The 173,340-nt window shown below is 40.2% G+C and carries 147 protein-coding genes, 3 tRNA genes, 3 pseudogenes and 1 riboswitch; of the genes and pseudogenes, 59 read left to right on the plus strand and 94 right to left on the minus strand.

Annotation, left to right across the window (positions count from 1 at the left end; genetic code table 11):
- Positions 1 to 306: amino acid--tRNA ligase-related protein (locus tag ACRCA4_RS08705; protein ID WP_433187036.1), on the plus strand; the 306-nt coding region annotated here is incomplete at its 5' end.
- 92 nt (positions 307 to 398) lie between these two features.
- Here the strand turns inward: ACRCA4_RS08705 and ACRCA4_RS08710 are convergent.
- Positions 399 to 956, minus strand: coding sequence for an NAD(P)H nitroreductase (locus tag ACRCA4_RS08710; RefSeq protein WP_433187039.1), 558 nt, complete (start codon positions 954 to 956; stop codon positions 399 to 401).
- Between the two features lie 145 nt (positions 957 to 1,101).
- Positions 1,102 to 3,120, minus strand: a complete 2,019-nt coding sequence (locus ACRCA4_RS08715) for an FAD-dependent oxidoreductase (RefSeq protein ID WP_433187042.1) — start codon at positions 3,118 to 3,120, stop codon at positions 1,102 to 1,104.
- A 178-nt stretch (positions 3,121 to 3,298) separates the two neighbouring features.
- Here ACRCA4_RS08715 and sppA point away from each other — a divergent pair, with 178 nt between their 5' ends.
- Both sppA and ansA read left to right on the plus strand, forming a co-directional pair.
- Positions 3,299 to 5,179, plus strand: coding sequence for a signal peptide peptidase SppA (gene sppA / locus ACRCA4_RS08720; RefSeq protein WP_433187045.1), 1,881 nt, complete (start codon positions 3,299 to 3,301; stop codon positions 5,177 to 5,179).
- 69 nt (positions 5,180 to 5,248) lie between these two features.
- Positions 5,249 to 6,268 carry an asparaginase gene (ansA, locus tag ACRCA4_RS08725; protein WP_433187048.1) on the plus strand — a complete coding sequence of 340 codons (1,020 nt, stop codon included), beginning with the start codon at positions 5,249 to 5,251 and terminating at the stop codon, positions 6,266 to 6,268.
- Positions 6,269 to 6,318: 50 nt separating this feature from the next.
- Here the strand turns inward: ansA and ACRCA4_RS08730 are convergent, their stop codons facing one another.
- Positions 6,319 to 7,365 carry a cysteine synthase A gene (locus tag ACRCA4_RS08730; RefSeq protein WP_433187051.1) on the minus strand — a complete coding sequence of 349 codons (1,047 nt, stop codon included), beginning with the start codon at positions 7,363 to 7,365 and terminating at the stop codon, positions 6,319 to 6,321.
- A 489-nt stretch (positions 7,366 to 7,854) separates the two neighbouring features.
- Between ACRCA4_RS08730 and ACRCA4_RS08735 the strand changes: the two genes are divergently transcribed.
- Positions 7,855 to 8,367, plus strand: coding sequence for a hypothetical protein (locus ACRCA4_RS08735; RefSeq protein ID WP_433187054.1), 513 nt, complete (start codon positions 7,855 to 7,857; stop codon positions 8,365 to 8,367).
- Between the two features lie 256 nt (positions 8,368 to 8,623).
- On the opposite strand, the pseudogene ACRCA4_RS08740 reads toward ACRCA4_RS08735, so the two are convergent.
- Together ACRCA4_RS08740 and ACRCA4_RS08745 are read right to left on the minus strand one after the other, a co-directional pair.
- Positions 8,624 to 8,779: pseudogene (locus tag ACRCA4_RS08740) on the minus strand (hypothetical protein); the annotation flags it as partial.
- 84 nt (positions 8,780 to 8,863) lie between these two features.
- A complete protein-coding gene (locus ACRCA4_RS08745) occupies positions 8,864 to 9,211 on the minus strand; it encodes a hypothetical protein (RefSeq protein WP_433187057.1) in 348 nt (115 codons plus the stop codon).
- 570 nt (positions 9,212 to 9,781) lie between these two features.
- Between ACRCA4_RS08745 and ACRCA4_RS08750 the strand changes: the two genes are divergently transcribed.
- The 9 genes and pseudogenes from ACRCA4_RS08750 to ACRCA4_RS08790 all read left to right on the plus strand — a co-directional run bounded on the left by ACRCA4_RS08750 (position 9,782) and on the right by ACRCA4_RS08790 (position 16,440).
- Entirely contained in the window at positions 9,782 to 10,426 is a 645-nt protein-coding gene (locus tag ACRCA4_RS08750; protein WP_433187060.1) for a hypothetical protein, read from the plus strand.
- Between the two features lie 52 nt (positions 10,427 to 10,478).
- Complete coding sequence (locus tag ACRCA4_RS08755; RefSeq protein ID WP_433187063.1) at positions 10,479 to 10,889, plus strand: hypothetical protein; 411 nt, start codon at positions 10,479 to 10,481, stop codon at positions 10,887 to 10,889.
- A 69-nt stretch (positions 10,890 to 10,958) separates the two neighbouring features.
- Positions 10,959 to 11,732 carry a hypothetical protein gene (locus ACRCA4_RS08760; RefSeq protein WP_433187066.1) on the plus strand — a complete coding sequence of 258 codons (774 nt, stop codon included), beginning with the start codon at positions 10,959 to 10,961 and terminating at the stop codon, positions 11,730 to 11,732.
- 25 nt (positions 11,733 to 11,757) lie between these two features.
- The gene (locus ACRCA4_RS08765; protein WP_433187068.1) at positions 11,758 to 12,246 is read left to right on the plus strand and encodes a hypothetical protein; all 489 of its coding nucleotides are present in this window, start codon (positions 11,758 to 11,760) and stop codon (positions 12,244 to 12,246) included.
- Between the two features lie 394 nt (positions 12,247 to 12,640).
- Positions 12,641 to 12,880 (plus strand): annotated as a pseudogene (locus ACRCA4_RS08770) (transposase); the annotation flags it as partial.
- A pseudogene (locus ACRCA4_RS08775) lies at positions 12,861 to 13,071 on the plus strand (DDE-type integrase/transposase/recombinase); the annotation flags it as partial. The pseudogenes ACRCA4_RS08770 and ACRCA4_RS08775, both read left to right, overlap by 20 nt.
- Before the next feature lie 223 nt (positions 13,072 to 13,294).
- Positions 13,295 to 15,892 carry a YdbH domain-containing protein gene (locus tag ACRCA4_RS08780; protein WP_433187070.1) on the plus strand — a complete coding sequence of 866 codons (2,598 nt, stop codon included), beginning with the start codon at positions 13,295 to 13,297 and terminating at the stop codon, positions 15,890 to 15,892.
- Entirely contained in the window at positions 15,889 to 16,077 is a 189-nt protein-coding gene (locus tag ACRCA4_RS08785) for a YnbE family lipoprotein (RefSeq protein ID WP_433187073.1), read from the plus strand. Before ACRCA4_RS08780 ends, ACRCA4_RS08785 begins: the two co-directional genes overlap by 4 nt.
- Before the next feature lie 9 nt (positions 16,078 to 16,086).
- Positions 16,087 to 16,440 (plus strand): YdbL family protein, encoded by a 354-nt coding sequence (locus ACRCA4_RS08790; protein WP_433187076.1) that lies wholly within the window; start codon positions 16,087 to 16,089, stop codon positions 16,438 to 16,440.
- A gap of 65 nt (positions 16,441 to 16,505) precedes the next feature.
- Here ACRCA4_RS08790 and ACRCA4_RS08795 read toward each other — a convergent pair whose 3' ends face one another.
- Positions 16,506 to 16,829, minus strand: coding sequence for a DUF1840 domain-containing protein (locus ACRCA4_RS08795; protein ID WP_433187079.1), 324 nt, complete (start codon positions 16,827 to 16,829; stop codon positions 16,506 to 16,508).
- Positions 16,830 to 16,908: 79 nt separating this feature from the next.
- On the opposite strand from ACRCA4_RS08795, the gene glpK reads away from it, so the two are divergent.
- A complete protein-coding gene (glpK, locus tag ACRCA4_RS08800; protein WP_433187082.1) occupies positions 16,909 to 18,390 on the plus strand; it encodes a glycerol kinase GlpK in 1,482 nt (493 codons plus the stop codon).
- A 44-nt stretch (positions 18,391 to 18,434) separates the two neighbouring features.
- A riboswitch (cyclic di-GMP riboswitch) is annotated at positions 18,435 to 18,524 on the plus strand.
- Between the two features lie 96 nt (positions 18,525 to 18,620).
- The gene (locus ACRCA4_RS08805) at positions 18,621 to 18,992 is read left to right on the plus strand and encodes a DUF3718 domain-containing protein (protein WP_433187085.1); all 372 of its coding nucleotides are present in this window, start codon (positions 18,621 to 18,623) and stop codon (positions 18,990 to 18,992) included.
- A 58-nt stretch (positions 18,993 to 19,050) separates the two neighbouring features.
- Here the strand turns inward: ACRCA4_RS08805 and ACRCA4_RS08810 are convergent, their stop codons facing one another.
- Positions 19,051 to 20,610: a cation:proton antiporter domain-containing protein gene (locus ACRCA4_RS08810; protein ID WP_433187087.1), complete on the minus strand. Its 1,560-nt coding sequence runs from the start codon at positions 20,608 to 20,610 to the stop codon at positions 19,051 to 19,053.
- A gap of 45 nt (positions 20,611 to 20,655) precedes the next feature.
- Positions 20,656 to 21,186 carry an MgtC/SapB family protein gene (locus tag ACRCA4_RS08815; RefSeq protein ID WP_433187090.1) on the minus strand — a complete coding sequence of 177 codons (531 nt, stop codon included), beginning with the start codon at positions 21,184 to 21,186 and terminating at the stop codon, positions 20,656 to 20,658.
- 233 nt (positions 21,187 to 21,419) lie between these two features.
- Between ACRCA4_RS08815 and ACRCA4_RS08820 the strand changes: the two genes are divergently transcribed.
- Positions 21,420 to 24,596, plus strand: a complete 3,177-nt coding sequence (locus ACRCA4_RS08820) for an amidohydrolase family protein (protein ID WP_433187092.1) — start codon at positions 21,420 to 21,422, stop codon at positions 24,594 to 24,596.
- A gap of 42 nt (positions 24,597 to 24,638) precedes the next feature.
- Here ACRCA4_RS08820 and ACRCA4_RS08825 read toward each other — a convergent pair whose 3' ends face one another.
- The 4 genes from ACRCA4_RS08825 to ACRCA4_RS08840 form a co-directional block, all read right to left on the minus strand.
- On the minus strand, positions 24,639 to 26,120 hold the full coding sequence (locus ACRCA4_RS08825) for an FG-GAP repeat domain-containing protein (protein WP_433187095.1): 1,482 nt from the start codon (positions 26,118 to 26,120) through the stop codon (positions 24,639 to 24,641).
- A gap of 126 nt (positions 26,121 to 26,246) precedes the next feature.
- The gene (locus ACRCA4_RS08830) at positions 26,247 to 27,050 is read right to left on the minus strand and encodes a DUF1338 domain-containing protein (RefSeq protein WP_433187098.1); all 804 of its coding nucleotides are present in this window, start codon (positions 27,048 to 27,050) and stop codon (positions 26,247 to 26,249) included.
- Between the two features lie 53 nt (positions 27,051 to 27,103).
- Positions 27,104 to 28,132, minus strand: coding sequence for an arginine N-succinyltransferase (astA, locus tag ACRCA4_RS08835; RefSeq protein WP_433187101.1), 1,029 nt, complete (start codon positions 28,130 to 28,132; stop codon positions 27,104 to 27,106).
- Positions 28,133 to 28,136: 4 nt separating this feature from the next.
- Positions 28,137 to 29,342 carry an aspartate aminotransferase family protein gene (locus ACRCA4_RS08840; protein ID WP_433187104.1) on the minus strand — a complete coding sequence of 402 codons (1,206 nt, stop codon included), beginning with the start codon at positions 29,340 to 29,342 and terminating at the stop codon, positions 28,137 to 28,139.
- A gap of 169 nt (positions 29,343 to 29,511) precedes the next feature.
- Between ACRCA4_RS08840 and ACRCA4_RS08845 the strand changes: the two genes are divergently transcribed.
- Positions 29,512 to 29,940, plus strand: coding sequence for an Lrp/AsnC family transcriptional regulator (locus ACRCA4_RS08845; RefSeq protein WP_433187107.1), 429 nt, complete (start codon positions 29,512 to 29,514; stop codon positions 29,938 to 29,940).
- A 91-nt stretch (positions 29,941 to 30,031) separates the two neighbouring features.
- On the opposite strand, the gene ACRCA4_RS08850 is transcribed toward ACRCA4_RS08845, so the two are convergent.
- From ACRCA4_RS08850 to ACRCA4_RS08860, 3 genes are all read right to left on the minus strand, one after another.
- Positions 30,032 to 30,457 (minus strand): HIT family protein, encoded by a 426-nt coding sequence (locus ACRCA4_RS08850; protein WP_433187110.1) that lies wholly within the window; start codon positions 30,455 to 30,457, stop codon positions 30,032 to 30,034.
- 133 nt (positions 30,458 to 30,590) lie between these two features.
- The gene (fghA, locus tag ACRCA4_RS08855; RefSeq protein ID WP_433187112.1) at positions 30,591 to 31,445 is read right to left on the minus strand and encodes an S-formylglutathione hydrolase; all 855 of its coding nucleotides are present in this window, start codon (positions 31,443 to 31,445) and stop codon (positions 30,591 to 30,593) included.
- Between the two features lie 204 nt (positions 31,446 to 31,649).
- Complete coding sequence (locus ACRCA4_RS08860) at positions 31,650 to 32,759, minus strand: S-(hydroxymethyl)glutathione dehydrogenase/class III alcohol dehydrogenase (RefSeq protein ID WP_433187434.1); 1,110 nt, start codon at positions 32,757 to 32,759, stop codon at positions 31,650 to 31,652.
- Positions 32,760 to 32,990: 231 nt separating this feature from the next.
- Between ACRCA4_RS08860 and ACRCA4_RS08865 the strand changes: the two genes are divergently transcribed.
- Entirely contained in the window at positions 32,991 to 33,635 is a 645-nt protein-coding gene (locus tag ACRCA4_RS08865) for a DsbA family oxidoreductase (RefSeq protein ID WP_433187115.1), read from the plus strand.
- Positions 33,636 to 33,637: 2 nt separating this feature from the next.
- Here the strand turns inward: ACRCA4_RS08865 and ACRCA4_RS08870 are convergent, their stop codons facing one another.
- The 3 genes from ACRCA4_RS08870 to ACRCA4_RS08880 form a co-directional block, all read right to left on the minus strand.
- Positions 33,638 to 34,267, minus strand: a complete 630-nt coding sequence (locus ACRCA4_RS08870) for a DUF1287 domain-containing protein (protein ID WP_433187118.1) — start codon at positions 34,265 to 34,267, stop codon at positions 33,638 to 33,640.
- A gap of 185 nt (positions 34,268 to 34,452) precedes the next feature.
- Entirely contained in the window at positions 34,453 to 36,477 is a 2,025-nt protein-coding gene (locus ACRCA4_RS08875; RefSeq protein ID WP_433187120.1) for a prolyl oligopeptidase family serine peptidase, read from the minus strand.
- 144 nt (positions 36,478 to 36,621) lie between these two features.
- Positions 36,622 to 38,142 carry a fumarate hydratase gene (locus ACRCA4_RS08880; RefSeq protein WP_433187123.1) on the minus strand — a complete coding sequence of 507 codons (1,521 nt, stop codon included), beginning with the start codon at positions 38,140 to 38,142 and terminating at the stop codon, positions 36,622 to 36,624.
- A gap of 129 nt (positions 38,143 to 38,271) precedes the next feature.
- On the opposite strand from ACRCA4_RS08880, the gene pabB reads away from it, so the two are divergent.
- A complete protein-coding gene (pabB, locus tag ACRCA4_RS08885) occupies positions 38,272 to 39,660 on the plus strand; it encodes an aminodeoxychorismate synthase component I (RefSeq protein ID WP_433187126.1) in 1,389 nt (462 codons plus the stop codon).
- 6 nt (positions 39,661 to 39,666) lie between these two features.
- On the plus strand, positions 39,667 to 40,227 hold the full coding sequence (locus ACRCA4_RS08890; protein WP_433187129.1) for a CoA pyrophosphatase: 561 nt from the start codon (positions 39,667 to 39,669) through the stop codon (positions 40,225 to 40,227).
- A gap of 90 nt (positions 40,228 to 40,317) precedes the next feature.
- Here the strand turns inward: ACRCA4_RS08890 and ACRCA4_RS08895 are convergent, their stop codons facing one another.
- Positions 40,318 to 40,608, minus strand: a complete 291-nt coding sequence (locus ACRCA4_RS08895) for a high-potential iron-sulfur protein (protein WP_433187132.1) — start codon at positions 40,606 to 40,608, stop codon at positions 40,318 to 40,320.
- A gap of 336 nt (positions 40,609 to 40,944) precedes the next feature.
- Between ACRCA4_RS08895 and atcJ the strand changes: the two genes are divergently transcribed.
- From atcJ to atcC, 4 genes are read left to right on the plus strand one after another with little or no spacing between them, the layout of a single operon-like run.
- Positions 40,945 to 41,229: a cold adaptation protein ActJcold adaptation protein ActJ gene (gene atcJ / locus ACRCA4_RS08900; RefSeq protein WP_433187135.1), complete on the plus strand. Its 285-nt coding sequence runs from the start codon at positions 40,945 to 40,947 to the stop codon at positions 41,227 to 41,229.
- Between the two features lie 7 nt (positions 41,230 to 41,236).
- Entirely contained in the window at positions 41,237 to 41,782 is a 546-nt protein-coding gene (atcA, locus tag ACRCA4_RS08905; protein ID WP_433187138.1) for a cold adaptation protein AtcA, read from the plus strand.
- Positions 41,782 to 42,543 (plus strand): cold adaptation protein AtcB, encoded by a 762-nt coding sequence (atcB, locus tag ACRCA4_RS08910; protein WP_433187141.1) that lies wholly within the window; start codon positions 41,782 to 41,784, stop codon positions 42,541 to 42,543. Before atcA ends, atcB begins: the two co-directional genes overlap by 1 nt.
- Positions 42,544 to 42,553: 10 nt before the next feature.
- A complete protein-coding gene (atcC, locus tag ACRCA4_RS08915; protein WP_433187144.1) occupies positions 42,554 to 43,447 on the plus strand; it encodes a cold adaptation protein AtcC in 894 nt (297 codons plus the stop codon).
- A 72-nt stretch (positions 43,448 to 43,519) separates the two neighbouring features.
- Here atcC and ACRCA4_RS08920 read toward each other — a convergent pair whose 3' ends face one another.
- From ACRCA4_RS08920 to ACRCA4_RS08935, 4 genes are all read right to left on the minus strand, one after another.
- A complete protein-coding gene (locus ACRCA4_RS08920; RefSeq protein WP_433187147.1) occupies positions 43,520 to 44,110 on the minus strand; it encodes a uracil-DNA glycosylase family protein in 591 nt (196 codons plus the stop codon).
- 20 nt (positions 44,111 to 44,130) lie between these two features.
- Positions 44,131 to 47,748 carry an EAL domain-containing protein gene (locus tag ACRCA4_RS08925; protein WP_433187149.1) on the minus strand — a complete coding sequence of 1,206 codons (3,618 nt, stop codon included), beginning with the start codon at positions 47,746 to 47,748 and terminating at the stop codon, positions 44,131 to 44,133.
- 61 nt (positions 47,749 to 47,809) lie between these two features.
- Entirely contained in the window at positions 47,810 to 49,369 is a 1,560-nt protein-coding gene (locus ACRCA4_RS08930) for a methyl-accepting chemotaxis protein (RefSeq protein WP_433187152.1), read from the minus strand.
- A 185-nt stretch (positions 49,370 to 49,554) separates the two neighbouring features.
- The gene (locus tag ACRCA4_RS08935) at positions 49,555 to 50,781 is read right to left on the minus strand and encodes a DUF2254 domain-containing protein (protein ID WP_433187155.1); all 1,227 of its coding nucleotides are present in this window, start codon (positions 50,779 to 50,781) and stop codon (positions 49,555 to 49,557) included.
- A 241-nt stretch (positions 50,782 to 51,022) separates the two neighbouring features.
- Between ACRCA4_RS08935 and ACRCA4_RS08940 the strand changes: the two genes are divergently transcribed.
- Both ACRCA4_RS08940 and ACRCA4_RS08945 read left to right on the plus strand, forming a co-directional pair.
- Positions 51,023 to 52,867 carry a M1 family metallopeptidase gene (locus ACRCA4_RS08940; protein ID WP_433187157.1) on the plus strand — a complete coding sequence of 615 codons (1,845 nt, stop codon included), beginning with the start codon at positions 51,023 to 51,025 and terminating at the stop codon, positions 52,865 to 52,867.
- Between the two features lie 326 nt (positions 52,868 to 53,193).
- Entirely contained in the window at positions 53,194 to 53,640 is a 447-nt protein-coding gene (locus ACRCA4_RS08945; RefSeq protein WP_433187159.1) for a ferritin-like domain-containing protein, read from the plus strand.
- 77 nt (positions 53,641 to 53,717) lie between these two features.
- Here the strand turns inward: ACRCA4_RS08945 and ACRCA4_RS08950 are convergent, their stop codons facing one another.
- Positions 53,718 to 54,770 carry an aldo/keto reductase gene (locus ACRCA4_RS08950; protein ID WP_433187162.1) on the minus strand — a complete coding sequence of 351 codons (1,053 nt, stop codon included), beginning with the start codon at positions 54,768 to 54,770 and terminating at the stop codon, positions 53,718 to 53,720.
- 166 nt (positions 54,771 to 54,936) lie between these two features.
- On the opposite strand from ACRCA4_RS08950, the gene ACRCA4_RS08955 reads away from it, so the two are divergent.
- From ACRCA4_RS08955 to ACRCA4_RS08965, 3 genes are all read left to right on the plus strand, one after another.
- On the plus strand, positions 54,937 to 55,347 hold the full coding sequence (locus tag ACRCA4_RS08955; protein ID WP_433187165.1) for a hypothetical protein: 411 nt from the start codon (positions 54,937 to 54,939) through the stop codon (positions 55,345 to 55,347).
- Between the two features lie 362 nt (positions 55,348 to 55,709).
- Entirely contained in the window at positions 55,710 to 56,114 is a 405-nt protein-coding gene (gene rnk, locus ACRCA4_RS08960) for a nucleoside diphosphate kinase regulator (protein WP_433187168.1), read from the plus strand.
- Between the two features lie 96 nt (positions 56,115 to 56,210).
- Positions 56,211 to 56,828: a YigZ family protein gene (locus ACRCA4_RS08965; protein ID WP_433187171.1), complete on the plus strand. Its 618-nt coding sequence runs from the start codon at positions 56,211 to 56,213 to the stop codon at positions 56,826 to 56,828.
- Between the two features lie 7 nt (positions 56,829 to 56,835).
- Here ACRCA4_RS08965 and ACRCA4_RS08970 read toward each other — a convergent pair whose 3' ends face one another.
- Complete coding sequence (locus tag ACRCA4_RS08970; protein WP_433187174.1) at positions 56,836 to 57,729, minus strand: LysR substrate-binding domain-containing protein; 894 nt, start codon at positions 57,727 to 57,729, stop codon at positions 56,836 to 56,838.
- 170 nt (positions 57,730 to 57,899) lie between these two features.
- On the opposite strand from ACRCA4_RS08970, the gene ACRCA4_RS08975 reads away from it, so the two are divergent.
- Both ACRCA4_RS08975 and ACRCA4_RS08980 read left to right on the plus strand, forming a co-directional pair.
- A complete protein-coding gene (locus tag ACRCA4_RS08975; protein ID WP_433187177.1) occupies positions 57,900 to 58,787 on the plus strand; it encodes a DMT family transporter in 888 nt (295 codons plus the stop codon).
- A gap of 178 nt (positions 58,788 to 58,965) precedes the next feature.
- Positions 58,966 to 59,694: a glutathione peroxidase gene (locus tag ACRCA4_RS08980; RefSeq protein WP_433187180.1), complete on the plus strand. Its 729-nt coding sequence runs from the start codon at positions 58,966 to 58,968 to the stop codon at positions 59,692 to 59,694.
- Positions 59,695 to 59,834: 140 nt separating this feature from the next.
- On the opposite strand, the gene ACRCA4_RS08985 is transcribed toward ACRCA4_RS08980, so the two are convergent.
- The 27 genes from ACRCA4_RS08985 to yceD form a co-directional block, all read right to left on the minus strand.
- Entirely contained in the window at positions 59,835 to 60,134 is a 300-nt protein-coding gene (locus tag ACRCA4_RS08985; protein WP_433187183.1) for a hypothetical protein, read from the minus strand.
- A gap of 40 nt (positions 60,135 to 60,174) precedes the next feature.
- Entirely contained in the window at positions 60,175 to 60,555 is a 381-nt protein-coding gene (locus ACRCA4_RS08990; RefSeq protein WP_433187186.1) for a VOC family protein, read from the minus strand.
- A gap of 274 nt (positions 60,556 to 60,829) precedes the next feature.
- Positions 60,830 to 63,520: a DUF349 domain-containing protein gene (locus tag ACRCA4_RS08995; RefSeq protein WP_433187189.1), complete on the minus strand. Its 2,691-nt coding sequence runs from the start codon at positions 63,518 to 63,520 to the stop codon at positions 60,830 to 60,832.
- Positions 63,510 to 63,791 carry a YeaC family protein gene (locus tag ACRCA4_RS09000; protein ID WP_433187192.1) on the minus strand — a complete coding sequence of 94 codons (282 nt, stop codon included), beginning with the start codon at positions 63,789 to 63,791 and terminating at the stop codon, positions 63,510 to 63,512. Before ACRCA4_RS09000 ends, ACRCA4_RS08995 begins: the two co-directional genes overlap by 11 nt.
- A 3-nt stretch (positions 63,792 to 63,794) precedes the next feature.
- A complete protein-coding gene (locus tag ACRCA4_RS09005; protein ID WP_433187194.1) occupies positions 63,795 to 64,121 on the minus strand; it encodes a zinc ribbon domain-containing protein in 327 nt (108 codons plus the stop codon).
- Positions 64,122 to 64,689: 568 nt separating this feature from the next.
- Positions 64,690 to 65,817, minus strand: a complete 1,128-nt coding sequence (locus ACRCA4_RS09010; protein WP_433187197.1) for a M14 family metallopeptidase — start codon at positions 65,815 to 65,817, stop codon at positions 64,690 to 64,692.
- 165 nt (positions 65,818 to 65,982) lie between these two features.
- Positions 65,983 to 67,434, minus strand: coding sequence for a glyceraldehyde-3-phosphate dehydrogenase (locus ACRCA4_RS09015; RefSeq protein WP_433187200.1), 1,452 nt, complete (start codon positions 67,432 to 67,434; stop codon positions 65,983 to 65,985).
- A 137-nt stretch (positions 67,435 to 67,571) separates the two neighbouring features.
- Positions 67,572 to 67,955, minus strand: coding sequence for a peptide-methionine (R)-S-oxide reductase MsrB (gene msrB, locus ACRCA4_RS09020; RefSeq protein ID WP_433187203.1), 384 nt, complete (start codon positions 67,953 to 67,955; stop codon positions 67,572 to 67,574).
- Between the two features lie 28 nt (positions 67,956 to 67,983).
- Positions 67,984 to 69,174 carry a 2-methylaconitate cis-trans isomerase PrpF gene (gene prpF / locus ACRCA4_RS09025; RefSeq protein WP_433187438.1) on the minus strand — a complete coding sequence of 397 codons (1,191 nt, stop codon included), beginning with the start codon at positions 69,172 to 69,174 and terminating at the stop codon, positions 67,984 to 67,986.
- A gap of 621 nt (positions 69,175 to 69,795) precedes the next feature.
- Positions 69,796 to 72,384 carry a Fe/S-dependent 2-methylisocitrate dehydratase AcnD gene (acnD, locus tag ACRCA4_RS09030; protein WP_433187206.1) on the minus strand — a complete coding sequence of 863 codons (2,589 nt, stop codon included), beginning with the start codon at positions 72,382 to 72,384 and terminating at the stop codon, positions 69,796 to 69,798.
- Between the two features lie 57 nt (positions 72,385 to 72,441).
- Complete coding sequence (gene prpC / locus ACRCA4_RS09035) at positions 72,442 to 73,569, minus strand: bifunctional 2-methylcitrate synthase/citrate synthase (protein WP_313909238.1); 1,128 nt, start codon at positions 73,567 to 73,569, stop codon at positions 72,442 to 72,444.
- A 34-nt stretch (positions 73,570 to 73,603) separates the two neighbouring features.
- Complete coding sequence (prpB, locus tag ACRCA4_RS09040) at positions 73,604 to 74,488, minus strand: methylisocitrate lyase (RefSeq protein ID WP_433187210.1); 885 nt, start codon at positions 74,486 to 74,488, stop codon at positions 73,604 to 73,606.
- Entirely contained in the window at positions 74,485 to 75,165 is a 681-nt protein-coding gene (locus ACRCA4_RS09045; protein WP_433187213.1) for a GntR family transcriptional regulator, read from the minus strand. Before ACRCA4_RS09045 ends, prpB begins: the two co-directional genes overlap by 4 nt.
- Positions 75,166 to 75,698: 533 nt before the next feature.
- On the minus strand, positions 75,699 to 76,481 hold the full coding sequence (locus ACRCA4_RS09050) for a TatD family hydrolase (protein ID WP_433187216.1): 783 nt from the start codon (positions 76,479 to 76,481) through the stop codon (positions 75,699 to 75,701).
- A 47-nt stretch (positions 76,482 to 76,528) separates the two neighbouring features.
- Positions 76,529 to 76,855, minus strand: coding sequence for a PilZ domain-containing protein (locus tag ACRCA4_RS09055; RefSeq protein WP_433187218.1), 327 nt, complete (start codon positions 76,853 to 76,855; stop codon positions 76,529 to 76,531).
- 11 nt (positions 76,856 to 76,866) lie between these two features.
- Positions 76,867 to 77,769 (minus strand): DNA polymerase III subunit delta', encoded by a 903-nt coding sequence (gene holB, locus ACRCA4_RS09060; RefSeq protein ID WP_433187220.1) that lies wholly within the window; start codon positions 77,767 to 77,769, stop codon positions 76,867 to 76,869.
- 3 nt (positions 77,770 to 77,772) lie between these two features.
- Positions 77,773 to 78,396, minus strand: a complete 624-nt coding sequence (gene tmk / locus ACRCA4_RS09065; protein ID WP_433187223.1) for a dTMP kinase — start codon at positions 78,394 to 78,396, stop codon at positions 77,773 to 77,775.
- A gap of 1 nt (position 78,397) precedes the next feature.
- Positions 78,398 to 79,402 carry an endolytic transglycosylase MltG gene (mltG, locus tag ACRCA4_RS09070; protein WP_433187226.1) on the minus strand — a complete coding sequence of 335 codons (1,005 nt, stop codon included), beginning with the start codon at positions 79,400 to 79,402 and terminating at the stop codon, positions 78,398 to 78,400.
- The gene (gene pabC, locus ACRCA4_RS09075; protein ID WP_433187229.1) at positions 79,396 to 80,154 is read right to left on the minus strand and encodes an aminodeoxychorismate lyase; all 759 of its coding nucleotides are present in this window, start codon (positions 80,152 to 80,154) and stop codon (positions 79,396 to 79,398) included. The genes mltG and pabC overlap by 7 nt, the downstream gene beginning before the upstream one ends.
- A gap of 108 nt (positions 80,155 to 80,262) precedes the next feature.
- Positions 80,263 to 81,501, minus strand: coding sequence for a beta-ketoacyl-ACP synthase II (fabF, locus tag ACRCA4_RS09080; RefSeq protein ID WP_433187232.1), 1,239 nt, complete (start codon positions 81,499 to 81,501; stop codon positions 80,263 to 80,265).
- A gap of 79 nt (positions 81,502 to 81,580) precedes the next feature.
- Positions 81,581 to 81,817: an acyl carrier protein gene (gene acpP / locus ACRCA4_RS09085; RefSeq protein WP_070049135.1), complete on the minus strand. Its 237-nt coding sequence runs from the start codon at positions 81,815 to 81,817 to the stop codon at positions 81,581 to 81,583.
- A 136-nt stretch (positions 81,818 to 81,953) separates the two neighbouring features.
- Positions 81,954 to 82,700 (minus strand): 3-oxoacyl-ACP reductase FabG, encoded by a 747-nt coding sequence (gene fabG / locus ACRCA4_RS09090; protein WP_433187236.1) that lies wholly within the window; start codon positions 82,698 to 82,700, stop codon positions 81,954 to 81,956.
- Positions 82,701 to 82,730: 30 nt separating this feature from the next.
- Positions 82,731 to 83,666, minus strand: coding sequence for an ACP S-malonyltransferase (gene fabD / locus ACRCA4_RS09095; protein WP_433187239.1), 936 nt, complete (start codon positions 83,664 to 83,666; stop codon positions 82,731 to 82,733).
- Positions 83,667 to 83,684: 18 nt separating this feature from the next.
- Positions 83,685 to 84,644 carry a beta-ketoacyl-ACP synthase III gene (locus ACRCA4_RS09100; RefSeq protein WP_433187242.1) on the minus strand — a complete coding sequence of 320 codons (960 nt, stop codon included), beginning with the start codon at positions 84,642 to 84,644 and terminating at the stop codon, positions 83,685 to 83,687.
- Between the two features lie 6 nt (positions 84,645 to 84,650).
- Positions 84,651 to 85,691 carry a phosphate acyltransferase PlsX gene (gene plsX, locus ACRCA4_RS09105; RefSeq protein WP_433187245.1) on the minus strand — a complete coding sequence of 347 codons (1,041 nt, stop codon included), beginning with the start codon at positions 85,689 to 85,691 and terminating at the stop codon, positions 84,651 to 84,653.
- 6 nt (positions 85,692 to 85,697) lie between these two features.
- Complete coding sequence (rpmF, locus tag ACRCA4_RS09110) at positions 85,698 to 85,862, minus strand: 50S ribosomal protein L32 (protein WP_008223049.1); 165 nt, start codon at positions 85,860 to 85,862, stop codon at positions 85,698 to 85,700.
- A 16-nt stretch (positions 85,863 to 85,878) separates the two neighbouring features.
- On the minus strand, positions 85,879 to 86,406 hold the full coding sequence (gene yceD, locus ACRCA4_RS09115; RefSeq protein ID WP_433187249.1) for a 23S rRNA accumulation protein YceD: 528 nt from the start codon (positions 86,404 to 86,406) through the stop codon (positions 85,879 to 85,881).
- 127 nt (positions 86,407 to 86,533) lie between these two features.
- Here yceD and ACRCA4_RS09120 point away from each other — a divergent pair, with 127 nt between their 5' ends.
- On the plus strand, positions 86,534 to 87,145 hold the full coding sequence (locus tag ACRCA4_RS09120) for a Maf family protein (RefSeq protein WP_433187252.1): 612 nt from the start codon (positions 86,534 to 86,536) through the stop codon (positions 87,143 to 87,145).
- A 71-nt stretch (positions 87,146 to 87,216) separates the two neighbouring features.
- Here ACRCA4_RS09120 and ACRCA4_RS09125 read toward each other — a convergent pair whose 3' ends face one another.
- A complete protein-coding gene (locus ACRCA4_RS09125) occupies positions 87,217 to 87,867 on the minus strand; it encodes an HAD family hydrolase (RefSeq protein WP_433187255.1) in 651 nt (216 codons plus the stop codon).
- 1 nt (position 87,868) lies between these two features.
- Entirely contained in the window at positions 87,869 to 88,822 is a 954-nt protein-coding gene (rluC, locus tag ACRCA4_RS09130) for a 23S rRNA pseudouridine(955/2504/2580) synthase RluC (RefSeq protein ID WP_433187258.1), read from the minus strand.
- Positions 88,823 to 89,311: 489 nt separating this feature from the next.
- Here rluC and rne point away from each other — a divergent pair, with 489 nt between their 5' ends.
- The 3 genes from rne to ACRCA4_RS09145 all read left to right on the plus strand — a co-directional run bounded on the left by rne (position 89,312) and on the right by ACRCA4_RS09145 (position 95,483).
- Positions 89,312 to 92,467: a ribonuclease E gene (rne, locus tag ACRCA4_RS09135; RefSeq protein WP_433187261.1), complete on the plus strand. Its 3,156-nt coding sequence runs from the start codon at positions 89,312 to 89,314 to the stop codon at positions 92,465 to 92,467.
- Between the two features lie 246 nt (positions 92,468 to 92,713).
- Positions 92,714 to 94,669, plus strand: coding sequence for an acetate--CoA ligase (gene acs, locus ACRCA4_RS09140; protein ID WP_433187264.1), 1,956 nt, complete (start codon positions 92,714 to 92,716; stop codon positions 94,667 to 94,669).
- A 121-nt stretch (positions 94,670 to 94,790) separates the two neighbouring features.
- A complete protein-coding gene (locus ACRCA4_RS09145) occupies positions 94,791 to 95,483 on the plus strand; it encodes a LuxR C-terminal-related transcriptional regulator (protein WP_433187267.1) in 693 nt (230 codons plus the stop codon).
- Here the strand turns inward: ACRCA4_RS09145 and ACRCA4_RS09150 are convergent, their stop codons facing one another.
- The 8 genes from ACRCA4_RS09150 to ACRCA4_RS09185 all read right to left on the minus strand — a co-directional run bounded on the left by ACRCA4_RS09150 (position 95,484) and on the right by ACRCA4_RS09185 (position 104,783).
- Positions 95,484 to 99,011 carry a PAS-domain containing protein gene (locus ACRCA4_RS09150; RefSeq protein ID WP_433187270.1) on the minus strand — a complete coding sequence of 1,176 codons (3,528 nt, stop codon included), beginning with the start codon at positions 99,009 to 99,011 and terminating at the stop codon, positions 95,484 to 95,486.
- 149 nt (positions 99,012 to 99,160) lie between these two features.
- Positions 99,161 to 99,667 carry a GNAT family N-acetyltransferase gene (locus ACRCA4_RS09155; protein WP_433187273.1) on the minus strand — a complete coding sequence of 169 codons (507 nt, stop codon included), beginning with the start codon at positions 99,665 to 99,667 and terminating at the stop codon, positions 99,161 to 99,163.
- A 21-nt stretch (positions 99,668 to 99,688) separates the two neighbouring features.
- Positions 99,689 to 100,504 carry a hypothetical protein gene (locus ACRCA4_RS09160; RefSeq protein WP_433187276.1) on the minus strand — a complete coding sequence of 272 codons (816 nt, stop codon included), beginning with the start codon at positions 100,502 to 100,504 and terminating at the stop codon, positions 99,689 to 99,691.
- A 604-nt stretch (positions 100,505 to 101,108) separates the two neighbouring features.
- Complete coding sequence (gene efp / locus ACRCA4_RS09165) at positions 101,109 to 101,669, minus strand: elongation factor P (protein ID WP_433187279.1); 561 nt, start codon at positions 101,667 to 101,669, stop codon at positions 101,109 to 101,111.
- 18 nt (positions 101,670 to 101,687) lie between these two features.
- On the minus strand, positions 101,688 to 102,869 hold the full coding sequence (gene earP / locus ACRCA4_RS09170) for an elongation factor P maturation arginine rhamnosyltransferase EarP (RefSeq protein ID WP_433187282.1): 1,182 nt from the start codon (positions 102,867 to 102,869) through the stop codon (positions 101,688 to 101,690).
- A gap of 384 nt (positions 102,870 to 103,253) precedes the next feature.
- A complete protein-coding gene (locus tag ACRCA4_RS09175) occupies positions 103,254 to 103,781 on the minus strand; it encodes a hypothetical protein (protein ID WP_433187285.1) in 528 nt (175 codons plus the stop codon).
- A gap of 1 nt (position 103,782) precedes the next feature.
- Positions 103,783 to 104,100 (minus strand): rhodanese-like domain-containing protein, encoded by a 318-nt coding sequence (locus ACRCA4_RS09180; RefSeq protein WP_433187287.1) that lies wholly within the window; start codon positions 104,098 to 104,100, stop codon positions 103,783 to 103,785.
- Positions 104,101 to 104,168: 68 nt separating this feature from the next.
- A complete protein-coding gene (locus ACRCA4_RS09185) occupies positions 104,169 to 104,783 on the minus strand; it encodes a LysE family translocator (protein WP_433187289.1) in 615 nt (204 codons plus the stop codon).
- A gap of 132 nt (positions 104,784 to 104,915) precedes the next feature.
- Here ACRCA4_RS09185 and ACRCA4_RS09190 point away from each other — a divergent pair, with 132 nt between their 5' ends.
- Positions 104,916 to 105,110 carry a DUF3185 family protein gene (locus ACRCA4_RS09190; protein ID WP_433187291.1) on the plus strand — a complete coding sequence of 65 codons (195 nt, stop codon included), beginning with the start codon at positions 104,916 to 104,918 and terminating at the stop codon, positions 105,108 to 105,110.
- An 87-nt stretch (positions 105,111 to 105,197) separates the two neighbouring features.
- Here ACRCA4_RS09190 and glnS read toward each other — a convergent pair whose 3' ends face one another.
- The 10 genes from glnS to sdhC all read right to left on the minus strand — a co-directional run bounded on the left by glnS (position 105,198) and on the right by sdhC (position 117,145).
- Positions 105,198 to 106,865, minus strand: coding sequence for a glutamine--tRNA ligase (gene glnS / locus ACRCA4_RS09195; protein WP_433187293.1), 1,668 nt, complete (start codon positions 106,863 to 106,865; stop codon positions 105,198 to 105,200).
- Between the two features lie 105 nt (positions 106,866 to 106,970).
- Positions 106,971 to 107,441, minus strand: a complete 471-nt coding sequence (locus ACRCA4_RS09200) for a thiol-disulfide oxidoreductase DCC family protein (protein ID WP_433187295.1) — start codon at positions 107,439 to 107,441, stop codon at positions 106,971 to 106,973.
- A 122-nt stretch (positions 107,442 to 107,563) separates the two neighbouring features.
- A complete protein-coding gene (gene sucD, locus ACRCA4_RS09205; RefSeq protein WP_433187297.1) occupies positions 107,564 to 108,436 on the minus strand; it encodes a succinate--CoA ligase subunit alpha in 873 nt (290 codons plus the stop codon).
- Complete coding sequence (sucC, locus tag ACRCA4_RS09210) at positions 108,436 to 109,602, minus strand: ADP-forming succinate--CoA ligase subunit beta (protein WP_433187299.1); 1,167 nt, start codon at positions 109,600 to 109,602, stop codon at positions 108,436 to 108,438. Before sucC ends, sucD begins: the two co-directional genes overlap by 1 nt.
- A gap of 143 nt (positions 109,603 to 109,745) precedes the next feature.
- Positions 109,746 to 110,948: a 2-oxoglutarate dehydrogenase complex dihydrolipoyllysine-residue succinyltransferase gene (odhB, locus tag ACRCA4_RS09215; RefSeq protein WP_433187301.1), complete on the minus strand. Its 1,203-nt coding sequence runs from the start codon at positions 110,946 to 110,948 to the stop codon at positions 109,746 to 109,748.
- Between the two features lie 64 nt (positions 110,949 to 111,012).
- Entirely contained in the window at positions 111,013 to 113,823 is a 2,811-nt protein-coding gene (locus ACRCA4_RS09220) for a 2-oxoglutarate dehydrogenase E1 component (protein ID WP_433187303.1), read from the minus strand.
- A 101-nt stretch (positions 113,824 to 113,924) separates the two neighbouring features.
- Positions 113,925 to 114,644, minus strand: a complete 720-nt coding sequence (locus ACRCA4_RS09225) for a succinate dehydrogenase iron-sulfur subunit (protein ID WP_433187305.1) — start codon at positions 114,642 to 114,644, stop codon at positions 113,925 to 113,927.
- 12 nt (positions 114,645 to 114,656) lie between these two features.
- On the minus strand, positions 114,657 to 116,429 hold the full coding sequence (gene sdhA, locus ACRCA4_RS09230; protein ID WP_433187307.1) for a succinate dehydrogenase flavoprotein subunit: 1,773 nt from the start codon (positions 116,427 to 116,429) through the stop codon (positions 114,657 to 114,659).
- Positions 116,430 to 116,777 (minus strand): succinate dehydrogenase, hydrophobic membrane anchor protein, encoded by a 348-nt coding sequence (gene sdhD / locus ACRCA4_RS09235; protein WP_433187309.1) that lies wholly within the window; start codon positions 116,775 to 116,777, stop codon positions 116,430 to 116,432.
- Positions 116,768 to 117,145 carry a succinate dehydrogenase, cytochrome b556 subunit gene (sdhC, locus tag ACRCA4_RS09240; RefSeq protein WP_433187312.1) on the minus strand — a complete coding sequence of 126 codons (378 nt, stop codon included), beginning with the start codon at positions 117,143 to 117,145 and terminating at the stop codon, positions 116,768 to 116,770. Before sdhC ends, sdhD begins: the two co-directional genes overlap by 10 nt.
- Before the next feature lie 393 nt (positions 117,146 to 117,538).
- Here sdhC and gltA point away from each other — a divergent pair, with 393 nt between their 5' ends.
- The 3 genes from gltA (at position 117,539) to ACRCA4_RS09255 (ending at position 120,601) form a co-directional block, all read left to right on the plus strand.
- Entirely contained in the window at positions 117,539 to 118,822 is a 1,284-nt protein-coding gene (gltA, locus tag ACRCA4_RS09245; protein ID WP_433187315.1) for a citrate synthase, read from the plus strand.
- A gap of 121 nt (positions 118,823 to 118,943) precedes the next feature.
- Entirely contained in the window at positions 118,944 to 120,161 is a 1,218-nt protein-coding gene (locus tag ACRCA4_RS09250) for an aminotransferase class V-fold PLP-dependent enzyme (protein WP_433187318.1), read from the plus strand.
- Positions 120,158 to 120,601 (plus strand): SufE family protein, encoded by a 444-nt coding sequence (locus ACRCA4_RS09255; protein ID WP_433187321.1) that lies wholly within the window; start codon positions 120,158 to 120,160, stop codon positions 120,599 to 120,601. Before ACRCA4_RS09250 ends, ACRCA4_RS09255 begins: the two co-directional genes overlap by 4 nt.
- Before the next feature lie 14 nt (positions 120,602 to 120,615).
- Here the strand turns inward: ACRCA4_RS09255 and tcdA are convergent, their stop codons facing one another.
- From tcdA to ACRCA4_RS09290, 7 genes are all read right to left on the minus strand, one after another.
- The gene (gene tcdA / locus ACRCA4_RS09260) at positions 120,616 to 121,401 is read right to left on the minus strand and encodes a tRNA cyclic N6-threonylcarbamoyladenosine(37) synthase TcdA (protein WP_433187323.1); all 786 of its coding nucleotides are present in this window, start codon (positions 121,399 to 121,401) and stop codon (positions 120,616 to 120,618) included.
- A gap of 49 nt (positions 121,402 to 121,450) precedes the next feature.
- Positions 121,451 to 122,173: a pseudouridine synthase gene (locus ACRCA4_RS09265; RefSeq protein WP_433187326.1), complete on the minus strand. Its 723-nt coding sequence runs from the start codon at positions 122,171 to 122,173 to the stop codon at positions 121,451 to 121,453.
- 1 nt (position 122,174) lies between these two features.
- Complete coding sequence (gene kdsB, locus ACRCA4_RS09270) at positions 122,175 to 122,927, minus strand: 3-deoxy-manno-octulosonate cytidylyltransferase (RefSeq protein ID WP_433187329.1); 753 nt, start codon at positions 122,925 to 122,927, stop codon at positions 122,175 to 122,177.
- Positions 122,915 to 123,112 carry a Trm112 family protein gene (locus ACRCA4_RS09275; RefSeq protein ID WP_433187332.1) on the minus strand — a complete coding sequence of 66 codons (198 nt, stop codon included), beginning with the start codon at positions 123,110 to 123,112 and terminating at the stop codon, positions 122,915 to 122,917. Before ACRCA4_RS09275 ends, kdsB begins: the two co-directional genes overlap by 13 nt.
- A complete protein-coding gene (lpxK, locus tag ACRCA4_RS09280) occupies positions 123,102 to 124,076 on the minus strand; it encodes a tetraacyldisaccharide 4'-kinase (protein WP_433187335.1) in 975 nt (324 codons plus the stop codon). The genes ACRCA4_RS09275 and lpxK overlap by 11 nt, the downstream gene beginning before the upstream one ends.
- A gap of 40 nt (positions 124,077 to 124,116) precedes the next feature.
- Complete coding sequence (gene msbA / locus ACRCA4_RS09285; protein WP_433187337.1) at positions 124,117 to 125,868, minus strand: lipid A export permease/ATP-binding protein MsbA; 1,752 nt, start codon at positions 125,866 to 125,868, stop codon at positions 124,117 to 124,119.
- Positions 125,869 to 125,941: 73 nt separating this feature from the next.
- Complete coding sequence (locus tag ACRCA4_RS09290) at positions 125,942 to 128,173, minus strand: DNA internalization-related competence protein ComEC/Rec2 (RefSeq protein WP_433187340.1); 2,232 nt, start codon at positions 128,171 to 128,173, stop codon at positions 125,942 to 125,944.
- Positions 128,174 to 128,198: 25 nt separating this feature from the next.
- Between ACRCA4_RS09290 and ACRCA4_RS09295 the strand changes: the two genes are divergently transcribed.
- Entirely contained in the window at positions 128,199 to 128,723 is a 525-nt protein-coding gene (locus ACRCA4_RS09295) for a DUF2062 domain-containing protein (RefSeq protein ID WP_433187343.1), read from the plus strand.
- Positions 128,724 to 128,853: 130 nt separating this feature from the next.
- Here the strand turns inward: ACRCA4_RS09295 and ACRCA4_RS09300 are convergent, their stop codons facing one another.
- The 3 genes from ACRCA4_RS09300 to ACRCA4_RS09310 are packed head-to-tail and all read right to left on the minus strand — an operon-like array spanning position 128,854 to position 132,005.
- Positions 128,854 to 130,092 carry a lipoprotein-releasing ABC transporter permease subunit gene (locus ACRCA4_RS09300; protein ID WP_433187346.1) on the minus strand — a complete coding sequence of 413 codons (1,239 nt, stop codon included), beginning with the start codon at positions 130,090 to 130,092 and terminating at the stop codon, positions 128,854 to 128,856.
- Positions 130,085 to 130,768, minus strand: coding sequence for a lipoprotein-releasing ABC transporter ATP-binding protein LolD (gene lolD, locus ACRCA4_RS09305; protein ID WP_433187349.1), 684 nt, complete (start codon positions 130,766 to 130,768; stop codon positions 130,085 to 130,087). Before lolD ends, ACRCA4_RS09300 begins: the two co-directional genes overlap by 8 nt.
- Entirely contained in the window at positions 130,761 to 132,005 is a 1,245-nt protein-coding gene (locus tag ACRCA4_RS09310; RefSeq protein WP_433187352.1) for a lipoprotein-releasing ABC transporter permease subunit, read from the minus strand. The genes lolD and ACRCA4_RS09310 overlap by 8 nt, the downstream gene beginning before the upstream one ends.
- A 45-nt stretch (positions 132,006 to 132,050) precedes the next feature.
- Between ACRCA4_RS09310 and ACRCA4_RS09315 the strand changes: the two genes are divergently transcribed.
- From ACRCA4_RS09315 to rimO, 5 genes are all read left to right on the plus strand, one after another.
- A complete protein-coding gene (locus ACRCA4_RS09315) occupies positions 132,051 to 132,647 on the plus strand; it encodes a PilZ domain-containing protein (protein WP_433187355.1) in 597 nt (198 codons plus the stop codon).
- 32 nt (positions 132,648 to 132,679) lie between these two features.
- Entirely contained in the window at positions 132,680 to 136,153 is a 3,474-nt protein-coding gene (gene mfd, locus ACRCA4_RS09320; protein WP_433187358.1) for a transcription-repair coupling factor, read from the plus strand.
- On the plus strand, positions 136,153 to 137,313 hold the full coding sequence (locus ACRCA4_RS09325; RefSeq protein ID WP_433187361.1) for a CsiV family protein: 1,161 nt from the start codon (positions 136,153 to 136,155) through the stop codon (positions 137,311 to 137,313). The genes mfd and ACRCA4_RS09325 overlap by 1 nt, the downstream gene beginning before the upstream one ends.
- Positions 137,314 to 137,430: 117 nt before the next feature.
- Entirely contained in the window at positions 137,431 to 138,372 is a 942-nt protein-coding gene (gene ylqF / locus ACRCA4_RS09330) for a ribosome biogenesis GTPase YlqF (RefSeq protein WP_433187364.1), read from the plus strand.
- Positions 138,373 to 138,497: 125 nt separating this feature from the next.
- Positions 138,498 to 139,901 (plus strand): 30S ribosomal protein S12 methylthiotransferase RimO, encoded by a 1,404-nt coding sequence (rimO, locus tag ACRCA4_RS09335; RefSeq protein ID WP_433187367.1) that lies wholly within the window; start codon positions 138,498 to 138,500, stop codon positions 139,899 to 139,901.
- 72 nt (positions 139,902 to 139,973) lie between these two features.
- On the opposite strand, the gene murI is transcribed toward rimO, so the two are convergent.
- Positions 139,974 to 140,795, minus strand: a complete 822-nt coding sequence (murI, locus tag ACRCA4_RS09340) for a glutamate racemase (RefSeq protein ID WP_433187370.1) — start codon at positions 140,793 to 140,795, stop codon at positions 139,974 to 139,976.
- A 261-nt stretch (positions 140,796 to 141,056) separates the two neighbouring features.
- Between murI and fusA the strand changes: the two genes are divergently transcribed.
- A complete protein-coding gene (gene fusA / locus ACRCA4_RS09345; protein ID WP_433187373.1) occupies positions 141,057 to 143,153 on the plus strand; it encodes an elongation factor G in 2,097 nt (698 codons plus the stop codon).
- Between the two features lie 133 nt (positions 143,154 to 143,286).
- Here the strand turns inward: fusA and ACRCA4_RS09350 are convergent, their stop codons facing one another.
- From ACRCA4_RS09350 to ACRCA4_RS09370, 5 genes are all read right to left on the minus strand, one after another.
- Positions 143,287 to 145,071: a M14 family metallopeptidase gene (locus ACRCA4_RS09350; RefSeq protein ID WP_433187375.1), complete on the minus strand. Its 1,785-nt coding sequence runs from the start codon at positions 145,069 to 145,071 to the stop codon at positions 143,287 to 143,289.
- A gap of 18 nt (positions 145,072 to 145,089) precedes the next feature.
- Positions 145,090 to 148,170 carry an efflux RND transporter permease subunit gene (locus ACRCA4_RS09355; RefSeq protein WP_433187378.1) on the minus strand — a complete coding sequence of 1,027 codons (3,081 nt, stop codon included), beginning with the start codon at positions 148,168 to 148,170 and terminating at the stop codon, positions 145,090 to 145,092.
- Between the two features lies 1 nt (position 148,171).
- Positions 148,172 to 149,299 carry an efflux RND transporter periplasmic adaptor subunit gene (locus ACRCA4_RS09360; RefSeq protein WP_433187381.1) on the minus strand — a complete coding sequence of 376 codons (1,128 nt, stop codon included), beginning with the start codon at positions 149,297 to 149,299 and terminating at the stop codon, positions 148,172 to 148,174.
- Positions 149,300 to 149,441: 142 nt separating this feature from the next.
- Positions 149,442 to 151,439: an excinuclease ABC subunit UvrB gene (uvrB, locus tag ACRCA4_RS09365; RefSeq protein ID WP_433187384.1), complete on the minus strand. Its 1,998-nt coding sequence runs from the start codon at positions 151,437 to 151,439 to the stop codon at positions 149,442 to 149,444.
- The gene (locus ACRCA4_RS09370) at positions 151,432 to 152,796 is read right to left on the minus strand and encodes an MATE family efflux transporter (RefSeq protein WP_433187387.1); all 1,365 of its coding nucleotides are present in this window, start codon (positions 152,794 to 152,796) and stop codon (positions 151,432 to 151,434) included. The genes uvrB and ACRCA4_RS09370 overlap by 8 nt, the downstream gene beginning before the upstream one ends.
- 541 nt (positions 152,797 to 153,337) lie before the next feature.
- Between ACRCA4_RS09370 and ACRCA4_RS09375 the strand changes: the two genes are divergently transcribed.
- From ACRCA4_RS09375 to gloA, 12 genes are all read left to right on the plus strand, one after another.
- A tRNA-Asn gene (locus ACRCA4_RS09375) sits at positions 153,338 to 153,414 on the plus strand.
- 51 nt (positions 153,415 to 153,465) lie between these two features.
- A tRNA-Asn gene (locus tag ACRCA4_RS09380) sits at positions 153,466 to 153,542 on the plus strand.
- Between the two features lie 31 nt (positions 153,543 to 153,573).
- Positions 153,574 to 153,650, plus strand: a tRNA-Asn gene (locus ACRCA4_RS09385).
- 181 nt (positions 153,651 to 153,831) lie between these two features.
- On the plus strand, positions 153,832 to 155,760 hold the full coding sequence (locus ACRCA4_RS09390) for an EAL domain-containing protein (protein WP_433187390.1): 1,929 nt from the start codon (positions 153,832 to 153,834) through the stop codon (positions 155,758 to 155,760).
- Between the two features lie 110 nt (positions 155,761 to 155,870).
- On the plus strand, positions 155,871 to 156,455 hold the full coding sequence (gene rsxA / locus ACRCA4_RS09395) for an electron transport complex subunit RsxA (RefSeq protein ID WP_433187393.1): 585 nt from the start codon (positions 155,871 to 155,873) through the stop codon (positions 156,453 to 156,455).
- Entirely contained in the window at positions 156,452 to 157,006 is a 555-nt protein-coding gene (gene rsxB, locus ACRCA4_RS09400) for an electron transport complex subunit RsxB (RefSeq protein ID WP_433187396.1), read from the plus strand. Before rsxA ends, rsxB begins: the two co-directional genes overlap by 4 nt.
- A gap of 5 nt (positions 157,007 to 157,011) precedes the next feature.
- Positions 157,012 to 159,261, plus strand: a complete 2,250-nt coding sequence (rsxC, locus tag ACRCA4_RS09405; protein ID WP_433187399.1) for an electron transport complex subunit RsxC — start codon at positions 157,012 to 157,014, stop codon at positions 159,259 to 159,261.
- Positions 159,258 to 160,328, plus strand: a complete 1,071-nt coding sequence (gene rsxD / locus ACRCA4_RS09410; protein WP_433187402.1) for an electron transport complex subunit RsxD — start codon at positions 159,258 to 159,260, stop codon at positions 160,326 to 160,328. Before rsxC ends, rsxD begins: the two co-directional genes overlap by 4 nt.
- The gene (gene rsxG, locus ACRCA4_RS09415; RefSeq protein ID WP_433187405.1) at positions 160,321 to 160,953 is read left to right on the plus strand and encodes an electron transport complex subunit RsxG; all 633 of its coding nucleotides are present in this window, start codon (positions 160,321 to 160,323) and stop codon (positions 160,951 to 160,953) included. The genes rsxD and rsxG overlap by 8 nt, the downstream gene beginning before the upstream one ends.
- A complete protein-coding gene (locus tag ACRCA4_RS09420; RefSeq protein WP_433187408.1) occupies positions 160,950 to 161,642 on the plus strand; it encodes an electron transport complex subunit E in 693 nt (230 codons plus the stop codon). The genes rsxG and ACRCA4_RS09420 overlap by 4 nt, the downstream gene beginning before the upstream one ends.
- 14 nt (positions 161,643 to 161,656) lie before the next feature.
- The gene (gene nth / locus ACRCA4_RS09425) at positions 161,657 to 162,292 is read left to right on the plus strand and encodes an endonuclease III (protein ID WP_433187411.1); all 636 of its coding nucleotides are present in this window, start codon (positions 161,657 to 161,659) and stop codon (positions 162,290 to 162,292) included.
- A gap of 13 nt (positions 162,293 to 162,305) precedes the next feature.
- Positions 162,306 to 162,707, plus strand: coding sequence for a lactoylglutathione lyase (gene gloA / locus ACRCA4_RS09430; RefSeq protein ID WP_433187414.1), 402 nt, complete (start codon positions 162,306 to 162,308; stop codon positions 162,705 to 162,707).
- A gap of 81 nt (positions 162,708 to 162,788) precedes the next feature.
- Here the strand turns inward: gloA and ACRCA4_RS09435 are convergent, their stop codons facing one another.
- From ACRCA4_RS09435 to ACRCA4_RS09450, 4 genes are all read right to left on the minus strand, one after another.
- Positions 162,789 to 163,700, minus strand: a complete 912-nt coding sequence (locus tag ACRCA4_RS09435; RefSeq protein ID WP_433187416.1) for an aspartoacylase — start codon at positions 163,698 to 163,700, stop codon at positions 162,789 to 162,791.
- Between the two features lie 179 nt (positions 163,701 to 163,879).
- Positions 163,880 to 164,092: a bacterioferritin-associated ferredoxin gene (locus tag ACRCA4_RS09440; protein ID WP_433187419.1), complete on the minus strand. Its 213-nt coding sequence runs from the start codon at positions 164,090 to 164,092 to the stop codon at positions 163,880 to 163,882.
- Between the two features lie 180 nt (positions 164,093 to 164,272).
- Positions 164,273 to 165,475, minus strand: coding sequence for an ABC transporter permease (locus ACRCA4_RS09445; protein WP_433187421.1), 1,203 nt, complete (start codon positions 165,473 to 165,475; stop codon positions 164,273 to 164,275).
- Between the two features lies 1 nt (position 165,476).
- A complete protein-coding gene (locus ACRCA4_RS09450) occupies positions 165,477 to 166,343 on the minus strand; it encodes an ATP-binding cassette domain-containing protein (RefSeq protein WP_433187424.1) in 867 nt (288 codons plus the stop codon).
- Between the two features lie 355 nt (positions 166,344 to 166,698).
- Here ACRCA4_RS09450 and ACRCA4_RS09455 point away from each other — a divergent pair, with 355 nt between their 5' ends.
- Positions 166,699 to 172,164, plus strand: coding sequence for a hypothetical protein (locus ACRCA4_RS09455; protein ID WP_433187427.1), 5,466 nt, complete (start codon positions 166,699 to 166,701; stop codon positions 172,162 to 172,164).
- Here the strand turns inward: ACRCA4_RS09455 and ACRCA4_RS09460 are convergent.
- Complete coding sequence (locus ACRCA4_RS09460) at positions 172,161 to 172,562, minus strand: hypothetical protein (RefSeq protein ID WP_433187430.1); 402 nt, start codon at positions 172,560 to 172,562, stop codon at positions 172,161 to 172,163. The genes ACRCA4_RS09455 and ACRCA4_RS09460 overlap by 4 nt on opposite strands.
- A gap of 32 nt (positions 172,563 to 172,594) precedes the next feature.
- Positions 172,595 to 173,284 carry a hypothetical protein gene (locus tag ACRCA4_RS09465; RefSeq protein WP_433187432.1) on the minus strand — a complete coding sequence of 230 codons (690 nt, stop codon included), beginning with the start codon at positions 173,282 to 173,284 and terminating at the stop codon, positions 172,595 to 172,597.
- Between the last annotated feature and the right edge of the window lie 56 nt (positions 173,285 to 173,340).

A 173,340-nucleotide genomic window follows, 5' to 3' on the forward strand; every position in this document is an offset into this window, starting at 1 on the left:
TTCTATATGCGCTTAAATGATGATGGTAAGACCGTTGCTGCAATGGACGTTTTAGCACCGGGGATCGGCGAAATTATCGGTGGTAGTCAGCGCGAAGAGCGTTTAGAAGAGTTTGACAAACGTTTAGCTGAAATGGGCTTAGATAAAGAAGATTACGGCTGGTATCGTGACCTACGCCGTTATGGCACTGTACCTCATGCTGGCTTTGGGCTAGGTTTTGAGCGTTTAGTTTCTTATGTAACAGGTGTTAGTAATATTCGCGATGTTATCGCCTTCCCTCGCTCACCAGGCCATGCTGATTTTTAAGTGTAGAGTTTTATGAGTGTTAAGGTTTAAAAAAGCGCTGTTAGTTAAAACTAACAGCGCTTTTTTTTATCGCTAATTAAAATAACAATTTATTATAATTCGCTAAAGTAATCGTCTATTGCCACAGGATGACGTTTAGCTGGCTCGGCAGCTGGGGTGCCTAAATATAAAAAGCCAACAATCTCATCATCATCGGCTAAGCCTAAGCTTTGTTTTACAAAGTCATATTGAGCATAACCCCCTGTACGCCAAATGCCAGCAAAACCTTGAGCAAATGCCGCTTGTTGCATTGCCATAACAGCACAAGCAGCAGAGTAATGCTGCTCTAGTACTGGTATTTTGGGGTGCTCTGTAACTTTGGCAATACAAACAATCACCATTGGCGCTCTAAGCGGTAGCTCTCGTGCCCGCTCAACTAGCTCGGTTGCCATAGTAGGGTTATCTTCAATCGCAGCCTCAGCAAAAATATCGCCTAATTTTAATAAGGCCTCTCTGTTCTTAGCGACTATAAAACGCCAAGGCCGTAAATGACCGTGATCAGGCACTTGCAAAGCCGCACGCTGGATATTCTCTAGCGCTTCACCTGACGGCGCGGGTGCGGTTAAACGAGATAAGGAATAACGAGTTGTAAGTAACGTTAAAGCATCCATAAAAAACCTCAAACAATTAAGCTAGTTAAAGCCTAGCAAATTTATCTGAGGCTGACACCTGATTCTAACGACTTTAGATCTAGTTGCTCTGGAAACAGACAGTTTGTTGATTATTGCATCAGCACACTGCCTACAAACAAATAACTTAGATTATTGCAGCTAATTCTGCCCCTTGGCGTATTGCCCGTTTAGCATCTAATTCTGCTGCAACATCAGCGCCACCAATTAAATGATATTTTACGCCTTTCGCCTCTAACTCAGACACTAACTGGCGTTGTGGCTCTTGGCCGGCACAAATAATAACATTGTCCACATTTAAGCAACGCTCTTTACCTTCAATTTCAACCCAAAGGCCATGATCATCTACTTTTATGTAATTAACACCAGCAATCATCTCTACGCCTTTTTTCTTCAAAGTAGTGCGATGGATCCAGCCGGTTGTTTTGCCTAAGCCACCTCCTACTTTACTGGTTTTTCGTTGCAATAAATAAATTTTTCGCTCGGCTAGTGTTGCTGGCGCATCAGGCAATAATGCCCCTCTAGAATGGAAGTCTTTATCAATACCCCACTCTTTTAACCAAGCTTCAGGTTGTAATGTTAACGATTCAGGTTCACTTAAAAACTCTGCAACATCAAAACCAATACCGCCAGCGCCAATAATAGCAACATGTTGGCCAACAGTTTTGTGATCACGCAACACATCTAAGTAACTAAGTACTTTTTCATGATCGCCCCCCACTAAACCAATATCACGCGGTACTATACCCGTCGCCAGAACCACTTCATCAAAACCGGCATCAATTAGACTTTGAGCGCTTTGTTCCGAGTTTAAATGCACCTTAATAGCATGTAGGCTTAGCATACGATCAAAATAACGTAGCGTTTCGTGAAACTCTTCTTTACCCGGAATTTGCTTAGCATAGTTAAATTGGCCACCAATTTGGCTGGCTTTATCAAAAAGATGTACCTCATGGCCACGTTCAGCAGCATAAACACTAAACGCAAGTCCTGCAGGACCTGAGCCAACAACCGCTAATTTTTTTCGCAAGCTTGCAGCTGTAAAATTAAGTTCTGTTTCATAGCAAGCTCGAGGGTTAACCAAACAGCTTGCCCGTTTATTTTTAAATACATGATCTAAACAAGCTTGATTACAAGCAATGCAAGTATTAATACTATCAGCTTGATCTGCTGCGGCTTTATTTACAAAATCTGCATCGGCTAAAAAAGGTCTCGCCATACAAATCATATCAGCTTGACCACTGGTTAAAATGTCTTCAGCTACTTGTGGGTCATTAATTCGGTTGGTTGCGATAACAGGCAGGCAAACTTCTTTACGTAAGCGCTCTGTGATCCAAGTAAAAGCCGCTCTTGGTACACTCGTATTAATAGTAGGCACTCGGGCCTCATGCCATCCGATACCGGTATTAATTAAAGTAGCACCGGCTTCTTCTATGGCTTTGGCTAAAGTAACGACCTCTTCATAACTACTGCCATTTTCAACTAAATCTAGCATTGATAGGCGGTAGATAATAATAAAGTTTTGGCCGCATTGTTCACGCACAGCCTTAACCGTTTCTATAGCAAAGCGACTACGGTTAGCAAAACTGCCGCCCCATTCATCATGACGTTGATTAGTTCGAGAGCAAATAAACTGGTTGATTAAATACCCCTCAGAGCCCATTATTTCTACACCATCGTAGCCAGCTTTCTTAGCTAGTTTAGCCGCATGAGCAAAATCGGTTATCGTAGAGCGTACTTGTCGGCCAGACATAGCAGAGGGAGTAAAAGGCGTGATAGGCGACTTCACTTTACTTGGTGCAACACTAAAAGGATGATAACCATAACGGCCAGCATGTAATAATTGTAAGCAAATCTTAGCACCGTGCTCATGCACGGCTGCAGTAACTTGTTTATGCTTATTAACTTGCCACCAAAAACTTAACTGGCTGCCAAAAGGGACTAAGTTGCCACGAAAATTAGGACTTATCCCTCCGGTTATAATTAAGCCAACCCCACCTTTAGCTCGTTCTGCATAAAATGCGGCAAGTTTGCTAAAACCCTGTTTTTCTTCTTCTAAGCCAGTGTGCATTGATCCCATAATGACTCGGTTGCGCAAGGTCGTGAAGCCTAATTCTAATGGTTGTAATAATTTTTCGTATGCCACGCCTACCTCTCTGGTCGTACCTGTATAGTCTGACTAAAACTTTATCTGCTTTAAACGGCTTTAGCAAGCAACAGCAATATGTTATTAAGCATAATACATTTACTTACAAATTCAGCTTAGCCTTTATTAATAAATTGGTTAGCATATAACAACTATATTTGTATCTATGGAAGTAACTATGACAGAAAAAAAACCAGGTCTAATTCGACGTATACTGCGTCCATTTGTTAATATTTATCGCGGCTTTAAGCGGGTAGTGTTAAATTTATTATTTATTTTTATTGTTATCATTATCGGCATAGCCTTATTTAGCGATAATAATAAAGTTGAAGTTCCGGCCACTTCAGCTTTAGTATTAAATTTAACCGGTAGCTTAGTAGAAGAGAAACGCTGGGTTGATCCTATTGCGGCAGCCGTTAATGAAAGTTTAAGCGGCCAAGAAGAAGCACCTGAGCTTTTAGTTCGTAATGTTGTTGATGTTATAAAACATGCGACAACAGATAACCGGATCCAAACTATGGTGTTAGATTTATCGTCGTTTAACGGTGGCTCTATAGATAAATTACAAACTGTAGGCGCTGCAATCGAAGCATTTAAAGCCTCAGGTAAAAAAGTGTTTGCTTATGGCGCTTTTTTTGGCCAAACCCAATACTTCTTAGCTAGCTATGCTGATGAAATTAGCTTAAGCCCTATGGGAGCTGTGATGTTTGAAGGCTTTGGCAGCTATCCTATGTATTATAAAAATGCATTAGAAAAGCTAAAAATTAACAGCCATATTTTCCGTGTTGGTACTTATAAGTCGGCAGTAGAGCCCTTTATGCGTAACGATATGTCTGAAGCAGCTAAAGAAGCAAATGCTGAGTGGTTGAATTCATTATGGTCTGACTACAAACAGCAAGTTGCCGCTCGTCGTGATTTTTCAATCGATAATTTTGATGAAACTTACGATGCCCTTTTAACCAAGTTACAAGCTGCTGATGGCGACACGAGTCTTTATTCATTAAACAGTGGTTATGTTGATAATATTGCCACTCGTGAACAATTTAGAACTAAAGTTATCGATATCGTCGGTGAAAACGACAAACATACCTACAACCAAGTATCTTATGCTGATTACGCCAAGCTAGTTATCCCTAAGCACACTATAGATAACCCAATTACCGATAAGGTTGCAGTGGTAGTGGCTCGCGGCATGATTGTTGACGGCCACGCTAAAGCCGGTACTGTCGGTGGTGATTCTACCGCAGCATTGCTAAGACGTGCTCGCCATGATGATAAAGTTAAAGCCGTTGTATTACGTATCGACAGCCCTGGTGGTAGTGCCTTTGCCTCAGAAGTTATTGGCCAAGAAATTACCCTATTAAGAGAAGCTGGCAAGCCTGTAATCGCCTCTATGGGTGCTGTAGCCGCCTCAGGTGGTTATTGGATTGCAGCACCAAGTAATGAAATTTGGGCAGCGCCTACTACTATTACCGGTTCAATTGGTATTTTTGGTTTATTACACACCGCTGAAGATGCCATGCAAACCTTAGGTTTAAATGTAGATGGTGTAGGTACAACTGAACTGGCTGGCTTATCAGCAGGTTTACCTTTATTTAAAGGATTAGAGCCTAAGGCTAAAGATGTTTTCCAATTATTAATTGAACGCGGCTATACCGAGTTTTTAAGTTTAGTTGGCGAGCACCGTAATATGACTAACGAGCAAGTTGATGCTGTAGCGCAAGGCCGTGTTTGGACTGGCAGCAAGGCATTGGAGTTAGGCTTAGTCGATAAACTAGGCGATTATAACGATGCTATTGCTGCTGCCGCTGAAAAAGCCGGTTTAAGCCATTATGATGTAAAAGTATTGCAACAAGAGCTAACACCAGCAGAGCAAATGATCAATGACATTTTAGGCTCTGCCAAAGCTGCTGGTTGGTTACCGCAAAGCGCAATTAGTAACGAGCGCGCTATGTTAAATAAATTAACTAAGCAACTAAAACAAGATTTTGTATTGTTAAACCAGTTTAATGATCCAAACGGTGTTTATTCTTACTGTGTAAGTTGTACTGTTAACTGACACTTAGGCTAAACTGTTTTACAATGCCCAGCATGTCTGGGCATTTTTTTGGTTAAAATAAATTACAAAATGAATAATAAAAAACGAATTTACGTTGCTTATACTGGCGGTACTATAGGCATGCAGCATTCTGAGCATGGCTATATCCCTGTTCCTGGATTTCTAACCAATACAGTAAAAAACATGCCAGAGTTTTATCGTGATGAAATGCCTCTATTTCATATCCATGAATATGATCCCGTCATTGACTCATCCGATATGACCCCATTACATTGGCAAACTATTGCTGATGATATTTATGCTAATTATGATGACTACGATGGTTTTGTTGTCTTACATGGCACTGATACCATGGCTTATACGGCATCGGCTTTATCATTTATGTTAGAAAACCTCGCTAAGCCTGTTATCGTAACCGGATCGCAAATACCCTTAGCGCAAATGCGCTCAGACGGCCAAGTAAACTTATTAAATGCTCTGTATTTAGCCGCTTATTATCCGATTACTGAAGTGAGTTTATTTTTTAATAATCAGTTATTTCGTGGTAACAGAGCCACTAAAGCCGATGCTAATGGCTTTAACGCTTTTGCTTCGCCTAACTTCCCTGCCCTTATTGAAGCCGGTATTAAAATCAATTTAATCGCAGGCAAATTGCAACAAGAGCCTGTAGCAACACCATTACAAATAGCTAAAATTGTGCCGCAACCTATTAGCGTTGTTACCCTATACCCTGGGATAAGTAATGATGTGATCGAGAATATGACCAGCAGCCCAATTAAAGCATTAATAATAAAATCTTTTGGCGTAGGTAATGCGCCACAACGACCAGAGCTATTAAAAATACTGACTCAAGCCAGTGAACGCGGTTTAATTATCGTAAACTGCACTCAATGCTTTAAAGGTATGGTGAATATGCAGGGTTACGCAACCGGTAGCGCGCTTGAACAATGCGGTGTTATAAGTGGCTTTGATATGACACTAGAAGCGGCATTAACTAAGCTGCACTATTTACTTAGTCAGTCTTTAACGCCTGCACAAATTCGTCAACAAATGCAGCAAAACTTACGCGGTGAGCTCACCTCAGCATAACTTTAATCTGACTAAGTTACTGTTATCTAAGCTTAGTCAGAATTAAATAATTAAGAACGAACTGAAACAACCTTAGCTGCCATCTTGCTATATCGAGTAAGCAAATCAGGTATTGTTTCAACATTTTCGACTATGCCTTTTTCTGACAAAAATTCAGGATTATATAACTTAGAATAAGAGCGCTCGCCTAAATCACAAGCAAATGTCACTATATTACGGCCTTTTTTACCCTGCATAGCAGCCATAACAGCGCCTGCCACATTTAAAGCTGAACTACTGCCTAACACTAAACCATCATAATCACGAACAAAACGAGATATCGTCACTAAATCTTGATCGGGTAAGGTAACAGCGTGGTCAATTTTGGCTTTTTTAAAATTTTCAACTAGGCGCATAATACCAATGCCTTCAGTAAAAGAGCCCCCCGCTGCTTTATACTCACCATATTGCAAATAATGTGCTATCCCCGAACCTTCAGGATCTACTAACCAGACATCAATATCTTTGTTTTGTTGTTTTAAATAGTCCGAAGTGCCAGCAATAGTGCCACCTGTGCCACAGACTGATACCAACACATCAACCTCGCCCGATGTTTGTTGCCAAATCTCGGGGCCTGTATGCGAAAAATGCGCCTTATAGTTGCTTAAGTTTTCAAACTGATTCGCCCACCAATAATCACCGTTCTGTTCAGCGATACGCCTCGCTGTATGATAAAAATGGTTCTCGTTGGCAAAGCCACAAGCATCAACTAATTTAAGCTCTGCACCATGTAAGGTTATCATCCGTTCTTTTTCAGGCGTTTGCCCCTTTGGCATGACCGTTAGCATATTAAACCCTAGCGCTTTTGCCACTAAGGCTAACCCTATCCCAGTATTACCAGCAGTGCCTTCAACTATGGTCATACCCGGCTTTAAATCGCCACGCTGCACAGCATCGCTCACTATTTGTAAAGCAGCTCTGTCTTTAACCGAGCCACCAGGGTTCTGAAATTCACATTTAATATAGATATTACAACCGGTTAAAGTAGATAACGACTCTAGTTTTAGTAAATCTGTATTACCAATAAGATCAGTAACATTGTTTTTAATTTTTGACATAAATAAACACCCAAAAAAACCTTAAGACTATTTTAACACATTACTAATCATTCACTGTTTATAGCGATGGCTTGAACTAGAATATCAGGGAAATTTACAAGCAAAGTTAAAGTTATAGCATGAGCGCTAATCACTCTAGCCATGCCATAGTAGCAACTAGAATATAACCGATGGCGCCAAATAAATAAGCACTATATATGATTGGATTCTTAACTCGTTGATAAACGGCATTTTTGCCCAGTGCGTACCCTGTTTTATGGATGCTATATGCATAATAACTTGCTAAAGGTATCGAAACAGGGAATACCCCTCAGGCAGGATAGTTGTCACTATTTAAAACTTAAACAACTGGGCGTCAAGAGCAAATTATGACAAGTTACAGTGAATAATGGAAAAAAATGATTATGAGGTTATTGTTGCTAAATAGTAGTACCTAGAGCATAAAGAGACAAAGATATCGAAAACTCTTGTTAATGAGGTATTGAGGCCGTGGTAAAGTTGCTAAAACAGCGATTAGTTAAGTTAGATGCAACATATTTAGTCGCATTAGGTTTGGCCACATTAATAACGTTGGCTATGAGTTGGTTTATGCTATCTTCTGGATTTTATATGATTGTTCAGGAGGCGTTATATCCATATAGCAATTATCCTGTAGTGTTTTTTTCTGCTGGCAATATTTCTATGATCCCTATTTGGTTTGCAATGTGCTTAGCAACATTTATGGGTATTAACGAGGTTGCTCTAACATTACTTGAAAAACCTTTGCTGGCAAAAATAAAAATGAAGTTAGTCACTGGCATTGCCATTATGATTGTCGTTTCAGGTGTCACTGTTGTAGTAGATTATATAGTTTGGCAAGTCGCCGCGCGCAGTAATGGCTATACTCAATGCCCATCGGGTACGCTTTTGCTTGGCCATAAAACATCATCGGCTTGGGCTAAAGATGAAGCGTTATGCTATAGCAAAGAAGTTAAGTATTTTCTGCCTACAGGCACCCATTAGCAGATAGTTGAAGTTGCAGAGTATTTAAATAAAAAGCACTGATATTATTGGCTATTTTAGGTATTTAACCTAGTAGCTGAGCTTTTTAGCAAACTTTGATTTTGCCTAACAAGCACGTTAATTTCGCTAGCCTAGCGCTAACAGGTTAGTTTAATCGTAAGCGTAACGTCAATCATGCTGCTAGGTGTGGTTATCGTTACGCTTACATTTATACCGCCTATTAACCCTATTGGGTCTTGGCTGATAAAGCGGCCTGTTATAAGCTCGTAGTGGCTAAATCGAAGTATCTAAAGTGCTTGTAGTATAACCCGCTTTCGTTATGAAAATAGCGGATTGGGTTGTCAATTTCATTTATGGTTACTGTGGCTTTGCCAAATACGCTATACTGGGCTTGCCATACAATATTGTTTTCGCTGTCGGTTAGGCTTAGTGGCGTGCCTAGTTGGTCTAGCTGATAACTTGCGGATTAACTGCCCCCCTTTCATACACTCATTTATTAATGCATCATAAGTAAAAACATCTTTAGACGCTTAATCCCGTAGTCTAAATCTAGGCATTGCCTAGGAGTTAGCCCACCTAACTTTGAAATCCCTTTTTTATCAAGCCAATTAAAAGCCCTCTGCCCAAAAAAATGGTAAATAACAATTGCTAATTCAGCATTATCATTCAACTCACTCAACAGCTGCTTTTTAATTTTACTATTTAAGAACTCTTCTTCTCCAAGCTTCACGAAGCTGCGCCACCACTCATCTACATTTGAATAATAATCTGTTGGGCGACTACCATAATTGTCATAGTCCACTTCAAATCCTTTACCTTCTGGGATAATTTCTACTTTACTCATTAATCCTTCCAAAAATAACAAAATTCGTTCCAGATTTATTCCTTGCAGATGGAGCTAGTATAGTTTTGAGCCAATAACTAATTGACACTGGCATCTCCCAAATCAACAAGGCACCATCTCCCCTGCGATCATATCCGGATTATGAACTTAAAGACGTCTAATTAGTTTGTAAAATTCAATTTTTGGCAAGCTAAAAAGGCATATTTGAAGCAACTATAGAGTTTAGATAAGATAATTTACCTTATCTAAACTCGTATCCTGAAAAATTCAAAGCCTTTAGTCGATATATGGACAGTAATCCTGAAACCCAAGTGAATTATGCCATTTAAAACAAGTACCCATTAAGTTTTAACTGATTTTTAACTGAAAATCACCAAGCTACACTGCCTTTAATCATAAGGCAAAAAAAATAAAAACAACAAACATAATTCATAATGAATTTCAAATACTTAACCTACCAACTGTTAATGTAACACTAAAAGTAAAATGTTTAATTGTAGCATGAACTATTGATCAGCGCCTAATGAAGTTGTATATTAGGTTAAATTTTTGTGCAATGGATAGCTAGATTTGAACTATTTATCAATAACGCCAAGCAATTTGATTAACAAGTTATTGGGTAAAAAACAAAAAATAACAATTTATGATCGCTTTGGTAACTCTTTTTGTGGAATGCTTGTACATTTCTGTTCAGAATCTGGTGCATTAGTCCTTAATGGGTTAGAAAGTGATGATTTTGTTAGCTTTCATAATAGAGAGGATATTTCTTCTATTGTACTACATGGCAATTTATCAAAGTTTGATTGGTTAACAGAGGGCTCTATTCCTGAATCAGGCGCCTCCACCTCTACTTCGACAAGTAATGACTTTGATCTTGATGATTTTATATATCAGGCAGAGCAAATGCTTAAGGTTAATTTCTCTTTATTTTACAAAATAGTAATAGAGCAAGATAAACTTGTGAATTTAAATGATAAACTTGCTATAAGACGTGTTCTTGAAGTAACACTCACTGTAATAAGCCATATTGCAAATGAAAATTTAGGTTCTGAGTTATTAAACGAATTCAGCCAGCTTAACCTTGTACTTAATAGTGACAGTACCATAAAAGTCAAACGTATAGGTACGAGTCTAAATATATTTTTTAATCCTGAAAATTTAGCTAACAAAAATCTAAAATCAGAGCTAGAACGCGGGATAGAACGAATTTTGTAACACAGTTGTAACGAATGGTGATAACACCTGAAATTAAACAAAGGAGTAAATTATGGGTTTAGCCGAAAGAAAGGCATCACGTGAATTCCAACAAAATCGCATGGAGTCACTACAACAGCAAATTAATAAAGAAGCTGGTTTTGATGTGGAAATTGAAGTGAACTGGGACACGCTAGAAGTTGACAACTATGGTCACTTATACGATGAAGCATGGCCAAAAGTATACTTTCAACCATTAATGAAAGCTTTTAGAGCAATATGCACAGATGATTTTTCACGTGAGATCCTGCAAGAAAATCTTAAAAAAGTAGTTATTCAAAACTACAGTGATAACTATGCAGCTGACAGATTTGCTGAGTTTAAAAAAGGTGTATTAACTTTAAATCACTCTCCGATCACAAATATCCACCACTTAGAAGATCGTGCGGCTAACATCCAACAAGTTGTTGAAAAAGAGCTGTAATTACTTCTACCCTACCTCTAGCTTCTTTTTACAAGAAGCTAGAGGTAAGCCACTAAATAAGTAAGCATTATGAATATTTATCTTTGCCTTATTGTTACACTGTTAATTTCTTTTACTAGCCAAGCAAAAACTTATCGTAGCTTTGATGCTGAAATAGATGCAAGGTTAGTTATTATTCCTACAGATAATAACAATCAATTTCTAATCAGTTTTGATGGTTTTGAGCATCCATTTGATTCACAAGCTATGCTTTATACTGTCCGTGATATTAATAGCGATCCACGTAATGGCTCTGTCTATCAAATGGAAGGCACGCCATTCACAAACGTTCGTAACAACAAAAGAACAACTTTACTTATGGGCAGCGCAGTTCCTTATATAGAAGTTTATTTAGCTGATCGCGCCCCTATTAAAATGATATTTACGGATCACAGCGACACTGCGATGATACAACGAGTTAAGCAGCGCTACGAACAAAGCCAAGGATATACTATTAGTAAAATTGCGGCTAAAAAACAGGTTAAACAAGCTGTATCAAGCTTTAAAAATCAATGCCATCCCAGCATTAAAGTAGATATAGATTGGCCAGCATTTTCATCAGAAGCAGATAAAACCACCCCCGCAATTGCAGCCCGTTATATCCAATCACTAGCTAAAATCTGCCTACAAGACGAAGATTACAAACAAGCAGTGTTAGAGCTAAACGAAGTAAACTTTACGCTTTCTGAAGATAAAACCACACACATTATTAAGCGTGATGGTGCGAAAATTAACATCGGCCTCGCTAAAGATAACCCTAATAATTTAGAAACTTCGTATATTGAATTAATGAAATTATTTTAACTACAACAATAAAGGAATTTAACCCATGAAATTTAGTGTACTAACAATGATGGTTGTCGCATTCTTTAGTCAGTCTGCTATAGCGGCTACAGTGGTAGAGAAAAAAGCAATGCGTCAAGCAGAAGCAAAAATTAATGCAGCGGCAGAGCAAACAAAAGCAGCTTGCGGCAATGCAGAGATAAAAATAAATGTAGACTGGGAACAGTTTAATAGCATGGTTTCTGCTAACGATAAAGCATTGCAAGAACATAGATACCAAAAGCAATGGGTACTATCACATGCTGGTGATCGTAATGCTGCGGCTTTAGAGTCAATGCAAGCTATTTGTAAAGATGATGCTGATTACAAAGAAGCAATAGCAGAAATAACCAACGTAACTATTGCCCCTAAACCTAACTTTTCTGACTCTGATAGCAGTTTTAAGCTTGATGGTACAACTTTAATTATTGAATCAGGGCACAGAATGAACCGCAGTGCCTCTGATTTTACCAAAGATATAAAACGCTTATTTTAATGTCTGCCAATTGAATAAAATTGTGTTCCATCCATTTTAAAAGTAAAGATTTAGAAATCTGTGTCATTCCCGTATTATTAAGAAACAGGAGTGACACATGACTCAATCTGTCGAATTCAATATCGCATTAGCTAAACTTCATTCTGGTAAAGGCCTTACTAGTGAAGACGGTGTATTATTAAACAATTGACCGAAGCCACACTTAAAGCTAAGCGAGACCAGAATCGACAATTAGAGACTCCAGCTAACCGTAAATATGGTTCAATTAAAAAATGGGAACATCATTGAGAGGCCAACTCGAATTAGAAGTCCAAGTGACCTTGCTGGCTGATTAAGCCAAATCTCTTTAAGAAAAATCTAAACTCCCCTCTGAAATAATCAAAAATTCTTATCTATGTTTACGCTTGGTATTAGCCCTCGTGATATTCGTGGTCATGTCCAAGAACGATTTAAAGCTGAAGCTCTTAAACTGGCTGATAAAATTGGCGTTGCAGCCACAGCCAGAGAATTAAAACTGCATGAATCTCAGTTATATAGTTGGCGTACTGCCGCCGAGAAAAAGTCTACCACCAGTGAACGTGAATCAGAGCTTGCTGCTGAAGTTGCCCGTTTGAAGCGCCAATTGGCTGTGCAGCGCATTGAACATGGCGTTGTTCCGTCGCGGCTTCGCAAAAAAGGTGATCGTTCATAGTGATCGTGGCAGCCAGTACTGCTAGCATGATTACCGTGGCTTGATTAAAAAGCACCAGTTGGTGCAGAGCATGACATAGGAGCGTCAATGCCTGTGCGGAAAGCTTCTTCCATTCATTGAAAGTTGAAGCGCTTCAGGCAACCCTGCTTAAGATTCAGCTCAAAACAGAGACTTAAACTAATATAACAGCATAGCCTTAGCCAATATGTTATAAATTATCTCTCTACTATATTCATAATCAATTCATAAGCTATTCATAACATTCTACTTATACTCTGTTAACTTGCTAAGGAATTACACTATATGTTGCAGGTACATGTTGCAGACCATGTTTAAAGTTATTGCTAAGGCAAGATTATGACTAAACTAGCTAAATTCATTCTGCTGTTTTTTTTACTGTTAGCTATAAGCTTAGCTGCGGCTGTTGGCTATGTGCAACATAAACTAACTAATTTACCAATAACTAATTTAAAATATCATATTGATAGCATTAGCTTTAGGCATATTCAACTTAGCCAATTAAGCTTAACCTTACTGCAGCCGCAACTCGATATTCAGTTTGAGAAAGTAACACTCCACTGGCAGTGGCTAAGTGGGCTAACACCAAAAGTGGATATAATTGAGTTCAAGCAAGGCCATTTAAATTTAAAACAATGGCCTCAAAATAAAGATATAGCGACAAAAGATGCTGGCAATGATAATACTTTTCAGCTTCCCAAAGACTGGACCTGGCCGGCAGCCTTGCCTAATACCATAAAACTCACCCAGATCCAGTTGCAAATTCCCTGCGCACAACATCAATGCGGTTATTACTTAACCGCAGAGTTAAGCAATAAAACCAACTTATTAAATTACCAAATACAATTAGCTGACAATACACAGCAACCAAGAGCCAAACTATCTGGACAAATACAGCTTCAACAAGCCTCAGCTAAGCTAAGTAGTGAGCTAATTGTGGATAACACTATATCGCTAGTGTTAGAACAAAGCCTATCTCAACAGCCTGATACCTTGTTATCGGTTAGCAATATAGCATTAACAGCCCAACCTTTATCTCCTTGGTTAGTGCAACAACTACAAAATTGGCAAATAGAATTACCTAAACCGGCAATAGAGCAATTAACCGCTCCTATAAAGCTAGATAGCCACGCTGAACTAGCAATAGCGCTACCTTTAAATAATGCTAAGTCTTGGCAACAGATAAGTGGCCAGTGGCAGTTAAACGCAAACCTACCCAACCAAGTTAGCTTACCTAAAGTAGGCTTAATTAAAGGTGACCTATCTAGTCAGCTTAAGCTAAATAAAGGTCAAGTAGAGTACTATCAACTACAGACAAAACTAAATTTACAGCCTGTACCTTTATCTCCATTTTTAACACAGTATGGAATTAATCTAGCCGGTCTAAATGTTGATGAAATACTGATTGAAGCTGCAGCAGATGGTAGCCAGCAACCAACACTTGCGGCTTTACCTATTACAGTTGACATTAATACTTTAGGCTCGACACAGGCCAAGTTTCACAGCCAACTTATAGTTAACGCCAGTGAAAATTATGGCGTTAAATTCAATAAGACAAAACTAAAACTGCAACAACCTAAATTAAGTTACCCAATCACTGACACTGAACAACTTCTAGTAGAACAGTTTGCCATAGACTCCGAGTTTACAGCCCACTGGAGTTCTAACGTATGGCAACTTTCAATAGCGAAATTCAAAGCAAACGCTGCAGCACTGCAACTAAATGACATTTATGCTAAGAAAGTTACTTTGACACTACAGCCAAGCACACTGGAAAATCAGGAAAAGATGAGTATAAATAGCCAATTTAAACTCATTGCTGCCAGTGTAGAGCAACCTAATTTAGTGCCCCAGTCATGGCAGTACCAAGGCACTATGCAAGGCCCTTTAGATAAGCTGGAATTAGATGGCAGAATTGCTAATGCCGCTAATTTAGCGCTCACACATCAACTCACTTATACGCCCGAGGTTACTCATATAGAGTGGCTACTAGACGAAATATTTATCTTAGCCGGCAACCCTATTGCCGCTAGCTTTAAGGCATGGCCAAACTTATTGGAGCTTAACCGCGGTAAAATTCAGGCCAATGGCAGTGCTGAATTTAAAGAAAACATGGCTCAAATCAGTGCCAAGGTAAACTTGAATGCGTTATCTGGTGTCTATGATAGAACCCTATTTAAAGCGCTAAGCAGCGAGGTTTTAATAAATGCTAATAACGATAATCTGTTTATAGATATTCCTTTTGCCAGTTTAAATGAATTTTCACAAGGCGTTGAATTAGGCCCTATTAATTTTCGCGGTCACTATAAAGCTAAAACTGTTGACGCTATGATAGGAGTAGCCGAAATAAAACAGCTAACTATCAATGCCATGGGTGGACAAATCGCAGCTGAACCCACCGAGGTTAACCTAGCTAAGCAACAACATGTTATTAAACTACAACTAGATAAAATCGATTTAGCCAAAGTGTTACAGCAGCACCCTACTTCAGATTTGTCCGGCAATGGCAAAATATCTGGCACTATTCCTTTGTTGATTAGTCAAAAAGGCATCAGTGTAGACCAAGGCTATCTAGCCGCTGAAAGCCCTGGAGGTCAGTTACAATACCGCCCAGCGGCAGCATCTAGCATGGCAGCGGGTAATAAAAACATGAAAACTGTGCTTAATGCGTTAGATAATTTTCATTACTCAGTATTGTCTAGTAATGTCAGTTATGATATCGCAGGGAAACTTAATTTAGCGTTGGCTATTCAAGGTAATAACCCTAACTTTGAAAAAGGCCGAGCTATCAACTTCACGATTAATTTAGAAGAAGATATCCCAGCTTTAATAACGAGCATGCAGTTGAGCAGCCAAATTAACGACACAATAAAAAGACGAGTACAACAACGTTTACAGCAAAAATCTGCTAAGGATCCTAATGGAGAATCGCCATGATTAAACAAAGTGCCATCGCTTTTAGCTTAGCGCTATTGGCCACGGCTTGTACGCCTAAAGTACAAGTAGAAATGCCCGCCGAACCGATAAATATTAATTTGAATGTAAAAATTCAACATGAAATATTTATTAAAGTTGACAAGCAACTAGATGAATTATTTAGCGATTCTAGTGGTTTATTCTAAGGAGCAAGTATGAAATATTTAACTTATATAAAGGTATTACTCGTAGCTGCAGCTTTAACCCTTAGTTTGCCTACATTAGCAATAAACTTACAGCAAGCTATGTCGGCATTAAGCGAAGTTAAAGAGCAAGGCCTAGTAGGTGAGCAAGCAAATGGCTATTTAGGCTTAGTGACGCCAGATGCGCATGCAGAACAAGTGATTAAATTAATTAACGATGCTCGCCGCGCTGAATATACAAAATTAGCCCAGCGTAATAGCATAGCGGTATCTGATGTTGAAGCTTTAGCAGGAAAAAAGGCTATCGAGCGCACTAGCTCTGGCCATTATATTTTATTAGAGGGGAAATGGGTTAAAAAGCACTAAAGTATAGCCTAGCTAAGTTGATTTAGTTTGATTTACGCTAGGCTACATTTTTTGTATTAGTTCAGTTATTCCCAATAAACTGATACTTGCTTTTTTTCTGCTTTTGTCAGTAACTCAATTAAAGGCTGAGCTCGAGTTTGCATAGAAACATGCTCACGGTTTATAGTATCGGGTTTAGCCTTGTCTGCCACTTCTTTCAAACGCTCTTTCTCTTCTTGCTCTAACCTAGCCAGCTCTTGTTTTAATGCTTGTAAGGCCGCAGGCACGTCTTCAGCATAGAATGCAGAAGGAACTTTATTATCTCTTCCCATCATGGCGAGTAATTTAAGGGCTATATTTGCAAAATAGGCAGTATCACTACCCGCTTTTGATTTAAAAGTTACAATCATAAACGCCTCTTTTTAGCTATAGGCACAGTGCCTATTTATTGATAGTCTAAATTAACTTGTCAATAGTAGATTATAAGCGATGTCAGAATATATTCTTGCAATAGATCAGGGTACAACCTCCAGCCGAGCTATTATTTATAATCGACAGCTTGGGGCTATCACAATAGCGCAACAAGAAGTTACGTTAATCTACCCTCATTCTGGCTGGGTTGAGCAAGACCCAGAGCAAATTTGGCAAAGTGTTTATTCTTGTATAAATACCGCCCTTAAACAGACTAAATTACAGGCTTCAGATATTGCTGCGCTAGCTATTACTAATCAACGTGAAACCAGCGTTTTGTGGAATAAACACACAGGTGTGACGCTTTATAATGCAATTGTTTGGCAGGATAGACGCACTGCCGATACTTGTCATCAATTACAGCAGCAAGGCCATTTAACCGATATTCAGCAGCGTACGGGGCTGCGAATCGATCCTTATTTTTCGGCGACTAAACTAGCTTGGCTACTAGATAAGGTCCCTAATGCTCGTAATCTGGCCGATAAGCATCAATTATGCTTTGGCACAGTAGATAGCTATCTATTATGGCGCTTAACTGCTGGCAAGGTTCACGCAACGGATGCTACTAATGCTAGCCGCACTTTGTTATTTAATATCCATACCCTAAACTGGGATCCTACATTACTCGAATTATTTAATATTCCAAGCTCACTACTGGCTGATATAAAAGATAACGCAGCCGATTTTGGTCATACTGATCCAAGTTTATTTGGTGCTAGTATTCCAATCTACGCCATGATAGGCGATCAACAAGCGGCTTTATTAGGTCAAGCTTGTACCCATACAGGTATGGCTAAAAGCACCTATGGTACAGGTTGCTTTACTATGATAAATACCGGCAGCAAAGTGTTTACCAGCCAGAACCAGCTTATTAGCACGCTAGCTTGGCAAATTAATGCTAAACCAACCTATGCGATGGAAGGCAGTATTTTTATGGCTGGCGCTATAGTGCAATGGTTACGTGATAAGCTAGGCATTATTCAGCAAGCTAGCGAAACTGAAAGCTTAGCTCAAGGCGTCCCCTATCAGCAATCTGAGTTACTTATTCCTGCCTTTACTGGTCTAGGTGCGCCCTATTGGCAACCTAATAGCCAAGCGGCTATTTTTGGTATGACTCGTAATACAGGTAAGGCCGAGCTAGCAGCTGCAGCTTTATTAAGTGTGTGTTACCAAAGTCGAGATCTTTTAACTGCAATATCAGCAGATGGCATGCAACTTGATACTCTTAGAGTTGATGGCGGCATGACAAACAATAATTGGTTTTTACAAGCATTAGCAGATTTAACGCAACAGACGATACAATCCTGTCATACCGCAGAAACCAGCGTACTAGGCGCTGCATTTCTTGCAGGCCTACAATTAGGTTATTTCAACCAGATAACTGATATTGATACGATGTGGCATCCAAATAGGAATTACATTCCTATTATTGAGCCGCAACAAGCTAAAGCGTTATACCAACGCTGGCAGCATAGTGTTAATGCCGTTATTAAGTATTAAATATAATTATCCTTGCTTATAAACCAGCAATGATTAGAATGCGCGTCCAAGAAAGGCAAGTCATCTGAAAAGGTGTACACGCAAAGCTGCGGATCTAAGGCATGAAATCATGCTAGGGTGGCCGGGCTACCATCGTTAAATCGATGTTTAATCTGTCTCTTTCAAGAGTTAAGCAGCGTTAAACCTGTCCTTTCATAACGTTTTATTACTCACTCTTTTGGAGCCATATTATGAACATTAAACTTACTTTATTAACTGCTGCTTTTGTTGCTAGCTCTTTTGTTGCCACACCTGCAATGGCTAATGACCAGCTAGCCTTATCAATTTGTTCATATGTAGCTGACGATAATAAAAACAGCTTAAGAAAAACCTTATCTGACAATCGTTTACGCTTACGCAACGTCTATGATTCAATTGTTTGTGATGGCTTACCTTTAGTGCGTCATGCCATAAAAAGTAATGCTGTTGACTCAGCCAGCTTTATCATAAGCCAACTTCCGAGCAGCCAAGTTGCCGCTTATGGTGATATTGAATGGGCACAAACAAATGGTTTTGCCAACTCAGAAATACTTAATGCTATTAAAGAACGTAGTGCGAGCTAAGTTTTAAATTAAAAAAAAGACGCTATACGCGTCTTTTTTTTCACTATTTCATAAATCATTAAGCGGCATTGCTATTATTACTAAAACACCGTTGCTTAACATGTTCGGCAATACCGACTCCGGCTTCAGACATAGTTAGATAGGTTTCATTAGCACCAGCAACGATAATGGCATTAGCCTCATCATCGTGCATACTGTGTGAAATTATTTCACCAGTAAAGCCTATTTTTCGTAATTTTTGAGCTGCTATTACTTTAGCTTCAACATCATTTAAACTTAAAATAACCGCTTGCACCGAGCCAAAATCCAGCCCTTGCCAGAACACCTGATCCTCAGCATCAGCATAAAACACATTAAAGCCTTGCTCTTGCAAGTTAACTACTTTTGCCGGATCAGAGTCCATGGCTATTAATGAAACATCTTTTTCAAGATGATTATAAGCCGCCTTACCGGTACGCCCTAAGCCCATAATCAACACTTGGGCAGTACCTAATGAAACCGGCTGTTCATCAGGGTGATGTGTATCTCTTTCGAATTTAAATAATTTATTACTAATTCGATCATAAATAGGATGGGCAAAACGATTCAGTGGCGCTGAAATAACAAATGACATAGCCACCGTTAACGCCAGTGGAATTAACCATTCAGGTAACACAACACTGGCTACTATTAAACCAAACTCGCTATAATTGGTTAAACTTAAACTTGTTAAAAAAGCACTTCGCGACCGTAATTTAAAGAAGATGAGTAATAGGAAAAGCAATACCGCTTTTAATGGTAATAATAACGTCATCACCCCTGCGAACAGCCAAGCATTAGCATCAGGTAAACCATCTATACCTATTTGTAAAAAGAAACCAACCAAGAAAACTTCTTTTATACTCCACAACGATTTAGATAACTCTTCTGCTCTTGGATGCTTAGCTAACATAGCGCCAAAAACTAAAGCCCCCAACTCGGAACTCAAACCAACTGCTTCAAAACCAGAGCCACCAATTACTAAGGCTAACAGTAAACCAAATAAAATTAATAAATCTTCATGACCGCTGGCATCAAACAATCTAAATAGTATCGGCCTAAATAGCGGCAGCGTAAAAACAAGAAGCGCCCATGGTGACGGTACTGTGCCATTAGCTAAGCTCATCACCAGTAATGCAAGTAAGTCTTGCATGATCAAAATACCAATAGCGACTCGGCCATGAAAGGCGCGTAACTCGCGTTTAGCTTCCAGTACCTTAGCGGCTAATACGGTACTAGAAAAAGCTAAAGCTACTGCCAGCATTAAGGCTTGATAAAAACTCACATCAAAAATAAAAAAAGCAGCCGGAAAAGTTAAAATAATAGATAAAGTAAAATGTAATAAACTTGAACCAAACACTTCTGGTTTACCTAAACTGCGCACATTTAGCTTTAAACCAACAGTAAATAGCAGCAGTAACACCCCTAAATGCGCTACATGATGAACTATCGTTGTCCCATTAGCGGGAAGACTTAACCCCGATGCACTCGCTGAGATTAAAAAGCCTGCTAATAAATAACCAATTAAGGGTGGTAACCCAATGGTACGCACTAATAAACCGAGTGTGAAAGCGAATCCTATCCATACAGCTTCTAACATCTTTAACTACCAATTTTTTGTCAGTGCAGTTATTGCACATATTTATCATATTTTAGTTTTTTTATTCAGCTTTCTGCGCCGAAATAAACGGCCCTTTCTTTTACCAAACCACACCTTATAAGTTTGATGAACTCCTCGGCGCAGTATGGATGACGAATCTTCAAGAAAATCGATACCTATTAATATAATGACCACTAAAACAGACAGCTTTACCGCCACAAGTCCATGACCAACACCTATTGATACACCGATAGCAGCTAGCACCCAGATTGTAGCAGCCGACGTCACCCCAACAACAACACCATCCCGACTTAACATTACCCCCGCACCAAGAAAACCTACGCCAGTAATCACTTGGCCAATAATTCTTGAAGGGTCAATCATCTCACTATTAATAGACATTGACGTTGCTATAAAAAGATAAGTACCTGTAACGATCAAAATAGACGTGCGGATCCCTGCGGGCTTGCCCCTTAGCTGTCGCTCTAAGCCAATAATAGTGCCACAAAGCAAGGCTATACCAATATCAGTCCAACTATACGGCGCTATAGCAAGAGCCGCAGACCAATCTAACATCTTTCTTCCCTTACGACTTTTTTAATAGAATTCATATTCTACAGCGCCATTACTACTTTTTTTGTTTAATAATTTATAGTTATGGCTGCTATAAAGAAAAAAATAACTGATTTATCTATATTTTGTGCAATTGTAACGTATTAGCTTACTTTTCGCCTTAACTCAATGCTATTGTTTAAATCACTCTATTAGATAAATTGACTAATCATATTAAAACTTAAAGGATGGCACTCATGAAGCTATTTAAACCCTCCATTCTCGCGCTAGCATTAAGCAGTTGCCTACTGCATGCCGAAACCACTAATGTAAAATGGGATGTGAATGCTCCCCAAGGAGAGTTTAAAACAGTTAATATCAATGTCTCTCAGGGCAGTTGGATGAATATTGATATTAGCCCTGATGGTAAAACCATTGCTTTTGATTTATTGGGTGATATTTATATCATGCCCATACAAGGTGGCAAAGCAACCGCACTTACCCAAGATATAGGTTGGCAAATGCAGCCTAAATTTAGCCCTGATGGTAAATATATCGCCTTTACCAGCGATCAAGGTGGTGGCGATAATATCTGGATTATGAATGCCGATGGCTCTGAGCAAAAAGCGGTTACTAATGAAACCTTTCGTTTATTAAATAGCCCTGATTGGAGCCCTGACGGTGAATTTATTATTGCCAGAAAGCATTTTACTGCTAGCCGCTCCTTAGGCGCGGGCGAAATTTGGCAATATCATAAGTCTGGTGGTGCTGGCATTAAATTAACGACACGCAAGAACGATCAAAAAGATTTAGGCGAACCGGCTTTTTCTCCTGATGGCAATTATATCTATTTCTCACAAGACGATACCCCGGGTAAAACCTTCCATTACAGCAAAGATTCTGAAGCCGGTATCTATGCCATTAAACGCTTTGAGCGCAGTAGCGGTGAGTTCGAAACCATTTTAAAAGGCCCAGGTGGTGCGATTAGACCTACCCCTTCACCTGATGGTAAGTTTTTAGCCTACATCCGCAGAGTTGATTTTCAAACTAGCCTGTTTCTATATAACTTAGAAAGTGGTGAAAATATTAAGTTATTCGATGGCTTAGATCGCGATATGCAGGAAACTTGGGCTATCCATGGCGTATATCCAACCATAAGCTGGACACCTGACAATAAGTCATTAGTGTTTTGGGCGGGTGGTGAAATTCATAAGCTTAATGTCGTTAAAAAACAATTAGAAAAGATCCCCTTCTCGGTTAATACCGACAAACAAGTGCAAACGACAGTTAGAGTTCAGCAAAACTTAGATCACGATTATGTCGATAGTAAAATGCTGCGCTTTGTTCAGGTTTCACCTAATGGTAAGCAAGCGGTGTTTTCTGCCATGGGCTATTTATATATAACCGATGTTAAAGATCCTAAGCCTCGCCGATTAACTAAGCAAGTTGCTGAATTTGAGTTTTATCCGCAGTTTTCGCGCGATGGCAAACACTTAGTCTATACAACCTGGAATGATCAGCAGCAAGGTACAGTTAAAATTATTAACCTACGCAATGGTCGTGTAACAAAACTGACTGAACAGCTGGGGAAATATGTAGAGCCCGTATTTAGCCCTGATGGTAAAACGATAGTTTATCGTAAAGTTTCTGGCGGTAGCTTATTAGCTAAAGAATGGTCACTGAATACCGGTTTATATCAAGTAAGTCATAAAGGTGGTGATAGCCGTTTTATTAGCAAGAATGGTTATGCACCTATGTTCACAGACAACAATGACTATGTTTATGCGATGGACTATGGCAGCGCTCCAAGTTTAATTCGTATAGACTTAACTAAGCATAGCCAACAAACACTCTATACTGCTAAATTTGGTACTGAGTTTAAATTATCACCCGATGGCAAGTATTTAGCTTTTGCAGATCGGTTTAAAATCTTTGTTACGCCTTTTACCGAGCGTGGTAGCCCAATTGATATTAGTGGTACCGATAAACAGTTCCCGGTAAAACAGTTATCTGTTCGAGCCGGTGAGTATATTAGCTGGAGTAGCGATAGCCGTAATCTCTACTGGAGCTTAGGTCCAGAGCTATACCATGCCAGTATTGAGGGTATTTTTGACGATATTAAAACAGAAAAATTTGCAGTAGAAAATGGCACTAACTTAAGTGTTAAAGTGCCAGCTGATATACCTAAAGGTGTAGTGGCTTTTGTTGGTGGCCAAGTTATTACTATGAATAATGATCAGGTTATTCAAGATGGTGTAGTTGTTGTTGAAAATAACAAAATTATTGCCGTGGGTAGCCGCCAAGATATTGCAGTACCCGTTAAAGCGAAGGTCATTGATATTAGCGGTAAAACCATTATGCCCGGCTTATTTGATGCCCATGCCCATGGCGCCCAAGGCAGCAACCAATTGATCCCACAGCAAAACTGGAAAAATTATACGTCACTTGCGTTTGGCGTCACAGCTATTCATGATCCATCAAATGATACCCGCGAAATTTTCACCGCAAGTGAAATGCAAAAAGCCGGCATTATTGCTGGACCACGTATTTTTTCAACCGGCACCATTTTATATGGCGCTGAAGGTGCAGGTTACACCTCTCATATCGATAGTTTAGACGATGCTAAATTCCACTTAGAGCGTTTAAAGAAAGCAGGTGCCTTTAGTGTGAAAAGTTACAATCAGCCTAGACGAAATCAGCGTCAACAAGTGATCCAAGCTGCCCGTGAGCTAGAGATGATGGTGGTACCTGAAGGCGGCTCTTTAATGCAGCATAACTTAACCATGATTGTAGATGGCCATACCACTATTGAGCATGCCTTACCGGCTGCTGCGATATATGATGATATCAAACAACTTTGGTTAGGCAGTGAAACAGCTTATACACCTACTTTAGTTGTTGCTTACGGCGGAATTTGGGGTGAAAACTACTGGTACGATAAAACCGATGTTTGGCAGCACCCTAAACTAAGTAAGTTCGTCCCTAAAGATCCATTAGCAGCACGCAGTATGCGCCGACCTAAAGCGCCTGATCACCACTATAATCACTTTGCTGTAGCAGAAACGGCAAAGCAACTATCTGATCAAGGTGTTATAGCCAATATTGGTGCCCACGGCCAACGTGATGGTTTAGGTGCTCACTGGGAAATTTGGATGTTTGCCCAAGGCGGCATGTCACCATTAGAAGCACTAAAAACAGCAACCATTAATCCAGCTAAAACCTTTGGTATGGATCATCAATTAGGTAGCCTAGAGGTTGGTAAGCTAGCAGATTTAATTGTTATTGACGGTGATCCATTACAAAATATTCGCGTTACCGATAAAGTAACCCACACTATGGTCAACGGTCGTTTATTTGATGCTAATACCCTTGATGAAATTGGATTGCGTGATCATAAACGTCAACCCTTTTCATTTGAAAACAAGGCTAATTAACTAAGCGAATAAGTGCTATTATCAATAAAAAGCTAACTGTGATCAGTTAGCTTTTTTTATTGGACTTAAAAGTAAGATCAAACGGTTTCGCTGTGACTCTGAGTCTTGGCTAGAAAAAGGCAAAATAATATCTTGTTTATTATCGTTATTTAAATCAACTACTTTAACTTGCTTAGCATCACGCGGTAGGTCTACTTTAATCGATTGGCTACTTCGCTGAAAAAGGCGATCATTATCAGGTAAATAAAATTTTAACTTCGCCAAACCGTCGCCCATAATTAAGCTAGTGCTGCCATCTGCGCTTAAATCAGCCAGTTGTAATAAGGGCATATCAAACCTAAAATCACCTATGCTTACGTCAATAGTGGCGCGCTGGCGAAAATTTGCCTTAGTATTATATCGGCGATTATTATCAAGCAAATAAAAGTCGACATCTAAGCTAGCACTGCCGCGCAGTAACACCCGAATAATAGTACCAACACCAAAATGCGTACTCGAAATATAAAAATCTTGTTTACCATCGCCATTAATATCGGCAATTTTAACAGCGATTGGTGAAGAGTCTGTGTTAATAGTGGTATCTGGCTCTAAGTTAAACTTAATTCCCCGTTCTCCTTTGTGACCAAAGTGAACCCTAAAACTGGTTTTACGCTCTAAAGCATCAATAAAGTGTTCGCGATTAACTACAATATCAACCACACCATCACCATCAATATCGGTAATTTTAGCTAAAGTATCAATGTTTTTACCGGCATAGGTCGCCCCCGCATCATTACGTTGATCTGCTTCTTGCTCTGTAGACATAGTTATTGGCCAACCAAGTTTCGCAGCGCTAGTGCTAAAACTGCTATCGGCTTGTTGTAAAAATGCATAAAATTGGCCATGCATAATAAAGACGATATCTAAGTAGTCATCGTCATTGGCATCAAGGATAAAATACTCTCTGGGTTGATAATTTGGATCTTGCTGCCAACTTTTCACTAATGCCGGCACTTCAAGTTTGTAATGGTTAAACTGGCCATTGGCTTGTTGGCGAAATAAATGAAAATAATTAAAATCAGGTAATAAAAAATCGCTTAATTCAGAGCCTAAATTAAGCACAAAATCACGTTGGCGCAACCTTGCGCTATCCACTAGCCGATATAAAGACTTGCTTTGTATTAAAGGCTTAACTTTACCACTAGGGCTAAGCCAACTAACCCCTTGTGTAGTTAAAAAAACAAGTTGTTCAGCATTTTGATTAGCTAAAATTGCGCTAGAGAAAAACTGAGCATCACTTGGGATCTGTAGCTGGGTAACGGTAAAGTCGGTTAACGAAACCTGACTTAACCAGCGTTCAAATTGGCTAAAACCAGAAACTATTAACTGTTTTTGCTTAGGCATAACCAATAAACTGCCATTGGCAGGATGGCTCAAGCTAACATCAACTTTATCAAAGCGTAATGTGTCATCAGCACCACTGTAAGTAGTGAACAGCGCCACAGCTGCAATGCCGACAATTCGTATTCTGCTTAGTAAAGCCATTATTAATCCTGTTTTTTATCCATTAAAAACTTAGTGTTTACGCAGCCCACAAAAAAAGCCAGCAAGTTGCTGGCTTTTTATAACATGAAAACAATAATTTAACGATTAGATTTTAACAATTATAGATTAACGGGCGTTGGTGCTTTCAAAAATTTTATCAGCAGACGCTGCCACAAAACCTGTATATAAATTCCCATTGGCCATTGGATAACGACGGGCAAATTCATAAAAACAACTCGGGATAGTGGCGGTAGTATCACTAAATTTAACTGGATGTAGATCAGCTAGAGTAGAAGACTGCTCTAAAAACACCTCTGGTGTGCCCTTAATTTCGCCACCTGACGTATTTAATAAATAGCCTGCATTTTTCAGTGTTTCATTTACTTGCTCTAACGTTTTAAAACTATGTAAATCGTTTACACTCACGGTGAAATGGTTAGCACGGTAACCCCAAGCAGCCACCCAAGCAGCATATTCGCTTTCAGCTAATAACTTCTCATAAGTAGCTTGGCTCACCTGCCAATGCGTACCAGAGTATAAGAAGTTATCTGCCGTCACGGCTGATTCTGGAATTTGCTCAACTAAAGCAGTGATAGTCTCACGTAAATAATCAGAACATTTATCTAACAGTAACTCAGAAATAAAGACTTTAGGTAAGCTAGTATCAGCATGCTCATAATGCTTAGCATATAATTTTTTAGCTTCAAAGTGGTATTCACCACATTCTTTATAACCTAAAGCGATAAAATGAGCGGCAAGCTTTTCTAAGTTAACTTTATCAATATTAAAAGTACGCAAAGCAATATGATCATTGATAATATTATCAAGTTGCGACGTACCTAACAGTTTATGAACACTTTTAGCTGAAGGTGTCACTTCAACATAGTTCTGCCATAAGTTATCAAAAAGCACTTTTACATCTGTATGCATGGTAAAAAAATCTCACAAATTAATTATTAATACGATTTAATGCTTAGCTCAACTTACCTTTTATCTAAATAGATAAATCTTGCCATATCACCTTGTTTAAGCTTAAGTAACTCTGCAAATTCTGGGCTTAACAGTAAAACCTGCTCTTGTTCATCATATTGTGCTTGTTTTGAGAAACTAGCCCTGAAGCCCTCTAGCTGAGTATTTGCTACAGCTAAAGTAAAATCGCCAGACACCTCTGCTATTCTCACCGGAGCGCTGATACTTTCAGCAACCGATTTAATTTGTTTTAATTGCGCTTCAACCGTCGGCCCAGCGTCAAACAAATCAATATAGCCTTTGTGTATAAAACCTTCATTTTCAAGCATCTTAAGTGCAGGCTTTGTGTTTTGATGCACCTGGCCTATCACTTGCTGTGCCGTTTCTGGCAATAAGCCAACATAAATTGGATGTCTTGGCATTAATTCGGCAATAAAGGACTTTTTACCCACACCAATTAAATGATCGGCTGTTGGAAAATCGATAGTTAAAAATAGCTTTTGTAGCCAATGCCAAAATGGCGGTTGGCCATTGTCATCTGCAGCACCACGCATCTCTGCAATAACGCGATCAGAAAAGCGCTTCGGGTGTTCAGCCATAAATAAAAATCGAACTTTAGATAAAAACCGCCCTGCATGATTACGCCGATAGCTTTCTCGTAAAAATAAGGTACAAATCTCTGATGCCCCTGTGTAATCATTACACAGGGTTAAGGTTCTTAATTGATTAAAAACATTAAGCTCAGCACTATGGTGGACTATGGTATTTTGTTGAAAGTGATATAAAGGCGTGCTGGTACCTACAGCTGCTTCAATGCCTGTAGTACCAACTATTTCACCGGTTTCACTGTCTTCTAATACAAACAAGTAGCCCTGATCACCTGGCTGATTGACATCAGAACGAATACTTTGCTCAGCATGGCTGATTTTTTGCTCTAAACGTTGGTCATTGACCGGTAATGACGTAAAGCCATGACCGGATTCAATTGCAATTTGCTTTAAAGCCGCAAAATCAGCCTTAGTGATCGGTCGGATCACTAACATCTGCTTAGCCCTTAACCATTTTAGCAACGGCTTGCTCAAAACGAGCTAAACCTGCTTCAATGTCCGCATCTGGGATCACTAAAGAAGGTGCAAAACGGACGATATTAGCACCAGCAACTAGTGCCATTAAGCCTTCATCAGCCGCAGCTAACATAAAATCACGCGCCTTACCGGCATAGTCTGCTGTTAATTCAGCACCAATTAATAAGCCTTGGCCACGCACATCTGCAAATACATTATATTTTTCATTAATTTTAGCTAAACCATCGCGGAATAATTGTGCTTTAGCCATTACACCATCTAACACCTCAGGGGTATTCACAGTATTAACGGCAGCTAAAGCAACAGCACAAGCTAATGGATTACCACCATAAGTAGAGCCGTGCGTACCTGGTACTAAATGCTTAGCAATTTCATCAGTAGTCAACATAGCGCCGATAGGGAAACCGCCACCTAAAGCTTTAGCCGTTGTTAAAATATCTGGAACAACATCATACTGCATATAACCGTAAAGCTTACCAGTACGACCTACACCTGTTTGCACTTCATCAAAAATTAATAAAGCGTTATTAGCATCACATAATTCGCGAACGGCTTTTAAGAACTCAGGTGTTGCTGGTAAAACACCGCCCTCACCTTGCATAGGCTCAACCATAACAGCACAAGTTTTATCGCTAATTAGGGCTTTTAAACTTTCAATGTTGTTAAATTCAGCATGTGCAATCGCTGCAGGTTTAGGACCAAAACCATCTGAATAAGCAGGTTGGCCACCTACAGTGACAGTAAAGAAAGTACGGCCATGGAAACCTTGTTTAAAGGCGATGATTTGATCCTTTTGCTCACCATATTTGTCTTTAGCATAACGACGGGCTAATTTTAAAGCTGCTTCGTTTGACTCAGCGCCTGAGTTTGCAAAATACACTTTATCGGCAAAAGTATTATCAACTAACACTTTAGCTAAAGCTAAGGCTGGCTCGTTAGTTAAAACGTTAGACAAATGCCAAATTTTATCTGCTTGATCTTTTAATGCGCCCACTAAGGCTGGGTGACAGTGACCTAAACAAGTAACCGCAATACCACCAGCAAAATCGATATATTCACGACCTTCTTGATCCCAAACACGTGAACCTTTGCCTTTAACAGGAATAAATTTAGCTGGAGCGTAATTAGGAACCATCACGTCATCGAATAAGCTTCTTGTAATTTGCATCGTTACCTCACTGGACAGGTTAATTAAGGCACACTAAGAGTTTTTATTTACTTTATAGTGACCATTGGTAATTTGTGAACTAGTATACTGGTTAAAGATGTCAATTTGCAGAGACATAATTAGCAATATAATCGGTTTATTATACATTTTAACGGGCAATTAAAACGAAATGATAACAAAAGAAGATGAAAAATTGTTGGCTCTGTTAAAAAGTAATGCCAGAACCAGTATTTCAGACTTAGCACGAGCCTTAAAGGTGTCACGTTCGACCGTACAAACACGTATTACTAAGCTTGAACAAAGCGGTGTGATTAAAGGTTATTCTGTTGATTATGGCGATAAGTTTTCTGCAGAGTTAATTTCAGCTCATGTCAGCTTAAAAGTAAAACAAAAGCTAACTGCCAAAACCAATATAGAGCTGAAGCAACTGCCACAAGTATCAGCGCTTTATGCCATCAGTGGTGAATATGACTTAATTGCCATAGTACAAGCTCAAAGTACCGAGCAACTTAGCCATATTCTGGACGATATTGGTAACCTAGATGGCGTTGAACGAACTAACTCTTCCGTTATTTTAGAAACCAAGTTTAAGCGTTAAAGAAGCCATATCTGTTATCAATCTATTATGAATTTAGCTTTTAAGCATCATAACTAGCTTACCTAGCTATGAGCTGGGTGCTGGCCTTAAATTAAAGTACTTGGCTAATCTGTTCAGCTAAGGCTTTAATTTGCTCCATATCTCCCTTTTCAGCACTATGGCCTTTTAAATTAGCTAAATGCTCAGGAATTAAATGGAAATGTAGATGAGGTACGGTTTGCCCTGCGTCTTTGCCATTAAGCTGCATCAGTACAACGCCTTCAACGCCTAAGGTTGTTTTTTGCGCCGACATCACCTTTTGCACTGTAGTCATAGTATGCGCCAGCATATCAGCAGGGATCTCTAATAAGGTTTCAGCGGCAAACTTAGGTATCACTAAAGCATGGCCCTTCGCTTGGGGCATAATATCCATAAAAGCTAGGCTGTAGTCATCTTCGTAAATTTTAAAGCATGGCAATTCACCACGCAGAATTTTGGCAAATACATTATTGTTATCATAGCTATTATTTTGGCTCATTGACGGCTCCTTCTAGCGGATAAAATTTGATTATACCCTTGTCAGGAATAAAGAAAAGCAGCTATAGGCTGTATCACCTTAGCTGCTTTAGTTCAGACTCTACGTCTAAGTTTTAGTTTAGGCTTATCTTTGTTTAAGCAAATAAATGCTTAGCATGAAAGCGTAAATGAGATTCAATAAAACTAGAAATAAAGTAATAGCTATGATCATAGCCTTCTTGATAGCGTATTTCGATATCGGCATCATGGTGCTGTTTCGCAGCCTCAATTAAGCTTTCTGTGCGTAATTGATCGGGGAAAAAGTTATCAGCAGTGCCTTGATCAACTAAAATAGGTAATAGTGATTTTGCTTCTGTTAATAATAAAGAGGCATCGTACTGCTGCCATTGTTGCTTATCTTCGCCTAAGTAACCTGATAATGCTTTAATACCCCAAGCAGCATTCATTGGATTACAAATAGGTGAGAAAGCCGAAATACTCTTATAACGCTCAGTATTACGCAAACCAATAACTAAAGCGCCATGGCCACCCATTGAATGGCCCGTTATCGCTCTATTTTCAGAAATAGGTAATTGGCCTTCAACTAATTGCGGTAACTCATGCAAAATATAGTCATACATTTGATAATGCTTAGCAAAAGGTGCTTGGGTGGCATTAACATAAAAGCCTGCACCTAAACCAAAATCGTAAGCTGCATTTTCATCATCTGCGACACCTTCACCCCGCGGGCTTGTATCAGGAATAATTAAGGCTATTCCCAACTCTGCCGCAATGCGTTGAGCGCCAGCTTTGCTTGAGAAGTTCTCATCATTACAGGTTAAGCCTGATAACCAATAAACTGCTGGCATTTTTTTAGTTTCAGCTTCAGCGGGTAAAAACACCGAAAATTGCATTTTACAGTTAAGGCTATGCGAGTTGTGTTCAAAGCGGATTTGTTTACCAGCAAACACTAAGTGTTCGCTGACTTTAGTTAATTTATCTTGACTCATAAAACCTTCCAAAACACCGAAATAACTAACTATGAATTTAAGTAATATAATTAGTAATATTTAGCTAATAGATAGATTAGAACCTCATTTTGTTTGACACAGGTTGTCTGAGAGAGCGCTTACGCGAACGAGTTACTGTGGCAATCAAGACTGAGTGTTGTAATCTATAAACTAGCCTATCGCTAAAGTTAATATTGAATCAGCTTAAAAATGAATAACAGTACGAATTGACTTACCTTCATGCATTAAGTCAAACGCCTTATTAATATCTTCTAACGGCATAGTGTGAGTAATAAAGGTATCTAGCTCAAACTCACCTTGTAAGTAGCGTTCAACATAATCAGGTAATTCACTGCGGCCCTTAACGCCACCAAAGGCAGTACCACGCCAAACACGACCGGTAACTAATTGAAATGGACGAGTTGAAATTTCTTGGCCGGCCCCAGCTACACCAATAATTACCGACTCACCCCAACCTTTATGGCAACATTCTAATGCTGAACGCATAACGTTTACGTTACCTATACATTCAAAAGAGAAATCAACGCCGCCATCGGTCATTTCAACAATAACCTCTTGAATAGGCTTATCATAGTTTTTAGGGTTAATCACATCTGTTGCACCCAGCTGCTTAGCAATTTCAAATTTATCTTCGTTGATATCAATGGCAATAATACGGCCCGCTTTAGCCATCACCGCACCAATAATGGCTGATAAACCAATGCCACCTAAACCAAATACCGCAACGGTATCGCCCGGTTGCACTTTAGCCGTATTGATTACAGCACCCATACCCGTTGTAACACCACAGCCTAATAAGCACACTTTCTCTAATGGCGCTTCTTTATTGATTTTCGCTAATGAAATCTCTGGTAGCACCGTATATTCAGAAAAAGTTGAGGTACCCATATAATGATAAATTGGCTTACCATCTTTCGAAAAACGCGTTGTGCCATCTGGCATTAAACCCTTACCTTGCGTTTCACGAATGGCCTGGCACAGGTTAGTTTTGCCTGATAAACAAAACTTACACTTACCACATTCTGGTGTGTATAACGGAATAACATGATCACCCACAGCAACAGAGGTTACGCCCTCACCTACGGCTTCAACAATACCACCACCCTCATGGCCTAAAACGGCAGGAAAAATACCTTCAGGATCATCACCCGATAAAGTAAAAGCATCAGTATGACACACACCCGTTGCAATAATTTTTACTAAGACTTCACCTTTTTGCGGTGGCATTAAGTCAATTTCTTCAATTGATAACGGCTGGCCTGGACCCCAGGCAACGGCTGCACGTGTTTTAATCATTTCCATTTTTGTATCCTTTTAAATAATAACGAAATTTTAGATATGGCTAAGTATAACCTGAAATCTATCTTTTCTAAATCCATACAAATAACATAACTAGGTAATTCAGTTTTACCTTACAGTAATAATAGCGATATCATGGGTTAGCATGAGGTACTATACTTGAGACTGCTTTACAAACAGCCTATGCTGGCTTAACTGTAGTTATAAACTTTTAGGATTGCATTAATGCAACAGATTAAAATAGATTTAGTATCAGATATCGCCTGCCCTTGGTGCGCTATTGGCTATGCCCGCTTACAACAAGCTTTAAGCAGTTTACCGAATATTAAAGCAAAGCTTGAATGGCATGCCTTTGAGCTAAACCCAGATAAAAATGCGCCACAACAGCCTATTTTAGAAGCTTTAAGTAAAAAGTATGGCCGTGATATCAATGAAATGCGTGCGGCTCAAGATAATATGATCACCATCGCAACTGAGCTTGGGCTTAACTTTGCAAAACTTCAGCAGCGTAATACTTGTAATACCTTTGATGGCCATCGGCTAGTAAAGTGGGCAGCTACTCAGCAAAAAGCTGATGCCATGAAGCTAGCATTATTCGATGCTTACTTTGGTCATGCTAAAAATGTGGCAGATCAGCACGTATTAGCCGACTGTGCAGAACAAGCTGGCTTAGATAAAACCGAAGCAAGTCACATCTTAGCGTCAAACCAATATGAAACGGAAGTTAATGACGATATTGCAAAATATCAACAAGCCGGAATTTCATCGGTACCCGCTTTTATTATTAACAATAAGTATTTAATCTCGGGTGCTCAAGAGCCTGCACAATTAGCCGCATCTTTACAACAAATTGCTGCTGAAATGGCTTAAAGCTAGTCTAATGCTGGCTGATAGCGATAATGGCCTGTAATAGGATAAGTAAACAACATATCAGAAAGCTCTGGCCCTGAACCAATATTATGGACAATTAAGGGCCTTTTTTTATCAGCCGATAATTGGTTAGCCACTATGCCAATATGCGGTAAATTACCAGGTAACATCCAAGTGACAATATCCCCAGCTTGATAATCACTGCCTAACTTACTTTGCTTAAGCCGCTCTCCATGCTGGCTAAAAAATGCTTGTAAGTTAGGTACTCGACGATGATCAATATTGCTATCTGGCTTGGTTAGGCCCCAAATTCTTTTTGAAGGATAACGGGCGAAAGACTGCTGCATATCTTGATGCACTAATTGTTGTAAATCTATACCTAGAGCGCGATAAGAGCGAATAACAACATCTGTGCATACCCCTATATCTGCTGGCACATCACCATTAGGATAGGCAATACGTAAATAACGGCCATCATATCTAACTTGGTGTGCCGTTCGCTCTAAGGCTGCAGCGGCTAATTTTTCACTAAAACTTTGCGCTAGTGCTAAGTTTGGCAATAAACACAGAAGTAAAAATATATTTTTAATCTGAAATAGTTTGCTGTGGAATAAATTAGTTCGATACGGCATAGCCAGCATTAAGCAGTCCTTGCAAATAGAATTAAACCTAAGGCAACTTAGGCTAACAAAAGTTCCAACTAGCGTTAAAGTGGCTATCTATAGTGGTAACCTTAACATGCATTCTAGCGGATATTGCCGCTGCGAAAACTAAGATCACCACTTTAGATAGTTGTAATCAGATAGCGCTGTCTCAATTATTTAGCTTGAGTATATTTTTCTAGCCACTGAAACACTTCGTTATACCAACGCACGCGATTATCTTTATTTAAAATCCAGTGATTTTCATCAGGAAAGATAACTAACCGTGAATCAATACCTTTGCGCTGTAAGTTAGTAAAAGCACCTAAACCTTGTGCATAAGGAACACGATAATCTTTTAAGCCGTGAATAACTAACATGGGCGTTTGCCATTTGTCGGCAAATGCAGCTGGGTTATATTTATGATAGTCAGAACCCTCTTGCCAAACTGGGCCGCCTAAGTCACGCTCTGGAAACCATAGCTCTTCAGTGCTGCCATAAAAACTTGGCATATCATATAAACCGGCATGATTAATTAAACAGTTAAAACCAGTTGGCCAATTACCTGCAATCCAGTTCATCATATAGCCACCATAAGAAGCACCTAAGGCACAGGCACGGTCGCCATCAATCCACGGCTGTGCTTGTAAAATGTAGGCATAGCCTTTTTGTAAGTCTTGTAACGGCTTATCGCCCCAATCGCGACTAATAGAGTCGGTAAAAGCTTGGCCATACCCTGTAGAGCCGTGGAAGTCTACCATGACCACCGCATAGCCTTGAGCGGCATACATCTGGGCATTCCAACGCACATTAAACATATTACCAAAGCTACCTTGGGGGCCGCCATGAACTAAGAATGCCATTGGATATTTCTTGTTAGGATCAAAGTTCCAAGGCTTAACTAAGTAACCATAAACCGTTTCATCATTCGCGCCACTAAAACTAAACTGCTCATAATCACCAAATTGCACCGCATTACGCCATTCGGCGTTAATGTTGGTTAATTGAGTTAACTCAGTACCATCTAAATTAAGTTGAAATAGTTCGGTTGGAAAATCTAAACGATGATTAGTAAAGACTAGTTTTCCTGCAGCAATTTGTAATCCGCCGGCGGTACCGTCACCATAGACTTTTCGCACATCACCAAAACTGGTGTTAATAGCATAAATACTGCGTTGGCCTACATCTTGGGTTGTCACAAATATAGTCCGGTTATCAGGACCAAATTTATAATCAATAATAGAGCGGTCAAAATCAGCGGCGAGCTCTTTGCGCTGCCCGGTCACCATATCCAGCAAGATTAAACCAAAACGATCAGCTTCTGCTTGTGGTTTTTTCATGGCTTTATATGCCATAAAACGACCATCAGCCGAGAAAGATGGCGCTGCATCCCAAGCGGGATTAGCTGCCGTTAAGTTTTGCTTTTCACCACCATTTATCGACACCATAAAAATATCAAAGTTAGTGTGCCAAGCTTGATCAGCTGATGGAATTTTGGCACTAAATACTAAGCGTTGATTATCGGGAGTAAAAGTTACCTCAGTAATACCGGCGATATCCGTGTCCCATTCAGGCATTAAGTTACGTGCATCTTTAACAACACCTTGGTCTAAAGGCGCTATATGTAATTGATTACGATACCCATCCAGCCACGTATCCCAATGTCTAACCATTAGCTGATCATACGCCATGGCACTGTCTTTTTTAGCACTATCGGCTTGTTTGGCAGCCACAGTACAAGCTAGCTTTTCACAACCCGGCTTAACAGTTAACTCTAACGCAATCTGCTTACCATCAGCTGACACTATAAAACCCGAAACGGGCACCGGTAAGTCGGTTACTTGCAGTGCTTCACCGCCCGATAAGGCCAACTGCCATACTTGATTCGTACCACTACGATTAGTAATAAAGTACACGCTATCGCTCTGAGCTGACCATTGCAGATTATGTTCACGGCCTTGGCTTTGCGTTAACCGCGTTAAAGTATTTTGTTTGGCTAAGTCAATTAAATATAAATCACTGCTAGTATCAGCTGGGCTAAAGCCACCATTACTTTGGCCATAAGCCACATAGCGACCATCTGGCGATAATGCTGCATCATAAAGATTATTAACTTGGTTTAAATGCTCGACACTCAATGGCGCATTAGCTAACGCTGTACCACTGAAAAATAGTGATACCAGCAAGGCTGAATATTTCATGCTAACTCCAGTTTTATAAGAGGTATGTTATTAAAAGCGTATGTTTCTATTCTAGTTTTAACCTAATGTATAATGTAAGCTCGGCTGAATAAAGTCCCATTAAACAAAAAGGCTACTCAGTATCTAGTAGCCTTTTTATCACTATTATTTCGCTGCCATATTTTCTATGTTAACTTTCCAGATAGCAGGCCCTTGTTGATGGACATTATTTCCTTCGGAGTCTACCGCCACGGTAACCGGCATATCTTCAACATCAAACTCATAAATGGCTTCCATACCTAAATCGGCAAAAGCAACAACGCGTGACTTTTTAATCGCTTTAGACACTAAGTAAGCCGCGCCGCCAACAGCCATTAAATATACGGCTTTATGCTGTTTAATACTGGCAACGGTTTTATCGCCCCGCTCTGACTTACCAATCATGCCTAATAAACCGGTTTCACCTAGCATCATATCGGTAAATTTATCCATCCGTGTTGCGGTAGTTGGGCCAGCTGGGCCAACAACCTCATCACCCACTGCATCCACTGGGCCAACGTAATAAATAAAGCGGTTTTTAAAGTCGACACCCTCTGGCAAGGCTTCGCCTTTGCTTAGCATATCAGCAATGCGTTTATGCGCAGCATCACGGCCGGTAAGCATTTTACCGCTTAGTAAAACAGTTTCGCCCGCGCGCCAGGTTTGTACTTCTTCTGGTGTCACTTGGTCTAAGTTAACTCGGCGTACTTTGCTACCAAGCTCCCAAGTCACTTGTGGCCAGTCCTCTAATTTAGGCGGCTTAATATCTGCAGGGCCACTGCCGTCTAAATGAAAATGCACATGGCGAGTAGCAGCACAGTTTGGGATCATCACTACAGGTAAGCTTGCAGCATGGGTTGGTACACTATTAATTTTAACATCAACAACCGTTGTTAAGCCGCCTAAACCTTGCGCACCTATACCCAACTTATTGACTTTTTCATACAGCTCTAAACGCAGCTTTTCATCAGCCGTTTCTGCGCCTTTATCTATTAACTGTTGAATATCAACAGGATCCATTAACGACTCTTTGGCTAGCACAGCCGCTTTTTCTGCCGTACCACCAATACCTATACCTAACATACCAGGTGGACACCAGCCGGCACCCATTTTTGGTAAGGTTTCTAATACCCAGTCAACAATAGAGTCGGATGGGTTAAGCATCGCCATTTTAGTTTTGTTTTCTGAGCCACCGCCTTTAGCTGCAATCATCACTTCAACTTGATCGCCAGCCACCAAATCAATATGGACAACGGCAGGTGTATTGTCTTTAGTATTTTTACGTGCGCCAGCAGGATCAGCAACAATAGAAGCACGTAATGGATTGTCTGGATTTAAATAAGCACGACGCGTACCTTCATTAACCATTTCTTGTACAGTTAAATCCGTTTTATCCCATTTCACATCCATACCAATTTTAACAAAACACGTTACGATCCCCGTATCTTGACAAATAGGTCTGTGGCCTTCAGCTGACATGCGCGAGTTTATTAAAATTTGCGCTATTGCATCTTTAGCCGCTTGGTTTTGCTCTTTGTGATAAGCCGTTTCTAATGCTTTAATAAAATCCAGTGGATGATAATAAGAGATATACTGCAATGCATCTTCAATGCTATCAATAAAGTCTTGCTGGCGAATGACCGTCATAATTACTTGTCCTCTGCGCTGTCTGGAGCTATCTGCGCTAGCTAATTTATAATAGCTAGCACTATATTTAACTATTGTTGTAAGTGCTGCTATGATACCGCGCATCAGAAACAGCGGCTAGTCCCATTCATGCAGCAACATCTAATTCAAGACGAAATACCAAACAATTTACTCGATTATTTTAGCTATTTTGCTGATAAGCCTTGGTCTATGCTGTTAGACTCAGCAGCAAATCAGCATATTAATAGCCGATACGATATTCTCGTTGCCAAGCCTATTGCTACTTTGCAAGCTAGCAATGGCCAAGCGACTTTAGTTGATTTGCGAACAAATACCCAAATACAAGGCGCCCCTTTTGCGTTATTACAGCAAGGCTTAAATCAGTTTTTTCCTCATAAAGTTGCCAGCGAATTACCCTTTATAGGCGGCGCTTTAGGTTATTTTGGCTACGATTTAGGCCGCTATATTGAAACCCTACCTAGCCTAGCCAAACAAGATATCGACTTACCCGATATGGCTATCGGCTTTTATACTTGGGCGCTAATATTAGATAAACAGCAACAACAACTGTGGTGTGTAGACTATAACGGTAACGCACAAGAGCGGTGGCAAAACCTAAAACAGCTTTTTAACTCAAATAATAATGCAAGCACAGCTGCACCTAAGCCCCTGCCCTTTAGTTTAACTAGCCAGTGGCAATCTAATATGGATAAAGCGAGTTATCAGCAAAAGTTTGAGCAAATTCAGCAGTACTTATTAAGTGGTGACTGTTATCAAATCAACTTAGCCCAGCGCTTTAATGCTCACTATCAAGGTGATGAATGGCAAGCTTATTTAAAGCTACGCGATAGTAATTCCGCCCCTTTTTCGGCTTTTATTCGCACAGAGCAAGGCTGTGTATTAAGTGTTTCACCAGAGCGCCTGTTGCAGTTGCATAATAAGCAAGTTGAAACCAAACCGATAAAAGGCACTCGGCCGCGTGGCTTTTGCGCTATGACAGATGAAATAGAAGCCGATAATTTACGCAATTCAGCTAAAGATCGCGCCGAAAACGTGATGATTGTCGACTTATTACGTAATGATATCGGCAAAGTATGCCAACCAGGCAGTGTGGCTGTACCTAGCCTATTTGCTATTGAAAGCTTCCCTGCAGTGCATCATTTAGTCAGTACCATAACAGGCACCTTAGCGGATAATTACACAGCCGCTGACTTGCTACATGCTGCTTTTCCTGGCGGCTCTATTACAGGCGCGCCAAAGGTACGGGCGATGGAAATAATAGAGCAGCTAGAGCCACATCGTCGTTCAGTTTATTGTGGTAGCATCGGCTATATTAATGCTAACGGCGACATGGATAGCAATATCACTATTCGCACCCTTGTGTGTAATCAGCAACAAATTTATTGTTGGGCAGGTGGCGGAATTGTAGCCGACTCTAATGTTGACAGTGAGTTTCAAGAAACCTTAGATAAAGTCAATAAAATTTTACCTACCTTGCAATCGAACAGGTGTGAGTAAGCCGCAATGCAAGCTGATGAATTTCGACAACGCTTTATGTTACATCAAGCAGCCCAAGCTGAAGAAGGGGGAGCAATCGATATAAAGCAAGCTGCGGTTTTAGTGCCTATTATCGATTACGGCACTGAATTAACCTTATTATTTACCCAGCGCGCCTTACATTTACGGCATCACCCTGGCCAAATAAGTTTTCCTGGCGGGCGAATAGAGCCTAATGAAACACCGGCTGAAGCCGCGTTACGTGAAGCAAATGAAGAAATTGGTCTGCAAAGACAAAATGTTGACCTACTCGGCTCTTTACCTATACAGCCAACAAGCACCGGCTTTACCATAGTGCCGTGGGTGGCTTTAGTTAAACCTCAGCCGCGCTGGCATATCGAGCCAAATGAAGTTGCCGATATTTTTGAAGTACCTCTACAACACTTTTTACAGCAGCAAAACCGCCATCAATTTAATTTGCCTCTTGCCGGCAAAATAAGACAATTACACGCGATGCCCTATCAGGGGCGGTTTATTTGGGGGGCGACAGCCGCAATTATGCACCGGCTGTGTATTCAGTTGCTTTAATCTAGCACCAATACAAACGGGGCTATCACGGCCCCGTTTTATTTCATCTAACTTTTTAAATTATGTATTTACAACGTTTTACAGCTCAACTTATACTGGCTTTTTCGCCCATGCAGCACACCAACCATTACTATGCACTAGCTTGCCGGGGAAAATTGCACAAGGACGCCATTCCTCACCCTCTGCCCCTTGAATTAAAGCGCAATTAGAACAGTGAGCCCCTTCTTTTTCTGACTCATGGGTATATTGCATTGCTTTAGCTTGTGCATTATCTAAAGACAATTGCTCAGCAGCAAAAGCTTTTAAGCTAATACCGCCGACACTTAAGCCTACAAGACCACCGGCGGATAACTTTAAAAAACGTCTTCTATCAGTTTTCATACTTTTTCCTCTGCTTATCGTTGTTCAACCGCAAGTACTTGCTATTATTATTGTTATTTACAGTAATAAATGCCTTTACTTAATGCACCATTATTTAAGCACAAATCCGTACTAAACCGAAGAGAGAAAAGCGTTATACCCCCTTTTTAGTCGATTATTTTCCTAAACTCAGCTTGCGGTAAAATTAAATAATTGAACTAAGGCAAATAGCTTAGAAACGGCTTAAAATAAGCACTTTATTTAACACCCTAACTGGCTATTCTGCTATTATAATTTATGGCTATAATTCTAGCCGATAAGTCTTCTTCAATAACTTTTGTGTTCGCAGGAATAATAATGATTAATCACTTTCGGGTACTGGGTATAAAAACCAATGCCACAGATGATGAGATTAAAAAAGCGTATAGGCGACAGGCAAACAAATATCATCCAGACAAATTACATGGCTTATCTGAGTCTGAGCAACAATATGCAGCAGCGCAATTACAGCGTGTAACGAATGCCTATAATATATTGTCTGATCCAAAACAAAAAGCGGCTTTTATTAAAGATTTTAATAACGTAATCGTACCCGACCCAACCTCTGCTATGCAGGAGCTCTGGGATCAATTTTATCCGTGAGTCATTTATGTCAAAAAAATTAAATATACCGCGTCTTGAGACACTAAAAACTGAAGCCTTGGAAAATATTCATTCTTACGATGATCCTGAGTCGCCAATGGCGTTACAGCAATTTACTAGCAAAATGAAAGCAATTCTATTAGACGATCCTTCTATGCTAGGCTCGCTACCGGAGTATTTACCTATTGCCTTGTATGGCCAAGTAAAATTCCCCCCAGCTGCAACAACACAGTGGCAACAATGGTTAGCTAGCGCCACTATGCCAACTTGGGATCAATTTAAAACTAGTGTTGCTTTTAATAATGCCGATCTTCCCTTTGTTAAAGCCATTCGCGATTATTCAGAGTCGGTATTAATTGAAGCTTGCGCTGTAGTATTTATGATTAATCAAGATACCAACACCGCTATCAATTATGACGACGCTGACGAGCATGAAGATGATTATCAAGATAATGACTATGATAGTGATTATGACGACCAATCAGGTGATAGCGACGAAGAAGGCTATGACGATCAATTCGATGATATCGGCTTTAAAGGAGAAGATGCTTAATGACCAATTTAATTGAAGTTGCAGCTGCAGAAATAAAGCAACTTGCCGTAATTGAACCTAAACAAGCCAGTAAAAAATTTGAGTTAATTGCTAATACAATGTCAGATCAACAGCTTGTTGAAGTCATTGAAAATATTGACATTGTGACTTTAACCCAAATTAATAGCCAACATGACTTATCTTTTCCGTCGATAATTTCTGAGTTAATGACACCAGAAAAAATTCGCGATATTGTCTGTCAACAACCCTTATATTGGGAAGAACAAATTAAAAGTAATGCTGAAGAGCTACAACAACATACTTTTGATTTTTTAACCTATTTAATTCGAAACCAAGACAGCGAAGAAAAACAAGCTGAAATTTTACAATGCATTGCTGACGATCCAGCCGGCCTATTTTATTTATCTATTCCTTTTATAGAGCTATATCGCGGTGAGCAACTGCATGAGGATGATATTTATAACGACACCCAGCACGATGCAGAAGAAGATTTAGAAGAAGCAACTCGTTTTACTGAACGCCATCGTAATGAAGATGTACATAATATTAGCTATGATGATCCTCGCAGTTTATTAGCACTTATTCGTTATTTAACCCCAAGAGTTGAATCAGCCATTAAAGCGCTTATTCGTAACGAAAACTCGGGGTGGGAAGGTATTATTAATAAGTTTGCAACTGAACTGGTAATGCAAGCGAAAGAAAATAATAAAGCCACTGACGAGTATACTGAAGTCGACGATATGTTTAGCTTTTTAGATTAAGGGTTCTCGCATGCAGTTAATGCTCCGTGATGGCAGTAATGGGCCTTTTCTTACTCAAGTTATTGCTAAAGGCCAAGCCGAACAACAACTTGATGCAACAAGCCTTGCTCAATTAAAGTCAAAAGCGGTTTTAATGAGCTTAAAATTTGCCGATAAATTTTATAATAAATATAAAATGCATTTATTAGAACAAGCGGCTAACGATATTATTGGCGTAGTCAGCTTAGGCTTAAGAGAGTTATCTGATAATGATCTAGATAAAGCCTTAGCTATTTTATTAGCACCCGAAAGCATTATTAAACCATTTCAAAAAGGCTGGAGTATGCTAACTCAAGTAAGCAAGAACCAGCGCGCTAAGTCGTTATACGGCGAGGTTCAGCAAAGCTTACTACAGAATATCTCAACACCTGCCGATGCAGAAGACTGGTTTGGGTGGCAACATTATCAGCAAGCGCTAAGCGAACATTTACACACTGAAGCAAGACAATTATTGCATCAGCAGTTTTTTATTCGCACTAGCTACGATGAATATGAGCACTTTGGTTTAGAAGATGTGTTAGCCGAAATTGTATTCTATCGTGCCCTCACCTCAGACGACAAGGTTAAGCACGATTTAAAACAGCGTTTGCGCAATATCACTTTACAGCCACATTGGTTTAATACCCACTATTTTGCGATGCAAGCCGAGTCGGTATTTGCCGAAATGCCACAAAATATTGCTGATGCTATTAAAGCAGATTTAGGGCCGCACTTTATACCGGCCTTAGTACGCACCTTAGAGTTTGCTAAAAGTTACCAAGCACTAGCCCTTAACGATGCCTCACCAGAAAAGTTAGATGCACTTGAAAGCCAACACGGTTTAAGTAATCCATTATTAGGCTGGCCGCAGTATTTAGATCTTTAACCTGCTTTATAAATAGCTTAAAGCTTAATTAAAGAGCCAAAACTACATTTACTGTTATTTGGCTCTTTAACATTAAATTAGCTGGCTAATCTTTTTTTGTAGCAGCGGCAGCAACTGCTGTTCAAACCAAAGGTGTTTCTTTAACCAAATATTATTTCGAGGACTTGGGTGCGGCAGTACTAGGGTGTTGTTGTCGCAGCCATCAGCAAGCTGTTGTAAGCTTTGTTCCACTGCGGCGGTAACCGTGCCTTTAAACTGAGGCTTGTGCCATTTAATTGCGTATTGGCCAATAATAACAGTCAGTTTAATTTGAGACATTTGATCTAACAGCTGTTGTCGCCAAGCTGGGGCACATTCAGGTCGTGGCGCTAAATCACCACTTTTTCCCTTACCAGGGTAACAAAAGCCCATCGGTAGTATGGCAATAAGTTCTGGATCATAAAACTGCTCTGAATTTAGCCCCAGCCATTGCCGTAAACGTTTACCGCTAGCATCATCAAAGGGAACACCGCTGTTATGGGCTTTTACTCCAGGTGCTTGACCGGCAATTAGAATTTTTGCATTAACACTTGCTTGTAAAATGGGTTTTGCCAATAAGGGTAAATTATCCTGACACAAGCTACATTGCCGCACTTGCTGCATAAGCGTTGAAAAGTTAGCCACTATCCCTCCTGTGTCGAATATTAATTATTCATTTTTACTAACCAATTTTGTTGGAACTCCTCAGCGAGTAAAGGCTTGGCATAAAAGTAGCCTTGGGCATAGTCACAGCCTAATCGCGTTAATTCATCTGCTATAAGTTTATCTTCCACGCCTTCGGCTAAAGTTTTCATACCAAATATTTTAGCGGTAGCTATAACGGTTTTAACAATAGCATGATTAGTCTTATCAGTTAGTAAGCTTCTTACAAAAGACATATCTATTTTTAAAGTATCAGCATTAATATTTTTTAAATAACTAAGAGATGAATGACCCGTGCCAAAATCATCAATGGCTAAATTAAAACCAGCTTGTTTCAGCTGATGTAATACTTTAATTGCCTGGGTAGGATCACGCATTAACCCTGTCTCGGTTAACTCGATTTCAAAATCCTGCGCTGACAAGCCTAACTGTTCAACTTTTTCATCTAGCCACATAGCAACATTAGGCATTTCTAAGTTTTTTGCTGACACATTTATTGCTAGTTTAACCTGTTTATCTGGTCCCGATAGATGACCTAATTTTTGCCAGTCAGCTAATTGTTTACCTGCTGTATTAATAACCCAAGCTGTAATTGGGTTAATTAAACCTCTATCTTCGGCTAGTGGTATAAAAACATCTGGCGCTACCCAACCTAATTCATTATCAAACCAGCGAATAAGAACTTCAGCACCACTTAATTGACCTGTTTTCAAATTAACTTGTGGTTGATAACGCAAACTAAAATTAGGTTGTCCTGAAACTATACCATGCTCTAAACGCTGAAATATTAATGCACGACGCTGAACTCTATCGCCGATAACTATATTATAAAAACTATGACTCAACTGTTGCTCTTTAGCATGACCACGGGCGATGTTAGCCCCTCGTATTAATGAGTCATAATCAGTAGCATCATCAGGATATAAAGCACCACCGGCACGAACAGAAACAGTCAATTGATTGCCCATAATATCTAGGGGCTTTTTAATAACATTCTGAATACGTTCAGTAAGCTTAGCTGCGGATCCTGAATTAGTAAGCACCGCAGCTAAAGCAAATTTATCAGCATGGATCCTAGCTAAGGCATCAAACTCACGATCAACTGCGTTAACATTAACTTCAGCATGATGACGAAAGTCTTCATCCATAAACTTCAGTGCTAAATCAGCATGACGAATTTGCTGAGCAAAACGCTTTGCAACAGCTTTAATTGTAATGTCACCACCTTTATAGCCCATAGTTTCGTTTATTTCGGCTAGCTTGATAATATCGAAATAAATGACTGCGATAGTATAGTTACACTGCTTAGCCGCTTTTAATAAGTACTCCAAACGCGCTGTAAATAAATTGCTATTTGCTAATCCTGTCAATTCATCAAAATAGGCTAACTGTTTTATTTTTCTTTCTTTTTCTTTTATTTCAGTTAAATCTCGCCAAACAACCTGCAAGCAAGCATGCTTTTTATAAATAACCGGGGTTAAGGTAATTTCAGTTGGAGTTTCAGTACTTTTTACTGTGGAATATAACCAAGTATACTTTTGATAGCCTTGCTGCCAAGCTATATCAATCTTTTCTGAACGTTGTGCCGCTGCAGTATTTATCAGGCTATTTGCTATTCCAAGCTCACTTAATTTTTTATTAATTAAATCACTCTGCTTAGTAAAACCAAATAACGATAAAGCTGCTGCATTGCAGTCGATTATTCTCTGCGATTTATTAATTATTGCTATAGGATCATCTGAACGCTGAAGCAGGTTATTAACATCTCGCTCTTGCGCATTATGCAATCGTTCAACTTGCTGCTGTACTGATATATCTCGAATTAAATTAATAATAATATCAGCACCAAAGGCTGTGCTTACTAACTGCATTGTTACTTCAACAGGTAACTTTTTATCTGAGGCTGTTAGATGCCAGGTACTGTAATTTAGCGTTTCAATCTCTTTGTTTACTAAAGGAGCAACTAAAGCTTTAAATGATGCATCATTTGAATTAGCATTAATATTAAAAGGCTTTAAGGATAATAACTCTTGCTCAGTCATTCCTAATTGCTTTTGTGCGCCTGAGTTTGCATAGATAATATTAAAGCTATCGACATCGACAAAATAAACAGCATCATTCATATTGTCTAACACGGTTTTATAATGTTGTAATAACTGATTTTGCTGATTAACCTTAGTGGTATCAAGCTCAACTAAGACAAAACCAAGATGTTGCCCATTATTTGCATAGGTTGGGTTACAGCTTACTCTGGCCCAATAAGGGGTTTTATCTTTTTTATATTTAATAATGTCTATATCAATAGGTTTAAGTGCCTTCACTGCAGACATCAATTGTTTAATTTTCTCTTGGTTAGATTTTGGCCCTGTTTGTAATAAAAGCGGTTTCTTGCCTATAACCTCTGCTGCTTTATACCCTGTAAGCTGATAATAACTAGGGTTACACCATTGAATAACAAAGTCAGGATCTGTTATTACTACGCCATTAATTGTTTGTTTAGCCACTACGGCTAAACGCGCATTATCCGTTAGGGTTTTCCCCAGCTCTCTTTTTGTTTTACGTGCAATAGCTAACGTTTCAAGCGCATCTGTTATCGGTTTTAAGCCCAATGCAATGCTGTCATTATATCCTTCAGGCCTATTTACCAGCACTAAAACCGCACTCACTTGCTGGTTTATACGGATGGGTAAACCTAAAAAGGATTTTGTATCTAGATAATTTTTATATAATTCGCCTGACCGAGGGTCATTTTCAAGATCATTAGATATAACTATATCTTGAGTTAACAGTACTTCGCCAAGTAAATTATCTAGCTGGTGAAATTCTAATCCTAAATCTTTATGAGACTTTTGTTGCTCAAGAGACAAGTTGCTATCACTTATAGCTTTAATTTTTAAATAGGGTTGATTTTGTTCACTGGTTTTAACAAGGGCTAATAAACCTGCTTTACTTTCTGTAAGTAACAGCATTTCATTAAGCAGAATAAATAACTCAGAATCATCTGAAGAATCAGTAATATAAGCGGTTTGAATACGGTTAATTGCGTCTTGCAAACGAAGCTGATAATTAAATTGCTCTGATACTTTTTGTTTACCTGCAATTAGGCTTTGATGGCTAGCATACATGTAGGCATCAAAGGCTAATGTTATATCTAGCAACGCAACTTTATATAACGCAGTTAGGGTCGCGGGAATAATCTGAGGCTGTTGCTGTAATATTTCAGATATGGCTTGGCTAGCTAAAGTTAAATATGCACCATAAGCGCCAATATACCACTGGGTATTTAAGCCAACTTGTTCGTGTGCAATACCAACTTTAAGCCGATTTTCGGCATAAGTTACATCATAGATACCTGCCGTTAGCCGCCGAAAATACATTGCCTGTTTTCGTTTTAAACTTTCTAAAGAACCAGATTTTATTAAAATAGACTTTAATTCATTAAATTTAAATAAATGCTGATAAAAAGCATCTATTAGCTTAGTTTCGTATTGTTGTAATGGAAGATGGACTTGCTTTAATAAGTCCACCTCCTGTTGGCTTAGATCAATTAATGCTTTACGATCCACAAATTGCTTATTCGAAAACTGTAAGTACTTAACAATCTCTTGTAAGTTTTGCATTAATTAATCCTGTAGCTTATGACTTAACTATTTATATAGCAGCTTAAACAACTTAATAAACTTAATGCTTTTTAAATCTAACCACTAATTCATACAATTCATCTGCAATATTTTGTAAGTGCGAGATAGAAGTAATCGCATCATTTGCACTGTCGGTACTCACATCAGCGAGTGTTGAAATGCTAACCACTTGCTTATTAATATCTTCGGCAACATGCGTTTGCTCTTCTACTGCCGTCGCCATTTGTGCAGACATATTGGCAATATTTCCTACTGCATCAGCAATGCCATTTAACATTTCTGCACTTTCTAACACTCGAGCTAAGCCTTCTTCTGCATCTTCACTACCCGTATTAGCAACCGTCACTGCTGTTGATGCTCTTTGGGTTAAAGAGTTAACAATAGCGTAGATATCTTTAGTTGACTCTTGGGTACGCTGGGCTAAATTACGCACCTCATCAGCCACTACGGCAAAGCCTCGACCTTGCTCACCGGCTCGGGCGGCTTCTATTGCTGCATTTAATGCCAGTAAATTAGTTTGCTCTGCAATTTGTTCAATTATTTGTGCTGCTGCAGCAATATTTTTGGTTTGCTCCGACACTTCTGTGACAGATTTACCAATATTAAGTACTGTATCTCGTAATTTTTCGATTGAAGCTTTGGTAATATCAGACACTCTATTGCCATCTTTTGTTAATTGATAAGCAGTACCGGCTTGCGTCGCTGTATTATTAACATGCATAGCAACTTCAGAGATAGTTGTTGTCATTTGATTCATGGCTGTTGCTACTTGGATAGTTTCAGCCTGTTGTTGATCTAGCTTTTCACTTGCAGTTTTAGTCAGGCCTAAGCTTTTAATTGACTCTGCAGCGACTTGTGCTGATGAATTTTCAATTCTGTTCAAAATGGTATCTAAATGTGCATTTTGGCTAAGTAATGACACCTTTAGTTTACCCATTACACCTGCATCATCAGTATAGCTAAGCACGGCTAGTTGGTCTGAAAAGGCATGTTCTAATAAGTTATCTAAAACCCCTAAATCATTATTACGTCTTAGGCTAATCCAAATGGAATAGACTAAGCTAGACACTAAAGCTAACCAAAAAGCCGCACTAGATTGTTCGGTTAAGAAATACAGGCCTAAGGCAAGTAAAGAGGTAACAATTAGCATAATGGTAGGTAACGACACTGGTGCAGCCGTTTTTAGCGGTTTACCTTGCTTAATTTCAGAGTATAGTTTTTCAGCTCTAGTAATATCTTCCTGTTTTGCAGCAGAGCGAACAGACTCATAGCCAACAATTTTGCCATTGTTAGTCACGGGAGTCACATAAGCATTTACCCAATAATAATCGCCATTTTTACAGCGATTTTTAATTATGCCCATCCACGGTTTTCCCGTTTTAAGCTGTGTCCATAACTGTTTAAAGGCCAGTTCAGGCATATCGGGATGACGTACAATATTATGCGGCTGCCCTAGTAATTCTTGTCGAGAAAAACCACTCACGTCAACAAAGACATCATTACAATCAATAATATTGCCCTGAGTATCAGTAACAGAGATCAAACGCAGCTCTGAATTAAAAGTACGTTGATTGTTAGTAACTGGATGATTTGTACGCATAAAAAAGTCTCTGAATGATTTAAAGTCATTATACTAGGGCCAAATAAATAACCGCAATATAAATAAGGTTAATTTATCTAATTTGTTGTTTTAATTAATTTAAAAACAAAGTATCAACATTAATTAACTTTACAGACTCATTAAAGTTGCTGCTATTTAACTATAAAGTTAGCCACCAAACTAAATTAATCAATCTTAGCCGGTTGCTGCTGAAGCTGATGATGTAATTGCTCTAATATCTTATTATCAAAATCATTGGCTAGGCCACTTTTAGCCCGAGCCAAAGCAAGCTTTGAATGCCTAAGTGCTTGTCGTTGGAACTCACCTCCAATATAGGCTAATGCAATAAAGGTCTTTTGCAACCTTATTTGTATCTCTACTAAACTAGCGCCATCACGGGCAATTGGCGTAAAAAAATCATCAAATAAATCGGCTAATTGAATAGGTAATACAGATACTAAGGGATACTCTACTTCATCTTTACTAGGAACATTTTCTTGCGCAGTAACTTGCCAATTAGACAACACGCGCATGCCACGCCCTATAATTTCAATAGCCGTGCCAGGATCATTTACCGCCGGTGATAAAGCCCGGGATGCAATTTCAGCTAACACCAGTAAACCAAAGCGAGGGTCTTGATCAAAAGAACGTTGATCATTAATAGTAAACGCATTACACAAGCCTAGTGTGTCGGCTTTGGGTAGTGCACTCATCCAAAGTAAAGGCCTACCCGGATGAACAAAGGCGCCGGGTAAACTGGTAATAAAAACTTCAATATTATTAGCGGCACAAAAATTATTGATTTTCTTTATATCTACATGTTGAATATAACCAATAGTCTCTGTCATTAACGGTTTAGCATCTGGGCTAATATCATCCATAGAAGCTAATTTATTACCGCCTAGCCATGGATATTTAACTTGTCTTTGCACTGCGGCAAAAGCCGCATCTTCAACTCTATCGGATGTTTCACCTACCCTACCTAATGATGATAAGTGGTTTATCCAAATTAGAATGGTGGCAACAATTAATACCACTACACCCACAGTGACAATAAATAAGATTACCCGGCCCTGATCGCCATATGCACCTGTACTTAATGCAATAATACTGACAATACTATACAAAAAGGTTCCTACAAAAGTTGCTAATGCATTTTGGGTCGTACTGTCTTCCATTAATAGCCTAGTAGCGCGAGGCGACACACTGTTAGTAGCAGCGCTAAAAGCGGCAATCATAACGCTAAGCGAAAAAGTGGTTACAGTTAACATACTTGAAGCAAGTATGGTTAATATTTTATCTACCGCATCAGCACCTATAAGACCAGCTAACTCAGGGGGGATCATATCTTTAAATAGTATTGCAGCTAATGCAGTTACGTTGGCGAGTACGGCAAAAAGTACTGTTCGCATCCAAAGCTTCCTGCTTAACTGCAATAACTTCCAGCCCCACTTTGTTACCATATTGTCGTCCTGTTATTATTGTTTTATGCTGAGTGCTTATCCACTTAGTATAAAATATTAATTTATTAAAAAACCTTATAGCACAGCTTAACATAACTTATGCCGTTGTCAGTTTATCGGTTATTAACTTGTCGCTGGCAACTTAATGGCAGTACACTGCAGGTACTGAATTAATAAAGGGTCACTTTTTATGTCTATTCGTCATCACCTTTTTGCACTATCTGCTTTAGTTTGTGCCTCTGCTGCACAGGCGTCTGTTAGTGATAACCTAACATATGCTAACTATGATCAAGTGAAAGTAGACCACCTCTACCTTGATTTAACCGTTAATTTCGAACAAAAATCTTTGTCTGGCTTTGCTGATTTATCGCTTAACTGGCTAAATGATCAAAGCCAAGATATTTATTTAGATACTCGTGATTTAATTATCGATCGGGTTTATGCCAAAAGAGCAGATGGCAAATGGCTAAAAGTACCTTACAATTTAGCCGCTCGCGATGATGTTATGGGGTCTAAGTTAAGTATTACTCCTAGTTTTAAAGCCGATACAGTACGAATTTACTATAGCTCTACTGATAAAGCTTCAGGTTTACAATGGTTAACGCCAGAGCAAACCGCAGGTAAAACGCAACCCTTTATGTTTAGCCAAAACCAAGCTATTCATGCTCGTAGCTGGATCCCAATCCAAGATACGCCAGCCGTACGTATGACATACCAAGCTCGCATTCATACGGATGATAATGTACTGGCAGTTATGAGTGCTAATAATGATCCTGATACCCTACGCGATGGTGACTATAGCTTTGATATGCCCCAAGCCATCCCGCCTTACTTAATTGCTATTGCCGCTGGCGATTTGCACTTTAAAGCCATGAGCGACCAAACCGGTATTTATGCCGAGCCCTATATTTTAGACGCCGCAGCCAAAGAGTTCGTTAGCACCCAGCAAATGATAGATGTTGGTGAGCATTTATATGGTGATTATCAATGGGGTAGATACGACTTATTAATGCTACCGCCTAGCTTTCCATTTGGTGGCATGGAAAACCCTCGATTATCATTTATCACACCAACAGTTGTTGCCGGTGATTCCAGCTTAGTTAACCTCATTGCTCACGAACTAGCCCACTCTTGGTCAGGTAATTTAGTCACAAATGCGACTTGGCGCGATTTATGGCTAAATGAAGGTTTTACTTCTTATGTTGAAAACCGCATTATGGAGCAAGTATTTGGAACCGAACGTGCGGTAATGGAGCAAGTGCTATCGGTTCAAGATTTAAAAGCAGAATTAAAAGACTTACCAGTAGACGACAGCATATTATTTGTTGATTTAAAAGGCCGCGATCCTGATGCAGCCTTTAGCGGTGTGCCTTATAGCAAAGGCCAATTGTTTTTAATGTTTTTAGAACAAAAATTTGGTCGAGCCGTGTTTGATCCTTTTGTAAAGGCTTACTTTACCGAACACGCCTTCCAAAGCATGGATACAAAACGCTTTGTAGCTTATTTAAAACAAAACCTACTCGCTAAGCACCCTGGTGTGGTAAGCGAGCAAGAAATAAACGAGTGGATTTATAGCCCAGGTTTACCCAAATCGACACCTAATCCAACATCAGACGTCTTTAACAAAGTTCAAACCCAAATAGACGCTTGGTTCTCGGGGTCTATCACTGCTGATCAGTTATCGACTGAAGCTTGGACTGTACATGAATGGCTTTATTTTATTAATAACCTACCTTTAAGCATTAATTTGCAGCAAATGGCGTCTTTAGATAGCGCTTATGATTTAACTCATTCCACTAATGCCGAAATTGCTCATGCCTGGTACCTGTTGGCACTTAAAGCTGACTATAAAGAAATTACAGCACCACTAGAGCAATATTTAATTAATATTGGCCGTCGTAAGTTAATTATTCCACTTTATACACAGCTGGCAACCACGCCACAAGGCTTAGCCTTTGCTAAAGAAGTTTATAGTAAAGCTCGCCCTGGTTATCACCCGCTTGCCCAAAGCACTGTGGATGAAATTTTAAAATAATATACCCTTGTTTTATGTGGCTCTTAACAGGTGCGTTTGTGTTAAGAGCCCATATTAAACCTATTTTAAGCAACATTTAAAGCAACGTAAATTTTACAATTAGTCAGAAAGTATTCCATATTCCATTCTATTTTTCTTCTACAAACTAGATTATTCAAATTACATCTTTTCAATATAAACTATTTAAATTCATCAAGTTAAATTAAAATCAAAGAACAAAGTCACTCTGGCCTAATTACTGCTTTATCTAACTTGACACCAGATAAGTCGTTATCACTTAAGCAGTCATAACGGCAGTTTGTTAATTACTGACGGAGATAAAATTTATGAGTAACTTATCAACTACTGAAGTAAAACACGTATCTGATATTGTTCAAGTATTAAATAGCGGTATTGAATTTTATCGTGATGCAAAAGAGCAAGTCGATAACCCGCAATTAGCAAGTTTTTTTGATCGCATGATAAATGCACGCAGGACAGTAAAACAAAACTTACAACCTTTTGCGGTTGCAGAAGAAGGTGAAGTAGAGCAAGGCTCAGCTTTTACTGTCGAAGTTCGCAATATTTATACTAAGATTATAGGCGTCATGTCTAGCGATAAAGAGCATACTTATATCAGCCAACTTGAAGAAGTTGAAGATAAAACATTGGATGAAATTCGTACCGCATTAAACAAAAAACAATCAGCAGATTGTGAAGCGGCTTTATTAAGCTCACTTGCCACTATGCAAGAGTGTCACGATGAAATGAAAAAGTTGAAGCGCCTTAGTTAATAGCGTTTTTACTCTATAAATATAGCCAGTGTAACTGGCTATATTTATTAAACGGAGAGTTTATATAAAAATATTTACTAAAATGGCAACGGATGCTGTTGTAAGAAGTTTGCAATATCTGATTGCATCGCTGGGGTAATTTCTAGCTTAAATGCAGCAATATTCTGCTCTAATTGGCTCATAGACGTGGCGCCAATAATGGTTGATGTGACCCCTTCTACCTGATTTACCCAAGCTAAAGCTAATTGACTAGGTGCAACATTATGGCTTTTTGCTAACTCAATAAATGCAGCTATAGCTAGGTTAGATCGTGTTGTATCACGAAATAATCCATTACGTTGCAACATACTCCAACGCGTACCTTGTGGCCTAGCGCCATTAAGGTATTTTCCGGTTAAAGCCCCTCCAGCTAAAGGTGACCAAGGCAAATAAGCAACCTCTTGATGCTGGCATTGCTCTAATAAATACGGCCAATCTTTAGTATGTAATAAACTAAACTCATTTTGCACCGACACCATAGCAGGCAAAGCATATTGCTGGCTTAATTGTAAATACTGGCTTAAGCCCCAAGGTGTTTCATTAGATAAGCCACAGAAACGTATTTTCCCTGCTGCAACACAGCCTTGCAGTGCCTGTAATAAACCTAACATTTCTTCTTGTTGTTGCTGGCAATCAACTTGTTTAAAGCTTATATGACCAGGAAGATGCTTAGCAAAGTGCGGGGACACTCGGTTTGGCCAATGTAATTGATATAAATCAACATAATCTGTTTGCAGGCGCATTAATGACTGATCAACGGCTTGGATTAACCCTTCAGGTGTCATCGGGCTACCATCACGAATATAAGCTAAACCGCTACCGGCCATTTTGCTCGCCAAGATAATTTGTTGTCGTTTTGTTGAATTACGCGCTAACCAATTACCAATTATTTTCTCTGTAGCGCCATAAGTATCAGCCGAAGGTGGAACAGCATACATTTCAGCAGTATCAATAAAGTTAACGCCCTGTGCTAACGCATAATCTAATTGTTGATCAGCATCTTGCTGCGTATTTTGGTTGCCCCAAGTCATAGTGCCTAAACAAACGCGAGAAACCGAAACGCCACTGCAGCCTAATAATGAATATTGCATTGTTATACCAAGATTTACTTTAATATTGGCACCTTAACCAAATTGTCTTTTTCAGGCAATGCGAAAGTAAGCCCATAAATTATGCTAATTTAACACTGTTCCTGCAGCCTGAGGGTCGCTATTATGCTAATCTTAAAACGAATTTTATAACTTACCGAGCTTCAACATGACTTATAAAACCACTTTATCATTATTGATGGCAGCCACGCTGCTAGTTGCTTGTTCAGACATACCTAGCGAGCGCCATATCGAACAGGCCTTACAAAAACAATACAACGATTTATACCCTAGCCTAATTGATATACAAGATGTCAAAAAACTTAACGGTTGGTCTGACAACGACAATCATTACGCGGCCGAAGTGTCTTATACCCTAGAGTTTAATAAGTCGTATCAGCAGTACTTAGAAGAAAAGACGGATCAACCCGGTAATCCGTTAGAAAAAATAACTTCAGGTATTAGCGTTGGTTTACTAAAATTACAATACGGTGACTTTAAGAAGAAAGATCAATACCAAATAAAAGACGAAACCCTAACATTTAGAATGACTGAAAATGGCTGGGTCTTAGTTGATTAAATAGCATTAACAAAGCCGTATTTCTAATACTAGGTTAAAAATTCATTTCGACTACCCTTTGCTACTAGTCGAACCATATTGCACTTTAGTAGCCAATACATTATGGTAGCTTCATGCATACTTTAATTACATATAGCGCTATAAGTATTAAACCTTATAGCCCCAGTAATGTTGATCCTGCCTGCCATTTTTTGGCCGGTTTCGTCATGGGCGAAGCCGGCTGACGGCCGTTTATTCAATTTACGGCTAAATTAAATAATAAATAACTTTTCCGATGAATAATTCATCACACTAATTTATCTGCACTCTGTCGTTATAATACTTATATGTTAAGTCACGTTAGCGTGCTATAGGAGCTTACTATGTCAATACCAGAATTAACCATCTCAACAACAGATTTTGATCGCTTAGAAACATTACTCGATAGCCTACCAGAGGATACTGTAGGCGTAGATACTCTAAGTAAAGAGTTAGATCGTGCCAATATTGTTGAACCACAAGAGCTCGCTGCTAATATTGTTAGCATGAACTCGACTGTTCGCTTCTCTTGGGGTAATGGCAAAAGCAGCAGCTTAACCTTAGTTTATCCAAAAGATATTGATAAGTCGGGCACCACGATTTCAGTATTAGCCCCAGTTGGTAGTGCCTTACTTGGTTTAAAAACGGGTGATACTATTAACTGGCCTTTACCTAATGGTGATATGTCTACTATCACTATTGATGAAGTGATATATCAGCCAGAGCGCGAAGGAATTTATCATCGTTAAAATAATGCCGGGAATTTACCCGGCATTATTTTTATAACAAGAATCACTTGCTTATAATTAGTATTACTCATCCTGTCACCATAGGACTATTACACAGTGTCAGATGCCATCTTTTTGCAACCTCTCGTCCCAGCAGAAGCCAACTTAGACATTAAAAAAAGCCGCTTTATCGCTAGCGCTCTACCTGTGACTACAGAATTAGCTGCTAGGCAATTTATACAGCATCATAAAAGCTTAACACCGTCGGCGAATCATCACTGTAGCGCTTTTATTATCGGCGCACCGCGGTTAACGCAACAGGCGGGTTATAACGATGATGGTGAACCCGCTGGTACAGCAGGTAAACCTATGTATCAGGTACTAGAGGGGCAAAATATTGGCAATATTTGTGTTGTCGTTACCCGCTTTTTTGGTGGAGTAAAATTAGGCACCGGTGGCCTAGCGCGGGCTTATGCCGATAGCACTAAAGCTGTTTTGCAGCTCCTTAAATTACAACAAGTATCGCCTAGCTGTACCCTTAAACTCACTTTTTCCTATGCACATAGTGCAGCAATAGACGCCCTATTACATAGCAGCAACATTAGCCTAATAGACAGCAATTACGCTGAGCTAGTTAGTTTAACAATCCGCTTAGCGGTTAACGATGTAGAGGGTTTAATTGCCAATGTAAAACAACGCACCAGTGGTGAAATTAGCATTGAACAGCAGCCATAAGCCTAACTTAGTCAAATCGAGACTGCTGCTTAAGCCAGTGACCTAAATTGATTAGATCATTATGATTGGCATCACTTTGCCGATAAGTAAAATAGAAGTCATCTCCAGTTACCAGCTCATGCATAGGAATAGCAACTAAACCATGACCAGACTCCTTTGCACCTAGCATAAATTGGTCAATTAAGGTGATGCCTAAATTATAACGCGCAGCTTCAACAGCAAGCAGCACATGGCTAAACTGATTAATTTTAACCTGCTTGGGTAATTCAAAACCGCCATGCTGACACCATAAACGCCAATCATCACCTACTTGTTGATGGTTAGCATATTGCACCGATAACAACGGAAATTGCCATAAGGCGTCAGGTAAGCTGTGTTGTTGCATTTGCTGCCACAGTTGCGGGCTACAGGCTGGAAATAACTTTTCAGTAAATAGAAACTGCTTTATAGCGCCCTGTTGTGGAGGGTTAATAGTAATAAAGCAATCTATGTCATGATCATAAAAATCAGGATCTTCAGTCACCATATGTAAGCTTAAATTAATATTAGGATATTGCTGGCGAAAGTCTGCCAATTTAGGGATCAACCATTTAACCGCTAAAGAGCTATATAACGCTAAGCGGATACTGCCCGATTTACCATGCTGCACCTGCTGGCTAGCTTGTGATATTTTATCTAAAGCGCCAGTTATTTCGGCAAAGTAGCGCTCTCCCACCGCAGTTAAATACAGATTACGTCCTTGGCGAATAAATAAGTCTGCAGTTAAATATTGCTCTAATAATTTTACCTGATGACTAACCGCACTTTGGCTCACATATAACTGCTTAGCTGCAGCAGAAAAACTGTTTAACCGGGCAACCGCTTCAAAATACTGTAGCGCGCGTAAAGGCGGCAATTTCATTATTAGTTTATCTCATGCAAAAACAATTTTAATCATTATACGTCATAATTAAGTTTATTTACCATTAGCCAGTGATCTGAAGCAATTTCATCGCTGCTGTATCTAAATCATTCATCTCGTTTCTTTAGCTTCGCTAAAGCATATCAATATTTTGCTTTAAGGATTATTTTGTGGCCAAAAATTCAATTAAATTCGCCATTGCGTTATTAGTTATCGGCAATATTGTCGCTGTTTTTTCTGATGCACTAATCAAGACCCTATCAGCTGACGGCCCTGTTTATCAATTCGTGCTATTTCGCCAACTAAGCGCCATTATTATTTTATTACCATTTTGCCTATTTAATCGCGAACACAACGTATTAACAGGCATTAAGTGGCATATATTACGTGGCCATATTTGGTTATTTGGTGCTGTCTGTATGGTACTGGCGCTAAATAACATGCCTTTGGCTACAGCTAACGCCATTTTTTATGCTGCGCCTTTAATTATGTTGCCTTTAGCCATGTTTATGTTTCAAGAGCGCTTAACTAAAACCACATTACTCGTCGCTATACTCGGCTTTGTTGGTGTGCTAATTGTTATTAAACCAACTCAAATTAGTTGGGCGGCTATTTTTGCCTTTATTGTGGCATTTACTATGGCCTTAAATAATATCTTAATTCGCAAGCTGCCAAAGCAGTTGTCTGTTTTTCACATATTACTGCTAACTAACCTTGTCGCCTGCCCCGCTGCTTTTGCTTTGGCAATGTGGGAGGGGATGCCCTGGGATTGGAATGCAGCAATAACAGCAGCAGGCTCTAGTGGTTTTATTTTAATTTATGCGGGGATCTGTGTTTTAGTCTATCGCTCTATTGAAACCAATAAAGTTGCCAGTGCTGAATACACCGGTTTATTAGCAGCTGTGGCAGTAGGTATTATCTGGTTTGATGAAATACCCGATCTAAGTATGTTGCTAGGTGCTGCTTTTATTATATTACCCTTACTTTGGTTAGCTAAACAAAATAGCAAGCAACATAGAAAACCAAAACAGAGCACGCTATGCGACAGCTCAAACTAGATAATTGCGCTATATTAGTTACTTAACAACTTAGTCCAGATGACAGTTAATTATTAATAGCAATTTAAGCTTAACCATTTAATCGATTTTATCAATCAAGTTTATAAAAATAAACCATTTGAGCTAATGCTAAACTAACGCCATACTTAAGCGGTATTCAAAAGCAAAGGAGCTAACAATGCTAAAAGATATTAGTGGTCAAACTGTACCTAAGGTTACCTTTAACTTACGTAAAAATGATCAGTGGCAAGCTGTCACGTCAGATGACATTTTCAAAGGTAAAACGGTCGTTGTATTTTCATTACCAGGCGCTTTTACCCCTACCTGCTCATCTACCCATTTACCACGTTATAATGAATTAGCTAATGTATTCAAACAAAATGGCGTTGATGACATTGTATGTCTTTCTGTTAACGATACTTTCGTCATGAATGCATGGGCAGAAAGCCAAGAAGCTAATAATATTACACTAATACCAGACGGTAACGGCGAGTTCACTGACGGCATGGGCATGTTAGTTGAAAAGAAAGATTTAGGTTTTGGTAAACGTAGCTGGCGTTATTCTATGCTAGTTAAAGATGGCGTAATCGAAAAAATGTTTATCGAGCCAGATGTACCAGGTGATCCGTTCGAAGTATCTGACGCCGACACTATGCTTAACTACATAAATCCAAACCAAAAAAAGCAAGAAGCGATTAGTATGTTTACTAAGCCTAATTGCCCATTTTGTAAAAAAGCAAAAGCCTTACTAAGCGAAAAAGGTCTTGATTTTGAAGAAATAATGATGGGTAGCCAAGCCTCATTAACAAGCTTAAAAGCCATTTCAGGCCGCGATACCGTACCGCAAATATTTATTGGCGGTAAACATATTGGTGGCTCAGACGATTTAGCAAACTACTTCGCTTAATTAACTTCACAACAACAAGCATGCGCCAAGTAAAAGGCGCATGCTTACATCCTTATTTGCTCATATTCCATTAATCACCAAAGTACATATAGGCCTTTAAGCCACATAATGAGTATGAGTTATCTCAGCAGTTATGGTATTCATGTGCTGCGCCACTTCTTGATTGTAGAAGCCAACACAGCAACAACGCTTGCGACCACTGCAAACTGACCTACCATTTGAAGAGCGAGTTTAGGCCAGAAAGTGAGTTCCTCAGTAAAAAGTGGATGCCATAAGTGAACAAGTGTTAGATTTCCAGGAAAAAGCAGTATTTGAACACCTGGCATTGGGCCAGCAAAAAATTCCCACAAATTCCAACTTAAAGTAAAAGTGACTAAACCGATCACTACAGACATTAGCCCCGAAAGAATCGCTATTGTTGCTGTATTACGCTGGTTCATTTTGTTCGCAACTGTCTCTATTAGCGATTTAATCTGTTTGTTAGGCACGTTTTTCTACTTTCCATGGTGGATTTAAACGATTTTGTCCAGCCCAATATAGTTTAATTTTATTACCCGAAGGGTCTTTAACTATAGCTTCTTTCCAGAGATAACGCTGCTCTGTTGGAGCTTGTTCAAAAACAATCCCCTTTTGAACTAATTTTTCACACAGTGTATCAAGATCTTCGTGTTCGAAATAAATAACTGCATGATTTTCAAATTGTTCATTTTCAAGTGAAAGTGAAAATGTCGAATTGCCATCAGGACAGGAAAATCTAGAATAATGTGCTGTATCGACTATTTGAGTGAAACCCAGTTTAAGATAAAACTGTACAGCGTCGTCCATATTTCTAACGGGTAAAGTGACCTGATTAAGTTCCATCTATCCTCCAAGCGTATAACCAAGCAGTAAAAAGTCGATACTAGCCAATTAATGCGTCATTTTATCAATGATATAACAAGCATAACTTTGCCTTTAACTACGAATTCTAGCAGCAATTTTTAAACAAAACATTAACTTTAGATTGTATATTGCAGTGACTACGACAAGCCATATAACGAATTTAGTTGCTGTTTATAAAATAAATATAAAAAAATACCGGTGTTTTGCACCGGTATTTTATAAGTAAAACTAGATTGGCTATAAAAGGTGTAGCTTAGGCAAATACCGCTTTTATTCTAGTTAATAAAGTTTGTTCGTTATCTTTAACTTGGCCAAATTGTAACCAGCGGTGCAAAAGTTCTTCTACCCCGACTGATTTTCCTTGGTTATGCTTATCAGATAATAACACTAGCTGAACTTGCTGCCGTTGGCTTTTAAATTCTTCAGGCGACGGTTTATCAGCAAGGATCTCTAATGCAAGCGTTAACTCTTCACGGCTAAATTGTTGCTCTTGCTGTTTATTAAAGCTATCGCTATAGGGTGCGGGCAAGTCTGATGCAACAAGCTCTGATGAGCTTAGTAGGTCAAACATGGCATTGAACTCTGCTTTTTGTTGGCGTTGTTCAATTTGCTGCTGTTTTAACTTAGCCGTTTCTAATAAGCTTTTTACTGCCTGTTGGTTATCCACTTGGTGCAATAAAGTTATAACTTCTTCAATTGCGGAAATACTTTGTGCTGTAGCAAGTTGAACGCTTAATTGTGCAACTTTAATCTCAATAGCGGCTTTGTCAGCTTGATCGACCAACTGTTGTTGTTGATATTGCTCGGCTCTAGCTGTAAAGAAACCATCACATAATTGCCTAAACTCTTGCCATAGTGCTTGATCTTGCTTACGCGCAGCAGAGCCTAATGTTTTCCATTGTTGTTGGCTTTCTTTTAAAATACTGGCCGTCACTTGAGGTTGCTCAAGCGATAGCGCATTTTTAACTTGCTCTATTAATTGCTGTTTTTGCTCAGAAACTTGCTGCTGCAAGGCTTTTATTTTTTGCCGTATAGGTTGAGTAGCGGCTTGATATTGCTGATATAAAGGTTGATAGTTTGCTTTATCTACTACGCCAGCTTGCTGCCAAGCTTTGCGTAATTGATTAAACTGTTGCTCTAATTGTTTTATATCTAATGCTTCAATCTCAAGTTGCTCTGCTTGTTTAATTATAGCTTGGCGCTGTGCTAAATGTTCCGCACGTTGCTGCTCTAAGTTAGCAAAATAACTACGACAAGGTGAAAATGCTTTTTCACAAGCAAGATCAAAGGCACTGTTTAACTCTGGTTCTAATTCAGCCGCGGCTTTACCTAAACTATTCCAAGTTGCCCGAGCTTGTTTAACTTGCTCTGCCCGCTGATGAATGTCTTTATCAGTGACTTGTTCCGGTAGCTGCTGAACTTCAGCTAATAAAGCCTGTTTGCGTGGTGTTGCAATATATTCTTGCCAATCACCTAATTCAGCTATTTTTTCTCTTGCATATTCAATATCTTTTGTTAACAAGGCTTGTTGTTGAGCAGTAAGCTGCTGGTAATCTTGCTCTATTCCCTTACTTAAGCCAAATAAGACATTAAACTTTCCTGCTTGATATAAACGCTTAAACTGAGCTAGTTTGCTACGACACTGCCTGACCACTTTATCTGTTTCAGCTTTAGCTTCTTGATGAAGCTTGCGCCATTTTTGTTGTAACTCTGTTTTTGCTTCAGCTAGGCTTTGCGGAACCGCAATAGCCATTTGTTTGCTAATTTGCCGCCATTGCTGCTGCCATTGCTGAATTTTAGGCTCAAGCGCCATAATAGCGCTGGTTTCTTCTACTACAGGTAAAACGGCCCAATCAGCAACAATTTGTGTTAATTGGCTAAGCTGCTCGGCTAATAAAGGTAAATTAGTTAGTTGTTGTTGTAACTTTGTCGCCTTTTTTAACAATGCTGAAGGCGCGTTAGCGGTAGTTAATTCTGATAGTAATGTCGCTATTTTTTGCTCTAGCTTCTGGGCTGCATTTACATCTGTTGCAACCAAGGCTTGCTCTAATTCTTGTTCTAAACTTGTTAAACGCTGAGTTAAGCTAGCTAGAGTTGCAGCTTTTGCATCAGCTTCAGCTTGCGCTTCTTGCTGTTTCGCTAATTCTGCTAACTTAGGCGCTAGCCACTGCTGTGTCTGATGTAATAACTTATTATATTTAAGCGTATACTCTTCAGCTTCTGCACCTAAGCAGTTGATATCTACAGATAAGCTCTGCCACTCTTGCTGGTATTGATCTAGTTTTGTTGGCAATTCAGCTATTGCGTATCGTTCGCGAGATGCATTTAATTTCGCTAAAAATAAAGTAAGCTGCTTACGTAATTTAATTGGAAGTTGTTTCTTTTGCTCTAATTGGTCTAGCTTAGCAATAACAGCTTGTTGTAACTCACCTGTTAGGCGTTTTACTAGTCGCTCTAATGTTTTTTCATCATTAATTAGCGTTAATAATTGCTGTTTTTGATCGGTGGTTAACACGCTGTCTTGCAGGGCTTGCGTATAAAGCTCTAACTTATTTAAACGCTGTAATAGATTGAATTTTATTTTAGGATCGGTTTCAGCTATAGCCAGTTGCTCTAAAATAGAGCTGCGATTACATTGCAAAATAAAGGTTTGCTTTAATTTAGTATCTACTTTATTTTGCAACAGCATTTCTATTAAACGTTGCTCAGACAATAGCTGTAACCGCTCGCTATTATCATGTTTGCTTGCTTGCCACCAAAGTGAAAAATCATTTAATTTTGTTAAAGCTACCCTGCGCACGGCTTCTGAGCCATCATTAAAAGCAAGTTCATGCAAAATCGTTTTATGTGGCGGTGTTTCGGCATTGAGCTCATTAATAGCGGCTTGGCGTACTGTGGCATCTTTGTGTTGCCATTTGGGCTTAAAGAAACGTTTAAAGATCATCGTGTGAAAACCTTGCAATAGAGGACTGTGTTTCGTTTTGCTTTTGTATTTCAGATTTTGTTTTTTGAATCATTTGTCCATCAGCACCTATGGTAAAAAGCTCTTCCGATTTTAATACCACTGCTTGATAAGCCATTACTAATTGTAAGCTATGGGCTAATTGAGCTTCTGATAGCAGATTGCCATCTTCCCAACGCTTTGTCGCCACCGCTTGTGCTAGCTTTTCATAAGTTTCAGGCGTCATAGCCTGAACTAACGCATTAAAATTCATTGATTATTTTCGCTTCTTTAAAAATAAAATACGACCACGGGTAATAATGTACCAACAAAAGCCAATAGCTATACAGCCATAGGCGATAGTTTGCTGCAAGCTACCTGGTAAGGGGTCCCACCAATACAATAAGCCAAACCCTAATAAAAATAACACTAACGCCAACATAGACTGGGTAATTAAGCTTTGTACTTGATCAAATTTTTTATCCCGCACTATTGCTTGCATTTTTTCTGCTGTCATTGCCGTTAAGTCTTTTTTGCAATGATTACATTCAGCGCTTTTATCTGAAATTTTTTTGCCGCAAAATGGGCATGCTATAATTGCCATCGTGTTCCAACCTACCAATATTAAAATCTGTAACAGTTTAGTTTGACATTACTAAGTAAACTTTACCCATAACGCCACTTTTAAGAGCTGTTTTATTAGTAACCGCAGCAAGATAATAACTGTTAATCGCTAAAACTGGGCTGTAGTTTTTTTAATTTGCTATTACTTTAAATCAGCAATTTTAACTAATGCCATGCCCTTTTCCAATGACTTAGCATATTGTTTTAACGCGGCCATAGATTGCTACAACATACCGCAATATTATTAGCCTGCACCATGCAACTAAAGTTGTTATTAATCAAGCCTCGTTATTAGATAACCCTCAATTACTTTTGTTATTTTTAGCAAAAACTCGGTAATTGTTATCTAGGTATAGGTTTGTGCTGTTGTAACAGTGCTAGGTGCCAAGGCTAACTAGCATTGTAAAGGGCTGTATTAATAGGTTTACTAACAACCGAGAGTATTAAACAACCTGTTACTTAGAATACGCGACAGGTTGTTTTTATAAAATTAACGCTAATAGCAGCATTTATATCAAAAGCCACTATTAGCTTGTACTTAATAAAACTTAACGTAGGTCGTCAACCACAGCTAATATTGCCGTTAGCATATCTTGGCCTAATTTCATTGAGCGAATGTCTGACCAGCCATAAGCTTCATCAGGTAAGTTTGCGTTATCTTTAAATGGCATCTCAACTGTGTACGCTAAGCATTTAAAGTGATCACCAACCCAAGCTGAGCCTACCGTCATATTCGCTTCACCTGGCGCATCTATGTCGTAGCCATATTTAGTCTGAAACTCAGGCGTTACAGTAACTAAGGTTTGTTTAAAGGTGTTTTCTAATTGCTCAATGCGTGAATTATAAGATGGCACACCTTCTGTACCCGCAACAAAGTTGTAAGGTAAGTTTTCATCGCCGTGAATATCTAAGAACATATCAACGCCAATTTCTTGCATTTTCTTACGTACTAAAAATACTTCTGGGCTCTTTTCCATGCTTGGCGTTTGCCATTCACGGTTAAGGTTACTCCCAACAGCATTAGTACGTAAATGGCCACGAACTGAACCATCTGGATTCATATTTGGTACGATATAAAATACCGCTTTTTCTAGAAGCTGACGAGATACACCATCATCTTCATCTAGTAAGCGGTCTATTAAACCTTCTACTAGCCATTCTGCCATGCTTTCGCCTGGATGTTGACGAGCTGTGATCCAAATGTTTTTCTTGCCTTCAGCTGGCTCACCAACAATAAGCATGCTCATATCACGGCCATCTAACGTTTCACCTAACTCTACTAACTGACAGTTATAGTCAGCTTGAGATTGATGCAATAAGTCCATATGGCGCTCGTAGCTATAAGGCGCAAAATAAGCAAAGTAGCAAGACTCGGCTTCAGGGAAATAATTGATGGTAAGTACCTGGCCATCATATTCAGTATCAACTCTAAACCAAGTTTGGCGATCATAAGACGCTACAGCTTGGTAGTCTTTCCAGCCGTCTGGATAAGCAGCACCGCCCGCATTCATAATCATCATTTTATGCGGTTCAGCATGAGGCGTATTTAAACGAAAGTGAAACCATTGATAAAAATCAGATTGGTTATCTTTACGGATGGCTAATTGAATATTATCTGGGCTTTCAGCGCTTAGTACTTCGATATTGCCGCTATCGAAATTGCTAGTGATTTTCATGTCGTTTATCCCTACTTAAAGTGAAATACGGCACAGTACAAAGCTGTGCGATAAAGTAACTCGTTATTTTGAGAACAATTTGTATGGAGTAGAATTGCGGTTGATTCTATCAGGTTATAGTAAAACAAAAAGCCGCTTTCGCGGCTTTTTAAAATAAATTAGCTATTAACGGTTAACCGGTAATGTTGGATATTTAATACCCGCCATTTCGTTCATAACGCGAATAACCTGAGTGCTATAACCAAACTCGTTATCATACCAAACATAAAGTACACAACGATCGCCATCAACGATGGTAGCTTGTGAGTCAACAACACCTGCGTAACGTGAACCCACTAAGTCAGAAGAAACAATTTCTGTTGAGCTTGTATAATCAATTTGATCTTGCAACTCAGAGAATAACGAAGTGCGCTGTAAGAAGTTATTTAACTCATCACGGTCGGTCGCTTTATCTAAGTTTAATGATAAAATTGCCATTGAAACGTTAGCCGTTGGAACACGGATAGCATTTCCTGTTAATTTACCTTTTAACTCAGGTAACGCTTTAGCTACTGCACTGGCTGCACCTGTTGAGGTTAATACCATATTAAGCGGGGCGGCACGGCCACGACGATCAGCTGAATGATAGTTATCAATAAGGTTTTGATCGTTAGTGTATGAGTGAACAGTCTCAACATGACCATTACGAATACCGTATTCATCATGTAATGCTTTTAACACAGGCGTAATAGCATTGGTTGTACAGCTAGCTGCCGATACAATTTTATGCTCTGGTAAAATCATGTGTTCGTTAACACCGTAAACGATATTAGCAACATCACCTTTAGCCGGAGCAGTTAACAATACTTTGCTGCTACCTTTGCTCTTAAAGTGAATGCTTAATGCTTTATCGTCTTTCCAAATACCTGTGTTATCAACAACTAGGGCATCATTGATACCATATTGGGTGTAATCAACCGCTTCTGGAGAGCTTGCATAAATAACTTTAATAAAGGTACCGTTAGCTTTAATACCTTGGTTTTCTTCATCTACAGTAATGCTACCGTTAAATGGACCATGGATAGAGTCACGACGTAATAAGCTAGCACGTTTTTCTAAATCACCTTTTTTACCACCACGAACAACGATAGCGCGTAAGCGTAATTTTGCACTTGGGCCAGAGCGTTCTAACATTAAGCGTGCTAATAAACGGCCAATACGACCAAAGCCATATAACACAACGTCAGTTGATTTAACGGTGTCTTCATGGTTTAACAAGCTAACAAGTTCACGGTTTAAGTAATCTTGTAATTGTAACGACTTATCGTCATTTTTATAAATAAAGCTATAAGCTAATTTAGCGATATCAATACGACCTGGAGCCAGGTCCATTTTACTGATAGCTTCTAATACAGGGAAACATTCACGCAGACGCAGTTTTTGTCCTTCAAAACGTTCCACACTTTTATGTGCTTTAATAATTTCAATTGTTGTCGCATTAACAAGTGGACGGCCGTATACAACTACTTCTATACCTTTATTCCGGTATAAGCGTCCAATAATTGGTTGCATGTTTTCGGCAAATTCCTGGCGTTCCTGCCAGCTTTTTTGATACTGTTCTTCGTGCGATAGAGTCATTATTAGGCCTTTTACTTCAATAAAATGAATTAATCGGAGATCATTTATAACAAGCACGGCCTAAGCCGCGGCTATTTAACGGCGCGTATTGTAAAGGATGTTGCCAAGATACGCCAATAATTAGCGATTATTTATGTTTACTCAGCTTCTTTAAACTGTAAAGAAACCGAGTTTACACAATAGCGATCACCCGTTGGCGCTGGGCCGTCGGTAAAAACGTGCCCAAGATGCGCATCACAATTTTTACAGGTTATTTCTACTCTTTCCATGCCATGACTCGTATCCGTTTGGTAATGCACCTTACCCGAAATGGCTTGATAAAAGCTTGGCCAGCCGCAGCCGGCATCAAATTTAGTGGTAGATGAAAATAAAGACTCGCCACAGCATAAGCAGTGATACGTGCCCTCTTTGGTATTGTGTAGTAACTCACCTGTAAAAGGCGCTTCTGTGCCTTTTAACCGAGTTACGCGATACTGCTCAGAGTTGAGTTCTTGCTGCCACTGGGCTGCTGACTTTTTCATTTTTATTCCATTAAATAGTTGCTATCAATTAAAAACTATCAGCCGGCACTCTTACCCAGCCTTCCATTAATACTCTGGCACTTCGGCTCATTATAGCTTTAGTGACTTGCCAATTATTATCAATTAACTTTGCCTCTGCCCCTACTCGTAATGTACCTGAAGGATGGCCAAAGCGTACGGCTTCACGCTCAACACCACCGGCTGCATTATTAACTAAGGTGCCCGGTATAGCGGCAGCTGTGCCAATAGCAACGGCTGCAGTCCCCATCATGGCATGATGCAACTTACCCATAGATAATGCTCTAACCACTAGGTCAATATCCGTTGCTGCAACCTGTTTACCGCTAGATGAAACATAGCCTGTTGCGGGCGCAACAAAAGCGACTTTAGGCGTATGCTGGCGGGCTGCGGCTTCTGAAACGTCTTTAATTAAGCCCATTTTCAGCGCACCATAAGCACGAATAGTTTCAAACATGGCCAACGCTTTAGTGTCGTTATTGATAACATCTTGTAATTCAACACCAGTATAGCCAATATCGGCGGCATTAATAAAAATGGTTGGAATACCTGCATTAATTAGCGTGGCTTTAAAGTTACCTACACCTGGCACCTCTAGTTCATCAACTAGGTTGCCGGTAGGAAACATCGCGCCGCCGCCGTCTGCTTCGTCAGCGGCTGGGTCTAAAAACTCTATTTGTACTTCTGCCGCGGGAAAGGTAACGCCATCTAATTCAAAATCACCGGTTTCTTGTACTTCACCATTTGTAATAGGCACATGGGCAATAATCGTTTTTTTAATATTGGCCTGCCAAATACGCACAATACAAACGCCATTCTCTGGAATGCGATCGGCGGCAACTAAGCCATTACTAATAGCAAAAGAGCCAACGGCTGCCGTTAAATTGCCACAGTTACCACTCCAGTCAATAAAGGGCTTATCTATAGCAACTTGGCCGAATAAATAATCTACATCGTGATCTGGCTGGCTGCTTTTACTTAAAATAACCGTTTTACTGGTGCTAGAGGTTGCCCCGCCCATACCATCAGTATGTTTAGCATAAGGATCTGGGCTGCCAATTACCCGTAATAATAAGTTATCTCGAGCCGCGCCAGCTTGTTGGGCACTGGCTGGTAAGTCATCTAATTTAAAAAACACACCCTTACTGGTGCCACCACGCATATAGGTTGCGGGTATTTTAATTTGTGGAGCGCTCATAATCACCTATCTTTTAATTAACTTTTAATAGTCATAGAGTCCGAAGGTTAGAACCTCTGAATTGTTGGCACAGGATGTTTGAATCCTGCCGAAGGCATTAGGACGAGTTACTGTGACAAACAATTCTGAGTGTTGTAACCGAAGCAGCTAAAACGCTTTTAACTATTTCGACAAAGTTCGAGACGACAATCTATTTTAGCTCAGCCTTTCGTGTAACAGACTATAACTCTGGTGCTAGCGCACCTTCAGACAGCCTGTGCTGACATAAAACAGACGTCGACTCTACCTTGTCTATATCTGTAATAGATTTCGTTTAACTCTAGTTACTCAAGCCTAAGGTTAGAACCTCTAAATTGTTGGCACAGGATGTTTGAGTCCTGCCGAAGGCATTAGGACGAGTTACTGTGACAAGCAATTAAGAGTGTTGTAACCGAAGCAGCTAAAACACTTTTAACTATTTCGACAAAGTTCGAGCCGACAATCTATTTTAGCTCAGCCTTTCGTGTAACAGACTATAACTCAGGAGCTAGCGCCCCTTCAGACAGCCTGTGCTGACATAAAACAGACGTCGACTCTACCTTGCTAACTCTAGGTTCTTAACCGAAACCAAACACACCTTAGCTTTTAAACAGCACCTTGTAAAAAGTCCTGGGCAAAACGCTGTAATACACCGCCTGCTTCATAAATCGAAGCTTCTTCTACTGTATCAATACGGCATAACACTGGTACATTAACTGTTTCACCGTTTTTGCGGTGAATAGATAACGTCATCTCAGCCTGTGGCTTAGGATCGCCAATAACATCGTAGGTTTCGGTGCCATCTAACTGCAAGGTTTCACGCGTGGTACCTGGCTTAAATTGCAGCGGCAATACCCCCATGCCAACTAAGTTAGTGCGGTGAATTCGCTCAAAACCTTCAGCGGCAATAGCCTCAACACCGGCTAAACGCACACCTTTTGCCGCCCAGTCCCGCGAAGAACCCTGACCATAATCGGCACCGGCAATAATAATTAACGGTTGTTTGCGCTGCATGTAGGTTTCAATGGCATCCCACATCCGCATCACTTTGCCTTCAGGCTCTAAGCGCGTTAACGAGCCTTGTTGCACTTTACCGTCAACCACTGCCATTTCATTAATCAACTTAGGATTAGCAAAGGTAGCCCGTTGTGCCGTTAAGTGATCACCACGGTGGGTTGCATACGAGTTAAAGTCTTCCTCTGGTAAGCCCATTTTATGCAAGTACTCACCTGCTGCACTGTCTAACATAATAGCGTTAGATGGTGATAAGTGATCTGTAGTGATATTGTCACCCAACACGGCAAGGGCCCGCATAGCTGTTAAGCTACGCTCGCCAGCAAATGCGCCTTCCCAGTATGGCGGACGGCGAATATAGGTACTCTGAGGGCGCCAGTCGTATAAAGGATCAATTTTGTCACCGTAATCTACAGCAACATTAAACATTGGCTCGTACACTTTACGAAATTGCTCTGGTTTAACGCTTTGTTTTACCACCGCATCAATTTCTTCATCGCTTGGCCAAATATCAATTAAACGCACTTCGTTGCCGTCTTTATCTATTCCTAGAACATCTTTTTCGATATCAAAACGAATTGAGCCGGCTATTGCATAAGCGACCACTAAAGCTGGTGAAGCTAAAAAGGCTTGTTTAGCATAAGGATGAATGCGGCCATCAAAGTTGCGGTTGCCAGATAGTACGGCTGTGGCATATAAATCACGCTCTACCACTTCTTTTTGAATTTCAGGATCAAGGGCACCACTCATACCGTTACAAGTAGTACAAGCAAAGCCAACTATACCAAAGCCTAATTTTTCTAGTTCTGGTAATAGTTTAGCGTCTTCTAAATAAAGCTGTACCGCTTTTGAACCTGGCGCTAAAGAGGTTTTTACCCACTCTTTACGGGTTAACCCTTTAGCATTAGCATTACGGGCAATTAACCCTGCGGCAATAACGTTGCGAGGGTTACTGGTGTTTGTACAGCTGGTAATAGCCGCGATAATAACAGCACCATCTGGCATTTTACCTTCTTCTTGCACATAACTAGCAGCAATACCGCGAGCGGCTAAATCAGAGGTGGCTAAACGTGAATGAGGATTCGACGGGCCAGCCATAGTGCGGCCAACCGAAGATAAGTCAAACTTAAGCACCCGCTCGTATTTAGCTGTTTTTAGGCTGTCTGCCCATAAACCCGCTGTTTTAGCATAAGTTTCAACCAGCTTAACTTGCTCGGCGTCACGTCCGGTTAGGGTTAAGTAATCTAGCGTTTGCTGATCAATATAAAACATGGCTGCTGTGGCACCGTATTCTGGTGTCATATTCGATATTGTTGCCCGGTCACCTAAACTTAGGCTTGTTGCACCTTCGCCGTAAAACTCTAGATAGCTAGAAACCACTTTTTGCTGACGCAAGAACTCGGTTAAGGCTAACACTATATCAGTTGCCATAATGCCTGGCTGTGCTTTACCGGTTAGCTCTACCCCGATGATTTCAGGTAAACGCATCCAGCTAGCACGACCTAGCATAACGCTTTCAGCTTCTAAGCCACCTACACCTATAGCAATAACACCTAAGGCATCAACATGCGGGGTATGGCTATCTGTACCTACTAGGGTATCTGGATAGGCTACCCCATCTACAGCATGAATAACCGGCGACATACGCTCTAAGTTAATTTGGTGCATAATGCCATTACCAGGTGGAATAACATCAATATTTTTAAAAGCTTTTTTAGTCCAATTAATAAAGTGGAATCTGTCATCGTTACGACGATCTTCAATAGCACGGTTTTTATCAAAGGCATCGGCTTCAAAACCTGCATGCTCTACTGCTAAAGAGTGATCGACAATTAATTGCGTTGGCACAACCGGATTAACTTTAGCCGGATCACCGCCTTTAGCGGCAATAGCATCACGTAATCCTGCTAAATCCACTAAAGCGGTTTGGCCTAAAATATCATGACAAACAACTCGGGTTGGAAACCACGGAAAGTCTAAATCGTTTTTACGGTATATAAATTGTTTTAGAGCGTCGGTTAATAATTCTGGATCACAGCGGCGCACTAAGTTTTCAGCAAAAACCCTAGAAGTATAAGGTAAGCTGGCATAAGCCCCCGGCTCTATGGCATCTACGGCCGCTTGGGTGTCAAAATAGTCTAATGGCGTACCCGGTAGTGGCTTGCGATATTCGCTATTCATAATAAGTACCTGTATTTAATTTGTTTAAAGCTATCTACGCAATTAAGCCAAGCTGTCTTATCGTTCAGCTAAAGCTTTAACACTACGTGGCTCTACCCCGATATAATCGGCACTTGGACGAATAATACGGTTATCTGCACGTTGTTCCATTACGTGCGCTGCCCAGCCTGTTAAACGGCTACAAACAAAAATAGGCGTAAATAACTTAGTTGGAATCGACATATAGTTATAGGCTGACGCATGGAAGAAATCAGCATTACAAAATAATTTTTTCTCGCGCCACATCACGGCTTCACAACGCTCGGAGACATCATATAAGGTTGTGTCGCCATTGGCTTTAGCTAACTTTTCTGACCATTGCTTAATAACAGCATTACGCGGATCAGACTCAGAGTAAACAGCATGACCAAAGCCCATAATTTTTTCTTTACGCTCTAACATGCCCAATAATTTTTGCTCTGCATCGTCTGGGTTGGCCATTTTTTCAATTAATTCCATAGCCGCTTCGTTAGCACCACCGTGCAATGGACCACGTAATGAGCCAATAGCACCGGTAATACAAGAGTGCATATCACTTAAAGTTGAAGCACAAACACGAGCGGTAAAGGTAGAGGCATTAAACTCATGCTCAGCATATAAAATTAATGATGCCTGCATCACTTCAACATGTAATGCTTCTGGTTTTTTATCGTGTAAAGTCCATAAGAACTGCTCAGCAATAGAGTCTGCATCGGTATCAACATTAATACGCTTGCCATGATGACTATAGTTGTACCAATAGTTAACTAAACCGGGGAAAATAGCCAATAAACGATCTGTCGCATCTTGTTGTTGCTCAAAGCTCGCTTCAGTTTCTAAGTTACCCAACATTGAACAACCGGTACGCATTACGTCCATTGGGTGAGCTGATGCCGGAATACGCTCTAATACTTCAGCTAAAGCTGTCGGTAAGCTGCGTAAAGCTTTTAATTTCTTTTTATAAGCCGCTAATTCTGACGCTGTAGGTAATTCACCTTTTAAAATAAGGTAAGCGACTTCTTCAAACTCACAGTTTGCGGCTAAGTCTTTTACATCATAACCACGGTAAGTTAAGCCTGAGCCGGTTTTACCTACAGTAGATAACGCTGTTTTCCCTGCGACTTGACCACGCAGACCCGCACCAGTAAGTTTTTTTGCATTTGTCATTATGTTGTCTCCGTATTCTTAGTAATAAATAATATTATTTAGATTTTTCACTAAACAGCGCATCTAGCTTTTGTTCAAAGTTGTGATAATTTAAAAAGTCGTATAACTCAGCACGTGTTTGCATACTGTCAACAACCGCTTTTTGATCGCCCTGCTCTAATATAGATTCATATACGTTTAAGGCCGCTTTATTCATGGCTCTAAAGGCACTTAATGGATAAAGCACCATCGCCACGCCAACCGCGGCTAGTTCCGCTTTATTAAATAAAGGGGTTTGGCCAAATTCAGTGATATTTGCCAGTACAGGAATTTTTAACGCGTCGCTAAAGGCTTGGTATTGCTCTAAGGTGTAAACAGCTTCGGCAAAAATAGCATCGGCACCTGCAGCTTCACAGGCTAAGGCGCGCTCAATGGCGGCTTCTAAACCTTGCTGAGCTAAGGCATCGGTTCTAGCCATAATAAAAAAGCTTTCGTCTGTGCGGGCATCAACACTGGCTTTAACCCGATCAACCATTTCATTTAAACTAACAATTTCTTTGTTAGGTCTGTGGCCACAACGCTTTTGGGCAACTTGATCTTCAATATGAAAACCTGCAGCACCAGCACGTGTCATCTCTTTAACGGTACGAGCAATATTAAAAGCACCGCCCCAGCCTGTGTCAGCATCAACAAGTAGTGGTAAAGAACTCGCGGCTGTAATACGGCGAATATCTTCACATACATCATTTAATGATGTCATGCCTAAATCCGGTAAACCAAAAGAGGCATTTGCAACACCAGCACCAGAGAGATAAATTGCTTTGTGACCGCTTCGTTCGGCCATCATAGCGGTATAAGCATTGATAGTACCGACTATTTGCAACGGCTGATTTTCACTAATAGCTGAACGTAATTTGTTTCCTGCTGTAACTGTTGTCATGAAAATTCCTCATTTAGGTTTAATCGTTGTTCTATATTTTGTCGTGACGCTGCAATATGGCGACGCATTAACAGATCTGCTAATTCTGCATCACGATTTTCAATAGCATTAAGAATAGCTTTATGTTCATCAAATGCACGTGATACACGCGGTCCATTCATACCAAGCTGTACTCGGTACATACGGACTAAATGATATAGCTCGTCACATAAGATATTAATTAAGTAGGGGTTTTTACTGCCAATGATCACTTTATAGTGAAAATCTAAATCACCGGCTTCTTGATAATAACTTTCGCCTTCACGCACTCGTTGTGTCGACAGATGTTGATCCAGCAACTGCCGCACTTGAGCAATTTCTGCCTCACTCATATTCTCTGCGGCTAAACGACAGGCCATACCTTCTAGCGTTTCGCGTAATTGATATAAAGATATTAATCCTTTTGGAGACAATTTAACTACACGTGCTCCTGCGTTAGGAATACGTTCAATTAAATGGCAGCGCTCTAACCTTGCTAACGCCTCACGCAAAGGCGCACGACTTAAGGTAAAACGCTTGGCTAATTCAGGCTCACTGATTTTACTGCCGGCAGCGATAGTGCCTTCAACAATGGCTTGGCGAATTTCAACTAAAACCCGATCTGCAGCAGTAATGGGTAAGACAGTGGAGTTGTGCAAGATAACCACCAATTGTCGACATTTAATTTATTTGAAACTGTTTTAACGCTTAACCATGCCATTGTCAAGCATAATGGAGAACATATTGTCGACAATGAGTCTTTTGACTAGCAAATAATGTTTTTGAATGTGAAGTGAAATATATACAGCCACCTTTAGACTTTTTTATTATAAAAAGTAAGAATGCTAAAACATTAGTGTATAAAGAAAATCTGAGTATGCTTTTTCTCAACTACAGCAATAAAGGATCTCAGGGCCGTAAAATAGGCTGTTTTAGCTGCAAAATTTGCAAAAAAACATTTTAGATAAAACTAAAAACAGGAATTTACTTTAAATGATTTGCACTTTTAACAAAAAATAATTGAGCAAAAAACAAGCTATTTACTAAACTGAATATTCAACTTGTTTTAAAGATTTGATTACGACACGATAGCGCACGGCTCATTCCCTATGAGCCATTCCCCTAGCCCAGAACAATGCAAATTAGTTCTGGGTTTCTTTTTTTACAAAATGAAAGAGGAAATGGCCAAACATTAGTTGGGTTTATTGACCGCTGTGAACAATTGATAGAAGTTATCCGTTGTGACTTGCGCTAAATCTTCAACAGAAATACCTTTTAGCTCAGCAATAGCTTTAGCGACAGCAGTTACATAGGCAGGCTGATTTGTTTTGCCTCGAAATGGCACTGGTGCTAAATAAGGTGCATCAGTTTCAATTAATAAACGATCTAAAGGAATTTTTTTAACTACATCGCGTAATTCATTGGCATTGCGAAACGTCATAATACCGGAAATGGAAATATAAAAGCCCATATCCATTGCAGCTTTAGCCATATCCCAGCTTTCTGTAAAGCAGTGCAATACACCACCAGCATTTTCAGCTTTATAACTACGCATTAAGTCTAAGGTATCTTGGCGTGCTTCACGAGTATGTATTATTAAAGGTTTATTAACCCTGTTAGCAACGGCAATATGGTTAACGAATGCAGCTTGCTGTGAGGCTTTGGTTTCGGCAGAATAAAAATAATCTAAGCCTGTTTCGCCAACAGCAACAACATCTGATCGTTGGCAATATTTAAGCAATAAGTCAGGATCAACTTGATCGTGTTGGTGTAATGGATGCTCACCACATGATATCGATACCATTGGATAGTCAGCAACTTGTTGAGCCATTTGCTCAAACTTACTTAAGCTAACGCAAACACAAAGCATATGTTGAATTTTTTCGGTTGTAGCTTGAGCAATAACTTGGTCCAAACTAAGACCAAGCTTATCAAGTTCTAATAAATCTAAATGACAATGTGAATCAACAAACAAGGGAAATCCTCAGCTAAAAGGTTAATAAAAATCTAAAGAAATGCAATTTACATAGTATGGGTAGTTTCACCAGCTGCCGCATACTCACCAACTAGTTTTTCTATTTTGGCACTTAATTGATGTTTATCATCAATAAATGCAATACCAATCCCCGCTGGCATAGCACTTTGCGAACCATGTGGTGAAATCCAAGCTACCTGGCCCGATACAGAAATCGCATCAAACTCATCTGGTAAGGTTACTGATAAAGCGACAGATTGCCCCATCTTATAACCAGAATTGGTTCTAACAAATAAACCGCCATTTTTTAAAAATGGCATAAAGCTACGATATAATTCTTTTAAATCACTAAAACCTATTGATAATTCGTCCATCTATAACTCCGCTAAAGACATAATCGTCTTAGATCCGTTAATAAACCGCTTAGTGCAAGTGACTTATTTTGCCCTAAAATTTGCTGCTCGTCACGACACCAACGTATATAGTATTGATGCGCTAAGGGTATACGTTCAGCATTAAGCTGTAATAACTGTGGCATAAAGGTTTTACGCAGATAAAAACCTAAAATACCAGCCACTTGTTCAGTGGCTAATAATTGTTTTACTGTTTCTTGTTGTGATTGTTCACCAAAAAAGTAATGTTCAAGTGAACTAAGTGATAACTGAATCGCATCAGCTTTGCCTGACTCGAGCAAGTCTAAGGCTTTTAATGGCCCACCACTGCAATAGCTTAACAAAAAGTCAGGCACAACACGATTTGAATGCTGCGCTAACCACTGAGCTGCGTTTTGATCAAACTGAGCAGGCAGCGGCCAAGCTTGCAGACGGCTGAGTAAGGTTGCACTCAAACGCGCCGAATAAGCACTGAGTAAAATTAAATAACCGTTTTCAGGCGGCTCTTCTAATGTCTTTAAAAGTGCATTTGCTGCCGCCTCTGTTAGCCGCTCGGCATTTGCCAGCAATACCACCTTTTTATGTTGTTGCTGAGCTGTACTTTGCATAAAGCGCGTAATTTGACGCACAGCATCAACACCAATACTACTGCTGCTGGCATCGATAATTAACAAATCAGCATGATTTCCCGCTTTGCGCAGTAAACAACTTTTACACTGCTGACAGGGGTTATGCTGGATGTCGCTATTGGTACAAAGCAAGTTGGCAATTAGCCAATCAGCCAGCTTAGTTTTACCAACCCCCTCTGGGCCGGTAAATAAAATAGCATGAGCCAAATTGCTCTTAGTTACTAGAGTAGTAAGTTGGACCTGATAAGGCATTAACCAAGGCAACATTTATTAGATCACTCGCTTATTAAGAGCAGCTAAGATATCAGCATGCACCTGCTCTATAGGCTGGCTGGCATCAATGGTCACAATATTGGCTTCATTAGCAGCAATTTGTTGATACTTTGCTCGGGTGCGCTGAAAAAAAGCCAGTTGCTCTTGCTCTATTCTATCTAGCTTGCCTCGCTCTAAAGCACGTTGTAAGCCAATTTTTGGATCAATATCTAAATACAAAGTCAGATCAGGTTGCTGATCAGCCAGTACGGCACGGCGCAAATCGTTAATAAAAGCTTCATCTAGTTGGCGGCCACCACCTTGATAAGCGCGTGATGAGAGATCATGGCGATCAGCTAATATCGTTTTACCCGCGGCTAATGCTGGCGCTATTACATTAGTGATTAGCTGCATCCGAGCTGCATACATTAACAGAAGCTCTGTGGTGGGAGATACTATTTCATCAGACACCTGCTTAACTAAATTGCGTATTTGCTCTGCCATAGGAGTGCCGCCTGGCTCTCGAGTACAAACCACATCATGACCTTGCTGCTCTAACCACTGTTGAACTAAAGCAATCGCTGAACTTTTACCCGCGCCCTCAAGCCCTTCTACCACTATAAACCGTGCTTTCGTTAGCATATTAGTTTCCGAAAATATATTTCTGCACAGCAGCATTATGCTGCTTTAATGTTGTTGAAAATTGATGGCTGCCATCGCCTTTACTAACGAAGTAGTATAAGTCTGTTGTCTCAGGTTGTGCTGAAGCAAGCAAAGCACTTTGGCTAACCAAAGAAATTGGCCCAGGTGGCAAGCCAGCATGACGATAAGTATTATAAGGGTGTGGGTCGCGTAAATGTTTACGCGTTAAATCACCATTAAAATTTTTAATACCATAGATAACCGTAGGATCGGTTTGCAACCGCATATTTTTGCGTAATCTATTAATAAATACTGAACTAACTAACCGCCGTTCTGGTAAATAACTACTCTCTTTTTCAACAATAGAAGCCAATGTCAGTAACTGATACGGATTTTGCAATGGCAAGCCAGTATCACGCTGTTGCCAAGCGACTGATAACTGTTTGATCAAGGCATCAGTTGCCCGTTGAATTAACTGACTAGCCGAACTATTTGCAGTGTAATAATAAGTATCAGGAAATAATAATCCTTCAACAGAAGTAGGTTTTTCTCCCCACTCCTTAGGCCAGTTAATTAATGCTAAAACTTGATCAGTAGATTGGATATCTAGCTTAAGGTATTCAGCAAATTGCAGCCGTTGTATAGCTTGTTCTACAGTTTGGCCTTCAATAAAGGTTAAAGAAAACTGAGCCACTTTACCATCACGAAATAAACTAAGTAAGGAAAATAATGGCATATCACCCGACACCCTATAACTGCCTTGTTGTAAGGAAGCTAATTGAGGCTTTAGTTTGGTATATAGCTTTAGTAATAAACAGTCACTTGAGGATAACTGGCCTAACTTTACCCACTCTCTACATAAGCCCTGCACTGATGCACCTGATTTTACGGTATAAATAGGCTCTGAAAAATCAATAGTTAATGAATTTAAGTGTTTAATACTAGCAAAGTACCCAGCCAGTGATACAAAGATTAGCAAAATAAGAAAAAGAATTTTTTTTAGCATAGAGGCTGCTTCATTAAGGTGAATACCGACGACATATCAAGTTGCTTAGCCATAAACTGGCGCACTGGCACTATCCCCATTAAGGCATTACAAATAAAAATCGCATCAATATGATCAAGCTGATCTAAGGTCCAGTTTACTTGTTGTACCTTAATCTGTTCCATCAGCTGTTGACGCATAACGCCCGCGACACCTGCACGAGTTAAACAAGGAGTATACCATTGGTTTTGACGATGAAAAAAAACATTTGCCGCTGATGCTTCGCAGGCAAAATTCTGTTGATCAAAAACCAGTAAATCATCATATTCGCTTTGCAAAAGTTGCTGCTTAATTAGCACTTGCTCTAAGCGACAGGTATGTTTTATGCCCGCCAAAGCCGGTTGAATCGCTAATTTTAGCTCTGCTATACCTAAATGAATTCCCTGTTGTTGCCAAACACTATAATTAGGAACTTCGGCACAACTGATGTAAATATTAGGCTTATCTACATTGGCGCTACTGTAACCTCGCCCCCCTTGTCCTCTGGAAATTAGCACTTTAATGACTTGATCAGTTTGAGTGATAGCAGCACGGACATCTTGCGTTAACTGTGGCCAATTAATACTAGAAAAGTGCAGCCGTTGTGCTGCCTGTTGAAGTCTGGCGAGGTGCAAAGGCCATAACTGAATTTCACCTGCTTTTACTAACATGGTAGTGAAAAATCCGTCGCCATAGTTGAAGCTACGATCTAAAGGGCTAACGCTTAAGGTCACTTTGGGCTCCATAAAAAAGTTACCGCCACAGTATGCCTTAATTAGTCACTAACACAATAGCAAAAATAAAGGCTGCATAATGCAGCCTTTATCTATTAAAACAGTCAATTAGATCTTTTTAAATAATATAGAACCGTTAGTTCCACCAAAGCCAAAAGAATTACAAAGTGCATAATCCATTTTAACTTGTCGGCCTTCATGAGGGACATAATCTAAATTACAGCCGTCATCAGGATTATCTAAATTGATGGTTGGTGTTACAACCTGATCTTGTAAAGACAATACCGTAATTATAGATTCTACTGAGCCCGCAGCACCTAATAAGTGCCCAATCATCGATTTAGAAGAGCTCACCATCACTTTATCTATATTGCTGGCAAATACCGATTTAATTGCTTGAGTTTCAGCAATATCGCCCGCTGGAGTAGAAGTACCATGAGCATTAATATACGCCACTTGATCCGCATTTACGCCAGCGTCTTTTAACGCATTGGCCATAGCTAATGCCGCACCAGCACCATTTTCAGGTGGTGAAGTCATATGGTAAGCATCACCGCTCATACCAAAACCAACTAATTCAGCATAGATTTTGGCACCACGGGCTTTAGCATGCTCATATTCCTCAACAACCATAACGCCAGCACCATCGCCAAGAACAAAACCATCACGGTCTTTATCCCATGGCCGACTTGCTTGTTGTGGCGCATCATTGCGAGTAGATAATGCTCTAGCAGCGGAAAAACCGCCCATACCTAATGGTGTAGACGCTTTTTCTGCCCCACCGGCAATCATCACATCTGCATCACCATAAGCAACCATACGCGCAGCATGACCAATATTGTGCACGCCTGTAGTACAGGCAGTAACAATACTAATATTAGGCCCTTGCAACCCCAGCATTATAGATAGCTGCCCTGCAATCATATTGATAATGGTTGAAGGCACAAAGAAAGGTGACAATTTTTTCGGGCTGTTAGCAAGTAATTTAGCATGATTTTCTTCAATCAAACCTAAACCGCCTATACCCGATCCAATTGCTGCACCTATACGCGGAGCGTTTTCTTCAGTTATCTCTAATCCTGAATCACGAAACGCCTGTATACCAGCCGCAACGCCATATTGAATAAATAGATCCATTTTTCTGGCATCTTTCGCCGAAAAATAAGGCTCTACATCAAAATTTTTAAGTAAACCGGCAAATTTAGTGGTGTACGCGCTAGTATCAAAGTGCTCTATCATAGAGATACCACTTTTACCTTGCTGTAAACCTTGCCAGCTTGAGGCTACATCGTTACCTAATGGTGTTAACATGCCTAAACCGGTAACAACTACACGACGTTTTGCCACAAAACCCTCCGCCATGAAAATTATTGAAGTCTTAAAACGAAAACGGGTAGCTTAGCTACCCGTTCTGTAAGCACTTTGCTTATTCAGCATGTGCCTTAACGTAGTCAATAGCAAACTGAACCGTTGTAATTTTTTCAGCTTCTTCGTCAGGAATTTCAGTATCAAATTCTTCTTCTAACGCCATAACTAGTTCAACAGTATCTAGCGAATCAGCACCTAAGTCTTCAACAAAAGAAGCTTCATTTTTAACTTCTTCTTCTTTAACACCTAGTTGTTCGATAATGATTTTCTTAACGCGTTCTTCGATGTTGCTCATCTTTGTTTCCTTTTACTCATATAAATCGCAACAGTTCGTGCAATTTTGTGTGGCGCTAGTTTATGCGTAACCAAAGTGTGTTGCAAGCTTGAGAAACAGCATTTTTTGCTGGTCAAACCTGATAAACACCCAATAGTTACACCATATACATACCGCCGTTTACGTGAATAGTCTCACCTGTAATATAGGCAGCCTGATTTGAAGCTAAAAATGCCACGGTAGCAGCAATTTCTTTAGGATGACCCAAACGATTTGCTGGCACTTGGCTAAAAATAGCGTCTTTTTGCTCTTCTGATAAGTCTTTCGTCATATCAGTATCAATAAAGCCTGGTGCTACAGCATTCACTGTAATACCACGCGATGCAACTTCTTTTGCCAGTGATTTAGTAAAACCTAATACACCCGCTTTCGCTGCTGAATAATTTGTTTGCCCTGCATTGCCCATAGAACCTACAACAGAGCCAATATTAATAATTCGGCCAAAACGTTGCTTCATCATTGGACGCATAACCGCCTTGCTTAAGCGGTAAACTGATGTCAAGTTAGTTTGGATAATATCAAGCCACTCTTCATCTTTCATTCGCATCAATAAGTTATCACGTGTGATACCGGCATTATTCACTAGAATTTCGATATCACCAAGCTGTTGTTTTATTTCGCTTAAACATTGCTCAATTGACTCATTATCAGCAACATTTAACACTAGTCCGAAGCCTTTGTCACCTAAATAACTACTGATTGCAGCTGCACCTTTTTCTGAGGTTGCAGTACCCACCACTTTAGCGCCTAAAGCGGCTAATTGTTCAGCAACTGCACGGCCTATACCACGGCTTGCACCTGTTACTAGGGCGACTTTGCCCTCTAATGAAATAAAATTTGTCATTTTATGCTTTTCCTGTGCCTATTCTTATGCTTACTCTTGAGTAAGAGCCGATTCAAGCGAAGCTTGATCGCCCACTGCTGCAGTGCTAATGGTTTTATCTATACGCTTAATTAAGCCGGTTAATACTTTGCCCGCACCAAACTCTAGAACTTGATTGACACCTTGGCTAGCTAAAAATTCAATTGTTTCTGTCCAGCGCACTGGGCTGTATAGTTGACGAACCAGCGCATCTTTAATTTCAGCGCTATCCGTTGCAGCCACTACATCAACATTATTTACAACAGGGACCTTAGTGCCACTAAAGTTAAGCTGGTTTAAATCAACTAATAGCTTTTCAGCAGCTGGGCGCATTAACTCACAATGCGATGGGACACTAACAGGTAAAGGTAAGGCACGTTTAGCACCTGCGGCTTTACATAGCTCGCCTGCACGCTCAACAGCCGCTTTATGGCCTGCGATAACCACTTGACCTGGTGAGTTATAATTAACAGCTGCAACCACTTCACCTTGAGCTGCCTGTTCACAAGCTTGAACAATAGCGGCATCATCTAAACCAATTATGGCTGACATAGCACCAACACCTGCTGGAACCGCTAATTGCATATACTGGCCGCGTTTTTCAACTAAAGTAACGGCTTCAGTTAAAGTTAAAACGCCGGCACAAACTAAGGCCGAATATTCACCTAACGAATGCCCTGCAAAATAAGCAGGTTGCTGGCCATTTTGTTGCTGCCATAAACGCCAAACTGCTACTGATGCAGTAAGTAATGCAGGCTGAGTGCGGTGGGTTTCATTTAAGTCAGCTTCAGGACCATTAGTGACTAAAGCCCATAAGTCATAACCTAACGCAGCAGAAGCCTCAGAAAAGGTTTGTTTAACAATGTCATGCTGCTGATAAAGCTCGGCTAGCATACCGACACTTTGTGAGCCCTGACCTGGAAAAACAATTGCAAGTTTTGTTGTCATTGTATGTCCTGCAAAAAATTAATAACGAATTAAGGCTGATGCCCAAGCAAAACCACCACCAAAAGCTTCAAGTAATATCGTCTGACCTCGTTTAATGCGGCCATCCCGAATTGCTTCATCAAGGGCTGTTGGTACTGTGGCGGCAGACGTATTACCATATTTATCAAGGTTTATAACAACCTGTTCCATAGGTAAATTTAACTTTCTAGCTACAGCTGCAATAATACGTAGATTAGCTTGGTGCGGTACCAACCAATCAATTTGCGATTTATCTAAATTATTAGCCGCTAACGTTTGCTCTACAACTTCAGATAATTTAGTTACCGCCACTTTAAATACTTCATTACCTTTCATGGCTCCCCACGAGCTATGAACAGAGGTTTCTATTCCACGTATTGGGTTATCTACATAAAGCAACTCAGAGTATTTACCATCTGCATAAATATGGGTAGATAAAATACCTGGCTTTTCTGAGGCTTCTAAAATAACAGCACCCGCTGCATCACCAAAAAGAATGACCATGCTGCGGTCTTCTGGGCTAACTAAACGAGATAAGCAGTCTGAACCAATCACCATAATACGCTTGGCCATGCCACTTTTAATATATTGATCGGCAACGCTAAGCGCGTAACAGAACCCCGCACAGGCTGCTGCAACATCAAAAGCAGGCATAGGGGGTAAGCCTAGTTCACGCTGAATTTCACAAGCAGAGCTAGGTAGCGATCGGGCACCACTTGTTGTAGCGCAAATCAGCATATCTATACTGTTTTTATCTATATCGGCAGCTTCTAATGCCTTTAAACCCGCTTGCGCACCCATTGTAGCGACTGTTTCGTCATCACCAATAATACGTCGCTCTTTAATGCCAGTACGCTCCATGATCCATTCATCAGTAGTTTCTACCATAGTTTCAAGATCAGTATTAGAACGGACTTTTGACGGGAAATAGCTCCCGGTACCTATAATGCGTGAATACATAAGAACCTACGCTTTATCTATTAATAAGTGTTCCAATCGACGTTTTATTTTTGCTGGCACTTGGCGTTCAACCTCTTGCACAGCTTGTCGGATGGCACTAAGAAATGCATCTTTCGTTGCATTACCATGACTTTTTACAACAATTCCGCGCAATCCTATCAGACTTGCACCATTGTAGTGGTCGGGGTTCACAGCTTGAGAGAGATTTTTAATGAAAGGTTTCATTAACCAGCCCAATAATTGAGCAGTTAGTTGTTCTTTTATACTAGACTCTAAACGACTTAAGATGAGTTTTGCTACACCTTCACAGGTTTTAAGTGCCACATTACCAACAAATCCATCACAGACAATAACATCCGCCTTACGCGAAAAAATGTCATTACCTTCAATGTAACCAACATAGTTAATGTCCTGACACTCACTAAGCAACATAGCGGCACGTTTAATTTGATCAGAGCCTTTGATTTCTTCTTCACCCATATTCAATAAAGCAATACGCGGTTTATTAATACCAATCACCTGCTCTGCCATAACAGAACCCATTACAGCAAATTGAAATAAGGTATCAGCGTCACAATTAACGGTAGCCCCTAAGTCCAGCATATAGACTGGCTCTCCTTCAATTGAAGGAATAGTGCTAATTAATGCGGGTCGTTCAATGCCATCCAGCATTTTTAGTACATAGTGCGCAATGGCTATTAATGCCCCGGTATTACCAGCGCTAACGCAAGCTTGCACATTACCTGAGTCAACTAAGTCAATGGCTGCCCGCATAGAGGAATCACGCTTATTGCGCAAAGCATATGCCGGTTTTTCAGACATACTGACAACTTGACTACAATGTTTAATGGTAAATTGGGGATGGCTAGAAACGCCGTGCTTTTTTAATTGCTCGGTTAAAATGGTTTCATCACCACACAATATTAGGTGAAGATCAGAGAATTCATCTATCGCAGCCAGGGCGGCAGGGATAGTTGATCGGGGGCCATGGTCGCCCCCCATCATATCTAAAGCAAGTGTTAGCTTTAGCGGCTGCACTAGGTGCATCCAAACTTACTTAACTTTACGGCCTTTGTAATAACCATCGGCAGTAATGTGGTGACGACGGTGCGTTTCACCAGTAGTAGAATCAACTGACAGCGTAGGGCCAGTTAACGCATCGTGTGAGCGACGCATGTCGCGACGAGCGCGAGATTTTTTGTTTTGCTGAACAGCCATGGTATTTCTCCTAAACTCACTTTTTCTTTAATTCTTGCAGTATAGCGAATGGATTGGGTTTTTCTGCTTCTGGCCCTATATCACCAAAGCTCATCTCTGCCGCTTTCACAGTACAAACTGCTTCATCATGCATCGGGAACAATGGTAGAGTCAAAATCAGCTCATCTTCCACTAACTGCCGTAAATTTATTTCGCCGTGTTCGTCTCTCTCGATCACGTCATAGCACTCTGGGATGTTATCCAAAGCTGCTTCGTTACCCGGTTTTACCGGTGTATATGCAAAATTGCAGTCTAACGAAACATCCATGGGTTGACCACAGCGCTCGCAGCTTACACTCACTTCACAAGAAGCGCTACCCTGTAAAACAGTTAGGCCTTGTTGGTCAGTACTGCATTCAATTCGAACCGTTACAAGATCTTGCGATGTTAGCAAGTTCTCATTTAATCGAGTTAATGTTTCTGAAGCATATATGCCTTCATACTCTGAGCGTTTTTGCGCTGCTTTAACTGGATCTAGGGTAACTGGCATTTTTACTTTTTGCATAAGGCGCGCATCATATAGAAGCCCCCCTTTGCTGTCAAAGGGTTCAGGCAGTTTTTTACTTTTTTTCTCGCTGCCAACAAGGATTACCGTTATAGTAGCCCTCAAAAACAGCTAGAATCGAATTGCAATGACCCAAACCACAACAGCTAAACTTTGGTTAGCATCAAGCTCAGAATATCGTAAAGCTATTTTGAGTAAACTAACCAAAAATTTCAACAGTCAAGCCCCTAATGTTGATGAAACGGTGCATCCGCATGAATTAGCATCAACATTAGTCAGTCGCTTAGCTTTAGCTAAAGCACAAGCAGTAGCAAGCTCCTTAACAGAAGGCTTAGTTATTGGCTCTGATCAAGTTGCCTTGTTTCAGGGCGCTATTATCGGCAAACCGCACAGCTTTGACAAGGCAATTGCGCAACTTCGTCGCTTTAGCGGCCATAAAGTACAATTTTTAACCGGCTTAGCGGTTGTTAATGCCGCTGATAACTCAATACAGCAACATATAGACTACTTCGATGTTTGGTTTAGAAGCCTAACCGATGTTGAAATAGTGCGTTATGTGGAAAAAGAACAACCCTTAGATTGTGCTGGAAGCTTTAAAGTAGAAGGTTTAGGAATTTCATTATTTGAAAAACTCATTGGAGATGATCCAAACAGCTTAGTTGGTTTACCCTTACTGAAATTAAATCATATGTTAATTAACGCAGGCTATAACGTCTTATTAGAAGATGAACCAACTTAAAAACATAGTTAAGATAACAGGTTAACTGTGATGGTTCTTAATCTATTAATTAAGAACCATCACTAAAACGGCTATAACACGCCAAGTAATTCGGGAATAGAGTCAATAATTGCTTTAGGTTGATACTGATTTAACACCTCAGCATCGTGCACACCATGAGTTACACCAATACGTGGCATAGCAATAGCTTGCGCCATTTTCATATCATGACTTGTATCACCAACCATAACAGCTTGCTCAGCTGGAATCGCTAACTTAGCCAAAATTTGCTTTAACATATCAGGATCGGGCTTAGACTGAGCTTCATCAGCACAGCGGCTAAAATCGAAATAACTTGCTAAGCCAGTTTCATCAAACATACGCTGTAAACCTTTACGCGCTTTACCTGTAGCAACCGCCAGCTTAATATTATTATCTTTAAGCTGCTTAAGCACGGTTTCAACACCATCAAATAAAGGTGTTGGTGTAGTATCATGTATCAAATATTGATCGCGATAATGTTCAAATAACTGTTGGCGTTTGATGGCCGTTAAATTTGAAAACAAAATATCAAAAGCCGGATCCAAACTTAAGCCAATTATCTGTTTAACAGCGTGATCACTTGGCACGACTAACTTGGTTAATCTTGCTGCAGATTGCATAGAAGACACAATACGGCCAATAGAGTCCATAACTGTGCCATCCCAGTCAAATACCACCAAAGAGACCCTAGCATTATTCATTTTATTTTCTCGTCAATTTTTCAAGAGCCTGCTCTAAAACAGTCTCTAGCGGTGCTTCTATACGTAAAGTCGTTTCGGTATTCGGATGCATAAAACTTAACGTTTTGGCATGTAAAAATAACCTATTAAGACCCAGCTGCTGCATTTGTTGTGTAAAAGCATTATCACCATATTTATCATCGCACGCGATAGGATGACCTTTACAGGCTGTGTGAACCCGAATTTGATGAGTGCGCCCTGTTACAGGAAATGCCTCAACAAGGGTCCCCTCTTGATAGCGTTGTAAAATACGAAACCGGGTCTCAGATGGCTTGCCGTTAACCTCATCAACTTTGACTACTCGCTCGCCTGATTGCAGGGTATTTTTACGCAAGGCATCTGTGACCTTACGTACTTTATTATCCCAATCACCAGCAACTAATGCCCAATATTTTTTTTCTACAGTTTTATCACGAAGTTGCGCATGTAAATGGGTTAATACAGAGCGTTTTTTGGCAATAAGTAAACAACCTGAAGTATCCCGATCTAGGCGATGAACTAGCTCTAGGTGCTTGGCTAATGGGCGCAGCGCTCTTAAGGCCTCAATAACACCAAACTTTAGACCGCTTCCACCATGCACAGCCATGCCTGACGGCTTGTTTAGTACAATTAAATCTTTATCTTCAAACAAAATATGCTGTTCGAGATTTTTAACTAAAGATAATTTAACCGATACCGCTTCACCCTCAGGTGCCACAGTAAAGGGTGGGATCCGAACTGTATCACCTTGCTGCAATTTATACTCAGGTTTAATCCGTTTTTTGTTTACTCGCACCTCACCTTTTCGTAAAACACGGTAAACAACACTTTTAGGTACGCCTTTTAGCCGAGCTATTAAATAGTTGTCTATTCGTTGGCCAATAAAATCGTCTTCAATTTCAACAATTTGCACCGGCAATTTGATTTCATCAGTCATGGGATTAGAATACTCTGCTAATATTACATTTCAGTTGCTATCGATAGCCAATTAGTGGGATAATCTTCACGCTAATTAAGCCAGCATTGGCAATTAGGGCGCTCAAAGTAACATAAGAGAACTTGTGCGGCACCGTTAGGGGATGTGATCATACCGAAATCGTTGCGAAAACCAACGTTTTTTATACCCCCTGCGTAAACCAGACGCCATTTGCCTGAGATAATGTTGCGTAATCTATTATCAAAAGCGGCAAAACATGAGTTCCCGTTAACCAGAGCATATAAAAAAGATTTGCTATAACGCAGCGCTGTTAGGCGATGTGTATCAGATATAAAAAAGAAAACAGCATTAACTGTAAAAGTTACAGTGACAATTTGATTTCCACAGACATTCCAGTCGTGAGACTGCATTAATTAGTGTTTGCAAAACATCTGAACACGCAGTGCCCTTTGGGTTGCGTTGTGGCTGCAAAGATACGAGTCAGCTACGATGAAAAGAATGTTAATAAACGCTACGCAGGAAGAAGAGATCCGCGTAGCTCTGGTTGATGGCCAGAAACTTTATGATTTAGATATTGAAAGTCCTGGTCATGAGCAGAAAAAAGCCAATATTTACAAAGGAAAAATTACCAGAGTAGAGCCCAGCTTAGAAGCTGCTTTTGTCGAATATGGTTCAGACCGCCACGGATTTTTACCATTAAAAGAAATTTCTCGCGAATACTTCCCTGCTAACTATAGCTTCGATGGCCGCCCTAATATCAAAGAAGTGGTAAAAGAAGGTCAAGAAGTTATTATTCAAATTGATAAAGAAGAACGTGGCCAAAAAGGCGCGGCGTTAACTACCTTTATCAGTTTAGCAGGCTCTTACTTAGTATTAATGCCAAATAACCCTCGCGCTGGTGGTATTTCTCGCCGTATTGAAGGCGATGAGCGTCAAGAATTAAAAGATGCGTTAAATCAATTAGAAATGCCTAAAGGTATGGGCTTAATTGTTCGTACAGCAGGTGTGGGTAAGTCGTTTGAAGAGTTAGATTACGATTTAAAAGCACTATTAAAACACTGGTCAGCTATTACAGATGAAGCACAAAAGCGCCCTGCTCCTTTTTTAATTCATCAAGAAAGTAATGTTGTTTTTAGGGCTATCCGTGATTATTTACGCCGTGATGTTGGTGAGATACTGATAGATAACCCAGCGATATTTGAAGAAGCTAAAATATATATTCAGCAATTCCGTCCAGACTTTGCTCACCGCGTTAAATTATACCAAGGCGAAGTGCCTTTATTTATGCATTTTCAAATTGAAACTCAAATTGAATCTGCTTTTCGGCGTGAAGTACGCTTACCTTCAGGCGGCTCTATTGTAATTGATAGTACCGAAGCGTTAACGGCAATAGATATTAACTCGTCTAAAGCGACAAAAGGCGGTGATATTGAAGAAACCGCATTTAATACTAACTTAGAAGCGGCTGATGAAATTGCCCGCCAACTGCGTTTACGTGACTTAGGTGGCTTAATTGTTATCGATTTTATTGATATGACACCAGTGCGTCATCAGCGTGAAGTTGAAAACCGGTTAAAAGATGCAGTAAAACAAGACCGCGCTCGGGTGCAAATTGGCCGTATTTCACGTTTTGGCTTGTTAGAAATGTCTCGCCAACGTTTACGTCCATCATTAGGTGACTCTGCAACTCATGTCTGCCCTCGTTGTCACGGCCGTGGCACAATTCGCAGTACTGAATCAACTGCGCTATCTATTTTACGTTTAATTGAAGAAGACTCAATTAAAGACAATACAAGCCAAATCCATGCCCAAGTGCCGGTATCTGTAGCCACTTATTTAATGAACGAAAAGCGTGAAGCTGTTCGTCGTATTGAAAAACGTCAAGGGATCCGCGTATTTGTTATACCAAATGAACATTTAGAAACGCCGAACCATGAAGTTATTCGCATACGCATCGATGAAGAAATTGAAGATGTCAGCTACAACATGGTTAAAGCGCCTGAGTTAACATCTGATCTATATCAACCTGCCTCTGATGCAGTAAAAGAAAAGCCGGCTATTTCTGCCATCAACATAGCCAATAGCTCCCCTTTACCAGCGGCTAAACAAGCCACAACAACTGCTAACAATACACAACCTAGCTTGTGGAAGAAAATTAGCACTTGGTTTGAGGGTTTATTAGGTAGTGACGAGCCCAAGCAAGAAGTTAAAAAAACTGCCACTAAAAATGATCGCAAAGCTGCGGACAATAAGAGTCGTAACGGTGGCCGAGATAATAAACGTGAGGGTAATAAAGACCAACCGCGCGAGAATACTCGTCGTCGCAACAATAAATCTCGTCGTCGTAATGAAAATGATGATAAGGCAGTTGCAACAACAAATGAGACGCCGGCAAATCAACGTACAGAACGTCAACCTCGTAATCAACAGCCTCGCAATACTAATGAAGTAAAGCCAGCTAATGATAAACCAGCAGCTAAACAAACTGAGGCGGTTTTAGAAAAACAAGCCTCCCAGAAAGTTGTAGAGCGTCGTCAGCGTCGTAATGCCCGTAAATCAGTTCGCTTAAACCAGCCAGAAACGGCTGCCGCAACTTCTTCTATTGCATCTAATGAAGCTGTTGTAGAAAAAAATACCGTTTCAGCTGAGGTAAAAGTAGATTCTAAGCCACAACAAACCACAACAAGCAAGGTTGAACAGGCTGTTGAAGCTCAGGTCACTACTACTGCAAAACCAGAAACAGTAGCAAGTGCGGCCCCTGTAAAAGAAACAACTGCTGAAACATCAGCTGCTGACTCTCAATCAGTACAAAACGAAACTGCAAGCGCTGAAAACAAAGATACCCCTGAGACAACAGAGCCTCGCAGTCGTAATCGTCGTTCACCGCGCCATTTACGTGCAGCCGGCCAAAAACGTAGAAAAGAGCAATCTGATTCGCAAACATCAGCGGCTGATTTAACTGCTGACGCAGCGCAGCCTGCTGTAACTACACAGCCAGCACCTGCTACTTCTGAGTCTTCTGTTACAACAGAGCCAAGTGCAGTATCAACAGAGGCAGCGACTGTAGTAACCGAAGCTAATAGCCAAAAAGCTACCGCTACAAATAATGACGTTAATACTGAAACAGCTAAAGTAACTTCTGACGAAACACCGGATGTCAATCAAGCTGCAAAAACGCGTAGTCGCCGTAAGGTTGTAGAGAAAAAAGATGTAGCAACAGACACTAATGATACTGTTACGTCTAATGTTGCTACACCTGAAGTCGTATCATCTGAAATAGCATCACCTGCAGCAGAAAAGCCTGCAAAGTCGGCAACAGCTGCACAACCTGCTACAACACAAGAAGAGCCAGTGACACCAGAGACTGCCCAGGTTGCTGAACCAACAGCTACTGCGACTAAAAAGCCTGAACCTGCTGCAAAACCGGCGACAAGTCGTTATGCTCAAATGGTTGTTGCTACAACGACTAAAGCAACAGCAGTGGAATCCCCCCCTAAAGCAGAGCAAACCGAAACAGCTGTGCCAGTTGCTAAACCAGCGGTTGAGCGCCCGGCTGTTGCAAGTTCGCAACGTCAAGCGGGCTCAGCATTCGCCCGTCAAGTTGTTACAGCACCAATGACTAAAGCTGCAACTAAAGATGAGTAATGCAATTTAGTTTATTTGCTAAACCTGTTATTTAGCTATAACGTTAAAAAGCCAGTTATGATTTAACTGGCTTTTTTTATGCTTTAATCTACAGCAATTAATTTATGGGCTATAGTTAAAATTACGATTATTTTCAATGCTATTGCTAATATTAACTTTAACTTATTAGACTAAGGTCTAGTATTCAATTGGCTTTAACTTAGTTAGAAAGATCCTAACCAATTATAAAAAACAACAGGGTAACTTATGTCACATCCAACCTTATATCCGGTCCCTGCTGCTGCAGCTAGCCGCTCGCATTTATCGAATGAGCAATATCAGCAAATGTACAAACAGTCCGTTACTGAGCCTGAAAAATTTTGGGCCGAACAAGGTAAACGCCTCGATTGGTTTAAGCCTTTTAGCCAAGTAAAAAACACCAGTTTTAAACCGGGTGAAGTTAACATTGAATGGTTTAAAGATGGCGTGTTAAACGCCTGCTTCAACTGTTTAGATCGCCACTTACCACAGCGTGCTGATCAAGTTGCTTACTTTTGGGAGGGTGACTCCCCTGAAGTTAGTAAATCTATTACTTATGCGCAATTGCATCAGCAAGTGTGTCAGTTAGCTAATGGCATGAAGCAATTAGGGGTAACTAAAGGTGATCGTGTCACTATTTATTTACCTATGATAATTGAAGCTACTGTCGCCATTTTAGCTTGCGCCCGTATCGGTGCTGTCCACTCTGTCGTTTTTGCTGGTTTTTCTCCCGATGCATTAGGCAGTCGGATTTTTGACTGCGACTCAAAACTGGTAATTACTGCAGACCAAGCACTTCGTGGCGGGCGCGCTACCCATTTAAAACAAAATGTTGATATAGCGATAGATCATTTAGCTGATAAATCACCTGTTAAAAACATCATTGTTATTAAGCATGTTGGCCAAAATATCCCTATGCAGCCAACACGCGATCTTTGGTATCACCAACTTATAGCCTCACAAAATACTGACTGCCCAGCTGAGCCAATGCAGGCTGAAGATCCTTTATTTATTTTATACACCTCAGGCTCAACCGGTGCGCCTAAAGGTGTTTTGCATACAACGGGCGGTTATTTAGTTTACGCTGCTATAACTCATCAGTATGTATTTGATTATCATGATAAAGATATTTATTGGTGTGCCGCAGATATAGGTTGGGTAACCGGTCATTCATATATTATCTATGGCCCTCTTGCTAACGGAGCAACCAGTATTTTATTTGAAGGTGTGCCAAATTACCCAAGTGTTATGCGTATGGCACAAATAGTCGATAAATATAAGGTTAATATTTTATACACCGCACCAACAGCAATTCGGGCATTAATGGCCCACGGTAACGCGCCAACCGAAGGGGCAGATTTAAGCTCTATCCGTACCTTAGGTAGTGTTGGTGAGCCTATAAATCCTGAGGCTTGGTATTGGTATCATCATCATTTTGGTAAAGATCAATGCCCAATCGTCGACACTTGGTGGCAAACTGAAACTGGCGGGATCCTAATCACACCTCTTCCTGGTTGCACAGAATTAAAACCAGGTTCTGCTACTCGGCCTTTCTTTGGCATCGTTCCAGCTATAGTTGATAACGATGGTAATGAACTAGAAGGTGTAGCTGAAGGCAACCTAATTATTAAAAACAGTTGGCCAGGCCAGATGCGTACTGTTTATGGTGATCATAAGCGGTTTGAGCAAACCTACTTTGCAACCTACCCTGGCACATACTTCACAGGAGATGGCGCTAAACGAGACGAAGACGGCTATTACTGGATCACAGGCCGTGTTGATGACGTACTTAATGTGTCTGGCCACCGCTTAGGTACAGCAGAAATAGAAAGCTGCTTAGTTGCTCACAATGCCGTTGCTGAAGCTGCTGTGGTTGGTTATACCCATGATATAAAAGGACAAGGGATCTATGTCTATATTACACCTCGAGTAGGTATTGAGCCTTCTGATGAATTAAGCCAAGAATTGCGGCAATGGGTAAGATCAGAAATATCGCCTATTGCCACGCCCGATCTTATTCAATGGGCACCTACTGGTTTACCTAAAACACGTTCAGGTAAAATTATGCGGCGTATTTTAAGAAAAATTGCCGCTAATGAACATGAGCAACTGGGTGATATGTCAACTTTAGCCGACCCATCAGTAGTGGATATACTCATTAGTAATAGATTGAATCGTAAATAAAACGGTTTCGTCTTTACATAGATGCTAGTTATCACAACCAGAATATAAAGACCGCATCTGCGGTCTTTTTTATTATATAATCAATAAATAACTACAAATTATACCTTGCCGGAGGAATTCGATGGCCAAGCTTATTGTTGCTGACGACCACCCTTTATTTCGAAGTGCGTTAATAAATGCCATCAGTAATAATTTTTCTCTAACCACAACCATTGAAACCGATAGTTTTGAAACAACCTGTACTGCCCTAGAGCAACACCCGGATACCGATTTGCTGTTGCTCGATTTACACATGCCGGGAAATTGCGGTTTTTTAGGCCTTATTCAGTTAAGAAAAAATCTTCCCTGCCTACCCATTGTTGTTATCTCAGCCAGTGAAGAGCTTGATGTTATTAGGCGCGTAATGGCTTTTGGCGCCTCAGCCTATATACCAAAGTCTGCCACACCCGTTGATATCGCTGAGGCATTAAATCAAGTTTTAGCCGGAGAGCTTTGGGTTCCTAACCATTTAGCTAAAGCCGTTTTTAATCATAGTAATCACGATACAGAGCAAGATATGGACTTAGCGGCCCGCGTTGCGCAGTTAACCCAGCAGCAATATAAAGTGCTTTATTACCTAACTGAAGGTTGGTTAAACAAACAAATAGCCTATGACTTAGCGATATCTGAAGCGACTGTTAAAGCCCATATTACGGCCATCTTTCGCAAACTAGGTGTATCTAATCGAACTCAGGTAGTTATTCAAGCACAACGTTTAACCTTAGAGGCACCGGTAAATAAAGCTATCGCTAAGTTTTCACCATCTCACCGTTAATTATTTATTTTTGTACCTAGTTAAATGATTTAAGCTGGCCCTTAAGGCCGCAGGTTTTATTGGTTTTGCTAAAAATAATAATCCGTGCTTTTTCGCTTTCACTGCTAGATCAGGATCTGGCGAAGCTGAAACAATAATGCCGTTTAATTTTCCCCATATAGGCTGTATTTTTTCATAAACCGATAATCCAGTTACCTCTTTAGCTAATTGATAATCTAAAATTAAAATATCAGGTGCAGGATGGTCCTTTGCATAAGCTATAAAACTGGCTTCATCGTAAAAGCATACAACCTTGTTTATTTGCCATTGTTTTAATAACACCGTTAATGCCGTTAAATTAGCGTCATCATCATCAATACATACAATAGATAATTCAGGAAAAGGCTGAGGTTTGGTATAACTTACAGGCTTTGTCACACTGGTTTTAGATTTTGCAACAATAGGTAATTCAATACTAAAAACTGAGCCTTTTCCTAGCACAGAATTTACGCTTAGTTTATGGTTTAATAAACGCGCCATTCTTTGTACAACCCCTAAGCCTAACCCAACACCTTGCTGGCCCCTTGCTGTACTATCAACGCGATAAAAATCGTCAAATATTCTTTTTAAATCAGCGTCGCTAATACCCGGTCCTGTATCCCACACTTGAATTAACGCGCTATCTCCACGCTTACGACAGCTAACGAAAACACGACCCGTTACGGTGTACTTAAGCGCATTTGATACTAGGTTTTGTAATATTCGCCGTAAATAAGTAGCATCAGTTAATACCTGTACACTTAGTGTTTTAGCCGTTAAAGCTAGATTTTTTTGCTTAGCTACTAGGCTAAAACTATCAACTAAAGAGTAAATTAACTCGTCAATTGAGAACGTTTGGATTTCAGGCGTTAAGTTGCCATCATCTAATTTGGCAATATCTAATAATGTGGCAATTAATTCTTCAGAGGCTTTTAATGAGTTATCTAGCTGATTTATCACCGACTGTTGCTGCAGATTATTTGCATTATTTTCTAATGCAGCAGTAAAAAGTCTCGCTGCATTTAACGGTTGTAATATATCGTGTGACGCTAACGCTAAAAAGCGTGTTTTGGAGGCGTTTGCTGCATCTGCTTCTATTTTAGCCTGTAATAATTGCTGCTCTGTTACCCTGCGTCGTCTAATTTCAGTTAATAACTCCTCATTAATCTGTGAAATAGTTTGGGTGCGCTCTTGTACCCTATCCTCTAAGTGCTGTTTCGCCTCAGCAAGCGCCTTAACAGCAGATACATGTGCTGTAATATCGGTAAAGCTTGTGACAAATCCACCACCTGGAATTGGGTTGCCACGCATTTCAACTACTTGACCGCTGGGCCAAACTCGCTGAAACACATGCGCGGTACCCGCTTGTAAATGCTTAAGCCGCTTTTCTATCTGGGTATTAACATCCCCATCACCACACATTCCTCTTTTGGCATTAAAACGGACAATATCTGCAATCGGCCGTCCAACTTTAATTAAGGCAGCTGGATAGTCAAACATAGTTAAATAGGCTTTATTCCATGCAATAAGCTTTAATTCAGCATCGATTACGCTGATACCTTGGCTTAAATTTTCCAGGGTGGTAAATAATACTTTTCTCGAAAATTGAATAGCTTGGCTGGTATCATCAAACAGTGTAACAACGTCTTCTAAACCAAGCTGACGGCCATCTACTAGCGCATTGACCATAGTCGAAGCCGATGACGAACCTATTACACCAGCAAGCTCACGTTCAACATGTTCAATTAAAATGCTCATGGGCAAATTAAGAGGATCTAATACTGCATGCTGTTTAGATAAATGCACAAGACTTTCTTTGGCTTTATTTACACCAAGAAATTGCTCTAATAAGATCATTAAGTCGGCATGTTGAACTTTAATCTGTTTAGTTGAAGCGCTAACATAATTAACGGGTAAATTAGGCTTCACAAAAGCGACAGCTTGTAGCCTATCTTGTAATCTAGTGGGTGTAACTAGCGAAACAATAAAATATAAAAAGCTATTTGCGAGCACTGAAATTAAAACCCCATGGCTTAAGTTATCAAGCTCAAGTGCAAAAATTGAACTTGGCTTAAACCAATGCCAACCAAATAGTCCGGTGTTTAAAATAGTACTGTTAATAGCACCTGCATTCACCAGCTGCGGCAGCATTAACGTAAAAAACCACAATATAAAGCCAATACTTAGCCCCGCATAAACTCCCCAAACATTACCTCGGCGCCAATATAACCCTCCGATCACAGCTGGAGCTAGTTGTACTGCTAAGGCAAAAACAACTAAGCCAGTTTCGGCTAACTCATAGTTGCGAGCAAAAACATCATAATAAAAATAAGATAAAGCCATAACTACAAAAATCATACTACGGCGAAGCCATAAAATAATTAGGCTAAAATTTTGCTTACTCGATTTTCGTTTACTCGCTCTTAGTAAGCTTGGCATAATCATATCGTTTGTGATCATGTTTGATAACGCCAAAGAAGCCACGATAATCATGGATGTAGCAGCAGCAAAGCCGCCAATAAAAACAAATGTACTTAAGGCATTCCAGCCAGCATGAGATGGAATTAATAAAACAAAATTATCGGCATTATTGTTCGGGAACAGCTGTATTCCTGTTAAGGCAATAGGCATTATTGCCAGCGTTATAAAAATAAGGTAGCCACAAAACCAAGGTTTCGCCTGTTGTAAATATTTAGAAGATGTTTTCTCGATAAAAGTAACATGAAACTGCCAAGGTAAGATAAATACGGCTACCATTGCTAAGCAGGTTTTAATAGCAAATTCAAAAACAGTAAAATTGCCTTGTTGGCTGTTTTTTGCATGCTCTGCAAATCGTTGTAATAGTAGATCACCAGGTTCAAGTAATAGCCAATAAGCAACTAGAGCTAAGCATAATAAAGCAAACAATTTAATGACGGAGCCAAAAGCAATTGCCAACATTACACCTCGGCGTTGCTCTGTAAGGTAAAGCTTCCTAGTGCCAAACCAAATAGCAAAGCACGTTAAAGCCGCTGTGCTTAATAGCGCACTATCTTGCCACCAAACAACACTATTTGAATTAAACTCACTGCCTAAAATTATATGGTATGAACTAGCAACGGCTTTTAGCTGTAATGCGATATAAGGGATAACGATTATTAAGCAAAGGATGGATGTGATTAAAGCAAGATTTCTGCGTTTACCGTACCGCGCGGCTATAAAATCAGTTACAGAAGTGACATTTTGTTTTTTGCTCAGGTGAAATAATTTAAACAAAAAAGGTTGAGCAAATAAAAAAAGAATTATAGGCCCTAAAAAAATGGCAATAAACTGCCAACCTTGCCGAACTGCCGTTCCCACCGCGCCATAATATGTCCATGATGAGCAATATACAGCTAAAGCTAAGCTATATAGTAGGCCATTAAATTTATTAAGAACGCGATTAGTAGTGTTACGCTCTGCCCAGCCAGCCAGTAAAAACAAAGTTGCAAAATAGAATAAAACTAATGCTGCAATTATCCAGGCTGACACGTCTGTCTCCTCTACACTATAAAGGCAATAAAAGTATGTAGGCTTGCTAGTTAAATATAAAATAACACTAAGCCGTCAAATTAATTAGCGAGTGAAATAATGACAGATCTTTATAGAAAACGACACTAATTAGCTTTACTATGTTTTAATCATATAGTTTTAATCATATAGATCGCATCTTTGTCAGCATAAGTTTGCAGTGCCTCAGCAGCCTCAGGCGATAGCCGTTCAATTGTTTGAAACCCTTTAGTTTGCCAATAGCTTTGTGCACCTTGCACTGCAACTAATGCTAACTTATCAAAGCCCGAATCAGTTGCAAATTGCTCTGCATGCTCTAGTAATTTATTAGCAAGACCTTGCTTTCTAGCATAAGGAGCAACGGCTAAATCATGTAAATAAAGTAAATCTGCTTGTACCCCTTGCTTAAAAGGGCTTCCTAATGCTGCAATAAAACCTTGTTTAGCTGGATAACTTAATAAATAAGCTTGAACTGTATTATCGGGTCTTGTTATAACCCAGCAGCTTGCAGGCTGCGTACTTATGCGCTGGGCTAATAACTCAGGAGCTTCATATAAAGCATCACCATAACAACTATCTTGGATTTGTATAACCGAAGATAAATCGGCTGACTCAATTGATTTTATAATTGCAGGCATAAAAACTCAGTATTAATAGAGTTAATAAATACAGTCAGTAAATTGTTGAAAAGTAGCTGCTGCTATTTGCCTAAGTTCAGCTTGTAATGTTTCTGCAACATTTATCTGCGGAATATAGACTAGATTTTCAACTGACTCGCCAGTAATAACTTGATAAAAAATTAAAGCTGTTAGCAAAGTGCCATTAATAGAGGCATGATTACCATCAATGTGAAAAGATACATCAGGTAAGTTTTTAATAGCTAAATCCCATGCTGGTCCAATAGGTGCGACACATGCTGCAGCTCTACTTGTTATATCAACATGTAATGCGTAAATACGCATACCTTCTTCCTTATTTCCTTCGCGAGGATGCTCTGGAAATAGAATTGGCGTAGCACCTTGTTGTTTTGTTAGTTCAATCCAATACTCTGCTGCGCTTGTTGGATATGTATACTTTCCTGATGTTGAATATTTTTGCGCCTGCCAAATAACATGACTCCATCGACGGGACTCTATTGTTTCTGCCGTAACACCATCGTTAAAACGTGAGTCAAGATAGCCCATACCTGGACCTACTATCGAAATAGCATATTTATCGGTGCCTTGTTCTAATAATAATTGTATAACATCAGCTAAGTTATGAACTCTAACATGACTATTTCCAAAAAGTAGTATTTGATAACTGTCAACATAACGGTTATCTGGAATTGGTAGATTTTCAACCGTTGAAGGAGGGGGCGGGGGTGGCAAAGTTGTATCCGTTGGATTATCGGATACACTATTATTATCATTACAAGCAATTAATAAGAATAAGAATAAATACAAAAACTTCATTTTTGTTAAAAATAATCGCATAAGTTTCCCAAATATGATCAAGATTACCACATTGTAAATCAATAAAAAAAATACGCAATTTTAAATAAAAAAACAAACAACCAATTAACAATGAAATTATTGACTAATATCCGATCAGGTTTGAGCATTGGTAAATGCTGTGATGGTATCTGGTATATCTTTCGCAATAAGCATAGCCCCATCTATACCTGATAAAGTTGCACTATAGTGTGACTAGCACTATCACTTCAATGGCCGACTATAAGTTAAAAATAGGTTTTATTGTTTCGTAACCAAGACGTTATTTCACTTTCACAATACAACTCTATCGACATAAAGGTATTATCTACCAGCAAAAATATCTAGCCGATACACCATCTATTTTATCGACATATTACAGAGCATTATGATACCTCGCACCGCCCGAATCATCTGCGCCAAAGGTCATCAGCCAAGCTATAAAATTAACAGGACAGCTGATTACTAATTCCCTCCTGATGTAGCAAAAAAGCCTACAGAGGTTATTCTGTAGGCTTTTATTTACCAGCCAATGGATCTGTAAACCAATCTTGAATTGTTATTTAATCTACATTACGCCTTAGCGCCTTTTTATTCAAAATTAAAGTTATTTAGCACGGCCACGGTATTCGTCGGTGCGAGTGTCAATTTCAATCTTGTCACCTTCTTTAACAAAATCAGGAACCATAATTTCGAAACCAGTTTCAATTTTAGCTGGTTTCATTACTTTACCTGAAGTATCACCACGCGCTGCTGGTTCAGTGTAAGTAACTTCACGCACAACAATTGTTGGTAAGTCAACAGAAATTGGACGCTCATTGTAAAACACAACTGAACACTCCATGCCATCAACTAAGTATTTTAAGGCATCAGTCATATTTTCAGCTTCAACTTCAAACTGATTATATTCTTCATCCATAAATACATACATTGGATCAGCAAAATATGAATATGTCACTTCTTTAGTTTCTAAAAGTACTTGCTCAAACTTATCATCAGCACGATAAACTGTTTCCATACCTTGGTTGGTTAATAAGTTTTTCATTTTCATTTTAACAACGGCAGCGTTACGGCCTGATTTATTAAACTCGGCTTTTAAAATTACCATTGCTTCTGTACCAACCATTATTACCTGGCCAGCACGTAGTTCTTGAGCTGTTTTCATCATGATTTTAATATCTTCTTGTTAGCGAAAATTTCGGGTTATTATAAATTTTTTTTCAACAAAGTGCACGAGGTTGTGTGCAAGATCACCGTTAAGGTTCAGTTGTTGTTGCCACTTAATATTATAACCTGCGATTTCAGGTAAAATATCAATAAAATCAAGCCATACCTTAACTAAAGACTGTTGCGTATTCCAGGCCATATACATATTCTGCAGTTTTTCTTTTACACTTTTAGGCATATTTGCGCAGTAAAGTTGCAAAAAAGACTGTAACTTTATTAAGTGGGCATCATCTTGCTGGCGATAAATTTGCCAAATAAACGGCTTATTAGCCCAATGTGCTCTAATAATAGAATCTTCGCCACGAACAAAGTTAATATCACAGGCCCATAATAAATAGTCATAATCGTCTTGTGGTAAAAAAGGTAAAACAACTAAAGTTAAATTGCCTATTTTGCAAAGCTTTTGCTTAGCTTGATTACTATTTAAGCTTGGTAAAATAGACGCGACTTGCTCTGCTAACATACCTTCAGGAATAACACATAATACGGGCTTTGTATTTTGTTGCCAGCACTTAAGTAAATCTGCAAGTTGCTGATGATCATAGGCAAATAGTGATACTTTATACTGATATTGCTCAGGCTGAGTAATTAATAGCTTTTGCCAAAAGGCCGCTTGCTGCTGGGGGGTATTAATAAAAGTATCCCGCTGCATCGCTAAATATTGCTCTTTCAACAAACCGCCAGTTGCAGGGCTAAAACCAGGAAAAAAGAAATATTTATTAATAGCCAGCTGAGGTTGTGGTGACGCTAAGCCATGGCAGCCCTCTACCCAAGTTTCAGCAGATAAATATTCTAGGTTTAGCCATAAAGGTTGCACAGTTTCAGCTGCCATCTTTAACTGATAAGACTTAGGAATAGTACAGGCTAACGCTTCTATAACTACATCGGGGATCTGCACTTGTTGCCATTGGGTTTGTTCTGACCATAAACAAACACTCACCCCATTAATCAGTTGCTCTTTGGCTGCAGTATTAATTTGTGGGCAGATGCGTTTAAAGCTAACTAAATCGTCAACCCATAAACGAACTTCTAGGTTATATTCACTCGTAAGTTGTCGGCTTAGCCGCCAACAAATACCGATGTCACCAAAGTTATCAATTACGGCACAAAAAATATCCCATTTTAGCGCATTACTTTTCATATTTTGCTGTTTAGTTAAAAAATAGGCTGCGGATTATACCCAGTAATGCACGTAACCCTATAAATAAAATTGCGCAAATGAGTCCGGATAATAAAAGTGCTATTAAATATTTAATTGTCAGCTTAAGTCGATATTTAATCTTATCCAGTAGCCCTACATCGGAGCTGACTTGGGTTACAGGCTCAATAAATAACAAGCTGATAAGGTATGCCTGCACGCTCGATAACAAAACGACGACACTGCTTAGCTGCCATTGCTGTGCTAAGTTTGCTTCAGCAACAGTGATTAAATAAATAAAAGTGCTCAGCGCAGTTATGCTAATTAATATAACTAACCAACGTATTTTAGCTAATTTCACAGCCAGTTTATGATAAAAATTCAACATTAAAATAGGCCTTGTTTAGCCAGTTTCGCAGGAAATAGCGCGATTAAATCTGCATCATTATGTTGCGCAGAGATTAACCAAATTTGCTCAAAAGGTTGAGACAAAGGCACTTGTAACTTGGGATACAATTGTTTTATATCCTTAGTACTCCATAGCGGGTTTAAGTTACGAATAACCAACCATACACGTTCAGAATCATAAGTTTTAACTGACTTATTATTTAGCAACCTATTTAAAGCAGTTAATAAGCGTGTTTCTGCCGGCGAGTTAAGTAGTGCAATAAGCTCTTCACGGGTGCTATCGTCAAGATCGCGACCTAAGATCTGCATAGCTTCTATTTCACTGCCATATAAGTGAGCTATCTCCAAATCAAGCCGTTGCTCATTTAAATAACAAGACACATCGGGCTTAGCCGGCTCATTATGCCAAATATGGCGCATTGTTAAGCCCATTTTTTGCTCGTATAACCGCATAAATTGCTTAGCAGCTTGATGCTCAAGGCGGTGTTTCTCGCTGTTAGACTGCATTTTAGTCTGCTATGAGTTGTTCGTATCCACCTTCATTAGTGACATTTGTGTAACCTAAAGCACTTAACGTTTCTAAAGCGACACCTGCACGGCGGCCACTTTTACAATAAAGATGAATGGGCGCATTTTTATCCGTAGTCACAGCACTGATATTATCCGCTATAACATCAAATGGAATATTAACCGCTGTTGGCAAATGACCAGCTTCATATTCTTGAACCGTGCGCACATCAATCCAAATTGCTTGTGTTTGTGTTTGTGTTTGTGTGCAGCCTAGCATAACTAACACTAGACCAATTAAAAGCATAAATTTTTTCATCAAATACTCCTAAATAAAGTTGTTAAAAATAACGTCTTAATAAACTCAGTAAAAGTTGGCTTTATTATTTAATTAAAATAATAAAGCCAAAGCTCGCTAATCACCGGTAAAACAGACAAAATTAAAATAATCGCCATACTAATATTAAAAACACGTTGGAAAACCGGTTTGGTTAAGACTCTACGTAGTAGCGCCCCACCAATTAACCACAACCCCACGCAGGGAAAAGCGACAGCTAAAAATGCCAAGGTTATAATAACAACTTCTTGCCAATATACCCCATCTAAAGTAGTAAAAGCAGCAATAGCACCCGATGCCATAACCCAGGCCTTGCCATTAACCCATTGAAAAAGAACAGCTTGCATAAAGCTTAAAGGCTTACTTGTACCCTGCTCTATTCGTTTTGGCTCGGCCGTAGCAATATGCCAAGCTAACCAAACAAGATAGATGACACCAATCAATTTAATTAACTGGTGTAAATTAGGGTATTGTTCAAAAACAACGCCAAAGCCTAAGCCAACCAGTAATACCATAAAGGGGAACCCTAAACAGATCCCTAGTAAGTGGCCTAAACTCGCTTTAATGCCATAATTAACGCCAGATGACATTATCATGACATTATTTGGGCCCGGCGTAATGGTAGTGGAAAAAGCAAACAATATCACAGCTAGAAAAATAGCCATATAAGCCTCATGTTTTACTATTACAAATTATTAAAAACTAAATTTTTCTCGAAATTACTAATATTTTATAACATACTGATTTGCGTTAATTAATTTTAACGCTACGCTTAATGCATAAATAAAGGAGAATGTATGAATAAAATTATTGGTTTAGCCTTATTAGTTGCCGGCGTTATTTTACTTTACTTCGGTTACAACGAATATAACTCTACCGCATCAGAAGTAACAGAGCTAGTTACAGGCAGCCCTACTGACAATGCAATTTGGTTTTTGGTCGGCGGTGCTATAGCGGCAATTATTGGTATTGGCGCCCTATTAAAAAAATAAACCCTATTTTTATAGGTTAATACTATTAAAAAAGCCTGCATATTTAATGCAGGCTTTTTAATAAGTATGAAGTAACCTTGTTACAGACTAATTATCTTCTTTGCCCCAGCTATCACGTAAACCTACAGTACGGTTAAATACTAACTTGTCAGCAGAAGAATCGCGATTGTCAGCACAATAATAGCCTTCACGCTCAAACTGATAAGCAAATTCTGCAACAGCTTGTTGTAATGAAGGCTCAACTAGCCCCTGTTTAATAACTAATGAATCAGGATTAATCACAGTGAAGAAATCGTCAGCCGCAGCAGGGTTTGCAACACTAAATAAGCGATCGTATACCCTAAACTCAGCCGCAACCGCATGCTTAGCTTCAACCCAATGGATAACACCACGCACCTTGCGACCATCGGCAGGGTTTTGCCCTAAGGTTTCAGGTAAGTAGCTACATTTTAATTCAATGATCTCGCCATTTTCATCTTTAATCACTTCATCGGCATGAATAACATAAGCATTACGTAATCTAACGTCACCGTTTAACACTAGACGCTTATATTTTTTATTCGCCTCTTCACGAAAATCGGCTTTATCAATATACACTACAGGACCAAAAGGTAGTTTGCGTGTGCCTTTAGTTTCATCTTTGGGATGATTAGGCGCATCTAGCCATTCAATGCCATCTGCTGGGTAATTAGTTATAGTAACTTTTAAAGGCTCAAGCACCGCCATAGCACGAGGCGCATTAGTATCAAGATCTTCACGAATACAAGCCTCAAGTGCGCTCATTTCAATGGTATTGTCTTGTTTGGTTACACCAATGCGTTTGGCAAACTCACGAATAGCAGCAGGTGTATAACCACGACGGCGTAAACCTGCGATAGTTGGCATCCGTGGATCATCCCAACCTGTAACAATATTAGCTTCTACTAGGGTTTGTAACTTACGCTTACTCATTACCGCATATTCAAGATTTAAGCGTGAAAACTCAATTTGCTGTGGATGACAAGGAATAGTAATGTTATCTAAAATCCAGTCATATAAACGGCGGTTATCTTGAAACTCTAGAGTACATAAAGAATGCGTTATGCCTTCTAATGCGTCGGAAATACAGTGCGTAAAATCGTACATTGGATAAATACACCATTTATCTTCTGTTTGGTGGTGATGAGCAAACTTGATCCGATAAATAATAGGATCGCGCATACACATAAAAGAAGACGCCATATCAATTTTAGCTCTTAATGAGCATTCGCCTTCCTTAAAGCCACCCGCACGCATTTTTTCAAATAAGGCTAGATTTTCAGCCACTGGCGTATCACGGTATGGACTATTTTTACCCGGCTGAGTTAAGTTGCCACGATACTCACGCATCTGTTCGCCATTTAAGAAACAAACATAGGCTAAACCTTTATTTATTAACTCAACTGCAAACTGATATAACTGATCAAAATAATCAGAAGAATAATGAACATCACCATGCCATTGAAAACCTAACCAATTAACGTCTTGTTGAATTGAGCGTACAAAGTCGATATTTTCTTTTTCTGGGTTAGTATCATCAAAACGCAAATTACATTTGCCTTGATAATCATTAGCAATACCGAAGTTTAAACAAATAGATTTAGCATGACCTATATGCAAAAAACCATTAGGCTCAGGCGGGAAACGAGTTTGCACGGCATTATGTTTACCTGATGCAAGATCTGCATCAATAATTTGTCTAATAAAATTAGTTGGGCGCTGTTCTAAATCCGCCATAGAATCATGTTTCCTTGTATAGCTGAAACTCAGTTAAGATGCGGCATTATAGCAGCGAAAATGCTACTGGCTACTGCCTTTTCAAACTTGCACTAAGCATATTCATTAAAGTAAAAAATTTGAATTAATAGCGACTGTGTTAAAACCAATAAAACGAGATCGTACCGCTTCTGTAGGTAAAATACAGCTTTGCGACTGACCAAACCAACGGTAACGACGTTTGGCAAATGAACGATATAAGTAATCGCGCAACCGTTTAGGAATAATACTAAAAACTGCACATAAAAACCAAAAGCCATCTAATTGTTTGCTAATAGCAATAGCCGCCGATGAAAACGTGTAAAGCCGATGCCCTTGCAGCAAATAGAGAGTATCTTGCGTGGCCATGTCTACTTTATACTGTTGCAGTAACTGTGTTGCTAACTCTGTTTGCACTGGACAAAATAAAAATAAAGCCTTGCTGTCACGCTGAATAATAAAGTTAACCGCTGCATGGCAAAAATAGCACTGTCCATCGTAGAACACGATATTGTGTTTTTGTAAATTTAAAATGAGTTTTTGCTTATCCGCTTGCATATATAACAGTAAAGTCTGTTTTAGAACTTAGGTTAGTATAACGGTTAAGCTTAATACTATATTAGCTATAAAATTTAGCGATAAAAAAACCCGCTAAAAGCGGGTTTTTTATAAGGCTTAACTTACCAGCCTGTAATTTCACGTACTGCTTTACCGATATCGGCTAAAGAACGCACCGTTTTAACACCTGCGTCTTCTAAAGCACGGAATTTATCATCCGCTGTACCTTTACCACCAGAAATAATCGCACCAGCATGGCCCATGCGTTTACCTTCTGGCGCAGTTACACCAGCGATATAAGATACAACAGGTTTAGTTACGTTAGCTTTGATATAAGCTGCCGCTTCTTCTTCTGCCGTTCCACCGATTTCGCCAATCATAACGATAGCTTCGGTTTGTGGATCTTTTTCGAATAACGCTAAGATATCAATGAAGTTTGAACCAGGAATTGGATCACCACCGATACCAACACAAGTAGACTGACCAAAGCCTTCGTCTGTTGTTTGCTTAACAGCTTCATAAGTTAAAGTACCTGAACGAGATACAATACCTACTTTACCTGGCTTATGGATATGGCCTGGCATAATACCAATCTTACACTCACCCGGCGTAATAACACCTGGGCAGTTAGGACCGATCATGCGCACACCTTTACGATCAACATATTCTTTAGCAAATAACATGTCGATAGTAGGAATACCTTCAGTAATACATACGATTAATTCTAAGCCTGCATCTGCCGCTTCAATAATCGCATCTTTACAAAATGGTGCTGGTACATAGATAACTGTTGCAGTTGCACCTGTTGCCGCGACTGCGTCTTTAACTGTATTAAATACAGGTAAATCTAAATGCTTAGTACCGCCTTTACCAGGACTTACACCACCAACCATTTGCGTACCGTATTCGATAGCTTGAGTTGAGTGGAAAGTACCTTGACTACCAGTGAAACCTTGGCAGATGACCTTAGTGTCTTTGTTGATAATAATAGACATTATTTGCCCTCCGCGGCTTTAACAACAGCTTGAGCAGCTTCAGATAAAGAATTTGCTGCAATAATGTTAAGGCCACTATTTTGTAACTTCTGTGCACCTAAATCTGCGTTGTTACCTTCTAAACGTACAACAACAGGTACGTTTACACCGACCTCTTCAACAGCGCCAATAATACCTTCAGCAATCATGTCACAACGAACAATACCACCAAAGATATTTACAAATACCGCTTTAACTGCAGAGTCTGATAAAATAATTTTGAACGCTTCAGTAACACGCTCTTTAGTTGCACCACCGCCAACGTCTAAGAAGTTAGCAGGCTCGCCACCGCTTAATTTAACAATGTCCATAGTACCCATTGCTAAACCTGCGCCGTTAACCATACAACCGATGTTACCATCTAAAGCAACATAGTTAAGTTCCCACTGCGCAGCACGTGCTTCACGCGCATCTTCTTGAGAAGCGTCATGGAAATCACGTAATTTAGGCTGACGATACATAGCATTGCTATCTGCAACTAATTTTGCATCTAAACAATGTAAATTACCGGCAGTAGTAATAACTAAAGGGTTAACTTCAATTAAGGCAATGTCTAAATCTACAAACATTTTAGCTAAGCCTAAAAAGATTGTAGTAAATTGCTTAATTTGTAACGCGTTAAGACCTAGTTTAAAACCAATTTCACGCGCTTGATATGCTTGACCACCTACAAGTGGATCAATTTCCATCTTGATAATTTTTTCAGGCGTTTCTTCTGCTACTTTCTCGATATCAACACCGCCTTCAGTCGATGCCATAAAGACGATTCGACGGCTTGAGCGATCAACAACTGCACCTAAGTACAATTCTTTTTCAATATCAGTACAGGTTTCAACCAGAATTTTACTGACAGGTTGTCCGTTAGCATCAGTTTGGTAAGTTACTAAGTTTTTACCCAACCAATTTTGAGCAAAAGTACGAATCTCTTCTTTAGAAGAAACTAACTTCACACCGCCCGCTTTACCGCGGCCACCTGCGTGAACCTGAGCTTTAACTACCCATTTGTTACCACCAATACGATCAGCAGCTTCTGCAGCAGCTTGTGGAGTTTCTTCCGCAAAGCCTTCAGATACTGGTAAACCGTATTCGCGGAACAGCTGTTTTGCCTGATACTCGTGCAAATTCATGGCTTATTTCCGTTCATTTGAATATTAAAGCTGCCCAACATGGTACAGCCTGTGTTTAATCGGCGCGTATTATACTGCCAATTGATGAAATACAAAATGCTGTTGTTAAAAAACAACAGCATTTTTTTACTCGTTACTGAGTATTAGATATCTAACAAGATACGGGTTGGGTCTTCAAGTAACTCTTTAATCGTTACTAAGAAGCCAACTGACTCTTTACCATCGATGATGCGGTGATCATAAGATAACGCTAAGTACATCATTGGTAAAATTTCCATTTTACCATCTACCACCATAACGCGATCTTGAATTTTATGCATACCTAAGATAGCAGATTGCGGCGGGTTAATAATTGGCGTTGACATTAATGAGCCAAATACACCACCGTTAGTAATAGTAAAGTTACCACCGGTTAAGTCGTCCATAGCTAACTTACCATCACGACCTTTTAACGCTAAGGTTTTAATAGCTTGTTCAATTTCGGCTAAGTTCATTTTGTCACAGTCACGTAGTACAGGCGTAACTAAACCACGTGGTGTTGATACCGCGATGCTGATATCAAAGTAGTTGTGATAAACAATATCATCGCCATCAATAGCAGCATTAACTTCAGGGAAGCGTTTTAAGGCCTCTGTTACCGCTTTAACATAGAACGACATAAAGCCTAAACGAATACCATGGCGCTTTTCAAACGTCTCTTGATATTGCTTACGTAAGTTCATAATCGGCTTCATGTTAACTTCATTAAATGTTGTTAACATAGCCGTAGAGTTTTTCGCTTCAAGAAGGCGATTAGCAATCGTTTTACGTAAACGTGTCATAGGTACACGTTTTTGGGTACGATCGCCACTCACTGTCGCAGAGGGTGCTGCAGCAGGTGCTGATTTAGCTGGAGCAGAAGCTAAGAATTTCTCAACGTCTTCTTTAGTTACACGGCCATTTTTACCTGTGCCTTTTACTTTAGATGCGTCTAAACCTTTTTCAGCAATTAAGCGACGTACTGACGGGCTTAACGCATCATCACCGGCTTCATCTTTAGCAGATTCTTGCGTTTGAGCAGGTTTATCTTCTGCTTTTTGCTCAGATTTAGTTTCAGCATTAGCCGCTGGTGCACCACCAGCCTCCATTTTACCGATCACTTCTTCAGCGGTTACTGTAGCGCCGGTATCATGAATGATCTCGCCCATTACACCGTCTGCTTGAGCAACAACTTCAAGTACCACTTTATCGGTTTCAATATCTACTAATACCTGATCGCGAGTAACAGCTTCGCCTGTTTTTACGTGCCAGGTTGCGATTGTTGCATCTGCAACTGATTCTGGAAGTACGGGTACTATAATTTCCACTTTGTCACCTTTTACGGGTTGGTCTTATTAAGTATAAATGGCCTGCTAGGCAGGCCAAGTTAATTTATTTTATTGTTAGCGCATCATTAATTAAGGCTTGTTGCTGTTTATTATGAACAGACAAATAGCCTACTGCTGGTGATGATGAAGCTTCACGTCCGGCATAAGTTAAATTGCCAGCTTGCGGAATAGCACCACGGAAATGATGCTGGCTACAATACCAAGCGCCTTGGTTTTGCGGCTCTTCTTGACACCAAACAAAATCAGTAACATGTTGGTAATCGTTTAATACTTTGGCCATTTCATCATGTGGGAATGGGTACAATTGCTCAACACGGATAATCGCAACATCTTTTTGTTCACGTTTACGGCGCTCTTCAAGCAGTTCGTAATAAACTTTACCACTACAGAATACAACACGTTTAACATCTGATGGGTTAATATCATCTATTTCAGCAATTACATTATGGAACACACCGCTGGCTAATTCGTCTAAGGTTGACGTTGCAAGTGGGTGACGTAATAGAGATTTAGGTGACATAACAATCAATGGACGACGCATAGGACGAACCATTTGGCGACGCAGCATATTAAACACTTGCGCTGGCGTAGTTGGAATACACACCTGCATATTATGATCAGCACACAGCTGTAAGAAGCGCTCTAACCGAGCAGATGAATGCTCTGGGCCTTGGCCTTCATAACCATGAGGTAACAATAAGGTTAAGCCACATAAACGGCCCCATTTTTGTTCCCCTGAACTTAAAAACTGATCAATTACAACTTGAGCACCATTTGCGAAGTCACCGAACTGCCCTTCCCAAATAACCATAGTGCGTGGTTCTGCAGTAGCATAACCATATTCAAAAGCTAATACCGCTTCTTCTGATAAGGCCGAATCAAAAACTTCGAATGGCGCTTGTTTATCACTAACGTGTTCCAGTGGAATATAAGTAGAACCATCAGTTTGATTATGCAATACCGCATGACGATGGAAGAAAGTGCCACGGCCAGAGTCTTGACCAACAATACGGATCCGATTACCATCAGATACGGTTGAAGCGTAAGCTAAAATTTCAGCAAAGCCCCAATCAACTTTTTTCTCACCGGCTAACATCAAGGCACGATCAGCATAAACACGGCCTACTTGACGCTGCAATACAACAGATTCAGGTGTTTTAGTCGCGTTTTTACCTAGTTCTATTAATTTATCAAGTGAAATACTGGCATCATAATTAGCATCCCAGTCATGACCTAAATAGGGCGTCCAGTCGACAGAGGCAGCAGTAACAGCCACTTTTTCTTCAACTACGCAATCCCCTTTATCTAATGCATCGCGATAATCTGCAACTAAAGCAGAAACTTCATCGGCTGTGAATACATTCTGGCCAATAAGCTTGTTTGCATATAACTCACGCGGGGTTGGATGTTTTTTAATTTTTTGATACATCAGCGGCTGTGTTGCATTTGGCTCATCCGCTTCGTTATGACCGTTACGACGGTAACAAACTAAATCAATAACCACATCACGTTTGAAAGTATTGCGATAATCAACAGCTAGCTGTGCTACAAACACAACGGCTTCAGGATCATCACCATTAACGTGGAATATTGGTGCCTGCACCATTTTCGCAATATCAGTACAGTATTCAGTTGAACGGGTATCTTCTGGATTAGATGTCGTAAAGCCAACTTGGTTGTTGATAACAATACGCACTGTACCGCCAACCTTAAAGGCACGGGTTTGCGATAAGTTAAAAGTTTCAGCAACAACACCTTGGCCGGCAAATGCCGAGTCACCGTGAATAGTTACAGGTAAAGCGTATGAGCCATCACTGTTATCACGACGGTCTAAACGTGCACGTACTGACCCCATTACAACGGGGTTTACAATTTCTAAATGCGATGGGTTAAACGCTAGGGCTAAGTGAACATTACCGCCGGCTGTTTTAAAATCAGAAGAGAAACCCATATGGTATTTAACGTCACCCGCACCCACTACTTCGTACTTACCGGCAAACTCATCAAATAACTTAGATGGATTTTTACCTAAAACGTTAATTAGTGTATTTAAACGACCGCGGTGCGCCATACCAATAACGCAATCTTTAGCACCCTGTTCGCCAGCGCGATGAATCATCGCTTTGAGCATAGGTACCATCGCATCGCCACCTTCTAAACCAAAGCGTTTAGCACCTGGGAATTTTGACGATAACGCTTTTTCTAAGCCATCAGCAGCAATTAAGCCTTTAAGAATAGCGGCTTGCTCTGATTTGTTATAAGAAGGGGTTGATTGAATGCTTTCTAAACGCTGCTGGATCCAACGCTTTTCATCTGTAGAGACAATGTGCATATATTCAGCACCGATTGACCCACAATAGGTTTTCTCTAATGCTTTATATAAGTCTCCCAGTTTCATGGTTTCTTGGCCACTGGCGAAAGATCCCACATTAAACTCGGTATCAAAATCAGCTTCAGATAAATCATGGTACGACAACTCAAGATCACGAACTCGTGGTCTTTGCCACAGCTTTAATGGATCAAGATTTGCCTGCTGATGGCCGCGAAAGCGGTAAGAGTTAATCAGCTGCAACACTTTAACCTGACGACTATCTGCTGCACCGCCATTATTAACCACCACGACTTCGCGATGTTTGTTTTTAGCTAAATCAGCAAATTGCTGCCTAACATCAGCATGACGAACTTCTAAATCTACCCCATCCAATTTAGGTAGTTTGGCGAAAAAATCACGCCATTCATCAGAAACGCTGGTAGGTTCAGCTAAGTAGGATTCATAGAGTTCATCAACATAGGCCATGTTTCCACCGCCTAAATGAGAAGACTCTAGCCACGCCTTCATTACACCTTCGTGCATTTAGTTTCCCTTAATTTCCGCGCACCTGGAAAAAGTAGCAAAAAAACGCGCATTATGCTTTAAATGCGCCGTTTTTTATTCACAGACCAAAAGCAGGCGCATTAAAGCGCCCGATTTAACAACATAGATTTAATCTCACCAATTGCTTTAGTTGGGTTTAAACCTTTAGGACAAACATTAACGCAATTCATAATGCCATGACAACGGAATACGCTGAAAGCATCATCTAAATCGTTTAAACGCTCATCTGTCGCAGTATCACGACTATCAACTAAGAAACGGTAAGCATTAAGCAAACCGGCAGGACCGATAAACTTATCTGGGTTCCACCAGAATGATGGGCATGAGCTTGAACAACAAGCACATAAAATACATTCGTATAGACCATCAAGCTTATCACGCTCTTCAATTGATTGCTTAAACTCACCTGCCGGTGGAATTTTACTATCATTAATTAGATATGGTTTAATTTTTTCATACTGTGTATAAAATTGGCCCATATCAACCACTAAGTCACGAACAACTGGTAAACCAGGTAAAGGTCGAACAATAATCTTGCCACCTTTAGTGCCTGCATCAGTTAATGATGTTATACAAGCTAAACCATTTTTACCATTAATATTCATCCCATCTGAACCACAAACACCTTCACGGCAGCTGCGACGGAATGACAATGTTGGATCTTGTTCTTTTAACCTGATCAGTGCATCTAGCACCATCATATCGCGGCCTTCAGGATTATCTAAAGTATATTCCTGCATACGAGGCGCTTTATCAACATCAGGGTTGTAACGATAGATTGAGAAAACTAATTTCTTCATCGCTGAGCCCTCTTAATAAGTACGTGCTTTAGGCGGGAAAGCATCTCGGAACTTAGGCTCCAAGTTAACTTTACGCTTAAACATTGATTCAGTTTCTGGCGTATAAACACTGTGACATAACCAGTTCTCATCATCACGATCTGGGAAGTCAAAACGAGCATGCGCGCCACGACTTTCAGTACGGAAATTTGCTGCCACAGCCGTTGCTACCGCTGTTTCCATTAAGTTATCTAGTTCTAAGCACTCAATACGCTGAGTATTAAAATCAGAGCTCTTGTCATCTAAACGGGCATATTTTAAGCGTTCACGAATTTGCTTAAGTTCTTCTAAACCTTCAGCCATTGCTTTACCTTCACGGAATACCGAGAAGTTTAATTGCATACATTTCTGTAGGTCTTTCTTAATTTGGACCGGGTCTTCGCCTTGACCAGGTTTAGAATCTTCCCAACGTCTAGTACGACTTAACGCCGCATCGATATCTGATTCTGTTGCCACACGTGGCTCTGCTGTTGCTGCTAAGGCTTTACCTAAATGTAAACCTGTTGCACGACCAAATACCACTAAATCTAATAGCGAGTTACCACCTAAGCGGTTTGCACCATGAACAGATACACAAGCAATTTCACCACAAGCAAATAAGCCTGGGATAATTGTCTCAGAGCCATCAACATTGGCTTTAATTACCTGACCATCAACATTAGTTGGAATACCACCCATCATATAGTGGCAAGTTGGAATAACAGGAATTGGCTCTTTCACTGGGTCAACATGAGCGAAGGTACGAGATAAATCACACACGCCAGGTAAACGACTTTCCAATACATCTTTACCTAAGTGATCAAGTTTTAACTTAAGGTGAACACCCCAAGGACCTTCACAGCCGCGGCCTTCACGGATCTCTGTCATCATAGAACGAGCTACAACGTCACGGCTAGCTAAGTCTTTAGCATTTGGCGCATAACGCTCCATAAAGCGCTCACCGTCTTTATTTAATAGGTAACCACCTTCACCACGACAGCCTTCTGTTACTAAAGTACCAGCACCAGCAATACCGGTTGGGTGGAACTGCCACATTTCCATATCTTGTAATGGAACACCTGCACGCAACGCCATACCAACACCGTCACCGGTATTAATGTGGGCATTAGTAGTAGAAGCAAATATACGGCCTGCACCACCTGTCGCTAAAACGGTTGCTTTTGATTTAAAGTAAACAATTTCACCTGTTTCAATATCAATCGCAGTACAGCCAACAATAGCACCATCTTGATTTTTAACTAAATCAAGCGCATACCATTCGCTAAATACTTGGGTTTTATTTTTTACGTTTTGTTGATACAACAAGTGTAATAATGCATGGCCGGTACGGTCAGCTGCTGCAGCTGTACGCGCGGCTTGCTCACCACCGAAATCTTTAGACTGACCACCGAATGGACGCTGATACACTTTACCGTTTTCTAAACGTGAAAAAGGTAACCCCATATTTTCAAGTTCAGTAATGGCTTCAGGGCCGGTTTTACACATATATTCAATTGCGTCTTGATCACCGATGTAATCAGAGCCTTTAACGGTATCAAACATGTGCCACTCCCAGTTATCTCGGTGAGTGTTACCTAAAGCAACTGTAATACCGCCCTGCGCCGACACGGTATGTGAACGGGTTGGGAATACTTTAGATAATAATGCACAGGTTAAACCTGATTCTGTAATTTGCAATGCAGCGCGCATACCCGCACCACCTGCGCCGATTACTACGGCATCAAATTCTCTTACTGGAATAGTCACTTAAGCACCCCACAAAACAAACAGGCCAACCGCAACATAAGCGAATGCCAGTGTATAAAGGAAAAACTGTAAAACTGCACGTAATCTTGCTGACTTAATGTAGTCAGTTAATACTTGCCATAAACCAATGCGGGTGTGCACGGCAATACAAACTAATGCCAATAAAGTGAATACCTTCATTAGAGTATTAGCAAACAATGCTTGCCATACTTCAAAGGTCACTTCTGGTGTACAAATAAAGAAACCAAGAATAAAAAAACTGTACAGCATCAGCACAACGGCTGTTGCTCTCAGTGATACAAAATCCTGCACGCCATCGCGTTTTAGGCTTGCTTGATTTAGAACCATAACCAAACTCCTGCTAATACTGATAATACAGCCCATAGTGCAATTGAAAGTTTTGCACTTAAGTTACCCGATTGCAGTTCTTCCCAATGGCCTAAATCCATAATCATATGACGGATTCCGCCAACAATATGGTAAGTAAGTAATGAGATTGAACCCCAAGCAATAATTTTGGCGAAGTGTGACGTCATTAGCTCTTTTACGTAATCAAAGCTTTGCTGGTCCTGTAACGAATACGCCCAGGCCCAAATAACGAATATCAACGCGAAAAACATTGCCACGCCGGAAACGCGGTGCAGAATTGACGCTATGGCAGGTGCCGGAAACGATATGGTGGAAAGGTCGAGATTAACTGGTCTTTGTTTTTTCACAGTGCTTGCCCATCGATGCCCATAATCGAGCTCTTGTTGTCATTGTCGTTGTTATTGCTGATTAAACAGCCAATACTCAATATTCAATACACTTTTTTGCTCAAGCTGGATCATTGTTCCCAGATTCAGCAAAAAAATATTACTGAGTGAACCGTTTAAAACAGCCATAGTATATATTTCACTGACCATTATTACAATTTTAGTTTACGCTAACATTGTAAAATGTCGATTTTGACCATTACACAATTTTATAGATAGAGCAATAAGACCTCTGTCGTATACATTATCAGCAAATATTGATTAAAATTGACTTATGGGGGGCATTTACAGGTAGAATAGCGGCCATTGTAAATAATTCCTTTAATTCGATACTACAACAACAGGAGAAATCCAATGGCAGATAAAAAGGCCGTCGTGCAGGTTGATGGGAAATCATTTGAGTTACCCGTTTACTCAGGTAGCGCCGGCACTGATGTGATTGACGTTCGTGCCTTGGGCCAACAAGGTTTTTTCACATTTGACCCAGGCTTTATGTCTACGGGTTCATGTGAATCTAAAATCACTTACATCGATGGCGATCAAGGTATGTTGCTACATCGCGGTTATCCGATAGAACAACTAGCCGACCATTCAGATTATTTAGAGCTTTGCTATTTGTTACTCGAAGGCGAACTGCCAAGTAAAGATCAATACGAAGATTTTAAAACCACTATCACTCGCCATACTATGGTGCATGAAAAAATTGCTGCGTTTTATCAAGGCTTTCGTGTAGATGCTCATCCTATGGCAATGCTTTGTGGTGTTGTTGGTGCTATGTCTTCTTTTTATCATTCAGATTTAGATATTAATGATCCTGCACAACGTAAACGTAGCGCACACCGCTTAATTGCTAAAATGCCTACTCTAGCTGCTATGGCGTATAAATATACGGTTGGCCAACCCTTTGTCCATCCACGCAATGATTTAAGCTTTTCAGCTAACTTCTTACATATGATGTTCTCTGTACCTGCTGAAGAATATAAAGTAAATCCTACCTTAGCTAAGGCGATGGATAAAATCTTTATGCTGCATGCTGATCACGAGCAAAATGCCTCTACTTCAACTGTACGCTTAGCGGGCTCATCAGGTGCTAATCCGTACGCATGTATTGCTGCGGGTGTTGCATCGTTATGGGGACCTGCACACGGCGGTGCTAACGAAGCTTGTTTAAAAATGTTACAAGAAATTGGCTCTGTTGATCGCATTCCAGAATACGTTGCACGTGCAAAAGATAAAGATGATTCTTTCCGTCTAATGGGCTTTGGCCATCGCGTTTATAAAAACTTTGACCCTAGAGCTAAAGTGATGCGCGAAACTTGCCATGAAGTACTCAAAGAGTTAAATATTAAAGATCCATTACTAGATGTAGCAATGGAGTTAGAGCGAATTGCGCTTGAAGACTCTTACTTTATCGAGAAGAAACTGTACCCTAATGTCGATTTCTATAGTGGTATTATCTTAAAAGCAATTGGTATTCCTACCAGTATGTTTACAGTTATTTTCGCTATGTCACGTACAGTTGGTTGGATCTCTCATTGGGATGAAATGTTAGGTGAAAAAGGCCATAAAATCGGTCGCCCTCGCCAACTTTACACCGGTTACACTAGCCGTGATTTCGTTGATTTAAACAAGCGTTAATTCTCAATCCTTAAAAAGCGGCTTTGGCCGCTTTTTTTATTTCTAGCACTTGCATATATTTGCGCCTACCGGGCAAAACAGGCAAAATCCTAATATTCTACTATTTGAGTCTCGTACAATTATGTCTTGCTTTGATATCCAGTTATTTCGCCGCCAGTTTCCATTTTTTACTGAACAATCTAACTGGGTATATTTAGATAATGCTGCAACAATGCAAAAACCTCAGCAAGTACTTGATGCAATAGCTAAATTTTATGCTAAAGATAACAGCAATGTTCACCGTGGAGCGCATAGCTTAAGCCAGCAAGCTACACAGAGTTTTGAAGATGCCAGAACCAGTATTGCTCAATATATTAATGCCAGCCTACCTGAAGAGGTTATTTTTTGTAGTGGTGCAACAGCGGCTCTTAATCAAATTGCTTTTGGCTTAATGCATACGGTATTACAACCTGGTGATCGTATATTACTAACTCAGTTAGAACATCACGCCAACATTGTACCTTGGCAACTACACTGTCAACGCCATGGTGTTATTATCGACGTTGTGCCTTTAACTGCGGAAAATAAAATTGACCTTGAAGCCTATAAGCAATTACTTTTATTAAAGCCTAAAGTCGTTAGTTTTTGCCACATCTCTAACGTGTTAGGTCATATTCAACCCGCAATGGAAATGATTGCTTTAGCTAAAGCTGAAGACGCAATTACGGTTATAGATGGCGCTCAAGGCATAGTGCATGAGCAACCAAATATGCAATTACTTGATTGCGACTTTTACGTTTTTTCAGGGCATAAACTTTACGGCCCCACTGGAATAGGCGTTTTATATGGAAAATATAAACAATTACAGCAACTTACTCCTATTTTTGCTGGTGGTGAAATGATAGATCAGGTTAGCTTTGCTAGCACATCATTTAATCAATTGCCTTTTCGTTTAGAAGCGGGTACACCCAACATTGCTGGTGCCATTGGTTTAGCTACTGCGATAAAGTGGTTGCAAAATGTTAATCAGAATGAGATAAAACAACATAAATTATTGTTAACCCAGCATTTACACTGTGGGTTAGCGAGAATACAAGGCATAGATATTCTTTCTAGTCCTATTCATAATGCCGGTATAGTGACATTCAATGTAGTTGGCGAACACCACTCGGATGTTGCCGAATTATTGAATCAACAAAAAATTGCTGTTCGCGCTGGCCAACATTGTGCCATGCCATTATTTAGCTACCTTCAACAACGTGGTGCGGTTCGATGCTCTTTAGCCGCTTATAATACGTTTGAAGATGTAAACCAGTGTTTGTTCGCTTTGGAGCAGGCCATGGAGATATTAACTGCATGAAACTAGAAAAATTATTAGCAGAAACACAAATTGGGCTTGAGGAAGTAAAACAAATAGATTTCCCATTAATAAGTCAAACAAAAGACTGGCAAAGTCGTTACCGCGTATTAATGCAGTTAGGAAAGAAGCTACCCGCTATTCCGGAAAAAATGAAAAATAATGATTTATTGGTTAAAGGCTGTGAAAGCCGCGCTTGGCTATTGCATTATCATGATACAGCCCATGATCAGCATTTCTTTGTTTTAGACAGTGAAGCGCGAATTGTAAAAGGCTTAATGGCGATTATGTTATGCCAAATCAATGGATTATCTACCGATGAACTAACGAAATTTGACCTAACACATCAGTTTGAAACGCTTAACTTTAAGCCTTATTTAAGTCAATCACGAAGTAATGGGCTAACAGCAATGATTAGCCACATTAAAAGCTGTATAAAATAAGATAAAATCCGTTTTTATTTAGACTTTGTCTTACTGAGTTTAAGCAAGAGTTTAGATACTGCAGCCAAACCAAAACTAGCAGTCACAACTGTTGTAGCGCCAAAACCACCGCTACAGTCTAAACGCATACTAGTGGTCATGTCTGGCTTTTGCTGACAAACACTGCCATCTGGCTGTGGGTACTTCAGTTGCTCAGTCGAGAATACACAATCTACGCCAAAGCGTCTTTTAGTATTACGAGTAAAATTGTGATCACGACGCAGCGCATTGCGTACTTTTGCTAACAAAGGATCATTAAAAGCTTGGCTAAGATCGGTCAGTTGAATTTGAGTTGGATCCACTTGGCCGCCTGCACCACCAGTCGTGATTAACGGAATTTTATTCCGCTTACAATAAGCAATTAACGCCACTTTTGCTTTTACTGAGTCAATTGCATCAACAACATAGCTAATGCCATTAGGCAGCAATGCTTGCATATTATCTGGCGCGATAAAGTCTGTTACCTGGTTTACTTTACAGTCTGGATTTATAGCTAAAATACGCTCAGCCATAACCGCAACTTTATCTTGGCCAACTGTTTGGCTAAGGGCATGCAATTGCCTATTTATATTACTTACGCAAACATCATCTAAATCAATCAGCGTAATTTCGCCAATACCAGAGCGTGCAAGTGCCTCAGCAGCCCAGCTACCGACTCCACCAATACCTATTACTACAACATGGGCTTGGCGGAATGTTTCCAAAGCCTGCTGGCCATACAAGCGACCAATACCAGCAAACCGCAATAAATATTCAGACATATTCCTACTCGACTACGAAGGTTTATTAAGTTATTAAAAACTGACTTGGCTATTTTGTCGCTTTAATTGCTTTATTTTTATAGCTTGGCCATGTTAAACACCAAGGCTTAGCCCACGGCTGTAGCTGCTGAGTTAATTGCTTAAAACGCTGGCCAATATCAGGTGGGCAAACATATGCAAAATCTTGATTAAATACAGAAAACTTAAGTGCATAAGCGTGTAAATATACCCGAGACTCAGCTTCTGCTTGATAAAGCACATCGCCGGCAATAGGCGCAGAAACACTTTTTAGCGCTACGCGTATTTGGTGCGTTTTACCTGTAAAGGGTTTAATTAAAAATGCTCTAAACGGCAAGTCAGCAAAGCCTTGGCTAATAAAATAGCTAATAGCAGGTTGATGCATCGTTTTTAGCAATTTCCAGCCAGAGCGCCGGCCTAAAACCATATCCCCTTTTACCCAGCCTTGCTTTTTTAATGGCTTGTCTAAACTAATTGCTAAATAATACTTTTCAATTTGCTGCAGACTAAAAGCTTTACTTAGCTTAGCTGCAGCTGCAGCACTTCGTGCCAACAGAATAAGGCCAGAAGTTACTTTATCTAAGCGGTGAACCGCATATAGCTTCATCTGTAACTCTTGTTCAGCTAAGACAACTAGACCGGGTCCATCATCGGAATGAAAACTGATCCCAGGTGCCTTATTAAGCAAAACAAAGTGATCTGTGACAGCCACTACTCGAAATGCCGCTTCGGTTAAGTTCGTATTTAAAGCCAAATTATTCTAAACCTTGGGCATAACGACACGCCTCGGCTAAGTCAGCGGCAGTATCTACGCCTACTGCGGGCGTTTCAAGCGCAGTGGCGACATGAATAGCTTCGCCATGCCATAACACCCTTAACTGCTCTAAACATTCAATTTGTTCTAATGCTGATGCCGGCCATTGCACATAACGGTTAATAAACTCAGCTCTATACGCATAAATACCAATATGCCGACGATACAGGCTATTAATTTGCTCTGAAAATTGTTTATCTCGATCAAATGGAATAACAGCTCGGCTAAAATATAAGGCGTAATTATCTTTATCGCAGACTACTTTTACCACATTAGGGTTAGCCACTTCTTCACTCGTTTCAATAGGCACCGCTAAGGTAGCCATATTAGCTTTAGACTGACTAGCTAAATTGGTCGCAACCTGTTTAATAATGCTAGGTGGAATAAAGGGCTCATCGCCTTGCACATTAACCACTACCGTATCAGGCGCTAGCTTTAATATGCTTACCACTTCTGCTAAACGCTCAGTACCCGAGTTATGCGCCTTCGACGTTAAGCAAACCTCACCACCAAAGCGTAATACTTCCGCTTCAACCCGAGCATCATCGGTTGCCACAACCACTTGGCTAGCACCACTTAACTTAGCCTGCTGATAAACCCGCTCTATCATCGATTTACCGGCTATATCCGCTAAAGGCTTTCCCGGTAAACGACTGCTAGCATAACGAGCGGGAATAACCACTACGAACGCCATTGTTCAACCTCTTCGCTTGACAGCTGCGTCGCTTCCTCTGCAATTAACACAGGAATATTTTCACGAATAGGGTAAGCGAGCTTATCTGCAAGGCAAATTAGCTGAGCTGAGTCTTTATCGTATTTAAGTTTTCCTTTACATACAGGACAGGCCAAAATATCGGTTAATGCTAATTTAAGTGCCATAGGTACTCCGTAACTGTGTTAAAAGGGTATTTAGTTTAGTCATTGCTACTGGGTCTAATTGTGCATTAACACTTAAACTATACCAATCAGCTTTAGCAAAATGTCTGCATTTAACTGCATCTTTTTCGGTCATTAATATTGGTGTTGTAATGTGGCTAAAGTCAGCCTCTGTAAACTGATAATGATCAATAAAAAAATGCTGTTGCAATAAAGTAAAACCGGCTTGCTTTGCTGTATTGACAAAACGGGCGGGATTGCCAATTGCAGCAACTAAACTGACAGCGCTAGGCGCTAAAGTGTTATTAGACTTCAAGCTTTTTGCACTGCCCGGTATCATCTGCATTACGCCATCAGCATAAGGTAAAGACTGACTATTGCTAATCACTAAGTCGGCCAAGTTAAGCCGCCAGCGTTTCTCTCTCAGTGGGCCAGCTGGCAACAAATGCTGATTCCCCAAACCACGCATGCCATCGACAATAATAATTTCTATATCGCGGCCTAGGGCATAATGCTGCAAGCCATCATCGCTTATAATAATATCCGCATCAGTTTGCTGTAATAGATACTCAGCTGCTTTAACGCGACCTGGATACACAACAACAGGACATCCACTGCGTTTAGCAAGTAATAAAGGCTCATCACCAACATCAACAGACTTGGCACTTTCAGTCACTAATACAGGTTCAGTTATCCTAGCACCATAGCCTCGGCTAACAATACCTGGCCGCCATCCTTGGGCTATTAATAACTGGCATAGCATTAACGTAAACGGCGTTTTACCCGTACCGCCAACAGTAATATTACCGACAACGATGACAGGAACGGCCAATTTATGTTGTTTTTTTATGCCTAAGCGAAACAATAAGCGCCGTACAGCAGTAATTAAGCTATAAAGCCATGTCAAGGGCAGTAATAACCAGACTAATTTACTGTTACCGTACCAACACTTCTCTATCCAATTCACATTTTTATCCAGTGTTAATTAACTTCGGCCGCAGCTAGCTTTAATGATCTGCACCAAATTGTAATTTATAAAGCTGAGCATAAACACCGTCTTGCTGTAATAAACTGGTGTGATCACCCTGCTCGACTATCTTGCCTTGATCCATAACTAAAATAGTATCGGCGTTTTCAATAGTTGATAATCGGTGTGCAATGACAATACTGGTGCGATTTTTTAATAACTCATTTAATGCCGCTTGGATCTTACGTTCAGATTCTGTATCTAACGCAGAAGTCGCTTCATCTAAGATAAGTATGGGCGCTTCGCGAAGTAAGGCTCGTGCTATAGCGATACGCTGACGCTGCCCGCCTGACAAACTGACTCCATTTTCGCCAATTACAGTATCAAGCCCCTCTTTTAGCGTTGAGGTAAATTCTAATACATGCGCTTTTTCAGCCACCTGCTGCAGCTGTTCTGCTGAAACCGGCTTAGTAAAACCATAAGTAATATTATTAGCAATACTGTCGTTAAATAAAGTGACATGTTGCGAAACGACTGCCATTTGCTGTCTTAATGAAGCTAATGTACAACTTTTAATTGGAATATCATCTATAGTAATATCGCCATCGAACACATCATAAAACCGAGGAAGCAAACTGGAAATCGTGGTTTTACCACTGCCAGAGCGGCCGACTAAGGCTATTGTTTTCCCTGCAGGTGCAGTAAAGCTAACATCATTTAACACCTGTTGCTCATGGCCAGGATAGGAAAAATTAACTTTTTCAAAGCGAATTTCACCCTTAATATTTTCTAAAACATGGGTACCAGTGTCTTGCTCTGCTGGCTGATCTAATACTTGATACACACTATCAGCGGCTGTTAAGCCACGCTGAAATTCACTGTTTACAGTCGTTAACTGTTTTAACGGCCGCAGCAGCATCATCATAGAGCCAACTATAGTGGTAAACTTACCGGCTGTTAAACTGTCTAGCATCTCAGGGAAACTGGCCATATAAATGACGAAGGCAAGCGCAAATGACGCTATAACTTGAATCGAAGACACACTAATTGCACGTGTTGCCTCCATTTTTACATCTTGGCGACGGGTTAAATTATTGACAGCGAAAAAACGTTCTTTTTCTATTTCTTGGCCACCGAAAGACAAAATAACTTTATGGCCATTTAACATTTGCTCTGAGCAAGTTGTTACCTCTCCCATTGCACTTTGAATATTTTTACTTAAAAGTTGAAACCGTTTTGACACTAAACGAACGATAACCGCTATTACTGGTGCTATTAATAAAAAAATGGAAGACAGCTGCCAGCTAATCCAAAACATCATCACTAATAAACCAAATACAAATACCCCTTCACGAATTAACACGGCTAAAGCGCGTGAGGTAGTTTGCTTTATTTGCTCTGTATTATAGGTAATTTTAGAGATAAGCTCGCCGGTTGAATGTTGATCATGAAAGCTAACAGGTAAGCGCATTAAGTGCTGGAATAATTGCTGACGCATTTCTTGTACTACATGAGTACCTACCCAATTTAAACAGTAACTCGCTATAAAATTAAACACCCCACGCATAATAAAAATGCAAATGATAAAGACGGGGGCATAGCGTAGGTAATCAGTATCTTTTTGATTGATACCAATATCGATAAAATCTTCTAGTTGTGAAATAAAATAAACATCAACTAAGGCATAGCCAAGCATACCAAACGCAGCCGCAAAAAAGCCTAGACGATAGGGTTTTACATAAGCTAATAAACGGCGAAAGCTTCGCTGTTTTTTAAGAGGTGAAGTCGTCAAAAGGTCATCCTACCTGAGTTTTTTGTTTATTCTAACGTGTTGTCGCTTAGGTTTCAGCATTTGAATGTGGCTTTTACTGCCACAAAGGTAATCTTTGCGGCCGATATGGCAAAATCTGTACACTATTTGGTCTTATCTGCAAACGTATAGCGCCACTAGTTGCGGTATTTAACATTGGAATGCCTAACATCTCTAAACGCTGACGTACTTGCTCAGAAGGATGCTGATGCCGGTTATATAAACTAGCACTATTTAATGCCAGCTGCGGCGACACTTGATGTAAAAACACATATTCACTTGAACTAGCACTACCATGATGACCTAGTAAGAGAACATTAGCCTTAAGATCTGGCTGCTGTGCTAGTAGTATCCGTTCTGCGCGGCTAGAAATATCTCCAGGTATAAGCAGCTGCCATCCCTCAATATCTAACTGCATAATACATGATCTATCGTTTTTGCTGGTTAAGCTAAGATCATCTAATGAAAAAAGTACCACCTTAGCCCCGTGATATCGCAACTGAATATCATGACAGGGTAACGCTTGGCTAGCATGGTCAATATTAGTAATTAACCTTAACTCAGGGTAATACTGCTGTAATAACTGCCAGTCTCCGGTGTGGTCGCTGTCGTTATGACTCAGTACAATATAATCAAGATGGCGTATACCCGCTTGTCGTAAATAGGGTAAAACCTGGCTAGAAGTCGCACTATAATTGTTATAGCGTGGTCCAACATCATATAACAATCCATGCTGATCTTTTTGCAATAACAAAGCTAAACCTTGCCCTACATCTATCAGGTGTAATTGCCAAGGAGTAGCACGGTATGCGTTGATAGCAATAACCACTACAACTAAGCCGCAATACAACACAGCTATACGCAAACGTGTTAGCCATAACACTATTATTGCCAGCAACAAGGCTAAGGTAGTTAACCAATGCATATTAGGCCATGCCCACCAACTTTGTTGCTCACTACACCACTGTAGCCACAGTAGCAGAGGTGTAAATATCCAGTCTGTTAGCTGCCAAAAAATGCCAGCAAAGGGCAGCTGTATGAGTTCAAAGATAAGCGTCACCAATAACATCGGTATAGCAATTATGCTAGAAAACGGCACAAAGACTAAGTTTGAAACCAATGCCAACCCTGAACTCCCGTTAAAAAATAGAACACTGAATAACGACATGATTAGCGTGAGGTATAAATGAAATCGTAGGTACAATATAAATTTATTGCGCCAGCCAGAAAGCTCTCTGGGTTGCTGCCAAATTAATAAAAAAATAATAGCAACGGCTAATATAGACAGCCAAAAACCAATACTTAGCACAAAAAAAGGATTAACCAATAGTAAAAAAGCAACGATGATTAACCAGTACTGAAGAAATGAAAATGAACGATGTTGAATTTTGCACATTACCAGTATCAATAGCGCGAAACTCGCTCTTAAGGTTGGAATTGAAAACCCAGCAAGCCATGCATACAGTAATGCACATCCTAAAGCGATACTGTATTGGATAACAGTTCGACAATTTACATTTTTAATTAATACTGTGTATTTTGCTAACCATAAGCTCCAGACAAAAACTAAGCCTATATGTAATCCGGAAATCGCCATTAAATGGCTTAGAGCAGAGAGTTGTAACCCTTGCCATAATTGTTGCGTAAACTGACGTTCGCCAACAGTTAGCGCTAACAATAACGATCTTGTATCAAGTTCACTTGTCGCTTGGGTCAGTTGCTTGATAAGATACGGCCTTAATAAAAACTCAGTTCCCAACAACTTTGCAACTATTGGGCTATTAAGCTGGCTATTATCCCTTTGCTGTACAATGGAACCTTGAGCAAGTATATGGTTTAGCATGGCATGACTTTCGTAGTTAAGACTACTTGGGTTAGCAAGCCCCATAATGGGTTTTAGCCTTACTTTTAGCTGCCATTTCTGACCTGCATGCAAATTTACAGGTGCAGACGGCCAATTTAAGCGAACACGATAGTCTTTAGCTACTCCGTCGTTTAACTGCAATACTATTTGGCTATAATCTAGATATATTTTAGGTGTTTCAATTATTGTACCTATAATCGTATCTGGGGCTGCCAGAAGTTGCTGTTGTGTCGTATAATAACCCTTCGTCTGTAACAACCAAAAACACAAAAATAACGTGGCGCCTAAAATAAAGGGACGCCGGTACCAAATAGCAAGCAAAACTATAGGCACTAAGATAAATAGTGTCGAAAGAGGTGGCACTATTGGAAAAAATAGCGACAATAGGCTCGCAGCAAATACACCAAGGCAAAATAACGTCATGTTCATTTTTTGTGAATAGGTTGTAATGGCAAAGAACTTTATTAAGAAATATCTACCATCTCCAGAAAAAATCAAGCAACAAAGATTATTAAAGTTGTTTGGTAGTTTATTGCACGATGGCAATTTATGGCATTTAAACCGTAAGTCTGCTCGCGGTGCTTTTGCTGTAGGCTTGTTTTTTGCTTGGATGCCAATCCCTTTTCAAATGGTAGCTTCGGCGGCTGTAGCTATCCCCCTTAGAGTGAATTTACCTTTATCTGTTGCCTTAGTCTGGTTAACAAACCCGTTAACCATGCCTTTTCTTTTTTATTTAAGTTACATCATTGGCAGTATCGTACTACAGACGCCAATGGAAGCTTTTGCTTTTGAGCCTACCCTACAATGGTTGCAACATAGTATTGCAACTATAGGTAAACCTTTTATAGTCGGCTGTTTTTTGATGGGAATTTTTTCGGCGATTGTTGGCTACTTTGGTATTGACTGGCTATGGCGCTTATCCGTTAAAAAAGCACAGACTAAGCGCCTATTAAAACGTAAAACAAAAAACTGAATTAAAGCCCCGTTATTAACCTAATATCAAGCTCTAGCGCTATACAAGCAAGCTTTAAATATCAGAAATCATCTTATAGTAACGCCTGCCTTGCCTAGTAACAATTAAACTCACTATCAGTCTAAAGTCATTATTTTTGGCCTAGTACAGCTGCCGGTTGCACTTTACTGGCACGAAGCGCAGGGTAAAAAGTTGCAATTAAGCTCATCAATAAAGCGACTAAGCATGTCAGAAAAACATCTTTTAATTGCAAAACTGACGGTACAAAATTAACAAAATAAATGCTTGGGTCTAATAAAGAATGACCGAGTAACTTACTAATTGCGGCAAAAATAAATTCGATATTACTGGCTAATAGTACACCAATAACACTCCCCAATAGAGTTCCAACAACACCATTTAGCCAACCTAGACAGATAAATATAAAAATAACACTCCGTTTAGACATACCCATAGTGAGTAAAATAGCGATATCACTTTGCTTTTCGCGCACAGCCATTACAAGCGTAGCCACTATGTTAAAGCAGGCAACGGCAATCACTAAGGCTAAGACTAGATATAAAATAGTCCGAACCATTTGAATGTCTTGATAAACATGACCTTGACTGCGAAACCAGTCTAGTAGATAAACATAATCGGTAGAAAGCTGGCCTAATTCACGTGCTGTTTCTGGTGCAGAAAAAATATCAGTTAATCGAAATGCCAGCCCTTGCACTCTAGAGTCAGGATAATCTAGCAATTGAGCGAGTGCGTCTATATCTAACCATGCCTGGCTGTAATCTAGTTGGCCACCAATAGCGATAACCGCTGATACAGTAAGCGCAACGTTACTATAACTGGCAAGACGCCCGTCTTCGGCTAACGCGGGTAAGAGTAACTGTACAGGATCACCTACCGATACAGCTAAGGCATCAGCGACACCTTGACCTAAGACTATCTCTGTCGCTGACAAGTCTTTAAGCTCGCCTGCAACAACATACTGCTTAAAATCACTGATACGCTGTTCATACTCTATAGCGATCCCTCTTACCTCTACCGCTTTTACTGCTAAGCCTTGGCGTAACATACCGTTAGTTTTTATATAAGGCGCCCCAGCTTCTACCCCTTTAGCTTGATTTAAACTTGCTAGTTTGGCTTGCCAGTTAGCAATTCCGTCATGAACTGACTCTAACTCAACATGGGGTATAACCGATAACAAGCGCTGTTTAAGCGCTTGTTCAAAGCCATTCATCACCGACAAGGCTACAATTAATATTGCTACACCTAAGGTGATACCAATAGTAGAACTTGCAGAAATAAAACGAATAAAGCCATTAGATTGACTAGTAGAGCGATACCGTCTGGCAAACTGCCAAGCCAGATTAGCCATGCCCTAACTCCAAACTACCTTCACGCATCAGATAATATTTATCTAATTTTTTCGCTAAGGTTAAGTCATGCGTAACAATAATAAAGCTGGTATTAGATTGCTGGTTTAATTGACGCAATAACTGATAAATACTTTCCGCTGTTTGCTGATCTAAATTACCTGTAGGCTCATCTGCTAAAACTAAAGCAGGCTCGGATACTAAGGCGCGAGCAATGGCTACCCGCTGGCGCTCCCCGCCGCTTAACTCAGCTGGCTTATGGCTAGCCCTATGCTCTAAACCAACACGTTTTAACATAGCCTGGGCTTTATTATTAGCCGCTTGTTTATTGTCACCATTAATTAATAACGGCATCGCTACGTTTTCTAACGCTGTGAAATCCATAAGCAAGTGGTGAAACTGATAAATAAAACCCAATTGCTGATTGCGTAATTGCGCTTTTCGCTTACTGCTCATTGTTGCAATATCTTCACCTAAAAGCTCAACTGAGCCACTGTCAGCCAAATCTAAGCTGCCTAAAATATGCAATAAGGTACTTTTGCCTGAGCCCGAACTACCAACAATAGCTAACATCTCACCGCTGTGAACGGTTAAGTCTACACCTTTTAGTACATTAACTTGTTGCAAACCATCGCGATAACTTTTGCTTATATGTTGCGCTGATAATACTTTATTCATCACGTAAAACTTCCGCTGGATTAATACGAACAGCCTTTCTTGCTGGGTACCATACCGCCAGCAACGTTAGCATAACGGCGCTTAATAAAATTAATAAAATTTGCTGTAATTGAATATCTATGGGCAAGACTCTAACAGTAGAAACCTGTAGACCAAGCAAACTTAATACATTATTTAATTGCCAACTTAACACAACGCCTGCTATAGCCCCGCTAACCGCTCCGACTACCCCGTTGCTAATACCCTGGATAGCAAAAATATTAAATAGCTGCCTATCTGTCATGCCTAAGGTTTTTAAAATAGCAATTTCAGCTTGCTTATCCGTTACCATCATCACCAGTGCCGAAACAATATTAAAAGCCGCTACAGCAACAATTAATAATAACATCAACCACATCATGCCCTTTTCCATAGCTACGGCTGAAAATAACTTACCATGGCTTTGCCGCCAATCGGTTACCTTTAATAAAGAATCTGTCGCTAATTGGCCAGATAAAACAGGCGCTGAAAAAGGATCTTTTAAAGTAATACGCCAAGCCGATACGGCTTGTTGCGACATTAAGCGCTGTAAATCAGCTAATGCAGTCACCGCTATCACATTATCAACGTCTGATTCAGTATCTAAAATACCCGTTACGGTAAATAAACGTTGGCGTGGCATCCAGCCCATAGGCGTATAACTGCCTGAGGTTGCCAGCATTAGCCTAACTTGAGCACCAACCGATACATTAAGTTGATCAGCTAAGCCTCTGCCTAATACAACAGCATAGCGTTTAGCAGCAAAATCCTGCCAGGTGCCTTGAATTAACGCATGCTGCATAAATTGCGGAAGTGCCTCTACTGTCACCCCTTGCATCATAACGCCGGTTAGCTGTCTTGGCGCTTGCACTAAAGCTTCAGTTTGTAGATAAGGGCTAACTTGTAATACCGAGCCATTAGTTTTAAGTGACTCTTGCCATTGCAGGTTATTTTTGTCAGCTTCAACAATAATATGTGGAATAACACCTAAAATTCGTTTTTTTAAATCGCCCTCAAAGCCGTTCATCACCGAGCTGACAATAGTCAACGCCATTACGCCTAGAAAAATTCCAGCGATAGAAAATAAACTAATAAAGGAAATAAAGGCATTGCCTTTACGGCTCTGGCTATAGCGCAGGCCTATCCATAAGCTGACTGGTATCTGCATCCTATTATTCAGGACAATGCCCACGTTAAATGATAAAGTGGCATCGATCATAGAGACAAATACCTGTCGTGACAAGCAGGTTGCAAAGGTAACATTATGAGCGAGCTAACTTTAACTGAACTTGAAACGCGTTATCATGATTATTTTAGCGTAGAGCATTGTATTAATATTAATATTAAGCCTCTGCCTGGTACCCTACCCGATTTAGCACAACTAGATGAGCATATCCCAGAAGCCTTTTTACTTAGCTCACAAAGTAGTGAACTTAATATGTCGGCACTGCGCTCACTTAACCGACTTGGCGAGCTTGCTGAAGAGCTAGCAAATTATCTAAAGCAACAAGCAAAAAAAATGGACTTACTTTTACAGTATGTTCTACGCCAGCAAGATATTGCCGAGCAACGTTTTTATAGCCTAAGTTACGGTGGCAGCGGCTGCAGCTATCAAGCTGACGCGCCTTTGCAGCCGTTACAGCCAGTTGAAATTAGACTATTTTTACCCAATAACGAAGGCGCTATATTTTGTTTTGGTCAAGTTGTAAGTTGCCAAAAGCAGGCTAATAACTGGCAAATAAACGTTGTATTTACCCGAATTAGAGAACAAGATCGAGAACTTATTGTTAGAGCCAGTTTGCACCAGCAATCAAAACTTCTGAAACAACAAGCTCAGCAACGGCAGCAGACTTCATCTTAGTATTATTGACTATTTAAGGTTTACTATTTTTAATGGATTTCACATCATCTTTACCGCAATTAAAATCATCTAAAGATCAGTTAAATTGGGGGAACTTGCACGGCGCAAGTTTACCTTTGGCCATTGCGAGTTTAGCCAAAAGCCAACCCGACTTTTATTTAGTGGTGGTGCCTGACACACCCACAGCTTTACGCCTAGAGCAAGAGTTGCAGGTATTTCATGATGAAAGCCAAACCCCCATATTAACCCTGCCCGACTGGGAAACCTTGCCTTATGATGTTTTCTCACCGCACCAAGATATTATTTCGCAACGTTTAAAAACGCTTTACCAATTACCGCGCTTAAAACAAGCCATCGTTATTGTTCCTGTTAGTACACTGCTATTGCGTATTACCGAGCGACAATTTTTAGAGCAACACAGTTTTATTATCAAAAAAAACCAGATAACTGACTTAGATCAATTAAAGCGCCAGCTAACCGAGGTCGGTTATCATAGTGTGGACCAAGTGATGGAGCACGGCGAATTTTCAGCCCGCGGCTCTATTATCGACCTTTACCCTATGGGCGCAACTGCCCCCTACCGTATCGATTTTTTTGATAATGAAGTTGATGGAATTCGCACCTTTGATCCAGATAACCAGCGCAGCTTAGACGCCGTCGAGAGTATAGAACTTTTACCGGCGCATGAATTTCCAACCGATAAAGCCGCTATTGAACGCTTTCGTTTGCGATACCGTGAGCTATTTAGCTCGCGCAGTGAAAAAGAATCGTTATATCAGCAAGTAAGCCAAGGCCTATTGCCCTCGGGTATTGAATATTATTTACCCCTATTTGCAGAGCAAACGGCAACCTTATTTGACTTTCTGCCTCAGCAAAGTCGTTGCTTATTGCTTGGTGATATTGAACACAGTGCCGAACGTTTCTGGCATGAGCTAAAACGTCGTTATGATGACCGAGCACATGATATTTTACGGCCTATACTGCCCCCACAACAGCTGTACTTAAATATTGAACAGGTGTTTGGCCATTTTAAGCAGTACGCTAGAATTAAATTAAGCCAAGCCGAATTAGCTAAAAAAGCCGGTCATGGCAATATGCTAAGTAAATCCCTACCTGACTTAGCGGTTAACCATCAGCAAAAAGAGCCTTTACAGGCGCTGCAACAATTTATAGTGCAATTAAAAAAACAACAAGGCCGGTTGTTATTCTTTGTTGAAAGTGAAGGTCGCCGAGAAAGCCTATTACAACTTTTACAAAAAGCGGCGATAAGAATTAGCCAATTTAGCTGCTTTGCTGACTTTTATCATTCAGACACAGATTTAGGTATTGTGGTTGGCGCCTTAGAGCAAGGCAGCTTAATTGAACAACCAACACTTTTAGCTTTAGTTAGCGAAAACGAATTATTTGGCCAAAAAATCAGTCAGCGCAGGCGGCGTAAACGCAGCCAGCAAGTATCTTCTGATACGGTTATTCGTAACTTAGCCGAGCTTAGCTTAGGCCAGCCTATTGTGCATTTACAGCATGGTATAGGCCGTTATCAAGGCTTACAGTTATTAGATGCCGCTGGCATAAGTGCAGAGTTTGTTACCATTGAATATGCTGGCAGCAGCAAACTTTATGTCCCGGTAACGGCCTTACATTTGTTAAGCCGCTACAGTGGCGGTGATGCTGATCATGCGCCTTTACATAAGCTTGGTAACGACAATTGGGAAAAATCTCGACGTAAAGCCGCCGAGAAAGTGCGAGATGTAGCCGCTGAATTATTAGATGTTTATGCACAGCGCGCTGCTCATAAAGGCTATGCCTTTGCAATTGACCAAGCCCAGTACCAAGCTTTTGCCCAAAGCTTCCCTTTTGAAGAAACCGCCGATCAGCAAGATAGTATTGATGCGGTGCTGCGCGATATGCAAACCCCACAACCGATGGACCGTTTAGTCTGTGGTGATGTGGGCTTTGGTAAAACAGAAGTTGCCATGCGCGCGGCTTTTGTTGCTGTCAATGATGGTAAACAGGTTGCCATTTTAGTGCCAACTACACTCTTAGCCCAGCAACACTTTGAAAACTTTAGCGATCGCTTTGCTAACTGGCCGGTTCGAGTTGAAGTGCTTTCTCGCTTTATAAGTGCTAAGCAACAAAAAGCGATCTTAGAAGATGTTAGTAACGGTAAAGTTGATATTTTAATTGGCACCCATAAGCTACTACAAGACGATATTAAGCTACACGATTTAGGTTTATTAATTGTTGATGAGGAGCACCGCTTTGGTGTGAGACAAAAAGAAAAAATTAAGGCCTTACGCGCTAATATTGATATTTTAACCCTCACAGCGACGCCTATTCCGCGAACCTTAAATATGTCGATGGCTGGCATGCGAGACTTATCGATTATCGCCACCCCACCTGCTAGACGATTAGCCGTTAAAACCTTTGTTAGAGAAAGTGATACGGCCTTAATTCGCGAAGCGGCTATGCGGGAAATCTCGCGCGGGGGACAGCTTTACTTTTTACATAATGATGTTGCCACCATAAACCAACAAGCCCAAGCATTAACAGAGTTACTGCCAGAAGCCCGCATAGCTATTGCCCATGGCCAAATGCGTGAACGTGAATTAGAAAACATCATGGCTGATTTTTATCATCAGCGATATAATATCCTATTATGTTCAACCATCATTGAAACCGGTATTGATGTACCCACGGCGAATACTATTATTATTAACCGTGCCGATAAGTTTGGCTTAGCGCAATTACATCAATTACGTGGCCGGGTTGGTCGCTCGCACCATCAGGCTTATGCTTATTTACTTATTCCTTCTAAAAAACGTTTAAGTAAAGATGCTGAAAAGCGTTTAGATGCCATAGAAAGCCTAGAAGATTTAGGCGCGGGCTTTGCCCTAGCTAGCCATGACTTAGAAATTCGTGGCGCCGGTGAACTTCTAGGTGACGAACAAAGTGGCCAAATAGAATCAATTGGTTTTACGTTATATATGGACATGCTTGAGCAAGCGGTAAATGCCTTAAAACAAGGTAAAGAGCCAAGCCTTGAGCTAATGCTAAGCCAGCAAACTGAAATTGAACTTAGGATCCCAGCTTTATTACCTGATAGCTATATTCCTGATGTAAACTTACGACTTTCTTGCTATAAAAAACTGGCCTCGGTGAAATCTATGGATGAACTAGATGAGGTTCAAGTAGAATTAATCGATAGGTTCGGTTTGCTGCCTGATGCGGCTAAAAACTTAGTTAAAATATCTGAGTTTAAATTACAAGCACAGCAGTTAGGCATTAAACGAATTGAAGCGAATAATAAGGGCGGCTTAGTCGAGTTTAGTGAAAAGACTCAGGTTTCTCCAAGTTTTATTATTGAGCTTATTCAAAAGCAATCGCGAATATTTAAATTAGAAGGCGGTCAAAAATTACGCTTTGCCATTGCGACTGGCAATATAGCTGAACGGCTTAATTTAATTGATAATATGCTAGCTGACTTTACCAAAAATAAGGTGTCTTAATGTTGAAAATTGCCGCTTTGGCCACACTCTGCTACTTGTCTTTAAGCACTATTGTTAATGCCAGTGAACAACGCTGGTTTGAAGTTGAAGTTATTATCTTTAGTCAAACGCCTCCTGCGGACTTAAAAGAAAACTTTGACCAGCCCATTAAGCCTATTCGCCCTGGCCGCAGCTTTGATTTAGTTACCCCGCTGTTTCAGCCTGATATTAGTACGATCCTTAATACGTTACCGCTGTGCCCTATGCCGGACTCTGAACTATCAACAACTCCGGTATTAAACCCTCGCTATTACTATAAGCTAGATAACTTATGCATTTTTGAACCCCAGAATAGCCATTGGCAGCATCAACACTTTATGCAAAGCCGTTATATTGACAACCGCTTGCCTATGCCTGATCGGATTCCAGCTGAACTGACTACTTTTGGCAAGCATGTTAATCAGGCTTATATCGTTAGCAAAAATGACTTACAACTAAGCGATATAAAACAACGCTTACAGCAACAAACTGATAAAAAAGTCTTACTACACACCGCTTGGCGACAAGTGCCGGTTACACAGCGCCGAGCCATTGCCAGCCATTGGTATGCCGGTAACAACTTAACAAAGTCTTTTGACTACTGGGGACAACCAAAGCTAAAGCAAGATGCGGCTTTAAATCAAACTAGCCAGTTAACCCCTGAGCTCGCCTCTAACCCTGAAACTGAAGCAACCGATCAAGTTGATATTGTTAGTAATATTGAGCAACTTTTAGCCCAACTCAATGCCAACCCTCAGTTGCCTTTAGCTAAAAGTATAACAACGGTAGATGAAAACAATAGCCCTAGCTTAGAGCAAAACCAGCAACTTTTAACCGGCAAAATTCCTGATTATACTTGGCAATTAGATGGCTTATTTAAATTACATTTAGATCATTACTTGTTTGTAAACACCGAGTTTAATCTACGCGTTCCAGAAGCTGACCAACTTAAAACAGTCTATGTAAAACAAAGTCGACGTGTTATAAGCGGTGAGATCCATTATCTTGATCACCCTTATTTAGGTATTATTTTACAAATTAGACGTTTTGAGCCGCCGTTAGACAATTTAGAACTAGAGTCTGAACCTAGCGCTGAGGGAGACATAGAGCCTGGGCCAGAATTAATACTGGATCAAAATTAAGCGAACAAACAAATATAAGCTATCATAGCGCTTATCACTTAGTGAGGCATAATCTACTGCGTTTATTGCATCGCTTCTCACTTACGCAATACACATTTAGGCTAAAGGCTAAAATAGATGTCAATTAACTGGTTCCCGGGCCATATGCACAAGGCCCGCAAAGAAATCGCCGAAGTGATGCCGCAAGTCGATATTATTATCGAAATGTTAGATGCGCGGATCCCTTTTTCAAGTGAAAACCCGCTTGTACCAAAACTACGCCGTGATACACCTTGTATAAAGGTATTAAATAAAGCTGACTTAGCAGATCCTGTATTAACTGCACAATGGATAGAGCACTTTGATCAACAAGCAGGCATAAAAGCCATTCCAATAAGCCAACAAAATCCAGAGCAAATTCGGGCTTTATTGCAGCTTTGCGAAAGCATGTTACCACAAAGAAATCTGGAATTACGCGGCGCAAGAGCCATGATAATGGGCATTCCTAATGTGGGAAAATCTACCCTAATAAACACCTTAGCAAAACGGACCATTGCTAAAACAGGTAACGAAGCGGGTGTTACTAAAATGCAGCAGCGGATAAAGTTAGATAACAATGTTATTTTAACCGATACCCCAGGATTTCTATGGCCTAAACTTAGCCCCCCTACCTGTGGTTACCGCTTAGCCATAACTGGGGCGATTAAAGACACAGTGTTTGATTATGCAGATATCGCTATGTTTGCCGCAGATTATTTATTACAGGTATATCCAGAAGCCGTAATGCAACGGTTTCAGCTAAATGAACTACCTGAGAATGATATTGCTCTACTCGATGCCATTGGCGTTAAACGCGGCGCAATGCGCAAAGGTGGCGTAGTTGATTTAGAAAAAGCCGGCACAATTCTTATCACAGAATTACGCGCAGGTAATTTAGGCGGCATTACCTTAGAAACACCACAGATGGTTAACCAAGAATTAATTGAAGCCAAAGCAGCTGAAGCGGCCAAGGCAGAAATAAAAGCCGAACGTGAACTCGAGCGTAAACGCAGAACACAGCGTAAATATAATAAAAAATAACAACGCTATATTATTATTAATTCTAAGCAGCGTTATCGCTGCTTTTTTGTCCACTTAACACTGTATATCAATTTTTATTCAGGTATAATCCGCCGACTTAATTTTCAGCGACCAGATGAGCCCTTATGACAGTACAGACCTTTGACCCGTCACAAACCACGACTCTTGAAACCCCGGCAAAAACACTCAAGCATCAGGTTAATGCTGACTCAACTAAAGGTCATACTATTGGCTTTGTTAGTTTAGGTTGCCCAAAAAACCTAGTTGATTCTGAGCGAATTCTAACCCAACTAAAAAGTGAGGGTTACCATATAGTGCCTAATTATGACGATGCGGCTTTAGTTATTGTCAACACCTGCGGCTTTATTGACAGCGCGGTAGAAGAATCACTACAAACTATAGGTGAAGCTTTAGCTGAAAATGGCAAAGTTATTGTTACCGGTTGCTTGGGCGCACGTGAGGATGAAATTCGTCAAGTTCACCCTCATGTTTTAGGCATTACCGGCCCGCACTCTTATGAAAACGTGTTAAAGCAAGTTCACGAGTTTGTGCCTAAACCGAAGTATGATCCTTTCACTATGTTAGTGCCAGATCACGGCGTTAAATTAACCCCTAAGCATTATGCCTATTTAAAAATATCTGAAGGCTGCAACCATCGCTGCACTTTCTGCATTATTCCTTCTATGCGAGGTGATTTAGCAAGCCGTCCTATTGGTGAAGTATTAGACGAAGCTCAGCGCTTAAAAAATGCTGGTGTTAAAGAGTTATTGGTCATTTCTCAAGATACCAGTGCTTACGGTGTTGATGTTAAATACCGCACGGGCTTTTGGAATGGCTCACCAGTTAGAACATCTATGCTTGCCCTGTGTGAAGCTTTGGGCGCAATGGATATTTGGGTTCGCTTACATTATGTCTATCCTTACCCGCATGTGGATGACGTTATTCCGCTTATGGCGCAGGGCAAAGTATTACCTTATTTAGATATTCCTTTTCAGCATGCCAGCCCGCGTATTTTAAAATTAATGAAACGCCCAGGCCAAGCTGAGCGAGTGTTAGAGCGGATAAAGAAATGGCGTGAAATCTGTCCAGATTTAACCATTCGCTCCACCTTTATCGTTGGTTTTCCAGGTGAAACTGAAGAAGATTTTCAAATGTTGCTCGATTGGTTAAAAGAAGCGCAACTTGATCGGGTTGGCTGCTTTAAATATAGCCCTGTAGAAGGCGCTAAAGCCAATGAGTTACCTGATCCTGTATCAGCTGAAGTGATGGAAGAGCGTTATCATCGTTTTATGCAAACCCAACAAGAAATTAGCAGCGCTCGGCTACAAGCTAAAAAAGGTAAAACGATTAAAGTGCTTATTGATGAAGTGGATGAAGAAGGCGCTATTGGTCGAAGTTTTGCCGATGCACCTGAAATTGATGGCGCAGTTTACTTAAATGGCTTAACCCATGTTAAGCCTGGCGATATTATTAATGCCGTTGTTGAAGAAGCTGATGAATACGACTTATGGGCTTCACAAGTAGATTAACAGCAAGCTTTACTTATTTATTAGTAACAAAGGTAGTTTCCGCTACCTTTGTTACTTTATAGCGACAATATTTTAAAGCGACTTAATTTCTAAATTAGCAAGATCTGCTTTCACTTGCCATAAAGCATTTACTTGCTGTTTAAACAAAAGCGGATCGCCACTTGTGATAAAAACAGCTTGGCCTAACGGATGCTCGGTCGATAATTTACTTTCCATATACAGCTTTTGCTGTAAACATTTAGCTACAGCCATTTCAGTACGTATTATCGTCACTTCTGGTCCGGCTTTAACGGCTATTTGCTTTGCAATAAAATTATAATGAGTACAACCTAGCACAAGTGTATCTGCACCTTGATTTAACAAAGGTTTAATATAACTGTTTAGTGAGCTATCCATAGTTTTCGACGCAAATGCTAAGGTTTCGATCTGCAAAACTAGGTCTGGGCAAGGCTGCAATAATACTTTTGCTTGGCCAGAAAAACGCTGAGTTAAATTTGCGAAGGCAGGCGTTTTTAACGTACGAGGAGTAGCTAAAACACCAATAACGCCAGTTTTTGTTGCTAAAACAGCAGGCTTTATTCCAGGCTCAACGCCAATAATTGGTAAATTAAACTCTGAACGTAATCTGGCTATAGCCGCCGTAGTTGCTGTATTGCAGGCAACAACTATCGCTTTAACATCATGCTGCAAAAGCCGTTGGCTAATATAGGCCATTCGCTGATAAATAAACTCATCTGATTTTTCACCATAAGGCGCATTTATGGTATCGGCAACATAGATAAGCTGTTCATTAGGCATGCACTGACGAATAGCATTAGCTACTGAAATTCCGCCAACCCCAGAATCAAAAATACCAATAGGTCGAGAATCAAAACTATCAACGCTGGTCATCATTTAACAATAGTCCAATATATTTAACAGCTAACACTCAATACTTACATGCCTAGTATTAAGAGGTAACATCAAAAATAATTAAGGGTGAAAATTTAGGTTTTATGTCTATAAAAGGCGCAAACTTTAGCCTTTAACTCAGTCTCTGTCAGTCTATTTTGACAGTAATTATAAAAATTCATCAACCAAAATCATTTTTTTCGGGCAAATCGTTTTTAAATCCTGTATATTATCGCACTATTTTCAACCCCCAAGCTTATAGAGATGACTATGTCCGCAGATCTATCGTTATACAGAAACATTGGTATCTTCGCTCACGTTGATGCCGGAAAAACTACAACAACCGAACGTATTCTTAAACTAACCGGTAGAATTCACAAGCTGGGTGAAACCCATGAAGGTGAATCAACTACTGACTTCATGGAACAAGAAGCAGAGCGCGGTATTACTATCCAATCAGCTGCAGTAAGCTGTTTCTGGAAAGGTCACCGTTTCAACGTTATCGATACACCAGGCCACGTTGACTTCACTGTTGAAGTTTATCGTTCACTTAAAGTGTTAGATGGCGGCATCGGTGTATTCTGTGGTTCAGGCGGTGTTGAGCCTCAATCAGAAACAAACTGGCGCTATGCGAATGATGCAGAAGTTGCACGTCTTATTTTCATCAACAAATTAGACCGTGTTGGTGCAGACTTTATCCGTGTTACTGAACAGGTTAAAAAAGTTTTAGGTGCTACGCCATTAATCATGGTATTGCCAATTGGCCGTGAAGACACTTTCACTGGTGTTGTCGACCTATTAACTCAAAAAGCTTATGTTTGGGATAACACTGGTATTCCAGAAAACTTCACTGTATCTGATGTTCCTGCAGATATGGCTGATGACGTAGAAATGTATCGTCAACAATTAATCGAAACGGCTTTAGAAGCAGATGACGATTTATTAATGGCTTACATGGACGGCGAAGAGCCTTCAATCGAAGAAATTAAACGTTGTATCCGTAAAGGTACTCGTGACTTATTATTCTTCCCTACTTACTGTGGTTCTGCCTTCAAAAACAAAGGTATGCAGTTAGTATTAGACGCTGTTGTTGATTACTTACCTTCACCAACTGAGGTTGATCCTCAGCCATTAACTGATGAAGAAGGTAACGAAACAGGTAAATTTGCTATCGTTTCAGCTGATGAGCCATTCCGTGCTTTAGCGTTCAAAATAATGGATGACCGTTACGGCGCCCTTACTTTCGTTCGTGTTTACTCAGGTGTTCTAAATAAGGGTGACACTATCCTTAACTCATTCACGGGTAAAACAGAGCGTGTCGGCCGTATGGTTGAGATGCACGCTGATGAGCGTAACGATTTAACAACAGCTCAAGCTGGTGACATCATTGCCCTAATTGGCCTTAAAAACGTACAAACAGGTCATACATTATGTGATGTTAAGCACCCTTGTACTCTTGAACCAATGGTATTCCCTGAGCCAGTAATCTCTATCTCTGTAACACCAAAAGATAAAGGTTCTGTTGAAAAAATGGGTATCGCTATCGGTAAAATGGTTGCTGAAGATCCAACTTTCCGTGTTGAAACTGACATTGATTCAGGTGAAACCATCCTTAAAGGTATGGGTGAATTACACTTAGATATCAAAGTAGATATCTTAAAACGTACTTACGGTGTTGACTTAGTTGTTGGTCAGCCTCAGGTTGCTTACCGTGAAACTATCACTCAAGCAATTGAAGATAGCTACACCCATAAAAAACAATCAGGTGGTTCTGGTCAGTTTGGTAAAATCGACTACCGTATCCGTCCTGGTGAGCAAAACTCAGGTTTCAAATTCACCTCTACGGTTGTTGGTGGTAGCGTTCCTAAAGAATTCTTCCCAGCTATCGAGAAAGGTTTTGCGACCATGATGGCAACAGGTCCTTTAGCTGGCTTCGAAGTACTAGACGTTGAAGTTGAGTTATTTGATGGTGCTTTCCACGCAGTTGACTCATCAGCTATCGCGTTCGAAATTGCAGCTAAAGGTGCCTTCCGTCAATCAATGCCTAAGGCTGGCCCACAGTTACTTGAGCCAATCATGAAAGTTGACGTGTTCACTCCTGAAGATCACGTAGGTGATGTTATCGGTGACTTAAACCGTCGTCGTGGTATGATCTTAGGTCAAGAGTCTGCCTCTACAGGTGTTCGTATTAAAGCAAACGTGCCATTAGCAGAAATGTTTGGTTACATCAGCTCATTACGTACTATGACGTCAGGTCGTGGCCAATTCTCAATGGAATTTGATCACTATGCAGCTTGTCCGTCTAACGTAGCTGAAGGTGTTATTGCTAAAGAAAAAGAAAAGAAAGCAGCTAAAGCTTAAGCTGCTTAAATTTAAACCGGTTTAGTTTAAGCTGGTTTAAATACTAAAAAGCCCCGCGAGTTTTCACTCGCGGGGCTTTTTATTTACTATAAGCACAAGTCATAAACCCATGCTTAACCACTAGTGCTACAATTTAAGGCTCAATAAGAACAGGGTATTTTAAATATTGCTGATCATAAAATGGCATTTGTTTATAAAACCAATTATAACGCTGGCGAGGATTATTACGTAAACTCTCATCTGCGGCTAACGCTTGGCTAAATTTAGTTTTAAGATCTGGCTGCTGCTTTAACATTTTTGCGATTAAAGGTTCAATTGCATAGGGTTCAAAATATTCTGTGCGTTCAAATATGCTAGCAAAAAAGCCCCAACTAAAAAAAGAATCCGGTGCACTAGGTTCAAGCAAGGTTACCGCTAAGCGGCCTAACGGCTGATCTGTACTAACTTTCACCCAGCCTTTAGTCACTATTTGCTCAATAGTGCTCGCAGTAAAGTCAGCTGATTCCACCATAAAGTGGCCTTCAAACGGCGCAGTTGCAAATTTATAATCCGTTATACTCAATTGCTGCAAAGCTATTTTTTTTGCTTTTTCAATTGTAGTTAGCTCTATACCATGGACTTTTAATCGGTTAATAATCTGCTGCTGCTCCGCAGGGATCCAATAGGCTTTAGGTATATTAATCTGCTTATCTACTGCTTTTTGCCAGTACACGGGCAACTGCTTATACAAGGTAGGTTGCCCTGTCCACTTAGTGTAAGTATCACCACTAATTTCTGACTCGATAATTTGGTAACTAATACCTTTAAAATCAATATAATCGGCTTGTTCACTGGCTTTATAACTTATTACTAACTGGTTGGGCCGCGCATTAATATCGGCTTGTCGCGCCATCATTAAAGCTTTACCCTGCTCATTAAGTAATTTAAGCGTGCGTTCAAGTAAAACGTAAGTACCTAATACTCTTTGCTTATAGGGTTTTAAACTATGATTTTCTATCAAGACTGTTGGTAGATGCCTAGCATCGCCATAGCCATTAGAATAGCGTGGGCTTGCTGTCCAGCCACTAATGCCCTTGCTGAAGTCTTTATCAACGCCAAAGACTAATGGCCCTGGTATATGTCCTGCTTCGTTTAAACTGGCATTAACAGCAGGTCGATATACTTTAGCTAGCCAACTTGCACTATTAGGGCTTATAGCCGCAAAAGGTTCATTAAAACCATACGTAATATCGTATTGGTAATCTTCACCATCAGTAACATGAATATCTAAGTATAAATCTGGATCATATTGGTTAATTAGCTGTAGCATTGCCTGCATTTCTGGTGCATCAGCCTTACTATAATCTCGATTTAAATTTAAATTCTGTGCGGTTGCTCGCCAGCCTTGCTCTTTTGGCCCGCGTTGGTTCATCCGGCTAAAAGCTGAACGTCTTTCATGACCATCTACAGATAAAATAGGCACAAAGAGTAAATCTGTGTTAGCCAATAATTCTGTTTTATCTCCATAAGCAATATCGCGCAGCAGCATCAAACCTGCATCTTTACCGTCTATTTCTCCACTGTGGATCCCAGCTTGTACCAGTAATAAAGGGCGAGAAGCATTTTTAGCCATTTTATGTAAAACTTTACTGGCTTTAACTACAACTAATGGACGTCCTTGTGGGCTTATACCAAATTGCTCTAACTGTAGCAGATCTGAGCTTGCAACCAGCTTTTCAATATAAGTCATGGTTTGCGCATAGTTAGGGCTATCGGTTAAATTAGTTAGCTCTGCGGGCGTAACCCAAGCTGATTTCGTTTTTATTAATTGCTCGCTTTTGCCTTGCCAATCAACTAATGGCGGTAGTCTATCTGCAACTAAGCTAAAGCTAGCGACACCACAAAGGCTTATTACCAGATTTAACGCACTTTTCTTCATTAGCTATCCATTGTAATTTTAATTTGATGATAAGGCCTTTTTCGGTGTCGCTATTTTAAACACACTGCAATAAAGCACCGGTAAAAAGACTAAAGTTAATACTGTAGCAAAACCTAACCCAAACATAATAACGACCGCTAGGCTGGCAAAAAAATCATCACCCAGTAGAGGTAACATGCCTAATATAGTGGTAATAGCCGCCATAGACACCGGACGAACACGACTGACTGCGCTATCAAACACCGCTTGATACTCTGCTTTACCTTCCTCTAGCTCTAGCTTAATTTGCTCTACTAATACAATACAGTTTTTAACCAACATGCCAGAGAGACTTAAGAAACCCAATAAAGCCATAAAACCAAAAGGCACGCCAATAATAAGTAAGCCAAAACTAACACCTATTACCGCCAGTGGCACACAAGCCCATATTACAAAAGCACTGCGCATTGAATTAAACAGCAATACAGTAATAATAAACATCACTAAATAACCAAAGGGTAAGGAGCTAAATAAAGCAGATTGCGCTTTTTGTTGTGCTTCATACTCACCTCCCCAAGTTAAAAAATACCCTGTAGGTAAATCTATAGCTTCAATATCTGCTTTAACTCTAGCTAACAAGGCTGAAGCGGTGTCATCACTTAAGTTGTCGTGATCAGCCATTACGGTAATGGTACGTTTACGATCGCGGCGCTGAATTTGCGCATCTTCCCAAACTAAATCAAAGCCTGTAACCACTTGGGTAATAGGGACATAACGACGTAACTTATTGCTATAGACTTGTAGGTCATATAACGCATCTAAATTATCCCGCTCTGCCAAAGGTGAGCGAGTAATAATAGGCAGTAAATGAGTACCATCTCTGTATACGCCAACGGTTCGGCCAATCATGCTGCTTAGTAAAACTTCATCGACATCTTGTTTACTTACCCCGACTCTGCGAGCCATAGCCTCATTAAATTTAGGTCGGATTACTTTGCTACGCGCACGCCAATTGTCGTGAATATTAACTGCTTGACCATCTGCTTTTAAAATTGCTTTGGCCTTACTTGCTAATTGCCTTAATACATCGGGATCTGCGCCACTAAAACGCGCTTCAATTTTAGCTGGCGTTGACGGGCCAACCTCTAAACGCAATAATTTATGTTCAATATGTGGGTATTGCTGCTTGATATAAGCACGCGTTTGTTGCATTAAATCGGTCACTAAATCATGATTTTCAGCTCGAATAATAAGCTGACTATAGCTAGGAAATATTTTTTCAGGCTGATAAGTCAGCATAAATCGCTCCGCGCCTCTGCCTGTCGTGCTCGTAACAGACTCAACCCCTTCTACTGTCATTAAATGGCGCATAATCTCGTCGGTTTGCTCTGCGGCAAATACAATATCAGTCCCTTGCGGTTGCCATAAATCAACTAAATAAATCGGCGTATTAGAAGGTGGAAAAAATACCTGTTTTACTTTACCAAAGCCGACAACTGCAGCAATTAACAAGCAAATAGTCACGGTATACGTAATAACTCTATAGCGTAAAGCAGCGCTTAATACAGTTCGATATAGATTAAAAATCGCCCCTTGATATAAGGCTTCTGAGCGTTCACTATTAGTGTTATCAGACTTGGTTTCTTTAAATAATACACTGGCAAAAAAAGGAGTTAACGTAATAGCGGTTACCCAGCTTATCAGTAATGAAACTAACAATACCCAAAATAAACTACCGGCAAACTCACCACTGGCATCGCTTGATAAACCAATAGGAGCAAAGGCAGTTATAGCTATAATTGTCGCCCCTAATAAAGGCCACTGTGTTTGTTTTACTATTAATGCCGCAGCATCTGCTAATTTTAACCGACGCTGCATTCCTATGAGTATGCCCTCCGTAATAACAATGGCATTGTCAACCAGCATACCAAGCGCGATAATTAAGGCCCCTAATGACACCCGCTGTAATTCAATTTCCATTTGTTTCATAAAAATAAAAGTGCCTAATACTGTAAGCAGCAATATAACACCGATTAAAATGCCACTGCGTAAACCCATAAAAACCAATAAGACTACAATAACAATGGCAACGGCTTGGGCTAAATTCATAATAAAACCAGACACAGAATGCTCAACTTCATTCGGTTGGTTATAAATAGTATCAACATTAACGCCAACAGGTTTATTGTACTCTAGCTCGGCTAAACGCTGTTTAACGGCAGCGCCTGCTTCGACAACATTCACGCCACCGGTAAAGGCAATTCCTAATGACAATGCTGGCTTACCTGCGAATCTAACAATATGATTAGGCAGTTCACTATGCTCACGATACACTTTAGCGACATCACCTAAATAAATAAGCTCTTTTGAGTCAGGGCTACTGATAATAAGTGTTTCTAGTTCATCTACCGATTGAAACTCACCCGTTGGGTAGATACGTAAACGCTCGGTATCAACACGAATTGAACCGGCATTAGCCACCATATTTTGGCTTTGTAATAGTGCAGCAAACTGTTGCGGTGCAACACCTAGCGCTGTTAGCCTTGGTCTTGAAATCTCTACAATAACTTGCTCTTGTTGGATCCCGCCCACTGCCACTTTGGCTACACCAGGAACTAACACTAGCTCACGGCGCAAGAAATCGACATAATCGCGTAGCTCATCGTAGGCATAGCCGTCACCGGTAAAAGCGTACAAAATGCCAAAAACATCGCCAAAATCATCTTTGATCACAGGCTTTTTCACACCAGGCGATAAGCTAGGCGCTAAATCTGAAATTTTGTTACGTAACTCATCCCAAATTTGCTTTAACTCTTTCGCTCGATATTGGTCTTTCATTTCAACCATAATTTGCGATAAACCAGCTGAAGATACTGAGGTGACATGATTAACATAAGGCAACTGTTGAATAGCGTTTTCTAACGGGTAACTCACCTCTTCTTCCACTTGAGTTGGTGAAGCACCAGGGTAACTGGTAATAATCATGGCTTGTTTTAACGTAAACTGGGGATCTTCAAGCCGTCCTAAGCCCATATAAGCCAGAATACCACCTACTAATAAAATAGTGGAAAACAGCCAAGAGGCAGTACGAAATTGAATAAAATAACGGGCTATATTCATGTTACAGCCCTCTTTCACGTGTCCAAGGGCGAACCAGTTGGCCCTCCGAAAGCTGCTGAACACCGGCAGAAACAATAATATCGCCAACACTAATACCACTAGTAATAGCTACGCCTGCATTGGTTAACTCACCCACCGTGACGGCCCGCTTTATTACCATGCCTTGTTTGTCATCAAATATCCAAACATAACTTTGTTGCGTATTTAGATTTTCATCATCAGGCATAAAAATAGCCGTTGCTGGAATATACAGTGCATTATTACTAAACCGATTTACTTTGCTCATATCAACAATAACATTAGCCGTCATACCCGATAGCACATTAAACTCTTCTGGTGACTTCATGCTAAATACCACTTTAAAGCTATTAGTGCTAGGATCTGCTCGGCTATCCCATTCACGAATTTTGGCGCGATAACTGTATTCAGGGTGAGAATCAAAAATAACTTCCGGTTGATAGTCAACATCGTGGCGTACATTAGAAATAACATCTTCAGGCACTTGGATCACTACATCAACATGACCACGCACTTGCAACTCCATAATAGGCTGCTGAGCAGCAACGTTCTCATGGTTTTCAACCAATAACCGAGAAATTGTGCCAGCAAATGGGGCTTCTAAACGAGTGTAGCTCAGTGCTGTTTTAGCGGCACTGTAATCTGCTTTGGCCACTTGTAGCTGTGCCTTGGCTTCATCAAACTGCGATTGAGAAACCAGCTTTTGCTTCATTAACATTTGCGAGCGCTGAAATTGAGTTTGTGCTAATTCATAACGCGCACTGGCTTGATCTAAACGCAATTTAAAATCTGTATCATCCAGCCTTGCTAAAACCTCTCCTTGTTCAACATTATGGCTAGGCCTCCCTGTTAATTCAGTTAGTTTACCATTCACTCTAAAGGTTAAATTTGCTCGTTTTGTTGGCTCAACTACAGCGGGGAATTGACGTGCAGATGCGGTATGCCCATTACTGACATAAAACAATTTAACCGGCCGAACAATATCTTCAGCGGTTGTTACTTCTTTTGTATCACAGGCGGTAATAAACAAAACAGAAGCTATAAAGATAAATGCACCTGCCCCTTTTAAAATTACTAAACGAGCAAGCATTCTACTATTACTATTGTGCATAATTATTCCCTGAAATAACGACATAACCGTCTAAATTAACCAAGAAGTCTGACCAGATGCTTATTTTGCCTAATTATAAACATTTTGGCATGCTTTTTTGTTAAAGATTTTCATATAAATAAAGCCTTTATATAATTAAAGACTAAATTTCTAATAATGCTTGTTTTAATAACTGAACTTTATCTCGCGTTGCTGCAGCCTGTTCAAATTCAAGATCTTTAGCATGCTGCAACATCTTTTGCTCTAATTGCTGAATTTGCGCTTCAATTTGATAAGGCGTTTTACCTTTTACTAACTTTGTTTTTTCAGAAACTAAGGCAAAACCAGGCACAGGAGCTTGACCTAAATCCATTACATCACTGACCTTTCTAGTAATCGCTGTGGGTGATATGCCATGGAGTTGGTTAAATTGTTGTTGCTTTAAACGTCGTCTATCAGTTTCATCTATAGCCCGCTGCATAGAGCCGGTTATTTTATCAGCATATAAAATAGCCCGACCTTCTAAATTTCTAGCGGCACGACCTATTGTTTGAATTAAAGAACGCTCTGAACGTAAAAAGCCCTCTTTATCTGCATCTAAAATAGCAACCAAAGAAACCTCTGGGATATCAAGGCCTTCGCGTAACAAATTAATGCCAACTAAAACATCAAATACGCCTAAACGTAAGTCTCTAATAATTTCCATCCGTTCTACAGTATCAATATCCGAATGCAAATAGCGCACCCTAACATCATGCTCAGTCAAATAGTCTGTTAGTGCTTCAGACATCTTTTTAGTTAAAGTTGTCACTAATACTCGCTGTTTTTTAGCAGCTCTTATATATATTTCGGATAATAAATCATCTACCTGTGTTGCAACCGGCCTAATTTCAATTGGTGGGTCAATAAGCCCTGTTGGCCGCACAACTTGCTCTATCACTTCACCGGCCGATTGGGTTAGCTCGTATGCTGCAGGCGTTGCAGAAACATAAATTCTTTGTGGCGCTATAGCTTCAAACTCAGCAAATTTCAGTGGCCTGTTATCTAAGGCTGAAGGTAAGCGAAAACCATAATTAACAAGGTTCTCTTTACGAGCACGATCGCCTTTATACATAGCGCCAATTTGCGAGACAGTAACATGAGACTCATCGATAAACATTAAGCCATCGGCCGGAAAGTAGTCTAATAACGTTGGCGGCGGCTCACCGTTGGCTCGACCTGATAAATAGCGGGAGTAGTTTTCTATTCCTGAGCAAAACCCAAGTTCAATCATCATTTCTATATCAAATAAGGTACGCTGGCTTAAACGTTGCTCTTCAACTAGTTTATTATTCGCAAGCAGTTCATCACGTCGTTGCTGCAATTCAACTTTAATGTTTTCAACAGCATCTAATATTTTTTCACGGGGAGTAACATAGTGAGTTTTTGGGTAAATAGTATAGCGAGTAACGACCTTTTCTACCGACCCGGTTAAGGGATCAAACAAACTTATCCGTTCAATTTCTTCGTCAAATAACTCTATTCTAACGGCAATATCATCAGACTCTGCCGGAAAAACATCAATAACATCACCACGAACACGATAGGTGGCTCGTTGGAACTCAGTATCATTACGTTTATATTGAAGCTCAGCTAATCTGCGTAAAATAAAGCGTTGGTCAATAATATCCCCTTGCTTTAAATGCAATAGCATTTTCATATATGACGCTGGATCGCCTAAACCATATATTGCAGAAACAGACGCCACAATAACAACATCGCGCCGCTCCATCAGCGCCTTAGTTGCCGATAAACGCATTTGTTCTATATGCTCATTTATAGAGGCATCTTTTTCAATAAATGTATCTGTTGAAGGCACATAGGCTTCAGGTTGATAATAGTCATAGTAAGAAACAAAGTACTCTACAGCATTATTAGGGAAAAAATCTTTCATTTCACCATAGAGTTGAGCAGCAAGCGTTTTGTTATGAGCCATTATCAAAGTTGGTCGATTAACTTGCTGTATTACATTAGCCATAGTAAAGGTTTTACCAGAGCCTGTGACACCCAATAAGGTTTGATGTGCTAACCCTGACTCGAGTCCTGACACTAGCTGGGCAATAGCGCTAGGCTGATCACCCGCGGGCGAGTAATCAGATTTAAGTTCAAACTTTCTAGGCAACTTTTTCTCCTACTTTGACTGATTTATTAACGATAATATTAAACCAACGCCACGCGATACCAGCCGTACACACATTTGCTATTACACAGCCGGCAAATAAACCTATTACTCCAAACCAATAGCCCCCTAACCAAGCAAAGGGCACATAAAATACAAATAAGCGGATAATGCTCAACCAAAGTGCTTTAGCCGGTAAATGCAACGCATTAAAAGATGAATTAGTTAAAATAGTAATACCTTGTAAACCATATCCCAGCGGCACTATCCATATAAACAAGCAAATGATACGAATAACTTCAGACTCATCGCTAAATAACGTTGCCAAAGGCAGCGCTAACAACGCCATAATGAGATATATAATCAACTGCCATACTAAGACAAATTTTACACAAAGTTGGTAACCTTGCTGCACTCTATGCCAAAAACCAGCACCAAAATTTTGGCTAATAAAAGGCGGTAATGTCATTGATAAGGTTAAAATAACTAAACACGCGATACTTTCTAAACGAGCCCCGACACCAAAGCCTGCAACAGCATGAGCTCCATAGGTTGCTATAATTGCCGTTAATATAGCCATAGCTAAAGGCGTTAGCATATTAGCTCCTGCTGCTGGTAAACCTATACGCAATATCTTTTTACTAGCAGCAAAAAACAGGTTTAAATTAGGTAAATGAATATCAATTAAATTGCGCTTTTTCAGCACATATAGCATAGCGCAGCTGCCAACCAGCCAAGAGCATAAAGTTGCTATTGCAGCGCCTTGCATATGTAAGGCAGGAATAGGTCCCAGGCCAAATATTAAAATAGGATCTAGCACAGCATTGACTAAACCCGATGCCCCCATGATAAGGCTGGGTATCTTAGTATCCCCTGCAGCTCGCAGTACGGCATTACCTATCATCGGTATAGCCAGCAATACAGAGCCAAAAAACCACAAATCCATATAAGGTTGAATGTGAAAATATATTGCGTCTGTAGCACCTAGGGTTTTAAAGAGCAAAGGGCTTAAAAAGTAACCAAGACAAGACAATACTGCAACAGTACTACAAGAAATACACAAAGCAACAGCTGCATCAACACGCGCCTCGGCAGAATTTCCTTTACCTAAGGCTTTAGCAATAACAGCTGAGGTGCCAATACTTAGGCCTATTACTAAACTAATCAATGTAAAAGTAACAGGGAAGGTAAAACTAATTGCTGCCAGTGGCTCGGTACCCAGTAAACTTATAAAAAAAGTATCGACAATATTAAAAGTCATCAAGATTAGCGTTCCAAACAGCATAGGAACTGTCATGGTGATCATTGTTGCTTTTATATCGCCTTTTAATAGGCCATTTGGAGCTTTAACTGAATTCATAATCACGACTATTTAAAATAGGAAACCTATTGTAATGAAAAGCCTTAGCAGCGACCATGACTTTTCAAGTTTTAACTAACATAGCTGTTTTTAATGCGCTATTTTTAGCCAATACTGTAAAAACAGTTCACAATTCAAGCCTAATTAAAAAATAGCCATTAAGTTAAAACAACCGCTTTAATGCGACCAAAACAGAAACATGTAAGTCATTGTATCTTATACAAAAATATTTTTATCTCATTAAGCTTGACCTTCAACAAAGTCAATGAAAATACGCCTTTACCACTGTATACACACAGCAGTCCACAGAGTTATCCACAGAATCTGTGGGTAACCTTTGCTAAGGCAGGCGCCATATAGATTTGCACTGCCTGCATTAAAATTACAAACCTAGCTAACAACAAAAACGGCAAAACTTTGTTGCATTTTGCATCGCTTTGATTAAACATTGCGCAAGTGAATCGCTAGAATGAAAATCAGTAGCGCAAACAGTTGACAGGTTGTAATACGGGCATTAGTATTGCGCCCCGTTGAAAGATGTTCCCCAATAGCTCAGCTGGTTAGAGCGGCGGACTGTTAATCCGTAGGTCGTTGGTTCGAGTCCAACTTGGGGAGCCAACAAATTTCAATATTAATAATACCTAGTTATTATTAGAGTTTTAGTGTAATTCCCCAATAGCTCAGCTGGTTAGAGCGGCGGACTGTTAATCCGTAGGTCGTTGGTTCGAGTCCAACTTGGGGAGCCAGACTAAAATAGTAGTAAATACATTTCAATCTTCCCCAATAGCTCAGCTGGTTAGAGCGGCGGACTGTTAATCCGTAGGTCGTTGGTTCGAGTCCAACTTGGGGAGCCATTAACTTATCTCTTTCTTGTTTATAGCTGTATCTTGTTGCATCTGTCTAAAATAAACGGTATTGATCGTTAATTATTTTATTTATCAATAATTTTGGTTAAACTTTCTTCCTATTATTCCTGAAAATAACTATATTATATTACAGGACAAGGAAACTAGATTAATCTGGTGGTCATAGCTTATGCGAATATTAAGAACATTATTGTTAGGCCAATTGCTAGCTGCAATTTTATTAGCTGCTTTTTCTGTTATTATTTTAGTGAAATTTACTCAGCAACAAATGGCAGCTAATCAAAAAAATGCCCACGTTGTTATTGAGCAAATATTGAATCACCATTTAACCGGCGACGGTAAAATAATCAGCCGTCAATTAGAGCGAAGCTTTTCTTTAAACCATCTTCGTATTAGCCAAACTGATGGCGTTGTTTTACACGAGCAAAGCCAAACTATTAACCGCCCAGTATTAGCTGACACATTATTAGCTCTTTTTGGGACAGAATTTAAAAGACAAACGGTTAAAAATGATGAGCAAAATATCATTGTGAGTTATGAGTTAAATCAAGCCTCCCTACTAAAACAGTTTCAACAAGCCAGCCTTTTATTTATTTTTATGCCTCTTATTATTGGATGGCTACCTGCCCTAATTGGTACCGGCGGAATTAGCCGCAGTTATCGCAGAGCGACAACTGCTATTAATCAATTAATAGATAACTTTACTGATAATACTCAAACCACTGATGCTGACTGGAGTAAAATCCCATTAGAGCTCGTTAAAATTAAAGAGGGTTTAAAGAAGCTAGAAAGCCACACGCAAAGCCAATTTCAAAGCATGACTCTTAAAGCTGAAGATATAGCTGAACAAGCTTATAAAGACTCAGTAACAGGGCTGCCTAATCGAAACCGATTTTTACAGTTTTTCGAAGAAAATATATTTAAATCTAAAGATAATGAATTTGGTATTTTTGCAATTACCCGCTGCACTGAGCTACAAACGTTAAATCAATCTCGTGGCTATCAAGAGGGCGATAATTACATCCGTGAAGTTGCTGAAATTCTAAAAAAACAAATGGGCTCTTATATTGACCATAAAATATATCGACTTAATAGCTCAGACTTTGCCCTTTTGTTACCTAGAATAACGCCAAAAGAAGCCGAAAAATTTGCATTACAGTTACAAAGCCGTTTTAATGAATTTCAAAAGCTTGCCGATTTAGACTCTGTCGCTTATACCGGCATTGTTAGTTATGAATCAGGAAAGGAATTAGGTGATCTGCTTGCTATTGCTGACACGTCAATTAGCTTAGCCCAAACCAAACAAAGTAATGCTTGGCACTTCCAGAAAGACATTATAGGTTTAGAATTAAACCGCAGCAATGGTTATGGCAACCAAAATTGGCGCAATGTTATTGATGAAGTGCTAACAAATAACCGTATTAGTTTACTCGCGCAGTTAATCCAACCGGCTAACCGCTCATCAAGAACTTACTCTGAAATACTAGTGCGTTTTAAAACACAAGAAGATCAAATTTTACCTACCGCATCCTTTTTAGCTATGGCTGAGAAATTAGATAAAATTATTGAAATTGATCGCTTGATTATAGAAACAGCATTAAGTGAAATTAAGCAAAAGAATCTGCACGATCAATATTTTGGTATTAATTTGTCAGCGCGCAGCGTACATGATGACCAATTCAGTATCTGGCTAGAGCGTCGCTTATTAAAAGATGCCAATATCGCCTCTAAACTAGTTTTTGAAGTGACTGAATTTGGTATGCAGCAAAACTTTAAAACCAGTAAACGCTTTATAGATATGGTGCATCGCGCTGGCGCACGCATTACAGTAGAACGATTTGGAGTAGGTATTACTTCCTTTAAATTTTTCCGTGATCTTAAACCTGATTACGTAAAAATGGACGGCAGCTATACCCGTAGAATTAACGAAGATAAAAACAACCAATACTTTATGCGCTTAATGATAGATCTAGCCCATCGAATAGGTGTTGGTGTCTTTGCTGAAAACGTTGAAACTCAAGAAGAAAAACATATGTTAGAGTCGTTATTTATTGATGGTAACCAAGGCTACTACATCGGTAAACCTACACCGCTTTAATTTTATAGCGACTAATATTCTATTAGTCGCTAATCCCCTACTTTTTGTCTGGTTGTGTCTAATGCGGCTTAATAGCATAATATAGCCCTTATTTTAGCTTGGGTGGGCTTATGAGCGAGTTTTTACTGTTACTTGTTAGTACAGTGCTAGTAAATAATTTTGTTTTAGTAAAGTTTCTTGGTTTATGTCCTTTTATGGGTGTATCAAGCAAACTTGAAACCGCTATTGGCATGTCACTAGCAACGACCTTTGTACTTACCTTGGCCTCTTTGTGCAGTTATTTGGTTGATCACTATTTATTAGCACCTTTAGATTTACTGTATTTGCGTACTCTTAGTTTTATTTTGGTTATTGCCGTTGTAGTGCAGTTTACTGAAATGGTCGTACATAAAACTAGCCCAACCTTATATCGACTACTAGGTATATTTTTACCACTTATTACAACAAATTGTGCGGTTTTAGGTGTTGCACTGCTAAATGTAAATGCGCGACATGACTTTATTAATTCGGTTATTTATGGCTTTGGTGCCGCAGTTGGTTTTTCATTAGTGTTAATATTGTTTGCTGCTATGCGAGAGCGACTAGCCGCTGCAGATGTGCCTACACCATTTAAAGGTGCGGCTATTGCTATGATAACTGCAGGCCTTATGTCTCTTGCCTTTATGGGCTTTACTGGATTGGTAAAAGTAACATGAGTATTGTAACGGCATTAATTGCCATAGGCTTATTAGCCCTAGTATTTGGTGCTATTTTAGGTTTTGCTGCCATTAAATTTAAAGTTGACAGTGATCCCCTAGTTGATCAAATAGATGAAATTTTGCCGCAAACCCAATGCGGTCAGTGTGGCTATCCCGGCTGTAAGCCCTATGCAGAAGCCATTGCTAATGGCGATGATATTAATAAGTGTCCGCCAGGGGGTGAAGCCACTATCCGTAAGCTCGCAGAGCTTATGGGCGTTGAAGCTAAACCATTAAATGCCGCCCAAGAACCTGCAATTAAAAGTGTTGCCTATATACGTGAAGATGAATGTATCGGCTGCACAAAATGTATTCAAGCTTGTCCTGTAGATGCCATCTTAGGGGCCTCTAAGTTAATGCATACAGTAATTGTAGATGAATGTACCGGTTGTGATCTGTGTGTTGAGCCTTGTCCTGTAGATTGTATCGATATGATCCCCGTTGCTGAAACACCAGAGCGCTGGAAATGGGATTTAGAAGCAATACCTGTTCGCGTAGTGGAGTCTTAAGTACTATGCAAAGTTTATTTGAACAAATTCAAGCAGGTAAACTGTGGGATTTTCACGGTGGTGTTCACCCGCCAAGTAGAAAGCAGCAAACAAATGGCAAGCCAATTGCTCGTTTGCCAATACCCGCTCGACTATATATACCTTTACGACAACATATAGGTATAGCTGGGCAATTATTAGTAAAAGTAGGTGATTACGTCTTAAAAGGCCAGCCACTGACAGCTGCGGATAACGCAATGACAGTGCCGATACATGCCCCTACTTCTGGTGAAGTTATTAATATAGGCCCTCACAGTAGTGCTCACCCATCTGCTTTACCTGAAGTAACCTTAACACTAGCGCCAGATGGCAAAGATGAATGGCGTCCTAGACACCCCCTTAACTTTGCCACAGCAGATAATATAGAACTAGTAAATCGCATCCACGATAACGGCATTGCGGGTATGGGCGGTGCCGGCTTTCCTACCCACTTAAAGATTGGCTCAAGTAAACCAATTGATTATTTAATTATTAATGCCGTTGAGTGCGAGCCCTATATCACAGCTGATGACTTATTAATCCAAGAGGCCGCTACCACTATAGTTAAAGGCATAGATATTTTATGTCGGCTATTGCAACCGAAAGCGGTTTTAATTGCAATTGAAGATGACAAGCCGATATCTATAGCTGCCATGAGTGCCGCTTGTAATCAACGTGATAATTACTGGGTTAAAGCAATCCCAGCCAAATATCCTTCAGGTGGTGAAAAACAACTTATCCAAATTTTAACTGGCATGGAAGTCCCATCAGGACGTCGCCCTTTAGATATTGGTGTTGTTATGCAAAATGTTGGCACCACTTATGCCATTGCTAAAGCTGTATTAGATGATCACCCGCTTATTTCACGAATTGTCACTGTAACCGGTGAGACCTTAGCACAGCCACAAAACGTTTTAGCCTTACTAGGCACGCCTGTGGATGATTTACTTAGCTTTTGTGGTTTTAACCGACAAGCTAATCAACGCGCCATTATGGGTGGACCTATGATGGGGTTCACCTTGCCACGATTAGATATCCCCGTCATTAAAACCACTAACTGCATTATAGCGCCTACAACATCAGAGCTACCGGCAGCAGAACAAGAAATGGAATGTATCCGTTGTAGTGCCTGTGCCGATGCCTGCCCGGCCTCATTATTACCGCAGCAATTATATTGGTATAGTAAGGCTAAAGATGCCGAAAAATTAAAAGAATATAACTTATTCGACTGCATTGAATGCGGTGCCTGTGCCTATGTTTGCCCAAGTGAAATACCGCTTGTGCAATATTATCGCGTTGCCAAAGCTGAGCTAAAAGAGCAACAACAAGAGGCCATTAAGGCAGAACAAGCTAAAGCACGGTTTGAAGCCAGAAATGCCCGTTTAGAACGGGAAAAACTAGAGCGGCAACAACGCAATGAACAACTTGCCGCAGCAAGAGCAAAACAACAATCAGCTTCGGGCAAAGCTAGCGTAGTGGCTGATGCTTTAGCTAGAATAAAAGCAAAGTCGGCACAAAAACAAACGGATCCCACTCAACAAGATAAAGATGAGATTATTGCCCAAAGAGAGTTAAAAAAGCAGCAGGCTCGCCAATATCAACAAGCAAAAAAAGCGCAGGCTGAAAATACAGAGACAAGTCACGTGAATGCCTCAGGTTCAGCTACTGAAGCGGATCCTAAAAAAGCCGCTATTGCCGCCGCCGTTGCACGGGCTAAAGCGAAAAAGCAGCAAGATGCCGCTACATCAGCTGACACCACAGATGCAGCCGCTGAGGCTGATCCTAAAAAAGCCGCTATTGCCGCCGCTGTTGCACGGGCTAAAGCTAAAAAGCAGCAAGATTCCGCTGCATTAGCCGACACAAAAGATGCAGCAGCTGAGACTGATCCTAAAAAAGCCGCCATTGCCGCCGCCGTTGCACGGGCTAAAGCTAAAAAGCAGCAAGATTCCGCTGCATTAGCCGACACAAAAGATGCAGCAGCTGAGGCTGATCCTCGAAAAGCAGCCATTGCTGCTGCAGTGGCACGCGCTAAAGCAAAAAAGCAACAAGATGCAGCGAAAGCCGATGCAACGGACAATCCGCAAAATACAGATATGGCAATATCAGAAAACACCACCGCATCTCAAACGCCTGATAGCACAACTGAGGCACCTGCTGATGCCGATCCACGAAAAGCCGCTATTGCTGCGGCAGTCGCACGGGCTAAAGCCAAAAAACAAGCAGATAAACAATCATGAGTTTTAAAGTAGCTAGTTCTCCTCATCAACGTTTACAACGCAGTACAGCGCAAATAATGCGACTCGTTATACTGGCCTGCGTTCCAGGTATCGTTGTCCAAGCCTTTATGTTTGGCTATGGCATAATCATTCAATTAGCGCTAGCTATTGCCACGGCTTGGTGTAGCGAAGCGATTATTATGTTTTTGCGCAAAAAACCTATTTTGCCTCGCTTAGCTGACAATAGCGCCATGTTAACGGCTGTATTACTTGCAATTGCTATCCCATCTTATGCGCCTTGGTGGCTTATTATTATAGGTACTGCGTTTGCTATTATTATTGTTAAGCAGTTATACGGCGGCTTAGGTAATAATTTATTTAACCCTGCAATGGCAGCTTATGTTTTATTGCTCATCTCTTTTCCAGTACAAATGACTCAATGGCTTCCGCCTGCTTCGCTGCAAGTTTTTGCTCTTTCACCTATGGATGCAGTTTGCACTATATTTAACCAGTTTAGTTGTAGTGGCTTTAGCTTACAGCAATTACAATCTAGTGCTGATGGCATCACTATGGCCACGCCATTAGATAGCTTACGCACAGATTTAAGCCAAGGTATGACATTAACAGAAAGCTTGGAAAAGCCCATTTTTTACAGTTTTGCCGGCGCCGGTTGGTTATGGGTAAATCTAGCTTATTTAATCGGTGGCCTTGCATTAATACAACTTAAGGTTATTAGCTGGCGTATTCCGGCGGCTATATTAGTTAGTCTAAGTGTCTTTAGTGCTATCGGTAGCTTAGCAGCGCCAGATACCCTTGCCGGCCCGCTATTTCATCTATTTAGCGGCGGCACTATGCTAGCTGCTTTTTTTATAGCTACCGATCCCGTATCTGCTTCAACAACAAATACCGGTAGACTCTGGTATGGTGCACTTATTGGCTTAATTGTTTATTTAATTAGAACCTATGGTGGTTATCCTGATGCTTATGCATTTGCTGTACTGATTGCCAATATGGCTGTACCGCTCATAGATTACTATACCCGCCCTCGCACCTATGGGCATAAGCAACCGAGGCCTAAAAATGATTAAAGCAATTCAAAACAATGCTTTCTCTCTGGCTATAGTAGCTGCTGTATGTGTTGCTGTTTTAAGCATTGTTAACTTACTTACTGCACCTAAAATAGCTGAGCAAGCCTTAGCAAGTAAGTTAGCTGTATTAAAAGAGGTTTTACCCGGAATAAGCGTCGATCATGCGTTACTGTCAGATTGTCGCCAAGTTGAGTCCCTAGAGTTTTTAGGCCGTGAGCAAGCACAAAAAATTTACCGTTGGCGCCAAGATGGTGCTGTAGCAGTTTATTTAGTAGAAGCAACAGCGCCAGATGGTTATAGCGGTAATATTGATCTTATTGTTGCGGTTTCGCCTGATGCAACAGTGCTAGGCAGCCGTGTTGTTAGCCATCAAGAAACACCAGGCTTAGGTGACAAAGTTGAAGCAAGACGTTCAAATTGGATATTTAGCTTTGCTGACAAAGCCGTTACCCCCGATAATGCTTCTGCTTGGGCTGTACGCAAAGATGGTGGCCAATTTGATCAGTTTACTGGGGCCACTATTACCCCGCGCGCTGTAGTAGCTGCGGTTAGAAAAGCCGCACTTTATGTACTGCAACATCCAGAGCTTGCCGATTTACCGTCTAATTGCGAGGCGTCTCAATGAATGACTTTAAACAACTAAGCATAGATGGCTTGTGGAAAAACAACCCAGGCTTAGTCCAGTTATTAGGCTTATGTCCGTTACTTGCTGTTACCTCTACTATTACAAATGCACTTGGCTTAGGGGTTGCTACTCTTTTAGTTTTATTAGGCTCAAACGTTGCTGTTTCATTAGTGCGTAACCATGTTGCCTCGGAAATTCGTATCCCAGTTTTTGTGTTAATTATTGCCAGTTTAGTTACCGTAGTGCAATTACTGATGAACGCTTATACTTTTGGTTTATATCAATCATTAGGTATTTTTATTCCTTTAATTGTTACTAATTGCGCCATTATTGGCCGTGCTGAAGCCTTTGCTTCGAAAAATGCGGTATTACCCTCAGCCATAGATGGTTTTATGATGGGCTTGGGTTTTTTACTGGTTTTACTCATGCTTGGGGCTTTAAGAGAAATTTTAGGTCAAGGGACCTTATTTGACGGCGCCGATCTTTTATTAGGCGATTGGGCAACAGCACTGCGCATTGAGTTATTTAGTGTTGATAGCCACTTTTTATTAGCCATGCTTCCCCCTGGTGCCTTTATTGGTATGGGGTTGTTAATAGCGTTAAAAAATACGATTGATCATAAACTTCAGCAACGCGAAGAAACTGAAGCTAAAATTTCACGCGCCCGTGTCACAGGTGCTGCCCAATAATTTGATAAGAAGCCATGAATAAGCAAAAGCGTATAGAGATTTTAACCCGTTTACGTGATGCTAATCCTAACCCGACAACGGAATTAGAATATAGCTCACCCTTTGAATTATTAATTGCCGTACTGCTTTCTGCACAAGCTACTGATGTTGGTGTAAACAAAGCCACTAAGCATTTGTTTCCCATCGCCAGAACGCCACAAGCTATGCTGGATTTAGGCGTAGATGGTTTAAAAGAATATATTAAAACCATTGGTTTATTTAATACTAAAGCCGAAAACACCATTAAAACCTGCCGTATGCTGGTTGACTTACACCAAGGCCAAGTGCCAGAAGACAGAGCAGCATTAGAAGCCTTACCCGGTGTGGGCAGAAAAACGGCTAACGTAGTGCTAAACACAGCTTTTGGCTGGCCAACCATAGCGGTAGATACCCATATATTTAGAGTATCTAATCGAACAAAACTGGCTACAGGTAAAAATGTCGATGAAGTGGAGCAAAAACTATTAAAAGTGGTGCCCGCTGAATTTAAGTTAAATGTCCATCATTGGCTAATCTTGCATGGCCGCTATACCTGCGTGGCGCGTAAGCCGCGCTGTAATAGCTGCATTATCGAAGATCTTTGTGAATATAAAGATAAAACCGACTCTTAATTAGGAGCTTATTATGCGTATGTTACATACCATGCTACGCGTGGGAAATTTAGACAAGTCGATCGCTTTTTACACTGAGGTGTTAGGCATGCGCTTATTACGCCAATCAGACAATACAGAATACCGTTACACCCTAGCCTTTGTCGGCTATGGCGATGAGTCTGAGCACACGGTATTAGAGCTTACCTATAACTGGGATACCGACAGCTACGACTTAGGTAATGCCTATGGCCATATTGCGATAGAAGTAGACGATATTTATCAAGCTTGTGACAAAATCAGAGCTAAAGGCGGTGTTATAAGCCGTGAGCCAGGGCCAGTGAAAGGCGGTACAACTAAAATAGCCTTTGTTCGTGATCCTGATAATTACGCTATAGAGTTAATTGAGAAAAAAGACAGCTACGATACGCTGTAATGCTATAAGTAATTAAGGCTAACGCTAAGCTTACACATAGCAAATATGTCAATAGCAGGTGTTAGCCTTTATATGCCGTTTTTAGTCATCAGCTAAAGTAATAATAACCTTCTCATTTAACGACATAGCTAAGTTATTATCATAATAAGCCGCTTCATTAATAAAGGTTGGATAAACCGTAGTCTCGCCTTCATAATAAAGCACAGTACCATCAAATAAGGTAAAAAGTGGATCACCTGGATTAATGGGCTGATAATCATTATCTTGAATATGTTTATGCACCATACCTAAGCGCTCGCCTTGCTCATTCATGGGTAATTTAATACTGTGCAAATAGCGATATGCCTCTGTTTTTTTGGGTAATTTGGGCAAGGTATTTGTGTTGTACAGCTGGACAAAATCTAGAATATGCTGAGTCATTTGGTGCATTAGGTCTAAAATATCTTGGCGTAAAACCGATTGCGATTGCGGCCCCACTTCAACTAAAACGCCATAACGACCTAAAGTACACATTAGCGCATGATCTTGTGCAGCAATATGATCTTCATCACGGGAGATAATAGCCTCTGGCATCTGCATTTTAACGTAAGCGGCCATTTTATTATAAAACTCACCGGCTTGAGTTAAAATTAAACAAGCGCCCATATTACTGGTTGTGTTATGTAAATCTATTACCAAGTCTGTTCTAGCATTGCCTTTGGGCCCAAGCTGAGCGTTTAATACTTTAGCTCGGCTTTGTTCATAATTAGCTAAGGTCATATCCGCCAAATCAAGGCTTTTAAATTGGCGATTTAAATCACTGTGTAAATAACGTTTGTTAGCATAATGCGCTTCAGGATTAGCCCAAACTGTTTCAGTGTTAAAACTGGCACGTGTCATTAGGTCTGGCTGGGCTTGATAGCGTTTTATTAAATAAATACCTGAAAATTCATTACCATGCACGCCACCAACAATAGCCACTTGCTTAATGGTATCAAGCGTTTTTGAACTCATAAATACTCCTAGGGCTAATCTATGCTTAGCCTAAACAATAGCAGTATTATGACCATAAATGATAAAAAATAGAATAGAATAAATTGGAATTTTTATGCAGAATAAAAGAATATTAATTTAAATAAGATCGAAATTGTTATTAACCACAAACCAGCTGCAAACTGTATGTTTTACTAAGTTTACGCCGCTGGTGTAGCTAAATCTTCTGCTGCAGCATGATTATGCTCAGCCACTAACTCATTATGTAAAATCTGCGCTGCTTGGCAGCTACATTTACCACACTGGCTACCCACACCTAAACATAATTTTAGCTCACGCATAGTGCACAGTCCTTCTGCAACTTTTTGTTTAATTGCCTTATCTGTTACACCCTTACATAAACAAACGTACATACCACAGTTCCTAAGCTATTTGACAGCCTAATATTAATGCTATTGCGAACTATTATCAATAGCATTAGTGAATTTTTTTAAATTAATAGCCACCTGTTACATAAAAAAAAGGTAAATCCTAATAACAGATTTACCTTTTTGTTGTGCCAGTAAAGTTACGTTTAAATACGTAAGCTCATTTTATCTAAATAGCACTTTCTCTTGCTGGAACCAGTGCACACAAAAGCTAATTGCGATGCCTGCCAACAAGATAGTAGAGCCAAAGATTAAGGCTAATAAGCCGTAGTCCGCAGTCCCTTTAATCAGCTCTTTAATTGCTAAGGCAACATTCATAATCGGTACTAATGCCGTTTTAGTTGTTAATTCTACCCCTGGCATCATAGCGGCCACTAAGGGTAAAAAAATCATAATGGATAATGGGCTGATATAATTTTGAGCTTCTTTAAAAGTACGAGCATAAATAGAAATCGCCAGTAATAACGCGGCAAATACGGCGGAAATAGGTAATAATAATGAGAATATTAAAATTAACTCTGTAACAGCAATAGCCGACATCGCTTCTTGCACTATATCCATACCAGCGAAAGAGCCTATTACCGCACCCCAGATGCCAAAGCTAGCGACCGTTATTAATGCACCAACTAAGCCAGTAGTTAACACAGTAAAAAACTTACCTAAAACAATACTAACCCGACTTATAGGGCAAATAAGCAAGGTTTCTAACGTACCACGCTCTTTTTCACCCGCCCCCATATCTATAGCAGGATAAGAAGCACCTAATAAGCATAACGGAATAAGAATATAAGCAATAAGGGCACCAAACTTCTCACCTATATTTTCTCTTTTTGCTGCCGTGTCTTGCTTTTCAATGGCCACGGGCTTAATTATTGCGGCTAGTTTACTAGGATCAACCTTTAACTTAGTTAAACTTTCCCGTTGTAGTTTTTCATTATAATCAGCCACTAGCTGATCAAAATATTGATACATAAAATCAAATTGTGATGACTGGTTATAGATAATTTGCCATGTGGCCTGCTCTACTTGCTGACGCTTACTAGAAAAATCAGCAGGAATAACAATAGCGACATCATATTTATCATCACGAATAGCTTGAGCTAAAGCCTCTGCGTCAACTAAATCAGTTTCAACTTTCTTGAAGTTTTTATGGTAATAAAGTGACTCACTAAATTCTGCTGCTTGCTCAGGGTTAACAATGACATAACGATGCTCTGCTTTCATAGCAGTATTAGTCGTGCTTGATAATACTAAGCCCATAACGCCAAAAATAACGGGGAAAATAAATACTGGCAATAAAATAACAAAAATCAGTGTTTTTTTATCACGCATCAGTTCTGTCAGTTCTTTAAAATACACTTGCCACATATTAGGCTACTCCCTGCTCTGTTGCCGCTACAGTTGCTTGTTTAGGCTGTAAAACCGACAAAAATGACTCTCGTAGATCGTTATTAGCAGATAACGCTGTAAATTCGGCAATATCGCCACTAAATGCACTGAACCCCTGATCAATAACCACGACCCGATCACATAAAGATGCCACTTCATCTAAATGGTGAGTTGAAAAGATAACTGGCGTACCTACCTGCTTTAAGCCTTTAATAAAATCCAGTACGGTTTGCACTGTCATAATATCTAAGCCGGTTGTCGGCTCATCCAGAATAACCACTTTAGGGTTATGTACTACAGCACGGGCAATAGCGGTTTTTTGCTTCATGCCGGTAGACATATTGTCTGCACGACGATTAGCAAAATCGTGCATGTCTAGCAAAGTAAATAACTCATCAATGCGCTGTTTTAAGGCTTGCTCTTTCATACAATGTAAACGGCCAAAATAAGCAACATTTTCAAAAGCCGACAATTTGCCATATAAGCCCGTATCAGCAGATAAAAAACCAATTTGTTGTCGCGCCTTTACAGGATGTTTTAATACATCAACACCATTTAATAATACCGAGCCGCTGTCTGGTTTTAAGGCAGTAGACAACATACGTAACGTCGTCGTTTTACCGGCACCATTAGGCCCAAGTAAGCCTAAAACCTCGCCTTTGCCACAACTAAAGCTAACCTCGCGCACCGAGTGAAAAGCCTCTTTACTGTAACGGACATCTTGTTTTTCTGTATCAGATAATTTAGTAGACTTACTTAGCGCAAAGGCTTTGGCTAAATTGTTAATTTCAATCATGTCCTGCTCCCTTGATAACTTAAACAGAATTATCAAGCAGTACAGCAACATAAACAACAACTAAGCAAAATAAAGCTGTAACAAGATATAAATAGTAATCAGCCAATGCTTTTTTAGCAGTAATCTCCCTTGATGAGCCTATTAGGGTATAAGCTGACATAATTTCTTAAAAGCAGGATCTTCTTGCTTGGCGGGGCAAGTTTCTTTTAGTGTTTGCAGCCGTTGTTCAAGTGAAACATTTTCATAACGACTTGGCTGATAACTAGTTGAAAGTGTCACTTAACAAATATTAATATTAACTTTGCTTTAAATATGTTAACTTATGGGCGGTATTTCATTAATTATAAAATTGTTATTTAGACAGCTGATATAGCCATTAAAAATAACAAGAACAAAGCCGTACTCAATGTCATATATTTCATATTACAAATCTTGCTCCATTAATATTTGGCAGCAGCTGTCAATAAAAAAACTATTATTAGTGGTATGCTATTTTATTGTCTTACTATGGCACTGCAACTCTGCAGCCAATACAACGGCTCTTAGTGATACCAAATCGCTTAAAGTGCAATTAATTGACACCTTTCAGTTAAATCATGAAAGTCATTTACAACTTAGACTACGTTTTAACCAAAACATCCATCGGCCCGGTGAAATCCCAACCGCTGCCATGCTTGACGCTATTAGTATTACACCCGATATTGATTGTCGCTGGTTTTTTCCTAATCCAGATACATTAGCCTGCGATACGGTGCTACCACAAGAGGCAGTTTATCGTGTTGATGTACAAACTAGTTTTAATGCTTTGGGCCAAAGATTAACTGCACCAGCTCAGTATGAGTTTCACGCTGGTGCTTGGCGGCTAGAGTTAGATTTGCCGCAAATGCGGTACGCTAAAGACCTGGAATACCCAGTATTGTTATTTACCGACAATCGCTGGTCAAAAGAACAACTGGCGAAGATGGAATGGCGCTCGCCTAGCGGCACTGCAGCATCATTACCCTTAGAGTTACTCGGTCTATCACATGATAAATTTAACGTTTACAAAGTGTTACTAACGGCTTCAGAAAGTGGCGATTACCAATTAGTGTTACCAGCAGACCTAAACCAACACTACAAGGCAGATCGTATTGTATGGCAGGGGCATATTTACCAGCAACCAAAGCTATTTGGTTGGTATTGCTGGAAATTTGATGAAAACTCAGAAAAAAATATTGCGTATCTGCCCATTGAACCGGCTAGTAACAACTGCCCACCAAGTAAATTGGCTTTGAGGTTTATTGGCGATATCAATTTTTTTGATCAAAAAGCAGGTGGTTATCACCAAGCGCCGCTAGGCGAGCAATTTGTATCAGGCTCTAACGCTTTAGCAGCGACCTTTCCCAGCTCAGATGGTAGCAGCTACTTGCACCTTTATCTGGCGGGTAACTCTGACTACACTTTTCATTTCAGTAACCTAATAGCTAAAGAGCAAGATATTAATATCACTACCAACTTGGCAGAGCCTCTATGGCAACTAGCAAATAGTAGAGATACCAAGCTGGCCCCTACTATAATCCACTGGCCAGATGAGGCATGGCAACAACACTATAAAAAAGTCAATATTATTGAGATAGATGGTGTTGAAGAACCACTACTGACTGATGAGCCTCTGCTTATCCCTAGAATACATACCCAGCAAAGTAGTCAACGAAATCTATTGCTACAATGGCAGCATCTTAGCAAAGTGTCAGAATTTCAACATTGGATCAACGCAATTTGGCAGGATCAACCATTCGTTTCTCCATTATATTGGCAAAATGCAGAGCAGCTGTTTCCAGCGACTTCTTCCTATCAAATAAATCCACAAGTTTGGCAAAATACGCAGTGGCTAAACTCACAGGATGATCACAAATTCAGTCAACATAGCGCTATATTTCAGCCGCAGCAAATTGCTCAAAGTGGTTTATACCCCTATCGTATTGGCGATGCACACCGGCAAGTGCAGCACTGGCTACAGCGCCCGGCATTTAATCTTGAATTATTTCAAGTCGATGATTTGTTGGTTAGGCTTAGCGACTGGCAAGATCAAGCTAAACAAAGCGCTAGTATATACCGAGTCTGTCCTGGCCAAACGAACCCTGCACTGCTTGGCCAAACCAATAAACAGGGTTTACTACATGTACCAGCTAATACCTTACAAACAGGCGCCTCGGTATCACCTAAAGCCCCATGCTGGATCTGGGCGCAAGCGACAGAAGGCATGGCAACTTTTCCATTACCTAAAAGGAAGGCCGTTAAGCCATTACATGGCTGGTTTATAACCAATCAGCCGGCATATCAACAAGGCGATGACGTCGAACTAATGGCTATTCTGCGCCAGCGAAGCCCGCAAGGTCTTATTGCACCTACTGATGTTAATGATTTGGCCATAGAGCTAAAGACCTATTCAGGCAACGTGCTGCAACGTTGGTCAATTCAATCCATTAACGATAACGGCTGGTATCACAAGACCTTGCCAGCTAGTTGGTTTCCTTTAGCAGGTTACTACAGTCTTCATTTGTTACAGGGAACCAAGCAACTAGAGTCGACAACAATAAAAATTGCCCGTTTTGAGCTGCCTTTATATCGGCTCGACAGTACGTTATCAGAGTGGTCTGCCGCCGGTGAAAAAAGCCAGTTTGAACTTACTATGCAAAGCATGACAGGCCAAGGTCTTGTCAGCGACGTGCGTATTGAGGCTAGTTGGCGCCCAGAGACGATGCATAGACTGCCATGGTTGCAACACGAGTATAATTTCAGTGATGACGGTAACTACCCTAAACCAGACAAAAAAAGCTGGTCACTGCAAACCGACAGCCATGGCCTACTTAAGCACGCATTTGGATTACCTGAAAACATAGATATCAAACAAGGTGCACCAGCTTATGAGTTAACACTGAACTATGAAACCCGAGACATGATGGGAGAATGGCAAGGTCAAACTAAATCTACATTGTTGCTAAACAGAGATCATCTGGTTGGCAGTAAAGTGCAAAATCAGCAAATAATGCTCAATGCATTCCTGATACAAGACAGTGAACTAACGGCCGCAGAAGGCATTCCAGTGTCGCGTATTGAGTGGCGCGAGGGGCCGTCTGCAGACAGCCCTCTGTTAGCAGAATGCCCGCTTGGTGTAGCAGCAAAGCTTCCTCTCACTTGTCCCTTACCACTGTCTCTACGAACAACTAAGCGCACAATCGCCTATATGCATTTGCAATCAGGAGAAACAGAACAACGCACTGTGCGTCGCTTTGCGTTGGTTGAATCAACGGCAAAGGTAAAGATAAAACCTAAAGGGCCATCGTTTACGGCTCCGTTGACTATCGATAGCTGGGCGCCTTTAAGTATTGAGATACACAGCCCCAAAGCTAGTGAAGCTGTGTTGCTACTATACACGAATCAAATTCATCAGGTCATACCCCTTAACCTTGTAGCCGGCACAACGCCTTTACGTTTACCAATAACGCCAGCCATGGCACCTGAATTATCGCTGGCATTATTCACAACTAATGCTGAGGATGGCTGGTCTGGAACATATCATCAAATAAAAAGTTCAGTGCAAACATATGAGCTCCCCTTAACTCTGGAACTGCTGGCAGATAAACCAGCAGCTTTCCTGCCGACAACCAGCCAGCAAACTGTAGCGCTAAAATCATCTGAAGATGCTGATGTCGCCCTGTTTTGGTTGCATGAATCTTTGCTGTATTTATTTGCATCAAGTCATATCGAACGCCTAAACCCAAACACTTTGTTAGATCATAAATGGAATAACCTTGCTAAACGCTACGAACTAGCTGAATTGCATAATCTTAGATCTTATGAAATAAGCTCCTGGCTTAGTCCTTGGTTGGCCTATCAGACCAGTCAAAATATAGACTTTAATATGCCAGCAATCTCTCTGGGCGCCCCTACTCACACAGACGGAAGAACGTCAACACCCAGTGTAGTAGATGGTTTAAAACCTGCACCACTATGGTTGGGCATGCACAGTGTGAAAGCTGGACAGCCTAAACAGCTAACCATTACCACACCGCAACAACCGGGTCAGTGGCATCTGATAGCAATAGCTGCGGGGAAAACAAAATTTACCCAACAACAGCAAAGTTTTACAGTAAAAGACAACTGGCAAACTATGTTAGCCGTGCCAGAAAATCACTACCCAACAGATCAGGCCTATGCCAATTTACTGGTGTTTAATTCAAGCTCAACGCCACAACAAGGCCGCTTCCGATTACTGTTAAATGGACAACAACTACAGCAATTTTCACTTAATTTAGCCCCAGGCGAACGCCGGCAGCAGGTAATTACCTTACCTTTATTACCTACCGGCCAGCAGCAGCTTACTCTGTGGCAGCTTGATGAAAAAACAAACAACCCCTCCCGTTTGCTTCAGCAGCAAACTTGGCAAGTAATACCTGAGATTGTACAACATAAACGTCGTATTCAGGCTGATGCATCCGGCGTACTAAACTTGCCAGCAGCAACGACTCAGGTTACCGGTTCAGCCATTACAATGTCTTCGTTACAGCCTGATTGGTCCGCCTTAACCTCTGTAGAAAAACAGGCTCCAGCAAGCTGGGAAGTCCTGCTCAGTGAATGGTGGTTGGCTGAGCAGTTGTTACACAGCCCGCCCTCATGGGCAAACAAGCAACCATTGCACATCTGGGCTCTGCCTTTTCATAAAGCAGGAAAGTACAGCCGCTACGCTACTACCAACAGCGATACTGCAGTCACTCTATTTAGTTATTGGCTACAAAGCCAGCTGGCAGATCCAACTATCATGCCACCAAGCAGTGCTGACATAATTCAGGAATGGCGAAAAAAACTGCACAGCAACAAAGTAGCCTTGCCAGAGCAGGCTTTACTTGCATGGTGGTTAAGCAGCCAAAACGCATTAAGCCTTACAGAGCTGTTGTCACTTCGCTCGCAAATGGGGCAGCTGAGTTCATCCTCTGATGCCGTTCAAACTTTAGCTATTTTGCTTCTTGCGCTAAACGAACATCTGCAACTGCCAACAAATACTACAGTAGCACAACAAGCTCAGATACAGGCGCAACAAGCCCACTGGCAAGACGATCTGTTGGCACTAGGCTATCAGGATGCCTCTTACAGTGCTCTTAGCCCAGAAAGTGCTTGCTGGTTAATATTGGCTGCCGGTTCAGAGCAGCCTAAATTACAGGGCTTAAAGTTGCGATTGATCTTAGCCCAACAAGCAACAGGCAGTTTTGGCTCTGCCAGAAGTAATGCTATTTGCACCGCAGCCCTGTTCAACAATAGTAGCTCATTAGCACAACCGCGGCAGCTTAAACTCACTGCAGGCCAAGAGGCGGGTCGCTGGCACCATACGGCTGAGAAGCAAGACTGGCTTAGTTTGCATTATATTCAGCCTCTAGCGACACATCGTGCTCAATATTCTGGTATTTCCATAAACAAAAGCTTTCTTAAATATCAAGATGGTAAGTGGCTTCCTGCGCCGACTGTTGTTGCAGGCGATTTAGTTCAAGTTGTTTTAACGCTGAGTACTCCGGTTGCTCGCGAACACATAAAGGTATCTGATCCGCTACTGCCGGGCATGCTGCCACTGCCTAAACGTTATCATAGATTTACAGACATACCAGACGCTTCAGACGCTTCCTTTACGTCGGCTTTACAACAAGCGCGGATTATGTACTGGCATAGTAGCTATCTACCAGCAGGTGAAACAATACTTCGCTATATTGTTCAGGTTCGTTTACCCGGACACTACCAGCATGGTATTAGCCGTGCATCTGCTCTATACAACCCACTGCTTTTTGGCAGTACAGATGGCAGTAACCAAATCACTATAGAGATGCCTGCTACATGGCATTAATAGAGATATTCAGCCTTTAACTGAAAATACATAAAGCCTCGCTCATTATCCTGATCAGGCTTAAAAACTGCCGACTTTAATGTAGCGATTGCAAACCGAAGTAAACCATTGTCAGGATAAGCACTTACACTTTCATAATCATAAGGTTTACCATCCTTATCTATAGAAAAGGAAACCAGCACGCAAGTCATTTCATTCCCTGCAAGCACGTCAAAAGGAGCAATAACTTTCATTTCATTCAAGTTGACAACTCTTAATGCTGTACTTTTGTAGCCATCATGTTGTTGCAACGCATCACAATGAGATTGCCCGCTTACTCCTGTGCAGTAAAGTGCAATAAAGCAAAGTATAGGAAGTACACCGCCGTTTTGCTGTTTGCTTCCCTGCGCTAATTTCATTTTTTGTACCTAAAATTTAACTATTTTATCTATTACAAGTTAATAGGGTTATTCCGATACGTTTCGGACCAATGTGTATTAGGCAGTGCAATACACCATTGCCAAAAAGCCTCATTAACTGAGCGCTTGTTATCTTTGCTCAATGTTTTTTTGTACTGTTTTACTAAGCCAATATAATAAAGACCTAAGTCGTTCTCTAATAACTCACCTTTTCTTTCATTATGCGTTGCTACTTCTTCCTTAAACATATTCATTAAGGTAGCATTTTCAAAATTGTATTGATTTGCTAGTCCTTCCAACGTTCCCAGACCAGCTAAACCGCCTACACTCTCGTGACATCGGCGTATTTGTCTGTCAATGTATTTGTTTGCAGCCAACTTTTCCAGTCGAGCATAGCCAACATAAGCAGCCTGTAAACCTGTTTTACCATCCAGGGTATCTGTTGGAAATAACGCGTGTTGTGACCAATGAATATTATGCTCTGCTACCAACTCGGCTGCGCTAACATTACCACTGCCAGCTGCTACCTTATCTGCGCTTTTTACTAGTTCAGATGCTTGCTGCACTGCTTTTGCAACGCTCTGTATATCCTGTGTTTGGTCTGAAGCATTATTATCACCACAAGCGCTTAGCATAAGTAATCCAGCAATTGCCGTTATTGCCATAGCTTTGCGACAATATTGCTGAAAATTATGGGATAAAAGTATCGCTTTTAATTTCATGGGTATGCCATCTCTCTGTCAATTTCGGCCTGATCTCTGGCACTAAGTAAAGCTTT

This window comes from Rheinheimera sp. WS51 (assembly GCF_050936095.1).
Taxonomy (GTDB): Bacteria; Pseudomonadota; Gammaproteobacteria; order Enterobacterales; family Alteromonadaceae; genus Alishewanella.

Excerpts from the sequence above, each read along its gene's own strand:
- ACRCA4_RS08710 (WP_433187039.1), bottom strand. The coding sequence starts at position 956 with ATGGATGCTTTAACGTTACTTACAACTCGTTATTCCTTATCTCGTTTA.
- sppA (WP_433187045.1), top strand. The coding sequence starts at position 3,299 with ATGACAGAAAAAAAACCAGGTCTAATTCGACGTATACTGCGTCCATTT.
- ansA (WP_433187048.1), top strand. The coding sequence starts at position 5,249 with ATGAATAATAAAAAACGAATTTACGTTGCTTATACTGGCGGTACTATA.
- ACRCA4_RS08730 (WP_433187051.1), bottom strand. The coding sequence starts at position 7,365 with ATGTCAAAAATTAAAAACAATGTTACTGATCTTATTGGTAATACAGAT.
- ACRCA4_RS08745 (WP_433187057.1), bottom strand. The coding sequence starts at position 9,211 with ATGAGTAAAGTAGAAATTATCCCAGAAGGTAAAGGATTTGAAGTGGAC.
- ACRCA4_RS08755 (WP_433187063.1), top strand. The coding sequence starts at position 10,479 with ATGGGTTTAGCCGAAAGAAAGGCATCACGTGAATTCCAACAAAATCGC.
- ACRCA4_RS08760 (WP_433187066.1), top strand. The coding sequence starts at position 10,959 with ATGAATATTTATCTTTGCCTTATTGTTACACTGTTAATTTCTTTTACT.
- ACRCA4_RS08765 (WP_433187068.1), top strand. The coding sequence starts at position 11,758 with ATGAAATTTAGTGTACTAACAATGATGGTTGTCGCATTCTTTAGTCAG.
- ACRCA4_RS08780 (WP_433187070.1), top strand. The coding sequence starts at position 13,295 with ATGACTAAACTAGCTAAATTCATTCTGCTGTTTTTTTTACTGTTAGCT.
- ACRCA4_RS08785 (WP_433187073.1), top strand. The coding sequence starts at position 15,889 with ATGATTAAACAAAGTGCCATCGCTTTTAGCTTAGCGCTATTGGCCACG.
- ACRCA4_RS08790 (WP_433187076.1), top strand. The coding sequence starts at position 16,087 with ATGAAATATTTAACTTATATAAAGGTATTACTCGTAGCTGCAGCTTTA.
- ACRCA4_RS08795 (WP_433187079.1), bottom strand. The coding sequence starts at position 16,829 with ATGATTGTAACTTTTAAATCAAAAGCGGGTAGTGATACTGCCTATTTT.
- glpK (WP_433187082.1), top strand. The coding sequence starts at position 16,909 with ATGTCAGAATATATTCTTGCAATAGATCAGGGTACAACCTCCAGCCGA.
- ACRCA4_RS08805 (WP_433187085.1), top strand. The coding sequence starts at position 18,621 with ATGAACATTAAACTTACTTTATTAACTGCTGCTTTTGTTGCTAGCTCT.
- ACRCA4_RS08810 (WP_433187087.1), bottom strand. The coding sequence starts at position 20,610 with ATGTTAGAAGCTGTATGGATAGGATTCGCTTTCACACTCGGTTTATTA.
- ACRCA4_RS08815 (WP_433187090.1), bottom strand. The coding sequence starts at position 21,186 with ATGTTAGATTGGTCTGCGGCTCTTGCTATAGCGCCGTATAGTTGGACT.
- ACRCA4_RS08820 (WP_433187092.1), top strand. The coding sequence starts at position 21,420 with ATGAAGCTATTTAAACCCTCCATTCTCGCGCTAGCATTAAGCAGTTGC.
- ACRCA4_RS08825 (WP_433187095.1), bottom strand. The coding sequence starts at position 26,120 with ATGGCTTTACTAAGCAGAATACGAATTGTCGGCATTGCAGCTGTGGCG.
- ACRCA4_RS08830 (WP_433187098.1), bottom strand. The coding sequence starts at position 27,050 with ATGCATACAGATGTAAAAGTGCTTTTTGATAACTTATGGCAGAACTAT.
- astA (WP_433187101.1), bottom strand. The coding sequence starts at position 28,132 with ATGTTAGTGATCCGACCGATCACTAAGGCTGATTTTGCGGCTTTAAAG.
- ACRCA4_RS08840 (WP_433187104.1), bottom strand. The coding sequence starts at position 29,342 with ATGCAAATTACAAGAAGCTTATTCGATGACGTGATGGTTCCTAATTAC.
- ACRCA4_RS08845 (WP_433187107.1), top strand. The coding sequence starts at position 29,512 with ATGATAACAAAAGAAGATGAAAAATTGTTGGCTCTGTTAAAAAGTAAT.
- ACRCA4_RS08850 (WP_433187110.1), bottom strand. The coding sequence starts at position 30,457 with ATGAGCCAAAATAATAGCTATGATAACAATAATGTATTTGCCAAAATT.
- fghA (WP_433187112.1), bottom strand. The coding sequence starts at position 31,445 with ATGAGTCAAGATAAATTAACTAAAGTCAGCGAACACTTAGTGTTTGCT.
- ACRCA4_RS08865 (WP_433187115.1), top strand. The coding sequence starts at position 32,991 with ATGCAACAGATTAAAATAGATTTAGTATCAGATATCGCCTGCCCTTGG.
- ACRCA4_RS08870 (WP_433187118.1), bottom strand. The coding sequence starts at position 34,267 with ATGCCGTATCGAACTAATTTATTCCACAGCAAACTATTTCAGATTAAA.
- ACRCA4_RS08875 (WP_433187120.1), bottom strand. The coding sequence starts at position 36,477 with ATGAAATATTCAGCCTTGCTGGTATCACTATTTTTCAGTGGTACAGCG.
- ACRCA4_RS08880 (WP_433187123.1), bottom strand. The coding sequence starts at position 38,142 with ATGACGGTCATTCGCCAGCAAGACTTTATTGATAGCATTGAAGATGCA.
- pabB (WP_433187126.1), top strand. The coding sequence starts at position 38,272 with ATGCAGCAACATCTAATTCAAGACGAAATACCAAACAATTTACTCGAT.
- ACRCA4_RS08890 (WP_433187129.1), top strand. The coding sequence starts at position 39,667 with ATGCAAGCTGATGAATTTCGACAACGCTTTATGTTACATCAAGCAGCC.
- ACRCA4_RS08895 (WP_433187132.1), bottom strand. The coding sequence starts at position 40,608 with ATGAAAACTGATAGAAGACGTTTTTTAAAGTTATCCGCCGGTGGTCTT.
- atcJ (WP_433187135.1), top strand. The coding sequence starts at position 40,945 with ATGATTAATCACTTTCGGGTACTGGGTATAAAAACCAATGCCACAGAT.
- atcA (WP_433187138.1), top strand. The coding sequence starts at position 41,237 with ATGTCAAAAAAATTAAATATACCGCGTCTTGAGACACTAAAAACTGAA.
- atcB (WP_433187141.1), top strand. The coding sequence starts at position 41,782 with ATGACCAATTTAATTGAAGTTGCAGCTGCAGAAATAAAGCAACTTGCC.
- atcC (WP_433187144.1), top strand. The coding sequence starts at position 42,554 with ATGCAGTTAATGCTCCGTGATGGCAGTAATGGGCCTTTTCTTACTCAA.
- ACRCA4_RS08925 (WP_433187149.1), bottom strand. The coding sequence starts at position 47,748 with ATGCAAAACTTACAAGAGATTGTTAAGTACTTACAGTTTTCGAATAAG.
- ACRCA4_RS08930 (WP_433187152.1), bottom strand. The coding sequence starts at position 49,369 with ATGCGTACAAATCATCCAGTTACTAACAATCAACGTACTTTTAATTCA.
- ACRCA4_RS08935 (WP_433187155.1), bottom strand. The coding sequence starts at position 50,781 with ATGCGAACAGTACTTTTTGCCGTACTCGCCAACGTAACTGCATTAGCT.
- ACRCA4_RS08940 (WP_433187157.1), top strand. The coding sequence starts at position 51,023 with ATGTCTATTCGTCATCACCTTTTTGCACTATCTGCTTTAGTTTGTGCC.
- ACRCA4_RS08945 (WP_433187159.1), top strand. The coding sequence starts at position 53,194 with ATGAGTAACTTATCAACTACTGAAGTAAAACACGTATCTGATATTGTT.
- ACRCA4_RS08950 (WP_433187162.1), bottom strand. The coding sequence starts at position 54,770 with ATGCAATATTCATTATTAGGCTGCAGTGGCGTTTCGGTTTCTCGCGTT.
- ACRCA4_RS08955 (WP_433187165.1), top strand. The coding sequence starts at position 54,937 with ATGACTTATAAAACCACTTTATCATTATTGATGGCAGCCACGCTGCTA.
- rnk (WP_433187168.1), top strand. The coding sequence starts at position 55,710 with ATGTCAATACCAGAATTAACCATCTCAACAACAGATTTTGATCGCTTA.
- ACRCA4_RS08970 (WP_433187174.1), bottom strand. The coding sequence starts at position 57,729 with ATGAAATTGCCGCCTTTACGCGCGCTACAGTATTTTGAAGCGGTTGCC.
- ACRCA4_RS08980 (WP_433187180.1), top strand. The coding sequence starts at position 58,966 with ATGCTAAAAGATATTAGTGGTCAAACTGTACCTAAGGTTACCTTTAAC.
- ACRCA4_RS08985 (WP_433187183.1), bottom strand. The coding sequence starts at position 60,134 with ATGAACCAGCGTAATACAGCAACAATAGCGATTCTTTCGGGGCTAATG.
- ACRCA4_RS08990 (WP_433187186.1), bottom strand. The coding sequence starts at position 60,555 with ATGGAACTTAATCAGGTCACTTTACCCGTTAGAAATATGGACGACGCT.
- ACRCA4_RS08995 (WP_433187189.1), bottom strand. The coding sequence starts at position 63,520 with ATGATCTTTAAACGTTTCTTTAAGCCCAAATGGCAACACAAAGATGCC.
- ACRCA4_RS09000 (WP_433187192.1), bottom strand. The coding sequence starts at position 63,791 with ATGAATTTTAATGCGTTAGTTCAGGCTATGACGCCTGAAACTTATGAA.
- ACRCA4_RS09005 (WP_433187194.1), bottom strand. The coding sequence starts at position 64,121 with ATGGCAATTATAGCATGCCCATTTTGCGGCAAAAAAATTTCAGATAAA.
- ACRCA4_RS09010 (WP_433187197.1), bottom strand. The coding sequence starts at position 65,817 with ATGAAAATCACTAGCAATTTCGATAGCGGCAATATCGAAGTACTAAGC.
- ACRCA4_RS09015 (WP_433187200.1), bottom strand. The coding sequence starts at position 67,434 with ATGACTCTATCGCACGAAGAACAGTATCAAAAAAGCTGGCAGGAACGC.
- msrB (WP_433187203.1), bottom strand. The coding sequence starts at position 67,955 with ATGAAAAAGTCAGCAGCCCAGTGGCAGCAAGAACTCAACTCTGAGCAG.
- acnD (WP_433187206.1), bottom strand. The coding sequence starts at position 72,384 with ATGAATAGCGAATATCGCAAGCCACTACCGGGTACGCCATTAGACTAT.
- prpC (WP_313909238.1), bottom strand. The coding sequence starts at position 73,569 with ATGACAAATGCAAAAAAACTTACTGGTGCGGGTCTGCGTGGTCAAGTC.
- prpB (WP_433187210.1), bottom strand. The coding sequence starts at position 74,488 with ATGACAACAGTTACAGCAGGAAACAAATTACGTTCAGCTATTAGTGAA.
- ACRCA4_RS09055 (WP_433187218.1), bottom strand. The coding sequence starts at position 76,855 with ATGGACGAATTATCAATAGGTTTTAGTGATTTAAAAGAATTATATCGT.
- holB (WP_433187220.1), bottom strand. The coding sequence starts at position 77,769 with ATGTTGCCTTGGTTAATGCCTTATCAGGTCCAACTTACTACTCTAGTA.
- tmk (WP_433187223.1), bottom strand. The coding sequence starts at position 78,396 with ATGCTAACGAAAGCACGGTTTATAGTGGTAGAAGGGCTTGAGGGCGCG.
- mltG (WP_433187226.1), bottom strand. The coding sequence starts at position 79,402 with ATGCTAAAAAAAATTCTTTTTCTTATTTTGCTAATCTTTGTATCACTG.
- acpP (WP_070049135.1), bottom strand. The coding sequence starts at position 81,817 with ATGAGCAACATCGAAGAACGCGTTAAGAAAATCATTATCGAACAACTA.
- fabG (WP_433187236.1), bottom strand. The coding sequence starts at position 82,700 with ATGACAAATTTTATTTCATTAGAGGGCAAAGTCGCCCTAGTAACAGGT.
- fabD (WP_433187239.1), bottom strand. The coding sequence starts at position 83,666 with ATGACAACAAAACTTGCAATTGTTTTTCCAGGTCAGGGCTCACAAAGT.
- ACRCA4_RS09100 (WP_433187242.1), bottom strand. The coding sequence starts at position 84,644 with ATGTATTCACGCATTATAGGTACCGGGAGCTATTTCCCGTCAAAAGTC.
- plsX (WP_433187245.1), bottom strand. The coding sequence starts at position 85,691 with ATGCACCTAGTGCAGCCGCTAAAGCTAACACTTGCTTTAGATATGATG.
- rpmF (WP_008223049.1), bottom strand. The coding sequence starts at position 85,862 with ATGGCTGTTCAGCAAAACAAAAAATCTCGCGCTCGTCGCGACATGCGT.
- yceD (WP_433187249.1), bottom strand. The coding sequence starts at position 86,406 with ATGCAAAAAGTAAAAATGCCAGTTACCCTAGATCCAGTTAAAGCAGCG.
- ACRCA4_RS09120 (WP_433187252.1), top strand. The coding sequence starts at position 86,534 with ATGACCCAAACCACAACAGCTAAACTTTGGTTAGCATCAAGCTCAGAA.
- ACRCA4_RS09125 (WP_433187255.1), bottom strand. The coding sequence starts at position 87,867 with ATGAATAATGCTAGGGTCTCTTTGGTGGTATTTGACTGGGATGGCACA.
- rluC (WP_433187258.1), bottom strand. The coding sequence starts at position 88,822 with ATGACTGATGAAATCAAATTGCCGGTGCAAATTGTTGAAATTGAAGAC.
- rne (WP_433187261.1), top strand. The coding sequence starts at position 89,312 with ATGAAAAGAATGTTAATAAACGCTACGCAGGAAGAAGAGATCCGCGTA.
- acs (WP_433187264.1), top strand. The coding sequence starts at position 92,714 with ATGTCACATCCAACCTTATATCCGGTCCCTGCTGCTGCAGCTAGCCGC.
- ACRCA4_RS09145 (WP_433187267.1), top strand. The coding sequence starts at position 94,791 with ATGGCCAAGCTTATTGTTGCTGACGACCACCCTTTATTTCGAAGTGCG.
- ACRCA4_RS09155 (WP_433187273.1), bottom strand. The coding sequence starts at position 99,667 with ATGCCTGCAATTATAAAATCAATTGAGTCAGCCGATTTATCTTCGGTT.
- ACRCA4_RS09160 (WP_433187276.1), bottom strand. The coding sequence starts at position 100,504 with ATGCGATTATTTTTAACAAAAATGAAGTTTTTGTATTTATTCTTATTC.
- efp (WP_433187279.1), bottom strand. The coding sequence starts at position 101,669 with ATGATGAAAACAGCTCAAGAACTACGTGCTGGCCAGGTAATAATGGTT.
- earP (WP_433187282.1), bottom strand. The coding sequence starts at position 102,869 with ATGAAAAGTAATGCGCTAAAATGGGATATTTTTTGTGCCGTAATTGAT.
- ACRCA4_RS09175 (WP_433187285.1), bottom strand. The coding sequence starts at position 103,781 with ATGCAGTCTAACAGCGAGAAACACCGCCTTGAGCATCAAGCTGCTAAG.
- ACRCA4_RS09180 (WP_433187287.1), bottom strand. The coding sequence starts at position 104,100 with ATGAAAAAATTTATGCTTTTAATTGGTCTAGTGTTAGTTATGCTAGGC.
- ACRCA4_RS09185 (WP_433187289.1), bottom strand. The coding sequence starts at position 104,783 with ATGGCTATTTTTCTAGCTGTGATATTGTTTGCTTTTTCCACTACCATT.
- ACRCA4_RS09190 (WP_433187291.1), top strand. The coding sequence starts at position 104,916 with ATGAATAAAATTATTGGTTTAGCCTTATTAGTTGCCGGCGTTATTTTA.
- glnS (WP_433187293.1), bottom strand. The coding sequence starts at position 106,865 with ATGGCGGATTTAGAACAGCGCCCAACTAATTTTATTAGACAAATTATT.
- ACRCA4_RS09200 (WP_433187295.1), bottom strand. The coding sequence starts at position 107,441 with ATGCAAGCGGATAAGCAAAAACTCATTTTAAATTTACAAAAACACAAT.
- sucD (WP_433187297.1), bottom strand. The coding sequence starts at position 108,436 with ATGTCTATTATTATCAACAAAGACACTAAGGTCATCTGCCAAGGTTTC.
- sucC (WP_433187299.1), bottom strand. The coding sequence starts at position 109,602 with ATGAATTTGCACGAGTATCAGGCAAAACAGCTGTTCCGCGAATACGGT.
- ACRCA4_RS09220 (WP_433187303.1), bottom strand. The coding sequence starts at position 113,823 with ATGCACGAAGGTGTAATGAAGGCGTGGCTAGAGTCTTCTCATTTAGGC.
- ACRCA4_RS09225 (WP_433187305.1), bottom strand. The coding sequence starts at position 114,644 with ATGAAGAAATTAGTTTTCTCAATCTATCGTTACAACCCTGATGTTGAT.
- sdhD (WP_433187309.1), bottom strand. The coding sequence starts at position 116,777 with ATGGTTCTAAATCAAGCAAGCCTAAAACGCGATGGCGTGCAGGATTTT.
- gltA (WP_433187315.1), top strand. The coding sequence starts at position 117,539 with ATGGCAGATAAAAAGGCCGTCGTGCAGGTTGATGGGAAATCATTTGAG.
- ACRCA4_RS09250 (WP_433187318.1), top strand. The coding sequence starts at position 118,944 with ATGTCTTGCTTTGATATCCAGTTATTTCGCCGCCAGTTTCCATTTTTT.
- ACRCA4_RS09255 (WP_433187321.1), top strand. The coding sequence starts at position 120,158 with ATGAAACTAGAAAAATTATTAGCAGAAACACAAATTGGGCTTGAGGAA.
- tcdA (WP_433187323.1), bottom strand. The coding sequence starts at position 121,401 with ATGTCTGAATATTTATTGCGGTTTGCTGGTATTGGTCGCTTGTATGGC.
- kdsB (WP_433187329.1), bottom strand. The coding sequence starts at position 122,927 with ATGGCGTTCGTAGTGGTTATTCCCGCTCGTTATGCTAGCAGTCGTTTA.
- ACRCA4_RS09275 (WP_433187332.1), bottom strand. The coding sequence starts at position 123,112 with ATGGCACTTAAATTAGCATTAACCGATATTTTGGCCTGTCCTGTATGT.
- ACRCA4_RS09290 (WP_433187340.1), bottom strand. The coding sequence starts at position 128,173 with ATGACGTTATTTTGCCTTGGTGTATTTGCTGCGAGCCTATTGTCGCTA.
- ACRCA4_RS09295 (WP_433187343.1), top strand. The coding sequence starts at position 128,199 with ATGGCAAAGAACTTTATTAAGAAATATCTACCATCTCCAGAAAAAATC.
- ACRCA4_RS09300 (WP_433187346.1), bottom strand. The coding sequence starts at position 130,092 with ATGGCTAATCTGGCTTGGCAGTTTGCCAGACGGTATCGCTCTACTAGT.
- lolD (WP_433187349.1), bottom strand. The coding sequence starts at position 130,768 with ATGAATAAAGTATTATCAGCGCAACATATAAGCAAAAGTTATCGCGAT.
- ACRCA4_RS09310 (WP_433187352.1), bottom strand. The coding sequence starts at position 132,005 with ATGATCGATGCCACTTTATCATTTAACGTGGGCATTGTCCTGAATAAT.
- ACRCA4_RS09315 (WP_433187355.1), top strand. The coding sequence starts at position 132,051 with ATGAGCGAGCTAACTTTAACTGAACTTGAAACGCGTTATCATGATTAT.
- mfd (WP_433187358.1), top strand. The coding sequence starts at position 132,680 with ATGGATTTCACATCATCTTTACCGCAATTAAAATCATCTAAAGATCAG.
- ACRCA4_RS09325 (WP_433187361.1), top strand. The coding sequence starts at position 136,153 with ATGTTGAAAATTGCCGCTTTGGCCACACTCTGCTACTTGTCTTTAAGC.
- ylqF (WP_433187364.1), top strand. The coding sequence starts at position 137,431 with ATGTCAATTAACTGGTTCCCGGGCCATATGCACAAGGCCCGCAAAGAA.
- rimO (WP_433187367.1), top strand. The coding sequence starts at position 138,498 with ATGACAGTACAGACCTTTGACCCGTCACAAACCACGACTCTTGAAACC.
- murI (WP_433187370.1), bottom strand. The coding sequence starts at position 140,795 with ATGATGACCAGCGTTGATAGTTTTGATTCTCGACCTATTGGTATTTTT.
- fusA (WP_433187373.1), top strand. The coding sequence starts at position 141,057 with ATGACTATGTCCGCAGATCTATCGTTATACAGAAACATTGGTATCTTC.
- ACRCA4_RS09350 (WP_433187375.1), bottom strand. The coding sequence starts at position 145,071 with ATGAAGAAAAGTGCGTTAAATCTGGTAATAAGCCTTTGTGGTGTCGCT.
- ACRCA4_RS09355 (WP_433187378.1), bottom strand. The coding sequence starts at position 148,170 with ATGAATATAGCCCGTTATTTTATTCAATTTCGTACTGCCTCTTGGCTG.
- ACRCA4_RS09360 (WP_433187381.1), bottom strand. The coding sequence starts at position 149,299 with ATGCACAATAGTAATAGTAGAATGCTTGCTCGTTTAGTAATTTTAAAA.
- ACRCA4_RS09370 (WP_433187387.1), bottom strand. The coding sequence starts at position 152,796 with ATGAATTCAGTTAAAGCTCCAAATGGCCTATTAAAAGGCGATATAAAA.
- ACRCA4_RS09390 (WP_433187390.1), top strand. The coding sequence starts at position 153,832 with ATGCGAATATTAAGAACATTATTGTTAGGCCAATTGCTAGCTGCAATT.
- rsxA (WP_433187393.1), top strand. The coding sequence starts at position 155,871 with ATGAGCGAGTTTTTACTGTTACTTGTTAGTACAGTGCTAGTAAATAAT.
- rsxB (WP_433187396.1), top strand. The coding sequence starts at position 156,452 with ATGAGTATTGTAACGGCATTAATTGCCATAGGCTTATTAGCCCTAGTA.
- rsxC (WP_433187399.1), top strand. The coding sequence starts at position 157,012 with ATGCAAAGTTTATTTGAACAAATTCAAGCAGGTAAACTGTGGGATTTT.
- rsxD (WP_433187402.1), top strand. The coding sequence starts at position 159,258 with ATGAGTTTTAAAGTAGCTAGTTCTCCTCATCAACGTTTACAACGCAGT.
- rsxG (WP_433187405.1), top strand. The coding sequence starts at position 160,321 with ATGATTAAAGCAATTCAAAACAATGCTTTCTCTCTGGCTATAGTAGCT.
- ACRCA4_RS09420 (WP_433187408.1), top strand. The coding sequence starts at position 160,950 with ATGAATGACTTTAAACAACTAAGCATAGATGGCTTGTGGAAAAACAAC.
- nth (WP_433187411.1), top strand. The coding sequence starts at position 161,657 with ATGAATAAGCAAAAGCGTATAGAGATTTTAACCCGTTTACGTGATGCT.
- gloA (WP_433187414.1), top strand. The coding sequence starts at position 162,306 with ATGCGTATGTTACATACCATGCTACGCGTGGGAAATTTAGACAAGTCG.
- ACRCA4_RS09435 (WP_433187416.1), bottom strand. The coding sequence starts at position 163,700 with ATGAGTTCAAAAACGCTTGATACCATTAAGCAAGTGGCTATTGTTGGT.
- ACRCA4_RS09440 (WP_433187419.1), bottom strand. The coding sequence starts at position 164,092 with ATGTACGTTTGTTTATGTAAGGGTGTAACAGATAAGGCAATTAAACAA.
- ACRCA4_RS09445 (WP_433187421.1), bottom strand. The coding sequence starts at position 165,475 with ATGTGGCAAGTGTATTTTAAAGAACTGACAGAACTGATGCGTGATAAA.
- ACRCA4_RS09450 (WP_433187424.1), bottom strand. The coding sequence starts at position 166,343 with ATGTTGCTGTACTGCTTGATAATTCTGTTTAAGTTATCAAGGGAGCAG.
- ACRCA4_RS09455 (WP_433187427.1), top strand. The coding sequence starts at position 166,699 with ATGTCATATATTTCATATTACAAATCTTGCTCCATTAATATTTGGCAG.
- ACRCA4_RS09460 (WP_433187430.1), bottom strand. The coding sequence starts at position 172,562 with ATGAAATTAGCGCAGGGAAGCAAACAGCAAAACGGCGGTGTACTTCCT.
- ACRCA4_RS09465 (WP_433187432.1), bottom strand. The coding sequence starts at position 173,284 with ATGAAATTAAAAGCGATACTTTTATCCCATAATTTTCAGCAATATTGT.